We start from the raw sequence: 224,053 nt of genomic DNA, 5'->3' as shown, positions 1-224,053 counted from the left end.
AAATAGTCGTCGCGGACGATACCCGAGGAGCCGTTGGCGCGCGTCTCGATCACGATGCCGGGCGTGGTTTCGAACGCGACCTTCAAACCGTCGCCAAGGCTGCCGGCAACGAAGTCTCCGACGACCAGGACCTTCTTGGCGTCCGGAGATTTCTCCACGACGACCGGCGCGGGCGGCGGTGCCGCGGCGGGCCGCGGCTTGGCCCGGCTCGGGCGCGACTGCCGTGGCTCCGATGGTTGCGCTCGGCGCTTCTGTATGCGCTGCGGCCGTGGCTGGCGCCGAAGATCGTATTGATCCTCGTAATAGACGCGCCTTTGCGGCGTGAAGACGCCGAAGAGCCTTTGCAGCACGTTGCGTCGTGGCACCCGCTCCTGCGCCTCGGCCACAGTGGCAAAGAAACCGGCGGCGACCATCGCCGCAGCGCCGAGCAAGACGGGAGCCAGCCGAAGCAAACGCGAAAACAGTCCCTTCCCGCGGTATCGGATCGTCAGCATGATCATTTCACCGTCGAATGGCAGACATTCCCGCAACCATACGCCAGATCACGGCGATTGGCACCGTTTGATCGGGAATCGCCGTGATGAGAGAAAGCTGCGGGTGCGTTTCACCTGCGCAGGGCGCGCAACAGACGCTGTGTCGGCTCCCCGTCCGGCGCCAGGCCGTTCTGGGTCTGGAAGGCCTGGATTGCTGCTTTCGAGCCCGAGCCGAAGTTGCCGTCGACTTCGCCGTCGTAATAGCCGAGTTCCTTTAACCGGTTCTGCAGCTCGAATTTTTCGCTGATGTCGAGCGAACCGTCCGGACGCGGCCAGCGTTGCTGCATGCCGGCATATCCTGCGATCTGATCCGCAAGAAGCCCGACCCCGAGCGCGTAGGAATCGGAGGCGTTATAGCGCTTGATGACGAAGAAGTTCTTGGTCATCAAGAATCCGGGGCCGCTGCCGCCGCCGGGCAGCTTCAGTTCGGCCCGCATCTTCGGATTGCTGAAGCCCTTGCCGCCCGGGCGGGCGAAGCCGAGAGCCGCCCACTGGCCGAGCGTCTTGGTCTGGCCCGAATATTTCGCCGCATTGGCCGGCGGGACGACCTCGTAACCCCATGTTTCGCCGGGGCGCCAGCCGTTCTTCCGCAAGAGATTGGCAGCCGTTGCAAGCGCATCCGGCACCGAGTTCCAGATGTCCCGATGGCCGTTGCCGTCGGCGTCGACCGCATAGAGCAGATAGCTCGTCGGAATGAACTGGGTGTGTCCCATGGCGCCCGCCCAGGAACCCGTCAGCTCCCGCGGGGTGATGTCGCCGCTCTGCAGGATCTTCAGTGCCGCGATGAGCTGGGTCTTCGCAAATTTGGACCGCCTTGAATCGGCATAGGCAAGGGTCGCCAGCGCCCGCGGCACGTAATGCAGCCGGTCGTCTTTCTGGAGAATCGCGCCGTAGTTCGATTCCATCGACCAGATGGCGAGCAGGATGGATTTGTCGACGCCGTAGTGCCGTTCCAGGGCATTGAGCGTGCGGGCATGCTTCGCCGCCATTTCCTGTCCTATCCGCTTGGTATACGGATTGACACGCGCGTCGACATACTCCCAGATCTTGTGCTTGAATTCGGGCTGATAGGCGGCCTTCTCCAGCACGGCCGGATCAGGCGTCTTCACGCCGGCGAAGGCCTTGCGATAGGTCGCCTGGCTGATGCCGCTCTTGGCAGCCGTTGCATAGAAGTTATTGATCCAGTTTTGAAAACCCTGATCCGCACGCGCGGGCGACGACCCAAAAGCGGCGGCAACAACGAGAGCGGCGGCGATATGTCGGAAGAACGTCCTGCGGTTTTTCATCATCTGCTGTCGGTTCCGTTTCTCGGTGGAGCGTTCAGCCGGCGTTCATGCCGAACCGACTACTCCGAGGTTCGCAATTTGCCCGCACCAGGCCACTGGAAAGGGCAGTATGCGGTTCTTCTAGGGACCGGACGGCGGAAGCCGTATCGGTCGAGGGAGAAGCCTACAGAAACGAAGTCAACAAAGTCTTTACCATGAAAATACCGAGTCGTCTTCCTTCGCAAAAAATTGGCAGTCGGCGACTAAATCCAATTCAATTTTCCTGTTTCAGGCTAGACTGAGATGCACTGCAAGGAGGTGCCAATGACCGACAAGCGCAAAGTCCGCAAAGCCGTTTTCCCCGTTGCAGGTCTCGGGACCCGTTTCCTTCCCGCGACCAAGGCGGTTCCGAAGGAGATGCTGACGGTGGTGGACAAGCCGGTCATCCAATATGTCGTCGATGAGGCGCTCGAAGCCGGCATCGAGCATCTGATTTTCGTGACCGGCCGCAGCAAGGCGGTCATCGAGGACTATTTCGACATCCAGGTCGAATTGGACCAGACGCTGCGCGAGCGCAACAAGAAGGCGGAGATCGAGCTCCTCGAAGCCATGCTGCCGAAGGCCGGTACCACGAGCTTCACCCGTCAGCAGGCACCGCTGGGCCTCGGCCATGCCGTCTGGTGCGCCCGCGATCTCGTCGGCAACGAGCCCTTCGCGCTGCTCCTGCCCGACATGATCATGAAGGGCGAGAAGGGCTGCCTCAAGGGCATGGTCGAGCTCTACGAAGAGTCCGGCGGCAACGTCGTCGCGGTCGAGGAATGCGCGCCCGACCAGGCGCATAAATACGGGATCGTCGGCGTGGGCGAGACGGTCGGCGACGGTTTCCGGATCACCAAGATGGTCGAGAAACCGGCCAAGGGGACGGCTCCTTCGAACTTCTTCATCAATGGCCGCTACATCCTGCAGCCGGAGATTTTCCCGATCCTGGAAAAGCAGGAACGCGGCGCCGGCAACGAGATCCAGCTGACCGACGGCATGGTGAAGCTCGCCGAAGCCCAGGCCTTCGCCGCCTATCGCTTCCGCGGCGATACGTATGATTGCGGCGCCAAGGACGGCTTCATCCTGGCGAACGTCGCCTTCGCTCTCGAGCGCGGCGATATCCGCCCCATCGTGGAAGGACCGCTCAAGACGCTCCTGCAGGGTCTGAAGTAAGCTCGCGCGTAGCCGGGGAGGCCGCCCAACGCGGCCCTCCCGATCAGCGCCGGAGCGTCAGGCCGAGGCCAACCCGCGTGGTATCGGTCGAGCTACCCTCGTCCCTTTCCGTGCGCTCGTAGCTCACGTCTCCGGTGAGCGCGAGATAGCGGCTCATGTCCCAGGTGAGTCCGGCGCCGGTTCGCCAGGTCGTCTCGTCGGAGGCGGTGGCATCCGAAGGAAAATCGCGAAGGGTGAGACTGTTCGAAAGCCGGCCGACGAGGGTCGAACGCAACTGATGCGTGACCACGTTCGTCAGCTCGTAATTGATCGATCCCGCCTCGCCCGGAGTGGTCGAGGGATCGACATAGGTCAGCACGCCGAAAAGGACGTCGGTGCCGCGGTGCGGTGACCAGTTGACGCGGCCGTCGAGCGAGAATCCGCTGAGGTCGCCGAGCCGTTCGTCGTCGAAGCGGAAGGTCTCGTAACCGAGCGCCAGTTCACCGTTGAGCTTTTCGCCGAGATCGACCTCCATGCCGGCGCGGCCGGCATAGCTCTCATAGGAGCGCTCGAAGCCGAACGTATCCCGACGCAGATCATAGATCGATTTGCCGACGGAGGCCTCGAGGAAGGGGACGAGCGCCGGCGAAAGCTCGTAGCCGATCCGCCCCGTGAGGGTGCCGAGATTGCGGTCGCGATCCTCCTGCGAGAGCGTCGTCCCATTGTCGAGCTCGACATCGCCATAGGTGCGGCGCTCGAAATCCACGCCGAGCGAGCCGCGAATGAGACCGAGGTCGCGCTCGACCGCGGCGCCCAGGCGATAGCTATGGACGCCGGATTGGCTGTCTGCATTGGCGATGGCATTCGGGTCGTTCGCATCTTCGCGTTCGAAACTGTAGCCTGTCCTCAGCCTTGCAATGGTCTCCGCGCCGAGGTCGAGGCGCAGTTCCGCGTCGATGTCGGCGCGCGGCTCCTCCTGGCCCTCACCGGATATGTTGTCCTGGATCACGCCTTCGCCGGTCACGCTGAGCTGATGGCGGGACCAGTCGGAGGTCAGCGAACCCTTGAGCCCGGTCTCCATGAAGCTCCGGCTCTGACTGCTGCCGCCGTTCTTCTGCCGTTCGTGGTTGAAGGTCTCGCTGAGCGCCGGCTTCAGAACGAAGGTGCCGATGCGAATGCCGGGCGCCTGACCGTCATCGGGATCGATGCGCCTGCGCAGCCCGTCGATCGTCTCCTCGCGCCGGTTCAGGCGGTTGAAGTCCTCGTCCAGGGCAGGCGAAAGGTCGGTGCCGGCAAGGGCGCCGGTCTCCTGCGGGTCGATTAAGACCGGAAGCGGCTGGTCTGCTGAGGCGGCGACGGAGACGCCCGCCGGGGATGGATCGCCGAGGCTTTGCGCGCTCGCTGGCGCACAGGCGAGGAAAGCGCAGCCCGCCAGCAGCCATGCCGGCGGCTTCACACGCAAGGCGCCCGCCATCATCGAGCGTGAGATATTGGGCACCATGCGCCGTCTGTCCGCAATTTGATTGCAATCGTTTCGCAAACGTAAAGGCGCGTGGTTAACCAATCGTTTCTCTACCGCAGTTTCCGAACGCGGATGTGTTCAGATCTGCTCGACCGTCAGGTGGCGGCCGCTGCTCGCGACGATGCGCACGCGTGTGCCGACCGGAAGGTCGGGGCCCTCGACGGACCATGTCGTATCGTCGAGCCGCACGCGCCCGCGGCCCTCCTTGATCGGCTGCTCGAGCACTGCCGTCCGTCCGACGAGGCTTTCGCCGCGCCTGTTGAGCAGAGGCTCGTCGCTCTCGGCGGAAGAGGAGACGAAGCGCCGCCCGATAAGGACGGAAGCGACCGAGAGCAAAGCGAAGGCGACGAACTGCACCTGCCAACTCCAGAACGGCGCCTCCCAGAAGAAGAGCGAGAGGGCCCCGGTGACGAGCGCGGCAAGCGCGATCCACACGAGGAAGACGCCGGGCAGGATCAGCTCCGCCGCCAGCAGCAGGAGGCCTAGGACCCACCAGCTCCAGGGGCCGAGTTCGAGGATGATGCGCGTGATCATGGGCGATCCTCAGGGCGTTTCCGATGGAACGGAAGGACCGGTTCGGGGCGTGGACTGGCGCTGGCGCGGGGAGGACGCGGTGCCTTCACCGAAGACCTCCTTCGCGATCGCGCCTATGCCACCGAGCGAGCCGATGAGCGACGAGGCCTCCATCGGCATCAGGACGATCTTCTGGTTGCTCGCCGTTCCGATCGCGGCAAGGGCCTCGGTATATTTCTGCGCGACGAAATAGTTGATCGCCTGCACGTCGCCGGCTGCGATCGCCTCGGAGACCATCCGGGTTGCCTTGGCCTCCGCCTCGGCCAGGCGCTCGCGCGCCTCGGCCTCGCGGTAGGCGGCCTCGCGCTGTCCTTCGGCCTGGAGGATCGCCGATTGCTTCGCGCCTTCGGCACGCAGGATCTGCGCATTTCTGGAGCCCTCCGCTTCGAGCACCTGTGCGCGCTTCTCGCGTTCCGCCTTCATCTGCCGGGCCATGGCGTCGACCAGGTCTTTCGGCGGCGCGATGTCCTTGATCTCGATGCGGGTGATCTTGATGCCCCAGGGATTGGCGGCCTCGTCCACGACGTGGAGCAATCGATCGTTGATCGTGTCGCGGTTCGACAGGAGTTCGTCCAGATCCATCGAGCCCATGACGGAGCGGATGTTGGTCATCGTCAGGTTGAGGAGCGCGTTTTCCAGATTGGCGACCTGATAGGCCGCCTGTGCGGCGTTCAGGACCTGATAGAAGGCGACCGCATCCGCCGACACGCTCGCATTGTCCTTGGTGATGACCTCCTGCGTCGGAACGTCGAGCACCTGCTCCATCACGCTCAGCTTGGAACCGATGCGATCGATGAAGGGGACGATGAGATTAAGCCCCGGTTCCATCGTCCTCGTGTAACGGCCGAAACGCTCGACCGTATAGCGGTAGCCCTGCGGCACCGTCTTGATCCCGGCAAAGAGCACGAGGATCACGACAACGACGAATGCGACGACTGCGATATCCATACCGCCCATGATAGCCCCTTCCTTCTGCAACTCCAGCGTTTGGAGTCGCGCCCGAGTGATCAGGTGGCGATTCGCGGGGATAATTCAAGCGTGTCGGGAAGGTCCGCGCGTTTCTGCGATGCCGCACGGCCAAATGTCGTCAAGACAAATGGGTCAGGTGCCGTTATCGGCATGATCGAGGTGACGGATCGCGCGGTAGAGGTTTGCCTGCCGGCGGGACAGCGCCGCCCATGCTTCGGCGGTGGCTGGGCGCGGTTCGACCTGTTCGGCGAGGCGCGACATGGCGTCGGCGGCCTCGCTGAAATGCCCGTACCAGCCGGCGCCGACGGCAGCGGACATCCCGGCGCCGAGTGCGGAGGCCTCGTCGGAAAGGCTGCGAATGACAGGCAGTCCGCTGGCATCCGCGATCATCTGCCGCCAAAGCGGGCTGCCGGCGCCGCCGCCGATGACGAAGATCCGGTCGGCCAATACGCCCATCGATCTCATCTCGCGCAGGGACCGGACGAATTCCAGCGTAATGGCTTCCATCGAGGCACGGTAGAGATGGCCCATGCCCGTCTCAGGACCCATGCCGGTGAAGGCTGCGCGGGCATCCGCGTCCCAGTGCGGGTCCATGCAGCCCATGAGGTAGGAGCAGACGGTGACGCCACCGGAGCCGACACTCAGGCTGGCCGCGTCCGCTTCGAGCCTCTCGAAAATTGAGGGATCCGATCGTCCTCCGGCGAAGGTGTCCAGCAGCCAGTTGACGAAATAGGCGCCTGCGCGCTGGCAGCTTTCGAGCAGATAGCCTTCGCCGCTCGGCGAAACCAGGGTGCGCCAGTACCGGCTGAGCTTGCGCGTCGGGGTCCAGCAACCGCCGACGACGGCCGTGCCGAGATTGAGATAGACGACGCCCGGTTTGATCACATTGACTCCCAGGCCGGCGCAATGGCCGTCGCCGCCGCCGGCATAGACCGGCACCCCCGCGGCGAGGCCCGTCGCCGCCGCGGCATCCGCGGTTACCTGGCCGATCAGCGTACCGGGCCGGTAAAGCGGCGGCAGCTTGGCGAGCGGAATGCGGAGGTGGTCGAGAATCGCGCGGGACCATTGCTTCGTCTCGATATCGAGGAGCCCGAAGGGATCGCCGCTGGTCCAGCTTGCAGCGGCCTCGCCAGTCAGCTTCTGAGTCAGGTAATCATGTACGCTCAGTATCTGCGCCGCGCGGTCCAGCATTTCCGGCTCATACTGCCGATAATAGAAAAGGCGATACACGCAGGGAATGGTGTCGACCGGCTTGCCCGAGGTCGCATGCAGCCGCTCGGCGCCGAATTCGTCCGCGAGCAGCTGAACCACGTCCTGCGCGCGGCGGTCGAGCCAGAGGGTTGCCGGGCTGAGCGGCTTTCGGTCCTGGCCGAGCAGGACCATCGTTTCGCGCTGGTTCGAAATCGCAATACCGTCGACCCGGGCCGGATCGATCTGGCGCATGAGTGATGACAGCGCCTGGCAGGCGGCCGACCACCAGTCCTCGGCATCTTGCTCCGCCTTGAGCGGATGCGGCGTCGAGATGCGGTGCGGCGCGCGGCCCTCGGCACGCGGTGTGCCGTCCGCTGTCCAGGCGATGGCCTTGACGGATTGGGTCGATGAATCCAAGCCGATGACATAGCGTTCGTCCAGCTGCATGCGCACCTCCTCCACGGCTCAACATCATGCGGCCTCCTCAGACCGCACCACACGCGTTGGCCCTTCCTCCCGGCCGAGATCAGCCGCACCGGACGACCGGCGGTCGCCCTGATCACTTCGCCAGCAACGCCTCTCCCGTGGCGATGTCGGTTACGAAATGGGTGGCGTAGCCGGCTTCGAGCGTGGCGGTGATCGCGGCGATCTTGACCGCGCCTCCGGCCACGCAAATGCGGCTCGCCACCTGCTTCAGCTCGTCGAGCGAAATGCCGACCATCCTTTCATCGTGGTCTCCGCCGATCGCGGCACCATGCGCATCGATGAAGCGACCGATAATCACGGCCGTGGCACCGCGCGCGACATAGTCGTCTATCTCCTCCCGGCTTGCGATGCCGGAGGCCCGCACCGTGCTCTTCGGGCCGATGTCGCCGACGCCGAAGAGAATGCGGTTGGTCGAATGCACCAGATCCATCTGCTTCCTCAGCACCGGTTCGTTGAGCAACGCCGCCTTCAGCTCGCGCGTCGACAGAACGGCAGGCGCCAAAAGGTTGACGCAGCGGGCGTGGATGCGGTTCGAAAGCAGGGAGGTGCAGAGTTCGGGCGAGAAGTTGGGCTCGCCGGTCGAACTGCCGGAGACCTGCACCACGGTCAGATTTCCGACAGGGCGCGTCAGGGAAATGCGGTCTGCGACGGCGAGTACGGTGCGCCCCCAGGCGACGCCGATCGTATCGCCGTCCTCGATCTGGTCGGCCAACACGCGCGCGCCGGCTTCGCCGAGCCGCTGAGACAGGCTCTCCTCGTCACCGTTCGGGATGACGAAGGCGCCTTGAAGGCCGAACTTCTCCATCAGCGCGCGGGCGACGCTGGTGCGGCCGCCGGCCTTGGGGTTGATGTTCACGGAGACGATGCCGCGCTCGCGTGCCTCCTGCAGGTAATTGACGATGGTGGCTCGCGATACGTTGAGCTGCTTGGCGATCTCGCTCTGCGTCATCTGGTCGGCATAGTAGAGCCAGGCGGCCCACATCACCGCATCATCGAACTCGGTGGGTATCCCCGCCGTGGTTTCCTCGCCGGTCCTGCCGGAAGTCTTTTCCCTTGCCATGGCGCTATCTGGCAGAGCCTGATGGCATTTGTCAATCATATCTGGCATGTGTATTGACATATGCCAATCCATGTTGTCACATGCTACGAGGATTGAGAGCACGGAACGAGGGTATGGAAACGGCAAGCCAGCAGAACACCGCCGCATGTGCGCCCGAAGGACGCTGGGCGGTCCTCATCGACGACATTCTTGCCGGGAACTGGATCAACCCCGAAACGGGTAGGCCGGCCAGCGTTCCCTACGAGAAGATCGCCATTGCGGAATCGCTGGACGGAGCCGAGGCCGATCTCGTCGCCAGCCTCGGCTTGGGCGAACGCTATGCGGTGGTATCCGACGCAGCCACCTGGGATGCGATGGGCGGGCGCGTCGCATCCGCGCTGAAGAGCCTCGGTCCGGTCGATGCGGTCATTCTTGACCATCCGCATGCGGATATGGGTGCCGTGAGCGCGTTGACCGAAAGGCTTTCAGGGGCGGATGCCGTAATCGCGGTGGGTTCCGGCACGATCAACGACCTCTGCAAATTCGTCACCGGGCGCACCAATCGCCGATACGCCGTGTTCGCAACGGCCGCCTCGATGAACGGCTATACTTCCACGACTGCCTCCATCACCTTGGAAAACGGCCTGAAGGTCTCGCTTCCCTCGCATGCGCCGGCCGGCTTTTTCGTCGATCTCGCGGTCACTGCCGCGGCGCCTCGCTATCTCTCGGCGGCCGGTTTCGCCGATTGCCTCGTGCGCTCTGTCGCGCAAATCGACTGGTGGATGTCCCACCGGCTGACGGGCAGTCTCTATTCCAGCGTACCCTATATCCTCCAGGGTGCCGACGAGCGGGCGTTGAACGCACGTGCGGCGGGCATTGCCGAAGGTAGCATCGAGGCCAACGGCTACCTTCATCGCGTCCTGACGCTTTGCGGCTTTGGGGTCTCCTTCACCGGAATGTCGAACCACGGCTCGATGGGCGAGCATCAGATATCTCACTATATCGACTGCTTTGCCGGCGAAAATCATCCGGGCACGCTGCACGGCCAGCAGGTGGGGGTAGCAACGCTGACCATGGCGCGGCTGCAGCGCATCTTCCTCGACAGCGACAAGCCGCCGGTCGTCCGCCCCACGAAGATCGACCCTTCCGAGATGGCCCGGCGTATGGGCGACGACATCGCCGCCCAGTGCTACGCCGAAATCCAGCCGAAGATTTTCGATGCAGCTTCCGCCGGCGAGATCAACGAAAAGCTCTCCGAACTCTGGCCGACGCTGCGCCGGGAGCTGGAGGCTTTCGCACTGCCGGTGGCCGAGATGGAGAGACTTCTACGGGATGCCGGCGGCCCGATGACGGCGGCCGACCTCGGCCTGCCGGCCGATACCTACCGGGAGGCCGTGCTGCACTGCCGAGAGATGCGCAACCGTTACACCTTCCTCGATATCGCCGCCGACGCGGGCATCCTCGAGGATTTCGCCGCCGGGGAGGCGTGAGGCGATGCGCGCGGTTGCCGAGATGCCGATCGATGTCGCCGCCCGGATCAAGGTGCTCTTTGCCGACATCGACGACACACTGACCAACGAAGGCCGGCTGCCGGCCGCCGCTTACGACGCCGTCGAGCGCCTCGCCGAGGCGGGCGTTGCCGTTGCCCCGATTACCGGGCGACCGGCCGGCTGGTGCGACATGATCGCCCGCATGTGGCCGGTCGCGGGAGTGGTCGGCGAAAATGGCGCCTTCTATTTCGCCTACGACCAGACGGAGCATCGCATGCACCGCCGCTTCGCTATCGCCGAAGCCCAGCGTGCCGCCGACCGCGAGAAGCTCAGCCAGGTGAGCGCCCGTATCCTCGCGGAAGTGCGCGGCGCAGCGGTCTCTGCCGATCAGCTCTACCGAGAGGCCGATCTCGCCATCGATTTTTGCGAGGACGTGCCGGCGCTCCCGGCATCGGAGGTGGACCGGATCAAGCGCATCTTCGAGGAGGAGGGTGCCGTCGCCAAGATCTCTTCCATCCATGTCAACGGCTGGTATGGCGCCTATGACAAGCTGACCACGACGCGTCGCTTCGCCGCCGACATTCTGGGCGTCGACATCGACAGCGAGCGCGAGACGATCGTTTTCGTCGGCGACAGCCCGAACGATGCGCCTATGTTCGGCTTCTTCCCCAATGCCTGTGGCGTTGCGAACGTGCTCTCCTTCAAAGGTCGCATCGAGGCGGAGCCGGCCTATGTGGCGGCCCGCGAGGGAGGTCACGGCTTCGTCGAGGTTGCGAACCACATCCTCGACGCCCGGTCGGGGAGGGACGCGGCATGAAGGGAGCGGCCTTCGACATTGCCATTATCGGCGGCGGCATCAACGGAGCAGGCGTCGCCCGCGATGCGGCTGGCCGCGGTCTGAGGGTCCTGCTCACCGAACAATCCGACCTCGGTTCGGCCACATCCTCGGCCTCCACCAAGCTCATTCATGGTGGCCTGCGCTATCTGGAACACTACGAGTTTCGACTGGTCCGCCATGCTCTGGAAGAGCGCGAGCGGCTCTGGGGAATCGCGCCGCATATCATCTGGCCGCTGCGCTTCGTGTTGCCGCACCGCAAGGGATTGCGTCCCGCCTGGCTGCTGCGGCTCGGCCTGTTCCTCTACGATCATCTGGGCGGGCGCAAGCTCCTGCCGGCAACGCAGACCGTGCGGCTGAGGAACCACCCTGCAGGGGAGCCGCTGCGCGACGTCTCGTCAGTTGGGTTCGAATATTCCGACTGCTGGGTGCAGGATAACCGACTCGTCGTACTCAATGCGCGCGATGCGGCGATGAGAGGCGCCGAAATCAGGGTGCGTACACGCTGCGTCGCCGCGCGCCGCGAGGGCGGTCTCTGGCGGCTGACTTTCGAAGATGCCGAGACCGGCCTGAAGAGCGAAGCGACGGCTCGCGCCCTCGTCAACGCCGCGGGCCCCTGGGCCGACAGGATCGTGTCCGAGGTCGCGGGCGTCGGTGCGGCGGGCCGCGTACGCCTGGTTCAGGGCAGTCACATCGTCGTCAGGAAGCTCTACGAGCACGACCGCTGCTACATCTTTCAGAATCCGGACGGCCGCATCTTCTTCGCTATTCCCTATGAGGAGGATTTCACCCTCATAGGCACGACCGATCGGGATTACAGGCACGCTCCCGAAGAGGTCACCGCGTCGGCGGAGGAGATAGATTATCTGCTGACCGCAGCATCGTCCTATTTCCGTGCCGATCTTTCCGCAGCCGACGTCGTCTGGACCTATTCCGGCGTGCGCGCTCTGTTCGACGACGGCGCAGCCAACGCGCAGGAGACGACGCGCGATTACGTGCTGGAGCTCGATCGGCCAGAAGCGCAGGCGCCGATGCTCTCCATCGTCGGCGGCAAGATCACCACCTATCGCTGCCTGGCCGAGGATGTCCTGGAACAGCTCGCGACGGTCTTTCCCGAGTGGAACAGGCAGCGGGGCTGGACGGCGGCGCAGCCGCTTCCAGGCGGCGCCTTTCCGGTTGGAACGGCCGACGATCTCGCAAGAGCCATTCTCTCCGAGCATCCCTATCTCACCTGGCGGGAGGCGCGCCGACTGGTGCGTCATTACGGACTGGAGGCACGCGGCATTCTCGGCAAGGCGCGGGAGCGCGCCCAACTCGGCCGCGACTTCGGCGGCTCCATGACCGAGGCGGAGATCACCTTCCTGATGGAGCGCGAGTTTGCACTGACGGCTGCCGACGCAGTCTGGCGGCGCACGAAGTCGGGACTGCGGATGACGAGCGAGGAGATAGAGGCGCTCGACAGATACATGCAGGAACGGCGCCGCAGCGGCGAGGCGGCGCGCGCGGCAGGCTAGGACCGCTTCCGGGGAAGGCGGGCGCACGAGGGGAGACGACGGTGTTCCGCACCGTCGAATTGTCGGAGGGGACGGACCGGGGCGGGTTACCGCCGCGACTGGCGTCCGTGGGAGGAGAAGGCAATGTCGATTGCACAGGTAAAACGCATCGCGATCTCGGATTCGCCGTGGCCGTGGCTCCTGCCGCTTATCGCGCTGCTCGCCGTCTTCACCATCTATCCGTTCATCTACAATGTCTGGCTGAGCTTCCACGAATTCGTGCCGAAGAGCCGAGGACTCAAGTTCGTCGGCGTCGACAACTGGATTCAACTTTGGAACGACAGTCGCTTCTGGGGTGCACTTGGTGTCACGTTCCTCTATTTCGCCGTGGCCCTGACGATCGAAATCGTCCTCGGCATGGCGATCGCGCTTCTCCTCGACGCCGAACTGCCGGGTTTCGGGATGCTGCGCGCGGTGCTTTCGATGACGCTGGTCATCCCCCCCGCCATTGCCGGCATGATGTTTCTCCTGATGGAGGACTCGCAGTTCGGGGCGCTCTCCTATCTGCTGGGCCTCGTCGGCCTGCTCGACAAGGCGACGCCGATGCTTGCCACGTCCTCGCTCGCGCTGATCGGGGTTCTGATCGCGGAAGTCTGGCAATGGACGCCGTTCATGGTGCTGATCTTCCTGGCCGGGCTTCGCTCGCTGCCGGCGGAGCCTTACGAGGCGGCGATGATCGACGGCGCATCGTCCTGGCAGATGTTCCGCCGGCTGACGCTGCCGATGATGTCGCGCGTCATCGCCGTCGCGGTGCTGCTGCGCGGCATCGACCTATTCCGCGTGTTCGACTACGTCTTCGTCATGACCTCGGGCGGGCCAGGCACCGCCACCTACACGGTCAGCCTCTATGCCTGGCAGCAGACCTTCTCGTTTCTGAAGTGGGGCTACGGCGCCACGCTGAGTCTGACGAGCCTGATCATCGTCATGGTCATTGCCAACACATTCATCCGCGTTGCAAAGGTGAGGTGGTAACATGCATCAGAGCGCTTTCGCCCGCACGCTGCGCACCATTGCCGGTTGGCTCGTCGTCGGAGCCTTCTTCTTCCCGATCTATTTCTGGACATCGGTCGCCTTCCGCGACGCAAAGGACATCTTCAACTGGCCGCCGATTTTCTTCGGCTTCCAGCCGACCGTGAGGAATTTCGAGCAAGTCTTCGGCATATCGCTGGGTTTCGGCTTCGGCAGCCAGGAAGCCGTGACGCCGGGTGGCGGCAACTTCTACATGGGGCCGCGCCTTTGGGATTCGATCGTCGTCGCATCCTGCTCGACGGTGCTGGCGATCGTGGTCGCGACCCTTGCCTCCTATGCACTGTCGCGCATGCATTTCCGCGGCCGCCATGAATTCGTCAACTGGGTGCTGTCGACCCGCATGATGCCGCCGGTAGCGGTGGCGATCCCGATGTTCTTCATATTCAAGCAGTTCAACCTGCTCGATACCTATACGGGTGTCATCCTCGTGCACGGTCTCATGAACCTGCCGCTGGCGGTACTGCTTCTGAAGAGCTTCTTCGACGACATACCGGCGGAGATCGACGAGAGCGCGCTGCTCGACGGCGCGTCGCGCTGGACGATCTTCCGACGCATCGTGCTGCCGATGGCCAAGGGCGGCATCGCCGCTACCGCCGTACTTTGCTTCATCTTCTCGTGGACGGAGTTTCTCTTCGTCCTGACCCTGACGCAGACCGGGCTGAAGACCGTGCCGGTCGTGTCGTCGACCTTCGTGACATCGATCGGAACGGCCTGGGGCAACATGGCCGCCCTCGGGGCAGCGGCGATCGTGCCCGCCTTCGTCGTGATCCTGCTCGTTCAACGCCACCTCGTCCGTGGCCTGACGATGGGTTCGCTGAAGCAGTGAGAATGCGGCGCTCGCGCCGACAACAGGAGAGATCGGGGCCATTTCCGGCGCCGATAGAGGAGGAAGACATGAAAGAGAAAGACAGAAAGTTTTATCTCGCGTCTGTGACCGACCGCTTCGTCCGCGGCCAGATCGACCGCCGCAGCTTCCTGCGCGCCGCCGGCACGCTCGGCCTCGGCGCAACCGCGCTCGGAATGGGTTTCGGCAACCGCCCCTTCGGCCTAAGCAGGGCGCTCGCCCAGGAACAGCTTCAGCCGTCGGCCGAGGTGATCTCCTGGCTCAAGGACGTCGCCAAGCCCTTTGCGGGAACGACGTTGAAGCTCGCCACGGAATCCACTCCGCCGTCGAACGCCATCAACTCGCAGCTGAAGAAATATTTCGAGGAAGCGACCGGCATCAGGGTCGAGATCGAGGTCCTGCCGCTCGAACAGGTTCTGCAGAAGCTGACGCTCGACGTCGCCTCTTCGCTCGGAACCTACGATCTCTATTACATCGACCAGAGCTGGTCGGCATCCTTCAGCCAGGACGTGTTCGATCCGCGCGAGCAGCTTCAGGACAAGCCAGACCTCGCCATGCCGAACTACAACATCGACGATTTCATGCCGGCGCTCGTCGACGGCATCGCCAAGTATGAGGATCGCTGGGTTGGCGTTCCCTACGACATTCCCATCTTCATCATGATCTACCGCAAGGATATCTACGAAAAGCTCGGTCTCAAGGCGCCGACGACGTTCGAGGACCTGCTGAACAATTCCGCCGCCATCACGAAGGAAATGGGGCCGAACCTCTACGGCTATGCCGGGCAGATGAAGTCGGGCCACTATGCGCTGGAGTGTGAGTGGACCTCCATGCTCTGGGGAAATGGCGGCTCGATCTTCAATGCCGACAAGAAATTCGTCGGCAACGACGAACGGGGCATCGCCGCGCTCGACTATTACACCAGGCTCAAGGAAACCATGCCGCCGGGTGTCGACCAGTGGACCTGGGACGGCCAGGGCCAGGCGATCGCTCAGGGGGTTGCCGCCTCCATGCTCTCCTGGGGCGAGTTCTTTCCCTATTTCGACGATGCCAGCCAGACCAAGGTTTCCGGCCTCTGCGAGGCGGTCGTCCCGCCGCAGCCGGCCGCGCTCAGGAAGCCCGAAGAATGCGGCTACGGCGAAATCCCCGGTACCGGCCACCAGGGCGGTTCGTCGCTGGCGGTGTCCAGATATTCGAAAAGCCCGGATGCGGCGTGGATCTTCATGCAATGGGCCACCTGCGCCGACACGCAGGCCCTCATCACCACGCTCGGCGGCGGCACCGGCCCCACCCGCGCCTCGGTCTATGACGACCCGCGCGTCAAGGCCAATGCCCGGGTCGGCGCCGGCACGACCCGTCACTTGTCGGTCGTCCGCGAGACGATCGACAAATACATGGGCTCGGAACCGGACTTGCCGGAATGGGCGCAATTGTCGAGCGACACGATTCCCGTCGGCCTCGGCAAGTATTTCGCCGGCAGCTACGGCTCCTCCAAGGAGGCGATGGACGACATCGCCTCGCAGGTCGAAACCGTTCTGAAAGGCTGACTCACATCCGGATGGGGCGCCGCTGCATGTCGAAATGCGGCGGCGACATTGCGCCTCGGCAAGCGCGCGCCGTCTTAGCGGTGCCCCTTCCGGTCGGGACAAACGCAAAAACAGGGGATCACCATGCCCGAAAAACCGCTGATAGCGATCACTGGCGCCAGTTCCGGCATTGGAGAGGCCGTCGCCCGCGCCTTCTCCAAAGCCGGCCATCCGTTGCTGCTCATAGCCCGCAGGCTCGACCGGCTCGAGTCGCTGGACTTGCCCAATGCCGTTCTGAAGAAGGCGGACGTGCGCGATCGCGCCGCACTTGCGGATGCGGTCGGCGAAGCCGAGGCGAAGTTCGGGCCGGTCGACATGATGTTTGCCAATGCCGGCATCGCACGGCTCGGCGACATCGCCCGTCAGGCACCGGAAGAATGGGACGAGATGATCGACATAAACACCAAGGGTGTGATGAACAGCGTGCATGCGGTGCTATCCGGTATGATCGGGCGGAAGCAGGGAACGCTGGTGATGATGAGCTCGATCGCCGGACGCAAGGTCTACCCGGACCATACGGTCTATTGCGGCACAAAGTTCTTCGTCCACGCGGTGTCCGAAAGTCTGCGCGAATATCTGGCGCCGCACGACGTGCGCGTCATCGTCGTCTCCCCCGGCATCATCGAAACGGAGGTGCTGGACCACGTGAAGGACGAGACCACTCTTGCCAATTACAAGGCGAACAAGGCGGCGATCGGCGGCGGTATTTCAGCGGAAATCGTCGCGGACCTCATCCTCGACGCCTATCGGCTGCCGCAACGCGCGATCGTCCAGGAAATCGTCATCACGCCGACGCGGCAGAAGTATTGAGACAGAGCTGCCGCGACGGCCGGCCGAAACGAACAAGGGAGTAACGACCGATGGCGACCGTGGAATATCAGAATATCGGCAAGTCCTTCGGTGCCGTCACGATCATGCGCGACATCTCCTTCCGAATCGAGGACCACGAATTCGTGGTCCTGCTCGGACCGTCGGGCTGCGGCAAGACGACCTTGCTCAGAATGACGGCCGGCCTCGAGGCCGTCAGCGAAGGCGATCTCATGATCGGCGGAAAGCGTGTGAACGACGTGCATCCGCGTGACCGTTCGATCGCCATGGTCTTCCAGAACTACGCGCTCTATCCGACGATGAAGGTCTACGACAACATCGCCTTCAGCCTGGAAGTGGCGAAGGTTCCTTCCGCGGAGATCAAGGAGCGGGTGGAATGGGCGGCCGCAACCCTCAACCTCACCCCCTATCTCGATCGTTATCCTAGGGAGCTTTCCGGCGGCCAGCGCCAGCGCGTCGCCATGGGTCGCGCCATGGTGCGCGAGGCGGAGGTGTTCCTGTTCGACGAGCCGCTGTCGAATCTAGATGCCAAGCTGCGCGCTCATATGCGCACGGAAATCCGCCAGTTGCACAACCGGCTGAAGACCACCACTATCTACGTCACCCATGACCAGATCGAAGCCATGACCATGGCCGACAAGATCGTCGTCATGCGCGCGGGCAAGATCGAGCAGATCGGCTCGCCCGACGACGTCTACGACCGGCCCGCCAGCAAATATGTTGCAGACTTCATCGGCTCTTCGTCCATCAACTTCCTCCCCGGAACCGTGGTGGCGGACAATGGCGCTCCCGCCGTCGATACGGCGGCCGGCCGGCTGGCCGTGGAGGCGTCCCCGGCATTGAAGCCGGGCAGGAAGGTGGTCCTCGGCCTGCGCCCGACCGACGTGGTGGTCGATGCCGCAGGTCCGCTTGCAGCCAAAGCGATCCTCACCGAGCGGCTTGGCCATGACGCGCAGCTTTTCTGCCAGGGCCCGGAGGGAAGCTTCGTCGCTGTCGTCGACAAGGCGGAGCGGTTTTCGGAGGGCGCCGAGGTTCGCTTTGCGATCCCACCCTCCAAGGTGCACGTGTTCGATGCCGAGACCGAGGTCCGCATCTGACCGCTGCGGACCGGACATTACACGATTGATCGACTGGGAGCCGGCCGCTCGAACGCGGTGCCGGCCAGGAAAGGAACTGTCATGAAGTCGCGCTGGTTGGACTCCGAATTCACTTCGACCGTAGAGGGCTATGCCGCCAAAGGCGTCAATCGCGATCTTGCGGTCCGCACCTATACGACCCGGCTGCTGGGCTCCGATCCGGAATTGGTATTGCACGGCGGCGGAAACACATCGGTCAAGACCACGTTCAAAGAGATGGACGGCACCGAGGTGGAGGTACTCTGCGTCAAGGGCAGCGGATGGGACATGGGTACGATCGAGCCGCAGGGACTGCCGGCGGTGCGCTTGCAGCCGCTGCAGGCGATGATCGGCTTCGAGACGCTCTCCGACGACGACATGGTGATGCTCCAACGCCGCCTGCTCATCGATCCAGCTTCGCCCAACCCGTCGGTCGAAGCCATCCTGCATGCGATCCTTCCGTTCAAGCACATCGATCACACCCATGCGAATGCGATCGTTTCGCTCACCAATCAGCCGCATGGCGAAGAGTTGATCCGAGAGCTCTTTCCCGAGTCGATCATCGTTCCCTATGTGATGCCGGGCTTCGATCTGGCCAAGGCCTGCGATGCCGCCTTCAAGGCAAACCCGAAGGGCGACGGCATGATCCTGCTGAAGCACGGCATCTTCACCTGGTCGGACGAGCCACGAGAGGCCTATGAGGACATGATCGCCAAAATCGACAAGGCCGAGCGGCGTCTCTCCCAGGGCAGGGCGAAGCCGTTCGCGGGCATCGTCCTCCCCGACAACCTGGCTTCCGCCGCGGAGATTGCGCCGATCCTGCGCGGGGCTTTGGCGATCGAGACGGGCCTCGAAGGTACGCCGAAGCGGTTCGTTCTGGAGCACCGTACGGGCGAGAAGATCCTCGAATTCTGCAACGCCGAAAACGTCGATAGCCTGACGCGCCGCGGCAATGCGACACCGGAGCACGTGATCCACATCAAACGCTTCGGAGTGGCACTGCCGGCGCCGCAAAAGGACAGGCTCGGCGAATGGGCAGAGCAGGCGCGGGCGGCGGTTGCCGCCTTCGAGGCCGACTACAGGGACTATTTCGAGCGCAACAATGCCCGTGTCGGCGGTGGCAAGCGGATGCTCGACCCGAAGCCTCGGGTGTTTTATGTCGCCGGCATCGGCCTCTTCGCCGCCGGCGCGGCGCGAAAGAATGCGATCGTCGGTGCGGACGTGGCGGAAGCAACCATCGACGTCATCACCAAAGCGGAAGGCATCGAGGCGTTCGAGGCGCTCTCTGAGGCCGATCTCTTCGACATCGAATATTGGTCGCTTGAGCAGGTGAAGCTGGCAAAGGTGCAGGAAAGGCCTTTGACCCGACAGGTGGCGATCGTTACCGGCGCAGCAAGCGGGCTGGGCCTCGCGGTGGCAGAGGCACTGAAGGCGGAGGGTGCCGAACTCGCGCTCTTCGACATTTCCGAGGACGCGCTGAAGGCGGCTGCGAAAAAGCTCGGCGCGCTGCCGGTGCTGTGCGACGTGACCAATCCGGAGGCGGTAGACGCAGCCGTCGCCAAGGCCGTGGCGCATTATGGCGGTGTCGACATTCTGATCTCGAATGCCGGAGCCGCCTTCCAGGGCAAGCTGCTTGGCGTCGACGAGGCGACCTTCCGCAGAGCCTTCGACCTCAATTTCTGGAGCCATCACTATGTCGCGCGTGCCGTGGTGCGCGTTATGGAGCAGCAGAAAACGGGCGGCGCGCTGGTGTTCAACGTCTCCAAGCAAGCGGTGAATCCCGGCGCCGATTTCGGCCCCTACGGGACTTCAAAGGCGGCGCTGATGGCGCTGATGCGCCAATATGCGATCGAGCACGGCGGCTCCGGTATCACCTCGAACGCCGTCAATGCGGACCGTATCCGTACCGGCCTCATGACCGACAAGATGGTGGAGGAACGCTCGAAGGCGCGGGGCGTGACGCCGGAGGACTATATGCGAGGCAATATGCTTCGCCGCGAGGTGACAGGCGCCGACGTGGCGGCGGCCTTCGTGCATCTGGCCAAGGCACGGACCTCCACCGGCGCGGTCGTCACCGTCGACGGCGGCAATGTCGCCGCGATGATGCGCTGAACAGCGGCGGGGGGCGTATATGGCAACGATCCTCGTTTTAGGGGCAGGCGTCATGGGTACTGCCCTGGCCGTGCCTGCCAGCGACAACGGCCACAGGGTACTGCTGGCCGGCACGCCGCTCGACACGCTGCCTGTCACCAGGATGAAGGCGGGTGAAATCCACCCGAAGCTCGACGCGACGCTTGCCGAAACGGTGACGATCCTCGCGGACGAGGAACTCCGGACGGAACATGCCGACACGGCGGATCTCATCGTCGTCGGCGTCAGCAGCCCGGGTGTCGCCTGGGCGGCCGACCGGCTGAGCGGTCTGCTGCGCTCGAAAAAGCCGGTGGCTTTCGTGACGAAGGGTCTCGACCGCGAGGGTGAGCGGATCGTCACCTATGCCGAGACGCTGCCGCCGCGGATCGCCAATATGGAGAGCTTCATCGGCATCGGCGGGCCATGTATCGCGCGCGAGCTTGCCAACCGCTATCCGACGTCCAGCATCTATGCCAGCCGTGACAGGGCGGCCGCGGACTTCGCCGCGGGCTTGATGCGGACTCCTTATTACCGGCTCGCGGTGGGTGAGGATGTGACCGGCGTCGAGGCCTGCGCGGCGCTCAAGAATTTCTTCGCAATCGGTGTCAGCGCCATGCAGACCCGCTATCCGGACGGGCTGCGCGCCGACGGCCAGTCAAAAAACCCGACTGCGGCGGCCTTCAATCAGGCGGCTCAGGAAATGGCTTTGCTCTGCGAACGGATCGGCGGCAACCGTGCTTCCGCCTTCGACCGCGCCGGCATCGGCGATCTGCACGTGACGGTGGGCGGCGGACGCAACAGCCGGCTCGGTCATGGCCTCGGGCTTGGCCGAACCGTTGCGGACGTGATGTCGGGCGAGCTCGGCGGCGAAACGGTCGAAGGCATCGACACCGCAAGAATGGTCGGCTCGTTGCTGCGGCAAATCGACGATGCCGCCACCCTTCTGCCTCTCGCAACCGCCATTACGAACGCCATACTCGAGGACGGCGTATTCGTCTTCGACTTCGGGAGGATTTAGGTCGCGGCAATTCCCGGTCGGGAATGGCGCTGTTCTACAACCAACCTTCCAGCTCGCGGCGCACGACGTGGTTGAGCACCGCCATGCCCTCGGGGCTGTCGTTCAGGCAGGGGATATGGGCGAATTGTTCGCCGCCATTGTGGTGGAAGCTCTCGGCCGCCTGCCCGGCGATCTCTTCGAGCGTCTCCAGACAGTCGGAAACAAAGCCCGGATTGATGACGGCGATCTTCTTCACACCCTCCTTGGCCAGCCGTTCCACGGTGGCGTCCGTATAGGGTTGCAGCCACTCCTCGGGGCCGAATCGCGACTGGAAGGTCACCTGCAGCTTTTCTTTCGGCCAGCCAAGTTTTTCGCGCAGAAGGCGTGCGGTCTTCTGACACTGGCAATAATAGGGATCTCCCTTTTCGAAATAGCTTTTCGGGATCCCGTGGAACGAGGCGAGCACCAGCTCCGGCTCCCAGTCGAGCGTCGCGAGATGCTTGGTGATCGAGGTGGCCAGGGCATCGATGTAAACCGGGTCGTCGTGATAGGGCGGCACGGTTCTGAGCGCCGGCTGCCAGCGCATCTTGAGCAAGGCCTCGAAGGCCTTGTCGTTGACTGTGGCGGTGGTGGCGGCGGCATATTGCGGATAGAGCGGGAAGATGAGAATCCGCTCGCATCCGGCTTTCTGCAGCGCCTCTATGCGCGACGCGATGGAGGGCTGGCCATAGCGCATCGCCCAGTCGACGACGACCTGCGGCTGGCCGCCGAAGGCATCCGCCATCAGTGCCGCCTGATTGCGCGTATAGGTCCTGAGCCAGCTCTCGTTCAGCTCCTTGTTCCAGATGAGCTCGTAGGCCTTGCCGACCTTGCGCGGACGTGTGTTGAGCACGATGCCGTAGAGGATCGGGTACCAGAAGAGACGCGACCATTCGATCACCCGGCGGTCGCTCAGAAACTCCCGCAGATAGCGGCGCATCGAGGCGACGTCGGTGCCGTCCGGCGTGCCGAGATTGACGAGGAGCACGCCGACCTTTCCGTAGCTGACGGCGGGGTGATTGGTGTTCGGCTCGGCATCCATGGCGGTCATTTCGGTCCTCGTGAGGCGCGCACCTTTGCAAGGTGGTGGTCGCGCCGGCAGTTTCAAAGCCTTCTAAGAAGAAAAACCGGCGCGGGAAAGCCCGCGCCGGTCCCAAATGTCGAGGCAAATCGTCTTACTCGGCCGGGATGTCCAGCTCGCGGCCGATTTCAAGCGCTCGCGGCGCCGGATCCCCGTTGGCGGCCGATATCTTCCGCCATTCGGTGCCGCTGCCGTAAAAGGATTCCGCGAGGTCCCACAGCGTATCGCCGCGCGCTATGACGTGCTTGCGTGGGCCTTCGGCAGCGGCTGCCGCCGGGGGCGAAGCCTCGGGGGCAGTGGTGGCCGCTTCGCTTTCCGCCGGCTTTGCGGCGGCCTCCGTCTCCGGCGCGGCGGCGTCCGACTCCGGTGCAGCGCTGGGCGCGGCCTCCGGGGCTGCGGCAGCCACTTCCGTGATGCGGCCGTCGGTGTAGGGCTTGAAGGGCTGGTGGGCGGCGAGGTAGTCGGCGAGCACGGTTTCGAGGCCCGGACCGTAGTCATAGGCATTCTCGCCCTTGTCCTTGAAGACGGCGTAACCGTCGCCGCCGCCGCGCATGAAGTTGTTGCTGACGAGCGAATAGGTCTTTTCCGGATCGAGTGCCGCGAAGGCGTCACCCTCCTTGACCTCGACCCTGACGAGGCGGCTGCCGGCGGGCTTCGAACGATCGAAGGAATATTTTAGGCCCGCGACCTGCGGGAAGCGCCCGCCGCCTTCTTCGACCTGGCTGAGGCCGTTTTCAAGGGCTGCGCGGATGTCGGAGCCCTTCAGCTGGAAGGTGGAAAGCGTGTTCTGGAAGGGCAGGACGGTGATGACTTCGCCCATCGTCACGTCGCCGCCGTCGATCGAAGCGCGCAAGCCGCCGCCGTTGGTGATGGCGACCGTCACGCCCTGGCCCTTGACGCGATCGAGCATCGCGTCGGCCACGAGACTGCCCATCTCGCACTCCTTGGCGCGGCAGGTCTCGCGCGATCCGTCGATCGGCGCCTCGGTTTTGGCAATCACTTTCGATCGCAACTCTTCGATGGGCTTTGCGAGTTCCTTGATCCGTGCGGCCACGGCCTCGTCCGGCTTCACGGAGGAATCGACGAGGATCGGGTCGCCCTTGGCGGCCTTGACGACGCCGTTGTCGTCGAACGTCACCACGAGGTCGCCGAGATATTTGCTGTAGGAGCCGGCCTGTACCACCGGCACCTGGTAGCCGCCGGGGTTGTCGACCATGGTGGGATATGGCCCCTCGGCCTTCTCGTCGGTGTTGGACAGCAGACTGTGGGAATGGCCGCCGACCACCACGTCGACGTCCGGGATCTTGGCGATCGCCGCGAGGTCGCGCGGATAGCCGACATGGGTGAGCGCGATGATCTTGTCGACGCCCTGCTTCTTGATCTCTTCGATCGCGCTGGTGATCGTCGCCACGTCCTCGCCGATCAGAATATCCGGCCCGACCGAGGAGAGCTCAGGCGTGTCATTTGCGACCGCGCCGACGATGCCGATCTTTTCGCCGCCGACATCCAGAACGATCGACGGCTTGATCCGATCGCCGATCTTCGATTTGTGACTCGGCAGGACATTGGCGGTGACGACGGGGAAGGTGACCTTGTCGAGGAAGCTGGCAAGGCCATCTTCGGCTTCGTCGAATTCGTGGTTGCCGACGGTCATCGCGTCGAACTTCATCAGGTTGAGGAACTCCGCTTCCGCGGTGCCCTTGTAGGTGGTGAAGAAGAGCGAGCCCTGGAAATTGTCGCCGGCGTTGAGCAGGAGCACGTTCTTGCCCGTCAGTTCCTGGCGCTTCTGGTCTATCAGCGTCTTGAGGCGGGCGACGCCTCCGAAGCACTCGTTCTTGCCCTCTTCCTCGGCCGAACAGGTCGAATCGAATTTGTTGATCGATTCGATGCGCGAATGAAGGTCGTTGATGTGCAGGATGTTCAGTTCATAATCGGCAAAAGCTGCGCCCGAAGAGAGCGCGAGAAGGGAAGCGGCAACGAGGCCGGTCCGCATGTGTCTGATCATGGTGTGCTCCTGTGTGCTGCCGGCCGAGTCGCAGGTAAGACCCGCCGCGCTGCAGCGGATGTTTTCACCAGTCGGGATCGACTTCAAGCCGCAAACGCATGCCGACGCCGCCGGATTTCAGACAAGGTTAAGCCGTCCCGGCAAGAAAAAGGGCCCGTCCAGGGCCCTCGTTCATCATCTGGCGCCGTGTCAGCCGCGGCGCGCCAGCGAGAACTGTGCGCCGGAGTCCGTCGTGCAGTTCAGCTGCGCCGGCGTTGCCAGCGCACAGTTGACCTTGGACTGGGTGTTGCGCACCAGCGAGGTCATGTTGATTTCCACCAGCGTCGGGCTGACGTTCACATAGTTGCCGGAGGCGAGAAGCTGGTTGGTGTCGGTCGTGCGCGTCGAGAAGGTGCCGCCTGCGAAAGTGGAGACGATGCCGTTCGGATCGACCCAGGAACCCTCGACACCCGTCGCCTGCGGCGCCGACGACATTGGCCGGAGTTCCCGAGGCTGAGACTGACAGGATGCCAGCGCGGCGGCAGTTGCCAGGAGGGTGAGGATGGCGAATGGCTTCATCGGCGTTTCTCCCGCGTCACGAGTTGAGCGGGATGCGAACGCAAAACCGCTTCATACTTTCCTGTCCCGCTCTACCGCATAATTCCGTGAATCGAAACCGATCGACGCACAATTGTGCGGCGTCTCACAGCACCGCAACGACCGTTGTGCGTCTTTTGAGACACGCGTGCGCGAAACATGCCGCGATCATGGGTTGAAAGCAAGAGCGGGCATGCGCGCGGCGTTCGAAAAGAAAAGGCCCGGAACAGGACTGCTCCGGGCCGACAGGGCGTGCTTCGTCGCGTGATCCTCAGCGGACGAGAATGTTCCTGAACTGCCAGGGGTCCTTCGTGTCGATGTCTTCCGGGAAAAGGCCCGGGCGGCCGTCGAGCGGCGTCCATTCGGTGTAATGTCCTTCGACAGGGCCGAGATAAGGCATCTGCACTTCCAGGCAGCGCTTGTAGTCCATCTCGTCGGCTTCGACGATGCCGGCCTTCGGGTTCTCCAAAGCCCAGACCATGCCGGCAAGAACGGCGCTCGTGACCTGCAGGCCGGTGGCGTTCTGATAGGGCGCGATGCGGCGTGTCTCTTCCAGCGAGAGGCGGGAGCCGTACCAATAAGCGTTCCTGGCATGGCCGTAGAGCAGCACGCCGAGCTCGTCGACGCCGTCTACGAGCTCGTGCTCGTCGAGGACGTGCAGCTCCGGCTGCGCCGTGCCGCCATTGCCGAACATCTCGTGCAGCGAGAGAACGGCGTCATTGGCCGGGTGATAGGCGTAATGGCAGGTCGGGCGGTAGGAAACGTCGCCGTCCTTGTCGCGGACGGTGAAGAAGTCGGCGATCGAGATCGCTTCGTTGTGCGTGACCAGGAAGCCGTATTGCGGGCCGGGCGTCGGGCACCAGCTGCGCACGCGGGTGTTTGCACCCGGCTGCTCCAGATAGATCGCCGCCTTGCAGCCCTTCTTGTGCTTCTTGGCGTTTTTCGGCATCCAGTTCTCGTGGGTGCCCCAGCCGAGCTCGGCCGGCTGCAGGCCTTCCGAAATGAAGCCTTCTACCGACCAGGTGTTCCAGAACAGGTTGAGCGGTTTCGGGTGCTTGGCGCGCTGGGTGTCGCGCTCGGCGATGTGAATGCCCTTGACGCCCGCTTTCTTCATCAGCTTCGCCCAGCCTTCCCGGTCGTCCTGATGCGGCTCTTCGTATTTCAGGCCGAGATCGTCGGCGAGATTGAGAAGGGCCTTCTTGACGAACCAGGAGACCATGCCGGGATTGGCGCCGCAGGTCGAAACCGCCGTGGTGCCGCCCGGGTTCTTTTCCTTCTCCCGGCGTACCGTTTCGCGCAGGGCGTAATTCGTGCGCTCGGAATTGTCCATTTCGGCATCGAAGTAGAAGCCGAGCCACGGTTCGACGACCGTATCGACATAGAGGACGTCGAGCTTGCGGCAAAGCTTCATGAGGTCGAGCGACGAGGTGTCGACAGAGAGATTGACGCAGAAGCCTTGGCCGCCGCCTTCCGTCAGGAGCGGCTTCAGCAGTTCCTTGTAGTTGTCCTTGGTGACGGCCGCCCGCACGTGCCGCACGCCATGGCGCGCGAATATTTCCGCGTCCTTGGCATCCTCACGGGGCTCCACCACGATCAACCGGTTCTTGTCGTATTTGAAGTGGCGCTCGATCAGCGGCAAGGTGCCGTGGCCGATCGACCCGAAGCCGATCATCACGATCGGGCCGGCGATCTCGCCATAAACCGGATAGGTGGTGTCTGCCATTTTTGTCTTTCTCCTGAGAAAACATCCCTGTGCGATGCTTGGATGGGCGCAAGAAGCGAGCCTCGAATTCCTGGTGAGGACTGCATGTCGGGCAGAACCACTCAGGCAAACTATAGAGTGCAGCGGACTTTCGTGCGTCTGGATAGATGCGCGGCGCTGTAGAGCACAGTTTCCTGTCACAATAAAGAGCGGTCCCGTCAAGGCGGCACCTGCGACTTTGCTTAACCGGCTATCTTCCAGGGGCAGCGATGCCGCGGCCGCACCGGCACGATTTCGGGTCGATTCCGGAATCATCGCGATTCGGGCAGCTTGCCGCAAGCGCATCGTGCTATAGCTTCAACAGAGCCCATTGCCTCGCATCGCGACCGAAGTTCCTGGAGCAGACCAACGTGACTGGTGATCACCTCAAGGCCCTGATGGGCTTGCAAGCCGCAACGCCGGTGCTCATCGCGCTCTATGATCCGCAGGATCGGCTGCGCTACGCCAATGAAGCCTTTCGATCGGCCTACCACGTCGGCGAGGGCGAAGCGCCGACCTGGGCGGAGATCATGCGCCGCAATCATGCCGCGGGCAGGGGCACCGTTCTCAAGACTGACGACCTCGAAGGCTGGATCGCCGCCACGGTCCACCGGCGCGGGAAGGTACCTTTCCGCACGGTCGAGACCGACCTTCACGACGGCCGCTGGCTTTGGATGACGGAGACCGTGGACCAGAAAGGCTGGATGCTGTGCATCGCCGTCGACATTACGGAGGTGCGGGCGGGGGAGCGCAAGCTTCGCCAGGACCGGGATTTCGCGCTCAGGGCCTCACAGGTGGACGAACTCACCAGCGTGCCCAACCGGCGCTACACGATGGAAAGGCTCAACGAGTTCATTCGCAACTGCGCCGAGAACCCGCACATGTGGGGGTGCGTGGCAATCATAGACATCGACTATTTCAAGGCGATCAACGATCGCTATGGCCATCATCGGGGTGATGAGGTCTTGCTCGACTTCGCCCGGCAGATGCAGGAATTCGTCCGGCGCTCCGATTGCTTCGGGCGAATCGGCGGCGAAGAGTTCATGCTGATCCTGCCGGACACCACCGTCAGCGAAGCGAACCTCATCCTCGATCGGCTGCTGGACAGGGTCCGCAACGCCAGACCGCTTTCGAACATACCGGAGTTCTTCTACACCTGTTCGGTCGGACTTGCGGAGTATCGGGAGGGCGACAGCGTCAGGGACATTTATTCACGCGCGGACGATGCCCTTTACATCGCCAAGCGTGAAGGGCGCGATCGCGTCAAGCGTCATACGCTACCCGGATCGGACCGTGAGTTCAGCCCGGATCAGTCCCCTTAGGGAATTGCCGATGTAAAGACGGCCGCTTGCGAGATCGGCGGGAGCCAACCGCTCGACCCGTGCCCGCCGCTGGCAGATGAGCTCCGTGCGCAGAACGCCGGCGAGAAGGCCGCAGGCGATCGGCGGCGTCTTCAAGTACCCGCTGCCGTCATCGAGAAAGACCGAAGTTATCGTCCCCTCACAGACTTCCCCCTTTTCATTGAGCAGGATGACCTCGTCGGCCTCGGCCGTGGAAAACTCGCTGCGTGCCGCCTCGTAGCGGCTCCGGCGCGTGGTCTTCATCCGGAGGAGGCGGTCGCTGGAATCAAGCCGCGTCGAGGCGATCCGCACTCGCCACGCCGCGCCGTCGGCAAGCGGCACGAAGGGCGCCGTCGTCACGTCGATGCTGCCGTCGCGGTCGAGCGTGAGGCGCACGCGCAGCGGCGCTCGCGCGCCCGAAACGGCTGGCCCCAGCGTCGCCTCGGCTGCGGCCGCACCTGAAAAGCCGAGGCGCCTGGCGGAGCGCGTCAGTCGCGCCAGATGCAGCCGCAGCCTCGTAAAGCCATTCTCCGGTTCGTAGCGCAGCGTCTCGATCAGGGAAAAACCGGTCATCGGGCGATCTCGGCATCGCCGACGGCGAAGCGGGCCTTCAACAGGCACTCCTCGTACTCTGCCTCGGCCTTGGAATCGAAGACGATGCCGCCGCCGACATTGAAGACAGCCCGGCCCCCGGCAAAGAGCGATATGGTGCGGATCGCGACATTGAAGCGCATGGTGCGGTTCGGGGCGATGTAGCCGATCGCGCCGCAATAGGCGTCACGCGGCCCGGACTCCAGATCGTGGAGAATTTCCATCGCCCGCATCTTCGGGGCGCCGGTCACGGAGCCGCAGGGAAAGAGCGCGGCGAAAATGTCGGCGATGCCGATATCAGGCAGAAGCTTCGCCCTGACGTGACTCACCATCTGGTGGACCGTCGGATAGGTCTCGATGTCGAAGAGCTTCGGCACGTCGAGCGTGCCGACTTCGGTCACGCGGGAGATGTCGTTGCGCAGAAGGTCGACGATCATGCGGTTCTCGGCTTGGGTCTTCTCGTCGGCGCGCATCGCCGCGATGATCGCGTCGTCCTCATCAGGGCTCGCGCCGCGCCGCGCCGTGCCCTTCATCGGATGCGTCTCGATCCAGCCGTCGGCGTCGACCCGGAAGAAAAGTTCCGGCGAGCGCGAGATCAGGACCGGGCCGTCGAGGGCGACGAGCGCGCCGTATTTCACCGGCTGACGCTCGATCAGCGACCAGAATGCGGCAAGCGGATCGCCGGACCAGCGCGCATGGATCGGCATGGTCAGGTTGGCCTGGTAGCAATCGCCCTGGCGCAGGTGCCGGTGCAGCTTTTCGAAACGCTGGCGATAAGCAGGAAAATCCCAGCCTGCGCGGGGCTCCGCGAGGAAGGGCTCGTTTTCGATGCGCCGCTGAGGCACCGCAAGCGGATGGTCCTTTGCCGGCGCGTCGAAGACGCCGAAGGACATCAGCGGCGTTTCCCGGTTCTCCGGCGCGAAGGGGGCCAGTTTCTTCTCGAAAAGATGGCCCGCTTCGTAGGCCATGAAGCCCGCGATCCATTTGCCGGCACGATGGGCCGCCTCGATTTCGCCAAGGCCGCGGTGGAACTCAGCCCTCGTCCGTGCCGTGATGACGCGCAAAGGCTCGGCGAAAACCGTCGTGCGGTTCTCGCTGTCGTCCCGGAAGAGGACATAGGGCGCGTGTTCGATCATCGAGGTCGGTCGCTGTCAATTCGGTCCGACGGGGGCCGATAAGGCCCGAGCGGGTCACGCCTTATCAAGCGCCTCCAGTTCGTCGATGAGCCCTTCAATCATCGACAGGCCCTGTGCCCAGAACGACGGATCGGTGGCGTCGAGCCCGAAGGGCGCGAGAAGCTCGGAATGGTGCTTCGTTCCCCCCGCCTTCAGCATCTCGAAATATTTCTCCTGGAAGCCGCGCTCGGCGTTCTGATAGACGGCATAGAGGGAGTTCACCAGGCAATCGCCGAAGGCATAGGCATAGACGTAGAAGGGCGAATGGATGAAGTGGGGGATATAGGCCCAGTAGGTCTCGTAGCTCTCAGAAAGCCGGATCGCCGGGCCGAGGCTTTCGCTCTGCACCGACAGCCATATCCGGCCCAGGTCCTCGGCCGTCAGTTCGCCTTCCTTGCGGGCCGTATGCACCTTGCGCTCGAAATCATAGAAGGCGATCTGCCGGACGACCGTGTTGATCATGTCCTCGACCTTCTGCGCAAGCATCGCCTTGCGTTCGCGCTTGTCCTTGGTCCGGTCGAGGAGCGCGCGGAAGGTCAGCATCTCGCCGAACACGGATGCGGTTTCCGCAAGCGTCAGCGGCGTCGAGGCCATCAGCGCGCCCTGGGCGCCGGCAAGGACCTGATGGACGCCATGCCCGAGCTCGTGAGCGAGCGTCATCACGTCGCGCGGCTTGCCCATGTAGTTGACCAGAACATAGGGGTGCACGGAAGGGACGGTCGGATGCGCGAAAGCGCCCGGCGCCTTGCCCGGTCGGACCGGCGCGTCGATCCAGCTATCGTCGAAGAAGCGCCGCGCGATCGCCGCCATTTCCGGGGCGAAGGCGTGATAGGCGGAAAGGACCGTATCCCTTGCTTCGTTCCAGGGAATAAGCGCGTTCGGCGTTTCCGGCAGAGGGGCGTTCCGATCCCAGAAATCCATCTGCTCCATGCCGAGCCACTTGGCCTTCATCGCATAATAGCGGTGCGAGAGCCGGGGGTAGGCGGCCTTCACCGATGCGGCCAGAGCGTCCACGACCTCACGCTCCACCCGGTTGGCGAGATGGCGGCTGTCGGCGATATCCTCGAAACCGCGCCAGCGGTCGGAGATTTCCTTGTCCTTCGCAAGCGTGTTGGTGACGAGGGTGAAGGTGCGGATATTCGCTTTGAAGGTTTCCGCGAGCGCAAGCGCGGCCTTCTTGCGCACTTCGACTGAAGGGTCCTGCAGAAGGTTGAGCGTCACTTCCAGCGGCTGCTCCTTGCCGTCCACCGAAAAGGTCAGCGATGCGATCGTCTCGTCGAAGAGCCGGTTGAAGGCGTTTGCACCGGTCATGGACTTTTCGAGGAAAAGCTGCTCCAGCCTGTCGTCGAGCTGGAAGGGCTTGTCCTTGCGCAGGTCGAGGATCCAGGGCCGATAGTGGGCGGCAAGGCTGTCGGTCGCGAGGGCGGCGTCGATCACCTTGTCGCCGATGCGGTTGAGTTCCAGCGAGAAGAACAGGAGATGCGCCGATATGTCGGTAAGCTTCGACTGGACGTCGCCGTAGAGCTTTCCGTTCGCCGGATTGGACGTATCGGAGAAATAGGTAAGCCCCGCAAAGGAGGCGATGCGGCCCATGAGGTCGTCCAGCGCCTCGAATTCCTTCACGGCCGTGCCGATGCCCTGATCGCCGGTTCGGCCGGCAGCCTCCTTGAGCTTGCCCTTCCACTTCGCCTCGAAGGCGATCGCGTCGGCTTCCGCCTTCGCGAGGTCCGAGCGGAATTCCTCGGAAGAGGGCGAGAGGTAGAGGTCCGTGAGCCGCCAGGACGGCAGCTCGCCGAGCTCGGCCGGCGCTGCTGAAGCCTGTCCGGCCCCGGAATTCACCAGCGAGGCGCGCAGGAGGGATTGCCCGGAGGCGGCGAGGCGTGGCGAGGCAAAATTCATCGTCGGTTCTCTCGTTTTGAACAGGCCTTAACCCTGAAGCGAGGCAACGGCATGGCGCCCATTGCTACCGCCCGCAATGGATAAAATGCAAGCATTTCTCAAAACAGGATGTTCAGCCGTTTGTGGGACGAATGGCCGGTATGATTTGGCACATGATGCTGGCCAAAGGTACCCCGCGTGTCCCAAGCAGGAGGCTTTCGTGACATCTCATATTCTTGTCATCGACGACGATCCGGTGCAGCGGCGGCTGCTGACGAACATGATCGAGCGGCTGGGCCATGTCGCGCATCTCGCCGATAACGGGCGCAGCGGGCTCGAACTCCTGCAACGCAAGGGCGGGATCATCAACGTCATCCTGCTCGATCTTCTGATGCCGGAAATGAACGGGCACGGCCTTCTCGAGGCGCTCGCCGAACGTGGCATCGACATCCCGGTCATCGTTCAGACAGGGCAGGGCGGCATCGAAACGGTGGTCCAGGCGATGCAGGCCGGCGCCTTCGATTTTCTCGTAAAGCCGGTTTCGCCGGAGCGGCTGTCGATCGCCTTGGGCAACGCGCTGAAGATGGCGAGCCGCGACGGCAAGGTCAAAACCGCGCGGCGTCCGCGCGGCGGGGCCGTCGGTTTCGACGATATCGTCTCGGCAAGCCCGGCGATGATCCGCGTCATCGATCTCGCGCGCCGCGCTGCCCAGTCGAACATTCCGATCGTGCTCGAGGGCGAGTCGGGCGTCGGCAAGGAAATGGTGGCCCGCGCCATCCAGGCGGCGAGCGACCGGGCGGCGAAGCCTTTCGTCACCGTCAATTGCGGCGCCATTCCCCACAATCTCGTCGAGAGCATTCTCTTCGGTCATGAGAAGGGAGCGTTTACGGGCGCAAGCGAAAAGCACAGCGGCAAGTTCGTCGATGCCGATGGCGGCACCCTCTTTCTCGACGAGATCGGCGATCTTCCGCTCGAGGTCCAGGTCAAACTGTTGCGCGCCGTCCAGCAGGGCGAGATCGAGACGATCGGGGCGCGTCAGCCGCAGAAGGTGAACGTGCGCCTCATCTCGGCCACCAACAAGGACCTCATCACCGAGGTTCGCGAGGGCCGGTTCCGCGAAGATCTCTACTATCGGCTGAACGTCTTCCCGATCACCATTCCGGCGCTACGCCGGCGCAAGGAGGATATCCCCGTTCTCGTACGCGCCTTCGTCGAGCGCTTCGCCGCCGAGCAGAGGCTGGATCAGAGGCTGACGGTATCGAGCGGCGCGATGGCGCTGCTGACGTCCTACGACTGGCCGGGCAATATCCGCCAGCTCGAAAACGCCATCTTCCGCGCGGTCGTCCTCGCCGAAGGTCACGAGCTCACGGTCAGGGACTTTCCGCAGGTCGCCACCCAGATACCGGGATACATCGTTGCCGACCGCAGCGGTCTCTCCTGGGGCGAAGCCGGCCCGGAACGTCGTCCCGTTGCCGCTCAGCTCGCCGCTGCCCAGGCGGATGCTGGCGCGCGGGAACAACCGGCGCATGCCGAGACGACTCCGGACGGCCGCCTGGAGAACGCCATCGCCAGCCTCAGCGAGGGCGGCGAGGTCAGGAAGCTCGCTGAGGTCGAGGAGGAACTGATTCGCTTTGCCCTGAAATTCTACCGCGGCCAGATGAGCCAGGTGGCGCGCAAACTGGGAATCGGCCGCTCGACTCTCTATCGCAAACTCAAGGATTACGGCATCGATCCCGACAATCCCTTGCGTGAAGCAGCATAAAATCGACGCATTCACACCTCATTTGCCGTGCAAATCGTCCACCGCCGTTTAGACCTTGTTAGCAAACTGTTCACTATATTATAAGGGGCGGTGAACACTGTGGCATAATTGCCATGCTGTCACCTTATTTGACAGTCATCTGAGACAGCAAAGCACGGTTGTCCGTCGGACGGGGATTGAATGCCAAATTTGTTCGGTTTGGAGGAACCAGTCGGTTCCTTTGCGCGCAGACTCTGCTCGGCGGTCGCTCGAAAGGCGCCCCAGGTCCTGGCGTCCATCGCGCTGGTTTGCTCCCTCGTCACACCCGGGATGGCGCCTCCGGTCGAGGCCGCCGGCCAGACACGCACCCTCAAGCTCTATTTCATCCACACCAAGGAAAAGGCGCAGATCACCTTCAAGCGCAACGGTCGCTACGATCAGAAGGGTTTGCAGCAGATCAATCGTTTCCTGCGCGACTGGCGGCGGAACGAGCCGACCAAAATGGATCCGCGCCTGCTCGATCTCGTCTGGGAAGTCTACCAGAAGAGCGGTTCGCGCGACTATATCCACGTCGTTTCCGCCTATCGCTCGCCGGCCACGAACGGCATGCTGAGGTCGCGGTCGAAGGGCGTGGCGAAGAAGAGCCAGCACATGCTCGGCAAGGCGATGGACTTCTATATACCGGACGTGAAGCTCAAGGCGCTGCGCGAGATCGGCATGAAGTTCCAGGTCGGCGGCGTCGGCTATTACCCGACTTCCGGTTCGCCCTTCGTCCATATGGACGTCGGCGGGGTACGCGCATGGCCGCGCATGACGCGCAACGAGCTCGCGCGGCTCTTCCCGGACGGCAAGACCATGCATATTCCCTCCGACGGAAGGCCGCTGCCGGGCTATGAGCAGGCTGTGGCCGATTACAAGCGCCGCGTCGGCGCATCGGCGATCCAGGTCGCAGGCGGCGGCGCCAAGGGGCCGGGCGATACCGGCAAGCGCCGCAACCTCTTCGCCGCGCTCTTCGGCGGAGGCGGCGACGAGGATGAAGAACCCGCGGCAATCGCTGCCGGCGGCGCCGAAGAGGAAGCTCCGGCCAAGGTTCAGACTGCATCGGCGCCGGCGGCCCAGGATGCTCTTCCCGGTGTTGCAGGTTCCACTGCGGCGCCTGCCGGGCAGCAGGATATCAACGCACCGGTGCCGGCCGTGCGACCGGCATTCAAGGAAACCCCGGCTGATGGCGGCGTAGCGGTTGCACTCGTCGCGCCGGAAAAGAACAGTGCCCAGGAGGCGCTGGCAGCTGCCATGCCGCAGACAGCGGCCGTGCCTTCGGAATTCGCGGATCTGAGCACCCTCAAGGTTCCGGTTCCGCAAATGCTCGACCGTCGCGACATGAACGCCTTGATCGCCAACGAGACGCTCGTCGCCTCCGCCGACGGCCAGGCTCAGGAGTTCGGCTTCGTGCCGGTGCCGGGAATGCGTCCGGCCGGCGAAGAGGCGCTCGCGGCCGTGGCTCACGCCGAGGTCACTATTCCCGCTTCTGCGGATGGGCCTGCGCTCGCTTCCGCGGCGCAGCCGCCGAGTGCCGCCGGTACGCGCGTTGCCCTCGCAGCGCCGACCAGCGAGGATCGGGCGCCTGCATTTTCTCCGGCGATCGAGGTCGCGGCCTATGCGCCGCAGTCGGGTTCCGCTTCACGTGAGGCGATCTTCGACAGCGTCTTCGACACGGAGGCCGATGCTCCCTCGAAGGGCGCCCGTCCCAAGAGGCAGGATGCCCAGGCGAAGAGCCGGTCTTCCGTGCGCACGGAACCGAAACTGACGCAGAAGATCATTTCCGAGTGGGCACTTTCGGCGGGCCGTGTGGCTACCCTGTCGAAGCCGGTCAAGGCCCCGCGCTTCGTCAGCAAGTCGCTCCGCGTCGCGCCGACGACCGTTTATGCGGCCGGCTTCACCAGCAATAGCGGAGCGGTCGATACGGCGCGCTTCAGCGGCAGCGCGGTCAACTTCATGGAAGTGAAGAAGTTCAGCACAAACTGAGCCTTCTATTGCCGCTTAAATATAAAAGCCCGCCAGGTCAGTCCGCCGGCGGGCTTTTTGCCGAGTTGTCAGGCCGCGTCCTCGGATTCGGCGGCAGGGATCATGCCCAGCGCCTGGAGGTAGGTGTCGAGGATCGCTTCCTGTTCCATGCGCTCGTCGGCGTCCTGCTTGCGGATCGAAATCACCTTGCGCAGGATCTTGGCATCGAAGCCCATCGATTTTGCCTCGCCATAGACATCCTTGATGTCGTCGGCGATGGTCTTCTTCTCTTCTTCCAGCCGTTCGATCCGTTCGATGAAAGCGCGAAGCTGGTCGCGGGCAATGCCGTGAGCATCCGACATGGTCGTCTCCTTGTGGGGATGAATTTTCCGGGTGCTGTGAACTGCCGTGAACGGCCGCCGAGGTCAAGGGCGATTGCGCAACAACACAGGCATTTCCCGCGCAGGTCTTACTCCTTCGGGCGATTGCGTTCGAACGCGGCTTTCTGTTCGGGCGAGGCCTCAGCCTGGTTCTGCGCCCGCCATTCCTCATAGGGCATGCCGTAGACGATCTCCCGGGACTCCTCCTTGCTCATCGGCACGCCGGAGGCCTCCGCCGCCTCGCGATACCAGTTCGACAGGCAATTGCGGCAGAAGCCGGCGAGGTTCATCAAGTCGATGTTCTGGACGTCGCTGCGTTCGCGCAGATGTTCGAGCAGCCGGCGGAAAGCCGCGGCCTCGAAGGCGGTGCGCTGTTCCGGACTGATTTCGCTCATCGGGGTGGCCTCCTCTTCTTCAGTCGCTGTAAGCACCCGTGCGGGACGGGTGCCGCTGGTAGGCATGAAGCTCCGGCAGGCCGTTGAGCGCCGCAAGGATGGGCGCCAGACGTTCCGCCCAGGCGGCGACGCCCGCGGCATCGGCGATCAGATCCTGGCGGACCTCTATCAGCGCATGCGCGATCCCGGGAGCCATGCAGTGCCGGTACATGGTATCGCCACGCAGCGCGCCGTCATAGGGCTCGTTGTTGCCGACGACGATGTCGCCGGCGGCCTCCAGCCGTTCGATCAGCGGAAACACGGCGCGCGGGTCGTTGTCCCAGAGAACCGAGGCATGCCAGGGGCGTGCCACGCCCTTCCAAAAGGGCGTGAAGGAATGCAGGGAAATGACGAGAGGCGCTCTTGCGCCGGCCGCGGCGGACCGGGCGATGGTTTCGGACACGGCCTCGTGGTAGGGGCGGTGAAAGCGCCTTATGCGGTTCTGCCACTCCTCGTCCGAGATCGGGTGGTTGCCCGGAACGATCGCGCCATCGGAAATCTTCATGATCAGGGTGGGGTCGTCTTCGCCGCGATTCGGATCGATCAGGAGGCGCGAGAAACAGCCGAGCACGGCCGGTGCGCCGAGTGCGTCCGACAATTGCCGCGTCAGCGGTTCGATGCCGATATCGTAGGCGATGTGACGCTCGAAGGCGCTTTCGGGCAGGCCGAGCCGGCCATATTCCGGCGGCAGCCGGTTCATTGCATGGTCGGCAACCAGCACGAGACCCTTTGCCGGATCGCCCCCGGTGATCTCGTAAGGCGAGTAATGGTGCATTCGGCTCCTGCCAGGCTAAGGGTACCCACCTGATTGCACGCAAAGCCGCCATTCGCAAGAAAAACGCGAAGCTCTTATGCCGTTCCGTCACAGGAATGACGATTATAATCGATTAGAGTTGCGTTGACTTTCAGGGCTGGGCGTCGCAAGAAAGTGCCACGCAAATCAAAACGGAGTTCCGTAGGAAGCCGTGTCTAGATATCCTTTTTCCAGAGTGAAGCCGGGGTCGATGACGTTTGGATCCATCCTCCTGTTTTCCTTGGCAATTTCCGCTTCATTTCTCTCTGCCGGCGATGCCCGCGCCGATTTTCGAGTCTGCAATGGGACGCAGACTCTGGTCGGCGTGGCGATCGGTTATCGGGCCAAGGAAGGCTGGGTGACCGAAGGCTGGTGGCAGGTTCCGGCGACCACCTGCGCCACGCTGATCGAAGGCGAACTTCAGTCCCGATATTATTATCTCTACGCGGAAGATGCGGCCAAGGGCGGCCGTTGGACCGGCGACGTCAACATGTGCGTGGCCGAAAACGAGTTCAAGATCGTCGGCGTGCAGGACTGCTTCGCCCGCGGCTTCCAGCGCATGGGATTCAAGGAATACGACACGGGGCGGCAGGGAAGCTGGATGGTTCAGCTTTCCGACACGCCCGGCACGCAGGAAAGCCAGAATTGATGAGACGGAACAGGAAAGTCAAAATCCTCGCGACACTCGGGCCGGCATCGGCCGACGAGCAGATGATTCAGAAGCTGCACGAGGCGGGGGCCGATCTGTTCCGAATCAACATGAGCCATGCAAGCCATGAGGTCATGCGCACGCTGATCGAACGGATCCGTGTGGTCGAGGCGCGCTGCGGCCGTCCGATCGGTATCCTCGCCGATCTGCAGGGGCCGAAGCTGCGCGTCGGAAAGTTCGCCGAAGGCAAGGTCGAACTCAAGATCGGCCAGACCTTCACGCTCGACAACCGCGATGTGCCCGGCGACAGCCGCCGCGTCTATCTTCCGCATCCGGAGATCCTCGAAGCGGTGAAGCCCGGCCATCGCTTGCTCATCGACGATGGCAAGCTGCATCTGCGCGCCGAAAAGTCCGATGGCAAGAGCATCGTCACCACGGTCGTTTCCGGCACGCGGATTTCGGACCGCAAGGGCGTCAGCCTGCCCGATACGCTGCTTGGCGTCGGCGCGCTGACCGACAAGGACCGCGTGGACCTCGACGCCGTGCTGGCGACAGGAGAGGTCGATTGGGTGGCGCTTTCCTTCATTCAGCGCCCTGAGGACCTTGCCGAGGTTCGCAAGATCGCCCGCGGTCGCGTTGGACTGATGTCGAAGATCGAGAAGCCGCAGGCGATCGAGCGGATCGACGAGATCATCGAGCTTTCGGATGCGCTGATGGTGGCACGCGGGGACCTCGGCGTCGAAATGCCGCTCGAATCCGTACCCGGGCTTCAGAAACAACTGACGCGTGCCTGCCGGCGCGCGGGCAAGCCGGTCGTCGTCGCCACGCAGATGCTCGAATCGATGATCTCCTCGCCGGTGCCGACGCGCGCAGAAGTGTCGGACGTGGCGACCGCCGTGTTCGAGGGTGCCGATGCGGTGATGCTTTCGGCCGAATCCGCCTCCGGCGAGTACCCGGTCGAGGCGGTTTCGACCATGGCGTCGATCGCCAGCAACGTCGAGCGCGACCCGCATTATCCGGGGATCATCTACGCTCAGCGCACGCCGCCGGAAGCAACGGGCGCGGACGCCATCTCGCTTGCCGCTCACCAGATCGCCGAGACGCTCAAGCTTGCCGCAATCGTGACCTACACCTCCTCCGGCACCACCGGGCTGCGCGCTGCGCGCGAGCGCCCCCAGGTGCCTGTCATCGCACTTTCGCCGATCGTCCAGACGGCTCGCCGGCTTTCCGTGGTGTGGGGGCTGCACTGCGTCGTCACAGGGGATGCGACCGATCTCGACGATATGGTCAACCGCGCCTGTCGAATCGTCTCGACGGAAGGCTTCGGGAAGCCGGGAGACCGAATCATCGTAACCGCCGGCGTGCCGCTCGGTACCCCCGGCGCCACCAACATGCTGCGCATCGCCTATATCGGCTCGGACGGCCAATCGGGCATCTGAGCCGCCGCCTGCTCGATCGAGCGCTTTTCGACGCAGCCCCTCATCCGCCTGCCGGCACCTTCTCCCCGCAAGCGGGGCGAAGGGGCTCGCGGCGCCGACTTCGTCCGCTCTCCACGTTGACAGCGCGTCTTAGAGCATTTCAACGTTTCGTAGAAACACTGGAATGCTCTAACCATTTGAACGCACATCCGGACGGAAAACCGTTACACACTTCTCCTGGAACTGCTCTAATGGGGAGAACGGACCGGTGGGGACGCCTTGCGCCCGCAAGCCGGACGAGGGGCATTCTCGCGTCCTCAGGTGCCGGTCACGTGCGGCTGCCGGCAAGCTTTTCCGCGAGTTCGCCGAGTTGCTCCTGCGCCTTCCGGTCGGAGGGGTAGATGTCGAGGAATTGCTGCCATGCGCGCATGGCAAGTTCATCCTTCCCGGCGGCCTCAAGCATGGTGGCCATGCCGGCGAGCGCGCCGAAATGGCGAGGCTCCAGGGCAAGGACATGATTTATGTCGGACATCGACTTTCGGAAGTTGCCCATCTGGTAGTGCAGCGTGGCGCGACGGTTCCAGCCTTCGACATAGTCGGGGGCGAGGGCAAGCGCCTGGTCCAGAAGATCGAGCGCCGCCGACTGCTTCTCATCGGCAATCGCCTTGTTGGCCCATTGCATCAGGAGATTCACGGTCGCGCTACCGGAATCCTGCCATTCGAGGCGGATGCGATCGGCCACCTGCCGGGCCTTGTCCTCATCGCCTTCCTTCTTGAGATCGGCGAAGAGGGCATCGACACGCTCTTTCGGAGTGGTAAGCGCAGCGACCTCGGCCTGAGGCGAGGGTTCTGCCGCACTAAGCGGCGCGGCGGCCACTATCGCGGCGGCGGTCACGGCAAGAGATGCCAGTATCAGCTTCATAAAAACACGCATGGCGGACATCGTAGCCCGCCATGAAACAAGATCAAATCAATTTTGGGAAATCGGCGAGCAAGCCGCCGTGTTCCGGATTTACCTTGAATCGCGCCGATTCAGGAAACGTGCAGCAAGTCAAGTGCTACGACCTTTGCGCATCCGCGAAGACGCGCGGCGCTGCAGGCACGGCCTGCAGCAAGCATCAGCCCTGGCGTGCCTTGAAGCGTGGGTTCAGCTTGTTGATGATGTAGACGCGGCCCTTGCGACGAACCAGACGGTTTTCGCGGTGACGGGTCTTCAGGGATTTGAGCGAATTCTTGATCTTCATTTTTCCTGATCCGCAGGGTTTCGGGGAACGAAAATTCGCCCGGTAATTCCAACAATCAAAAGCGCGCCGTTCAGCGCGCTGTTCAAGTAGGCAGGCACATACCGTGTCGCCCCAATCGTGTCAACCGCATGACGGGGATTTTGCCGCCTGTCCCCGTCTTCCATGCGTCCCGGTCAGAGCAGGCGGGTGAAGTGCCCCATCTTGCGGCCGGACCGCGCCTCGGCCTTGCCGTAGAGATGAAGGAGCACATTGCGTTCGGCAAGCAGGTCCGGAACGCGGGCGATGTCGTCGCCGACGAGGTTCTGCATCACGCAGTCCGAATGGCGCGACGGGTCGCCGAGGGGCAGGCCTGCAATCGCGCGGATATGCTGCTCGAACTGCGAAACGACGCAAGCGGCCTCCGTCCAGTGGCCGGAATTGTGTACGCGCGGCGCGATCTCGTTTGCGACGACGCCGCCGTCGGCCAGAACGAAGAACTCGACACCGATGACGCCGACATAGCCGAGCGCGTCGAGAATGGCGGTTGCGGCCTTGCGGGCGGCCTCCGTGGTCGACCCGCCGACGGATGCGGGCACGGTCGATGTGTGGAGAATGCCGTTGCGATGCACATTTTCGGCAGGATCGAAACAGGCGGTGGTGCCGTCGGGCGCGCGTGCGGCGATGACCGAGATCTCCCGGTCGAACGGCACGAAGCTTTCGAGGATCAGCGGGACCTGTCCGAGCGCCACATAGGCGCCGGCCGGATCGTCGGCAGCGGAACGGAAGACGCGCTGGCCCTTGCCGTCGTAGCCGAGCCGGCGGGTCTTGAGCACGCCGGCCCCGCCGAAGTCCGCAAGGGCGGCCTCCAGATCGGCCTGGCTGTCGACGGGATGGAATCCGGCGGTGGCGATGCCGCAGCCGTTGATGAAGCGTTTCTCGACGAGACGGTCCTGCGCCACTTCCAGCGCCTTCGGCGGCGGGAAGACCGGCCGCGAACGGGCGAGTTGCTCGGCGGCCGAGACCGGGACGTTCTCGAATTCGTAAGTGATGAGATCCGCCACCCGCGCAAGCTCGTCCAACGCGCGCGGATCATCATAGGCGGCAATGATCTGGTCGTTCGCCACCTGCGCCGCCGGACAGTCCGGCTGCGGCTCGAGCACCACGGTGCGGAAGTTCAGGCGGGCAGCGGCCATGGCCAGCATGCGGCCAAGCTGGCCGCCACCGATGATGCCGATGATCTTCATACCTCGTCTACCGGATATTCCGCGACCGATACGGTCTGCTGTTCGCGCCAGTCGTCGAGACGGTCGGCAAGATCCTCGTCACCCAGCGCGAGCACGGCGGCGGCCAGAAGTGCCGCATTGATGGCGCCCGCCTTGCCGATCGCAAGCGTGCCGACCGGAATGCCGGCCGGCATCTGCACGATCGACAGCAGGCTGTCCTGGCCGGAAAGCGCTCTCGACTGGACCGGAACGCCGAAGACCGGAAGCGGCGTCATGGCCGCGCACATGCCGGGAAGATGCGCCGCACCGCCGGCGCCGGCGATGATCACCTGGAACCCCTCGTCGCGCGCGCCCTTGGCGAAGCGGACCAGGCGGTCGGGCGTGCGATGGGCGGAAACGATCCGGGCTTCGTAAGCGATGTCGAGCGCCTCGAGCGTGTCGGCCGCGTTCTTCATCGTCTCCCAGTCCGACTGGCTTCCCATGATGATGGCGACGGGCGGGGGCGTAGTGTCGGTCACGTCTCGATCCATTTCAGGCGATGATGTCGGGAATGATCTGGTCTTCGATCTTGGTGATCTTGTCCTTGATGGCCAGCTTCTTCTTTTTCATGCGCTGGACGCGCAAGGCGTCGCAGCCCGTCTGGATCATCGCGTTGATTGCCGCGTCGTAGTCTTCGTGTTCCTGCCTCAGGCGCGCGATAGTCAGTCTGAGTTCGGCCTGGTCCTGGTCCGGCATGCAAAGCGATCCCCATAAGCCCGGCTTCGCCGATCCGCGATCCGGAAATTCCTGCGTCGCTCTACCACATCTTGGTTAGCGACGGGAAGTTACCCGGCGTCATCATTTCGCCTTCGACAAATGAAAAATGGCATGGCACATTAAAAAGGTTTCAACCATGGAACATCCGGCATTTGCGTGCCGGATGCAAGCTAAAGGGAAGGGACTGCCAATGACCATTGAGGCTCATCTTGCAACGCTTGAGAAAAAACATGGCGTCCTTGAAGAGGAGCTACACGAGGCTCTGAACTCTCCGTCCTGCGAGGACGAACTGATCAGCGAACTCAAGCGACGGAAGCTGCGCATCAAGGACGAAATCGAAAGACTCCGTTCCTCGACGCACTGAGCGTGAACGGTACTCCCGATTGAATCGGGACGCATCGCCACGCGGAACTGCAGAGGCGATGCAACGATAGGGTCAAAACAATCCCGAAAAGATAGATTGCATTGCTTGACCGGACCAAGGTCCGGTCGGCTTTGCCGGCCGGACGGCATGCATCAGGACCAGAATTGGTCCAGCCACAGGTTGAGCCGGTCGAAGCCCGGCTTGTTGATCGCGTAGATCCGCCGTGTGCCGCTGGTCGAAACTGATACCAGGCTGCAGTCAAGCAGGGCTTTCAGATGCTGGGAGACGGCGGGCCGGCTGATCGGCAGACCTTCGGCGAGCTCGTTGACGGTTCTTGGCGCGCGCCTGAGTTCCTCCAGCAGATGGCGCCGGTTCGGATCCGCAATGGCATCGAATGGGTCCGCGATCGTCATGCGCGGACGTTAGGCGAATTCCCCCGGAGCGGCAAGAAAATTGTGCGGTGCGGAATGTGCTTCGCACGGCAGCACCCGCTACACTCCTCCCGATACGATGCTCCGGAGCCCATCCCATACGAGCTTCGAGCCGGCGAGGAAGGCCATCGTGTACATGAAGGGATAAAAGACCTGCGGCTTCATCCGCCGGACGGTCCAGGCGCCGCAGGCGGTCGCGACCATGGCCAGCGGGAAGAGCGTGGCCGAGGTCTTGAGATTGCTGAGATCGAGTTGGCCAAGGGCGAAATAGGGGATGAGCTTCACCGCATTGAGGGTCGCGAAGAAGCGCACGATGGTGCCGGTATATTCGCGCGGCGCGAGCTTCAGCGGCAGTGCGTATATCTGGAAAGGCGGACCGCCGGCATGGGCGACGAAGCTGCCATAGCCGGCGAAGGAGCCCCAGAGTGCTGCCGGACCGGCGCGCTGCGGTTTCGGCTGGATGGGTGGACCATTGCGGCTGCGCCACAGGGTGTAGACATAGCGCAGTACGAAGACGACGGTGATGAGCCCGATGATCAGCTTCAGCGCGTCGCGGGGCACATAGGCGGACGTGGCCCAGCCGACCGCGATGCCGGCGAGGGCGCCCGGGAGGAGCATCATAAGGGTTTGCCGATCCCCGTGCTTGCGCCAGATCAAAAGGGAAACGATGTCCATGGCGATGAGGATCGGCAGGAGCAGCGCCGCGGCCTGTACGGGCGAAACGACCATGGACAGGATCGGGACGCCCATCAGCGACAGGGCCTCTCCCATGCCCCCCTTGGACAGGCCAACGAGCACGACGGCCGGAACGGCAACGAGATAGAAGTCGATGTCGGGAAGCATTGGCGGCGGTTGATCCTTTTGTCATCTCCGTCTATCGGTTTTCCGCAATGAAATCGAGTGCCGGCTTCCGGCCCGAAGCGAGATCGCCAGGATTGACTCATGAGCAACATTGAAGACCGCTGCCGCCTCGTGCTGGTCGTTCCGGATATCGCAGATAGCGCGGAACGCGCGAAACTCGTCGGCGAGGCGTTGAGGGGCGGCGACGTAGCGTCCGTGATCGTGCCGCAATACGCGCTCGGCGATGCAGATTTCCAGAAGCATGCGGAAGCGCTCGTGCCGGTGATCCAGCAGGCCGGCGCCGCGGCCTTGATCGAGGGCGACACGCGGGTCGCCGGACGGGCGAAGGCGGACGGTCTCCACATCGCCGGCGGTCCGGATGCGCTTGCCGATGCGATCGAGCGGCACGCGCCGAAGTTGATCGTCGGCGGCGGCAACGCCACAGACCGTCACCATGCGCTCGAGATCGGCGAGCTGCGGCCCGATTACGTTTTCTTTGGCCGCACGGATGGCGACATAAAGCCGGAGGCGCATCCGAAGAACCTGGCACTCGCCGAATGGTGGGCGTCGATGATCGAAATTCCCTGCATCGTCATGGGCGGCACGGATCCGCAATCCGCGCTTGCCGTCGCCGAAACCGGTGCCGAGTTCGTGGCGCTCCGCCTTGCCGTCTTCGGCGAGGCCGGTCAGGCGCCGTCGGTGGTTGCGGCCGTCAACGCATTGCTTGACGAAAAAGCGCCACGGTTTGAAGGTTAAGACCTGCCGATGGTAATCCGCTCTCTCCTGAAATCCAGCCGGCCCGCAGCCCTTGCCGCCGCGATGCTTCTTGCAGTCGCGCCCGCCGTGGCTCAGCAACCGGTCGCGCCTGCGCCGGCTGACGAGGGCAGCGCGTCGAAGCGCGGGCGGATCACGCCTTTCAACGGCGCGGTACTGCCGGAGGATGCGGAGCGCAAACCGGCAACGGCCGCTCCGGAAAAGCCGAAGCCCGGCGACGGCAGTGCGCCTTCGAAGGGCGTCACCGTTTTCGATCGCATGGGAGCCGAATTGCCGGCTCTTCCCGAGGAAAAGCCCTTCACCGGCAAGATCGACGAAGCCTACGGCGCCTTCCAGCGAGGTTACTACCTGACGGCGATCGACCTTGCCTTGCCGCGGGCCCAACTCGGCGACCCCGCCGCCCAGACGCTTGTCGCCGCGATCCTGGAGCAGGGTCTCGGCGTTGCACGCGACGCCAAGGCGGCGGCGTTCTGGTACGGCCAGGCGGCGAACAATGGCGACCCGGCGGCCATGTTCAAATATGCCCTGATCCTGATGGAGGGCCGCTATGTCAAGCGCGACCGGAAGAAGGCCGACGAACTGATGAAGAAGGCTGCCGATCTCGGCAACGCCTCGGCCCAGTTCAACTACGGGCAAACGCTCGTGGCCGACATGCCGGGCGAGCGGGGGCTGAAGGCGGCGATGCCCTATTACGAGAAATCCGCCGAGCAGGGCATTGCGGATGCGCAGTATGCGCTCTCGCAGATCTATCTCAATGTCGACGGCATAGAGGAGAGCAAGCGGGCCCGTGCGCGCGAGTGGCTGCTCAGGGCGGCGCGGGCGGGCTATGATACCGCCCAGCTCGACATTGCCATCTGGCTGATCGAGGGTATTGCCGGCGACCGCAATCTCGAAGAGGGGTTTGCCTGGATGAAACGCGCCGCCGAAAGCGGTAACGTCGTCGCCCAGAACCGGCTTTCCCATCTCTACGTCAATGCCATTGGAACCCGTCCGAATCCGGTGGAGGCAGCAAAGTGGTACGTGCTCTCGCGCCGCGCCGGCCTCAAGGATGATGCGCTCGAGGATTTCTATCTCGGCCTCAACGAAACGCAGCAGAAATCGGCGCTGGCGGCGGCAAACAAATATCGCTCGACCTGACACGCGCCGGCGGATCCGATCTATTTCGCTTGAACTTCGGGGGTTTTTGTGGTCTTGAAGCCCCGATTTTGTCCGCGGCCTCCCACCCCTGTGCCGCCGCGGACGGAGTGACATCTCACTCGGTTTTTTGACGACGGTTCTCCTGCCCGCGCTTCGAGCTGCGGCCCGCATGCGGACTGTCAGACAGGTTCAATGTCCGGTCGAGCGGTCTCGGCCGGCCTTCGCTAGAGGAATTGCCGTATGGCCCGCTCCGCCCTTCTCAATGTCATGGTCCAGGCCGTCTTCAAGGCCGGCAAGTCGCTGGCACGCGATTTCGGCGAAGTACAGAACCTGCAGGTTTCCTTGAAAGGACCGGCCGACTACGTTTCGCAGGCGGACCGCAAGGCCGAGCGGATCATCCGTGAGGAGCTCATGAAGGCTCGCCCGACCTACGGCTTCCTCGGCGAGGAGGGCGAGGAGATCAAGGGAACGGACGGCGCCCATCGCTGGATCGTCGATCCGCTCGACGGCACCACCAATTTCCTGCACGGCATTCCGCATTTCGCTATCTCCGTCGCGCTCGAGCGCCAGGGCGAGATCGTCGGCGCGGTCGTCTTCAATCCGGCGACGGACGAGCTCTACACCGCCGAGCGAGGCGGCGGCGCCTTCCTGAACGACCGCCGCCTGCGCGTCGGCGCGCGCAAGGCCCTCTCCGATGCCGTGATCGGGACCGGCACGCCCCATCTCGGCCGCGGCAATCACGGCAAGTATCTGGTCGAGCTGCGCCACGTCATGGGCGAGGTCGCCGGCATTCGCCGCATGGGCTCCGCCTCGCTCGATCTCGCCTATGTTGCGGCCGGCCGCTTCGACGGCTTCTGGGAACGGGACCTTGCCGCCTGGGACATGGCTGCCGGCCTCTTGCTCATCCGCGAGGCCGGCGGGTGGTCCACCGATGCCGAAGGCGGCAGCAAACCGCTGGAAGCAGGTTCGATCGTCTGCGGCAACGAGCATGTCGCAAAGGCGCTTCGCGAGGTGATCCAGCGCCCGATTCCGTCCAAGTAACGGCAATATAGTTCGCCCGGAACGGTGCAACGTTTCCGGGACGGCAACATGCATAAAACAGCAAGCTGAAGCGCGCCGTATGTTTTCGATTTGAATGCGACGCGCTTTAGTGCCGTGCCCTTTGTTTTCCCTTCAATTCGGCGCAAACTTCCACTAGTCTCCGGGCCAATACGGATGGCCTGCGGCCATCGGCAGCACCGCTCTTCGATCGTCTCCGATTTGGGAATGGTGCAGCGATTCAGAGTGATGCGGCCGGCCTCTTGTTCGTCGGACAGGCGCGGAAACTGCCGCAAAACCGGGAGACTGGCGAACTTATGGCGAAACTGAATCTGTCCGGGTGGCGCGATCGCGAAGACGTGGAGGAGGACTACGGTCCGCACAAGCTTTCGAGCCCGATGCCCTATTTCTGGACGATGGTCCTTTTCCTGATCATCGTCGGTTTCGTCGCTGCAATCCTCTTCCGCCAGGCAAGCGAGGCCTTCGCCGGCAATCCCGGCCTCAACGGGCTGATCCTGGGCGTGCTCGTGATCGGTATCCTGCTGGCGTTCAACCATGTCCTCAGTCTCAGACCCGAGGTTCGCTGGTTCAACTCCTTCCGTGCCGCCGGCAGCGCCGATAAGGTCGGGCGCGATCCGGTGCTGCTTGCGCCAATGCGTGCTCTCATCGGGGGGCGCCAAACGACGGCAATCTCGACGGCCGCGCTCCGGTCCATCCTGGATTCAATCGCTGCGCGCCTCGACGAGTCGCGCGACATCACCCGCTATCTCGCCGGACTTCTCGTTTTCCTCGGCCTGCTCGGCACGTTCTGGGGCCTGCTCGGCACCATCGGTTCCATCAACACCGTGATCCAGTCGCTGGATGCGGGAAGCGGCAGCACCGACGATCTCCTGAGCTCCCTCAAGAGCGGCCTTTCGGCGCCTCTCACCGGCATGGGAACGGCGTTCTCCGCCTCGCTCTTCGGTCTTTCCGGTTCGCTCATCGTGGGCTTTCTCGATCTGCAGGCGGGACGCGCGCAGAATCGCTTCTATACGGAGCTCGAGAATTGGCTTTCGTCGGTAACCGACGTCAGCTCCGGTTTTTCCTCGCCGGGCGACATGACCGACGGCGCTCCGGTGGAAGAGCTGCGGCGGCTCACCGACCAGCTTACGCGCCTGACGCATGACGGCGGCGTGAACCAGCGCACCACCGCGGCCATGGCGAGCCTCGCCGAAGGCATCCAGGGCCTCGTCAAGAACATGCGCGGCGAGCAGCAGATGCTGCGCGACTGGATCGAGGCGCAGCAGGAGGAAGCCAAGGCGATGCGCAAGACGCTCGACCGGCTGACGGCGCGCATCGGCCAGGCCGACCGGATCACCGTGCAAAGCGAGAAGGCCGCAGGACAGGCGAAGCTCAGCCGCATCGAAGACGGCGGAGGGGATTGACCATGGCGCTTTCCCGACGCCGCGATCCGCGGGCGATCAACTACTGGCCGGGCTTCGTCGACGCACTCTCGACGCTGCTCATGGCGATCATGTTCCTGCTCAGCGTTTTCGTCACCGCGCAGTTCCTGCTCGGCCGGGAGATCAGCGGCAAGGACGAGGTGCTCAACCGGCTGAACAGCCAGATCAACGAACTCACCCAGCTCCTGGCGCTCGAGAAAAGCGGCAAGCAGGATCTCGAGGATTCGCTCGCCAACCTGCAGGCGTCGCTTTCACAGTCGGAAGGCGAGCGGTCCCGCCTGCAGGCCCTGCTCGACCGGGGCGCCGGCAGTGCCGAAGTCGCCGACGAAAAGATCGGCCGGCTTGGCTCCGAGCTCGAAAACGAGCGGCAGGTCAGCGCCCGGGCCATGAGCCAGATCGAACTGTTGAACCAGCAGATCGCAGCGCTTCGCAGCCAGATCGCCGCCATCGAAGGCGCACTCCAGGCATCGGAGGCGAAGGACGATGCCTCGCAGGCCAAGATAGCCGATCTCGGCCGCAGGCTGAACGTCGCCTTGGCGCAGCGTGTCCAGGAGCTCAACCGCTACCGTTCGGACTTCTTCGGCAGGCTGAGGGAAATCCTGTCGGATCGGGAAAACATCCGCATCGTCGGCGACCGTTTCGTGTTCCAGTCGGAAGTGCTCTTTCCATCGGGCGGCAGCGACCTGAACCCGGAAGGGCAGACCGAGATGGCGAAACTTGCGACAGCCCTTCTCGACCTTGCCAAGGAGATCCCGGCGGAGATCAACTGGGTGCTGCGCGTGGACGGCCACACGGACGACGTTCAGCTGTCGGGGATAGGGCGCTTCCGGGACAATTGGGAACTGTCGTCCGCCCGCGCGACGTCCGTCGTCAAGTTCCTGATCTCGAAAGGCGTCCCGGCCGACCGGCTGGTGGCGGCCGGCTTCGGGGAGTATCAGCCCATCGCACCGGGCGAAAGCCAGGAAGCACGCGCGCAGAACCGCCGCATCGAGCTCAAGCTCACGGAGAAATAGGCGCGGGCGAGCCGACGAACAGTGCTTCTGCGCCGTGATCGAACTGGAGCCGTGCAAGCTTCGCATAAAGCCCGCCCTGGCGGATCAGCGATTCGTGGGTTCCTTCCTCGACGATACGGCCGTGCTCCATTACCAGAATGCGATCCGCCTTGAGCACGGTGGCGAGCCGATGGGCGATGACGAGCGTCGTACGCTCCTGCATCAGGTTCTCAAGCGCCTTCTGCACCAGCGTTTCGCTCTCCGCATCGAGCGCCGAGGTGGCCTCGTCGAGAAGGAGGATCGGAGCGTTTTTGAGGATGGCGCGGGCGATCGCGATGCGCTGGCGTTGACCGCCCGAAAGGGTCACCCCGCGCTCGCCGACCAGCGTGTCGTAGCCCTGGTCCAGCCTGCCGATGAACTCTTCGGCCTGCGCCGCGACGGCGGCGGCGCGCACCGCTTCACGGCTTGCGTCCGGCACGCCGAAGGCGATGTTGTCGTGCACCGAGGTGGCGAAGATGGTCACGTCCTGAGGCACGATCGCAAGTCTCTCCCGCAGATCCTCGGGATGGACGGCGCGTATGTCCGTACCGTCGACGCGGATGGTGCCTTTCGCCGGGTCGTAATAACGCAGGAGCATCGAGAAGACCGTGCTCTTGCCGGCGCCGGACGGGCCGACGATGGCCACCGTCTCGCCCGGTCTTACCGCAAAGCTCAAGCCTCGGAGGCTCTTATAGTCCGGCCGGGCGGGATAGGCGAAGTGGACACCGTCGAACTCCACCGCACCGGCGGCAGGGACGGGCATTGCGACCGGATGCTCGGGCGCCCCGATCTCCGGCACTTCGTTCAGCAGCTCGTTCAGACGCTCGGCGGCCCCCGCCGCCTGAGAGAGCTCGCCCCACACTTCCGAGAGTGCGCCGAGGCTGCCTGCCGCAAAAACGGAATAGAGCAGGAACTGACCGAGCGTCCCGGCGGAAAGCGAGCCCGCCAGGACGTCCCGCGCACCGAACCAGAGCACGGCGACGACGCTTCCGAAGACCATGGTGATGGCAAAGGCGGTCAGCACCGAGCGCGCTTTGGTCGCAGCGCGCGCGGCGCGATAGGCCGCCTCCACAGCGTTGCCGTAGCGCGAGCGCGCGCTCTCCTCACCATTGAAGGCCTGCACGGTGCGCGTGGCGGCGATCGCTTCGCCGGCATAGGCGGAGGCGGCCGCGAGCATGTCCTGCGCTTCGCGGGAACGCCGGCGTACCGAGCGTCCGAAGCCGACGAGGGGGAAGACGATGAGGGGGATCGCTGCAAGCACGAGGCTCGAAAGCTTCGGGCTCGTATAGACCATCATGCCCATTGCGCCGAGACAGAGGATCAGGTTGCGCAGCGCCACCGATGCCGTCGCACCCACCGCCGACTTGATCTGCGTCGCGTCGGCCGTCAGCCGCGAGACGATTTCGCCGGACTGATTGACGTCGAAGAATGAGGCCGAGAGCTGCATGACGCGTGCGAAGACGTCGCGTCTGAGGTCGGCGACGATGCGCTCGCCGAGCGAGATCACGAAGTAATAGCGGGCGGCACTGGCAAGGGCGAGGACCACTGCAAGCACCATCAGCATGGAGAAATAGGTGTTGATGAAGCCGGAGTCGGAATTGGAGAAGCCGTGATCGATCATCCGTCGAACGGCCAGCGGCAAGGTCAGCGTGGTGGCCGCTGCGACGGTCAGAGAGACGGCGGCGCCGATGGCGAGGCCACGGTAACGCGAGAGATAAGGCAGCACGGTTGCGAGCGGGCGGATGGACCTGCGCGCCGGCGGTTGTTTTTCTGGTCTTGGCACATAGCCCCCCGTTCGCCTGTCACGGGGCCACAGGCCTGTACGCCGCCGAGGCGCCAGAGCTGTGCGACTGCGATCTGCTGGCGCCCCGGACCGTGCCGATCCGACGAACCATGCAGAGATCACAAGTCTTCCGCGCGGCACTTGTTATCCCGCAGACCTTCATGTATAGGCACGGCATCGAATTGGGAAGCCGCGGCCCAAGAGCGGTCTGCGGCTTCATTTACGTGTTCGGTCCCAAAGTCGCAATGCCTTGCGACAATTGGACCCTGGAACTCTAGGAAGATTGTTATGAAGGCAGACATCCATCCCGACTACCACACGATCAAGGTTGTCATGACCGACGGCACCGAATACGAAACCCGCTCGACCTGGGGTACGGAAGGTGCGACCATGAACCTGGAAATCGACCCCAAGTCGCATCCGGCCTGGACCGGCGGCAACCAGCAGCTCGTCGACCGCGGCGGCCGCGTCTCCAAGTTCAAGAAGCGCTTCGAAGGCCTCGGCCTCTGATTCAGCCGCTCGACAGCGTGTTTCGAAGCCCGGCATTGCCGGGCTTTTTTGTTGGCTTTCACTCTTTCCTGCGGGCTTTGGGCAGGTGCTTTCTCGCTCAAGTCGTCCGTGCATGATCCTCGGGCTTGACCCTGGGCTTGACGCGAGGATCCACCCGCAATCACGCCCGCGCCAACAAAAAACCCGGCACATGGCCGGGCTTTGGCTTACAGCGGCAGGGTTCTGCGTCGCTCAACTCGCTCCGAAGGCCGTCTGCAGCAGCTTGATCTGCGCCTTGACGCCGTTCTGGTTGTCCGGAACGAAGCTCGTTGCTTCCTGCGGCCGATAAATCTCGCGGTCGAGCAAGGCGACCCGGTTCTGCAGCCGGAGCGACCGCTCGATGAGCTCGCGGAAGCTCTCCGGCAGATCGTTCCAGCCCGGCGCGCTGCGGTCGACGTTGAAGCTGTCCAGGCGCACCTTGCTCTTTTCCGACAGGACCTGCTCGCGGCTCATCTCGCCATTGTTGACGGCGCGCTGCAGCAGGAGCCATGACGCCATCTGCATCAGCCGGGTGGTGAGGCGCATCGACTCGGCAGCATAGAGAACGGATGCCATGCGCGGCAGCACCTTGGCGGCGGTGCGTCCAGGGCCATCGAGATAGCTTGCCGTTTCCTCGACCAGGCCCATCCCTTCAGCGTAGAGCGCCTTGAACTGCGCCGAAGACGCAGCGTGACCGGCGAAACTGACGGTATTCAATCCTCTTTCGGACATGCCTGTATTCCCTGGTTCCAACGCATCACAACTGTCAGGAAACGGGCGGCTCTGGGAAAAGTTTCCTGAGGCCCCTCCATGCTCGAAGAATGATCCCATACCGCATTCCGCGCAAGAGCATTCTTAAGAAAGGGTTAATCTCCACACTTCTTTGGAGGCCGCCCTGTCGCAAAGCAAAAAAAGAGCCGCGTGAAGCGGCTCTCAAGGTAAAACAGGGAGAAAAATCAGACCCATTCGCCAGTCGGTGAAATTGTCTGAGTCCGGAAGGACCGGATGCTCGGACAATCGCAGAAAATGCTTAATTTGCGGTTAAAGCCTAAGCATTCTTCTGGATTAAAGTGCCGAACCATTCCATCCCGCGCTCACCGGAAAAGGCTTTCGGCGGCCGAACGGCTCGCCGACTTGCGGTGCCTTTCCGCTTCGAGTCTTGCAATTTCCTCCGTCAGAAGCGCAATGCGCGCGGTCAGCTCGTCCACGGAGAGCAGCGAAAGATCGCTGCCGATCTCGTGCTCGGTCTTCTTTTTCGGTTGCTCATCGTCAAACAGGCTCATTCGATCTCTCCTCTTCCTGGGGATCGTCGGCGCCTTCGTCCGGCAGTTCCTCCAGCGGAGCCGCACGCGGCGAGAGCTGCAGGCTCTCCGGCGTCGTCGCCGTGCCGGCATTGACCGGCGAGAAGTTTTCGCGCTCGGCCGCGGGCACCGGTGCGCGCCGGCGGCTGCGGACGATCGCATAGGCAGTGATGAGCATATGCGCACAGGCCGTGATCATGAAGAGGCCATAAGGCCCGCTGGCGGTCATTATCGGCCCGCCGATCGTCGGGCCGATAATCGTGCCGATGCCGTAGAGCAGCAGGAGCCCGCCCGAAACCTTCACGAAATCCTCGGGGGTCGCGAAGTCGTTGGCGTGGGAAACCGCGATCGGGTAGAGCGCATTGGCGGCTGCGCCGTAGATCGCGATCAACGTCAGAACGATCCAGACCTGGCCGGGCTCGACGAGGAAGATCAGGAGGCCGGCGAAAGCGCCGACCCCGGCGAGCGCGGCAAGCACATAGCGGCGGTCGATACGGTCGGAGATGCGGCCGGCCGGCAGTTGCATGACGGCGCCCGAGAAGATCGCCACGCTCATCATCGCCGCGACGGTGCTGTCCGACAGCCCGGCCTGGCGGCCGAAGACCGCGCCGAGCGTGCCGAAGGCGCCGTTGGCGATGCCGATGAGCAGGATGCCGAGGAAGGAAACCGGCGAATTGCGGTAGAGGCCGCGCAGGTCGAGGCGGACCTGTTTCAGCGGCTGCGGCGAGGCGGCCCTGGACAACAGCGTCGGCAGCATCGCTACGCAATAGAGAATGCCGCAGATCATGAAGAAGAAGGTCGTGGACGTCTCGCCGAAGGGAATCATCATCTGGCCGCCGACGACGCCGAAAAGGGTGATTGCGATATAGAGCGAGAAGATCACGCCGCGGCTCTCATTGGTGGCGCGCTCGTTCAGCCAGCTTTCGATGATCATCGACGTTCCGGCAGTGGAGAAACCCGTCACCGCGCGCAGCGCCAGCCACCAGACCGGGTCGATCAGAATGCCCGTCAGCAGGGAAACGATGGCGATCAGGGCCGTGAACACGCTGAAGGCGCGCACATGCCCGATGCGCTTGACGACATTCGGGGCGAAGAAGCAGCCAAGCACGAAACCGGTGGCCCAGAGCGTGCCGAACAGACCGAGGATGGTTGTCGGATAGCCCTCCGCGGTGCCGCGCACCGGCAGGAGCAGGCCCTGCAGACCGTTTCCGAGGAAGAGAAACAGGGTGCCAAGCAGCAGCGCGGCAACGGGAAGCAGGTTATTTCTCATCGTCCACCCGGAATTCGTTCGCCCTTCGGCGTGTCGTGACGAGGACCGCCGCTCTGCCGATGGAAATCAATACCACCGGTCATTGCAAATCGACGGCCAAAACAATAGCCCTCTATGCGACGAAAAGTGACGTCCGTATGACGTCGCTCCCATTGCAGCGGATCTTCCCGGAAATGAGCGAATGTCAAAGGCACTGACGGTTCTCCTGCTGCTGGCCATGTGCGTCCAGCTCATCAAGCCGCTCGGCTATCCGGGACTGAGGCAGCGCCGCGATTTCTGGAAGATTGCCGTCTTCGCCATCATCGTGATGATGGTCACGGTGCTCGTGCGTCCCTGAGCCTCCTGCGGTGCCGCGCGAGATTTCGAAGTCCGGCGGCTTCGGCGTTCCTTGAGAAACAGCAACTTGGGAAAGGGCCGCGCTATTGTCGCGGTCAAGTTGCTCTATCTCCGCACGACATGACGACAGGAAAAGGTTAAATTACCGTGCTCGGCCACAAGATGAAGATCGAGGCTCTGTTGGAACGTCGTCTCACCGCCATTCTCGCAGCCGATGTCGTGGGCTACAGCCGCCTCATGGGAGCGGATGAGGCCGGGACGCTCGCGGCGCTGAAGCGCCACCGCCGCGAGCTGCTGGAACCAAAGATCGCCGAACATAAAGGCCGAATCGTCAAACTGGCGGGAGACAGCATGCTCGTCGAGTTTTCGAGCGTGGTGAACGCCGTTGCCTGTGCCGCCGCGATTCAGCGCGGTATGCTCGCCTGCAACGAAGGCTTGCCGAAGAGCAGGCGCATCGAACTCAGGATCGGCATCCATCTCGGCGACGTGATCGTCGAGGACGGCGACATCTTCGGCGATGGCGTCAATGTCGCGGCGCGCCTCGAAGGGCTTGCCGATCCTTCCGGCATCGCCGTTTCTGCCTCCGTACGGGACCATGTCGGCTCGAGACTCGATGTCGGTTTCATCGACAAGGGCGAATACAGCCTGAAGAACATCGCATCGACCGTCCGCGTCTATACGGTGTCGCTCGGCGGCAATTCGCTCGGCAAGCGTGGGGAGCCGTCCGGCGTCGTCGACCGCGGCTACGAACTATCGATCGCCGTCCTGCCCTTCACCAATATGAGCCATGATCCCGAGCAGGAATATTTCTCCGACGGCATTACAGAGGACGTCATCACCGACCTTTCGAAGATTTCGCGCCTGCACGTCGTCGCCCGCAACACCGTCTTCACTTACAAGGGCAAGTCCGTGAAGGTTAAGCAGATCGCCCATGAACTCGGCGTTCGCTTCATCCTCGAAGGCAGCGTGCGCAAGGCGGGCGGGCGCGTGCGCATCACCGGCCAGTTGATCGACGCGCAGACCGGCGGGCATCTGTGGGCCGACCGTTACGACCGCGACCTGACGGATATTTTCGCTATTCAGGACGAGATCACTCATGCCATCGTCGACCAGCTCAAGATAAAGCTTCTGCCGGAGGAAAAGAGGGCGATCGAAAGCGACCCGACGACCTCGGTCGAGGCCTATACGTACTACCTCCGCGGTCGGCAGTTCTCCCATACGTGGACCCGGCCCTATCTGCTGCTCGCACGCCGCATGTTCCTGAAGGCCGTCGAACTCGACCCGAATTATGCGCGTGCCTATGCCGGCATCGCCGAGTGCGAATGTGCGATCAGGGACTGGCACGAAAAGGAGTTTCCGCTGGAGAGCATACTCGATATGAGCGCCAGGGCGCTCGCGCTCGATCCGAACCTGGCGGAAGCGCATGCCTCGCGCGGGCTCGCATTGAACCACGACGGCCAGACGGAGGAGGCAAGCCGTGAGTTTCTGCAGGCTCTGGCGCTCGATCCTTCGCTCTATGAGGCGAATCTCTATTATGGCCGTTTCCTCTTTGCGCAGGGCCGATTCCGGGAAGCGATCGGGTTCTTCGAGCGCGCGGCGGAAATCCGGTCGGACGATTACTTTTCGCCGATCCATTTGATGGGTTGCCACCTGTCCCTTGGTAAGGAGACCGAGCGCCAGCGCTGGGCGCGGATCGGCATCGAAAGAGCGCAAAGCGCAATGGAGCGGAACCCCGAAAATGCCAGCCCGGCGCATCGCGGTGCATTGGCGCTGGCGCATATGGGCGAGGCGGAACGTGCGAAAGAATGGGTATCTCGCGCGCTGGCGATCGATCCGGACGATATCGTCGCGCGGTACAATGCAGCCTGCGTCCATTCGCTCCTCGGTGAGGGCGAGCGCGCGCTGGAACTGCTGGAAACCGTGGTGCCGCTGAGCTCCAGCTACCATGTCCAGTGGTTCAACCAGGATCCGGACCTGGACCTCATACGCGACGATCCGCGCTTCCGCGCGCTCCTCGACGCGCTCACAGAGTGCAAGGTCGGAAGGCGCTGAACATTCTGGCGATCAGATCAAGATCTCCCCGCGCATCGCCGAAACGCAGTCGCCCGAGACGCTGACGTTGCGGACTGTGCCGTTCCTCTTGTCGACACCGACCGTGATGAGGCTGCGGCGGCCCATTTCCACGCCCTGTTCGATGACGAGTTCGGCCTTCGCGTCGGCCTCGGGAAGCAGCGAGACGAGGTAAGCGCCGAGCGCCGCCGAGGCGCTGCCGGTTGCCGGATCCTCGATGACGTTGTCGAGCGGAGCGAACATGCGTGCCCTTATATGGCCGGGCCGCTCGCGCGTATGGGCATAGAGAAACAGGCTGAAGCTGTCTTCAGCAAGCGGATAGCGGCTATTCGCCTTCTCGAAGGCCGAGACGTTCGGCCGCGCTGTCGAAAGGGCATCGACGTCGCGCACCTCAGCGACCGAGAAGGGCAGGCCGACCGAAATGCGCACCGGCGGATGAGTTCGGTCGACGAGGTCGTCCTGGCGCAGCGATGCGCAGGCGGCAATCGTCGCGGCGTCTATGGCGGGTCCGACTTGCAGCGCCTGCGGGGCGACGATCCTTGCGCCCGTGACGATGCCGTCCCTGCCGAGAAGAGTCACTTCGACAAGGCCCGCCTTTTCCTCGAAACGCAATGCGCCGCCCGGCTTGCGGCCGAAGACTTCCCGTTGCCGGCCGAGCACGAAGGCCGTGCCGACATTCGGGTGACCGGCGAAAGGCACCTCGGTCGTCGGCGTGAAGATGCGCACGCGCGCGGTGTTCTCCGGATTTTCGGGCGGAAGGACGAAGGTGACTTCGGAATAGCCGAACTCCGTGGCGATCGCCTGCATCTGGGCGTCGCTCAAGACCCGTGCGTCCGGGATGATGGCAAGCTGATTGCCGGCGAAACGGTCGGTCGTGAAGACGTCGACGGTAATGAAGGAGACGGTGTCCATGGGGCCCTCCGGTCGGTCGCAGATGGCGTAGATTTAAAGTCGTCGCCGGCGCCGCTGAACAGCGAACTTGTCTCCCTGACAATTGTCGAGGCAGCAAGGCGGCGCCATAAAAAAGGCCCGGCGGCATCGCTGTCACCGGGCCTCTCCTCGCTCCCTCGAACTATTCTGGCGCTCAGGCGGCTTTTTCGAAGTCCTTCGTCCAGCTTCCCTTGGCGGCGAGGCTGCACATCTTGGCGCGATGGGCGAAGGCGCGCTGCCCGGCCGCGACGTTTTCCGACTTGCCGCCCCAGGCATTGAGCGCTTCCTGCTGCAGCGCCCGGCCATAGGAGAAGGTAAGCTTCCAGGGCAGGTCGTGCGCCGCGTTCATGGCTGAAAGGTGCGCCGTCGCCTCTTCGGTCGACTGGCCGCCGGAGAGGAAGGCGATGCCGGGAACAGCCGCCGGAACGGTGCGCTTCAGCACCTTGATGGTGCGTTCGGCGACCTCATCGACGGACGCTTTGCGCGCCTTCTTGCCGTCGATCACCATGCTCGGTTTCAGGATCATGCCTTCGAGGCTGACGTGGAGTTCGCCAAGTTCCTCGAAGACGGTGCGCAGGACCCATTCGGTGACCTCTTCCGAGCGCTCGATCGAGTGATCGCCGGGGGCGCCATCCATCAGCACTTCCGGCTCCACGATCGGTACGATCTTCGCCTCCTGGCACAGCGCGGCATAGCGGGCGAGCGCATGGGCATTGGCCCTGATCGCGCCCCAGGTCGGAAGAGCGTCGGAAATCGCAATCACGCCCCGCCATTTGGCGAAGCGGGCGCCGGCTTCATGATATCTGGCAAGGCGGGCGGCGAGCCCGTCGAGGCCTTCGGTTACCGTTTCGTTCGGGAAATGGGCCATCGGCTTGGCACCGGTGTCGACCTTGATCCCCGGGATCGAGCCCGCATTGCGGATGACGTCGGTGAGGGGCGTGCCGTCGGCAGCCTTCTGGAACAGTGTTTCCTCATAGAGGATGACGCCGGAGATATACTCGCGCATCGCATCGTCCGAGCGCAGCAGCATCTCGCGATAGTCGCGGCGCGACGTCTCGGTGGACTCCAGGCCGATGCTGTCGAAGCGCTTCTTGATCGTCGCGGTCGACTCGTCGGCCGCAAGCAGGCCGCGGCCGTTTGCCACCATGGCAACCGCAATGTCTTCCAGTCTTTCGCTCATATTCTTCTCCTACACACAGCGCTGATCAGCAATCGGAACAGCGAATGAAACCAATCTCGGAGCGAGGCGCAAAACCGTCTTTCGCGCCCCGGGAACAAAGCCGCGTTAACAGAAGATACCGTGCGGGAAAATGGCAGTAAAACGGGCTAAAACGATTTAAATAATTTTAATCGTTTGAAAAATCGTAATTATTTTGGGTGGCTTAGTTCCGGCGCGAAGGTGCATGTCACCTGCATAACGAGGCGTTCGAATCTGGATCAGCTTGTCGGGATTTAGTCATCGAGGCGATAGGCGCGTCGCATGAGTAATTCAATGCGACGCACCTTGCATGCAGAGCACCGTAGCGGGGCTCAGTTCCTCTGCCGGAGAATATCGACGCCCGGCAGGGGCTTGCCTTCCATCCATTCGAGGAAAGCGCCGCCGGCGGTCGAGACATAGGTGAAATCGTCCGCGACCTCGGCATGGTTGAGCGCTGCGACCGTGTCGCCGCCCCCGGCGACGGAGACGAGCGAGCCTGCGCGCGTGCGGGATGCCGCGTGTTTCGCGGCTGCCACGGTCGCCCTGTCGAACGGCGCGATCTCGAAGGCGCCGAGCGGGCCGTTCCACACGAGCGTTTCGGCGCGGGAGATCCATTCGTTGATGGCATCGATCGATTTCGGCCCGACGTCGAGCACCATGGCGTCGGCAGGGATGGCGTTGATATCGACGGCCTCGTTGTCCGCACCGGCCTTGAACTCACGGGCAACGACGCCGTCGACGGGAAGAACGATTGCGCATCCCGCTTCCGAGGCGGCCGCGAGGATGGCCTTGGCGGTCTCCGCAAGATCGTGCTCGCAGAGCGACTTTCCGACATCGACGCCTTGCGCCGCGAGGAAGGTGTTGGCCATGCCGCCCCCGATGACGAGCGCGTCGACCTTCTTCACGAGGTTCTGCAGAAGGTCGATCTTGGTCGAGACCTTGGCGCCGCCGACGATCGCAACCACCGGGCGCTTCGGATTGCCGAGTCCCTTTTCAAGCGCTTCGAGCTCCGTCTGCATGGTGCGGCCGGCATAGGCGGGAAGGTGATGAGCAAGCCCTTCGGTCGAGGCGTGGGCGCGATGGGCGGCGGAGAAGGCGTCGTTGACATAGATGTCGCCATTGGCGGCGAGCGCCGTCACGAAGTCCGGATCGTTCTTCTCCTCGCCTTTGTGGAAGCGGGTATTCTCGAGCAGCAGCACTTCGCCGTCGTTCAATTCGGCAATGGCGTTGGCGGCCTTGTCGCCGATGCAGTCGGCAGCGAAATAGACGCGCTGGTCGAGAATCTCCTCGACGGCGGGGGCGATCGCCTTCAGCGACATGCCGGCGACGGGCTCGCCCTTCGGCCGGCCGAAATGCGCGAGCAGAACGACTTTCGCGCCCTTCTCGGAGAGTTCGCGAATGGTCGGCGCCACGCGCTCGATGCGGGTGGTGTCGGTCACCTGATTGTCCTTGACAGGCACGTTCAGATCGACGCGCACGAGAACGCGCTTGCCGGCAATGTCGGTCAGATCGTCGAGAGTCTTGAAAGTCATCAGATGGTCTCCGGTGATAGTCTCTGGAATAGGGTAGGGTAGTCGATGACGAGGCCATCCTCGTCGACTGGCAGGTCCGCCGTGAAGCTGCCGTCCGCCGCCTCGTAACGGTAGAGCTTGCCGTCGTCGAGGCAGGTGTAATGCTGACCGTCGACGGTCGGTTCGAAGCTGTCGAAGGGCACGTAAAGCATGTCGAGCCTGGCGGTGCCGGATTGCCGGGTGAGGCCCAGGCGGCGGATCGGCAGCGTATTCGTGAAGGGCGTGCCGGCGAGGTCGATATCGACGCAGCCGTCGAATTGCGGCAAGGCCGTTCCGTCTGCTTTGCGCCAATGGCCGTGCCCATCGGACATGAGGTGCAGCCTCAGCCCTTGGGTCGTCTCTATGAGAAAGGAAAAGACGCGCCAGCCGGCATCGCAGTCGATTCGGTAGCGGACGCCATAGGCCGTTGCGCCGCGTTCGCCGATGAGAACGCTTTCGGCGCGGATGGCCGCGCCGAGCGATGTGTCGAAAGTCCTGAGCGTCAGATGTTCGAGCCCTTCCCCTTCGAGCGGGCGCCAGCGCACCGTCGTTGAGGAAAGGGCCCGGAACATCGGTCTTAGAGGAGCTTGCTCAGGGCAACCGCCGTATCCGCCATGCGGTTCGAGAAGCCCCATTCATTGTCGTACCAGGACAGGATCGACACGAACTTGCCTTCCATCACCTTGGTCTGGTCCATGTGGAAGACCGAGGAATGCGGATCGTGGTTGAAGTCGACCGAGACGTTCGGCTGAAGCGTGTAGCCGAGAACGCCCTTGAGCGGGCCATCGGCGGCAGCCTTGATGGCGGCGTTGATCTCTTCCTTGGTCGTCTCGCGCTTGGCGACGAATTTCAGGTCGACCACCGAGACGTTCGGGGTCGGCACGCGCACCGAGATACCGTCGAGCTTGCCCTTGAGCTCCGGCAGAACGAGGCCAACCGCCTTGGCCGCACCCGTGGAGGTCGGGATCATCGACAGCGCCGCGGCGCGGGCGCGGTAGAGATCCTTGTGCATCTGGTCGAGCGACGGCTGGTCGTTGGTGTAGGAGTGGATCGTGGTCATCATGCCGTGATCGATGCCAATGGCATCGTGCAGCACCTTGGCGACCGGTACCAGGCAGTTGGTCGTGCAGGATGCGTTGGAGATGACGAGATGATCCTTCGTCAGCTTGTCGTGGTTGACGCCGTAGACGACGGTCAGGTCCGCACCGTCGGCCGGGGCCGAGACGATGACGCGCTTGGCGCCGGCTTCCAGGTGAGCGGCTGCCTTGTCACGGGCGGTGAAGATGCCGGTGCACTCCATCGCGATGTCGACGCCGAGTTCCTTGTGCGGCAGTTCCGCCGGATTGCGGATCGCGGTCACCTTGATCGGCTTGCCGTTGTTGATGACGATCGCGTCGCCGTCGACCTTCACGTCGGCCGGGAAGCGGCCGTGGATGGAATCGAAGCGCAGCAGGTGAGCATTGGTCTCGACCGGACCGAGGTCGTTGATGGCAACGACTTCAATGTCGGTGCGGCCGGATTCGACGATGGCGCGGAGAACGTTACGGCCGATGCGGCCAAAACCGTTAATGGCGACTTTCACTGTCATATCGGGTCTCTCCCTGTCAGAATGCGTGGGGTGGAAAGGAGGGCATCGGTGAATGTCCTCCTGGCTTGATCAGGACAGCTTGGCTTCGGCGGACGCAACCACGACTTCTGGCGTAATGCCGAAGTGCTTGTAGAGATCCTTGTAGGGGCCCGAAGCACCGAAGCTCGACATGCCGATGAAGATGCCGTCATTGCCGATGAAGTGGTCCCAGCCCTGGCGGATGCCGGCTTCGACGGCAATCTTGACCGGCGACGTGCCGATGATTGCCTGCTGGTAGTCTTCGCTCTGCTCGGCGAAAAGCTCGAAGCAGGGGACGGAGACGACGCGCGTTGCAATGCCCTTGGCGGTCAGCGTCTGGCAGGCCTTGACGGCGATCTCGACTTCCGAGCCGGTGGCGAAGATCGTCACCTGCGCATCGCTTGCCGAGATCAGGTCGTAGGCGCCGCGGGCGCAGAGGTTCTGCTCCTCATATTCCGTGCGCACCGCCATCAGGTTCTGGCGGGTGAGCGCAAGACCGGAGGGGCGCTTGCGGTTTTCCAGGGCAAGCTGCCAGCATTCGGCGGTCTCCGTCGCATCCGCGGGGCGGAACATCAGAAGGTTGGGGATGGCCCGAAGCGCGGCCATGTGCTCGACCGGCTGGTGGGTCGGCCCGTCCTCGCCGAGACCGATGGAATCATGCGTGAGCACGTGGATGACGCGGATGCCCATGAGCGCGGCAAGGCGGATCGACGGTCGGCAGTAATCCGAGAAGATCAGGAAGCCACCGGAATAGGGGATGAGGCCGCCATGCAGCGCCATGCCGTTCATTGCGGCCGCCATGCCGTGCTCGCGCACGCCGTAGTGGATATAACGGCCGGAGAAATCGTCCGGGGTGATGGAGTGTGTCTGGCTCGTCTTGGTATTGTTGGAGCCGGTCAGGTCGGCGGAGCCGCCGATCGTCTCGGCAAGTACGCCGTTGATGACTTCCAGCGCATCCTCCGAAGCCTTTCGCGTCGCCGGCGAGGGCTTGGTCTCGGCAAGCTTCTGCTTGTAGGCGCCGATCGCCGAGGCGAGGCTGCCTTCGAGCTCGCCGGAGAAGCGGCGGACGAACTGCGCCTTCTTCTCCGCCTCTGCGGCTTCGAGCCGCTCTTCCCATTCCTTGCGCGCCTTGGCCGACCGCAGGCCTGCGAGGCGCCAGGCGTCGAGCACGTCGGAGGGAACCGTGAACGCCTCGGCTTCCCAGCCGAGCGCCTTGCGGGTGGCGGCGATTTCCTCGGCGCCGAGCGGAGAACCGTGGACCTTGTGCGTACCGGCCTTGTTCGGCGCACCGAAGCCGATCACGGTCTTGCAGGCGATCATGGTCGGTTTGTCGGACTTCTGGGCTTCCTCGATCGCGGCGGCGATCGCTTCAGGATCATGGCCGTCGATGGCGATCGTGTGCCATTTGCTGGCGCGGAAGCGGGCGTGCTGGTCGGTCGAGTCGGCAATGGAGATCGGACCGTCGATCGAGATGTTGTTGTCGTCCCAAAAGACGATCAGCTTGTTGAGCTTCAGGTGGCCGGCAAGCGCGATCGCTTCCTGACTGATGCCTTCCATCAGGCAGCCGTCGCCGGCCAGCACATAGGTATAATGCTCCATCAACTCGCTGCCGAACTCCTCGCGCAGCTTGCGTTCGGCGATCGCCATGCCGACGGAATTGGCAATGCCCTGGCCGAGCGGACCGGTGGTCGTCTCGATGCCGGCGGCGTGGCCGTATTCCGGATGGCCCGCCGTGCGCGAACCCAGCTGGCGGAAGTTCTTGATCTCGTCGATGGTGATGTCGTCGTAGCCCGTGAGGTAGAGCAGCGAATAGAGCAGCATGGACCCATGGCCGGCCGACAGGACGAAGCGGTCGCGGTTCGGCCAGGCGGGGTTTTTAGGGTCGAAGCTCAAATAGCGGGTGAACAGCACTGTTGCGATATCGGCGGCGCCCATCGGGAGGCCGGGGTGGCCGGAATTTGCCTTCTCGACGGCGTCCATGGAGAGGAAGCGGATTGCATTCGCCATCCGGTCGTGTTTTTCGCGAGAGATCATGACTGTTCCGTTTGCGTTCGGTGGTCAGGGGACGGTCTCTATCCTCCAAAGACCGCATGAGAAGCGGCAGACACATAGCAGGTGCGTGAGCCGAGTCAATAAATACGGGCCCTCCGCGACCAAATGCGGCGGCCCCCCGCGCGGTCCCTCTCGAACCGCAGGAACGCCGCCGGCCGGTGGCCGGTTCGGGAAGCGAAATCGACCATCCACAGCTTCCGCAGTTCAATGCCGCGCTTGGCATTGTTGAGACTTGCGTAATAGGTTTAAAAAGAAAAGGGCCGAAGTGATGAAAGCTCTACGATTCGGCCTTGGAGCGAGGCCCGTCCAGGCAAGGTGCAAGCGCTCCGCACTTTGTTTTAGGGCAGGGCGAAGCCGCTCCCCCTAGAGAGGTATCGGAAGACATGCCGGCAAAGACGGTCAAGGCGGCGATCGACGAGTTGCGCAACGCGGTTCAGTCACTTGAAATCGCGATCGACGGCCGCTTCGACAAGGAAAAGGATGTGAGCGAGTTCGAAGGCGAGGTCAGGCGGGTCAATGAGGACCGGTCTCGCCTGGCACAGGAACTCGACCAATCCCAATTCCGCGCCAACCGGTTGGAAGAGGTCAATCGCGAGGTATCCCGTCGTCTCGTGACGGCGATGGAGACCATTCGCGCGGTGCTGGATCGCTGAGGTTCTGAACGTATGGCGCAGGTGACGGTAACGATCGACGGCAAGGCCTATCGCATGGCCTGCGAGGAAGGGCAGGAAGAGCACCTCGGCGACCTCGCGACCAGGTTCGACCAGTATGTCGGCCATCTGAAGGCCCAGTTCGGCGAAATAGGCGACCTCAGGATCACCGTCATGGCAGGCATCATGGTCATGGACGAGTTGAGCGAGGTCAATCGCCGGCTGAAGAGTATCGAGGCCGAAGTGGACGATCTGAAGAGGGGCCGCGACACCGCGCTTTCGGATCACACGAGAAGCGAGGAGGCGCTTGCCTCGGCGCTCGGTGAAGTGACGGCGCAGATTCAGGACATCGCCGCCAAGCTCAACGGGCGGCCGACTCCCCCGACAAATTGAGTCCGGCCTGCGATTTCGCAGAAATTATGCAGCTCCACGGCATCCGGCTCTGGTGAAAAGCCCCGGGACGCTCTATATCTGCCGGGCGATCTGCGCTTCCCGACAGGAACCACAATCCCCGGGGCCATACACGATCTCAAGGGAACTGTCCCTGGCCGGACCCGTGGGTCCGGGCATACGGTGCCCACCTACCTAGTAGGTACCCGGGATCGTAAACTCTCCATCGGTCGTCGTGGATCGCACTTCTTCCCTTTCCTTCTCGCTCGGTGCCCGGAACGCGCGGCGGATTGCATCCGCCATCGCGTCGACCGTCGGCGACCGGTTCCCGCGTCTCGTCCGCAGCACGACATTCGACATATCGATGATGCCGAAGCCATCCGCCTCGGTAAGCTCGCGGCAGCCGGGCGGTATGGTGCTTCGCGACAGGGGCGCAATGGCGAGGCCTGAAACGACGGCGGCGATGAGCCCGCCGCTCGTGCGGCTCACATAGGCGACGCGGTTCTCGATATTCCGGGTCGTCAGGCTGCGCAGGGCCAGGTCGTCGCACCAGCCGCCTTCCGCATAAGTATAGGTCGCGATGGGCAGGGGCTGCCGCAAATGGGTGCCATGCTGCTCGGAGGTCGCCCAAACGGTTGGGTTTACCATCAGAACCTCGCTGCGGGTTCGTCCGCCCGGTTCGAAGACGACGGCGATGTCGAGTTCTCCGGCCGCGAGCGCTGCCGAGTTGGCCATGGAGGTTTCCTGACGCACCGTCACTTCGACGCCGGGATGAATGGCCGCGAAAGCGCCGAGCGCCTTCGGCAGGGTGGAATTGACATATTCCTCGGAAATCCCGATCCGGACGGACCCGTCGAGCGCCGGTGAGCGCATCGCCGCAGCCGTATCGTCGAGAAGGGTAACGATCCGGCGCGCATTGTCGACAAGGCGCCGGCCCTCAACGGTCAGTATCACGCCACGCGAATGGCGTTCGAAGAGCGCGGATCCGATGAGATCCTCAAGCCTGCGGATCTGCATGCTGACGGCCGATTGGGTGCGCCGCACCATGTCGGCAGCGCGTGTGACATTGCCGGTGTCGGCCACCGCGAGGAAGGTTCTGAGCAGGTCGCTGTCGAGCGGTGCTGTCATGTCGTTGCCATAAGAAACGCTGATGACAGGCATGGTTGCAATTCATTTGTCACATGTCAAGGACGGCGCAAAGATGGACCTGTCGCCATCCTTCCGAGGTCCTCGCCATGCCCGTTCTGGTCGTCTCAGCACAGCCCGTCAGAAGCTCCTCCCCGCCGCTTGCGACGGCCCTTGCTCGCTGGCGGCTGTGGCTTTCGCTTCGCACGCAATGGGCGCTGGTGAGCCGCCGCGGCGACCGGCACCTTCTGGCAGACGCCGCTATCCCCGCCACGTATCGCCTCGGATGCGAGGAAGACCGGCGCCACCGTGACGCAGTCCGGCATCTGCACTGGATGCTCTGAGGCAACTCCTTCGAGAATTGGCATCCCTAAGCCATTGTGGCACACGCACGAGTCGCAAAGTATTGCGAAAGCGGCGCCCGCATGGTTCCGCTTCGGGGTCGTTTTGCGCTATGGCATGGCGTTGAGGTTGATCACCGCGGCAATATTCGCCCGCAGGGGAAGGTTGGATGTCACCCAAGGATCTGAAAGCAGCTTTGAGGAAGGAGCGCCTGGCGCTCCGCGATGCCATGCCGGCGGAAGCGCGTATCGAGGCGAGCCTTGCCATGGCCGATCATGCGGCCGAGGTCATCGCGCTCGATCCCGGACACGTCGTCTCGGGCTTCTGGCCGATCCGTTCGGAGGCCGACGTCCGGCCGCTGATGGTGCGGCTCAGGGATCGCGGTGCGCGCCTCTGCCTGCCGGTGATCCTGGACAGCAAGGCCATCGTTTTCCGGGAACTGCTCGACGGCATCGCGGTCGTCGAAACCGGCTTCGGCACCACCGGCCCCGGCCCCGATGCGCCGGAAGTCGATCCGGACATCATGCTCGTACCGCTCTCGGCCTTCGATGCCGTGGGCCATCGGATCGGCTATGGCGCCGGCTATTATGATCGGGCGATCGACCGGCTGCGCCGCAAAGGCCACATGCCGCGCCTGATCGGGATTGCATTCGACTGCCAGGAAGTGGCATCAGTGCCGGCTGAACCGCACGACGTGGCGCTGGACGCCGTATTGACGGAGAGCGGTTTTCGGCATTTCTGAGCGGGATGAGGATTTTGCGCGGATTCCGCCACATCCTGCTTAAAATTCATTGAACCGACCACGTGCATGAATTGGAGTCGATCCAGATTGCCTTGGTCCAAGCGGGATTGAACGGCATGCGACTTCTGTTTCTGGGGGATATGGTGGGCAAGACGGGCCGCATGGCCGTCTGGGAGCGCCTCCCGGGACTCGTGAGCGATCTCAAGCTCGACTTCGTCATCGTCAATGGCGAGAACGCTGCCGGCGGATTCGGCATAACCGAAGACATCTTTCTCGAGACGATCAGCGCCGGTGCCGACGTAGTGACCACCGGCAATCACGTCTGGGATCAGAAGGAGGCGGTGGTCTTCTGCGAGCGGCACGATCAGTTCCTGCGGCCGGCAAACTATCCTGCCGGGACTCCGGGTCGCGGTTCCAATCTCTTCTTCGCGCGAAACGGCGCCCGCGTTCTGGTTGCCAATGTCATGGGGCGCGTCTTCATGCATCCCGAGCTCGACGATCCCTTCAAGACGGCCGAGGCGATCCTCGACGCCTGCCCGCTCGGCGAGCAGGCCGATGCAGTCGTCTTCGATTTTCACGCCGAGGCCACGAGCGAGAAGCAATGCTTCGGCCACTTCGTCGACGGGCGTGCCAGCCTGGTGGTCGGCACGCACACCCATGTGCCGACGGCGGACCATCAGATACTCAACGGTGGCACCGGCTATATGAGCGATGCCGGCATGTGCGGCGACTACGACTCGTCCTTGGGGATGGACAAGGAAGAGCCGCTCAACCGCTTCATCTCGAAGATGCCCAAGGGTCGCTTCGAAGCGGCATCCGGCCCGGCGACCATCTGTGGCGTCGGGATCGAGATTTCGGACCGGACGGGGTTGGCGGAAAAGATCGCGCCGCTCAGGATCGGCCCGCGCCTAGCTGAGACGATCCCGCAATTCTGGGTTTGAGCGGCTGGGCTTCCTCCGTCTGCGCATCCATTTCCGGATGCGGGCGCTCTGTTCGGATCTCCTTTTTTCAAGGGTGACAGACCCGCCAAATGGTGGCAGGTTAGCGACCAAAATGAGAGCCGCACCGCACGCGGCCGCTATTCGTAAGTTTCCATGCCAATAATTGAAACGGGATGCGGTCGGAGGCGCTCATACTTTCGCTCATCCCGGCGTACAGCGCCGCGCGTTCCTCAGACGCGCAGAGGTCGCTGCAGCATTTTGATTGCTGCATGTGTCTTCCTTTGACCGAAAACGATCAAGGGAAACATGCAGGTAATGCAGCCGGAGTTCCATAGCGTCGCAGCTCGGTCGGGCGCACAGAGTCGCTGTGGCGCTCCGGTATCCAAAGGCGCCGCACCAATTGCAGTCCCGGTGCCGGCGATCTGACGTTCAGATATCTGGAGAGCGTGCATGTTGCGAAAGTGGCGTCTGCCGGCCATCGCCGGCTTTTTCGTCTCCCTTCTCGTTTCGGTCCCGGCAGGCGCGCAGGATGCGCAGTTGCCGACGGTGACCGTCGCCAAACCGGTCGTGCGCGATGTCGTCGACGCCGACGAATTCATCGGCCGCTTCGAAGCGGTCGACCAGGTCGCGATCCGCGCACGGGTCGGCGGCTATCTCGATCAGGTCTTCTTCACCGACGGCGCCATGGTGAAGAAGGGCGACAAGCTCTTCGTCATAGACCAGCGGCCGTTCCGCACCGCCCTTTCCCAGGCGGAAGCCTCGCTCGAGGCTGCGCGATCGACCCTTGTCTTCGCGGAGACCACGTTCAAGCGAACGGAATCGCTCGCGGGATCGGGCACGCTCTCGGTGTCCAGGCTCGATGACGACCGCCGTGCGCTGCTCGCGGCCCAGGCGAATGTGCGCGGCGCCGAGGCGGCCGTCGAGCGCGCAAAGCTGGATCTGGATTACACGACCATCACGGCGCCGCTGAGCGGACGCGTCGACCGGCGTCTCATTTCCCCCGGCAATCTGGTACAAGCGGACCAGACGGTGCTGACGACGATCGTCTCGCTCGATCCGATCGATTTCTATTTCGACGTCGACGAGCGCCGGCTGCTCTCCTATGCGCGTACGGCTCGGGACCGCGGCAGCGCTTTGCAGGAGGGGGCGGGCTCCATCCCGGTGCTGGTCACGATCGCCGACGCCAACGAGCCGCCATTCGAGGGCAAGCTCGACTTCGCGGAGAACCGGGTCGACAACCAGACGGGTACGATGCGGGTGCGCGCGCGCCTCGCAAACCCCAAATTGATCCTGCAGCCCGGCCTGTTCGGCCGCGTAGAAGTGGAGGGATCGAACACCTACCGGGCGGTTCTGGTGCCTGACGAGGCAATCGCCGCCGACCAGAACGAACGCATCGTCTACACGGTCGGCGAGGATGGCAGCGTCGCAACCAAACCGGTGCGTCTTGGTCCCAGGCTCCACGGTTACAGGGTCATCCGCAGTGGCTTGACGGGGGAGGAGACGATCGTCGTCAACGGTCTCATGCGCGTCCGGCCGGGCGTAAAGGTCAAGCCCGAGCTCATCGTCCTGCCCCCCGAGGCCGCGCAATCGGCGGAGAATGCCCAATGAGGTTCGCGCATTTCTTTGTCGACAGACCGATCTTCGCGTCGGTGCTTTCGATCGTTCTGCTGATCGTCGGCAGCATCGCCTATTTCCAGCTTCCGGTGGCGCAGTATCCGGAGATCGCGCCGCCTACCATCGTCGTGCGCGCCTCCTATCCGGGCGCGGATGCTGAGACCGTCGCCAATACCGTTGCCACCCCGCTCGAGCAGGAGATCAACGGCGTGGAGAACATGCTCTACATGTCCTCCTATGCCACCGCTGACGGCTCGATGGCGCTGACGATCACCTTCAAGCTGGGGACCGATCTCGATCAGGCGCAGGTGCTGGTGCAGAACCGTGTCTCGATCGCCGAGCCCCGGCTTCCCGAGGAAGTCCGGCGCATCGGCGTAACCACGACGAAGAGCTCGCCGGACCTGATGATGGTCGTTCATCTGCTTTCGCCGAACGACCGCTATGACCAGCTTTATGTTTCCAACTACGCCCGCACGCGCATTCGCGACATATTGGTCCGGCTGGACGGAGTCGGCGACGTTCTTCTGTTCGGCGAGCGTGAATATGCGCTGCGCATCTGGCTCGACCCCCAGAAGCTCTCCGCCTACGGCATGACCGCAGGCGATGTCGTCTCCGCGCTGCGTGAGCAGAACGTCCAGGTCTCGGGCGGATCCATCGGCGGTCCGCCGATGTCGAGCGACAGCGCCTTCCAGTATACGGTGACCACCGACGGCCGCTTCAGCGACGCTCGCCAGTTCCGCTACGTCATCGTCAAAGCGACCGAAGAAGGCAGGCTCGTCCAGTTGCAGGACGTCGCCCGCATCGAACTCGGTGCGCGCGAATACGTGACCAACAGCTATCTCAACGGCAGCCCCGCCGTCGCGCTCGGCATCTTCTCCCGCCCCGGCAGCAATGCGCTCGCTGCGGCCGACGCGATCCAGGCGACGATGACCGAACTTTCGCGGGACTTTCCCGAAGGGCTCGAATACAGGATCATCTACAATCCGACGGAATTCATCTCGGAATCCATCGACGAGGTCTACAAGACGATCGGGGAAGCCGCGCTCCTCGTCGCTCTGGTCGTGATCGTGTTCCTGCAGTCGTGGCGCACGGCGATCATTCCGATCGTCGCCATCCCCGTTTCGCTCGTCGGCACATTTGCGCTTCTCTATGCCTTCGGCTTTTCACTGAACATGCTGACGCTGTTCGGCCTGGTTCTCGCGATCGGCATCGTGGTCGACGACGCGATCGTCGTTGTCGAGAACGTCGAGCGCAACCTTGCGCGCGGGATGACGCCGCGAGAGGCGGCGCATGTGACGATGGACGAGGTGGGCGCCGCGGTCATCGCGATCTCGCTCGTCCTGACGGCAGTGTTCGTGCCGACCGCGTTCATTCCGGGTATTGCCGGGCAGTTCTACCTGCAATTTGCGGTGACGATCGCAGTCGCGACGGTGATCTCCGCGGTCAATTCCCTGACGCTCTCGCCGGCGCTTGCCGCAATCCTGTTGCGGCCGCACGAGAACCACGAGCATGAGAGCCGCAATCCCCTGACGCGGATCGGCCGCGGTTTTGCCAACGGCTTCAACCGCGGCTTCGACCGCATGGCCGATGGGTATGCATGGACGGTGCGCCACCTCGTCAGGACGCGGATCGCCTTAGCCGGGGCGCTCGTCGTCTTCGTCGCCCTGCTCGGAGCCACCTGGTACATGGCACAGGTCGTGCCTCGCGGCTTCATACCCACGATGGACCAGGGCTATGCCATCGTCGTCATTCAGCTTCCGGACGGTGCCTCTCTCGAGCGCACCGATAAGGTCGTCCGGCGGGCCTCGGAGATTATCCGGGAGGTACCCGGCGTAAAGGATGCTGTCGCCTTTGCCGGTTTCAACGGCGCGACCTTCACCAATGCATCCAATTCCGGCGTGATATTCACGCCCTTCGACAGCTTCGAAGAACGCCTCGAGCAAAAGCTGAGTGCGGAACAGATCATCGGCCAGATCTTCGGTGCGATGCAAGGCATTCAGGAGGCTTTCATCATCGCCGTTCCGCCACCCTCCGTGCGAGGCATCGGCAATTCGGGCGGCTTCAAGATGCAGATCATGGACCGCCAGAGCGCCGACATGCGCCGGGCGCTCGGGCTCGCCCATCAGATGATGGGAGCGGCCAACCAGACGGAGGGGCTGACCGGCGTCTTCACCACCTTCACGGCCTCCAGCCCGCAATTCTTCCTGGCGATCGATCGCGACAAGGCGCGGGCGCTGAACGTGCCGATTCCCAATATTTTCGAGACACTCTCGATCAATCTGGGGACGTCCTACGTCAACGATTTCAACGCCTTCGGCCGCGTCTATCAGGTCCGTGCCCAAGCCGACCAGCAATTCCGGCTGGAGCGGGAGGACATCCTTGCGCTTAAGGTACGCTCCGCCTCGGGCGCCCTGGTGCCGCTCGGCACGCTCGTCGAGATCCGCGATACGAGCGGACCGGCGCTCGTCCAGCGCTACAACATGTATGTCTCGGTCCCCGTTCAGGGCAATCCGGCGCCGGGCGTTTCGACGGGCAGCGCCCTGGACAAGATGGAAGCACTTGCAGGTCAGATCCTGCCGCAGGGCACCACCTTCGAATGGACGGAACTCGCTTTGCAGGAGCGCCAGACCGGCAACACTGCGGTCTTCATCTTCGCGCTTTCGGTGGTCTTCGTTTTCCTGGCGCTCTCTGCGCAATACGAAAGCTGGGTGCTGCCGCTGGCCATCATCCTGATCGTGCCGCTTGCCGTGCTCGCGGCGCTTCTCGGCGTTTCGATCCGGGGCTTCGACAACAATGTGCTGACCCAGATCGGGCTTATCGTCCTGATCGGTCTTGCCGCGAAGAACGCGATCCTCATCGTGGAATTCGCCCGCCAGGGCGAGGAGGAGGGCAAGACGCCGATCGAGGCGGCGATCGATGCGAGCCGGCTGAGGCTGCGGCCGATCCTGATGACCGCTTTCGCTTTCATCCTCGGCGTCGTGCCGCTCGTCATCGCCACGGGACCCGGCGCCGAAATGCGCCAGTCGCTCGGCACGGCGGTCTTTGCCGGCATGCTCGGGGTCACCGTCCTCGGCCTGTTCCTGACGCCGGTCTTCTATGTGGCCCTGCGCTCATTGCGGCGCAAGCGTGCACCGGCTGCCGCGCCGGCGCCGGCGCCGGGGGAGTGAAGAGACCAGTGCATCGGCAATGACGCAATTGTGAGCGGCCGCCGGTCGTTAGACGCTGGACGCGATCGCGGCCTTGAATGATCCTGCGTGCCGCCCGGCATGAGCAGCAATGCGCTATGCGGGCGGAATACCAGAGCAAGTTTTTCTTCCCGCACATGTGAGAGGTGAAGGATGCTGCTGCGATACCTTGCCTACACCGTGACCGTCATCTGGATTATCCATGCGCTCTGGCCGACACCGGCGCACGCGCAGCAGGCGGAAGCCCATGTGAGCCAATGCCAAGCGATCGCGGCAGCCACGCCGGCGGCGACGTTCGCCAGCTTCTCGGCCCCCGCCGCCGCTCCCGCGGCATCTGCCGACACAAGCGAGGTGACGATCACCTTTCTCGGTCATTCGACCTTCCTGATCGAAACGCCGGGGGGAGTTTCGATCGCCACCGACTACAACGGCTGGTTCCGCACGCCGTCGCCGCCAACGGTGGTGACGATGAACAGGGCGCATTCCAGTCATTACACCCTGGCGCCGGATCCGGCGATCCGGCATGTCCTGCACGGCTGGGGGGACAACGGCGAGCCGGCGGATCATGACCTCGTCGTCGGCGACGCCTATATCCGCAATGTGACCACGGATATCCGTTCGGGTTTCGAGGGAATGGAACGGGACGGCAATTCGATCTTCATTTTCGAGATTGCCGGGCTCTGCATCGGCCATCTCGGCCATCTGCACCACGAGCTCGACGAAAGCCATTACCGGCAAATCGGCCGGATCGACGTGCTCATGGTGCCGGTGGACGGCGGTCTGACGATGGGAGCGGAGAGCATGAGCCGCGTCGTCTCGCGACTGCGCTCGGCGCTGATCCTGCCGATGCACAGGCCGATGACCAACAACTTTCTGGCGATGTTCGGAGACGACTTCGACAAGCGCTTCGCCACGGAGCCTTCCGTGAAGGTGTCGCTGCGCTCCCTGCCGAGGAGACCGCTCATCTATGTCCTGCAGGGTGTTTGAGGACCGCCGCAGCGCATTTCCGTCTCCTGAAAACACGACGCGCCTGCTGGACTGGACGCGGCAATGAAACTATAAGGCGCCCGATCTCACCGAAATCACGCATGCAGAGGGCGTCATGGCTGGCCATTCACAGTTCAAGAACATCATGCACCGCAAGGGCCGTCAGGATGCGGTGCGCTCCAAAACGTTTTCCAAGCTCGCGCGCGAAATCACCGTCGCAGCAAAAACCGGCCTTCCCGACCCGACGATGAACCCGCGCCTGCGTCTGGCGATCCAGAACGCCAAGGCGCAGTCGATGCCGAAGGACAATATCGAACGCGCGGTCAAGAAGGCTGCGGGCGGCGATGCCGAGAATTACGAAGAAGTCCGCTACGAGGGCTACGGCCCGGGCGGCGTCGCAGTCATCGTCGAGGCGTTGACGGACAACCGCAACCGCACCGCCTCCAACGTACGCTCCACCTTCACCAAGGCGGGCGGGGCGCTCGGCGAAACCGGTTCGGTTTCCTTCTCCTTCGATAGGGTCGGTGAAATCACCTACAAGCTGTCCGCCGGCGACGCCGACAAGGTGATGGAAGCGGCAATCGAAGCGGGTGCCGACGACGTCGAGACCGACGAGGAAGGCCACACCATCACCTGCGGCTTCGAGGATATCGGCGAAGTATCGAAAGCGCTCGAAGGCACGCTCGGCGAGGCGGAGACCGTAAAGGCCGTCTGGAAGCCGCAGAATACCGTGCCGGTGGATGAGGAAAAGGCACAGTCGCTGATGAAGCTCATTGACAATCTCGAAGATGACGACGACGTCCAGAACGTCTATTCGAACTTCGAGGTCTCCGACGAGGTTCTGGCGAAGCTTTCCGCCTGAGCGTTCGGAATATCCGTTGCAATTGACCCGCATCGCTCCGAGCGATGCGGGTCAATTGCTGTTCGCGTCAGGCGGCGGCGAGATCGCGTTGCGCTTGGGCAAACAGCTTCACCGACCGCAACCGCGCTTCCATGTCGAAGATCGGCATTGAGACGATCAGCTCGTCCGCCCGGGTGAGATCCACGAATGCCTCGATCTTTCGGCGGATCGTCTCGGGGCCGCCGACCACCGCGTAGCTCATTGCATGGTCGACGAAAATCTTCTCGTCCTGGCTCCAGAGGCCGTCCATCGATTTGACCGGCGGCGGGAAGCGCCCGCGGGCATTGCGGCGAAGCGCGACGAAGGATTGCTGCATGGAGGTGAAGAGGTGGTTCGCCTCATCGTCGGTGTCCGCGGCGACACCCATGACGCCCACCATGACATGCGGCTTGTCGAGCTGGGGCGACGGGGTGAAGCGCTCGCGATATATTTCGAGTGCGGAAAGCAGCATGTCCGGCGCAAAATGCGAGGCGAAGGCGAAGGGAAGGCCGAGCATGCCGGCGAGATGGGCGCTGAAATGGCTCGAACCGAGCAGCCAGATCGGCACGTTCGAATCCGCGCCCGGAACGGCGATGATCTTCTGGTCTTCGGTCGCCGGGCCGAGCAACGCCTGCAGTTCGACGACATCGTTGGGGAAGTTGTTGGCGCTCGCCTCCATGTTGCGGCGGAGCGCCTGCGCCGTTCTCATGTCCGTGCCGGGCGCGCGGCCGAGGCCGAGATCGATGCGGCCGGGGTAAAGCGCCGCAAGCGTGCCGAATTGCTCGGCTATGACGAGCGGTGAATGATTGGGCAGCATGATGCCGCCCGAGCCGACGCGGATCCTCCGCGTGGCCGAAGCCACATGCGAAATCACGAGAGACGTCGCGGCGCTGGCAATGCCTTTCATGCCATGGTGTTCGGCCAGCCAGAAGCGCTCATAGCCGTTCTCCTCCGCGGCGATTGCCAGCCGCCGCGAATTTTCGAGCGACTCTGCGATGCTGCCCCCTTCGGTGATCGGCGACAGGTCGAGAATGGAGAAGGGGATCATGGCGGGCTTTCAATTAAGAGAAATTGATCTTCCGCAATGTAGGTTCAAGTTTCCTTACGCCAAGGGTGCACCGGCGCTTTTAGGCAAGGCGCGACCATTTCTGTGTAATGTTTTTGTTTTGTTCACTTTTTGCTGGCAGCGTCCCGTCGACCGAAATAGGGTGAAGCATGCAGACTACGATTCGCATCATCGGCATCGATCCGGGCTTGAGGCGCACCGGCTGGGGGGTCATCGAAACGCTCGGCAATTCGCTGCGTTTCGTCGCTTCCGGCACCGTCACTTCCGATGGCGAGATGGACCTTGCCTCCCGCCTCTGCCAGTTGCATGACGGGCTTGCCGAGGTGGTGCACGGCTATCAGCCGCACGAGGCCGCTGTCGAACAGACCTTCGTCAACAAGGATGCGACGGCGACGCTGAAGCTCGGCCAGGCGCGCGGCATCGCCATGCTGGTGCCGGCCCGGGCGGGCTTGAGGGTCGCGGAATACGCGCCAAACGCCGTCAAGAAGGCCGTGATCGGCGTCGGCCACGGCGAAAAGCAGCAAATACACATGATGCTGAAGGTGCTGATGCCCAAGGCCGAGTTCAAAGGCAACGATGCCGCCGACGCGCTCGCCATCGCCATCTGCCACGCCCATAACAGGCAGGCGGTGACGAGCCGCCTTGCGGCGCTTGCGGGGTAGGCCGGGCAACGACATTTCTTCGAAGACGACGGACCAACACCATCCAGAGAGACCAGATGATCGGCAAGCTCAAGGGCACGATAGACGAGATCGGCGAGGATCACGTGGTTCTCGACGTGCATGGGGTCGGGTATGTCGCCCATTGTTCGGCGCGTACGCTCGGAAAGCTCGGAAGCGCCGGAGAGGCGGCCGTTCTCTTCATCGAGACCTATGTGCGCGAGGATCAGCTGAAGCTGTTCGGGTTCTTGAGCGCGTTGGAACGCGAATGGTTCCGCCTGCTTCAGAGCGTTCAGGGTGTGGGATCCAAGGTGGCGCTGGCGGTGCTCTCTACGCTGACCCCCGGGGAACTCGCCAACGCGATCGCCTTGCAGGACAAGACGTCGATCTCGCGCGCGCCGGGCGTGGGTCCGAAAGTTGCCGTGCGTATCGTCACCGAACTCAAGAACAAGGCTCCGGCCTTTGCCGGCGAGATGGCACCGTCGATCGGCCTGAAGCAGGAGCTCGGCGAAGGCGTTGCCGCGGCGCCGGTTGCGGACGCGGTCTCGGCGCTCACCAATCTCGGCTATTCGCGAGACCAGGCGGCCAATGCCGTTGCGGCTGCGCTGAAAAACGGCGGGGAGGGCGGCGACAGCGCCAAGCTGATCCGCCTCGGCTTGAAGGAGTTGTCGCGGTGAGGAAGCGGCGAGCCTTCCTGCGGCCACAAAAGCATTGGAGTAGAGGGACGCTGGCCGTTCTCGCTGGATTGATCCGGGCGCCGCTATTATGGTTGAGCGCGGCAGCGACGGTGACCGCGCCTCAACGCCGGTGCCCCTATGGCCGCGGACAGCCCGAAACGGAAGCAATGACATGAGCGAAGCCGCACGTCTGATCGCGCCGGAAAAGCGAGGCGAAGACCTCGATGCGACCATGCGCCCGCAGACGCTCGACGACTTCACCGGCCAGGCGGAAGCGCGCGCCAATCTGAAGATTTTCATCGAGGCGGCGCGCAACCGCGGCGAAGCGCTCGACCACGTACTCTTCGTCGGCCCGCCCGGGCTCGGCAAGACGACGCTGGCGCAGATCATGGCGAAGGAGCTCGGCGTCAATTTTCGCTCGACTTCCGGGCCGGTGATCGCCAAGGCCGGTGACCTTGCGGCGCTGCTCACCAACCTCGAAGAGCGCGACGTGCTCTTCATCGATGAAATCCACCGCCTCAATCCGGCCGTCGAGGAAATCCTCTATCCGGCCATGGAGGATTTCCAGCTCGACCTCATCATCGGCGAGGGGCCGGCGGCCCGTTCGGTGAAGATCGATCTCGCGAAGTTCACCCTGGTGGCGGCGACGACGCGCCTCGGACTGCTGACGACGCCGCTGCGCGATCGCTTCGGCATCCCCGTGCGGCTCAATTTCTATACGGTCGAGGAGTTGGAGCTGATCGTCCGGCGTGGCGCGCGGCTGATGGGTCTCGGCATGACCGACGAAGGCGCGCGCGAGATTGCCCGCCGTGCGCGCGGCACGCCTCGCATTGCCGGCCGTCTCCTGCGCCGGGTGCGCGACTTCGCCGAAGTCGCACGGGCGGAGGCCGTGACGCGGAAGATTGCCGACGAGGCGCTGACCCGGCTGCTCGTCGACAGCAAGGGTCTCGACCAGCTCGACCGGCGGTATCTGACGATGATCGCCCAGAATTTCGGCGGCGGGCCGGTGGGGATCGAGACCATCGCCGCCGGGCTTTCCGAGCCGCGCGACGCGATCGAAGACATCATCGAGCCCTATCTGATCCAGCAGGGCTTCATCCAGCGCACGCCGCGTGGTCGCGTGCTCACGGCGAATGCCTGGAAGCATCTCGGCCTCAATCCGCCACGGGACGTCGAGGCAAGCCAATTCCGGCTGACGCTCGAGGACGATTGAAATGATCACCCGGAGGGGCTTCATGAAGGTCCTCGGCGGTGGATTGGCGAGCGCCGTGGCCCTGGGCAGCTACGCCTTCGCCATCGAACCGCTTGCGCGTCTGAGGGTGGCCCGCTACGCCGTGACGCCACCGGGATGGACGCCCGGCCTTAAGCTCCGCCTGGTCGCGCTCGCGGATATTCACGCCTGCGAACCCTGGATGTCTGCGCGCCGCATCACATCCATCTGCGAGCGCGCCAACGACCTCGGCGGCGACGTGACAGTCCTTCTCGGCGACTACGCTTCCGGCATGAATCTCGTGACGCGGTATGTCCATGCGAGCGAGTGGTCGAAGGCGCTTGCCACGCTCACGGCGCCCCTTGGCGTCCATGCCATCATGGGAAATCATGATTGGTGGGAAGACATGACGGCCCAGAAGAACGGCGGCGGCGATACCTTCGGCCATCGGGCATTGGCCGGGGTCGGCATTCAGGTGCACAGCAATCGCGCGGTCCGCCTTGAGAAGAGCGGCTTCCCTTTCTGGCTCGCGGGGCTCGAGGACCAGCTTGCGCTCCTGCCGGGACGGAAATGGAAACGCGCGTGGATGGCTGGGCTCGACGATCTCGATGGCACGCTTGCACAGGTGACGGACGAGGCGCCAGTGATCCTGCTCGCGCACGAGCCGGACATTTTTCCGAAGGTGCCCTCGCGGGTCGCATTGACGCTGTCCGGTCACACCCATGGCGGACAGGTGCGCTTTGCCGGCCACTCGCCCGTCGTGCCGTCGCGTTTCGGTGACCGGTACGCCTATGGTCATATCGTCGAGCATGATCGCAACCTCATCGTCTCGGGCGGCCTTGGCTGCTCCATCGCGCCGATCCGTTTCGGCGTGCCGCCGGAGATTGTGGTCGTCGATCTCGGATGAGTGGAAATCGCCCCCATCCGCCTGCCGGTCACCGTCTCCCCGCAAGTTCCCGGATCGTCGCAGCCAGTCTTTCCCTTCCGCCCGGCATCCAGCCGAGAGCGCGCAGCTTCTCCGTCGACATCGTCTTGAATTCGGCGGCTTCCGCTGCCGGCGGCAGCGGGTGCGGACAGCCGGTTGCGGTCTGGAGAAAGGAAAGAATCTCGCGGTTGTCGGTCAGCACGTCGGAGACGTTGAACACCTGACCGGATATTCTCGCCGGTTCGGTCTCGAGCATGAGGCGGACGGCCTGGGCGACATCGTCGCCATGGACTTCCGTGCCGATGCGCCCTGGTACCGGCCGGCCGGCAATGTAATCGGAAAAGAGATCGCTCCACTTGTGTTCTCGTCCCGAGCCGGCGGGACCATAGACACCGGTGACTCGCAGGCTCGTCGTGACGAAACTGTGGTCGGTCATCGATTTCAAAGCGTTCTCGGTGGCGAGCTTTACCTGTCCGTAGAGCGTGTCCGGAGCGGCAGGTGAGGTCTCTGCGACAAGGGGCGGCGCCGTGTCGCCGTAAACCGCGCGGCTCGACAGGAAAACGCAGCGGCGTACGCCGGCGGCGCGCGCTTCCTCGAAAAGGCGAACGGAGCCGTCGAGATTGGCGCGGCGGAAACCCCGGGGGTCATCACCCTCGCCTCCGCGATATCTGCCCTCGACATGCTCGAAGGCGGCATGGACGAAATAATAGATATCGCCGAACGCGCCGGCCTGGTCCGCATCCGCATCGAGACACAGAGGCACATGGGACACCCGTTGCGAATACAAGCCAGCAGGGGGCGGAGAGCGCCCGCCGACCGTGACTTCATAGCCGTTTGCCAGCAGGTGCTCGACGATGAAGCGGCCGACGAATCCGGTGCCGCCGGAGACGAGAACGCGGGTCATGGCGACGTCGGACCCGCCTGCGGCGGATTGGCAAGACCGGCAATATCCGGAATTTGATTGCCGGTCAGATAGGCGTGCCAGAGATCGATCAGCGGGCGCAGCACGTCCGCGCGCGGATGATCCTTCTCCCACGGCTTTTCATACTGGTAGTGAAGCACCCCGATCGAGCGCCAGTCCCAAAGCCCAGGCAGGTTGAACCACACATATTGCAGCATGTTCATCGTCACCGGCAGTCCATGCCAATCGGGGAAGAAGCTTTGCAGAAAGGTCTGGTCCGTGCGCGGCCAGAAGGCGTCCGGCGCATCGAGGGCCGCGAGCATCTTCTCGAAGGTCGCGACGGCCGGCTCGGCGACGAAGACGCCGGAGTTCAGGCGGTGGAAGTCCGCGAGACTCTCATAGACGTTCGGCGCCGCGGCAAATTCCGGATAGAGAAACAGCTTGTCGATGTTGCGCAACACGATCGCGTCGGCATCGATGAAGATGCAGCGTTCGTATTCCACGAGTTGCCACAGCCTTATCTTGCAGAAATTGTCGAGCGGCGAATGGAAATCGGGCTTGCGACCTTTGGTGAAGGGTGCCTGCTCATGCACGTTGCGGCGTTGATGCCGGGCGTTGAATTCGTCCGAGAGCGGCAGCAGATCGGTTTGGATCAGGCGGCAGTCGAATTCGCGCAGCGGCTCGAGAGCGGCGGCATCCACCCCTCCGGTGTGGAGCACGACGATATCGGCGGGCGTGCGGGTGAGGCGGATCGATCTGAGCAGGGCCCGCGCACCGAGCGCGTAGTCGCTATTGGTGACGAGCGTCACGAAAGCGTGGCGCGCAGTCACCGTAGAGGAGGGGCTGAGCCCCTCCGGACTGGCGAAGACGCGGCTCATGAAACGGATTTCAGCCGCTTGCCCTCCGGATCGTGGTTGATCAAGGGGGCGATGTCCTTCGTCCAGGCGGAAATGGCCGGCACGCGCGAGCGATCGACGCGATAGGCGAATTTCTTCGCCACATCGACGATCTCCGAAAGCAGTCCGTCTTCGAGCCGAACCGGATTGAGGCCGAGCGCGAGGAATTTCTCGTTCTGCACCACGAGCTCGTTCTCGGCCGCTTCCTTGCGCGGATTGGGAAGCCAGGCGATTTTCGCGCCGGTCATGCGTGCGACCATCTCGGCGAGATCGCGGATGCGATGCGTTTCCGTCATCTGGTTGAATATCTCGACACGGCTGCCGCGCGCCGGCGGGTTCTTGAGCGCGAGTTCGATGCAGCGCACCGAGTCCTGAATATGGATGAAGGCACGCGTCTGGCCCCCGGTTCCGTGAACCGTCAGCGGATAGTCGATTGCTGCCTGGATCAGGAAACGGTTGAGGACGGTTCCGTAATCGCCGTCGTAGTCGAAGCGGTTGATGAGCTGCGGATGACGCCGCGTCTGTTCCGTATGCGTGCCCCAGACGATGCCCTGATGCAGATCGGTGATCCTGAGGCCGTCATTCTTCGCATAAAACTGGAAGAGCAGCTGATCCAGGCACTTGGTCATGTGATAGACGGAGCCCGGGTTGGAAGGATAGAGGATTTCCTGGTTCACCGTCTCTCCGCCCATGGTCTCGATGCCGACGGGCAGGTAGCCTTCAGGGATCGCGGCCCCGATCGTGGAATAGCCGTAAACGCCCATCGTACCGAGATGCACGAGATGCGCATCGAGGTCGAGTTCGACCAGTGCGTTGAGGAGGTTGTGGGTCGCGTTGACGTTGTTGTTGACCGTGTAATTCTTGTGCCTGTCGCTCTTCATCGAATAGGGAGCGGCCCGCTGCTCGGCGAAGTGGACCACCGCATCGGGCCGATGCTCCGCCAGCCAATTCTTCAGGAGTTCGTAGTCGCGGGCGAGATCGATCAGATTGAAGTGGATACGCCGGCCGGTTTCGGCGTGCCAGATCCGCGTGCGCTCCTGGATGGAATCCATCGGCGTCAGAGATTGCACGCCGAGTTCCGTGTCGATCCAGCGGCGGGAGAGATTGTCGAGGATGTGAACGTCGTGGCCCGCATCGGACAAATGCAGGGCGGTGGGCCAGCCGACGAAACCATCACCGCCGAGGACTGCGATCTTCATGCACGATTCTCCTGCTCGGGAAGAGGACAGGGTCCTGATAGGATAGGATTGTGACAAAGCTGCAGTGCTTGCAAATGTCTTTTTGTTCCTGCACAGGAAAACGCGAAAAATCCTCCCGGAGAATGCCATGTCACTGATTTCGCTTGCCGGCGAGCTGACCGAGACCGGCCACCGACTGATCCAGCGGGTCTATTACGAGGACACCGATTTTTCCGGCGTCGTCTACCATGCGCGCTATCTGCATTTCATGGAGCGCGCCCGGACCGACTATCTGCGGCTTCTCGGCGTCGAGCAGGCGTCGCTGGCGATCGAAGGCGACGTGGAAGGCCTCGTCTTCGTCGTCCATCGTATGGAAATCGACTTCAAGGCGCCGGCGCGCATGGACGACGTCCTGACCATCGAGACCGCGACCGAAAAGGCCGGCGGCGCAAAAATGATCCTGCAGCAGCAGATCAGGCGCGGCGACGCGCTGCTGATCGCGGCCAAGGTAATCATTGCGGTCATCAACGGTCAGGGGCGGCCGAGGCGTCTGCCGGAGGCACTGGCAACGAAATTCCTTGCTGCGCAGGCGGCTTCCGGGTGAGCGGCCGGCTCACTCGACCGAGTTCAATATCTTCTTCGTCAGCGACTGACTGATCTTGCCGATCTCCCGCCACGGATCGGTTCCGGATTCTATCCGCTCGACAATGTCCGGAATGTGAAACCCGTTGGCGGCCTCGAGCCCTTGGAGTTCGTCCCAGCCGACCGGAGTGGCCACCGGTCCGCCGGAGCGCGCGCGGGTGGAATAGGGTGCGATCGCCGTGGCGCCGCGATCGTTTCTCAGCCAGTCTATGAAAATCCTTCCCTTGCGCTTCGCCTTCGACATGGTGGCGACGAAATTATCCGGATCGCGCTCGGCAATAGATCGCGCGAGCGCTTTGGCGAAGCCTTTGGCCTCCTCCCATTCGGCATGGGGGCGGAGCGGAACGATGACGTGGACGCCCTTGCCGCCGGTCACCATGGGCACTGTCTTCAGGCCGATCTCGGCGAGCTCGTCGCGAAGCTTGACGGCTGCCGCCTTGACCGTCTCGAAGTCGACGCTCGGATCGGGGTCGAGATCGAAGACCAGACGGTCGGGTTTCTCCAGTCGATCGATGCCTGAACCCCAGATGTGAAACTCGAGCGTTCCCATCTGCACGGCGGCGACGAGGCCCTTGGCATCGTGGATGTACATATAGTTCTCGGTGTCGCCCGATGACTCGGTGATCGGCACTTCCCGGATCGCCTCGGGGAAGCCGTCGCTCGCGTGTTTCTGAAAGAAGCAGTGCCGATCGCCGCCCTGCGGGCAGCGCACCAGCGAAACGGGGTGATCGGCGGCAAAGGGGAGCATCCTCTCGGCGACGACGGCATAATAGCGGGCGAGATCGATCTTGGTGATGCCCTGGCCTTCGAAGAGCACCCGGTCCGGATGCGAGATGCGGATACCGAGGACATCGCCGTCTCCTTGCACAGCCGGCGTCTTGCGCGGCTTGGCCGAGGTTTTGCTTTTGGCGGTCTCCGGCTCCGCTTCCGCCGGCTTCGCTGTCTCCAGTTTCACGGCCCTGGCCTCCTTGTCCTCGCGCAATCCCTCGAATGAACCGTGGCGGACATGTCCGTCAGCCGTGAACTCGGCGAAATCCACCTCCGCCACCAGGTCCGGCTCAAGCCATACCGAATTTCGCATTCTCTCTCGCGGCACGCTGTCGAAGGGCGACGTGTCGCGTCTGCGCTTCGCGAAGGCCGCAGCGAGTTCCTTCATCGTCTTCCCGTTGAATCCGGTGCCGACGCCGCCACGGTAGATCAGCTTCCGGCCTTCGAACGTCCCGACAAGAAGCGAGGCAAAGGCGCGTCCTTTCTTCGAAGATGGGGTATAGCCACCGATGACGAACTCCTGGCGCTTCGTGCATTTCACCTTCAGCCAGCTTCGGCTGCGCCCGCTGCGATAGGGGGCATCCGCCTCCTTGGCGATTATACCCTCCTGGCCTGCCTTGCATATCGCGGAAAGCACGTGCTCGCCATTGCCGCGGACATGCTCGCTGAATTGTATGGTCGAGGTGGTGCCGAGCGTTTGGAGCAGCGCTTCGAGCCGTTCCTTGCGTTCCACGAGCGGCTTACGGCTCAAATCCTTGCCGTCGAGCTCGATGAGGTCGAAAGCGTAAAGCCGTGTGCTGGCCCCCGTTCTAAGCGCTTTCTGCAAGGCCGAGAACGTCGATCCGCCTTCCGACAGCGCCACCACTTCGCCATCGATGAGGGCCGACCGGCAGTCGAGTTCGGCAAGGGCGGCGGCAATTGCCGGGAACTTATCGGTCCAGTCGAGGCCGTTGCGCGTGTAGCAGCGCACGGTGCCGGCGCCGACGGCGCAGACAAGACGGTAGCCGTCGAACTTGGCTTCGTTCAGCCATGCATCGCCGGCAGGCACCTTGGTCACCAGAGTCGCCAGCTGCGGTGCCTTGAAGGCGGGCAGCTTACCGAAGGCTTTTCGCGTGACAGGCTTGCCTGCATTGCCGGTTTCGGCGATCGCGCCGGCCTTGAGATTGGCCGCGATGCTCTCGTTGGAATGCCAGACCCGTGCCTGCTTCTCGCCTTTGCCGTTGGCGATCTCCTCCATTGTCCGGCCGGTGACGATGCTGGTGATGTTCTCGTTGATCAGGCTCTCGCCGTCTTCGGAGGCGATCTCGTCCGTTTCCTTGACGAGCAGCCAGTTCTCGCGCTTTTCGCCTTCGCGTGGCCGCATGCGCACCAGCGCCCAGCCGCCCTTCATTCGGCTGCCATGCAGCTTGAAGGAGAGCTTGCCCTTCTTCAAGGCCTTCGACGGGTCATCCTCCGGCTCCCACCAGCCGGTATCCCAGAGCATCACGGTACCGCCGCCGTACTCTCCCTTCGGTATCGTTCCTTCGAAATCGCCATAGGCAAGCGGGTGGTCTTCGGTACGCACGGCCAGGCGCTTGTCTTCGGGGTTGAGGCTCGGGCCGCGGGTCACCGCCCAGCTCTTCAGCACGCCCTCCCATTCCAGGCGGAAGTCGTAATGCAGGCGGGTCGCAGCGTGCTTCTGGACCAGAAACCGCATCCTGTTGTCCCCGCTGCGCCGCGCGACCGCACCCTTGGGTTCGCTGGTCCGCGTGAAATCGCGGCGCCGGTTATATTCGGAAAGCGGTTGATTGCGAGCGGCCATGGATCGTCAGCCCGATTTCGGCTGGAAGGCTGTATGTTTCGGGGGCCAGGGGCTCATGGCACCGAAACGTGCGACCCGGTGCGAAGTTCCGTATCGCTCAAGCTCAGTCGAACTGCGCGCGCGGTAATACTCCCTTAACCATAATGGTGTCTTAATCCGTGTATCAGGATTTGTGCAGTGCACGTCATCCTTTGACCAAAATTGACGGCAAGAAGGCAGGCTGACGCGAGTAGATCGCAATGCCGCGATCGGTGGCAATACCGGGGCATTCCTGCTGCAGGACGTTTGGGCGACCCGGTCTAGAGCATGAGTTGCTCTGCCGGGTGTTTGGATTCGGGGACTGAAATCGATGGAACAGGTTGGATTGGCCGCGACGAGCGACGTGACCCTCTGGTCGCTCTTCATGCAAGCGGGCTTGGTCGTGAAGCTGGTCATGCTGGGGCTCATCGCCGCCTCGGTCTGGACCTGGGCGATCGTCGTCGACAAGAGCCTCAATTACGGGCGCGTCCGCCGGCAGCTCGACAATTTCGAGCAGGTATTCTGGTCGGGTCAATCGCTGGAGGAGCTCTATCGTACCCTCTCGGACAGGCAGACGAGCGGAATGGGCGCGATCTTCGTTTCGGCCATGCGCGAATGGAAGAAAAGCTTCGAGCGCGGCGCGCGCGCGCCGATCGGCCTGCAGATGCGTATCGACCGCGCCATGGACGTGACGCTCGCCCGAGAATCCGAAGCGCTCGAGGCAAGGCTCGGCTCGCTGGCGACGATCGGCTCGGCTGCACCCTTCATCGGCCTTTTCGGTACCGTCGTCGGTATCATGACCTCGTTCCAGGCCATCGCCGGTTCCAAATCCACCAACCTCGCCGTCGTAGCGCCCGGTATCGCCGAAGCGCTGCTGGCGACCGCCATCGGTCTGCTCGCCGCTATTCCTGCCGTTATCGCCTACAACAAGTTCACCGCGGATGCCGGCAAGCTGACGGCACGCATGGAAGCCTTTGCCGACGAGTTCTCCGCCATCCTGTCGCGGCAGATCGACGAGAAGCTGCAGCCTTCTCGTCAGGCCGCGCAATAACGACCTCAAAGCACGGAGACTACGCTGATGGGTATGGCAGCTGGCGGAGCCAAGGGGTCGGGCGGCGGGCGCCGCCGCCGTGGCGGCAGAAGAAGCGCGATCAGCGAGATCAACGTCACGCCGCTCGTCGACGTCATGCTGGTTCTCCTCATCATCTTCATGGTGGCCGCGCCGATGATGACGGTCGGCGTGCCGATCGATCTGCCGGAAACGCAGGCGAAGGCCATGAACGCCGATACCCAGCCGATCACCGTTTCGGTCAACCCGGCGGGCGAGATCTTCCTGCAGGAGACTCCGATCGCGATCGACGAGGTCGTGCCGAAGCTCGAGGCGATTGCCACGACCGGCTACAATGAGCGCATCTATGTGCGCGGCGACACCAGTGCCGATTACGGCACCGTGATGAAGGTGATGGCACGCATCTCCGCGGCAGGCTTCAAGAACCTGGGTCTCGTAACGCTTCAAGAACAAGAGAAGTGATCGTCCGAATGAAGGGCAGTATCGCTACATCTGCTGTCCTCCACGCTCTGGTTCTCACCTGGGCGCTGGTGTCGCTTGGCAGCCCGGCCGATTTCGAGGTCGCGGATGTCGAGGCGCTGCCGGTCGACATCGTGCCGGTCGAGTCGATCACGCAGATCCAGCAGGGCGACAAGAAGGCTCCGGCCAAGGAAAAGGCATCGCCCGTTCCGACCAAGAAGCCGACGCCTGTCGAAAACGCCGAGAATGTCGGCGAGAACGACGTCGACCTGAAGACGCCGCCCACGCCCAATGTCAAGCCGGTCGAAAACGAGTCGGCCGCAGCGCCGCAGAAGACCGAAAAGGCACCGCCGACACCCGATCCGGTGAAGGAAGCGATCGAGAACGTCGAGGAGAAGCCGGCGGCCGAGCCGGCCACGGAAGTGGCGGCACTCCCCGAACCCAAACAGGAAGTGAAGCCGGACACGAAGCCGGAACCGGCACCGGCGGAAGAACAGCCTGCGGAAAATCCCGAGGCCGAGGCTCTGCCGGACAGGGTGCCGACGCCGCAGTCGAAGCCCAAGGTCGAAAAGCCCGCGCAAACGGCCAAGACGCCCGAACGCAAGAAGGACGAAGCCAAGAAGGAGCAGAAGAAGGCGTCCTCCCAGAAGGAGAGCGACTTCAATGCCGACGAGATCGCGGCGCTGCTCAACAAGCAGGAATCCTCCGGCGGCGGCGCCAAGCGCTCGACCGAGGAGGCGGCCCTCGGCGGCAAGAAGACGACGAGCGGCAATACGCTTTCGCAGAGCGAAATGGACGCGCTTCGCGGCCAGATCCAGAACAACTGGTCGATCATTCCCGGCATGGCCGACGCGGCGGATGTCCGCATCAAGGTAACGATGCGGCTCGACCCGAACGGCGACCTGATCGGCGAACCGGAAGTGGAAGCCAGCGGCGGCTCGGATGCGGCGCGGCGGGCACTCATGGGTGGTGCACGCCGGGCCATTCTGAAGTCTGCTCCCTTCAAGGGGCTGCCGGCCGACAAATACGATTCGTGGAGCGAGGTCGTCGTCAACTTCGACCCGAGCTCGATGCTCTAGACAGGTTGGGCTGGTTGTGGGCGGATCATTGCGCCTCATCCTGCTCGGAACACGAAAGGCTGAAAGGCTTTATGGAAATGCTGAGACGCAATTTTTTCCGCCTCCTGATGGTGCTGGTCGCCGGCTGCGGGCTCATTGCCTCGCCGGCAAATGCGCTCGTCGAGATCAACATCAACAAGGGTAACGTCGAGCCGCTGCCGATCGCGATCACGGACTTCCTGCAGGGCGATCTCGCCCGGAAGATCTCCGACGTCGTTGCCGCAGACCTGAAGCGCTCCGGGCTCTTCGCGCCGATCGACAAGGGCGCCTTCATCGAGAAGATCTCCAATCCCGATGCCGCGCCGCGTTTCGAGGACTGGAAAGTGATCAACGCGCAGGCGCTCGTCATCGGCCGCGTCACGCAGGAAGGCGACGGCAGGCTGAAGGCGGAGTTCCGCCTCTGGGATACCTTTGCCGGCCAGCAGATGCTCGGTCAGCAGTTCTACACCCAGCCGGAGAACTGGCGCCGGGTCGCCCACATCATCGCCGACGCGATCTATGAGAGGATCACCGGCGAGAAGGGCTATTTCGACACGCGCATCGTTTACGTCGCCGAAAGCGGGCCGAAGAACGCGCGCAAGCGCCAACTTGCCATCATGGACCAGGACGGGGCCAATTCCCGGGCGCTCACCAATGCCAACGACATCGTGCTGACGCCGCGCTTCTCGCCGAACCGTCAGGAAATCACCTATATGTCGTTCGAGAACCAGCAGCCGCGCGTCTATCTGCTGCAGCTCGAAACGGGGCAGCGCGAGGTGGTCGGCAATTTCCCGGGCATGACCTTCGCCCCGCGTTTCTCGCCGGATGGCCAGCGGGTGATCATGAGCCTGCAGCAGGAAGGCAACGCCAACATCTATACGATGGATCTGCGCTCGCGCACGACGACGCGGCTCACCAATACCGCGGCGATCGACACCTCTCCTTCCTATTCGCCGGACGGCAGCCGGATCGTCTTCGAAAGCGACCGCGGCGGCAGGCAGCAGCTCTACGTCATGGGCGCCGACGGCTCGGGCCAGACGCGCATTTCCTTCGGCGACGGCTCCTATTCGACGCCCGTCTGGTCTCCACGCGGCGACCTCATCGCCTTCACCAAGCAGTCCGGGGGCAAGTTCTCGATCGGCGTCATGAAGCCGGACGGTTCGGGCGAACGCATTCTCACCACCGGCTTCCACAATGAAGGCCCGACCTGGGCGCCGAACGGCCGCGTTCTCATGTTCTTCCGCCAGAACGCCGGTGCGGGCGGTCCGCAGCTCTATTCGATCGATCTGACGGGCTACAACGAACAGCTCGTCCAGACGCAGGGCTTCGCCTCGGACCCGGCCTGGTCGCCGTTGATGGAATAGGGCCGCCGGCGGGCCCGATCGAGAGAATTGATGAGATTCAAAGATTTCGGGCCGATACGGCCCGAAACTCTTCGTGATCGCGCGTCCACAGTTATGGCAGGGAATGAGGCGAATGTGCCGCTTTCTCGCCGCAAAGTGCTGGTGTAGCAGGCGCCCCGACGCACATTGTCGATTTGTTAACCATATCCGTTGAAAAGCAATTAACCGCTTCCGGTTACAGTCTGGCAACCGTGAATTTGACACTTCTCAAGGAGACCCGGCCCATGAGCCGAATTGACACCCCGGCAGCAAGCCGCATGCAGACCATCGCCCGCAATCCGGTCATGATCGCGCTCGTCATGACGCTTGCCCTTGCTGGCTGCGCTTCCAAGAAGAACCTGCCGAACGATGCTGCCGGCCTCGGACTCGGCGCAGGCGCGGCGACCCCGGGCTCACAGCAGGACTTCACCGTGAACGTCGGCGACCGCATCTTCTTCGATACCGACTCGACGTCGATCCGAGCCGACGCACAGGCGACGCTCGACCGGCAGGCCCAGTGGCTGGCAAAATATCCGAACTACGCAATCACCATCGAAGGCCATGCCGACGAGCGCGGCACCCGCGAATACAACCTCGCGCTCGGCGCCCGCCGTGCTGCCGCGACCCGCGACTATCTCGTCAGCCGCGGCGTCCCTGGAAACCGCATGCGCACGATCTCCTACGGCAAGGAAAAGCCGGTCGCCGTTTGCGACGACATCTCCTGCTGGTCGCAGAACCGCCGCGCCGTTACCGTTCTCGGCGGCGCCGGCAGCTGATTATTCGGCAACGAGGGGGATTCGAAGGGCGGCCTGCGGGCCGCCCTTTCTTTTTTACCACACTTTGGCCGAACTCCGTTGCTTTTTCACGGGAGTTGGAAAACTGTGCGGCACCCCACCTCGGATTCGACGAATGTACTGCGCAAGGCGATTCAGGGGCGGGAGAATCGGTTACGAACAGGACAAATGAAATGAAGAAATTTGTCGTGGCAGGACTGCTTGGCCTCGTGACCCTTGCGGGTCTCGGCTCTACAGCAGATGCCATGCCGCTTTCCGGGCTCTTTGCCCGTACGACGCAGACCGATGCCGGCAGCAAGGGCAACCTTCCGGTAATGAAGGTGCAGTCATCCGATATCGCACGGGTCGGTCAACTCGAGGAACAGATCCGCTCTCTCAACGGGCGTATCGAGGAAATGAGCTTCCAGCTCCTGCAGATGCAGGAGCAGATCCGGAAGTTCCAAGAGGACAACGAGTTCCGCTTCCAGGACCTGGAAAACGGCAGGTCCTCCTCCAAGAAGAGCGGCGCGCTTGAAACGCCGAAATCGAATGATCAGGCGTCCGTCACCCCCGGGGTGACGGATAGCCGGCCCTCGGGCGCTCCGGCTGCCGGCGGCGCCGATAGGGCGGGTGTCGATCCCAGCGGGCCAGGCGCAGCGCCCGCGCCGACGACGCTGGGTCAGATCATCTTCGACGAGAACGGCAATCCCGTCTCTGCAACGGCGGGCGTGGAGCCCGGAGCCAACGCCACTCTGCCCGGCGTCGACACAGGACTTGCGACCCAGGGCGGCGGCCTCAACGACAATCCGGGAAGCGTGCCGGCCAGCGGACAGGCGACCGCGTCCCTCAGCGATCCGGGCGATCTCTACCAAGCAGGCTACAGCCACGTGCTTTCCGGTGATTACAGCATCGCAGAGCAGGAATTCCGCGATTATCTCGATGCCTTTCCAAGCGGCGACAAGGCGGCGGATGCGAGCTTCTGGATGGGCGAGGCACAGTATTCGCAAGGCAAGTACAGCGACGCGGCCAAGACCTTCCTCAACGCGCATCAGAGCCACGGCAAGTCACCGAAGGCTCCGGAAATGCTCTTGAAGCTGGGCATGTCCCTCGGCGCCCTCGACAACAAGGAGACCGCCTGCGCCACGCTGCGCGAGGTCAACAAGCGCTATCCGAAAGCATCACCCGCCGTGAAGGCGAAGGTGGCGAGCGAGCAGAGCCGTTTCGGCTGCTGAGGCGGGCCAAGATGCCCCATGCCGTCCTCGATACGGCCCGAAATTTTCTCCGATCCTTTATCAGGCCCTGCAGGATTCTGGTTGCCGTCTCCGGTGGCAGCGACTCGATGGGGTTGCTTGTAGCCCTGCATGCGGCGATCGCCGCAGATGAGCGCCGTGGATTTTCCCTTGCCGCCTGCACTGTCGACCATGCGCTGAGGCCGCAGTCGGCTCGCGAAGCAGAAGATGTGGCGGCTTTTTGTGCTGCGCTCGGTATTGTCCACCGCGTGTATCGCTGGGAGGGCGCGAAGCCGTCGACCGGCATTCAGGCGGCGGCTCGAAACAAACGCTACGAATTGCTGGCCGAGGCCGCGGTGGCGCTTGGCGCCGATTGCATCGCGACCGGCCATACGCGCGACGACCAGCAGGAGACCGTCGCCATGCGCGTTGCCCGCGGCAGAAGCGATGGTGCTGGAGACGGGGGGCAGGGCGAAGGGCATGGCGCCGCCGGCATGGCCGCGGCCATGTTGTACGGACGGCGGATCTGGGTGTTGCGGCCGTTTCTCGGCTTGGTGCGCGCCGACATCCGCAGCTTTCTCCAGGCATGCGGCGTCTCCTGGATCGACGATCCGAGCAATGCCAACCCCGCCTTCGAGCGGGTCCGGGTGCGTGCCCGGATAGCGACATCCCAGGGGATGCCGACGCCCTTGTGCAACGGGCGCCAGCGCGCCGCCTCTTCCGCCAGAGCCGCCGCCCTGATCGAGAAGCGTATCCGCGTTCACGAGGCGCTGGTCGCGGAGGTTTCGGCGCGGCATGCCGGGGAGATCGACGATGCGGACTGGCGCCGTGCGCTCCTGACGGTCGCGTCGGTTCTCGGCGGGCGCGACCACATGCCCGCTCGCGCCACGGTGCAGCGGCTTTCGCAGTTCCTGCGATCGGGTGAGCCTGGCCGCATGACGGCGGGACGGGTCGTCTTCGACCGGCGGGCAAGCGGTCTCTATCTCTATCGAGAGGCGCGCAACCTGCCGGGGCTCGCCATCGGACCGGGCGGGCAGGGCATTTGGGATGGGCGGTTCACGGTAAAGAGCGGCGGGACGGCGGTTACGGTCGCCGCGGACGCTTCGGGGAGGCTGTGGACTCAGAGGCTTATTGACGCAGGGCTGCCGACGGGGATTGCCAAGCGCGGATCCATGGTGGCACCAGAAATCGCGTCGGCGGACGGCGCGGGGCTCGCCTTCGGCGAGGCTCCGGCGAAAGTCGAGTACTACATCCCGCTTTACGACACCTTTTTGCCGGGTTTCGACAGGATCATGGCGGATGCGGTCGCCGTGTCGTTTGGGCGTGATCGATACCCCGCGCCGCCGGTGCACGATGTTTTGATAGAAATGGAAACGTAACCGGCGGTTTTCCTTGGCAAGGTCACCCCGGACACCTATGTTAGGACCAACAATACAGTCCGGCGAATGCGCGGGCTGCGACAGGTTCCGGGGAGTTCGATGAACCCTAATTTTCGAAATTTTGCCCTTTGGGCAATCATAGCGCTTCTCCTGATAGCGCTATTCAGCATGTTCCAGCAGCCGACCGAACGAGCAGGCTCGCGTGAAATTCCATTCTCGCAGTTCCTCAAGGACGTAGACGCGAGCCGTGTGAAGGACGTGGTGATCACCGGTTCGAAGGTGATCGGCAGCTACACCGAAAGCGGGGCGACTTTCCAGACCTATGCGCCCGCCGTCGACACGGCGCTGACGGAGCGGCTGGAAGCCAAGGACGTCACGGTCACGGTTCGGCCGGAGACGGACGGCTCGTCGGGCTTCCTCAGCTACATCGGAACGCTGTTGCCGATGCTCCTGATCCTCGGCGTCTGGCTGTTCTTCATGCGGCAGATGCAAGGTGGCTCGCGCGGCGCGATGGGTTTCGGAAAGTCCAAGGCAAAGCTTTTGACGGAAGCGCATGGCCGCGTGACCTTCGACGACGTCGCTGGTGTCGACGAGGCCAAGCAGGATCTCGAGGAAATAGTCGAATTCCTGCGCGACCCGCAGAAGTTCCAGCGCCTCGGTGGCCGCATCCCGCGCGGCGTGCTGCTGGTCGGACCGCCCGGCACCGGTAAGACGCTGCTTGCCCGCTCGGTTGCCGGCGAGGCGAACGTCCCCTTCTTCACGATTTCGGGTTCGGACTTCGTCGAAATGTTCGTCGGTGTCGGCGCATCGCGCGTCCGCGACATGTTCGAGCAGGCGAAGAAGAACGCCCCCTGCATCATTTTCATCGACGAAATCGATGCGGTCGGCCGCCATCGCGGCGCCGGTCTCGGCGGCGGCAACGACGAGCGCGAGCAGACGCTGAACCAGCTGCTGGTCGAGATGGACGGCTTCGAGGCGAACGAGGGCATCATCCTCATCGCGGCCACCAACCGGCCGGACGTGCTCGACCCGGCGCTTCTGCGTCCGGGCCGCTTTGACCGCCAGGTCGTCGTACCGAACCCGGACATCAACGGCCGCGAGCGGATCCTGAAAGTGCATGTCCGCAACGTGCCGCTCGCACCGAACGTGGACCTCAAGGTGCTGGCACGCGGCACGCCGGGCTTCTCGGGCGCCGATCTCATGAATCTCGTCAACGAGGCCGCGCTGATGGCGGCGCGGCGCAACAAGCGCCTCGTTACCATGCAGGAGTTCGAGGACGCCAAGGACAAGATCATGATGGGCGCCGAGCGCCGCTCTTCGGCCATGACCGAAGCCGAGAAGAAGCTGACCGCCTATCACGAGGCGGGCCATGCGATCCTCGCGCTCAACGTCCCCTCGGCCGATCCGTTGCACAAGGCGACGATCATTCCCCGCGGCCGTGCGCTCGGCATGGTGATGCAGCTTCCCGAGGGCGACCGCTACTCGATGAGCTACAAGTGGATGATCTCGCGCCTTGCGATCATGATGGGCGGACGCGTTGCCGAGGAACTGACCTTCGGCAAGGAGAACATCACCTCCGGCGCATCCTCCGATATCGAGCAGGCGACGAAGCTTGCCCGGGCGATGGTGACGCAGTGGGGCTTCTCCGACCAGCTCGGTCAGGTCGCCTATGGCGAGAATCAGCAGGAGGTTTTCCTCGGCCATTCCGTCGCGCAGCAGAAGAACGTTTCGGAATCGACCGCCCAGAAAATCGACAACGAAATCCGCCGGCTGATCGACGAGGCCTATGAGACGGCGCGCCGCATCCTCATCGAAAAGAACCATGAATTCGTGGCTCTCGCGGAAGGATTGCTCGAATACGAGACGCTGACCGGCGACGAGATCAAGGCTCTGATCCGCGGCGAGAAGCCGGCGCGCGATCTCGGGGACGACACACCGCCGCATCGCGGCTCTGCAGTGCCGTCAGCCGGCACCAAGAAGGAAGCCGGCACCAAGGGCGAGGAGCCCGAAGGTGGGTTCGAACCGCAGCCGCAATAGGTTCCCACACATGCGCAAATCCAATGCCGCCGCTCCGGAAGGAGCGGCGGCATTTTTGGATGCTCACGTTTCAGTGCAACAGTGGTGCGCCCAAGCGTTGCTCAGGGAAAGATCCGGTTGTAACGCGCTGTAATGATTTCTGATGTTATGATCGGTGCCGTATATTGCGGTTTTATGGCAAATATGGCGCAGATTTGCGGGCGGGTCGCGGAACTATGAAAACCAAGAGCGGAACACGCAGGCGCACGCGGCCGGCACAAGAGGCGACGCCGAAGCAGGACAATGGAGTTTTTATGAAGCGCAGATATTTCGGCACCGACGGCATTCGCGGCCAGTCCAATATATTTCCGATGACGCCGGACCTCGCCATGCGGGTCGGCATTGCAGTAGGAACGATTTTCAGAAACGGCGCTCACCGCCACCGGGTGGTGATCGGCAAGGACACGCGCCTGTCCGGCTACATGCTCGAGAACGCAATGGTCGCGGGCTTCACGGCAGCGGGGCTCGACGTCTTTCTGCTCGGCCCGATCCCGACGCCCGGCGTTGCCATGCTGACGCGGTCGCTGAGGGCCGATATCGGCGTGATGATCTCCGCCTCGCACAATGCGTTCCGCGACAACGGCATCAAGCTCTTCGGGCCCGATGGCTACAAGCTCTCGGATGACATTGAACAAAAGATCGAAGAACTGTTGGAGCAGGATATGTCCGGGCAGCTCGCCAAGCCGGAGGATATCGGCCGGGCCAAGCGCGTCGACGGTGACATCTACCGGTATATCGAGCAAGCCAAGCGGACGCTGCCGCGCGACGTCACGCTGAAAGGTCTTCGGATCGCGATCGATTGCGCAAACGGTGCCGCCTACAAGGTCGCGCCCTCCGCCCTTTGGGAACTAGGCGCCGAAGTCGTTACGATCGGAACCGAACCGAACGGCGTCAACATCAACCTTGAGTGCGGATCGACGCATCCGGCGGCGCTTCAGAAGAAGGTGCACGAGGTGAGGGCGGATATCGGCATCGCGCTCGACGGAGACGCCGACCGTGTTCTGATCGTCGACGAGGAGGGGGCAGTCATCGACGGCGACCAGCTCATGGCGGTCATCGCCGACAGCTGGGCGGCAGATGGCATGCTCAAGGGCGGCGGCATTGCCGCGACCGTCATGTCGAATCTCGGCCTCGAACGCTACCTTCAGGCGCGCCGGCTCAAGCTCCACCGCACCAAGGTGGGCGATCGCTACGTCGTCGAGCAGATGCGTCAGGACGGCCTGAACGTCGGTGGCGAACAATCGGGCCACATCGTGCTTTCCGATTTCGGCACCACCGGCGACGGCCTCGTCGCGGCGCTGCAGATCCTCGCGGTCGTAAAGCGCCAGGGCAAGACTGTGAGCGAGATCTGCCGTCGTTTCGAGCCCGTGCCGCAGGTCCTGAAGAATGTTCGCGTTGCGGCCGGCAAGCCCCTGGAGGATGCCGGCGTGCAGCAGGCGATCGCCGATGCGGAGGCGCAGCTCGCCAAGAACGGGCGGCTGCTCATCCGGCCCTCCGGCACCGAACCGCTGATCCGCGTCATGGCGGAGGGCGACGACCGCGGTCAGGTCGAGCGCATCGTCGACGAACTCGTCAACGTGATCGGCGGCGTGCGCAACGCTGCCTGATTAAGAAATAGCCGCTGCCCCTCATCCGCAGGCGGATGAGGGGCAATCACTGTACGTAAATATACCGACCGAATACTTCCAAAAGTTAATATTCAAGGTAAATTTTTGTAGTTAATCAGGGATTAACCTTTCCCCTTCATCATGCATCGAAGCATACAAAACGGCTGCGACTATGATCCGTCAGCCGTTCAAGAATACACTAATGTATTGGGGTTGGGGCATGAAGAAGATTTTTAGGGGCGTTGCTGCGGCTCTGCTGAGCGGCACGCCGGTTTATGCAGCGGACGTCTATCAGCCGCCCGTAGAAGCACCGTTCGTCGAGCAGCCGGTGGAGGTGGTCGAAGCCAGCGGCTGGTATTTGCGCGGCGACGTCGGTTACGCGTGGAACGATTTGCGCGGTGCCCACTATTTCCAGGGCTCGAACAGCAATCTGGTCGATTTCGACCGCGCCGATGTAGATGATTCCTACGTCCTTGGCGGCGGTGTCGGATACCAGATCAACAGCTATCTGCGTGCCGACGTCACGCTCGACTACCTCGGCGAGTCCGACTTCAACGGCTCTACCAGCGGCGGTTGCGGGGTAGCCGTCAACTGCGTCTCGAACGATGTCGCATCGATGTCCGCCTGGAGCCTGCTGGCCAATGCCTATGTCGACCTCGGGACCTACGGTGCCTTCACACCCTATGTCGGTGCCGGTATCGGTGGCACCCGGGTAAAGTGGGGAACCCTGCGCAACACGAGTTGCGACGTTACGGATCCCGGCAACTGCGACCCGACGATCGAGCACAAGGGCGAAAGCGATTGGCGCTTCACCTATGCGCTGATGGCCGGTACCGCCGTGGATCTCACCTGCAATCTCAAGGCCGATGTCGGCTACCGCTTCCGCCATATCAACGGCGGCAACATGTTCGGCTACAATCTCAACAGCGGCCCGGCCTACGACAAGGACATCTATGTGCACGAGGCGCGCGCCGGCCTGCGCTATTCCTTCGGCAACAATTGCGAAGCGGCCTATGTGCCGCCGGCCGAGCCGATCGTATATAAGTGATCCGGGCTAAGGCCTGTTGAGATTCGGGCCACCGCCGCCGCTTGTTTGATCGCCTCATCCCTGTGACAAGCACAGGGACGAGGCAGAGGCCAGATTGCAGTCCTGCGAAAAGTTCCCTACAGCGCCGCGCGTCTTATGAGACGCGCGAATGGCGCTGTAGCCCTTTGAGCTGCTGCATGTTTTTGTCCATTGACCGCTTTCCATGTTCCTAAGAGACATGGTTAACCCATAGTTAACCCGTGCCTGCAATAGTTAACGCGAATGGCCAGCTTCACGCTGCAGCGCTTTGCGTCTCCCCATATATGCGCAAACCCGCAGCACCTGGCCGAGCGAAAGGGCATGGCATGGATTGGCGACGGGGATTTTGCAGCATGGCATTCTGCGCCGGCCTGTTGGCGCCGTTCTCTGCACAGGCCGCCGACGAAGAACTGCTCGACGCGCCCGAGATCACGATTTCGCCGGAAGCGACCGGCGGCGGGCTTTATCTGCGTGGCGACATCGGCTACGCAGCCTGGCTGGACGAGGGCGATCCCTTCTACCGCTCCTCTGGCGGCACGGGAGCCGTTTCCTTCGACGACGCGCGCTTCGACAAGCCGGCCTCCGCCACCATCGGCCTCGGCTATCAATTCACCGACGTCATTCGTGCCGATCTAACGGCCGAATATTTCGAGGGCCGCTTCGACGGGGCGTCGCTGTCCGCCAGTCCGTGCGCGGGCGAGGGCGCGGGGACGAGGTGCGCTCTTTCCCACAGCGCCAATTTTTCCGCGCTCGGCCTGATGGCAAACGGTTATGTCGATCTGGCGACGCTTGCCGGTTTCACGCCGTATCTCGGTGCCGGTATCGGAGCGACCCGGATCGACTGGAAAACGACCCATGAGACCTCGACCTGCGTTGGGGCAGGCGGGGCCTGCTCCGGGACGGCGGGCGGTGCTTCCTATGGCGGGCGGGACAGCTGGCGCTTTACCTATGCCCTCATGGTGGGCGCCTCCTACGACGTCACGGATCGGCTGAAGTTCGATGCCGGCTATCGCTATTCGCAGATTGCGGATGGCGACATGTTTGGCTCCGGGGGCGCGGAGGGCTATGACGACGGACTGTCGCGTCATGAGTTCCGCGTCGGACTGCGTTTCGCGCTTTGGTGATGCAGTGCCGGTTTGCTCGAAACGGCAAAAGTTTCTTCAAACGCGACGCGACCGCTTGACTTCCTCTCCGAGCCGCAATATTCCCGGCGGCGGGACACCCCTCCCCAACGAGGGGCTTCTATCTGAGAGGATAGCATATGACGAAGCCTGCCAAGCCGGCCATGCGCCCGGCCAATACTCATTTTTCTTCCGGTCCTTGCGCCAAGCGTCCCGGTTGGACGCTCGAAGCTCTCTCCGATGCCCCGCTCGGTCGCTCGCACCGAGCCAAGATCGGAAAGACAAAGCTCAAGCAAGCGATAGATCTCACCCGCGAAATTCTCGAAGTTCCGGCCGATTACCGTATCGGTATCGTGCCCGCTTCGGACACCGGTGCCGTTGAAATGGCGCTTTGGTCGCTGCTCGGCGCCCGCGGCGTCGACATGCTGGCCTGGGAGAGCTTTGGTGCCGGCTGGGTGACCGACGTCGTCAAGCAGTTGAAGCTTTCCGATGTCCGCCGCCTGGAGGCCGATTACGGCGCGCTCCCGGACCTGTCCAAAGTCGATTTCGATCGCGACGTGGTCTTCACCTGGAACGGCACGACCTCCGGCGTGCGGGTTCCGAATGCCGATTTTATTCCCGCGGATCGCAAGGGCCTGACCATCTGCGATGCGACCTCCGCCGCCTTCGCGCAGGCGCTCGATTTCGCCAAGCTCGACGTCGTGACTTTCTCCTGGCAGAAGGTGCTCGGCGGAGAGGGCGCCCATGGCGTGCTGATCCTCAGCCCCCGCGCAGTCGAACGGCTGGAGACCTATGTCCCCGCCTGGCCGCTGCCGAAGATCTTCCGCATGACCAAGGGCGGCAAGCTGATCGAGGGTATCTTCACCGGCGAGACGATCAATACGCCGTCCATGCTCTGCGTCGAGGACTATATCGACGCGCTTCTCTGGGCGAAGTCGGTCGGTGGCCTCGAGGGTCTGATGGCCCGCGCCGATGCCAATGCCGAGGTCATTCACCGTTTCGTTGCAGCCAATGACTGGATCGCCAACCTCGCGGTGAAGCCCGAAACCCGATCCAATACGTCGGTCTGCCTGAAGATCGCCGACAATAATGTGTCGGCGCTCGACGCGGACGCACAGGCCGCCTTCGCCAAGGGGGTCGTGGCCCTCCTCGAGAAGGAAGGCGTCGCATTCGACATCGGCCATTATCGCGATGCGCCGTCTGGGCTTCGCATATGGGCGGGCGCGACGATCGAGACGTCCGACATGGAAGCGTTGATGCCGTGGCTCGCCTGGGCTTTCGAGACCCAGAAGGCGACGCTTTCGCAGGCTGCCGCCTGATCCGATGCGATCCGCTTCGCTCTCCCTGAGGGCGAAGCCTAATCCCCAATGGTTCAGACCTGTTTTTCAAGGAGGCCTTCATGGCACCTCGCGTTCTCGTATCCGATGAACTGTCGGAAACCGCTGTCCAGATATTCCGCGATCATGGCGTGGAAGTGGATTTCCAGCCGAAGCTTGGCAAGGACAAGGAGAAGCTTGCCGAGATCATCGGCAATTACGACGGCCTTGCCATCCGCTCCGCCACCAAGGTGACCGAAAAGCTGATCGCCGCCGCGACCAACCTCAAGGTCGTCGGCCGGGCCGGCATCGGCGTCGACAATGTCGACATTCCCGCCGCTTCGCGCCGCGGCATCATCGTCATGAACACGCCCTTCGGCAACTCGATCACCACCGCCGAGCATGCGATCGCGTTGATGTTCGCCGTTGCAAGGCAGCTTCCCGCCGCCGACGGCTCGACCCAGGCCGGCAAGTGGGAGAAGTCGAAGTTCATGGGTGTCGAGATCACCGGCAAGGTGCTCGGGGTCATCGGCGCCGGCAATATCGGCTCGATCGTCTGCGCCCGCGCGATCGGTCTCAAGATGCACGTCATCGCCTATGATCCGTTCCTGTCGAAGGAGCGGGCAGAGGAAATGGGCGTCGTCAAGGTCGAGCTCGACGAACTCCTCGCCCAGGCAGACTTCATCAGCCTGCACGTGCCGCTGACGGACAAGACCCGCAACATCCTGAACGCGGAGGCGATTGCGAAGGCCAAGCCGGGCGTGCGTATCATCAACTGCGCCCGCGGCGGTCTCGTCGATGAAAAGGCGCTTGCCGAGGCCCTCAAGTCCGGCCACGTCGCCGGCGCAGGCTTCGACGTCTTCGAGGTCGAGCCCGCCACGGAGAGCCCGCTCTTCGGCCTGCCGAACGTCGTCTGCACGCCGCATCTCGGCGCATCGACGACCGAGGCGCAGGAGAACGTCGCTCTTCAGGTCGCCGAGCAGATGTCGGAATATCTCGTCAAGGGTGCGGTCACGAACGCCATCAACATGCCGTCGATCACGGCGGAAGAGGCGCCGATCCTGAAGCCCTTCATCCGGCTCGCGGACGTTCTCGGTGCCTTTGTCGGACAGGTCACCGAAAGCGCGATCAAGGAGATCGAGATCCTCTACGACGGGTCGACCGCGGCGATGAACACCAAGGCGCTGACGAGCGCGGCGCTCGCCGGCCTGATCCGCCCCCAGGTGGCCGACGTCAACATGGTTTCGGCGCCGGTCATGGTCAAGGAAAAGGGTGTGATCCTTTCCGAGGTCAAGCGCGACAAGACCGGTGTCTTCGACGGCTACATCAAGCTGACTGTCAAGACGGCGAACCAGACCCGCTCCGTCGCAGGGACCGTCTTCTCCGACGGCAAGCCGCGCTTCATCCAGATCAAGGGCATCAATCTCGATGCGGATGTCGGCAATCACATGGTCTACATAACCAACACCGACGTTCCCGGCATGATCGGCTTCATCGGATCGACCCTCGGCGACGCGGGCGTCAACATCGCGAATTTCCAGCTCGGCCGTGAGAAGCAGGGCGGCGACGCGATCGCGCTGCTTTACGTCGATGGCCCGGTTTCGGAGACCGTGCTCGACAAGCTGCGGGCGAACGAAGCGATCCGCCAGGCAAAGCCGCTGGTGTTCAATATCGACTGAGCCGCACTCGGGCTTTCAAATTGCCCCTTCCCGCAGGCGTCCGCAGGGGAGGGGCTTTACCATATATGTCACCGCGGCAGCTTCGGCCGGCCGCGTTCGGCAATGGCGATGCCGCCGAGGACGAGTGCCAAAGCCGCAAGATGAAACGGGTGGAATATCTCGCCGACCAGAAGGACGGAGAGAAGGGTCCCGAACACGGGAATGGCGTTGATGAACAGGCCGGCACGATTGGCGCCGATCATCTCGACGCCGCGAACATAGAGAACCTGCGACATCAGCGAGGGGAAGATCGCCGCATAGATCACGATCGCCCAGCCGGTCGCATCCGGCATGATTGCCGTACCTTTCCCGATCTCCCACAAGAGGAGCGGTATGGCGCTCAGCAGCGCCCCGAAGGCCGGTGCGGCTATGAAGCTCTGCCAATGCATTGCCGGTTTCCACCGCAGCGCAACCGTGTATGCGGCATAGACGATGCAGGCGAGGATCATCAGCGCGTCGCCGAAATTGAAGCTCAGGCGCATGAGGCTGGCGAGATCGCCATGGGCGGCGGTAATGAGCACGCCGATCAACGTCACGGTAAAGCCGATGACCTGGGCGAGCGACGCCTTCATCTTGAAAAGCGCGAAATTGAAGATGAAGATCAGCATCGGAATGCCGGCCTGAAGGATGACGGCATTGATGGCGCTGGTGTATTGCACCGCGGAATACAGGAACGCATTGAACATGGTGAAGCCGACGGCGCCATAGGCAAGCAGTTGCAGCCAGTGCTGGCGGATCTTTTGCCAGTCGCGGCGGATCTGCGGCATCATCAGGGCCAGGATGACGGCAAGCGCGAGCAACCAGCGCAAGGTCGTCAGCATCATCGGGCTGACGTGCCCGACGGCCATCTTGCCCGCCACTGAATTGCCGCCCCAAAAGAGCGCGGTAATACCGAGATAGAAATAGGCTCTGGCGTTCACGATGATACGGTCCGTGCGGGATGGAGGAGGATTGCCGGAATGGCACGAGAGTTCGAGATATAGGCGTTAAATCCGCGCTTTGTCATTCAAAAAGGGCTGGCCACCGCTCATAACGGGGTCGCTTTCCGAAAGACAACACAGTATAGATGCGCGGGTTTGAGAACAGCGCAACGTCCGCATGCGCGCGTAAACAGGAAGAGAATTATGACGAATGTCGTGGTGGTCGGATCCCAGTGGGGCGACGAAGGCAAAGGCAAGATCGTGGATTGGCTCTCGGAACGCGCCGACATCGTGGTGCGCTTCCAGGGCGGCCACAATGCCGGCCACACGCTGGTGATCGACGGCGTCAGCTACAAGCTGTCGCTGCTGCCTTCGGGTGTCGTCCGCCCCGGCAAGCTCGCCGTCATCGGCAATGGCGTGGTGATCGACCCTCATGCATTGCTCGCCGAGATCGACAAGCTTGCGGCCCAGGGCGTCAAGGTCACGCCCGAGAACCTGCGCATCGCCGACAATGCCACGCTCATTCTCTCGCTGCACCGCGAGCTCGACGGCATACGCGAAGACGCGGCTTCAAACAGCGGCACGAAGATCGGCACGACCCGCCGCGGCATCGGTCCGGCCTACGAGGACAAGGTCGGCCGCCGCGCGATCCGCGTCATGGATCTCGCCGACCTCGACACGCTGCCGGCAAAGGTCGATCGGCTGCTGACGCATCACAACGCGTTGCGCCGCGGCCTCGGCGAGGCCGAAATCAGCCATCAGGCGATCATGGACGAGTTGTCGTCGGTTGCCGAGCGCGTGCTGCCGTTCATGGACACGATCTGGCTGCTGCTGGACCGGCAGCGCCGCAAGGGCGCACGGATTCTCTTCGAAGGCGCGCAGGGCACGCTGCTCGATATCGATCACGGCACCTATCCCTTCGTGACCTCGTCGAATACGGTCGCAGGTCAGGCCGCCGCCGGGTCGGGCATGGGCCCCGGCGCGCTCGGCTATATCCTCGGCATCACCAAGGCCTACACGACGCGGGTCGGCGAAGGGCCGTTCCCCACCGAACTCGACGATGAGATCGGCCGCTTCCTGGGAGAGCGCGGCCATGAATTCGGGACGGTGACGGGGCGCAAGCGCCGTTGCGGCTGGTTCGATGCTGCGCTGGTGCGCCAGTCGGTGGCCGCTAACGGCATCACGGGCATAGCGCTCACCAAGCTCGACGTGCTCGACGGGCTGGACGAGTTGAAGATTTGCGTCGGCTATACTCTGGATGGACAGCAGATCGACCATCTTCCCGCAAGTCAGGCACAGCAAGCTTCGGCAAAGCCGGTCTATATCACACTCGAGGGATGGAAAGAGTCGACGGTGGGCGCCCGCAGTTGGGCCGATCTTCCGGCGCAGGCGATCAAGTATGTTCGCCAGGTCGAGGAACTGATCGGCGCGCCGGTCGCGCTACTTTCGACCAGCCCGGAACGGGACGACACGATACTTGTGACGGACCCTTTTGAGGACTAGTGTCGGCGCAAGGAAAGCGGCGACGCGGCAATTGCCGCGGGTCTGGAAATTGAGAAAGTACTGATGGCGGATTTTGTTGCAGTTATTCGCAGGACGGTCGACGGCCTGTCGGAAAACACACTGGAAATGCGAGGCAGGGTCTACGAGAAGGCGCGCGGTGCCGTGCGCCGCCAGCTCGAGAGCATGAACCCCCGGCCGTCGGACGACATGATCAACCGCCAGCTCAACAAGCTGGAACAGGCAATCTCCGAGGTTGAAAGCGAGCACGCCGAAGCCCTGCCGCCGGTCGAGGAGATCGAAGCTCTCGAGCCGGATACGCTCGAAGCACAGCCGGGCGACGAGGCCGCCACACCGGTAACACAGGAGGCGGAGCCCGAGGCATTGCCGGCCTCATCCGTCGAAGCGGAGCAGACCGCCCCAACGCCGGCCGAAGAGCCTGCTTCTGACGCCGCCCCCGAAGAGCCCGAAGGTCCGGTGCAAGCGGCCCCCGATGAGGAGCCGCCCGCACCGGTTGCCGAGGCCCCCACGGTCGACATGCGCGACGAGGCACCGCTTCACGAAGAGGAGCCGGCCGACGCTGCCCCCGCCGTTCCGCAACGGGATGAGCCGGCCGAGGAACAGCAGCCGGCCGCCGAAGCCGATGCGCAGCAGGAACATCCTGCCCAAGACGTGACGGCCGCCGAGCCCGATCCGCAGGATGTCAGCCGCAATGAGGCTGAGGTCGAATCATATCCGGCCGAGCCGGCACCGGCCGAACCGACGCCGGCGGAGGTCCAGGCCGATGATGTGCCGGACAGGCGGGGACCATCCGAGTGGGCTTTGCCCGAATGGGAGGATACCACCCCCTCGCCACGGCCGAGCGAGATCCCGGTCGAGCCGGAAGACCATAGGCAGGACGAGACGTCGCCGGCCGAGCCCGAGCGGCTGGGGATACATCCGGTCGAGCCGGAAAAGGCCGAAACGGAACAGCATAGCGGCGAGGCGGACGCAGCGCGCTCCTGGTCATTCGACGACAGCGATCCCTTCGCCCAAGGTACCGAAGGCAAGAAGGACCGGCCGGCCGACGAGCCGGAAATTTCCGAATGGTCGTGGCCCGTCGAGAAGGCTCCGGCCGCCGCGAACCAGGAAGAGCGTGCCGGCACTGCCTGGGATCATGTCGACGATCTGCTCGGTTTTGAGGACGACGGCCGGACGGCGAATGGTTCCGCGAGCAACAAGGACAAAGACAGCAGCCTTGCCGCGCCGCCTGCGGTTCCCGCTCGCCCCGCGTCCTATCGCGCCACGCCCAAGCCCAGCCGGTTCAGCATCAAACGCCTGGCGATCGGCGGGGCGGTCGTGCTTCTCCTCGGCGCCGGCGGCTACGCCTACTGGCAGAATAGAGAGGCGGGCAATGCCTGGCTCACGGGCATGGTCGCGAAGATCATGCCGAGCGATCCCGCCGAGACGCCGGCACCGGCGACACCCGGTGGCGAGGCCGAGCCGGCGAACCGACCGGCCGAACAGTCCGGCACCGAGGAAAATACGGCGCTTTCGGATGCTGCGTCCACCAAGTTCACCCAGCGGCTGCTTGCCGATGGAACGGAAAGGGACGAGGGACCTGCCGTCGCGACCGAGACGGCCGCTTCTCAGGAAGGCAAATCCGTCGCTGCACGGACGCATGCGGTAGAGCCGCCGAACGCCAATGCCGGCGTGCAACAGGCGGCAGCGGATCAGACGGCCTCGCCGGTGCCCGGCCAGACCGCCAGCGAGGCAGCAGCGCAGCCCGAGGTTTCCGTCGCCGATGGCGAGAAGATGTTCCTCTATGAAGAGAGGCTCGGCCAGTCCTCGCCGACCGCGATTCCCGGCACCGTTGCCTGGTCGATCAAGGAGGAGTCGCCAGGCGGCGATGCCAAGCCCGAGCCCGCCATCCAGGCGCAGATCACGGTTCCCGATCGTGGCCTCACGGCTTTGATGACCATCAAGCGCAATGCCGATCCGTCCTTGCCGGCAAGCCACGTGATCGAATTCGTGTTTTCGCTGCCCGAGAGCTTCGAGGGCGGCGCCATAGACGGCGTCCAGCGCGTCTCGATGAAGCGAACCGAGCAGGACCGCGGCGATCCGCTGATCGCCGTCCCGGCGAAGATCACCGACGACTTCCACATGATCGCACTCAACGATTTTGCCGAAGCGGTCAGCAACAACACCGAACTTCTGCGCAGCCGCAGCTGGATCGATATCCCGATCACCTACCGCAACGGCCGCCGCGCTCTCCTTACCCTGGAGAAAGGGCAGGGCGGAGCGGACGCCTTCAACAAGGCCTTGCAGGCTTGGGGAAGTCCCGGCAGTACAGCTTCCAGCGGGCAATAGTCTAAGGCCTGTTGAGATCCGGGCCACCCGCCGCCGCTTGTTTGATACCCGCATCCCTGTGCTCGTCACAGGGATGAGGGTTGAGAGGGTGCGGTCCCCCGGCGCGCTTCATAAACCGGGAAGATTGCGAGGCGGCGCGGAAGGTCGCGGGTCACGCCTGTGTAAAGCATCCCGCTTCGCTTCTATGCGAGAATGTAGGAGCCGCACATCCCCGGTCCCTCATTCCTGTGCTTGTCACAGGAATCCAGCCAGACCAAGTCCTTGGGCTGGAAAGGCCTTCCCGCGCCGCAGACGCGGCGCTGCTGGATCCCTGTGACGAGCACAGGGATGAGGGGTAGAGAGGGTGCGGTTCCTTGGCGCGCTTCATAGACCGTGAAGATGGTGAGGCGGCGCGGAAGGTCGCGGGTCACGCCCGTGTAAAGCGTCCTGCTTCGCTTCTATGCGAGAATGTAGTAGCCGCACATCCCCGGTCGCTCAATCCTGTGCTTGTCACAGGAATCCAGCCAGACCAAGTCCTTGGGCTGGAAAGGCTCTTCCGCGCCGCAGACGCGGCGCTGCTGGATCTCTGTGATGAGGATGAGGAGAGATTGTAGCCCTCCGAAAAGTGTTCTACAGCGCCGCGCGTCTTACGAGACGCGCAAAGGTCGCTGTAGCACTTGAGCTGCTGCTCGGTCGGTACTCATGGAATTCCAGCGCATCGCCATCCGTGCCGACAAAACCCACCAGAGCTTCAACGCCATTATCCATCTCGCGGCCGCCGCCCATCCGGAAGTGCGCAGTGTCAGAACACATGAAGACATGAAAAATCCCGGCTGGATCTCCAGCCGGGACTTTCGTTGTGGGGGTGAATGCGTGGGCCTTTAAGCGCCTTCAACCACGCGCAGCGCACTGGCTCGTTCCAGCGCGGCCTTGCGCACGGCCTCCTGCACCTTTTCGAAGGCCCGAACCTCGATCTGCCGCACGCGCTCGCGGCTGATGTCGAACTCGGTCGAGAGATCCTCCAGCGTGATCGGCTCCTCGGTGAGGCGGCGGGCCTCGAAAATCCGGCGCTCACGGTCGTTCAGAACCTTCATGGCATTGGCCAGCAGTGCGCGGCGGCTCTCGAGCTCGTCCTGTTCGATCAGGATTTGTTCCTGATTGTCGTGGTCGTCCACCAGCCAATCCTGCCACTGGCCGGAATCGCCTTCGCTCGCCTTGATCGGCGCATTGAGCGAAGCGTCGCCCGAAAGGCGACGGTTCATCGAGACGACCTCTTCCTCACTGACCTTCAGGGTCGTGGCGATCTCCTTCACCTGTTCGGGCTTGAGATCGCCTTCATCGAGGGCCTGGATGCGGCCTTTCAGCCGTCTCAGGTTGAAGAACAGGCGCTTCTGGTTGGCCGTCGTGCCCATTTTGACCAGAGACCACGAACGCAGGATATATTCCTGGATGGCAGCCTTGATCCACCACATGGCGTAGGTCGCGAGGCGGAAGCCGCGATCGGGCTCGAACTTCTTGACCGCCTGCATCAGGCCGACATTGCCTTCGGAAATGACTTCGCCGATCGGCAGACCGTAGCCGCGATAACCCATCGCGATCTTGGCAACGAGGCGAAGATGGCTCGTTACGAGCTTGTGCGCGGCCTTGCGGTCGTCATGCTCCTGGTACCGCTTGGCGAGCATGTACTCTTCCTGCGGCTCGAGCATGGGAAATTTGCGAATTTCGTCGAGATAGCGGTTGAGACCGCCCTCTCCAGCAGCAATGGTCGGCAAGGTATTGCGGGCCATGAAGCACCCCCTTTGTGCGTCGCCGGCCTCCGGGACGGCAGGCCGGGCCTGTGGGTCTTCATCCAAGACCCCACGAGGCTAATAGATAAGTGCGGCGAAAGCATGATTCAAGGAATCCAGTTTCACGCTGTCGTGAAACTTGAGAAAGAAATCGGCGGGTTGAAACGCCTATAAGATTGGAATCTTCATACGCAAATTCAAGGGGCTCCGACCCGCAGCGCCGCGATCAATTCCTGAATATCCGCCGGCACAGGCGTTTCGAAATGCATGGTCTCGCCGGTTGCGGGGTGTTCGAACTGCAGCATGAAGGCGTGCAGGGCCTGTCGTGGAAAGCGGTTGACGGCGGCTCTCGCCGGTTCCGGCAGCAGATTGGCCTTGGTGCGGAAGGCCGCGCCGTAATCCGGATCGCCGATCAGCGGATGACCGATATGGGCCATGTGCACGCGGATCTGGTGGGTACGCCCGGTCTCCAGATGGCACTCGACGGTGGAGGCGAGAGAGGTGCCGTCCGGTTTCTCGTGATAGCGCTCGATCACCTCGTAATGCGTGATCGCCTCGCGTGCATCGTCACTGTCTTCGCGTTTGACGGCCCGTTTCGTCCGGTCGCCGGCCCGCCCCAGCGGCGCGTCGATCTTGCCTTTCAATTGGCGCGGCCGGCCCCAGACTACGGCCCGATAGGCACGCTCGAGCGGCCCGCTGCGGCCGTGGTCGGCGAACTGATCCGAAAGGTGGCGGTGTGCGGCATCGTTCTTCGCGACCACCATGACGCCGCTCGTGTCCTTGTCGAGGCGATGCACGATACCGGGGCGCTTGACGCCGCCGATGCCGGAAAGGCTGTCGCCGCAATGGTGGATGAGCGCGTTGACGAGGGTTCCCGTCCAATTGCCGGCGCCGGGATGCACAACCAGGCCGGCCGGCTTGACCAGTACGATCAGGTCGGCATCCTCGTAAAGCACGTCGAGCGGGATCGCCTCACCCTTGGGTTCGGGATCCTCCGGCTCGGGCAGGGCAATCCGGAAGGAGTCGCCGGGGTGAACCTTTCGCTTCGGTTCGGTGACGGTCGCGCCGTTGATCGAGACGGCTCCTTGCTCGATCAGGCCCTTGATGCGATTGCGGGAAAACTCGCCCGCAAGCGCTTCCGTCAGGAAGGCGTCGAGGCGTCCGGCCGCGTCATCGCCTGCCGTCAGGACTTTCCTATTGCCGGGCGCTTGTTTAAAGGGATCGTTCATTCCGTTCCAATTCCGATAGAAAGCCGACCATGACCGCAATCGAGCCTGAAGAACAGGAAGACAAGCCGCTTGATCCAGCGATGGAGAACGTCCGTCGCAAGATGGTGCGCCTGCAACTCGTCTCGGCCGGCGTGATGCTGGTGATGCTTATGGCCGTCCTCGGAGCCATTGTCTACAAGCTGACCCGCACGGACGGAAGGGCCGAGGCGGCGCAGCCGGCCTTGAGCGTGCCCGGCGATGCTCCGGTAAGCGCCATCGCGGCGCTGCCGGCCGGCTTCTCGGTGAGCAATGTGGCGCTTTCCGGCTCGCAGCTCGTCTTCTACGGCAGTCTGCCCGGTGCGGAGCCGCGTGCGATCGTTTTCGACATCAGGGCCGGCCGCATCGTTGCCGACGTCACTGTCAGGACCAATTGACGATATGACTGAACCTCTCCTTCGCATCGACGATCCGGCGGACCCGCGCATAGCCGGGTTTCTGTCGATCAAGGAGCGCGATCTGACGGGACGGCAGGGCCGCTTCATCGCCGAGGGGACCGTCGTGCTCAGGATGCTTGCGGCCGCGCATCGCGAAAGGCGCGGCATCGCAGCCGAGGCGATCCTGCTCCTCGAGAGCCGGGTGGCCGGTATCGCGGACCTGCTCGCGCAGTTTCCGCCGGACGTTCCGGTCTATGTGGCGGCCGGCCGCGTCTTCGACGCGATCGCCGGGTTCAACATGCATCGCGGCGTGCTGGCGCTCGGCCGGCGCGATGCTGCGCCCGGCCGCGATGCGCTGATTGCAGGATTACCGCAGTCGAGCCTCGTGCTCGCCGCCTGCGGCATATCGAACCACGACAATATGGGGTCGCTCTTTCGCAACGCTGCGGCCTTCGGGGTCGATGCGGTGCTGATGGACTCGATGAGTTGCGATCCGATGTACCGCAAGGCAATTCGCGTATCCGTGGGGTCGGTGCTGACGCTGCCCTTCGCGCGCGAGGGTACAGCGGCGGAGCTGGTCGGACGTCTTCAGACGGCAGGTTTCGTCCTCTGGGGGCTGTCCCCGCGCGGCACCGCCGACATCACCGCGATCCCGCCGGCGCCGCGCACAGCATTGCTGGTCGGCACCGAGGGCGAGGGGCTGCCCGAAACGATACTTTCGGACATTCGCACGGCCCGCATCCGGCAACGGCCCGGCCTGGACAGCCTCAACGTGGCGATGGCAGCCGGCATCGCGCTTCATCAGGTTGCAAGCATCAACGGCAGGGTTTGAGCGGAACGGCGAGCGTTTCGGCACGATGGGTGCAGATACAAGGGGCATGCCGCCGGCATCCCCGGCCTGATCTCATTCGGGCTCCAGCATCTCCTTCACCCGCTGCGCCAGGCTCCTTCGGCCTGCCCGGCCTTCGGCATCTTCGCCGGCAAGAAGGCCGTGGATGGGCGAGGTGTTGCCCTCGCGCGTCGCCGTCAGGGTGACCATGCCTGCTGCGATTTCGGCCATCTCCTCGCGGAGCGCCTCGTCGTGAGCAGCCGATTTGGAGCCGACAAGGCGTTCGGAAAGCGCTGTCGCCCGGTTTCTGAGATCGTCGGAAAGCGCAGTCGTGTCGAGGCCATCCGTCGCGGGGTCGTGCACGTCCGCATGCTTCGAACGCTTCGCACCGCGCGTTTTGACCTGCGACCTCAAATGGGCGATCTCTGCCGCGCGTTGTTCGAGGGCACTCTCGCGATCGGCGTTGGCCGCCGTTTCGCGGGCGAGGCGGTTTTCGAGTTGATGCATGCCTGTCTCGTCCTGGGTGAGGCGCTGCTCCATTTCCCCGGCGCGGGCGGTTTCCGCCTCCAGGTTGGCGCGCAAGGTCTCGCGCTCGTCGTGGATCGCTCGCATCCGGCTCTTCAGGTGCTCGATTTCGGTGTCGCGCGCCGCAAGGTCTATCTTGAGGCCATCGAGGTCCGCGCTCTGCTTGTCGATCCGGCTCTGCAGCGCGCGCACGGTCTCGGAATGCGCGCCGTTCTCTCGTGCCGAGCTTTTGGCAGCCGCCTCCATGCTTTCCAGGCGTTGTTCCAGCCGACGGATGGTAGAGCGCATGGTGGCCGCCTCGACGTTCATATCCGCCAGCTGCGCTTGAAGTTCGGTGTTTTCGCTCACCAGATGGCGCGTGTCCCTCAGGGTCCTTTCGTGCTGCACCATCAGCGCGACAGCCTTGTCGCGCTCGCGGCGCAGCGCCTGAAGCGTCTTGGCGTTTTCGACGGCATAGGTCGCGCGCGCCGCATCCCTTTGCGCGCGCACTTCCTGCGGGCTCAGAGGCATCGTTGCCTTCAGCCTGTCCTCCGCAAAGCGCACGATGCGCCTTTGGATGGCAGGGGCGACGAGAAGGCCGATGACGACCGCCGTCAGGAAGCCCAGGGCAAAGAGGAGCGCATATTCAATCACGTGCTGGCCGTTTCAGTGTGGACCGGGTCTGCAGCAGGCAGTCATTCGCGTTCATGCAGTAAGCATGATGCGGGAAATGCTGCAACAATTACCGCAAGCTTGCACGTCTTTTCGGGCAGGGTTCATCGGCGCCGTGGCGCGGGCGCTTCAGAAGGGGTTCCAGGTCGGCTGCTGCGTCAGCTTGAGATAGCCGACATTGATGCCGAGCCTCGCGCCGATGCCGGTGCGGATCGGCACCACCACGACATGTTCGTCCGTCAGCACCGTCATGCCGACGCCGGCGACCACGTAAGCCGAACCGGAGACGCCGCCGAAGCGCTTGTAGAGAGCGGGCACGCTCGGCAGATTGTAGACGAGCATCATGGCGCGGCTGCCCTGGCCACCCCAGTCGAGCCCGAGCGACGGGCCCTGCCAGAAGACGCTGTGCTGCCCCACATTCTTGGTATGGAGCTCGCCCTCGCCATAGGTGACGCCGGCGATGAAGGCACCGGATCCTTCCTGGCCGAGGATATAGCCGTTCGGCAGACCATAGCGCTCGAAAGCGCGCTCGACGACCTTGGCAAGGCCCCCGGACGTTTCGCCGAAGAAACCGTGACCGGCGTCGACGATCTCCTGCATCGTGTACTGGCTGGAGTTTTGGGATTGCGCCTGTGCGCCAGAGGTGCCGGCGATCAGGGTGCTGGCCACCACGGCCATCATGGTCACAATAGCGCGGACAGCCATCAGGGTGGTCTTCATCATCGGCTGCATCGTTTCCTCCGTCGGGGCGCGAAAGCGGCTCGCGCGCCGGCCGTCATGACCGGCTCTTCCATCGGCTGCGCCGTCGGTGCCGGCACGGGCCATTTTTCACAAGCATGCGCGCGGAACGCACTAGCATTTGGAACGAGTGCACCTTATCGGCTTCCAGGAACCCACCTGAAATCGGGGTGCTCCAACAATTTGAACGGATCATCTTAACAATCGGTTTACCAAATGTGATGTCATTATGGCTTATCGACATATGGCACGACCGCCCGCCTCATGATCTTACTCACGACCGTGCGGGAGCTGCGTCGGGCTTATGCGCGCCCGGCGCCGCGACAGCCCGTGATCCGGTTTGAAGCGAGCAAGGAAGAATGATGGCAAAGAATCCGAATCTGACGTTGACGGGACACGATCTGGCCGCGCTGCTGTGCAGCCGCGTCTGCCACGACATCATCTCGCCGGTCGGCGCCATCAACAACGGTCTCGAACTGCTCGACGAGGGCGGCGCCGATGCGGATGCGATGGACCTGATTCGCACCAGCGCGCTCAATGCTTCCGTACGGCTGAAATTCGCGCGCCTTGCCTTCGGGGCCTCGGGCTCGGTCGGCGCCTCGATCGACACCGGCGAGGCCGAGAAGGCCGCCAAGGACTTTGCCGCTTCGGAGAAGAAGACCGAGGTCAACTGGAACGGACCGCGCGCGATCATCGCCAAGAACCGCGTCAAGCTGCTCCTGAACCTGTTCCTGATCGCTTATGGCTCGATCCCGCGTGGCGGCGTCATCGACATCACTCTGGAAAATCCGGAGTTCGACGCGATATTCACCCTCAGTGCCAAGGGGCGGATGATGCGCGTGCCGCCGAAGCTGGTGGAGCTCATCTCCGGCACGCCGGAGGAGGCGGTCGACGCCCATTCGATCCAGCCCTATTACACCGTGCTCCTGGCGGAAGAGGCCGGCATGGAGATCGACGTCGTATCGACCGGCGAAGCGATCGTCTTCACCGCTCGCGTGGTAGCGCCCGAAACGGTGAGCGCCTGAGGCGGAACCGAGCGCGGCTTTCGGCACATCTGGCCAATTCCATCGTCTCATTGCCCTGGTGACGGGAGGACTCACGCGCCCTCCCGCATGCTTCACGACCGCATCGCTCCAACCGACGGGAAGCACCGGCGGATTTCAGCGCGGCGGGTGAGGCCGCGTCACCGCGGTAACTGTTTCTTTGCCAAATCCGTATAGGATTGCTTGATGGAGATGGTTTCGCGTGTGGCGAAGCGGGAAGGAGATGGACGTGCGGCGCTTGATGATTGCTGACGGATCGGATGTTGTGCGCAAGGTCGGGAAGCGCATCCTGTCGGGAATGGGATTCCTGGTTTCCGAGGCGCCGAGCAGCCTTGAAGCGCTGGTGCGATGCGAGGCCGAACTGCCGAACATCCTTATCGTCGACGCGGGCCTCGACGGTGCGCTCGACCTGATCGGCAATATCCGTCGCCTGCCTGAGGGCGCTTCGGTGCGGATCTATTACTGTGTCGTCCAGGCGGATCTCAAGAAGATGATGGCCGGCAAGCGGGCCGGTGCCGACGATTTCCTGCTGAAGCCCTTCGACCGCAAGATACTGACGAGTGTTTTCGCCGGTCAGTCCATGGCAGCCTGATACAGAGCCCGCAGGCATTCATCTACGCGAGGGGTCTACCCTTGATCCCTGTTGTGCCGGAAATTCGGCCAGCCCCGAGGCTTTGAGCTGAGTGGCGGCCCCGAAGGGCAGCGACACTCAACCGGCTTTCTCTAAAATCTCGACCATCTTTGCCCGCCAATCCGGTTCCTGCTTTCTTTCGAGCACAGTGCGGGGCAGGCGAAGGGTAACCACAAAAAACCCGCCCAGGCTAGGCGGGTTCGGCTGCTTTTGGGGCAGGGCGGCGGATGCGGGGTTTTCGCGGCCCGGTAGTGCCGGAAATCAGGCGGTTTCCAGGTAGTCGCTGCCTTCCGGCTCGCGCAGCACATAGCCGCGGCCCCAGACGGTTTCGATGTAATTGGCGCCGCCGGCGGCATTGGCGAGTTTCTTGCGCAGCTTACAGATGAAGACGTCGATGATCTTCAGCTCCGGCTCGTCCATGCCGCCGTAAAGGTGGTTCAGGAACATTTCCTTGGTGAGCGTCGTGCCCTTGCGCAGCGAGAGCAGCTCCAGCATCTGGTATTCCTTGCCCGTCAGATGCACGCGCTGGCCGCCGACCTCCACGGTCTTGGCGTCCAGGTTGACGATCAGCTCGCCCGTCGAGATGACCGACTGGGCATGGCCCTTGGAGCGGCGCACGATCGCGTGGATACGAGCCACCAGCTCGTCCTTGTGGAAAGGCTTGGTCATATAGTCGTCGGCGCCGAAGCCGAGGCCGCGGACCTTGTCCTCGATGCCCGCCATACCCGAAAGGATGAGAATCGGTGTTTTGACTTTCGACAGACGCAGCGTTCGCAGAACTTCGTAACCGGACATGTCCGGCAGGTTCAGGTCGAGGAGAATGATGTCGTAGTCGTAAAGCTTGCCGAGATCGACGCCTTCTTCACCGAGATCGGTGGTGTAGACGTTGAAACTTTCGGACTTGAGCATGAGCTCGATGCTCTGAGCCGTCGCGCTGTCGTCTTCGATCAGTAGAACCCGCATAGTCTTCCCCTTTTCCGCCGCCCAAGGTTGTCGTGGCATCCTTACGCGATACGGATCCAGTCGTTGCCTGATTTGGAGGCTGCCACCAAATGGTTAACAAATTCTGATTCACTCTGGCAAGGTGTATCGAAAATGTTAAATATTTTTAGCAGTCCCCTGATTCAAAACGTAAATCTGAAATTGCGCTCCTCATGTGATATATGAGGGAATGCCGTTAACTGACTCTACCGACTCGTAAATGCTCGAAAGTCCACATTTCATGCATCAGCATTTACGGAGCCTTAAATCATCGCACCTATGATTAACGATGCCCGTAAACGAAAGGTTACCAGCGGTAGGCATTTGTTAAGGCCGCGGTCGATTTTTGTTTCCGGCTCGGTTGGGCCGGCACAACGGGCCGCAGATCGCGACGATTCCGGGAGCCCGGGATCTGAATGTGGTCGGCTAGAAGGAGTTAGAGCGGGATGCGGGCGGAGATCTTCGTCACACCTTTCCCTTATTCCGCTCGGGAACAGTAACCGGGGTCTCGGTATCCACGGGAGTATTGCGTATGAAAGCACGTGAGAGCCTAGTCCGACTGAAGGAATTTCAGGTTCGGGAAAAGCAGCGCCAGCTCAGTCAGCTTCAGATGATGATGGCCGAGTTCGAGCGCATGACCAAGGATCTGGAAAACCAGATCGTCTTCGAGGAGAAGAAGTCGGGGATTTCCGACCCTTCGCACTTCGCCTACCCCACCTTCGCCAAGGCTGCCCGCCAGCGGGCCGATAATCTCCAGGTTTCCATTCGCGAACTGAAGATGCAGCAGGATGCGGCCGAGCTCGCGCTCGAGGAGGTGCAGGCGGAATATGCGAGGGCAGCAGCGCTCGAGGAGCGGGATACGGGCGCGCGGCTGCGCGCCTGAGAGAGCAGCTACGGCACCGCGTATCTGATGAGACGCGCGGTGCCTTGGAGCGCCGTGCGTCGGAATGCACGCACAAAGAACGCTCCAACTATTGAACCGGCGCAGCGTGCTTTCGGAAAATCGATTCCGATTTTCGGGCCGATGGGTAGGACAAGGGGGTCCCTTGCACCGTCAGCCCTGGATTACATCCCGCCACTCCGGATGGCGCATGACCTGGGCGCGCATGAACGGGCAGAGCGGGATGATCTTCCAGCTGCCCTTGCGGGCCTCTTCGATCGCGTGGAGGGCCAGCGCCTGGCCGACGCCCTTGCCGCGCAAGGCGTCCGGAACGAAGGTGTGGTCCACGATTATGAGATGCGGCGACGACCTGGAATAGGTCATCTCCCCGGTGTGGCCGTCGAGCGTCGCCGTGTAGCGGCCTTTAGTATCCGTTTCTTCCTGGGCGATGTCCATCGGGCGTCCTTCGTTGCCATGCGTTGGTGGCGATACTGTAGCTGCAGCATGATGTGATGGATGGTTTTATCGTCAAATCGGCAAAAACGAAACCGGCGGCTCGGGAGCACCCCAGCCGCCGGCTCGAATTATGGCCCTGCAGGGATTGATCAGTGGCGATATTGCTGGATGCGCGTCGTGCGCAAGCCGGCGAGACCATGGTCATTTATCGAGGATTGCCAGGAGAGGAATTCCTCTACGGTCAGCGTGTAACGCTCACATGCCTCTTCGAGGCTCAACAGGCCACCACGCACGGCGGCGACGACTTCAGCCTTCCTGCGGATGACCCAGCGCCGGGTATTGGCCGGCGGCAGGTCCGCGATCGTCAAAGGACTGCCATCGGGGCCGATGACATATTTCACGCGTGGACGCATCATTTCGGTCATGGGACTCTCTACACAAACTCAAGACCATATGGCTGTGACCTTAGCTTGCCACATTTAATAATTGCCTAAACCCTCGATAACCATTTGATCATCATTTGAGCGGCCTCGGCCACGGATGGTTCGCAAGGGCGGCTGTTCGTGACGCAAGGGAACGGCGGGCCTTCCACGACTTTTCGCCATGCAGGCCATGCAATCACCACATTTCGCTTCGACTGGAGCGATAGCAGGGCGCCGGATCAAACGGGCGTCCACGTGCACGCTCCCGGAATAAACCCGGGCGTCACGCAGTTTGCGGGCGGCGCGGCTCATGCCCGCGGCACGGGCAGGGCGGCGCTCTCAGCCCCACCAGGCCAAGACCGCCTTAGTCTCCATAGCGGCGGCAACGCCGGCAGCACGGTGACCGGAATGAAGGATTCGAACGAACCGGCCTCGCGGCGTGAGGCCGAAACGAACATGCCTTTCGAGATCGACCCCGCCTCGGTACGCACGGAGTACGAGCTCCTGCATCTGCTGCGGCGGCTGATCTCGCGCTACGGCTTCGCGCATTTCATGATTGCGCGCCTGCCTCTCGCCGACGAGCAGCGCTTTTCCGAGCGTCTCGTGCTGAGCAATTGGCCCGCCGAGTTGGTGCGGCAGTATGATGCCGGCGATACGTTCCAGACGAGCGAGCTGGTCGAGCGGCTGCGTCAGACGAAGCTGCCCGTCACCGGCGGCCCTGAACTCATGGAGCCCGCGGGCAAGGGGGGCGGCAAGGCCGCGGTTTTCCGCCTCCCGCCCCATGCCGGTATGGGTCACTTCGCGGTGCTGCTGCACACGACCTATGGCGAGCCTTTTGTGGCAGTGCTTTCCGGCACGCGGGACGAGCCGACCGGCGCCGAGCGTGCGACGCTCTATCTGGCGCTATTGCAGCTTTTCGAATGCCTCGAGCGTACCTTCGACGCCGGCAGCGGCGCCCGCGAGAAGCTCTCGAGCCGGGAGGTCGAATGTCTGCGCTGGGCGGCGGCGGGAAAGAGCAGCGACGAGATCGCCATCATTCTCGGAATATCCGCCTATACGGTGAGCAGCTATTTCAAGAGCGCGACCCGTAAGCTCGACGCCGTCAACCGCATGCAGGCGATCGCCCGGGCGATGCGGATGAAGCTGATCTGACGGATCGAGCGCTCGGCCGACGTTCCGCGTCCGCTCTTGCCGTGACGGGCGCAAGTTTCTATATGTCGCGGCACGGAAAAGTCTGATGCATGCCGCCCGGCACCGAGAGCGGTTTTGGGTGACGATATGCACGAAGAAAATACCGCAAGGGCGTAAACCCTTCAGAAAATGCCGCGCCGCCCTCATGTGTCGCCGTGCGGCCTCAAGCGTGAAACAGGGTGCCGGCACAGGAGCCGCCCCCGGATGCCGGATTGGATCCCGTGAACAGTCTCGATTTTGACCGCAAGCCCGAAGATACGCGCGTCGTCGTCGCCATGTCCGGCGGCGTCGATTCTTCCGTCGTGGCGGGGCTTCTCAAACGCGAGGGCTACGACGTTCTCGGCATCACCCTGCAGCTTTACGACCATGGCGCGGCGGTGCACAGGGCCGGCTCCTGCTGCGCCGGTCAGGATATCGACGACGCCCGGCGCGTCTGCGAGACGATCGGCATTCCCCATTATGTCCTCGATTACGAGGCGCGTTTCCGCGAGACGGTGATCAACCCCTTCGCCGAAAGCTATATCGCCGGCGAGACGCCGATCCCGTGTGTCGCCTGCAACCAGACGGTCAAGTTCGCCGACCTGCTCGCGACCGCCAAGGAACTCGGAGCCGATGCGCTCGCCACCGGCCATTACATCCGTTCGCGGCCGAGCCCGAAGCCGCGTTATGCCGGCCAGCGCGCGCTCTATCGGCCGGCCGACGCCGAGCGCGACCAGAGCTATTTCCTCTTTGCGACAACGCAGGAGCAGATCGACTATCTGCGCTTCCCGCTCGGCGGTCTTCCCAAGAGCGAGACCCGGGCGCTCGCCGAGGAGATGGGTCTTGTCGTCGCCAAGAAGGCCGACAGCCAGGACATCTGTTTCGTGCCCCAGGGCAAATACAGCGACATCGTCTCGAAACTGAAGCCGAACGCGGCGCTTGCCGGCGAAATCGTCCATCTCGACGGTCGCGTGCTGGGCGCGCACGAGGGCATCCTGCATTACACGATCGGTCAGCGCCGCGGCATCGGTGTCGCGACCGGCGAGCCGCTCTATGTCGTCTATCTCGACGCCCGCTCGCGCCGCGTGATCGTCGGCCCGAAGGAGGCTCTGGAGACGCGCCGCGTCTACCTGCGCGACGTCAACTGGCTGGGTGACGAGGAACTGGAGGCGGCAGCCGGGCAGGGCTTCGAATGCTTTGCCAAGGTGCGCTCCACCCGCCGCCCCGCCCCGGCGGTGCTCAAGAGCGATGCCGAAGGGCTCTATGTCGAGCTCGTCGAAGGCGAGGCGGGTGTCGCGCCCGGCCAGGCCTGCGCGCTCTATTCCGGCACGGGCGAGGATGCGCGCGTCTATGGCGGCGGCTTCATCCGCAGGTCCGAGCGCGAGCCGGCCGCGGAAGCGGCGCTGAAGGCGCTTTTGCCGGCGCCGGCGGCAGCGTAAAGCGGGGGATTCCGGCGTGGCGGGAAAACATCGCTTTTTCCCGAAGACATTGCTTGACACTAGCCGGAACAGCGCCTTATAAGCCGCCCGACCAGCCAAGACGGGCTTCGCTCAGAAGCTTCACGGCACCGGCGGCGGAGTAGCTCAGTAGGTTAGAGCAGAGGAATCATAATCCTTGTGTCGGGGGTTCGAATCCCTCCTCCGCTACCATCTTTATCACCGATAATTCGGAGTCGATGACCCGTTCGCGTTCGACGAGATGGTATGGCTCAACGAGGCAATCTGAGGGAATCCCCCATTCCCTGTGAAGCTTGCGGATCATATCGACAGTGAGAGCACGCCTCTTATTCAAAACCTCAGAGGCACGCGAACGGGAACCAAAAAGCTCAGCGAGATCGGTCTGTGTACGACCGAACATCTCCATGTGGGCCTTTATCAGATCGACTGGCTCTGGTGCCTCAATGGCATAGTGCTCATTCTCGTAAGCCTCAATGAGGGTCGAGAGAATATCGAAGCGGTCTGCTTCCTCGGTCCCGATTTCCGGCTCGTTGTCAAAATACTTTGAGACCTCTGCAATAGCCCATGCAAGGTCATCATCGTTCCTGATGGCGCGAATGTTATCCATTCACTGTCTCCCGGTCTATGTCGTCGTACTCTTTATGAGTGCCAACAAACTTGATCAGCACTCTTTTGAACGGATATGCGACGTGGACGATAAGGCGATATTTGTTGCCTGAGATGTCGAATATGATGCGGTTGTCGCTCACAAAATCGACATTGGCGCCGAACATCGCCATCACATCGGCCGAAGCTGCTGCCGCTCAATCACTCGAGGGTTCTGGTTTCCTCTCCGATATGCCCGCGCCTCGCAATCGCGCGACGTCTTGGGCGTCCGCATTAGCACCCTCTCCCAGTCCACCGCATGCCAAATGCCATTCAAGGGCGGAACCAATCCGCTCCCCTGCCGTTCAGATATGAGTTTAAGCAAACTCTCAAATGAGAGCATGGAGGAGAAGTCATGAACATCGGCAGGCTTTTCGCGGCCGGGTTGATTTTGGGCGGCGCGGCGGCTGCTGTACCTTCTGCTTCGTCAGCCCAGTCATTCGACCTGTATATCGGTCCGGACGGTCCGCAGCTGCGTGATCGCAGATACGACGATGACGACTATGATTATCGTCCGTCTCGCGGCTGTAGCGAGCGTCAGGCCATCCGTCGCGCCTATCGGCTTGGAATCCGCGATCCGGATATCCGGTCGATCACGCGCCGCGAGGTTGCGGTCGACGGTGTCGGCCGCCGCGGTCGGCTTACGACCGTCTATTTCGCAAATCGGCCGGGATGTCCTCGCATAGGTTGAGCCTCTTCTGCTAGTATAGCCGAACGGCCGCTGTCATACGGTGCCGCGCGTTTCCGGACGCACGGCGTCGTTCAGCACGCTGCAACAAACGGGCGCTCGGGCAACGCGGCTGCATTGTCTGTATGTATGAGCCGCGACGGAACTTCCCGGCTCCGGCTTTGTTCGAGCAATTCGGGGAAAGTGCGCAGGCGTTTTTCGCCCGGAGTTGCGGCAACGAAAGGTTAGAGCATTGGCGGAGCGGAAATGCTCCAGATCACGATGTTTTTAGGTCTGGCTGACCCAAAAACACAACCGTGATCGATTCCAAGAAGTTGGAGCGGGATGCGGGCGGAAAATCGCACACACTTTTCCTCATTCCGCTCCGGGTCGGTCAGGAGGATCGCATGCCGGCGCCGAAAGAGATGGATTCCGCATTGACCAGTCTTCCTTGAGAATCGGGGCCTATATCCCCGACGATCTCCTGGAGGACTGGTTCGCCCCGGGAACGGGAATGAACCCGCCCTCGGAAACGACTTTAACCGAGGCAGCCGCATACGGGCGGCGATTCGAGTGCGAATTCAAGTATTATCCCGAGCGAAAGGAAGGGGTCTTCTGGAAATGGGTACCAGCCATCTGAACGAAGGCAATCTGGAGGCGAAGGCCATCAATGCCGTTATCGAAGAACTTCAGCGGCAGGCGGCAGAAAACCCTTCGAAGCTCCAGGTCCGCCAGGCGGGAGACAAGCTCGCGGTCAACGGAGAGATCGACGTCGACGCGGTGGTAATGGTGGTCGTAGGGTCGATGGCAGGAGGCCCTTGAGGCCCTTGAGCCGGCTCCGGCCTGTTCGCCCTATGCCCCTTGTCCAAGCCGGTCCGTTTGGGCCTCGCGAGCGCGTGCCATTCGAGCCCGCCCGAGGGGAAGGGCTCACGAAGGATTATCCTTGTCGCCCGTGGCGCTCGGCGGATTTTCGTCGATGGTTTCGATGCCGTCGGCATTGACCTTGGTGTCCTCGATCCTGGTGGAATTGGTCGAGGGGAAGCGGTCGACATAGACGTAGAAAATCGCACTGGCGATTATGATGACGGCGGCGCCGATCAGCGCCAGTCGCTCCCAGGTTCGGGTCATGACATCACCTCCGGTCGGTCATGGTCGAAACCGCAGCCGCGCGCAAAGGTTCCGGCCCCGGGAGCGTCCGCCGGACTTGACGCGACGCGGAACCATTTGTGCCCGTCCGGCGTTAGTACCAACGCAGTTGGGAGGCGCAGGATGAAACACGCAGAAATTGGAAAGCTCGACAAATCCCAGGCCAGGCATGTCTGGGATGTGGCGGAGTATTGCAGGCGCACCGGCATCCACAAGGCCGAGGAACGCCGCCTGATCAGGGTTCTCGGGCGATTTGCATCCAGCCACGAGCTTCAGATGAACATCGTGCGTCCTCAGACGCGCATGCGCTGACATCTCCGCGTTTCCATCGCCGTCTAATCGTTCGCTGTTCCGTCGAAACAGCGATACACGCAGCAGCAGCCGCAGGAGGCGCACGTGTGGGCAACTCTCACCGGTGCAGTTCTTTTTATCAGCGGGCTTCTCTACATGGCATGGGAGGCGCTCGGGCGGCGGCGGCTGAGCCAGCCGCCGCAAGGCAATTCCAAGCAGACGCTTGAGCCGCGCGGGCAAGGGCTGCGCTTTCTGAGCCCGCTGCGCAACTGGCTGGGCGTCGTGCTCATGGTTGTCGGCGGCATTCTCCTGCTCTTCGGCATGCGCTGAAACGGCGTGCCTCGCTGTTTCCGGACGAGACAAAAACGGATGATGGCGCGGCGTTCAGGCCGGGCCGATCTCGATCAGGAAAACTTCCGATGCGATGTCGGCCGAGAGCGTGAGCGTGGCCGGCTGGACGAGAACCGCCGCGTCGAGCCCGTGCAGGGTTGCGGAAACGCCTTCGGTCACGAGCGCAACGCTGCCGCGATGACAGAAGAGAACGAGATCGCGGGCGCTCGTAGCCACCGGCTGCGAGCCCTCGACATGAATCCTGCGCACGCGGTGTTTCAATGCCTGGCGGCGTGTCATCACATTGAGATCGGTGACCGGGCCATCCGCGAGGGTCGCGGATGTCGGCAGATCGGCAGGAAAGGTGAGGGGGGCATCCGAGGCGGTCAGCAGTTTCGGTTGCCGGCCCTCGATCGCGAGCGTCATCCCGCTACCCTCCAGGATCGACAGCGTGCGGTCGATCCCAGGAAAGATCGAGAAGGCGCCATTGGTGGCGACGGTCGCCATGCTTATGCGCCAGTCGAAATCGGCAATGGTGGCACGGTCCGGAGAGACGGCGATTTCCACCGTCTCTCCGCCGCCGTTCTTCCACGGCATATGCCTGTACTCGCTCGAGCGCAGAATTCGCATCATCGTCAGCCGAGCCATCCCATCGACGTTCCGATCCAAATGATCGGCGCCGTCACCAGTATGCTCAATACGACGCGAATATACCAGATCACGAGAAGATCGCGAAAGCTGAGCGGGATCGAGGTCGCCAGCATGCAAGGGACCGAGGCAGACAGGAACAGAACCTGGCTGACCGATACCACCGCGGCCAGGAACTTCACCTCGGGCACGGCCTCCTTGAGCAGGATAGCGGGCAGGAACATCTCGGCGAGACCGGAAGCGAGCGCCTTTGCCGCCTGCATCGGCTGGCCGAACTGCGCGAGCCAGGTGAAGGGGTAGAGCGTCAGGCCGAGAATGTCGAAGATCGGCGTGAACTTGGCGGCGAGAAGCCCGATGAGCCCGACTGCCATGATGCTTGGCAGGATCATCGCCGCCATGCGCAGTCCGTCGAAGAAGCTTTCGCGCAGCAGCGTCGGCAGGCTCTTGGCGATTGCCGCCTGCTCAAGGCCGGTCTCCACGGCGACGCTCAGGCGGCTGCGCCCCGGGGGCAACGGCTGGTCCCGATCGCCCTCGTGCGCAAGTCTGGAAAGCGGCCAGATCCGGGCGGTGATCGCAGAAACGATGAACGTGACGACGAGCGTCGTCCAGAAGTAGAAATTCCAGATATCCATGAGTCCCAGCGTCTTCGCCACGATGATCATGAACGTGGCGGACACGGTGGAAAAGCCTGTCGCGATGATCGCCGCTTCGCGCACCGTGTACTTGCCTTCGCGGAACACGCGGTCGGTGATGAGGAGCGCAAGGGAGTAGCTGCCGACGAAGGAAGCGACGGCGTCGATGGCGGACCAGCCCGGCGTACGCCAGATCGGCCGCATCACGGGCTGGACGAGCACGCCGGTGAATTCGAGAAGGCCGTAGCCGATCAGAAAGGCGAGTGCCAAAGCGCCGATGGGTACGATCAGCCCGACCGACAGCACCAGCTTGTCGAAGAGGAAGGGCAGCATGTCGGGCGCGAAGAAGATCGCAGGCCCTATGCCGGCGAGATAAAGGCCGGCAAGGACAAGTCCGAGGACGCGCAGGACCGAAAAGACGGCATCGGTCGTCGTCTTGCGCCAGGTCCCCTTCACGATGGGTTCGAAGGCTCCGTACGCCATCAGCAGCAATACGAAGCCGATCGCCACCGGCCGTGCATGGGTCGATATGGCCGTTGCCGCATGGTCGAGCAGGATCGTCGACTTGCCGGCGATTTCGACCGGCACGAAGAACAGAAATATGCCGATGAGGCTGAAAAGAATGAGCCGCAAGGCTGCGCCGCCGCGCGAGCCCCCTGCCTCGGTGGTGATGTGCGTCATGTCGTCTCCTCCCTTCCCGTTCAGAGCGGGGTTACAGGCTGGCCTTCGCCGGCGCGGCTCGCATCAACAGCCGCATCCGGTCGAAGTCTTCGTTCATCGGGCGATCGTCGCGATAGGCTGGAATCGCCGAGCGTATGCGCCCGTAAAGGGCAGCAGTGCGTTGCGCCTTGCCCGGTCCCTGCGGCTGCAGCTCATAGGCCTGAGCGGCCGCAAGCAGTTCGATCGCCAGAATCCGCTCGAGATTGTCGACGATCGAGAGCGCTTTCCAGGCCGCCGGTGTCGCGTGGGTGAGCATGTCTTCCTGAAGCGCGGAGGTGATGCCGCCGTCGAGGCTGGCCGGCGCTGCGAGCCGCCGGTTCTCCGCCACGAGCGCGGCAGCCGTGTACTGCGCGATCATGAACCCCGAGCACACGCCGCTGTCGCCGGCGAGGAAGGCAGGCAAACCGCTCACCAGAGGGTTCACCAGCCGGTCGATGCGGCGCTCGGAAATTGCTGCGACCTCCGCCACCGCGACGGCGAGGCTGTCCATTGCGAGGCCGAGCGCGGCACCGACGGCATGGGCCTGCGAATGCACCTCGGGTGCCTCCGGCGCACCGGCAACGGCCGGGTTGTCGGTAACGCTTGCAAGTTCGCGATCGACGCTTTCGGCTACCTGCCCGAAGGCGTCGCGGGCGGCGCCATGCACCTGCGGCACGGCCCTGAGACTCAGCGGATCCTGGGTGCGGGTGCCGGCCGTACCTGCGAGCATCGGGCTATCCGCCAGCCAGTCGCGCAGGCTTTCACCCACGGCGTTCAGGCCAGGGGATCGGCGCAGAGCCAAGGGCAATTCGGCAAAGGCATTGGCCTGGCTGCCGAGGTTTTCGTAAGTCATCGCCGCGGCTGCATCCGCCCAGGCGAAGAGCCTTTCCGTGCGTGCGAGCGCCAGCGCCGCCAGACCGGTGGCGCATGGTGTCCCGTTGACGAGGCTGAGACCTTCTTTCGCTTCGAGCCGCAACGGCGCAAGCCCCAGACGGGCGAGGGCATCGCCGCCGCTCAGTCTTTCAGTCCCCTGCATCGCCGAGCCGTGACCGATCAGCACGAGGCCGATCGCGGCGGCGTGGGTCAGATATCCAACCGAACCACGCGACGGAATGAGAGGGATGATGTCGGCGTTGAGCAGCGCCAAGAGTGTTTCGATCGTCTCGATCCGCACGCCGGAATAGCCGTGGGCGAAGTTGGCTATCTGTGCTGCCATGACGGCCCGTGCTTCCACTCGACCCAGCGGATCTCCGACGCCGCAAGCGTGGCTCAGGATGATGTTGCGCGAAAGCGCCTGCTGGTTCTCACGGCTGATGACGACATCGCAAAGGGCGCCGACGCCGGTATTGATGCCGTAGCCACGGATGCCGCGGTCCACCAATGCGTCGACGATCTGGCGGGCATGGGCGATCCGCCGGCGCGCGGGCTCCGACAGGTCGAGGCGGGCGCCCTCGGCGATCGAAGCGATCTCGCGCCAGGTAAGCGGCCCATTGATCGAAATCATCTCACCCATGGGTCTGCGGCCTTTCGTGCCGGCGCTGGACGAACCGGGCAACATAGTCGTTGGCAGGGTTGTCGAGGATGTCGCCCGGTGTGCCGACCTGAACGACCTGACCGTCCTTCAGGATTGCGATCTCCGACCCGATGCGCAGGGCCTCGTCGAGATCATGGGTGATGAAGACGATGGTCTTTGCAAGGTTCTGCTGGAGTTGCAGCAATTGGTCCTGCATGTCGCCGCGGATCAGCGGGTCGAGGGCACTGAAAGCCTCATCCATCAGGATCACATCGGTGTCGGCGGCGAGCGCTCGTGCAAGGCCGACGCGCTGCTTCATGCCGCCCGAGAGCTGATGGGGAAATTTCGCGTCGTAGCCGGACAGGCCGACCGTTTCGATCCATTTCATGCCGATTTCGCGGGCATCGTCCTTCGACACGCCGCGCACGCGCTGGCCGTAGACGACATTCTGGAGCACGGTCCGGTGCGGCATCAGGGCAAAGCTCTGAAAGACCATGCTGACGCGCCGCATGCGAAAGGCACGCAGCGCCTTCGCACCCAGGTCGAGGATGTTGTCGCCGTCGAAAAGGACCTCGCCGCTCGTCGGTTCGATCAGCCGGTTGAGGTGGCGCACCAGCGTCGACTTGCCCGATCCGGAAAGCCCCATGATCACGAAGATCTTTCCGGCGCCGATCTTCAGGCTGACATCGTTGAGGCCCACGCTGCAGCCGGACCTCGCCAGGATATCGGCCTTATCGAGGCCGTCCTTGAGCATGGCAAGCGCCTTCTTGGCGTCATGCCCGAAGATCTTGTAGACGTTCCGGATCTCTATATCAGCCATTGCGGGCGTCCTCCGTCCGGGGCTTGCCGAAGCCTTGCGTGATGCGGTCGAGCACGATCGCGAGAATGACGATGCCGATGCCGGCCTCGAGGCCCTTGCCGACGTCGAGCGTCTGAATACCGTTCAGCACCTGTTCGCCGAGGCCGCGCGCGCCGATCATCGAGGCGACGACGACCATCGACAGCGCCATCATGATCGTCTGGTTGAGGCCGGCCATGATCGTCGGCGTCGCAAGGGGCAGTTCGACGCCGAAGAGGATCTGTCGCGGACTGCCGCCGAACGCCGTCGCAGCTTCGACGACTTCCGCGTCGACCTGGCGGATGCCGAGATCGGTGAGCCGGATCAGCGGCGGGACGGCGTAGATGATGGTCGCGAGGATAGCGGGCACCTTGCCGAGCCCGAAGAGCATCAGCGCCGGGATGAGATAGACGAAGCTCGGCATGGTCTGCATGACATCGAGCACCGGGAGAGTGATGTTGCGGACGGCGCGGCTCTTCGCTACGAGAATCCCCATGGGCACGCCGATCACTACCGAGACGATGGTCGCCATCAGCATCAGCGCGAGCGTCTGCATCGTCAGGTCCCAGAGTCCGAGGACGCCGACGGCAACCAGCAACGCGCCCACCGCCAGCGTCAGCGACCAGCGCCGCGAACTCCGCCAGGCAAGCGCCATGAAGGCGAGAACGACGAGCCACCAGGGCAGGCCGCGCAGGATCCATTCAATGAACAGAACGGCCTTCAGGATGACGGCGCTGATCGCCTTGAAAACCCAGCCGTAATTGGTGACGAGCGCCTGGATGAAATCGTTCACCGGCGCGCGGATCGAGAGATTGAGAGAGTCCGGAAACATCGGATATCGTTCCTTGTTCAGGGCGGCGGCGCGAAGCCAAGACCCTCCTGGCCCGGGGAAGCAGCCCTTTCCCTACCATCGCGACGCGCCCCGCCTGGTGGCGGGGCGCTGGCGATTGCCGGCCCGGAAGGCCGCTTTACTTGAGACCGGCTTCGATCTTGCCGCGCGCCTCTTCCGAGACCCACTGGCTCCAGACGTCGCCCTTGGTTTTCAGGAATTCGGCGGCAGCCGCCGTGGCGTCGACCTTGTTGTCGGCCATATAGGCGAGGCTGGCGTTGACCTCCTCGAGCGGGAATGTTGCCTTTTCCAGAATCTCGACGATTTCCGGCGCTTCCGAAGCGAAGGTGCTGTTCACGCCATAGGCCACGTCGACGGAAGGGAAGGCGCAGCCTTCGTCACGTTTGCCGTTGGCGCTGCTCAGTTCTTTCCAGCAGGCTTCGTTATAGGCCGGCTCTTCGAGCTGGATCAGCTTGAATTTCCCCATGATCGCGGTAGGCGACCAGTAATAGAAGAGGATAGGCTCACCCTGGAGATAGGCGGAGGTGATCGCCGCATCCAGCGCCGTTCCCGTCCCCGGCCGGAAGTTCACATAGGCCTCATCGAGCTTGTAGGCCTCGAGCTTGGCGGTGCTCACGCCCTCGCAGGTCCAACCGGAGGGGCAGTTGAGGAACCGGCCTTTGGATGGCTCCTCCGGATCGGCGAAAATCTCGGCGATCTTCGGATCGGTAAGCTGTGATACGCTTTTCAGATCCGGCGCCTTGGCTTCGATATTGCGAGCGGGATCGCCGTGGACGACATAGTCAGGCACGAACCAGCCTTCGCTGGCACCTACGAAGGTCTTGCCGACGGCCACCACCTTCTTTTCTTCGACCGCCTTGTTCCAGACGTCCGAACGGCCGAGCCATTCCTCGGCGAAAATCTGCACGTCGTTGTTGGCGGTTGCCTGTTCGAGAGTCACGGAATTGCCGGGGATCGAGTCGACCTGGCAGTCGTATCCCTTGGCAAGGATCGTCTTCATGACCTCGGTGATGAAGGCGCCGCTTTCCCAGTCGATGCCGGCGAAGGTCACGATCTTGCCGTCGCCGCAATAGGAAGCATTGGCGCCGCTGGCGGAAGCCGCCAGCATCAGGCCGGCGGCAGCGAAGGTGAGTCTCATTGTGCTGATCGACATGCGCATTCCCCCTTTTTTTAATCGCGATTCGATTGCTATTTGAGCTTGTTCAGAACGCACGCGAAGGCGCGATCGATGTCTTCCTCCCGGTCATGCCGTCCGTCGCGGATCTTCCATTCGCCAGCGATCATGACGTCGCGAACCGTATCCCCGCCGAGTGCGAACAGCCAGCGGTCGAGAATCTGGTTGCCGCTTGCCGCGGCGATATAGGGATCGGATCCGTCGAGAACGACGAGGTCGGCCATCGCGCCGACGCGGATGCCCGGCTCTTCCATTCCGGCGGCATGTCCGGCCGCTTGGGCGCCGCCCGCAAGCGCCGCATCGAAGATTGTCCTGCCGACGGAGGCGCCGGGCGCGGCGAGCCGGTTGCGCCTGCGGTCGCGCAGGCGCTGCCCGTATTCGAGGAGCCGAAGCTCTTCCGCGACGCTCGTCGCGACATGGCTGTCGGTTCCGACCCCGAAACGTCCGCCTGCCGCAAGAAAATCGACCGCGGGAAAAATTCCGTCGCCGAGATTGGCCTCGGTCGCGGGGCAAAGGCCGGCGACCGCTCCCGACCGGGCGAGCCGGTTCGTCTCGTCGGGCGTCATGTGCGTCGCGTGGATCGCGCACCAGCGCTCGTCCACCGGCATGTTGTCGAGAAGCCATTCGACCGGGCGCCGGCCGCTCCAGGCCAGGCAATCCTCCACTTCGCGGGGCTGCTCGGCGACATGGATGTGGATGGGGCCGGTGAGGGGAGATGATTCCAGGATCGCGCGCATTTCCTCCGGCGTCGCCGCCCGCAGCGAATGGATCGCATAGCCAAGCCTCGCGCCTGTCGCATTGCAAGCGGGCGAGAGACGATCGAGCAGCGTGAGAAAGCGGTCCGGATCATTGAGGAAGGGACGTTGCCCCGCGCTCGGCGCGGCTCCGCCGAAATTGGCATGGGCGTAGAAGACCGGCAGATGGGTGAGGGCGATACCGCTCGTCTGCGCGGCCCTTAGTATCCGCAGCGACATTTCCGCCGGGTCCGCGTATGGCGTGCCGTCGAGGTGATGGTGAAGGTAGTGGAATTCGACGACACGGCCGAAGCCGCCTTTCAGCATTTCCACATAAAGCTTGGCGGCGATTGCCTCGAGATCGTCCGGGTCGACCAGACCGACGGTGCGATACATCTCCTCGCGCCAGGTCCAGAAGCTGTCGTCGCCTGTTCCGGCCACTTCCGCAAGGCCGGCCATCGCACGCTGGAAGGCGTGGGAATGCAGGTTCGCCATCGCCGGCACGACGGGTCCGGACAGATGCTCGTCGCCGGGTGCCTTCGATTGCCCTGCTTCCACCGCGAGAATGCGTCCCGCGGGGTCGACGGAGATCGCGACGTCCTTGGACCAACCGGTCGGCAGCAGCGCCTGTTCGGCAAACAGTCGATGGGCGGACAAAGCTGTCATGAGCGCCGTTCCTGTGCGTGGTTGTATATGGAACTATAGATATTTTCTTGTGGCGCGCAAGCTGGAAATAAAGGAAAACAATCGCTGATTTGCCGGGCCGGCGGCGCCCGGCCGCAACGGAGCATCGCATGGCGGTATCGGGTCGTAAGAGCGACAGGGCGGTTTTCGACGACGGGCCGGTACCGCGCTATGAAGCGGTCAAGCAGTTCATCCGCAGCCGCATTGAAAGCGGCGATTGGCCGCCGCACCATCGCATACCGTCCGAAAACGATATCGTCGCCGATCTCGGAGTCAGCCGGATGACCGCCAATCGCGCACTTCGCGAACTGGCGAGCGAGGGTGCGATCACGCGGGTCCAGGGGGTGGGGTCCTTCGTGGCTGCCCACAAGGGCAGCACGGCCCTTCTCGAGGTGCGCAATATCGCCGACGAGATTCGCGAGCGCGGCCACAGGCATACCTCGCGGATCACGCTCCTCGAGGAGGAGCAGGCAAGCACCGGGGTCGCAGAGGCGCTCGGGCTTGCGACGAACGCGCGGGTCTTTCACTCGATCATCGTCCACGCGGAGGACGACGTTCCGATCCAGATCGAGGACCGTTTCGTCAATCCTGCAATCTGCCCCAATTACCTGGAACAGGATTTCACCAGCATGACCCCGAACGTCTATCTGACGTTGGTGGCGCCGATCACGCGGACGGAGCAGATCGTCGAAGCCGTTCTGCCGAAGCCGTGGGAATGCAAGCTCCTTTCGATCGGCCGCGGCGAACCGTGCCTGATGATCCGTCGACGGACCTGGTCGGAAGCTGCGAATGTGACGGTCGCGTGGCTCACCTATCCGGGTACGCGCTATCGTCTTGAAGGTGTTTCGCAGTAAGAAGGACACCTTCGCAGAGACGGGAAGGAAATGATGGAAGACGAATTGCTGAAGCGCCGCACGCAGCTTGCGAGACCGGACGTGTCGATCGAAGAGGCGCAGGCGATCCTGGCTCAACATTACGGCCTTTCCGGCGATCTTACGGAACTCGGCAGCCAGCAGGACCGCAACTACCGCGTCGACACAAGCGAGGGACGTTTCGTCCTCAAGATCGCGCGTGCCGAATATGCGCGGGCCGAGATCGAAGCCCAGAATGCCGCTTTGCGGCATGTCGCCACCAGGCCCGATGCTCCCAAAGTGCCCGAAGTGATGTCCGCTTTGAGCGGCGAGGAAATCGTTGCCGCATCCGTTCGCGAGGAAACCTATCAGTTCCGGTTGCTCACCTATCTCGACGGCACGCCTCTGACGCGCCGCAGGCACCTGGCCGTGGAAACCGTGGCGGCACTTGGCGACCTTGCAGGTCGGTTGGCCGTCGCACTCAGGGATTTCGATCACCCGGGGCTCGAGCGGGAGCTGCAATGGGACCTCAGAAGGGCGGGGCCGGTCGCGCTTCACCTGCTTTCGGCCATGAGCGACATCGATCTGCGCCAGCGCATTGCCGAGGCGATGGTCGGCGCCATGCGCAGGGTTCAGCCGCTGATGCCGGAGCTGCGCCTGCAGGCGATCCATCAGGACGTCACCGACGACAATGTCGTGAGCCGCGCGAACAGGAGCGGGCGTCTCATCCCCGACGGTGTCATCGATTTCGGCGACGTGCTGAAAGGATGGGTGGTCGCCGATCTTGCCGTTACCTGCGCATCGCTGCTGCATCACTCGGACGGAGACCCCTTCCATATCCTGCCGGCGGTGAAGGCGTTCCATGCCGTCTGCCCTTTGACGGATGCCGAATTGAAGGCGCTCTGGCCGTTGATCGTCGCGCGTGCCTGCGTTCTCGTGGCGAGCACGGCGCAGCAGCTCGAGGTCGATCCGGAAAATGCCTATGTCGAAGGCAATGCCGCGCATGAGCGGGAAATCTTCGACGTTGCCGTTTCCGTGCCTCTCGAACTCATGGAGCATGCGATCGGAGAGGCCGTGGAGAGGGCTCCGCAGCTTTCTCCGCCCGAGATGGGCGGTCGGCTGCTGCCCGAGCTCGACCCTTCGGAAATAGGCATCGTCGATCTTTCCTCGCTCGGCCCGCACCTTCCTGCCGATCGCTGGCATTACGAGGACACCGAAGCCCTGCTCCTGCAATCGGCGGCGCGCGCGGCCGGTGCCGCGGCCACGCGCTATGGCGAGTACCGGCTGACGGAAACCAGGCTCCTGCAGGCAAGCGCCCCCCGGACATTCGCCCTGCACGTGGATTTATGCCTGCATGGGCAGACTGCCGTGCACGCGCCTTTTGCCGGCCGGCTCCACCAGCGCGGCGGCAAGCTGATCTTCTCGGGCGAAGGTCTCCATCTCCATCTTTACGGCGTGGAGGCAGCCGACCTCGCCGAAGACGCGTTCGAGGCGGGCGCACGGATCGGCGTGGTCCCCGGCGATCCGTCGGCCCTGGGGTTCATGCGCGTCCAGCTTTGCACGACGCCGGAGGTGGACCCGCCCGCCTTCGCTGCGTCGCATCAGGCGGAGGCATGGCGCCGGCTGTGCCCGTCGCCCGCACCGATCCTGGGCTTCGATTGCGACGCGGCCTTGCCGGACGCGGCCGGGCTCCTCGAGCGCCGCCGCCGGCACTATGCCCGGCCGCAGAAGAACTATTACCGCACGCCGCCGCAGATCGAGCGCGGCTGGAAGGAGCATCTCTTCGACGTCGAAGGGCGCGCTTACCTCGATATGGTCAACAACGTCACGCTCGTCGGCCACGGGCATCCGCGCCTGTCGGCTGCGGTCGGGCGGCAATGGTCGCTGCTCAACACCAATTCGCGGTTCCACTATGCTGCCGTGACGGAGTTTTCCGAGCGGCTTGCGGCGCTCGCGCCGGAAGGTCTCGACACTGTTTTTCTCGTCAACAGCGGATCCGAGGCGAACGATCTCGCCATCCGGCTCGCCTGGGCCAATTCCGGAGCGCGCAACATGATCTCGCTGCTGGAGGCCTATCACGGCTGGACGGTCGCGAGCGACGCGGTTTCCACCTCGATCGCTGACAATCCGCAGGCGCTGACGACGCGTCCGGACTGGGTCCATCCCGTCGTCTCGCCGAACACCTATCGAGGCCCGTTCCGCGGGGAGGGTTCGACGGGCGACTATGTCGACGCCGTGTCTCGAAAGCTCGCGGAATTGGACGAGAAAGGCGGGAAGCTCGCCGGCTTCATCTCAGAACCGGTCTACGGCAATGCCGGCGGCATTCCGTTGCCTTCCGGCTATCTGGAAGCGGTCTATGCCATGGTCCGGGAGAGGAGCGGCGTCTGCATCGCCGACGAGGTGCAGGTCGGCTACGGGCGGCTCGGTCATCATTTCTGGGGTTTCGAGCAACAGGGCGTCGTGCCCGATATCATCACCGTCGCCAAGGGCATGGGCAACGGCCATCCGCTGGGCGCGGTCATCACGCGGCGGGAGATTGCCGATGCGCTGGAGAAGGAAGGCTATTTCTTCTCTTCCGCCGGCGGCAGCCCCGTGAGTTCCGTCGTCGGGTTGACCGTCCTCGACATTCTTCACGACGACGCCCTGCAGGAAAATGCCCGCGTGGTGGGCACCCATCTCAAGAGTCGGCTCGAGGCGCTCGGGGACCGGTTTCCTCTCGTCGGGGCCGTTCACGGCATGGGGCTTTACCTGGGCGTCGAATTCGTCCGCGACCGCGAAACGCTCGAACCGGCCACCGAGGAAACCGCGGCGATCTGCGACCGCCTTCTCGATCTCGGCATCGTCATGCAGCCGACCGGAGACCATCTGAACGTCCTGAAGATCAAACCGCCGCTTTGCCTCGCCCGGGAGAGCGCCGACTTCTTCGCCGATATGCTGGCCAGGGTGCTCGAAGAGGGATGGTAGGAGAAAGGCGCCGCCGGAATTCCCTGCGGCGCCTGCTTTGATCCGCTGCATGTCGTTGTCCTTCAATCGGCTGCGATCGAAGGAAACATGCAGTAGGTCAGCGGACCGGCGGCGCGTAGATCAGGCCGCCGTGGTTCCAGAGCCTGTTGAGGCCGCGATCGATCCTGAGCGCGCTCTCCTTGCCGAGGTGACGCTCGAAGATCTCACCGTAATTGCCGACCGCAGCCACCGTCTGGTAGGCCCATTTCGGATCGAGCCCGAGCGCCTTTCCGGCTTCGTTGTCGATGCCGAGGAAGCGCTTTTGTGCGGCGGTTCCGCTTTCGAGGCGCGAAGCGGCATTGTCCCGGGTGATGCCCAGCTCCTCTGCCTCGATCATCGCGAAGAGCGTCCAGCGAACGACCTTGAACCATTGATCGTCGCCCTGGCGGACGGCGGGGCCGAGTGGCTCCTTGGAAATGACCTCCGGCAGGACGACGAAGCGGTCAGGATCATTGAGCGTCAGCCGCTGCGAATAGAGCGCGGAGGCATCGGTGGAATAGACGTCGCAGCGGCCGGAATTGAAGGCCTGGATCGTCTGGTCCGCCTTTTCGAAGGCGATCACCTGATACTCGATGCTGTTGGCGCTGAAATAATCCGCCATGTTCTGTTCGGTCGTGGTGCCGGTCTCCGTGCAGACGGAGGCGCCCGAGAGCTCCTTGACGCTCTTCACGCCGATATCGTTGCGCACCATGAAGGCCTGACCGTCATAATAGTTCACGCCGACGAAGCTCATGCCCAGATCCGTGTCGCGCGAAAGCGTCCAGGTGGTCTGGCGCGAAAGCAGGTCGACCTCGCCGGACTGGAGCGCGGTGAAGCGCTCCTTGGTCGAAAGCGGCACATATTTCACCTTCTCCGGGCTGCCGAGGGTGGCGGCCGCGACCGCACGGCAGAAATCGATGTCGAAGCCGGACCACTCGCCCTTATCGTCCGGGGCGGAGAAGCCGAGCACGCCCTGGCTCACGCCGCAACGCAGCTCGCCGCGCTGCTTGACGACGTCGAGGGTTGCGGCCTGCGCCGTCGTGCCGGCAAGAAACGCCGTCGCAAAGAGTGCCAAAATGCCGGTTTTCATCGTCCTGTCCTCCTCCGTTATAAGACGCAATCATTGAGCTCCAGGACGCGCGTCGCGCCCGGAGTGGTCTGGTTCTTCGGTAATGCCTCTACTTCGTAATTATCCGGCTCGCGCCAGCACGGCCTCGAACGTTTCCTCGAGCACGGCGATCAGGTGATCCGCGTCGCACTTCGAAAAGATCATCGGCGGCCGCATTTTCAGGACGTTGTCATGTGGGCCCTCAGTGCCCATCAGCACGCCGCGCTGGCGGGCTCCGTTCGCGACGGCCCGGGCGATCTCCGTCGCCGGCGCCCTGGTTCTGCGGTCGCTGACGAGCTCAATGCCGAGGAACAGGCCGAGGCCGCGAACGTCGCCGATGACCTCGTAGCGCTCCTGCATGGTCCGGAAGGCGGCGAGAAGATGATTGCCGATATCGAGCGCATTGCGGCGCAGGTCCTCGCCTTCGATGACGTCGAGCACGGCGAGACCGACGGCGCAGGACACCGGGTTGCCGCCGAAGGTGTTGAAATACTCCATGCCGTTGTCGAACGAGGCCGCGATCTCACGCGTCGTGACGACCGCGGCGAGTGGATGACCATTGCCGATCGGCTTGCCCATGGTGACGATATCAGGAACGACGCCTTGCGTCTCGAAGGCCCACCAATGGCTGCCGACCCGGCCGAAGCCGACCTGCACCTCGTCGGCGATGCAGACGCCGCCGGCCTCCCGAATCATTCGGTAGACCTCCTTGAGGTAGCCATCCGGCAGAAACACCTGGCCTGCGACGCTCGGAATGGATTCGGCGAGGAAGAAGCCCGGCGCTTCGCCTCGGGCGCGCATCGCCGCGATCAGCTCGGCCACGTTTTCGGCGAAGCGCCTGCCGTGTTCCTCCGGCGGCCAGGCGGCCGGCGCGTGGTAACTGTCCGGAACGGCCGCCACGTGAACATGCGGCTTCTGGCCCTTTCCGCCCTTGCGGCGGAACTTGTATGCGCTGAGATCGATCAGCTCCTGCGTCGTACCGTGATAGGCCCAGTCCAACACGACGGCGTTTTCTTTGCCCGTGTGCGCGCGCATCAGGCGCAGGGCGAGACTGTTGGCTTCGGAGCCGCTGTTGGCGAAGGCGGCGACGGCGAGTTCCTTCGGCATCGTGGCCGTCATCCGCTCGGCATAGGCGACGATGTTGTCGTGCAGGTAGCGCGTGTTGGTGTTGAGCGTCCCTGCCTGCCGGGCCAATGCGTCCACCACGGCCGGATGGGCGTGGCCGATGTGGCAGACATTGTTGAAGCAGTCGAGATAGGCGCGGCCGCGATCGTCGATCAGCCACACGCCTTCGCCACGCACGAACTTGATCGGTTTCTCGTAGGAAATCGACAGGTTCGGCAGCAGCAGCTCTTTCCGTTGCCTGATGATGTCCTCGTGGGGGCGGCCGCTCCGGTCGTAGAATTCCCGCGCGATGCCGGCAAATGTGCTCGCGTCGGGGAAGAGTTCTGCCCAGACGTCGAGATAGCGCTCCTCGCCGACGCCGAGGATGTCCGTCGCTGCGAGACTTGTGTCGGTGGAGATCTGCAGATGCAGATGCGGCGCCCAGCCGCCGTTTTCTTCCGGAGCGCCCATTTCTCCGACAAGCGCGCCGGCCTCCAGCCTGTCGCCGGCCTTCAGCCGGCCGACGGCCTCATGGGCAAGATGGCCCCATAGCGTCAGGAAAGGCGGGCAGCCGTCCGGTTCATGGCGCAGAGCGATAAGGCAACCGTATCCGAGCGGATCCTTCTCGATCTCGACGCTCGCGACGGTGGCTGCAAGCGGCGTATGGACCTTGGTGCCCGCGGCCATGAAGAGGTCAAGACCCAGATGGCGCGTGCGGCGCGTCTCTTCGACCATGCGGGAGATGAACATCTCGCCCGAATAGACGGTGCGGGCCTCACCCCAGGGGCCGATGCCGAGCTCGACGCCGGCCCTGCGGCATTGCTCTTCCCAGACCGACTGCGCGTCATGCGGCCGGCCGGCCGCCGAACTGACGGTCATCGGATGCGCCGGATCGCCGTAGGGGACGAGAGCGGCCGGATAGGCCGCGGCTGGACGATCGAGAAGCGGCAGGAGGCTCTTGCGATTTCCGACGATCCAGGAGGCGACCGCGCGGGCTCCGGCCACTGTCTCGAAACCGCAGGCCTTTCTCAGGATCGCCGTTGAGAAACGCGGGTTCATCGCATCGAGTTTGCGCAACAGCGCCCAGGCCGGCCTTTCGCTGATCGCGAGATAGGGGTTGTCGGCGGTATGCGCCCGGCGTGATGCGGAGATCGTCACCGAGGTGACCAGCCGCATGGCAATCAGGTCGAAGAGGAGATCGACTTCTTCTTCGAGGAGCGGGTATTCGGCATGGTAGCCGCTGGCGATCGCAGCCGCAGCGCCGATCGGATCGGGGTGGTCGAGGCCGGCATAGGCGGCGGCGATCGCGACTTCGGCGATGACGGGCGCGTAGAGGGCGTCGCCAAAGTCGATGATGCCGGAAATGCGGTCGTGGTCGTCTTCATCGATGAGGACGTTCCAGTCGTTTGCGTCGTTGTGGATGACGGCGGAGCGCAGCATCGGGAGCCGCGGGGCGACCCGCTCGTCGAAGCGGTCGAGAAAGCGCTGGAGAAGAGCACGATCCTGGAGATCGGCCACATATGCGAGCCGTCCGGCAGAACGTCCGGCATTGCGGATGTCCCAGTCGAGATCGCGCAGGGCGCCCGCATGCATGAAGCCTTTAAGCGAGGCATCGAAACGGCCGAGCATCCGGCCGAGGGAGTGAAGTGCTCCATCGCTCCGATCGGACTGTGCGAGCGGAGTTCCCGGAACCCAGGTGACCAGCCGCAATCGATGGACGATCCCGCGTCTCGTGGTCGTCGCGAGGTTCTCGCCGGACAGTGTCGGTTGCAAATGCGGAACCGGCAGGTCTCCTGCATTTTCGCCGGCGTGCTTCAGCAGCGCTGTCTGGAAGTCGCTTTCGATTTCCGGTTCGGCGCCGTTGACGATCTTCAGAATGTAGCAGCGGCCATCACCGGTATTGACCTTGAAGTTTTGGTCCCGCTCGCTGTCCAGCGGCTGAAGTGACCCATCCAGGGCGAAGTGCTGCGCGAGGAGGGCTTGCGCTTCCTCGATCGTGAAATCCGGCGTCGTTTTCAGCATGTCGTTCATGGAGACCCCCGCTCTTGTCACGAGAGTTGCACGCCCGTTCGGCATGTGCATCCGGCATTTCGCCGGTTGCACCGGCACTTTGGTTATAATAACCGTCATCTTGCCGGCGGCGCTCGACAGCCGCCCGGCAGTCCCTCTGGCCGGCCGCAGGAGGCAGGATATCGACGCGACAGACCGAACGATCCTCAGCATATTGAGCCGCGAGGCGCGTATTCCCATGAAGTCGCTTGCCGGGCGTATCGGATTGTCGCGCAGTGCGACGGCCGAGCGTGTCGCGCGGCTGGAGAAGGCCGGCGTCATTCGCGGCTATCGCGCCGACATCGGCCAGCTGGAGGAGGGGGAGATCGAGGCTTTCCTGCTGGTGACGCTGAAGCGGACGCCCTCGCTCGGCGTGCTCGACCGGCTAGCCGGGTTTTCCTCCGTCAGACGCGTTTTCTCGGTCAGCGGCCAGCTCGATCTCGTCGTGGAAGTCAAGGTCGCTTCGATCAACGCGCTGAACGAACTGCGCAACGAAGTCGCGCAGCTCGACAATGTCGAGGATCTGACAACCTCGATCGTGCTGCGCCGCGATATCGAACGAAGCTGAGCAGCTACGCTCTTCCGGACGGAAAACCGTCCGACAGTTTTCCTGGAACTGCTCTAACCCTCGCTCAGCATCTCAACCTCGCCGATCGTACGGCCGATGAGGCTTCGGCGGACGCGGCCGACATCGCGCATCGGCGGCTCGCCGAAATGGCGGGCATATTCGCGGCTGAACTGGGACTGGCTCTCATAGCCGACCTTGTGGCCGGCATCGCCGGCATCGAGACGCTCCTCGAGCATCAGCCGCCTTGCCTCCTGCAGGCGCAGTTGCTTCTGGTACTGCAGCGGGCTCATCGCCGTGATCGCCTTGAAATGGTGATGAAGCGAGGAGACGCTCATGCTGACGCGGCTTGCGAGGTCGTCGATGCGCAAGGGGCGGGAATAATGTTCCTTCAGCCAGGACACCGCGCGGCCGATCTGGTGCGGCTGGCTCTCCGTGGTCGCCATCTGGCGGAGCCTGGCGCCGTGCGGTCCGAGCAGCAGGCGATAAAGCAGTTCCTGCTCGATCAGCGGCAGCAGCACCGCGATATCATCCGGTCTGTCGAGGAGCCGCAGCAGCCGAAGCGCCGTGTCCTCAAGATCGGGTGTGAGCTTGCTGACCGTCATGCCGCGCGGCGAACCCGGGGCTTTCGCAGCCTCCGGGCCGATTGCGTCGAGGAGCGCCGGAAGCCTCGTCGTATCGATCTGGAAGGCCATGCTGAGATAGGGCTCCTCGGGCGAGGCGAGCGATATCTGAGAGAGAACCGGCAGGTCGATGGAGGTCAAAAGGTAGTCCGAGGCGCCGTAGACGAGGGTTTCCTCACCGAGCACGACACGTTTCGCCCCTTGGACAATGATCGCCAGGCTCGGCTTGTAGGCGGCGCAATTCGGCTTCGCGGAAACGGAATGCCGGTGAACGCTCAGCCCTGGTATAATCGTCGGATGATCGCCGTCCTCTCCGGCGATCCGGGCAATGATGTCGATCATTTCCTGACGCGGCATGCGCTGTGATTTTGTCATCTTCGGTGGACTTTCCAATAGCTTAGATCCGTGCGGAGACAGGGGGTCAGATAGGTTGTCGGTGCTATTCCGCCAGCTGCCTTCGGCGATTCTCGCAGAATCGTGCAAAAGTCTTGCAGGATCGCACTAACGCAATGGCCTTGTGAGGCAGCATAGTCCGCCCTGCCGCCTGCGGTCCATAGACCGATGGGCGCGCCACTCCCAGACATGCCACTCGCAGACATGCCACTCCCAGACATGAAGGACAGACCCATGGCCATTGCAAGAGGATATGCGGCGACGGACGCGTCGAAGCCGCTCGCACCCTTCACCTTCGAGCGTCGCGAACCGCGCGACGACGACGTGGTGATCGACATCAAATATTGCGGCGTCTGCCATTCCGATATCCACCAGGCGCGCGACGAATGGGGCAATTCGACCTTCCCCATGGTGCCGGGCCACGAAATCGTCGGCATCGTCAGGGCGGTCGGCTCCAAGGTCACCAGGTTCAAGATCGGCGATCGGGTGGGGGTCGGCTGCTTCGTCGACTCCTGCACGACCTGCGCCAAGCGCGACCACGATCTGGAGCAGTATCTGCCGGGCCTGGTGGTGACCTACAACGGCGTCGAGGCAGATGGAACACCGACCCAAGGCGGCTATTCCGACCATATCGTCGTCAAGGAAGGCTATGTACTCTCCATCCCGGACAACCTTCCGCTCGACGCTGCCGCACCGCTGCTTTGCGCCGGCATCACGCTCTACTCGCCGCTGCGTCACTGGAAGGCCGGCCCCGGCAAGAAGGTGGCGATCGTCGGCTTGGGCGGTCTCGGCCATATGGGCGTGAAGCTCGCCCATGCGATGGGCGCGGAGGTTACGGTGCTCAGCCAGACGCTTTCGAAGAAAGAGGACGGGCTTAAGCTCGGGGCGGATCACTACTTCGCGACGAAGGATCCGGAGACATTCACAAAGCTCGCAGGCAGCTTCGACCTTATCATCTGCACGGTCGCGGCCGAAATCGACTGGAACGCCTATCTCAACCTCCTGAAGGTCGATGGCGATCTGGTGCTCGTCGGCATTCCGGAGAATCCGGTGCCGGTCCATGCCTTCTCGCTGGTGCCGGCACGCCGCAGCATTTCCGGCTCCATGATCGGTTCTATCAAGGAGACGCAGGAAATGCTCGATTTCTGCGGCGCGCACGGAATCGTTTCGGAGATCGAGACGATCCGCATGGAGCAGATCAACGAGGCCTATGAGCGGGTGGTGAGAAGCGACGTGCGCTACCGCTTCGTGATCGACATGGAATCGATCAAGGCGTGATCGATTCCGATAGGTGAGACGCGGGATGCGGGCGGAAACCGCACACTTCTTAATCCCGCTCTGGCGGGCCGCTGCCGCTACTCAGAGCAGCGGCAGCGGCCCGTCATTCTTGATCTCTTCCATCACCGCATAGGTCCGGGTCTCCTTGACGCCCGGGAGCGTCCAAAGCACCTGGCCGAGGAAGTTGCGGTAGGCGGCCATGTCCTCGAAGCGGGTCTTGACGAGATAGTCGAAGCCGCCCGCGACCATGTGGCATTCGAGCACAGCGGGCGCCTGCTTTATGGCGGCCGCGAACTGGTCGAAGACTTCCGGCGTCGTCTTGTCGAGCATCACTTCGATGAAGACCAACAGCCCGAAGCCGAGCTTGTGGGGGTCGAGACGCGCACCGAAGCCGGAGACGTAACCTTCCTTCAGCAGCCGCCTCAGGCGTTCGCTGGTCGCCGTCGGGGAAAGCCCGATCCGGTCCGCCAGCTCCAGATTGGTAATCCGCCCGTCCGCCTGCAGGATATTGAGGATTCTCCGGTCCGTCTTGTCGATCTGGTGCATGGTCGCCTCCCGCTTTCCGTGCCTCAGGCGGCAAGCCGTGTTTCGGCGAGCTTCACCCAGTAGGAAATTCCGTGCGGAATGGCTTCGTCGTTGAAGTCGTAAGCCGGGTGATGCAGTCCCGCCGTATCGCCATTGCCGATGAAGACGAAGGCGCCCGGCCGCGCCAGCAGCATGTAGGAAAAGTCCTCGCCGCCCATCATCGGGTCGAGCGCTGCGTTGACGTTGCCTTCGCCGGCGACCGTCGCGGCGACGGCGAGCGCGTGACCGGTCTCGGCGGCGTGGTTTACGGTCACGGGATAGTTGCGGCCGTACCAGACGTCGACGGTGGCGCCGTAGGCACCGGCGATGTTCTCGGCGATCTGGCGGATCCGGGCTTCGCCGGTGTCGCGCACTTCCGGCGTCAGCGCGCGCACGGTGCCGGCGAGTACGGCCTGTTCGGGGATGACGTTGTGGGCGAAGCCGGCATTGAACTTGGTGACGGAGACGACGACGGAGGCAAGCGGATCGACGGTGCGCGAGGCGATCGTCTGCAGCGCGCTGACGATCTGGGCGCCGATGGCGATGGGGTCGATCGTCTTGTGCGGCTGAGCGGCGTGGCCGCCGCGGCCCTTGACGGTGATGGTGAACTCGTCGGTCGAGGCCATGATCGGGCCGGCGCGGCTGCCGAAGTGGCCGACCGGCATCCCCGGCATGTTGTGCATGCCGTAGACCTCTTCGATCGCGAAGCGCTCCATCATGCCGTCCTTCACCATCTCGTTGCCGCCGCCGCCGCCTTCCTCCGCCGGCTGGAAGATCACCGCGACATTGCCGGCGAAGTTACGCGTTTCGGCAAGATACTTCGCCGCGCCGAGCAGCATGGCCGTATGGCCGTCATGGCCGCAGGCATGCATCTTGCCGGGGGCCGTCGAGGACCAGGACCTGCCGCTTGCTTCGGTGATCGGCAGGGCGTCCATGTCGGCCCTGAGCCCGACGGTGCGGCCCGGGCCGCGATTGCCGCGGATGAGGCCGACGACCCCGGTCCGGCCGAGGCCGGTCACGATTTCGTCAACGCCGAATTCCCTCAGTTTTTTTTCGACGAAGGCTGCCGTATTTTCCACCGCGAACAGGAGCTCCGGGTTCTGGTGCAGATGGCGCCGCCATTCGGTCACTTCGTTCTTGAGCTCGGCGGCACGGTTTAGAATCGGCATTGTTCGTTCCTGTCGTCTGTTCGTTCACTTCGGTTCGACACGCGAGTCCCGACGCTTCAGCGTCGGCTGGAGTCTCGCCGCTGGAGTGTCCGGGCGGTGGATTGGCGCGGCAGCCCGATGAATGGGCTTTGCCATCTCCTTGCCATATAGGCTAAATAGCGGGACGATACGAGGCAACTCCGGAATTTCGAGGTTTGGATTGTGGCAATAGCACGATTCCCGTTGGGCGACAGATTGGGCAGGATAGGCATGCTTGCGGGAGCTTGCGCGGTCGTCCTGGCTGCGGCGCTGCCTGCATCGGCCAATCCGCGGCTGGTGATCGACGTGGATACGCTCAAGGTCTACGAGCATCAGGACATCTTCCAGAAATGGTATCCGGCGTCACTGACCAAGCTCATGACGGCCTATACCACGTTCCGTGCCATCCAGGCGGGGCAGCTGACGTTGGAAAGCCCGGTGGTCATGACGAAGAACGCCGCTTCGGAGCCGCCGAGCAAGATGTTCTACAAGCCCGGCCAGAAGATGACGCTCGACAGCGCGTTGAAGATGATGCTGATCAAGTCGGCGAACGACGTCGCCGTTGCGATCGCCGAGACGGTCGGCGGATCCGAACAGGCCTTCATCGACAAGATGAATGCCGAGGCGCGCCGCATCGGCATGACCTCGTCGCATTTCATCAATCCCAACGGCCTGCCGGGCAAAGGGCAATATACGACGGCCCGGGACCTTGCGGTGCTCGCGCTTACGCTGAAGCGCGAATTCCCGCAATATGCGTCCTATTTCGCGCTGGAAGGCTTCACCACCGGCAAGAAGGACTATCCCAATTACAACATGCTGATAGGCCGCTTCGATGGGGCGGACGGCATGAAGACGGGGTTCATTTGCGCCTCGGGCTTCAATCAGGTCTCCTCGGCGAGCCGCGGCGGCCGCAGGGTGGTTTCGGTCGTGCTCGGCGAAGACAGCCTTGCAGCGCGTGCCGACGAGTCGGCCAGGCTCCTGCAGATGGCCTTTACCACGGTGAGCACGGGCAAGCCCTCGCTTGCGGAGATCGTGCCGTATGGCGAAACCCGCGAGGTGGTTGCCGATATCAGCAAGGAAATCTGCTCGAAGCAGGCGGCGAAGGTGCGCAGCGAGGGGCGTGACGAGGCCGGCCGGCAGAAGCTGCTTTCACCCTATATCCACGAGATCGACCGCCCGCTGAAACTTGCCTTCGCCGGCCTCATACCCGGCAGCGACGACAAGACGGCAAAAGCCGGCAGCGATGCCACGGCACAGGGCGATGCGGTCGAGATCGCCAATGTGCCGATTCCGATCCCGCGCCCGAGCTTCTGAACGGAGTCTTTCATGAACGGTCCAATGCCGGTGGTGCCGGTCTCGATCCTCACCGGCTTTCTCGGCGCGGGCAAGACGACCCTTCTGAACCGGGTGCTCAAGGATCCGGCGCTTGCCGACACGGCCGTTATCATCAACGAATTCGGCGATGTCTCCATCGACCACCTCCTGGTCGAGGCTTCGAGTGACGGCGTCATCGAGCTTTCCGACGGCTGCCTGTGCTGCACCGTGCGCGGCGAGCTCGTCGATACGCTGGCCGATCTCATGGACCGGATGCAGACCGGCCGCATCAAGCCGCTGAAGCGCGTCGTCATCGAGACCACCGGGCTTGCCGATCCGGCACCGGTGCTTCAATCCGTCCTCGGCAATCCCGTGATTGCCCAGAATTTCCGGCTGGACGGAGTCGTCACCGTCGTCGATGCGGTCAACGGCGAGCAGACGATCGCCAATCATGTGGAAGCCATGAAGCAGATCGCGGTGGCCGACCGGCTGGTGATCAGCAAAAGCGGGCTCGCCAAAGATGATGGGATCGGCAGGCTCGAGGCGCAGCTCAGGGATCTCAACCCGCGCGCGCCGATCATCGACGGCGACACGGAAAAGGCGGGCCGGGCCGACCTCTTCGCCTGCGGTCTTTACGACGCCTCGACCAAGGTCGCCGATGTCGGGCGCTGGCTTCAGGACGAGGCCCATGCGGACGACCACCGCCACCACCACCACCACCAAGACGACCACCACGAAGATGGTCACGGCCATGGGAGCCACCGTCACGACGTCAATCGTCATGGTTCGGACATCCGCTCATTCAGCATCGTGCATGACCGGCCGATCGAACCGATGGCGCTAGAGATGTTCATCGACCTCCTGCGCTCGGCTCATGGAGAAAAGCTGCTGCGCATGAAGGCGATCGTTTCCGTCGCGGACAATCCGGAGAGGCCGGTGGTGCTGCACGGCGTGCAGACGGTCTTTCACGCGCCGGAACGGCTTGCCGCCTGGCCCGACCCGGCCGATCGCCGGACGCGAATGGTGCTGATCACCAAAGGCCTGGAGGAAGCATTCGTGCGCGACCTCTTCGACGCCTTCACGGGCAAGCCCCGCGTCGACCGACCGGATGCGCAGGCGCTCGCGGACAACCCCCTGGCGGTGCCGGGGATGAAGTTCTGACGGCTCCGGTGGGCTTGAGAAAGGAATGGGTCTTGGCCAGTTCGACCGTGTTCATCAGTAACCGTAGCCAGGCGGTGCGGCTGCCAAAGGCCGTCGCCTTTCCCGAGAGCGTGCATCAGGTCGATATTCTCAAGATCGGCCGCAGCCGCGTGATCGTGCCCCAGGGCAAAAGATGGGACGATCTGTTCCCCAGCGGGCCGCGCCTCAGCGAGGATTTCATGAGCGAGCGTAAGCAGCCGGTGGCGGAAACGCGCGGATCGTTCTGATGCTCACCCAAATGCGCGCAGCGAAGGGCTGATTGTCGTGACCAACAATATACGCGAGATCGTCCGCATGCCGGGTGTAAGGGTCGAGAACTGGCTGTGACAGATCCGAAGGCGCGATGCGCCGCCAATTTAGTTAGCACCGCTTGCGAATGAGGAAACGATGTCCGTCTGCGAGCGGCTCAGCCTGCTCCAGCCGGTGCCCGTCCTCTTTGCAGAAATGCGGAATGTCTATCACGGCCAGCGGGTCGGTCGTTTCGATCTCGATGAGCGCGCCGGGCGGCAGGTTTTCCATTCGCTTGCGCGTCTTCAAAACGGGAAGGGGACATTTCAGCCCCCTCAAATCGTAGCGTAGCCTCGCTTCCTCGGGCATCAATTGCCCCAGAGTTTCCAGAACGGGCGCTTCTTCGGCTGCTCGGCGGGCTGCTGTTCTGGTGCTTGCGCTTGCGCATTCCCGGCGGGAGCGGCGGCCACCTGAGCATTGTCCTGCGCCGGCGGTGCTGCCTGTTGCCCGCCGGCGGCGGCTTGCGGCTGGCCCGGTGCGGGCTGTTGAGCGGTTGGCTGGCCTGCGGCCTGCTGCGCGGGAGTCCCGGCGGCGGGTGCGGCTGGCGCGGCCGCCGGCTCGTTGCGAGAGAACAGGCCCCAGAGCGACTTCCTCGCGGGCTCGGCCTGCACCGCTGCCTGCTCCACGGGGCGCTCGAGCGGGTTGGCCTGCGGCACCGGCGGGCCCTTGCCTTCGCGGGCTGCCTTTTCCAGCGCTTCCTTCTGGATCAAGGTTGCCTGCTTGGCTTCCTCGGCCTCTTTCTGTTCGGCAAGCTTCTTTTCGAGATCGCTTACCTTGAGCAGCTTGCCCGCATCGAGCGAGGTGCCGGTCGGCGCATAGGCAAGCTCGCGGCCCTTGCGCTGATCGGCGACGACCGCCTTGCGTTCGGCCTCGGTCGGCTCGTACCAGACCATGCCGTCTAATTTCTTCAAGGCCTTCTCGTAGTCGCGCCGATAGTCCTTGTCGTAGGTCGCCATCGCCATCTGCAGCGCCGGCGGCGTCGTCATGGCAGGGCACTGGCCGGCCGCACTGAACTGCCCCTCAGCCTGCTGATTGAAGACGTATTTCCTCTCGCAGACATTCACTGCCGGCGGGCGCTTGGTCACTTCGAACTGGTCGTAGCCGGCCTTCAGCATCTTCCAGAACCCGATATTCGGATTGTCGCGGTGGCGCGCCATGTTTTCCGCCGTCATGCGGAAGGGAAAGGCTTGAAGCTGCACGCTTTCCTGGCCGCCCTTGAACGCGTCGCGCGCGAGCGCGAAGATCTCGATGATCTGCTCGTTCGTCATCGAATAGCAGCCGGCCGAAGAGCAGGCACCATGGATCATCAGATGGGTGCCGGTGCGGCCGTTGGCCTTGTCATATGTGTTCGGATAGCCCGTATTGATCGCCAGGTAGTAGCTCGAATTCGGGTTCATCTGGTGCGGATAGAGCGGGTAAAATCCCTCCGGCGCCTGCCGGTCTCCCTCCTTCATCTTAGGCCCGAGCTTGCCCGACCATGCGCAGATCTTGTAGCTCTTCAGAAGCTGGAACCGGTTCGCCGTGTTCGCCTTCCAGACTTCGAGCGTCCCTTCTTCCTTGAAGATGCGCAACAGGATCGGGGACGTCTTCTGCATGCCCAGCTCGCGCATCTTGCTGACCATCTTGCCCGAAAGCTGATACTCGGTCTTGTTCTTGACGGACGACAGGTTGACCGAATCGAGAGTCTCGTTGGTGCAGCCCGCAAGGGCGGCTGCGACAGCGGCGGTGAGGACAAGGTTCCTGAAACGCATCGGCAAAAGCCCGTTCTAGCCACATTCTATCCGTGCACGCCTGTTCCACGAAGGACAGGCGTCAACGAATCAGTACGTCATTATTCTTCACGAAATCTTAACCGTGCAGGCGCCCCCTGCGAATGGCCACCTCTCATGACCTGATGAATATGGCCAAGATTTGGCCACAGTCCGATTTCCGGTTGCCGATCGCCGGGAATAATCGCAATGGTTCGGATCGGAACGGCGTGCGGAGCCGTAATCAGAGGTTACGGCCGATATTCAGATATTTCTGCCGCCGGTCGGCCCGCAATTCGTCGCCATTGCGTGCGGAAAGCTCCTTGAGAGCATCGCCGATCACGGTTTCCGTGCGGCTGATGACCGCGTCCGGGTCGCGGTGGGCTCCACCGACAGGCTCCGGGATTATTCCGTCGATGACGCCGAGCGACTTCAGGTCTTCGGCGGTGATCTTCATGTTGCTGGCGGCTTCCTTGGCGCGCGTCGAGTCGCGCCAGAGGATCGAGGCCGCACCTTCCGGGGAGATCACGCTGTAGATCGCGTGCTCCAGCATGTAGACGCGGTTGCCGGTCGCAATCGCGATCGCACCGCCCGAGCCGCCTTCGCCGATCACCACGGTGACGATCGGCACCTTGACGTTGAGGCACATTTCGGTCGAGCGGGCGATCGCCTCGGCCTGGCCCCGCTCCTCGGCGTTGACGCCCGGATAGGCGCCTGCCGTGTCGACCAGCGTTATCAGCGGCAGGCCGAAACGGTCGGCCATCTCCATTATGCGCGTCGCCTTGCGATAGCCCTCGGGGCGGGGGCTGCCGAAATTGTGCTTGATACGCGACTTGGTGTCGTTGCCCTTCTCCTGACCGATGACGGCGACGGGCGTGCCGTGAAAGCGGGCAAGCCCCGCCTGGATCGCGTCGTCATTGGCGAAATTCCGGTCGCCGGCAAGCGGCGTAAACTCGGTGAAGAGGCGCGAGGCATAGTCCAGGAAATGCGGACGCGAGGGGTGGCGAGCGACCTGGGTCTTCTGCCAGGGGGACAATTTGGAATAGATCTCGACCATCGCATCGCGGACGCGCCCTTCCAATCGGGCGATCTCGTCTGATGTGTTAACGCTCTCGTCTTCGCTGGCGAGCTTCTTCAGTTCGAGAATCTTGCCTTCGAGATCAGAGATGGGTTTTTCGAAGTCGAGATAATTGTGCATCAGACGCGTTTCCGATCGTTTTTCGACAAGGGCCGCCCTGCCAAGTCATTCCATCAGGCGGACCTAATCCTGTTTTTTCGCCTGTTTGGCAAGGGGGTGATGGTTCTGCACGAGGTCGTGAAGCCGTTCTTCCAGCACATGCGTATAGATTTGTGTCGTGGAAATGTCTGAATGGCCGAGCAGTTCCTGCACGGCGCGAAGGTCGGCGCCGTTGGCGAGCAAATGACTGGCGAAGGCATGGCGCAGCACGTGCGGCGAAATCGCCGCCACCCGGATGCCTGCCCGCGCCGCGAGGCTCTTGAGGTCGCGGGCAAAGACCTGCCGCGGCAGATGGCCGGTCTTGCCATTGGAGGGGAACAGCCAGGGGCTGTCCGCACCGTCTTCCTGCAGTTGTTCGCCATAGGCGCGCATGGCGCGGATCGCCGCCTGCGACAGCGGTACGAGCCTTTCCTTGTTACCCTTGCCGCGAATTATGAGGAAACGCCCGTTCTGCGCAAGCACGCTTGCCGGAAGCGACACGAGCTCGCTGACGCGCATGCCTGTCGCATAAAGGAGCTCGATCAGCGCGTGCATGCGCAAATTCGCCATCGCATCGCCCTTGCCGGACTTCGCCTCCGCTTCCGCCTGACCGATCAGCCGGGTGACGTGCTCGATGCTCAGCGTCTTGGGGAGTGTGCGGGCTTTCTTCGGCGCGTCGAGGATGCCCGTCGGGTCGTCCGTGCGCAGCCCCTCAGCATAGAGGAACTTGTAAAATTGCCGGAGCGCCGAGAGCCGCCGCGCTTGCGATGACGATTTGAAGCCCTGGCCTGCGAGATGGGAGAGATAGCTTCTGAGATCGTCGGCCGAGGCGTCGGTGAGCCCGGTGCCGCGCGAGCGCAGGAAGGAACGCGCGTCCTTGAGGTCGCGCTCGTAGGATTGCAGCGTGTTTACCGCCGCTCCACGCTCGGCGCTCATCATTTCCAGAAAGGATTCGACATAGGCTGCGGACATATCCGTCATTGCGGCTTGTTGACCCGTTCCGAGGGAATGCGCACCGTCACGTCCCGCTCAACCGGGTCGACGAAAGTGACGAGCGCCACCATCGCGCCATAGACCATGCCGGCCCCGACGGCGCAGATGAACAGGAAGCGGAAGAGGGTGGGCATTCAAGTCTCCTCTGCATGGCGCCGGAAAGGAACGGTACGGCATCGGATCATGCCGTCTGTTCGAAGCGTTACCACGATCGCTGCAGTCGAGCAGGGCGTTTCGCTGGCGCGGATGCGTGATCTATATGAACGGGCCCGCCCTGAAGTTCAAGAAGCCCGCGCGACACCAAGCGACGGCTTGACGCTCCCCGCCGTTTTGTCGATACCGGAGAGGAATGGGGAATTTGAAGCGCAATGAACGATGTGACCGAACCGGTTTCCGCGACGCTGGCCGAAAGGGCGAAGCGCACTCTCGGTAAGCGTAATCTCGTTTTCATCGGCCTGATGGGGGCGGGTAAATCGGCAATCGGTCGGCTGACCGCCCAGGCGCTTGGCGTTCCTTTCGTCGATTCCGACCACGAGATCGAGCGGGTCTCGCGCATGACGGTCAGCGATCTCTTCGCAACCTACGGCGAGGAAGAGTTCCGGGCGCTGGAAGCCCGCGTGCTGAAGCGCCTGCTCAGGTCCGGCCCGCGGGTGGTGTCGACCGGCGGCGGCGCCTATATCAATGAGCGCTCGCGGCGGCATATCAAGAAGGGCGGCCTGACCATATGGCTCAACGCCGAGCTGGACGTGCTATGGGAGCGGGTGAACAAGCGCGACACGCGGCCGCTTCTGAAGACCGAGAATCCGAAGCAGACGCTCGAGAACCTGATGCGCGCGCGCTATCCGATCTATGCCGAGGCGGACCTGACCGTTCTCTCGCGTGATGTGAAAAAGGAAGCGATGGTCGAGGAGGTTCTCGCCGCCATCGCCGATCATCAGAAAGCCTGAAGCCATGACCAGCCATGTGATGCCAACCGCCGAGCGCAGGGTCCGCGTCGATCTCGCAGAGCGTTCCTACGATATTCTCATCGGCTCCGGTCTGATCGCCGCGGCAGGCCGGGAGGTCGCTTCCCGGCTCAAGGGCCGGAAGATGGCGGTCATCACCGACGAGAACGTCGCGCCCCGCTACCTCGAACCGCTTATGGCGAGCCTCGGGGAAAGCGGCATCGAGGCTGTCTCCCTGATCCTGCCGGCAGGCGAGAAGACCAAGAGCTTCGAGCATCTGATCCCGGTTTGCGAGGCCATCCTCGGCGCCAGAATCGAGCGCAACGACGCGGTGATCGCGCTCGGCGGCGGCGTGGTCGGCGATCTTACCGGCTTTGCCGCCGGTATCGTCCGCCGCGGTTCGCGCTTCATCCAGATTCCGACATCGCTGCTGGCGCAGGTCGATTCCTCGGTCGGGGGGAAGACAGGGATCAATTCGCCGCACGGCAAGAACCTGATCGGCGTCTTCCATCAGCCGGACCTCGTCCTCGCCGATACCGCCGCGCTCGACACGCTGAGCCCGCGCGAGTTCCGCGCAGGCTATGCCGAGGTCGCGAAATACGGGCTGATCGACAAGCCGGATTTCTTCGAATGGCTCGAGGAAAACTGGCAGGCGGTTTTTGCAGGCGGACCCGCCCGGATCGAGGCGATTGCCGTCAGCTGCCAGGCAAAGGCTGACGTCGTTGCCGCGGACGAGCGCGAAAACGGACGTCGCGCCCTCCTCAATCTCGGCCATACCTTCGGCCATGCGCTGGAGGCCGCCACCGATTACGACAGCAAGCGGCTGGTGCATGGGGAGGGCGTTGCGATCGGCATGGTTCTGGCGCATGAGTTCTCAGCCCGGATGAATCTCGCGAGCCCTGACGATGCGCGGCGCGTGGAGGCCCATCTGAAAACCGTCGGCCTGCCGACGCGCCTGGCCGACATTCCCGGGGCGTTGCCGCCGGCCGATCGGCTGATGGAGGCGATCGCCCAGGACAAGAAGGTGAAGGGAGGCAAGCTCACCTTCATCCTTACGAGGGGCATCGGCCAGTCTTTCGTGGCGGACGACGTGCCCTCCTCGGAGGTGTTGAGCTTTCTTACGGAAAAGCACCCGCGATGACCGATGTGCTACTGGGCTTTCTGACGGAATATTGGCTGTCGCTGCTTTCCGTTATTTCCCTTCTCGTTATTTCCGCCTTTTTCTCCGGCTCGGAGACGGCGCTGACCGCGGCCTCGCGCTCGCGGATGCATACGCTGGAGAACAACGGCGATGAGCGGGCCGGCATGGTCACCCGGCTGATCGAGCGCCGCGACCGTCTGATCGGGACGCTGCTCATCGGCAACAACCTCGTCAACATTCTGGCCTCGTCGCTGACGACGAGCCTGCTGATCGGCCTCTTCGGCGATTCGGGCGTGGCGATCGCCACCGTCGCCATGACGGTACTGCTCGTCATCTTTTCCGAGGTCCTGCCGAAGAGCTGGGCGATCGCGTCGCCGGACCGGTTTGCGCTGGCGGTTGCGCCTTGGGTCCGCCCCTTCGTTGTCGTCGTGGGTCCGGTATCCTCCCTCGTCAACGCAATCGTCAGGCGCATCCTGCACCTCTTCGGCATCAATCTTTCTTCCGACTTGCCGATGCTCACCGCGCATGAGGAACTGCGCGGCGCGGTCAATCTGCTCCACCGCGAAGGGTCGGTCATCAAGGCGGACCGCGACCGGCTCGGCGGGGTGCTCGATCTCGGCGAGCTCGAAGTTTCCGACGTCATGATCCACCGGACAGGCATGCGGGCGATCAATGCGGATGACCCGCCCCAGACCTGCGTGCGCGAGATCCTCGAAAGTCCGTTTACACGCCTGCCGTTGTGGCGCGGCTCGGCCGACAACATCATCGGCGTCGTCCATTCCAAGGACCTGCTCCGGGCGCTCGCCGAGCCGAATGTGGAGCCCGAGACGCTCGATATCGTCAAGATTGCGCAGAAACCCTGGTTCGTTCCGGATTCGACCAATCTCAAAGACCAGCTCAATGCCTTCCTGCGCCGCAAGCTGCATCTTGCCATCGTGGTCGACGAATACGGCCAGGTGCAGGGGCTCGTCACGCTGGAGGATATTCTCGAAGAGATCGTCGGCGACATTGCCGACGAGCACGACATCGACATCCAGGGCGTACGTCAGGAAGCCGACGGTTCGATCGTCGTCGATGGTTCCGTGCCGATCCGCGACCTCAACCGGGCGCTGGACTGGTCGTTGCCGGACGAGGAGGCGACGACAGTTGCCGGCCTCGTGATCCATGAATCGAAGAGCATTCCGGAGGAACGGCAGGCTTTCACGTTCTATGGGAAGCGTTTCACCGTGATGAAGCGCGTGAAGAACCGGATCACCAAGCTGCGCATCCGCGCGGCCGAGGACGAGGGGCAGGTGGGTTAGGGCACCGTAAAGAGAAGTGCGCAGCGGCGGCTCAGCGACGCACCCTCTGCCTTTTGCACTTCACCACCGCGTCGGTTCCCCCGGCGCTGCGGGTTCCACCGCCAAAGCATGGAGGCCGGCATCGAGCTCCGGCTTCAGCAGATCGTTTATTGCGCGATGGCGCGCCACACGGCTCATGCCGGTAAAGGCGCTCGAAACGATGCGGACGCGCATATGCGTTTCGCCGCCGCCGTCGAATTCCGGCTGGTGACCGGCATGCTGACCGCTCTCATTGATCACCATCAGCCGCTCGGGATGGAAGGCTTCCACGAGCTTCTCTTCGATGCGGCGTTGCAGCGACATATTTTCAGTCCCATTTCCCTGTTTTGTTGCGGGGGCTGGAGCCAGGCGGCAGCATCATCCGCGCAATGCAAAATGCCCGCACAAAGCCAGCAACATTCCGTTTTGTCAATTCTTGTTGTGGCCCTCTGCAAACCCCATAATGTGCGTCATGAAGCTCGATTCAAAATATTTCGACCGCATCCGAACGCGCCCCCGGGGTCAAGCGCGCGTGGAGCCGTCCGCGCCGGTGTGCCAATGGGATGGCTGCGACAAGACGGCGGTCCATCGGGCTCCCGTCGGGCGCAATGCCGAGGGCGAGTATTTCATGTTCTGCTTCGAGCATGTGAAGGAGTACAACAAGGGCTACAATTATTTTTCCGGCCTCTCCGACACCGAGATCGCCCGCTACCAGAAGGAAGCGGTGACCGGCCATCGTCCGACCTGGACGGTCGGCGTCAACAAGAGCGCCCGCAACGGCCCGACACAGTCGCAGACGCGTTCCGGCTCCGCCGGCGCACAGGCGCGCATGCGAGATCCTTTCGGATTTTTCAACGAGGCGCGCGCCCGACAGGCACGGCACGAGCCGCGCCTGCGCAAGCTGAAGACGCTCGAGGCGAAGGCCTTCGAGACGCTGGGCCTTGCGGCCTCGGCGACGACCGCCGACATCAAGGCGGCATACAAGGAGCTCGTCAAGAAGCACCACCCCGACGCAAATGGCGGAGACAGGGGATCGGAAGACCGCTTCCGGGCGGTTATTCAAGCCTACCAATTGTTAAAACAGGCTGGTTTCTGCTAACAACCCGGATTATGACAGAAGCACTATCTGCAGGCGAATGCGCGGGTGCCGGCGGGCGTCCGCTCTGGAGTTATGATGAGCAAGATTGACCTCGACATTTCCAACCTCCCCGACACGACGGTCTCTGTCCGGGAGGCTTTCGGCATCGACACGGATTTGCGCGTTCCGGCCTATTCGAAGGGCGATGCCTATGTGCCCGAAATCGACCCGGACTACCTCTTCGATCGCGAGACGACGCTCGCCATTCTCGCCGGCTTCGCCCACAACCGGCGCGTGATGGTTTCCGGTTATCACGGCACCGGCAAGTCGACCCATATCGAGCAGGTCGCGGCGCGGCTCAACTGGCCATGCGTGCGCGTCAACCTCGACAGCCATGTCAGCCGCATCGATCTCGTCGGCAAGGACGCGATCGTCGTCAAGGACGGGCTTCAGGTGACCGAGTTCAAGGACGGCATTCTGCCCTGGGCCTATCAGCACAATGTCGCGCTCGTCTTCGACGAATATGATGCCGGCCGGCCGGACGTCATGTTCGTGATCCAGCGCGTGCTGGAGTCCTCCGGCCGCCTGACGCTGCTCGACCAGAGCCGCGTCATCCGCCCGCACCCGGCCTTCCGATTGTTTGCGACGGCAAACACCGTCGGTCTCGGCGACACGACCGGCCTCTATCACGGTACGCAGCAGATCAACCAGGCCCAGATGGACCGCTGGTCGATCGTGACGGCGCTCAATTATCTGCCGCACGACAAGGAAGTCGATATCGTTTCCGCCAAGGTCAAGGGTTTCGTCGCCGACAAGGGCCGCGAAACGGTCTCCAAGATGGTTCGCGTCGCCGACCTGACCCGTGCCGCCTTTATCAACGGCGACCTGTCGACCGTCATGAGCCCGCGTACAGTCATCACCTGGGCCGAGAACGCCTATATCTTCGGCGACATCGCCTTTGCGTTCCGCGTGACTTTCCTCAACAAGTGCGACGAGCTGGAGCGGGCGCTGGTCGCCGAGCATTATCAGCGCGCCTTCGGCGTCGAACTCAAGGAGAGCGCTGCCAACATCGTGCTGGAAGCGACCGCCTGAAAATCGATGTGCTCGCATAACGGCCGATCCGGTTGAAGAAGGAATTGTCGTGAGTTCGAATTCCAAGGCGAAACCGACTACGAGGGAAAACGCCGCCGAACCGTTCAAGCGGGCGCTTTCCGGCTGCATCCGGTCGATCGCCGGCGATGCGGAGCTGGAGGTCGCTTTCGCCAATGAGCGGCCCGGAATGACAGCCGAACGCATCCGGCTGCCGGAGCTCTCCAAGCGCCCGACCCGCCAGGAACTGGCGGTGGCGCGCGGCCTCGGCGATTCCATGGCGCTGCGCAAGGCCTGCCACGATGCTCGGGTCCATGCGACGATGTCGCCGCAAGGGGCGGACGCGCGGGCGATCTTCGATGCGGTCGAGCAGGCGCGCGTCGAGGCGATCGGCGCACTCAGGATGCCGGGCGTGGCGGGCAACCTCTCCTCCATGCTCGAGGAGAAATACAGCAAGGCGAATTTCGCTGCCATCGACGTTCAAGCGGACGCGCCGCTCGAAGAGGCGGTGGCACTGCTCGTGCGCGAGAAATTGACCGGGGAGAAGCCGCCGGAGTCGGCTGGTCAGGTCCTCGACCTCTGGCGCGACTTCATCGAGCAGAAGGCCGGTCCCGACATGCGCAATCTGGCGGGTACGATCAACGACCAGCAGGCTTTCGCCCGCGTCGTGCGCGACATGCTGTCTTCGATGGATGTTGCCGAGAAATACGGCGAGGACGATAACGAGCCGGACGAGCAGGAGAGCGAGACCGACGAGGACCAGCCGCGCAGCCAGGAGCAGGACGAAAACGCCAGCGACGAGGAAGAAGGCTCCGACGCCGCGCCCGCCGACGAAAACCAGTCTGCCGAGGAGCAGATGGAAGAAGGCGAGATGGATGGCGCGGAAATTTCCGACGACGATCTCCAGGACGAGAGCGACGAGGACAGCGAAACGCCCGGCGAGGTGAAGCGGCCGAACCATCCCTTCGCGGATTTCAACGAGAAGGTCGATTATTCCGTCTATACCCGGGAGTTCGACGAAACCATCGCCTCCGAGGAGCTCTGCGACGAGGCGGAACTCGATCGGTTGCGCGCCTTTCTCGACAAGCAGCTCGCCCATCTCCAGGGCGCGGTCGGACGCCTCGCAAACCGCCTGCAGCGCCGCCTGATGGCACAGCAGAACCGCTCCTGGGAGTTCGATCTCGAAGAGGGCTATCTCGACTCCGCCCGCCTGCAGCGCATCATCATCGATCCGATGCAGCCGCTCTCCTTCAAACGCGAGAAGGACACGAACTTCCGCGACACGGTCGTCACGCTCCTGATCGACAATTCCGGTTCGATGCGCGGCCGCCCGATCACCGTCGCCGCGACCTGCGCCGATATTCTTGCGCGCACGCTGGAGCGCTGCGGCGTGAAGGTCGAAATCCTGGGTTTCACAACCAAGGCGTGGAAGGGCGGACAATCGCGCGAGAAATGGCTTGCCGGCGGCAAGCCTCAATCGCCGGGCCGCCTCAACGACCTGCGTCACATCATCTACAAGTCCGCCGACGCGCCCTGGCGTCGAGCGCGCCGCAATCTCGGCCTGATGATGCGCGAGGGACTGCTCAAGGAAAACATCGACGGCGAGGCGCTGATGTGGGCGCATGATCGTCTTCTGGCGCGGTCCGAGCAGCGACGCATCCTGATGATGATCTCGGACGGAGCGCCGGTCGACGATTCCACCCTTTCGGTCAACCCCGGAAATTACCTCGAGCGGCATCTGCGCGCCGTTATCGAGCAGATCGAGACGCGCTCGCCGGTCGAACTGCTTGCGATCGGCATCGGCCATGACGTCACACGCTACTATCGCCGCGCCGTGACCATCGTCGATGCGGACGAACTGGCGGGGGCGATGACGGATCAGCTTGCGGCGCTCTTCGAGGACGAGAGTATGCGCCGCCGCCCGGGCGGAGCACGTCGCGCCGGTTAACGGATTTCCGGCCGCGGCCACCCGTAAGGTCATTCTTCAGATGTTCTGCCGAAACATTGCCGTGCTTTTCCTGCTGATTTCGGCTGCTGTCGCGCGCGCGGAGCCGGCGCGCGAGATCGTTCCGGTCAAGAGCCGGCAGATATCCCAGTTCAAGGTCGGCTCCGGTCAAACGGTCTTCGGCGCGCTCGAGTTCATGGGCGGCATCGAGATGACGTCGGCCAACCCTTTGTTCGGTGCGCTGTCGGCCATCCGGTTTCTGCCGGACGGCCAGTCCTTCGTCGCGGTGATGGACACCGGCCATTGGGTCGAGGGGGCCGTCATCCGCGACGATGCCGGCGGGCTCGAAGGGCTGACCGATCTCAAGGTCACGCCGATGACCGACGCGACGGGCGAAGCGCAGCTCGAGAAATGGCGCGTCGATTCCGAAGGGCTGGCCCTGCGCGAAGGTCAGGCGATCGTCAGCTTCGAGCAGTCGCCACGCATCGAAATCTATCCTTTTCCCGGCTTCGCCGAGGCGCGTCCCCTGGGGCAGATGACCCTGCCGTTCTCCGTCGAAGAGCTGCGCAGCAATGGCGGCATCGAGACGATCGCGATCGCGCCGAAGAACGGCCCGCTTCGCGGCGCGGCCGTGGTCGTCTCCGAGCGCAGCGTCGACAAGGCGGACAATCTTTTTGCGGGGATATTGGAGGGGCCGATGAAAGGCGCCTTCACGGTCGTGCGCGCGGATCCCTATTCGGTAACCGACGGCGCCTTTCTGCCGGATGGCGACCTGCTTCTCCTCGAGCGGCGATTCAATTTCGCCTCCGGTCTCGGCATGCGTGTTCGCCGTATCGCCGCGGGGAAAATCCGACCTGGCGCCGTGGTCGACGGCGACGTCATGCTCGAAGCGGACATGAGCTATCAGATCGACAATATGGAGGCGCTCGACGTCATCTCGTGGCCTGACGGCGAGATCCGGCTGATCCTGGTCTCGGATGACAACCACTCGATCCTCGAGCGAAACCTGATGCTCGAGTTCCGGCTGATCAAGTGAAACGGGGCCGAATGCCCCGCCGCTCCAATGCTTTGAACCACGCACTTCCGCATGCGGAAGTGCTCTGAGGGTTTCAGGCGGTTGCTTTTGCCGCCGGCATGGGTTTGACGACGCTCATCAGTGCGCCATAGGGAAGCAGCAGGACGATACCGCAGAGGATCTTCACCGCGAGATCGCCGAGCGCCCAGGAAACCCAGCGGGGGGCGTCGACGCTGAGCAGGCCGAGAACGGGCGCGGTTTCCAGCGCAAAGCCGTCATTCGCACCCAAGAACACGAAGAACGGGGCGAAGGCGAAAGAGAAGAACATCGCCGTATCGAGGGCCGAACCGATCAGCGAGCCCGCGAGCGGCGCCTGCCACCAGGTCTGGCGCCTGAGCCGGTTGAAGATCGAGATATCGAGAAGCTGGCCGAGCAGGAAGGCTGAACCGGAGGCGATCGCGATGCGCGGCGTCGCGGCGAGAACGGAGAGCATGACGGCGACGGCGAAGCCGGCAACGACGACGCGGCGCGCGATTCGCGGCCCGAACTGGCGATTGGTCAGGTCTGTGACGAGGAAGGCGAAGGGATAGCTGAAGGCGCCCCAGGTCAGGAGGTCGCCCAGTTGCATCCCGGCGATCGAACCGGGGAGCGGATACTGGACGAGGAAGTTCGACGCCACGACCACGAAGGTCATCAGCGCCACATAAAGGTAGAACGTACGGTTGATCAGCATTTTTTTATCCTGGGTTATGCCACCAGTTGACGGATGCGCAGGCAGGTGCTTGCGCGGCGATGGACGACACGAGAAAAAGGCTTGCCGGGCAAACCCGCAAGCCTCTTCAAGATATCGGCAGAAGTACCGGCGCTATCAGGCGGCTTCGGCAGCCTTCTTGACGATCTGACGACGCAGCAGGCGGGCGCGCATGCTGAGCTCATTCTCGTCGGCCTTCAGCAGGAAGGCGTCGAGACCGCCGCGGTGTTCGACCGAGCGGAGAGCCGCAGCGGAAACGCGCAGGCGGAAGCGCTGGCCGAGAGCATCGGAAATCAGCGTGACGTTGCACAGGTTCGGCAGGAACTTGCGCTTGGTCTTGTTGTTGGCATGGCTGACATTGTTGCCCGACTGGACGCCCTTGCCGGTCAATTCGCAACTACGGGACATGGTACACCTATTCTCTTATCGCCGCCGGACAATGCGGTAGCGGGCCCAGAGCCCAGGCCGCGTTCCTGTTGGCCATTATTGGAAAGTCGCGGTTCTATAGTCACAGGTGGCCCGCCAGTCAAGTCAAACCTTTGCATTCCCGAGCGATCGGGGCGATTTCGCCTGTTCCGCACTCATAAGCACGGCCGTTCCGGCGCGCAAGACGCATTCCAAGAGAGCGGCCGATGCGCTATCTTTTCCATGGGGACTGCGCCAGATTTCGAGCGGGCGCATTTATGCCGCAAACCGCCTGCATTCCGGGGGATTGCGACATAAATGCGCCGGCTGTCTTCGGATCGGCAAGTCGCTGAAACACTGTGAACCGCTGCATGGAGTTGTGAGCCGGTCCGGTATCAGGGCCATGCAGCAGAGAATGGGGCTTTCGGGCATGAAGTTGTGCATTGGTTTTCGCGCGCCGGCACTCCTGGCCGCCATGATGTTTTCCACAGCCCCGCTTGCTGCGGAAGTCTCGCATCAGACGGACTACAGCATCGCGCTCGCCGGCCTGCCTTTGGCGCGCGCATCGTTCCACACCGAGGTCGAAAAGAATCGCTACACGATTTCGGGAACCCTGAATTCCGCGGGCCTCGTGGATATCATCAGCCGCACCACGGGGCAGACGCGTGTCTCCGGAGTAATCGACCGCGACCATCTCCGGGCAAGCGAATATTCCATGTCCTACCGCAGCGGCCGGAAGGGCCGGGCCATCAATGTGAGCTTCCGAAACGGCAATGTCGTGCGCGCGAGCATGGTTCCGAAGCGTAATCCACTGCCGAAGAACTGGGTGCCGGTCACGAGCCGGGACATGCGCAATGTGCTGGACCCGCTTTCCGGTCTGCTCATTCCGGCAAAAGCCCGGGTCTGCCCCAACACGCTGCCGATCTTCGACGGGGAATCCCGGCTCGACATAAGACTGTCTCCGAAGGGAACGCGAAACTTCAAAACCAGGGGATTCGAGGGCGAAGTGATCGTCTGCGGCATCCGCTTCGTACCGAAGGCGGGGTACCGGAAGGGCCGCGAGGACGTCGAATATCTGCGCCGCCTGGGAACGATGGAGATCTGGTACGCGAGGGCGAACGGCGTGGACGTCTATGCTCCGGTCTATGCCCGCATACCGACGAAGATCGGAGCGGTCACGGTTTCGGCGACGCGCTTCGGCGATTGAGCCCGCCGTTGGGATTCCAGGGCTCTTCCTGACGGGCCCCCGAGAATCGCACTCCCTCTTTCCGGAATCACCTAAGCGCGATAGATCAGTGCGATTCGGTGGGGTGCTGGCCGCGTCCGCCGAAGTCTACATGTTTGATCAGCAGGGCCGCGGAGGGGGGAATGAAGTTCAAGGCAACGCTGATCGGTTTCACCGCGATCCTCATGTGGTCGCTGCTGGCGCTCTTTACTGCCGCATCCGGCAAGATGCCGCCGTTCCAACTCTCCGCCGTCTGCTTTCTCATAGGCAGTCTGCCCGGCATCGCCGTCCTGGCGTCGAAGCCCGAGCGCCTCGCACTTCTGAAGCAGCCGGCAAGGGTGTGGATCATCGGCATTGCCGGTCTCTTCGGCTACCACTTTCTTTATTTCACGGCGCTTCGCAATGCGCCGGCCGTGGAGGCGGGGCTCATCGCCTATCTCTGGCCGCTCTTCATCGTTGTCGGCTCGGCGCTGCTGCCGGGCGAGAAGCTTCGCTGGCACCATGTCGCAGGCGCCCTTGCGGGGCTCATCGGAACGATCCTGATCGTTGCGCGCAACGGCATCGCCTTCGATGACGCCTATGCACTCGGTTACGGCGCAGCATTCCTCTGCGCCTTTACCTGGTCCGGCTATTCGCTGATCACGCGCCGCTTCGATGCGGTATCCACAGATGTCGTGACCGGTTTCTGCCTTGCGACGTCCGCTCTGTCCTTCCTCTGCCATCTCGGACTCGAAACGACGGTCTGGCCTGAAACCACCTTCGAGTGGCTCGCCGTGGCGGGGCTTGGCCTGCTGCCGGTCGGTGCCGCCTTCTATGCCTGGGACTACGGCGTGAAGAACGGTGACATCCAGTTCCTGGGCGTTGCGAGCTATGCGGCGCCGGTGCTTTCGACCCTGATCCTCATTCTGTTCGGCTTTGCCGAGCCGTCCTGGCGGATCGTGGCTGCCTGCCTGCTGGTGACGGGCGGCGCCGTGCTTGCGGCAAAGGATATGATCTTCCGAAAGGGCAGGGCCACGCTGCCTGCGGAGTAGAACTCACTCCTCAGCCGGCCGCCAATCGGGGTGCGCCATTTCGAAGGCGGCGAAGTCGAAGCCGGGTGCGACGGTGCAACCGACGAGCGTCCACTCCCCAAGCGAAGTGGCGGATTGCCACCAGCCGGCGGGAACGACCTGTTGCGGTCTTTCGCCGCCGAGCAGGTCGGGACCGAGCCGGGTCTGCGAAGCGGGCCTGCCCGGCTCGGCGATGCTGAGCTCGAGCGGCGCGCCGGCGTAGTAGTGCCAGACCTCGGCGGCATCGTGGACCCGGTGCCAATGCGAACGGTCGCCCCGTTCGAGAAGGTAGTAGATGGCCGTCGAGTGGCCACGCGCGCCACCATTGGCATCGCGGAACGTCTCCCCGTACCAGCCGCCTTCCGGGTGCCGGGCGAGACCCAGCGTTTCAATGATAGCCGCCGCCGTCATTTCCCGAGCCGCCATTTAGAAATTGTCCTTACGCTTTCGTATTTCCGCGAAGACGGCGGCATCGCTCGCCTTTTCCATGCCGAGCAGCGCGCGGATCTTCGGATCGCCGGCGCGCAGGAACGGGTTTGTCCGCTTTTCCAGGCCCATCGTCGTGGGCGCGGTGAAGCCGCCATCTGATCGGGTCTCCTCGATCTCGGCCGCACGCTCCTTCAAAGCCGTATTTTCCGGATCGACCGTGACGGCGAAATGGGCATTGGCAAGGGTGTATTCATGGCCGAAATAGATGGCCGTGTCGTCGGGAAGCGCCATCAGCCGGCTCAGCGATTGCCACATCGTTTCGGCCGTTCCCTCGAAGAGACGGCCACATCCGAGCGCGAAAAGCGTATCGGCGGCGAAAAGCAGCCTGTCCTCGGGCAAATGGTAGCAGACGTGGCCGGAGGTGTGCCCCGGCGTTTCGATGACATCGACCGGATGGCCGGCGAAGTCGAAGCGTTCGCCATGTCCCACGGATCTGTCTATGCCGGGGATCTTCGGCGCTTCGTTCTTCGGCCCGATGATGGTGAGGCCGAAGCGTTCCTTCAGGCTGGCATTCGCAGCCACATGATCACCGTGGTGATGCGTGGTGAGGATATGCGTCAATTGCCATCCGCGCCGTTCGAGCGCGTCGAGGATCGGCCGCTCCTCCGGTGCATCGATCGATGCCGTAGCGCCGCTAAGCCGGTCGTGGAGGAGCACACCGTAATTGTCGGTGCGGCAGAGAAAGAGATCGAGTTCGAGCGCGGCCATGTTTTGGTCCTCCGATCGGTGTGGGGCATCGGAAAGCGGCGATCCCGCCCGGTTCGAATGTAGCGAGGCTCGCCTTGAAGTCTACCGCCTGGAGTCTAACATGTTGCCCATGCACACCGATATCGTCGATCTCCGCCAATTCTATCACTCCGAGCTCGGCCGCATGGCGGAACAGTCGGTCAGCTCAGCCCTTGCTTCCATCTGGGCACGCCTGCCCGAGGAAAGGCTCCTTGGGCTCGGCTATGCGGTGCCCTATCTCGAGCGCTTCCGTGCCGATACGGAGCGGACCTTCGCCTTCATGCCGGCCGGGCAGGGTGCGGTGAACTGGCCGGTCGCAGACCTGTCCTCGACGGCACTGGTCTTCGACGAGGAATTGCCGCTGCCCGATGCCTCGATCGATCGCGTATTGATGGTCCATTCCCTGGAATTTGCCGAAAGCCCGCGCGAAACGATGAAGGAGATCTGGCGCGTGCTGGCGCCCGGCGGACGTCTGATCATCGTGGTACCGAATCGCCGCGGCGTCTGGGCACAGATGGAGCACACGCCCTTCGGCTCGGGGCGGCCCTATTCCCGCGGGCAGCTGACCGCGCTCTTGCGCGAGACCAACTTCACGCCCGGCGCCACGACGGAGGCGCTCTTCTTTCCGCCCTCGAAGCGCAAGCTTGCCCTTCGGCTGCGCCACGGTCTGGAACGGTTCGGCCGATCGCTCTGGCCGGTCTTTTCGGGGGTGATCATCGTCGAGGCGCAGAAGCGGCTTTATCAGGGCCTGCCGGTGGCCGCACGCGCCTCGCGCCGCGTCTTCGTCCCGGTGCTGGCGCCGCGGGGCGTGCCCAGCACGCGCAGTCGGACAACGAAAGCGCCGTAGGTCGCAGTCTGCCGCCCGTCACCGCTTTGCCTCCTCCCACCGGCCGCCGTCACGTCGCACTCGACAAATATCACCGTCCCCGGTATTGGCTGGACCGCATTCTTCCCGTGAAAGCTGGTCCGATGAATCTTGCCCTGAAAAGCCCTGCGCCGCGTTCCGGCATCCTGGACATCGCCGCCTATGTGCCGGGCAAGGAACATGCGCCCGGCGTCGCCAAGGTTCACAAGCTGTCGTCGAACGAAACGCCGCTCGGCGCGAGCCCGCGCGCGATCGAGGCTTTCCAGAAGGCGGCTTTCAATCTCGAACGCTACCCGGACGGTCAGGCGAATGCGCTCAAGGAAGCGATCGCGGCGGTTCACGGGCTCAACCCCGCCAACGTCCTTTGCGGCAACGGGTCGGACGAACTGCTCGGTCTTCTCTGCCATACCTATCTCGGTCCCGGCGACGAGGGGATCGTCACCGAACACGGATTTCTCGTCTACAGGATCCAGATCACCGCGTCGGGCGGGATACCCGTCACGGTCAAGGAGAGAGACGAGCGCGTCGATGTCGATGCGATACTCGCGGCCGTGACCGAGCGGACGAAGATCGTCTTCATCGCCAATCCGGCAAATCCGACCGGCACCTATATCCCCGTCGACGAGGTCCGGCGTCTGCATGCGGGCCTGCCCGCCGGCGTCTTGCTGGTGCTCGATGCGGCCTATGCGGAATATGTACGGCGCAACGACTACGAGGCGGGACTGGAGCTCGTTTCGTCCAACCGCAACGTGGTGATGACCCGAACCTTTTCGAAGATCTACGGCCTTGCCGGTCTGCGCATCGGCTGGATGTACGCGCCGCGCGACGTGGTGGAGGCGTTGGACCGCGTCCGCGGTCCCTTCAATCTCAACGCGCCCGCGATCGCCGCCGGCGCCGCGGCGATCCGCGATCAGGCCTTCGTTGCCGCGGCGGCTGACCACAATCACACCTGGCTGGCAAAGGTCGGTCAGGCACTGACGGATATCGGCCTGCGCGTCACCCCCTCGGTCACCAATTTCGTGCTGATTCACTTCCCTGAGGAAGCGGGCATGTCGGCCAGCGACGCGGATGCCTATCTGACGAGCCGCGGCTTCATCCTGCGCGCCGTCGGCGCCTACGGTTTCCCCAACGCGCTGAGAATGACGATCGGCTTGGAAGAAGCGAATGAGGGCGTGGTCGCGGCACTGACTGAATTCATGGGACGGAAATGATGGCTCAGCAGTTCGAAACCATAGCCCTCATCGGCATCGGCCTGATCGGATCGTCCATCGCCCGGGACGTTCGCGAGAAGCAGCTCGCCGGTACGATCGTGGTCACGACGCGCAGCGAAGCGACGCTGAAGCGCGCCGGCGAGCTGGGCCTCGGCGACCGCTACACGCTTTCGGCGGCCGAGGCTGTCGAGGACGCGGATCTCGTCATCGTGTCGGTGCCTGTGGGGGCATCCGGCGCAGTCGCCGCCGAGGTCGCAGCCCATCTGAAACCGGGTGCGATCGTCACCGATGTCGGTTCGACCAAAGGATCGGTCATCGCGCAGATGGCGCCGCACCTGTCCAAGGACGTCCATTTCGTGCCCGGTCACCCCATCGCGGGTACCGAGCATTCCGGCCCGGATGCCGGCTTTGCGGGCCTCTTCCGCGGGCGCTGGTGCATTCTGACGCCGCCGGCCGGCACGGACGAAGACGCGGTCGCCAGGCTCAGGCTGTTCTGGGAAACGCTCGGATCGATGGTCGACGAGATGGATCCGGAACATCACGACAAGGTGCTGGCGATCGTTTCGCATCTCCCGCATATCATCGCCTACAACATTGTCGGCACCGCGGACGATCTGGAAACGGTGACCGAGTCCGAAGTGATCAAATACTCGGCCTCGGGGTTCCGTGACTTCACCCGCCTTGCCGCTTCGGACCCGACCATGTGGCGCGACGTCTGCCTGCACAACAAGGACGCGATCCTGGAAATGCTCGCCCGCTTCTCCGAGGATCTCGCCTCCCTGCAACGCGCGATCCGTTGGGGCGACGGCGACAAGCTCTTCGATCTCTTCACCCGCACGCGGGCGATACGCCGCTCGATCGTTCAGGCCGGTCAGGACACCGCCATGCCCGATTTCGGCCGGCACGCGATGGATCAGAAGTAGGCTGCGGGAAGCCGGCTGCGAAGTCCGTCGCTCACAGCGCCGGCAGCATACCGATCGGAACGAAGGCGAGGAAGGCGGTCCCGTCGCGGACGTTCAGTTTGACCGTGGCTTCGTTCTTGCCGCCGGCAAGCGCCTTCAACATGTTGGCGACGTTGTCGATCAGGTCGGTTTCGTCCGGAGCGATCTTCACGAAGTTTTCCCGCCAGGCGTCGATATTCGCAAGCGTGAGAGAGAATTCCCCCGAAATCAGCCCCTGATCATTCACCGAAAAGGGCCCGGTGAGTTTTGCGCTCATTCCGGAGCCCGCATCGAGTGTCAATTGCCGCAACTCGCCTCTGGTGCCGCGGAGCATATGGGGCGGCAAAGCACCCGCCTGAAGCCATTCTGCCTTGTCCGTAACGGTCAGGTCCATTGCGACATCGGCCGGTGCGGCAAGACTGGGTCCCTGGTCCGGACGCAGGTCGAGCTTTTCGATGCTGAGTGCCGCGTCCAGGTTACCGTCGTTCTGGCGCAGATGGAGCTCGCCATGGCTGGCGCCGAAGCCGAGGCCCTCGCCCGTCAGGGGGGAGCGCGCGGTGCCGGTCAGATTGTCATAGGCCACTGAGGTCCGGTCGATGCCAGAGAGGGTCGCGGCGACACTTGCGCGGAGCAGCGTCCAGTCGGCGGAAATGGTGACGCCGGGAGAAACACGGATTTCGGCGGGGCCGTCGAGCTCGAGGACCGCACGCCCGGGCTGATAGACCTGCGCCGCCGTTCGCAGGGCACCGAAGGACGCGGAGGCGCCGCGGCGCGTATCGTCGAGGCGAACCTTGTCGCAGAACAGACCGAGGCGGAAGGGAAAGCCACGCACCTCCATCTCGGCGCATTCGCCGCTGAAGCCGATCGACTGCCCCTTCGTCAGATAGGCGGTCAGCCGCTTTTGGATCTGGTCGGCGGCGAGAAACCAGCCGGCGGAATAAAGGCCGATCACGAACACGATACCTGCTGCCAGCCACAAGAACTTCCTGCCGGTAGGCGATGACTTGGCGACGGCGGTCACAGTCATGTTGTCGGGTACTCCACACTAAATCACGACGGTTTCAGGTCGGGTGGACCAGAAACTCATCTCGCTCTTGCCGCCGGGAGCCGCCTTTCGGGTGGCCGACTCCCATGCGGCGAACTAACCTTCATCCGCAATCGCGACACGGGCTATCGGCGCGACCAGTTCGATTGCAAGAGAATTGCTGCACAATTTTGTCCTTCGACCGATACGGTCCCAGGAATTATGCAGTAAAAATTTCGGTACGCCGCAGGAGCGTCGAACACTGATTCGGTGGACTGATTCGGTGGCCGGCCGGCGGCATGATGAATGGCAGCGGATATGGACGAATTTTGGGTCTTTGGCTACGGGTCGTTGATGTGGAATCCGGGCTTTCGCTTCGAGGAGAAGCTGACGGCGCGCGCTTTCGGCTACCGCCGATCCCTCTGCGTGCGCTCCTGGGTTCACCGCGGGACTGAACGGCACCCCGGCCTGGTGCTCGGGCTCGACTACGGCGGCTCCTGCGTCGGGACGGCATTCCGCGTGGCGCCTGCGCAAAAGGCGGAGGTGATCGACTACCTGCGCGAACGCGAGCTGGTCACGCACGTCTACAAGGAAAGGATCATGCCGGTGCAACTTTCCAGCGGACACCGCGTGCCCGCGCTGACCTATGTGATCGACCGCTGCCATGTCCAGTATGCCGGTGCGTTGAGCGCGGAGGAGGCGGCCGCGACGGTCGCCGTCGCCGCCGGCAAGTCCGGGCCGAACAGCGAATACGTTCTCAACACGCTCGAACATCTTCGCGAAATGGGTATCCGCGACCATTGGCTGGAGGAAGTTGCCGCGAAGTTGACGGCCGGCGGAGCTGCGTCGGTCCGGGCTTGAAGGGAGGCTACCGTGCCCCGAGTTCGCGCAGCCGCTGTTCGGCGGTGGGCGGCAACGGCAGGTGCGGATTGGCTCGCACGGTTTCGATGAGGAGGTCGTCGCTCGCAGCCTCGGTAACTTCCACCAGCTTCGCCAGAAATGCGTCCGGATCCAGCCCGGCCTCGATCGGCGGGAGGACACGCACTTTGAAGTGGCCAGGGAAACGGAGGAACTTGCGCCGCGGCCAGAACAGCCCCGGATGCATCGCGACGGGAACCACCGGCACCTGGAGATCCCGATAGAGCCGGGCAATGCCGTATTTGTACTCCGGCGGAGCGCCGGGCGGACGGCGCGTCCCCTCGGGATAGATGATCAACTGACGCCCGGTCGCCATCTCGTTTTTCGTGCGGTCCATCACCTCTGTCATCGCCTTGCCGCGCGCGGCGCGGTTCACCGGAACCATGCGCTGCTTGACGATGTACCAGCCGAACAGAGGTATCCAGGTGAGTTCCCGTTTGAGAATATAGAAGGGATCGTCGAGCCAGGGCAGAAGCGCATAGGCATCCCAGAAGGACTGATGCTTGGGCGCGAAGATGTAGGCGCCCTTCGGAATGTTCTCGAGGCCCTCGATCTCGAAGGTCGTACCGACGATCTTCGCGAGCAGCCAATGGTTGCTGCGCGCCCAGTTCTTGGGAACGAACCAGGCCGTCTTGCGCGGCACAAGGAAATAGAACGGCGTCAGCACGATCATCTGCACGATCAGGTTAACGTAGAAGACCAGATTGAAGAGGATCGAACGCAGGATGATCATCAGGCAGACTCTCGGGTGCGGGTGCGGGTGCGCCACGCTGCCTACACGAATATGCGGCGGAGGAAAACAGCCTCGCGACGGGAGCGCCTTTCTCCGGCGGCGCTATTGCCCGGCCGGCGCAACGGGCAAGGGCTCCGTCCTGAGGCCGTTCGTCCAGCGGGCGCCCATCACATCGCGCAGCGAGGCGACGGAGTATTTGCCGTATTCGAGCAGAATGGCCTTCAGCACCAGCGGATTGCGCAGCCAGTTGGTCGTCTTGAGATCCGAATTGACGACCGGGTAGGCAATGAATTCGGTTTCGGGCCTGGCGCGGCGCAGTTCGAGCAGGCTGCGCGGCATGTGGTAATTGTTCGTCACCACGAGGATCGTCCGATAACCTCGGTTGCGGATCCACTGCGAGGTTTCGGTGGCGTTGCCGATCGTATCGATCGCCGCACGACCGATATCGACGCAGCACTTGAACAGGTCGGCCGAACTCTGCGTATTGCGCCGGATCTGGCTTCGTGTCGTCGACGGATGAACACCGGAAATCAAGAGCCGCTTTCCGGCGCCGAGTTTCAGGAGATCGACAGCCTGGTCTATTCGCTGGAAGCCGCCGGTCAGCACGACGATCGCATCCGCTTTCGGAGTGGCAGGCGGTTGCAGCGAGGCGACGGTGTCGGCGAATTGCAGGAAGCCGGCGATGAATATGGTGAGAAAGGCGAGCAGCACGAAGAAGCCGCGGCGCAGCACTTTGCGCAACAGGCTGCGGGACTGGCGACGGCGCGCGGCCCTCTCCAGCCATTTGCCCCTTTCGGCCATCCCGCTCCCGCGTAGTTCTCCCGCCTTCATGATTCTCATCACATAGCCGCAGATTGCGGCAGGGAATAGATCGATTGCGGGCAATTCATGGTCTTCCGGCCGATTTCAACCCTGAAAGGTGTCGGTCCGGCCCGGATCGGATCGAATAAGATCGATTTCGTAGATCGTCCGCATGACTGTAAGGCGCGCCGTCAAGGTCGTCAGCAGAGCAATGACGACGATAATGGCGAAGATGCCGAGATAGCCGGTGTAGCCGATGGCGAAGGTACCGAACAGAGCGGTCGCCTGATCCGTTTCAGGGGTTGCAAGCGTCTGCGACTGCCAGAAGCTCGCCAGCGCAAAGGACAGCGCAGCGAGAAGGCCGCCGGCGCCGGCGCCCTTCAGACTGATTCGGAGAAAGTGCTTCTGGAATTCGGCGGCGACGAAACTCGCTTCCGCCCCGACGAAATGCAGGACCTCGACGATATGACGGTTGCCGGAAAGGGCGCCGCGGGTGGCGAAAACCACCGTCAGCACCATTGCGGAGAAGACCAGTACCAGGACGCCGGTGCCGATCATCGTGGTCGTGCTCGCCATCGCAACCAGGCGATCGACCCAGGTGCGGTGATCATCGAGAAAGGCCTGCGGGATCGTTTCGGTGAGCGCCTTTCGCATCGCGGCGAAATCGGGGGGATTGCTCTCGTCGATCGTGATGACGACGAGCCGCGGCACGGGCAGTTCGTTCAGGTCGAGTCCACCACCGAGCCACGGTTCGAGGAGGCGCGCGGTCGCAGCGCGGTCGATGATCGTGCCGCCTGTCGTGCCGTTGAAGGTCAGGGCCAGATCACGGGCGTCGGCGAGAGCCCTCTCCATGTCGAGGTTGTCGTCCGGCTTGATCTGGATGGTGATCTCACGGGAGATCTGCGATTGCCAGCTCTGGGCGGTCGCGCGCACCATGCTGACGCCGCCGAGGGTCAGGCAGGCCAGAAAGGACATGATGGCGATGACGCACATGAGCGCATGGCCGGAAACGTTGGCGGAAGGCACGATCGGCCCGGTCGGGCGCACGCGCATCTCGCTGCGACGCTGCTGCTGTTGCGGCGGAGGGGTAGGCTCGCTGCGGGCAACGCGGTTCTCATTCATAGATGTCGAGCCGTCCCTGTGACAGGATCATGCGCCGGGCCTCGACCTGATCCATCAAGGACAGGTCGTGCGTGGCGATCACCACCGCGGTCCCGAGCCGATTGAGTTCCATGAAGAGATTGAGCAATCGGCGCGCCATAGGCGGATCGACGTTGCCGGTCGGCTCGTCGGCAAGCAGGATCTCCGGCCGGTCGATCAGCGCCCGTGCGATGGCGGCGCGCTGCTTCTCGCCGCCGGAGAGCACGGGCGGCAGCACGTTGATGCGCTCGCCGAGCCCGACCCATTTAAGGAGTTCGAGCACGTCGGAACGGTAGCTAGACTCCTCCTTGCCGCGGACGCGGAGCGGCAGGGCGACGTTTTCATAGGTCGTCAGGTGGTCGAGCAGGCGAAAGTCCTGGAAAACGATGCCGACCCGACGGCGCAGCATCGGAAACTCCTCACGGGGAATGGAGGAGATGTTGCGGTCGAACATGCGGATGAGGCCGCGCGTCGGCTTGAGCGACAGGAAGAGGAGGCGGAGCAGCGTCGTCTTGCCGGCGCCCGACGGACCGGTGAGGAATTGGAAGGAACGGCGCGGGATATCGAATGTCAGGTCCCGGAGGATCTCCGGTCCCATGCCATAGCGCAAGCCGACGTTTTCAAAGTGAATCAATGGGACAGCCCAGTCTCTCGTCACGACCCTCGCCAATTCCGCCGAAGGCCGGATTATCGCAGCTCCACCCGTCTATCAGATGCGCGACGGCCGGTGAAGCACTTGAAGCACCGCATGTCTGCCTGCACCGGTTCCGAATTCAGGAACATGCAGTAGGACTGCGCTTCTGCCAAGGCAAAACCGGCGTGACACCATGGTTAAGCAAGGGTTAACGTTCCATGAAAAGACGCCGCTTTCGCGGCCTTGTTTTCAAAAGATTAACCATTTCGGTTTACGTCTCGTCAGGATTCGAAGCAATGCCTTGCATCCATCGCGGATGGCATGTGCATCGAGCGAAGACGTACGGCGCTGCAGGCAAGACGTCCGGCGCCGCGTTCGGGGAGCGGCCATGCAGGCATTTCGCGCAAAGACCGCGGGCATCGACCTCATTCCACCGGAGCGCGCCTCGCGTTCGGGCGCCGCTCAGCCGCGGCGCCTCGACTATATCGATGTCGAGTTCGAAACGGTTGCGCCGACCGCGCGGCGCAGCCCGTATCCGGTGTTCAACGACAAGCGCCGGGCCAGCGCCCGGCCGAAGGCCGGCGCGGCGGCCGCCCCGGGAATGCGGCGTGCAGCACGGCGGATCCTGGTCGCGGCCGGGACCAGGATCGATGCGATGTCGCCCCGGCGCTTTGCCGGCCTGGCCGCCTTTCTCGGACTTACGGTTTTCCTGCTGATCGCCGGTTTCGGAGGCGACGGACGGGCCGACATGCACCCGCTGCCGATGGAGGGCGGAAAAGGCGGTGCTTCCGATCGCTGAATGTGCTAAGCGCGGCTGAAGAAGGGAAGGCCGGTGTTCTTCCTTGCGAATGGAGAAACCCTTATGCCCGTCGTCCGCGGCAAGAATATCGAAGTCCTCTACAGCGCCGAAACCATTGCGGCGAGAAATCAGGAAATGGCCGGCGATATCGTTCGCGGGCCGCACAAGGATCTCCTGGTCATCTCGATCCTGAAGGGCTCCTTCATCTTCGCGGCCGATCTGATCCGCGCCATGCATGCGGCAGGCCTTGCTCCGGAGGTCGAGTTCATCACGCTTTCGAGCTACGGAACCGGGACCGAATCCAAGGGCGTCAAGGTCACCAAGGATATCGACAGCGACGTGCGTGACCGCGACGTGCTCCTCATCGACGACATTCTGGAGTCCGGCCGCACCCTGCGTTTCGCCAAGGAACTGCTCCTGGAGCGCGGCGCACGAAACGTCACGATCGCTGTATTGCTCGACAAGCGGGTGAAGCGCCGCGTCGATCTCGAAGCGGATTATGTCGGCTTCGAATGCCCGGATCATTTCGTGGTCGGCTACGGAATGGATGTCGCCTACGCGTTCCGCGAACTGCCGTTCGTCGGGGTTGTGACCGGCGACGCGACGTAACCGGCGCGCCGTTTCTGTCGTGGCCCCGTCACGGGGGATCGTTCCGGCGCGCTGAATGATTAAAATGCCTCCTATCGCGTTTACCGGAATCAAACGAAAAGCTGTTTGTTTGGAAGACGTATCGCGGTCGCATGAGGCGGCGGACGATACGCAGATCCAACGGAGCGTCCATGGCATCCAATCGCCGCGCCGCTCCCCGCAGAAATAATACGGGAGGCCATGATGGCGAAAATCCTGATCACCGAGGATGAAGACGGCCTGCGCTCGTTCGTCGCACGCGCGTTGCGGCTCGACGGGCACGAAACGGTTGAAGCCGGGGACGGAGCCGATGGGCTTGCCTGCCTTCGCGATCAGCCGTTCGATCTCTTGCTATCCGATATCCGGATGCCGGTCATGGACGGCATCGAGCTTGCGCATCAGGCGTCCGCCGCTTTTCCGGCATTGAAAATCCTGTTGATGACCGGCTACGCCGAGCAACGCGAGCGTGCCGACGACCTCTCCGGCAAGGTCGTCGACGTCATCGAGAAGCCATTTTCACTGCCCGACATTCGCAAGGCCGTCGCGCTCGCGCTGGCCGCCTGACGCCGATCGTAAACCTTTGATGCGGGACGCGGGAAGAGGCGCTTCGGAGAGGCCGCCCGACCCCTCGTCCCGCAGACCCATCACCGCATGTCGAGCAGCCGCTCGAGATACTGCCGCTCCAGTTCCGGCGACAGGCTGTCACCCAACTTGCGACGGATCTCTTCGAGGATCTGGCGGGCGCGCTGCGTGTCGATCTCGTCGGGCACCTTGACCTGATCGCCGAAATCGGGGCCGGCGTTCTGCTGCCGGCGGCCGAGGGGGTCACGTCCGTTCTGGCCATATTGCGGAACGCCTTGTCCGGGACCTTGTCCCTGTCCCTGGGCTTGCATCTGGTTCATCATGTCCTGCGCTCCCTCGCGCAGGGCCTGCAGAGCCCGCCCCTGGCTGCCGACCGCCTGCTCGCCCTGGCCCTTCCCGAGAGCGCCGGCGGCACCTTCCATCTCGCGCTGCGCCTGACCGAAGCCCTTGCCGGGCTTGATGCCCAAATTCTCGAGACCCTTCTGCAGGTCGCCGAGTTGCTTGCCGAGCGATTCCTGCTGCTCTCTCAATTGCTTGAGAGCTTCCTTCAATTGCTCGGCGGTCATGTCGTCCATGGGGTTGGGTTGGCCGTTGGGGTCACTCCGCTGCCCCGGATCCTGGGGCATGTCCTGTCCGAAAAGTTCCTCGTCCTCGCCTTCGAGCGGATCGCCGCGCTGCATCCGGTCGCGCAGTGCCTGGTCCAGTTTGAAAGTTTCGTCCATCAGCTGCTGTTGCCGCTGCATAAGCTCGCCGAGCTTATCCATCTGCTGCCGCATGGCGTTGTTCTGCTCGCCCATCTGCTGCTGCATGCGTCCGGCCTGGAGATTGTTCATCATTCTCTGCAGTTCGGAGAGCATCTGCCGCGCCTGATCGCGCGCGCCGGAGCGGGCCAGATTTTCGATCTGGTCCATCATCTTCTGCAGATCCTGCTGGCGCAGCACGTTGTTCATCTCGGGATTGGCGGCGACGGCGGGGTTCTTCGCGGCCTGCTCGGCGAGCGCCTGCATATATTCCTGCATCGCCTGGCGAAGCTCGTCCATCAGCCGGGCGATTTCCTCGTCCGAGGCGTTACGTTCGAGCGCGTCCGACAGCGCCTGCTGCGCGTCGCGCAGCCGCCGGTCAGCGAGCGACAGGTCACCGTCCTCGATGCCGAGCGCGATTTCCCACAGGTGGTCGGCGGCATCGCGCAGCATGTCGTCGTTCCGGGCGAGCTGCATGCGCGTGCGTGCCGATTTCAGCAGCAGGAAGTGGGTGGCGTTGGGAATCGTCTCCTCGGGATAAAGCGTCAGCGCATCGTTGAGATCGATCGCGCGCGGCAACTGGTTGGCGTCGAGCGCGAAGACCTGGCGCTGTTCTGCGACGGCAGCGGCGAGGGGTTCGAAGAAACGGCGCGCCGGCAGAACGATCTCCTGCGGCACGCTTCGTCCCTCCTGGCCGGCTGCATCACGAGCGACGAGCGTGATGCTCACGCGCTTTCCGGCAAGCGGATGCTCACTCAGATTGCGGCTCGTGGTACCCTTTGCTTCACGGGCATTGCGCCGCGGCAGATCGAGGCGATATTCAGGAGGGCCGTAGAGCGGATGGGCGTCCTTCGCGGGCTCCTCGATGGGCTTTATCTCGGCCCAGGCCTGCGCGATGCCGTAATCGTCATGGGCCAGGTAGCTGATGTCGAGCGCCGCATTGACCGTTGGACGCGGTTCGCCGTCGAAAGCGATGTCGGGCACGCTGTCCGGCGTGATCTTGAAGCTCCAGCTCTGGCCGCCGACGGAGAGCGTTCCGTCCTTGGCGATCTTGTAAACATGATTGCGGACCGCATTCGGAGTTGCCTGAGGGGTTTCCGGTTGGGCTTGCTCCGGCCTGGATGTCGTCTCCGCCTTGGCGTCCGACTGAGGGATAACCATGGGTTCATCGCCCGCGGCTGCGTAGCTGACCGGTTCCTCGGCCCCGGCGCCGGTTATCCGGACCGTAAGATCGCTGAACTGAGGTATCGTGATCTGAGGCTTCTCCTGCGGATACTGCTCATTGTCCTCGGCCGGGGCCGTCGCGTCCTGACGACCCGTAAGAAAGATCGGCGCGCGGCCGGTATAGGCGGGCGGTGTCACCCATGCATCGATACGGATGTCGGCCGTCGCTGCCTCTTGCTCGGGCAGGCGGAAGGCATCCGAAACCAGTCCGGCGCGATTCGAATAGGAATAGGCGAAGGCGACGCAGGCAAGGAGGACAGGGACGGCCCTCAGCGCCCACGGGTCATGCCGTGCGATATCGGGGCGCGGCAGACCCGTATCGAGTTCCCTGACAATACGCGCCATACGCGCCTGATGTTCGCGCCAGAGTGCGGCGCCGAAAGCGCCCTCCGTCGCGGGCGCATCTTCCTGCACGCGGATCGCCTGATGCGGCAGCCGGTTGCGCTCCTCCAGCATCCGGTCCGCCTCGGGCGTTTCGGGCCAGCGAATGCGGGTCAGCGGCAACAGGGAAATGAACAGCCCTATGACGAAAGCAAGTAGAAGGGCGGCATGCAGCCAGAACGGCGCAGCGCGAAAGAGGCCGACCCAGCCAGCGGAGAGAAACAGAAGAACGAGCGAGGCGGGGACGAGCATGCGTGGCAGCAGCTCTTCGGCCAGAAGAACAAAACGGGCGAGGAATCGCTTCGCCGCCAGCATCCTGGCGAACGACTGCGGTTTTGGCGTTTCATCCTGCCGGAATTGCGTCATCCGCCGAAACTTCCTTTCGATCCTTCGACCGCAGGCGGTCAATGGTCAGGATAACATTGTTTGTGGCGAAGACGAGGGCGGCCCGTAAAACAATGCGTGATCGCCGCCGGCAACCCCAATCGTGACAGCGTCGCTCGAGGTCAGTCGAGCCAGTCCGGCACCGAGTCGAGGCCGATCAGCTCGTCGTAGCCCCGGCGCGGGCGGATCACGTGGAAACGATCGCCCTTGACGAGCACCTCGGGCACCAGCAGGCGGCTGTTATAGGTTCCCGCCTGTACGGCACCGTAGGCGCCCGCCGAGCCGATCGCGAAAAGATCGCCGGGCTTCGGCATCGCCATCTCCCGGTCGAGCGCCAGATAGTCGCCGGTCTCGCAGACCGGCCCGACGACATCGGCCTTGATGCGCGGTGCGCTGGCCGCGGAAATCCTCACCGGGCGTAACTCGTGATAGGCCTCGTAGAGCGTCGGGCGGATGAGATCGTTCATCGCTCCATCGACGATGACAAAGGTCTTGTCGCCGCCGTCCTTCACATAGACCACTTCGGTCACGAGAATGCCGGCATTGCCGACGATCAGCCGGCCCGGTTCGGTGACGATCTTGCAGTCGAGGCCCTTGAGCTGGTTCTTGACGAGATCGGCATAGGCATCCGGCAAGGGCGGCGGGTTGTTGTCTTCACGGTAGGGAATGCCGAGACCGCCGCCGATATCGACGTGCTCGATGACATGCCCGTCGGATCGCAGCGTATCGACCAGTTCGCGCAACAGCTTGAAGGCGTCGTCGAAAGGCTGCAGCTCGGTGATCTGGCTGCCGATATGCATGTCGATCCCGGTCACTTCGATGCCGGGAAGCTCGGCGGCGTGAGCGTAGACGCTCCGGGCCCGCTCCCAGGAAATGCCGAACTTGTTTTCCTTCTTCCCGGTCGAGATCTTTGCATGTGTGCGGGCATCGACGTCGGGATTGATGCGGAAGGAAACCGGCGCTCGTCTGCCGGCGCGTACGGCCCTCTGGTTCAGGACCTCCAATTCCGGCTCGGATTCGACATTGAAGCAATAGATGCCTGCCTCGAGAGCAAAATCCATCTCGCGCGCGGTCTTGCCGACGCCCGAGAACATGATCCGGCTTGCCGGAACGCCCGCTGCAAGCGCGCGGCGCAGTTCACCCTCGGACACCACGTCCACGCCTGCGCCGAGACGGCCGAGCGTTTTCAGCACGGCCTGGTTCGAATTGGCCTTCATCGCATAGCAGACCATGGCGTCCACATCGGCAAAGGCTTGCGAAAAGACCCTGTAATGGCGCTCCAGCGTCGCGGTGGAATAACAGTAGAACGGCGTGCCGACGGCGCGCGCGATCTCCGTCAGGGGCACGTCTTCGGCGTAAAGAATTCCGTCGCGGTATTGGAAATGATTCACGGTCTTTCCTCGGCTCAGAGGAGGGGGTCAAGCAGGAATGGGCGGTCGTCGACGGTTTGCTTCGGCGCGACAGTACCGGCGGGCGTTTTCGTATTGATCGGTGCGGTGGTCCCCGGCCGGTCGAGGTCGCCCTTACGCCCGCAGCCGGCGAGAACCAGCCCCGGGATTGCCAGAAGAAGCGCGATTCGGGCGGCCTTCCTGAATGTCATCGTCATTTCCCTTTGCCGAAGCTGAGAGCCGATTGATCTTGGGAGCGCGGGGGCGGCAGGAACATGTTCCCTGCGCCGCTCCGGTGCGATGTCTTACCGATTTTTCAGCGCCTTGTGCACCCTGTTTCTGCGCAGGAGAGAGCAACAGTGGAGCCGACGCATTTTGCAACGGAAACCGTTACACACTTTTCCTGAAGCGCTCTAGTTGCGCGCCCGCCACCAGGAGATCTGCTTGCGGACTTCGGAGGGCGCAGTGCCGCCGAAACTGGTGCGGCTTGCCACGGAGGCCTCGACCGTCAGGACGCCGTAGACCTTGTCCGTTATCGCGGAATTGATCGCCTGCAGCTCGGCGAGCGGGAGGTCGGCGAGGTCGCATCCTTTCTGTTCCGCAAGCGCGACGACGCGGCCGGTCACATGGTGGGCGTCGCGGAAGGGCAGGCCTGCCTCGCGCACCAGCCAGTCGGCGAGATCGGTGGCGGTCGAGTAGCCGGAGCCGGCTGCAGCCTTCATCCGGTCGGCGCGTATCGTCACGTCGCGGATCATGCCGGTCATGGCCGCGATTGCGAGTTCGAGGCTCTCGGCCGCATCGAAGACCTGTTCCTTGTCTTCCTGCATGTCCTTGGAATAGGCGAGGGGAAGACCCTTCATCACAGTGAGCAGCGCAACCAGCGAGCCGTTGACGCGCCCGGTCTTGGCGCGCACGAGCTCGGCCGCATCGGGATTCTTCTTCTGCGGCATGATCGACGAACCGGTCGAAAAGGCGTCCGACAGGCGGATGAAGCCGAATTGCGGCGTGGACCAGATGACGATTTCTTCCGCGAGCCGCGACAGGTGGGTCGCCGCGATCGCGGCGATCGACAGGAATTCGAGCGCGAAGTCGCGGTCGGAGACGGTATCGATGGAATTGCGCGTCGGTTCGCGGAAGCCTAGCGCCTTGGCGGTCATGTGCCGATCGATGGGGAAGCCGGTGCCGGCAAGCGCGGCTGCGCCGATCGGGCTTTCGTCCATGTGCTCGATCGCGTGGCGAACGCGCGCCCGGTCGCGGCCGAACATTTCCACATAGGCCATGCAGTGATGTCCGAAGGTGACCGGCTGCGCCGTTTGCAAATGGGTGAAGCCGGGCATCACCGTGTCGGCATGCTCTTCGGCGCGGTCGAGAAAGGCAGCGATGAGACCGGTCAGCGCCTTCTCGGTCTTCTGAAGCTCCTCTTTCACCCACAGGCGGAAATCGAGCGCCACCTGGTCGTTGCGCGAGCGCGCCGTGTGGAGGCGCCCGGCGGCCGGGCCGATCAGCGCCGCCAGCCGCGCCTCGATGTTCATGTGGATGTCTTCCAGGCGGCGCGAGAATTCGAATGCGCCGCTGTCGATCTCTGACAGGATCGTGTCGAGGCCGTGAACGATCTTGTCTTTGTCTTCGGCGGAAATGATGCCTTGATGCGCCAGCATCGTCGCATGCGCTATTGAGCCGCGGATGTCCTGGGCATAGAGCTTCTTGTCGAAGCCGATCGAGGCATTTATCTCCTCCATGATCGCGTCCGGGCCCGAGGCGAAGCGACCGCCCCACATCTGGTTGGAGGATTTAGTCTCGGAACTGCCGTCAGCCATCAGGATGCCCGCCTTGGAGAATGAAATGCCAGACCAGAAGAAACGCCCTCCGGCCCTTAAATTGTTCGCGCTCGCCGCCCTTCTGGGCGTGATCGCCGGTGCGGCTGCGGTATACGTGAAGGAGACGGGGTCTGGCAATGGCGGCGTCACGCCGACGGCGGATGCGAGCTGCCCGCTGGCCGGGCAAAAAGTGGCTTCGCTCACCCCGCTGATGCGCGGCCAGGTCGCGGCGATGACGCCGGCGGACAACGCGCGCCCGATCGGCGGCCTCGATTTCGCAGGTCCCGATGGCAAGCCGCTGACGCTTGCCGCCTTTGCCGGCAAGACAGTCCTGGTCAACCTCTGGGCCACCTGGTGCGTGCCTTGCCGGGAGGAGATGCCGGCGCTCAACGCCCTGCAACAGGCGCTCGGCGGCGACCGTTTCGAGGTGGTCGCAATCAATATCGACACCGGTGCCGACGACAAGCCGAAGGCATTCCTCGACGAGGTCGGCGTTCATGCGCTCGGCTACTACCGCGATGCCTCGATGGGAGTTTTCAACACGCTCAAGAAGGAGGGGCTCGCCTTCGGCCTTCCCGCTACCTTGCTTCTCGACGAAAAGGGCTGCCTTCTGGGGTCGATGAACGGGCCGGCCGTATGGGACAGCGATGACGCGAAGAACCTCATCGAAGCGGCGCTCGCTCCGCCTGCAGGAAGTTGAGGGATCGCCGCAGGAGCCTTCCGCCTGACCTGAAAGGTCAGCGAGTCGGTACGGGCACCTCGCCCCGGTAATCGTAGAAGCCGCGGCCGGACTTGCGGCCGAGCCAACCGGCCTCGACATATTTCACCAGCAGCGGGCAGGGGCGATACTTCGAATCCGCCAGGCCGTCATGCAGCACCTGCATGATCGACAGACAGGTGTCGAGGCCGATGAAATCGGCGAGCTGCAACGGACCCATCGGATGGTTGGCGCCGAGCTTCATGGCCGTGTCGATGGCATCGACGGTGCCGACGCCTTCATAGAGCGTGTAGATAGCCTCGTTGATCATCGGCAACAGGATGCGATTGACGATGAAGGCGGGAAAATCTTCGGCGACGGTGACGGTCTTGTCGAGATGCGCGACAAATTCCTTTGCCGCCTTGAAGGTCTCTTCCTCCGTGGCGATACCGCGTACGAGCTCCACCAGCTTCATGACCGGGACCGGGTTCATGAAGTGGATGCCCATGAACCGTTCGGGACGATCGGTGGCGGAGGCGAGCCGGGTTATGGACAGGGACGATGTGTTGGTCGCCAGGATGGCATCCGGCCTCATGACCGGGCAGACCTGACCGTAGATCTTGCGCTTGACGGTTTCGTCTTCGGTGACCGCCTCGATGACGAGATCGGCCTGCGCGAGGTCGTTGATGTCGCCTGAGCCCTTGATCAGGGAAAGCGCCCGCTTGCGGTCCTCGTCGCTCATCTTGCCGGAGGAGACCTGCCGGGCAAGATTGCCGTTGATGGTGGCAAGCCCCGCCTCGATTCGGTCCGCGGCGATATCGTAGAGCTGAACCTTATATCCGGCGGCTGCCGAAACATGGGCAATGCCGCAGCCCATCTGTCCTGCGCCGATAATTCCCACCGTCTTGATCATTGAAGCGAACACCCATGTTCAACAGGTTGCGGCAATGACGCTGCCGCAAATGCAAAATTACCGGGCCGGCAGGGCCGGCCCGGTATGATTGTTAATGCCATGTCGGCGCTTTTTCCAGCTTTTTCGTGTCGGTAGCCAGTGCGTCAAAGCGCCTTTTCGAGTTCCGGCAGGACGTCGAAGAGATCGGCGACGAGGCCGTAGTCGGCGACCTGGAAGATCGGCGCTTCCTCGTCCTTGTTGATGGCGACGATCACCTTGCTGTCCTTCATGCCGGCGAGGTGCTGGATCGCGCCGGAAATGCCGCAGGCGATGTAGAGGTCGGGGGCGACCACCTTGCCGGTCTGGCCGACCTGCCAGTCGTTCGGCGCATAGCCGGCATCGACGGCGGCGCGCGAGGCGCCGACGGCGGCGCCGAGCTTGTCGGCAACCGGGAGGATGACTTCCTTGAACTTCTCCGAGGAGCCGAGCGCCCGGCCGCCGGAGATGATGATCTTCGCCGAGGTCAGTTCCGGCCGGTCGGAGGACGACAGCGCATCGGAAACATGGGCGGAAAGGCCGGGATTAGCCGCGGCGGCAACCGTCTCGACCGGGGCCGAGCCGCCGTCTTGAGCAGCGGCAAAGGAGGCGGTGCGCACGGTGATCACCTTCTTCGGCTCGCTCGTCTGCACCGTCTGGATGGCGTTGCCGGCATAGATCGGCCGTTTGAAGGTATCGGGCGCGACGACCTCGATGATCTCCGAAACCTGGGCGACGTCGAGAAGGGCTGCGACCCGTGGCATGACGTTCTTGCCGACCGAGGTGGCGGCGGCAACGACGGTGTCGTAATTGCCCGCGAGCGAAACGATCAGCGCGGCCAGCGGCTCGGCGAGATTGTTGGCGAGCGAGGCGTCCTCAGCGACCAGCACCTTGGCGACGCCCGAAAGCTTGGAGGCTTGCTCGGCAATCCCTTTGACGTTCTGACCGGCAACCAGCACATGCACGTCGGTTCCGGTCCCACTGGCGATCTTCGTTGCCGCCGTCAGCGCCTTCGCGGTCTGGTCGGAAAGGTGGCTGTTGTCGTGGTCAGCCAGAAGCAGAATGGCCATGGTAGAATTCTCCCTTTCGATCGAGCTCAACGATCCGTTCCGGATCGGAGCTCATGAGTCTGAAGTGGTTCATGCGTTTGCCCGGAAGCCAGTGTCCACTTTCCGGACGCATGAACTTAAAGCACGCCGGCTTCGGTCTTGAGCTTCTCGACGAGCTCGGCGACCGTCTTCACCTTGACGCCGGCCTTGCGGCCGGAGGGCTCTTCGGTCTTCAAGACTTTCAGCCGCGGCGCCGTGTCGACGCCGAAATCGGCCGGGGTCTTCTTGTCGAGCGGCTTCTTCTTCGCCTTCATGATGTTCGGCAGCGAGGCATAGCGCGGCTCGTTGAGGCGCAGATCGGTGGTGACGACCGCCGGCAGCTTCAGTTCGACCGTCTGCAGGCCGCCGTCGACCTCGCGGGTAACGTTGATCTTGCCGTCGCCGATCTCGACCTTGGAGGCAAAGGTGCCCTGGGCCCAGCCGAGCAAGGCCGACAGCATCTGGCCGGTCTGGTTGGAATCGTCGTCGATCGCCTGCTTGCCGACGATGATCAGCCCCGGCTGTTCGGCCTCGGCGACTTGCCTGACGATCTTGGCCACAGCGAGCGGCTCGACCTGGTCTTCGGTCTCGACCAGGATCGCCCGGTCGGCGCCCATGGCGAGCGCGGTCCTGAGCGTCTCTTCCGCCTTGGCCGGGCCGATCGACACGACCACCACTTCACTCGCCTTGCCGGCTTCCTTCAGCCGCAGCGCCTCTTCGACCGAGATCTCGTCGAAGGGGTTCATCGACATCTTCACATTGGCAAGCTCGACGCCCGTTCCATCCGCTTTGACCCGGATCTTGACGTTGTAGTCGACGACCCGTTTCACCGTCACAAGTATTTTCATGGATTCTTTCCCTCCAAGAACGTTCGCAGGAAAATGCGCCTTAACAAGGCGGCCTGATTGTCGGTTGGCGACATCGATACGCGTTTTTGCTCCATAGACAAGCCGTTCTTCACGCTAAATCGCGATGAACCAACGCCAATTCGATATGACCGGCTTATTCATACTTACGTTTGCGTACAGGTAAAAAAATCCGCTGGCAAGCGGAGCCGCAAGGCCGGCTTCTATCGGGCATCACCACCAACGCAGGGCATGCAATCCCTTGAAAACTCGACCTTTATTTCTCGGGCTCCCCTCGAAAATCAACCCGGCCGGCCCCATTGCGGAGCGGGCTTCGAAGCGCCGGCGGCTGCCGGCAACGTTTCATCGGGCGCTCTCGTCCTGTGCTCCACGGCGCGTGGAGTGACGATGGTCCGATCGAACAGCGGCACACCGCGGCGTCGCAAAACGACAACGAGCAGGAGACCCGCGACGATGCCGCCGACATGCGCACTCCAGGAAACGCCGCCGCCGGGGTCGGCCACGAACATGAAGAACTGCTGGCCGATCCAGAAGGCGAGCGGAATGGCGGCGGGGAGCGGCAGGGGGATGCGGAAGAGCACGAGCACCCAGACCCGCACCTTGGGGTGCAGGAGGAAATAGGCGGCAACGACGCCGGATATGGCGCCGGAAGCGCCGATCAGCGGCGCCTCCGAGGCCGGATCGAGGAGCCCATGGGCCAGCGCTCCGGCCGCCGCGCACAGAAGATAGAAAACGAGAAATCGGAAATGCCCGAGCGCGTCCTCGACATTGTCGCCGAAGACCCAGAGGAAAAGCATGTTCATGGCGAGGTGCATGAAGTCGCCATGCAGAAACGAGTAGGTGACGAAGGTGAATTCGTCCGGAACGATCACCAGCGAGGGATCGAGGGCGGCATACTCGAAGATGATCGCGGGGATATAACCTAGCCCGAGGATCGCAGCATTGGCGAATGCCTCGGTTGCGACGGGACCGGTAGCGAGCCAGGCAACGAAATTGATGACGATCAGCGTGATCGTCACATACTGCATTCTTATGTGCTTCAGCTCGTTCCTGTCATGCAGCGGTATGAACATGCGATCCCCGAGACGACCCGCGCCGAAACAAAAATACGTTATCTGTTGTTGCCGGGGACCCAAAGGACATCGGCGCGCCCCTTGTCATTTGCCCAGCGGGCCGCGACGAACAGGAAATCCGAAAGGCGGTTGACATAGGCAATCGCCTCCGCGCTGACGGCCTCGCCTTCCATCGATGCGAGTGCGACCATTTGCCTCTCGCCGCGCCGCGCGACGGTACGGGCAACATGGAGCGCGGCCGAAGCGGCGCTGCCGGCCGGCAGGACGAAGGAGCGCAGCGGTTCGAGGTCGGCATTCAGCCGGTCGATCTCCCGTTCGAGGCGCTCGACCTGGGCGGCGACGATGCGAAGCGGCTCGTATTCGGGCTTCTCGCCCGTATCCGGTGTGGCGAGATCGGCGCCAAGATCGAAGAGATCGTTCTGGACGCGCATGAGCATCGCGTCGAGATCCGGGATCGCATGCGTGTGCTGGCGGGCGAGGCCGACAAAGGCATTCGTCTCGTCAATGGCGCCATAGGCCTCGACCCTGAGGTCGCTTTTCAGGCGGCGCGGGCCGGAGACGAGGCCGGTGGTGCCGTTGTCGCCTGTCCGGGTGTAGATCTTGTTCAATTTCACCATGATGCTTTCGCTTTACCTCAGCTCGGACGGCCGCCGCCGGTCACCCAGAGCGTCAGCATGATCAGCACGATGGCGATGGCCTGGAACAGCACGCGGGCCTGCATGAGTTTGTTGGAGGTGTTGCCGCTGCCGCCCCTGGCCATGTTCAGCAGGCCGCGGATCAGCACGATCGCTACCAGGCCCATGACGAGCAGGGTCAGACCGGTAAGGAAGCTGTTCATGGCGTAAATCCTTGTGGTTCGGTCAGCCGAGACGACCGATGATGCGGTAGAACAGTGCCGCCGGCAGGAGCTTTTTGAGAAGCGCTCCCTGCCTGGCCGGCCTTGTCACTATATAATGCGGCCTCGGACGGCGTGCCGTCAAAGCGTGTTTCAGTACGGCATAAACGGCGTCGGGCCCGAGCTTGCCGGCTGCCGGTTTGCTCTCGCCGCGCAGGCGCCGCATCTGCCGCTCGTATTCCGCACGATGGACGGAATTCTCAAGATCGATGAACCGCTCGATATAGGCGATCGCATTGGTCGTGAATTTCGAGGCGATCGGGCCGGGCTCGATCAGGCTCACGCCGATGCCGCTGCCGGCGAGCTCCATCCTCAATGTGAGCGAAAGCGCCTCGAGCGCGAACTTCGAGGCATTGTAGGCGCCGCGCCAGCGATAGGGCACGAGGCCGAGAATGGACGAGCACTGGACGATGCGGCCATGCCCGCGGGCGCGCATCGCCGGGATGACGCGCCGCGTCAGGTCGTGCCAGCCGATGACGTTGGTTTCGAGCTGGAGCCGCAAGGCCTCCGTCGGCAGATCCTCCACCGCGCCGGCCTGGCCGTAGGCGCCATTGTTGAAAAGCGCATCGATTCGTCCGCCGCTCAGCGCCATCACGGCTTCCACCAGCGCGGCAATCGTCTCCGGCCGGGTATAGTCCATGATGAAGGTCTCGATGCCTTCGGCCTCCAGCGGCGCCTGATCCTCCGGCCGGCGCACGGTCGCGAAGACCCGCCAGCCGTCCCGCTGCAGCGCCCGGGCGCAATAGGCCCCGATGCCTGACGAGCAACCGGTGACGATGATTGTGGGGCGATCCGGCATCCACGCGATTCCTGTAGAAATCCAAGCCCCATTTCCCATATTCATCGTTGGGATACAATTGAATTGCAAAGGCGATGGCTGGGACCGGAACGTGACGTCAAGGCCGTTCGCAGGTACTGCGCCGGCTGGTCCTCATCAGGAGCGGGATTGGTGAAAGAGTGGGAGACGGAATGCCGGCATTCGTTCGCATCATCTGGAAGGTCGTGTTTGATGCGCTCTGGCATTTCAGCGAGGACGATGGCTGGGCGATGGCCAGTCACGTGGCGCTTTCTTCCCTTATGGCCGTCTTTCCCTTTCTGATCTTCGGCACCGCGCTTGCCAGTTTTCTGGGCGCCGATCAGTTCGCGCAGACGGCAGTCCATCTGATCTTCGACACCTGGCCGGAATCGATCGCCAAGCCGGTGGCCGATGAAGTCGTGCGCGTATTGACCATCCCGCGCGGCAGCCTGCTTACGATCTCCGTTCTTGCTGCAGCCTATTTCGCGTCGAACGGCGTCGAAGCATTGAGGATCGCGCTCAATCGCGCCTATAGGGTTGCCGAAAGCCGCTACTGGTATGTGACGCGGCTTGCGAGCCTCGGCTTCGTGCTCGGCGCCGTGCTCATTCTGGCCGCCCTCAGCCTTCTTCTGGTCGCGGTTCCTCTGGCGGTCCGCAATGCGGATCAGTGGTTCCCCTGGCTGGATACGCTGATGGCGGCGGTGGACGATTGGGGCTTGCCCCTGACGCTGACCATGCTGACGGCAGGCTTGCTCGTCGCGCATCTGTGGCTGCCGGCCGGCCACCGAAACGTCGTCGACGTCCTGCCCGGCATCTTCCTCACGCTCGTGCTGTGGTCCGTCGGCGGTTACGCCTTCGCCTCCTACATCGCCAATTTTTCCAACTACGTGACGACCTATGCCGGGCTTGCTTCCATCATGATCGTCCTGGTCTTCCTCTACATGCTTGGCGCGATCTTCATCATCGGCGCGGAAATCAACGCTGCCATCCTGAAATACAAGGTGAAGCTCATGGTCAGGCGCAGTTTCCAGGGGGGCCGAGGAGAGTAAGGCTGCGAATTTCTCTCCTCATCGTTCGCCGAGAACCATGGCCCTGACATCCGCAGGCCTGTGCCCCGAAGCCCTGAAGGAGGCGATTCCGGTGTCGCTGTTGCTTTTCGACAGTTTCCGTCCGTCCGGCCCGAGAACGAGGCGATGATGGTGATAGACCGGCTGCGGCAGGCCGAGAAGGCTTTGCAGCAGGCGATGCACCGATGTCGCGTGGTAGAGGTCGCGCCCGCGCACGACATGGGTGATCCCCTGCAGGGCATCGTCGACCACGACCGAGAGATGATAGCTCGACGGCGCATCCGAACGCGACAGGATGACGTCACCCCAGGCGGCCGGATCGGCGCCGACCGAGGCCGTTTCGCCCGATTGGCTCGATCCCGTTTCTCGCCAGGTGAGTGGCCCGCCGGCCCGCCGCACGGCCTCTCCCATGTCGAGACGCCAGGCATAGGGGCGGCCGCTCGCCAGGAGAGCCGCCTGCTCGTCCGGCGTGAAGCCGCGCTCGCGGCCGGGATATAGCGGTGTCCCGTCCGGATCGCGCGGCCACGCTTGGCCCTTCGCCTCTGCCGCGGCCACCGCCGCCCTTATTTCACCGCGCGTCATCACGGCGGGATAGACGAGACCCATCGCGTTCAAGCGCTCGAGCGCAGCGGCATAGACGCCGAGATGTTCGGATTGGCGCCGCACCGGCTCTTCCCAATCGAGACCGAGCCAGGCGAGGTCCTCGAAGATCGCCGCCTCGAACTCCGGCCGGCAGCGCGCCCGGTCGATATCTTCGATCCTCAGCAGGAAACGGCCGCCCATGGCTTCCGCCATGTCGTGATTGAGGATCGCCGACAGGGCGTGGCCGAGATGCAGGAGACCGTTGGGACTCGGCGCGAAACGAAAAACCGGTTGTTCTGGTCGTGAAATCGGCATTCTTTTCCTTTGCCATGGAAGCGTTGTAAAGATCACCCGCTTTCTACAGGGCCGTGCGTCTTCCTGCGCACCAAGGGATCTGTAGCACTTTGAATTCCTGCATGCTTCGTCCGTAAATCGGCGACGATCCCGGACACATGCAGTGGGAGGATGCATGCGGATCATCCGGACGCACGAGGATATAGAGGCCGGTCTTGCCGGTCTGGTGATGCTCGATGCCCGGCTCGAACACGTCATCGACAAGGCGGGGCCAGTACCCTTGAGGCGCACCGACCCCGGTTACCGCGGCCTCGCCAACATAATCGTCTCCCAGATGGTCTCGAAGGCGAGTGCGGCGGCGATCTGGAACCGGATGGAGGCCTCGCTCGGCGAGATCACCGCAGACGCGGTGCTTGCGCTCGACGACGAAGATTGCCGACGCTTCGGCTTGTCCCGGGCCAAGGCCGATACGCTGAGAAGGGTCGCCGCTGCCGCGACCGCGGGCGAGATCGATCTCGACGCCATCTGCAACGCCGAAGCGGTGAAGGCAATTCACGAACTGACGGCGATCAAGGGCATAGGCCGTTGGACCGCCGAGGTCTATCTGCTCTTCTGCGCCGGCCATCCGGATGTGTTCCCGGCCGGCGATGTCGCCCTGCAGAATGCCATCGGCCATGCGCTTGGGCTCGAACTGCGACCGACGGCAAGCGAGGTCGATTCGCTCGCGGGCGGCTGGTCGCCATGGCGCAGTGTCGCCGCGCGGCTTTTTTGGGCCTATTATGCGCAGGAGATGCGCCGCGATGCGCTTCCCGTGACGTCTTGAAGAAAAAAGCGGATCCTTTGCTCCCTTTTCTTTGTGGCTTCACAATCCTGTCGCAACGCGCCTAATATAGAAGAGGCAGATGCCGAATCGCTCAGGAGAATACGCTTGACGATTGCAGTCTCACCTCAGGCCCTGCCGGCGCTCGTGTTGAACGCCGACTATAGGCCGCTGAGTTATTATCCCTTGTCGCTCTGGTCCTGGCAGGACGCGATCAAGGCGGTCTTTCTCGACCGTGTGACTATCCTCGCCGAATACGAACACTCCGTCTCGTCGCCGAGTTTCTCGATGCGGCTGCCGAGCGTCGTCTGTCTGAAGAGCTATGTCCAGCCGTCACGCCACCCGGCCTTCACCCGGTTCAACGTATTCCTGCGGGACAAATTCGAGTGCCAGTATTGCGGCTCGCCGGACGACCTGACCTTCGATCACGTGGTCCCGCGTGCGCATGGCGGCCAGACCACCTGGGAAAACGTCGTCGCGGCCTGTTCTCCCTGCAACCTGCGCAAGGGCAGCAAGCTGCCGAAGCAGGCCGGCATGTTCCCGCACCAGAAGCCCTATCACCCGACGGTTCAGGATCTGCACAATAACGGCCGGCTTTTCCCGCCCAACCACCTGCATGACAGCTGGATGGATTATCTCTACTGGGATGTCGAGCTGCAGCCGTAAGGTTAAGACGCCCGACCCTGAGCTGACGCCTTCAAGGCACCACGCAGAGCGATCGCCGCGAGGATCAGGCTCGCGATGACGTTCCAGCCTGCGAAAGAAAGCCCGAGCACGCGCAGCGCCGCATCCGTGCAGGAGGGCGCGTGCTTCGCATCCAGATCGCCGAGCAGGTCGCCGACATCGGAAGAAATGCCTTGCGCCGTGGTGGCGCAGGTCGAGGGGCCTTCCCAGAAGTGCCACTCGGCGCCCGCATGGTACACACCGAGGCCCGCACCGACCAGCATCAGTATGCCGACGCCGAGGAGCAGCGTGCGGGTGGTCCAGCCGGGCAGCTTCAGCACGCTGGTTCCGATGGCGAGAACTCCGAGCGGAATGCCGTAATAATAGGGATCGCGCTGAAGCAGGCACAGCGCGCAGGGGATATAGCCGCCGATATGCTCGAAGCCGAGCGCACCGCCCACGGTCGCCGCCATGCCGATGGTGACGAGTACGGCGCAAATGAGTTGCCGGCGCTGAGCGAACGAAACTGCAAACATGCACACCCCTCGGCGCGCGGAGCGGCGAACATGCCGCCCGGGCGCCAGTGAAATCGACGCCGCCTTCTTAGGCAGGATCGCCGGCTCTGTAAATCGGGTCGCATGTTCGGCCGCCTGCACGCTTTTGTGATCGTACGGAGCAGCTGGCGTGGGAGCACCCGGCCAAATTCACACGATCGGCGAAATTCGCAACTTCGCGGTTGACCGGCCCGAAATCGATCGTGTAAATCGCAAGCGCTGATATCACGCAAGCCTCTAGCCCCATTGGCGGAATTGGTAGACGCGCTCGACTCAAAATCGAGTTCCGAAAGGAGTGCTGGTTCGACTCCGGCATGGGGCACCATCAGACACCTGAGAGGCCCGATTTCTCAAGGATTGCAATGGCATAGAGTTCCCCGAGGTCCACCGGAAGGCCCACCTTGAGGAACACCCGAGATGATGACGATTAGCCTTCAATACGTCCAACGCCGCAAGAACCACTACCGTTACCGACGCAAAGTCCCGCTTGCCCTGCGGGATGCCCTCGGGGGTCAGGTCGAGATTGTTATCCCGCTCGGGACGACCGAGGCCGATGTTGTCCGGCGCTGGCCGAAGGCTCACAAGGACGCGGAGAAACGACTGGCTGAGGCCGTGAGGGCAGCCGAGGGAACGAAGGGCGGGGCGGCACCCCCTGCACCGTTGACGCCTCTTGAGCGGTTCAAGCGGGCGAATGAACACATCGTTGGTCTCGGGCTGGACCTGACATGGACGCCGGGAGGTGAAGATGCCGAGGACGTCGCCCGCGAGGTGATCGCTGAGGGAATCGCAAGGAAGTACCGGGAGGACGACGAGGGTCACCCTCAGGACGTCTCGGAGGCCGATAGGGCACTACTCAGAGCGTTGGCGCTCGGGGGCGCTCAGGAACCGCCTCAGGCCAGCCTTGAGGACGCGAGGAAGTTCTACCTCGGGGAGAAGGTCGAGGGGACCGCAGACGAGGTCAAGAAGACCCAGCGGATTGATCGGGCAGTAGCCCTTGTCAGGAAGGCGTTAGGTCGAGACCCGATCATTGCCAAGCTGACGAGAGCCGACGCGCGGGAGGTTCGGGACCACATGCTTAGCGACGGGGAATTGAAGCCGTCCACCGTCCACCGGATGTTGAACGACGTTCGCGCCGTGATCAATTTGGCGATCAAAGAGCTACCACTTCCCGGCGTGACAAACCCGTTCCTCGGTCTTGAAGTCAAGCAAGACGCCCCGACGAACAAGAGAGACGAACGGAAGCCATTCACAGAGGACCAATTGAAGAAGGCGCGAGCGCGCGTCTCGGGCCACGCCAGCGAAGACCTACAGCTAATCTGGCGGATGCTCGAAGGGACGGGAGCGAGACTTTCGGAGGTGGCCGGATTGCTTGTATCGGACGTCTTTACCGATCACAGACACCCGCACATCAACCTCGTGTTCCACCCGCATAGACGGCTTAAGAACACCGGGAGCATCCGCAGGGTGCCACTGGTGGGGGACGCGCTCAAGGCCGCTCAGGAGGCCGTGGAGTTGGCGCAGGATGGATTCCTGTTCCCGGGCTATGCCAAGACACGAGCGAGGCGAGACGCAGCCAGCGCCGCCCTCATGAAGCACGTTCGAAAGATCACCGACGACGAGAAGGTGACCGTGCACAGTCTACGCCACAACATGAAGGACCGACTACGGATTGGCGGGGTCGAGGCCGAGACGGTAGACGCAATACTCGGTCACTCCTCGGGCAAGGTGGGGGACCGCTACGGGGGCGACGAGGCGCGGCTGGAGGTGGCGATGAGGGGAATGTTGAGGGCGTTCCGTGCGGCGTGACCCCCGGATGTTTGTTGCAAAATGGCGAGCGACCCAATCAGATTATAGGAACGCGCGACTACCCCGGTGCCTCTCGATTCTGCCGTGGGGTGGCCCTGAGGCGTGACTTAAGGTTGCCTGAGCGTGTTCCGTTCCATTCCCTCGATAGTGACCGAGGCCGTCCCGAACCCGACCCCCAACAAGCCAGGGTGGGGCGGAGGACCGCGGTCACTGTCTCTGTCCTGCGTCGGGACGGTGGAAGCTAGTCACGGGCAACGCGGCAGAAGTTGTTGATGGTTTCGAACGAACACACGCCCCGCGCCAGCCTTGCCATGTTTGGTGGTGCCGAGATAGCGTCATCTCAAAAGGTCGGTTTAACGAAAAGAATACTACGGCTGACTATCTTCGGTTGAATTTTTCAGGAAGCAGCAATGAACCAACAAGCACTTTCCGCTCTTATCTGGTCGGTGGCGGATCTTCTCAGGGGCGATTACAGGCAGTCCGATTACGGCAAGGTGATCCTGCCCTTTACCTTACCGGCAAGTCGGACAAGAGTGCCCGTTCCGAATTTTTCTATTTCGATGACGACGCCAACCTGGTGGCCACACGCTACGACGATTGGAAGGTGGTCTTTCATGAACAAACTGCCGGCGGAGGATTCGCTGTCTGGCAAACGCCGCTTGTGACCTGGCGCGTGCCCAAGCTGTTCAACCTGCGAATGGACCCCTATGAGCGTGCGGACCTGGTGTCCGATCAGTACAACGACTGGCTTGTAAGGAACGATTTCCTGCTGGTGAAGGGTCAATTGAAGGCTGCAGCGTTCCTGGAGAGCTTCATCAAATATCCGCCTAGCCAGCGCGGAGCCAGCTTCAACCTCGAAGGTGTGCGGGCCAAAGTGGATAAGGCGATCGATCAATCGTTCAAAGACCGCGGCATCGAGCAATAGCGTCGATGGCCGATCGAACCGGAAAGAACGCACCGACCCCGGTGCGTTCGCTTCTCCCCGAAATCCGCGCCCACGGTCGGCACCACCATTGAATTCCCCCGCGCTCAAATGCTAGCTGCATTGCAGCAAAACTCAGCTGCAGCAAGCTCATGCTCCCGAAGATCGAAGACTATGACGAACTCTACGGCGAATTCCGCTGGCGGATACCCGATACCTTCAACATCGGCGTAGCCGTCAGCGACGCCTGGGGCGCGCGGGAGCCGGAGCGCGTCTGTCTCCAGCATTTCAGCTCGGACGGCGCGCATCTTGCGTTGACCTATGGCGCCTTTGCCGCCCGTTCGTCCGCTTTTGCCGGCGGACTTGCCGCGCATGGGGTGAAGCCCGGCGATCGCGTTGCCATCCTGCTGCCGCAGGGGTTCGAGGCGGCGATAGCCCATGCGGCAATCTACAAGCTGGGTGGTATCGCGCTGCCGCTTGCTCTGCTTTTCGGCGCCGAGGCGCTGGCCTACCGGCTGAAGGATGCGGGTGCGGCAGCGATCGTCACCAATCGCTTCGGCCATGAGCGGCTAACGTCGATCCGGGAAGAGCTGCCGGATTTGCGCCTGGTGGTGCTTGCCGAAGAACAGCACGAATCCGGCACCGTGCGGTTCGGTGAACTCGTGGCCCGGGAGGGCCGATTCGATCCCGCGGGAACGAAGCCGGACGATCCCGCTCTGATGATCTACACTTCGGGGACCACCGGGCCGCCGAAGGGAGCCCTGCATGGCCATCGCGTGCTGCTCGGCCATTTGCCGGGGTTCCAGTTCCATCACCACTTCCTGCCGCAGCCTGGCGACCGGATGTGGACGCCTGCCGACTGGGCCTGGGCGGGCGGTCTCCTGAACGCTCTGCTGCCGTCGTTTTTCTTCGGCGTGCCCGTGGTGTCCTCGCCGGCGCAGAAATTCGATGCGCATACCGCGTTCCGGATCATGGAGGAAATGGAGGTGCGCAACGCCTTCATCCCGCCGACGGCGCTCAGGCTCCTCAAATCCGTCGAGCGGCCGCGCGATCGCTACGCGCTCAAGCTGCGCACCGTCGGTTCGGCCGGCGAGGCGCTCGGGCGGGAGACCTTCGAATGGGCAAGGGCGGCGCTCGGCGTCGAGGTGAGCGAATTCTACGGCCAGACGGAATGCAATATCGTCATCTCCTCTGCGACCGATCTCGGCGTGGCGAAGCCCGGCTCCATGGGCAAGGCGGCACCGGGTCATCAGGTCGCGATCATCGACGGCGAGGGGCGGGTTCTGCCGCCCGGCGCGGTCGGGCAGGTGGCGATCAGGCGTCCCGATCCGGTGATGTTCCTCGGCTACTGGCGCAACGAAGAGGCGACCGAGTCCAAGTTCATCGGCGACTGGATGACAACCGGGGACCAGGGCGCCATGGACGAAGAGGGCTATTTCACCTTTTTCGGACGTGACGACGACGTCATCACGTCGTCAGGCTATCGCATCGGCCCGGGCGAGATCGAGGATTGTCTCGCCGGGCATCCGGACGTGCAGCTCGCCGCGGCCGTCGGCAAACCGGACCCGCTCCGGACCGAGATCGTCAAGGCCTATGTCGTGCTGAAACCCGGCGTCTCTGCCGGCGACGAGACCGCGGCAGGGATCCGCGACTGGGTGAAGAACAGGCTGTCGATGCATGAATATCCGCGCGAGATCGCTTTCGTCGACAGCCTGCCTTTGACCACCTCGGGCAAGGTGATCCGCCGGCTTCTGCGGGAGAAGGCGGCGGCAGAGGCGCGCGCCGTGTCCGGCGGCTGATGTTCGGCTGAAAGATCAGCGGCCTGCCAGCGCCCGGATCTTTTCACGCAGCAGCCGGGCCATATTTCGGGTATTGCGATAAAGGTGGAGCTGCGCGGCGACCTGACGCACGTCGCGGTCGCGGTTCTGTGCCAGCCCGATCACGAGCGTGCCCATTTCCTCTCGCTCCTGCCACAGGCGGCTCATCACCGGATGATCGGGCACGGCGCAGGAGTCGGAGCGGATGATATTGGCATCGTCGAGATGCCACTCCGTGAGCTCCGCGACAAGCAGCTTGCCCGGAGAGTATTTCGCATAGCGCTCGTCATAGGCGGTCTTCCAGGCATAGGCTTCGCCGGCCATCAGCAGAACGACGATGGTCGCGATCGCCTTACCGTCAAGATCGAGCGTGTGAATGCGGACGCTGTCGGCCTCGGCCAGATTGTTTACCGCTTCCCTCGCGAAAGCGGCGCGGAACCGGTCCATGATCATGGCGCTGCGTTCGCGGCCTTTCCAGCCGGACGCTTCGAGGACCAGGAACTCCTCCATGCGCAGGCGGATCTCATCGGGTTGGCGCGCGACATTGTAGGCCAGCGATCCCTGCTTCGCGAGATTGTTCCACTGCCGCTTCAGCTCCCTCAGGCGCTGGGGGCCCGCGGCCTCGCGCAAATAGGTGGGGCCGTCCAGCAGGCTTTCGAGCATCGGCCGGCTGAATGTATCCGTCACCGTCAGCGGCAGGTTTTCGCCGATCGCAACGGCACGGGCAAGCTGCGCAAATTTGCCGTTCAACCTGATATCGGGAAGCACGAGCACCGGCGGCAGGCCGGCGGAAGGCGCGGCCAGCGCTTCGTAAAGATTGCTGATCGTCTCGGCCGCGTCTTCGGCATCGAGGAGGGGCGTGCCCAGCGGCCCGAATGGATTGGACCACGCGCGAATAATGGTCGCGCCGATCGAAAAACCCGGCTTCTCTATCGAGAACGGCATGAGAAAGCGGATTCGGCTTCTCTGTTCGCTTTGGTCGCGGATGACCGCAAGCCGGATCACCCGGTCCTCGAGGCGCGGCATGGCCGGCGCGAGAAAGCGCCCGGTAAAGAAGACGTTCTGCTCGATGGCGCGATTGGAGAGAAAGTCGAGCTCGCGCTGCAGGTCGTATCCCGCTCTCGCCGGATAGACCGCGAGGTGCCGTCCGGGCCTTCCGACCATCAATGTCCGCTCGGACTGCAACGTATCGGGACCGGATTGCGCGAGGCTGCCAAGCAGGCGGTTGGCGCTGCCGTTCACGTCTGCGGGGAGGACATTGCCGATCATGGCTCAAATCGCCTCGTTCTTGTTGTTCATCGTCCCCGCGCCGGCAACGGCCAGCAGGGGAAAGCCGAAAGTGCGCCTTACGGCGAAATGCAGGATGGCTGCCTCCACGAACATCGCGCCGGCAGTGGCGGCAGCTGCGCCCGTCAGGCCGAAGACCGGGATGAGTGTCACGTTCAAGGCGATGTTGACTCCGAGCGCTGCCGCATAGAGCAGGACGCAGAGCTTTTGCCGCCCCGCCATCGTGAGCAGCGTTTCGGCGGGTCCGACAAAGGCCTTGGCGAGAATTCCCGTCAGCAGGATCGCCATCAAGGGGGCGCCAGCCGTGAACGCCGGGCCAAACAGCGAAAGCAGGATGTTGCCGGCTGCGAGTACGCAGCCGCCGATCGCCAGGGACGGCCAGAAGGACCAGCGCGCGCTTTCGACGGCGATTTCAGCCAGCTGCCTGCGATCGCCCGCGGCCATTGCAGCAGAGAAACGCGGACCTGCTGCCGCCTTGACGGCGAACATCACGAAATGGACGAGCGCCATGGTCTTGGCCGCCGCAAAATAAACCGCCACATCGTCGGGTTTCAGATAGAGGCCCACAATGACGACGTCGGAATTGGTGAGCAGGAACCCGAAACCGTCGACCAGAAAAATGGGAAGGGAGACGCTGAGCCACCGCCCGAGTTCGATCTTCATCGGCCCGCGCACGTAATGGCGGCGGAGCCGCCATGCCATCGTCACGAATTGTCCGAGCGTGGTGACATAGGCCGCCCCCAGCGCAGCGCCCATGGCTGTCGTCGCATTGCGCGGAAGCCCGGCGGCGATCGCGATGACCATGAAACCGAGGATCAGCAGCGGCCGCACGAGATAGGTCGGGCTCATCGCGACGATGGGCCAGCTATGCGCCCGCGCGGTGCCGTCCAGTACGTCGCCGAGCGCGATCATCGGCAGAGTGAACAGGCCGAGATAGAGAGGAATCACATAGTAACTTTCGATGGCGGAGCCGAAGAGCCAGAGGCCGGCTCCGCCGACTGCGGCGAGAACGGTCGCGGAAAGCATCGCAAAGACCCGCGCCGTCGTGGTCAGACCGCGGATGTTCGCGAGCGCGGCGGTGGTATGGTATTCCGGCAGGAAGCGGATCACGGTCGCATGGAAACCGAGGCAGGACAGGTTTCCGAAGAGGACGACCAGCACCCAGACGAAAATGAAGATGCCGTATTCGAACTCGCCGACGAGGCGCGCAAGGACGATTTGCGAGACGAAGGCGATGGCTGCGCTGACTATACGGATCAGAAAGGCGATGAGCGCCACGCGCTGTGCACGGTTCCTGGGATCGTCCCCCGCAAGAAGCGACGCGAGGCCGTGCAAAAGAAGAGGCAGGCGATATCTCAGCGCCGACGGCAGCATTCGTCCGGCCGATTGACATACCGCCATGAACACGAGGACACCCTGACATTACGCAATACTGGGCTTCACTTCTGTCAGATCAGCGTTAACAAAGGGTTCAGCACCCTCGTTTGAGGGCGTGGAAGCCGGGCTTTTGCCCGACTTCCTCTTCAATCATGCCTGGGCGTGCCTTCTGGACTGCAACTGCCGGCGCGCGATCAGCACGACACCGGCCATTGTCGAGGCATAGACCACGAGCGGCCACACGCTGTCGCCGGGCAGTCCGATCACGAGCAGTGTTCCCGCCGTCCCGACGATGAGGCTTTGGACGCAGAAATAGACTGCGACCGCCGAACCCGCCATGTATCCGAACTCTTCGAGCGCGCCGTTTGCAGTCACCGATACGGTGAAGACGATGCCGACCGCCATGACCCACATCGACGTGACGAACGTCCAGGGCGAAGGGGTGCCGAAGCTTTGCCCGGCGGCCAGGAGCGCCGCCCCGAGAAGCAACATGCACATGCCCCGCAGGAGGCTGCCCGAAGTTCCCCATCGGGAGACGAACCGCCTGGCAAAGCGCGCCGTGATGATCATCACGATTGCTACAGTTGCAAAGGCGAGGCTGAACTGCAGCTCCGAATATCCTGCCCTGTCGATCAGAACGCGCGGAGAGGTGGAAAAGAACACGAAAAACGTGCCCATGGCGGCGCTGAAGCCGAGGGTATAGGTCCAGAAGGCGAGGCTGCGGAAAAGGGGCCCGAACGTGCGCCGCGGCAGCGCGGCCGCCGAAGGGCGGGATTCATGCCAGCGAGGCAGTGCCTGCACCAGCGCCATTACGGCAAATGCACCGAGCGTAACGAAGATCGAGCGCCATCCGAACCTCTCCGCCAGCATGGCGCCGGCTATCGGTCCCAGAGCGGGAACGAATGCCAGAATGGAACTGAACAGGCTGTAGATAACCGTGCTTTCCGGGCGGTCGGCATAGACGTCCCGGATCGTCGCAAAGGTGGCCACCAGGGCCGCAGATGCGCCAACCGCCTGCAGGAAGCGGAAGGCGACGAATGGTATGGCGCTGGAGGATGCCGCAAGGCAGAACGACGCCGCGGCGAACAGCATCGCTCCGCCGATCAGGACCGGCCGCCGTCCGATGCGATCGGAGACGGGCCCGAAGACGATCTGGCCGAGGCCGAGCAACACCATATAGAGGCTCAGCGTGAGCTGGACCACGGCAGGACTGGTCCCGAGAATACCGGGCATCGCCGGAACGATCGGGAGGTAGATATCCATGGCCAGCGAGGCGAGGATATCGAAGGGCGCCATCAGCAGCAGCGCTGCCGGCAGCGAATAGCGCCAGACATGAGGTTTTGTAGGCATGGAAAGACATCCGCTCAAATGAGGAACATTCGGCGGCGGTCTGCCTTCGGCACGGGGGTCGGCTCGACAGACGCCGCAACAACAAGGAAAAGCGTTGTTGCGGCTTACTTGTCCGAGGACTTTTGAGCTCCCATGCTACGGCTCCATGCGCATCTTGAGATGAGGCAAGTTGCCTGCCATGTCAGTGGCAGGCAGACAATCGTTCGCGCGCCCGACCGGACGCGCAGCCCCGCGGGTCAGGCTTCGTAAATGCCGTGGCAATGCTTGTATTTCTTGCCCGAGCCGCACGGGCAGGCTTCGTTGCGTGCGACTTTGCCCCAGGTTGAAGGGTCGGCCGGATCGCGGTTCGCAGGCGCGACCGCCAGCAGCGTCTCCCCGGCCTGCGCGAAGTCGTCCTCGCCGGTCAGCGGATCGATGTGGTGCGCCTGCATCGGTGGCAGCGGCTGCGGTTCCTCGGGCGCCTCGCGGACCAGCTCGACCCGCATCAGCTGTGCCGTGACCGCCTGACGCAGATTGCCGAGCAGGGCTTGGAACAGCTCGAAAGCCTCGGACTTGTATTCCTGCAGCGGATCGCGCTGGGCGTAGCCGCGGAAGCCGATGACCGACCGCAGGTGGTCGAGGTTGACGATATGCTCGCGCCAGAGATGATCGAGCGTCTGGAGGACGACGGAGCGCTCGACATATTGCATGATTTCGGGGCCGAAACGCTCGGCGCGCTCGGCAGCCGCCTTGTCCACTGCGGCAGTGATGCGCTCGCGGATATCGTCCTCGGCGATGCCTTCTTCGGCGACCCATTCGGCGATCGGCAGGTCGAGATTGAAATACTGCTGGACGTCGGCCTTCAGTCCCTCGGCATCCCATTTTTCGGCATAGGCCCGCTCCGGAATGCGTTTGGCGACGATTTCCTCGATCACTTCGTTGCGCATGTCGGTCACCGTATCGGTGACGCTCTCCGCGTCCATCAGTTCGATGCGCTGCTCGAAAATGACCTTGCGCTGGTCGTTGAGCACATCGTCGTATTTCAGGAGATTCTTGCGGATGTCGAAGTTGCGCGCCTCGACCTTCTTCTGGGCGCGTTCGAGCGCCTTGTTGATCCAGGGATGGACGATTGCCTCGCCTTCCTTCAGGCCGAGCTTCTGCAGCATTCCGTCCATGCGGTCGGATCCGAAGATGCGCATCAGATCGTCCTGAAGCGACAGGTAGAACTTGGAGCGGCCCGGGTCGCCCTGGCGGCCCGAGCGGCCACGCAACTGGTTGTCGATGCGGCGGCTTTCGTGCCGTTCGGTGGCAAGAACGTAGAGCCCGCCGGCGGCGAGCGCCTTTTCCTTGAGCTTCTGAACCTCTTCCCGGATCGCCTTTTCGCGCGCTTCGCGCTCCGGGCCGGGCTCTACATCGGCCAGCTCCTGCTGGATGCGCATGTCGGGGTTGCCGCCGAGCTGGATGTCGGTGCCGCGGCCGGCCATGTTGGTGGCGATCGTGACCGCGCCGGGGACGCCGGCCTGCGCGACGATATAGGCTTCCTGCTCGTGGTAGCGGGCGTTCAGCACCTGGAACTTGGAGAAGCCGCTCTTCTTCAGCATATCGGCGAGAAGTTCGGATTTCTCGATGGAGGTGGTGCCGACGAGCATCGGCTGGCCGCGCTCATGTGCGGATTTGATCTCGTCGATGATCGCCTTGAATTTTTCGCCGACGGTGCGATAGACCTCATCGTCCTCGTCGACGCGCTTGATCGGCAGGTTGGTCGGCACCTCGAGAACTTCGAGGCCGTAGATGTTGCCGAATTCCTCCGCTTCCGTCGCAGCCGTACCGGTCATGCCGGCAAGCTTGTCGTACATGCGGAAATAGTTCTGGAAGGTGATCGAGGCGAGCGTCTGGTTTTCGGGCTGGATCTGCACCTTTTCCTTGGCTTCGAGCGCCTGGTGCTGGCCTTCGGAGTAGCGGCGGCCGGGCATCATGCGGCCGGTAAACTCGTCGATGATGACGATCTCGCCGTTGCGTACGATGTAATCCTTGTCGCGGGTGAAGAGCTTGTGGGCCTTGAGCGCGTTGTTGACGTGGTGAACGATCGCCACGTTCTCGATGTCGTAGAGCGACTCGCCCTTCAGCAGGCCGGCCTCGCGCAGCATGTTCTCGAGCTTCTCGGTGCCTTCTTCCGAAAAATTGGCCGAGCGCTGCTTCTCGTCGATTTCATAGTCTTCCGGCGACAGGCGCGGAATGAACTCATTGATGGTGTTGTAGAGATCGGAGCGGTCGTCGAGCGGGCCGGAGATGATCAGCGGGGTGCGCGCCTCGTCCACCAGGATCGAGTCGACCTCGTCGACGATGGCGAAGAAGTGGCCGCGCTGCACCATCTGGGAGCGCTCGTACTTCATGTTGTCGCGCAGATAGTCGAAGCCGAGCTCGTTGTTCGTCGCATAGGTGACGTCGCAGGCATAGGCGTCGCGGCGCTGTTCGTCGGAGAGACCGTGGACAATGACGCCGGTGGTCATGCCGAGGAAGCCGTAGATGCGGCCCATCATGCCCGCGTCGCGCTGGGCGAGGTAGTCGTTGACGGTGACCACATGCACGCCCTTGCCGGCGAGCGCGTTGAGATAGACGGGAAGGGTGGCGACGAGCGTCTTGCCTTCACCGGTCTTCATTTCCGCGATGGCGCGCTCGTGCAGGATCATGCCGCCGATCAGCTGGACGTCGAAGGGGCGCAGCCCGAGGACGCGGAGCGCAGCCTCGCGCACGACCGCAAAGGCCGGCACGAGAATGTCGTCCAGGGTCTTGCCGCCGGCGAGCTCACTGCGAAATTCCGCCGTCTTCGCCGCCAGGGCCTCGTCGCTCAGCGCCTTCATTTCGGCTTCGAGAGCATTGATGGCGTCCACCCGGCCCTTGTAGCCGCGGACGCGGCGATCGTTGGCGGAACCAAACAACTTGCGGGCAAAGCCGCCGAGACTGACCATGCAAATGGTCCTTTCCTTATTTGTCGCCTGGGGTTTCAGGCGAGCGGTCGAAAAACCGCGTCACGCCGCGAAACGCCCGGAAACTGTTCTGGACGCGAGGTTGCGTGACAGATAAGAGGGGGGTCGGATTATGTCAACGCACTTGCACGGCCGGACGGCTACAGAACCGCCACATTCTGGTTGTTGTGCAGCCCCTGGGGCCGGAGCCAATCGCGCTGGCGGCCAATGGTGAAAGGTTAGAAACATGTCTAGATACAAGACCCTTGCGGCCGCGGCACTGGTCGCGGTGATCGCGGCGGGTGTCGCCCGCGCCGAAGGGACCGACCCGGTCATTGCCAAAGTCGGGGACCAGGAAATCCACCAGTCGGAACTTGATCTCGCAATCACGAGCCTCGATCCGCAGCTCCAGCGGATGCCTGACGAGCAGAAGCGCGCAGCAGCACTATCGGCCGTCATCGACGTGAAGCTTCTTTTGAAGGACGCCGAGAAGGAAGGGCTTCAGAACGACGAAGCGTTCAAGCAGCGCGTCGCATTCCTGACCGAACGCGAGTTGCACAACGCCTTCTTCAAGAAGCACGTGGTCGATGCCGTAACGGCGGAAGATGTGAAGGCGCGCTACGACAAGGAAGTCGCAGCGATTCCGCCGCAGGAAGAGGTCAAGGCCCGCCATATCCTCGTCAAGACCGAAGACGAGGCGAAGGACGTCATCAAGGAACTCGACGCGGGCAAGAACTTCGCCGACCTTGCCAAGGCCAAGTCCACCGACCCGAACAAAGAAGAGGGCGGCGATCTCGGCTACTTCACCAAGGGCCGCATGGTACCTGAATTCGAGACGGCCGCCTTCGCGCTGGAAAAAGGCGCCTATACGAAGACACCGGTGAAGACGCAGTTCGGCTTCCATGTGATCCTCATCGAGGACAAGCGTCCCCAGGCTCCGCCGACGCTCGAACAGGTCGAGCCGCAGGTTCGCCAGCTCGTCATGCGTGACAAGTACCTCGAGCTTCTGAATTCCGCCAAGGAGAGCACTGCCGTCGAAATCTCCGATCCGGCGCTCAAGAAGGCCTATGACGAGGCCGGCAAGCCGCAGGAAACCAAGTAATTACGGCTGCGCGGCCTCTTAGGGAGGCGCGCCCCCGCGCGGAGGCTGAGGTCGCTCGCATTTGCTCCGCTCCGCCTTCAAAGATCCGGATGCCCGACGGCTGAATGCCGTTCGGGCATTTCGCACAACGTTCGAGGCTTCTGAAAAGCAGGTTCAATCCATGTCCGGTTCCGTCTCTCCGCTTGCTCCGAAAACCTTTGCCGAAATGCCGGCCCTTCGCGGCGTACGCATGGCGACCGCTGCCGCAGGGATCAAGTACAAGAACCGGACTGACGTGCTGATGATGCTCTTCGACCGGCCGGCATCCGTGGCCGGCGTGTTCACGCGGTCGAAGTGCCCCTCAGCTCCGGTCGACCATTGCCGGCAGAACCTGCCGGGCGGCATTGCGCGCGCCGTCGTCGTCAACTCCGGCAATGCCAACGCGTTCACCGGCAAGAAGGGCCGGGAGGCGACCAGGCTCACGGCCGAGGCAGCGGCAAAGGCCGTTGGCTGCAGCGAGGCGGAGGTCTTCCTGGCGTCGACGGGCGTCATCGGCGAGCCGCTCGACGCCACCAAGTTCGCCGGTGTTCTGGATAAACTTGCCGCGTCCGCCACCCAGGACTTCTGGTTCGAAGCGGCCAAAGCGATCATGACGACCGATACCTATCCGAAGGTTGCCACCCGCAGCGCCGAGATCGGCGGTGTCAGGGTCACGATCAACGGGATCGCCAAGGGCGCCGGGATGATCGCGCCCGACATGGCAACCATGCTCTCCTTCGTCGTCACCGATGCGGACATTGCGCCGGCGGCACTTCAGGCACTGCTTCAGGCAGGCGTCGAACCCACCTTCAATTCGGTGACGGTCGACAGCGACACGTCCACCTCCGACACGCTGATGATGTTTGCGACCGGTGCGGCGGCGGACGACGGCCAGGCTAAGGTCGAGGACGCGGCCGACCCGCGTCTCGACGGGTTCCGTGCCGCGCTCGACGATCTGCTGCGTGATCTGGCGCTGCAGGTCGTGCGCGACGGCGAGGGCGCGCGCAAGATGGTCGAGGTGACGGTCGAGGGCGCGGAAAACGATGCCGCCGCCAAACGCATCGCGCTTTCGATAGCCAATTCGCCGCTCGTCAAAACGGCGGTTGCGGGCGAGGACGCCAATTGGGGACGCGTCGTCATGGCCGTCGGCAAGTCGGGAGAGATGGCCGAGCGCGACCGGCTGGCGATCTGGTTCGGCGATATCCGAGTCGCAGTCGAGGGCGAGCGCGATCCGGCCTATTCGGAAGCGGCCGCGACTGCGGTCATGCAGGGCGAGACCATTCCGATCCGCGTCGATATCGGTCTGGGTTCGGGCCGCGCCACGGTCTATACCTGCGACCTGACCAAGGAATATGTCGAAATCAACGGCGATTACAGAAGCTGACACGGTTGAGGCGTTGAGAGCGGTTGCGGCCGGACGGCCGCGCGCTCTTCCCGGCCCCGCAGCATTCAAGGCTATGGACATGACAACGAACGGCAGAGAGCCGCCCGGCAACGGGGCGGGGAACGGGGAAACGGTCGCGGTCGATTTACCGAGCGTGCGGCGTCTGGAGGCCGTCGGTTTTCGCGCCTGGCCGGCCTCGTCGGTGCAATATGACGGCAGCTGGCTTATCCGTCTGACGGCGGGGCACCCTTCCAAGCGCCTGAATTCCGTCAACCCGCTGGATCCGTCCGACTATCGCGACATAGCCATCCGCCTGGAGAAGGCGCGCCGGCTTTTTGCGCAATCCGGGCGCACCCTTACGGTTCGTCAGACGCCGCTTACGCCGCCGAAGATGATCGACCATATGGATGGCGAGGGCTGGACGTCGTTCGCGCACAGCCTGGTCCTGACGCTCGACCTGGCGGATCGCGATTTCAGCGAAGGCATCGACCATCTTCCGATCAAGGATATCGGCCGTTTCGTGGATGCCCGCATCCTGATCGGCGGGGATCCTCCGGAAGCCAAGCAGGCGCTGACCGGGATCATCAACGCCATCAAGCCCGAGTGCGGCCTGTTCCTGTTCGAGGACCGTAAGACCGGGCCGACGGCGGTGTCGCTCGTCGTCCACGACAATGATCTTGCCGGGATCATGCAGTTCGCGGTTTCCGAAGCGGTGCGCCGACGCGGCGTCGGCAGCGCTCTCCTCGACGCCTCGCTCCGTTGGGCACGTCTCAAGGGCGCAAAGAAGGCCTGGTTGCAGGTGGAGGCCGACAACCAGGCTGCGATCGAGCTCTATCGCAAGGCCGGTTTCACCGAGGTCTACCGCTATCTCTATCGAACGCCGAAGGTCTGACGGACATGCAGGGTAGGAAGATCGTGCTCGTTGCCGCCTGCGCGCTCGTCGATTCCGATGGACGCGTTCTGCTGGCGCAACGCCCGGAAGGCAAGCCTCTCGCGGGCCTGTGGGAGTTCCCGGGCGGTAAGGTCGAGAGTGGCGAGACCCCGGAGGAGACGTTGATCCGCGAGCTCGAAGAGGAGCTCGGCATCCGCACCAAAATCGCCTGCCTCGCGCCGCTCACATTCGCGAGCCACGGCTACGACGACTTTCACCTCCTGATGCCGCTTTACATCTGCCGCCGCTACGAGGGGTTTGCCGAAGGCCGCGAAGGCCAAGCTATCAAGTGGGTGCGCCCGAAGGCGTTGCGCGACTACGCCATGCCGCCCGCCGACGAGCCGCTGATCCCGTTCCTGATGGATTTGCTCTAAGAGCACTTGCGGGAAAAGTGTGTAACGGCTTTCCGTGCGGACGTGCGTAGCTTCGAAGTTGGAGCGTCAAGAACCCCGCTGTTGGTGCGCAATCCCGCGAAATTCGATAATTCGTTAATCGAACGTTTATCACCCTTGGGCAAGATGGGGTCAGTTCCGGCGCGCGTCACCTCGACGGCGCCGTTTTCGGGCAGGTGTGGTCAGGACGAGGCTTTGGGAAGGGTGCTTCGCCCGCCGCTCTTTACGTGTTGCATGAGGCTGGGATGGTGGACGAGGATTTCTGGAGGACGGTTCAGGACAAGGATCTGGTGACGAGCCAGTCCCGCCGGACAGGCGTGCTCAATCTGTCGCTGCTGTTCGGCACGGCGGTCATCGCGCTGACGCTCATCCTGACGCCGATGCTGTCGTCCAAGGGCGACAAGCGAATGCTTGCGAACACGCCGATCGACTACGACAACATCTCGACGGGCTCCATACCCTCGGGCGGTACGGCCAAGCGCTACACCGTTCGGCGCAGCGTGCTTCAGGAGATGCCGGGTGCCGTCTGCATGATCGACGCCGATGGCAGCAGGAGTGGATGCTGATCGCTGCGGAGCGCCGAAAGGCACTGCTTGCGGTTGACCTGTGGCGAGGCGACGCCTCGTTTGCCGTTGAAACGTTGCGTGCTTGCGTTGAAGCGCCGAAACGCCTCAACCTTTTGAAACGACGCACTTCGGACGGAAACCGTTATACGCTTTTCCGGCAAGTGCTCTGAGCGGCTGGAGGACCAATGGAGACGCTGAGAAGCCTGTTTCGAGACCGCGACGGCGCTACGGCGGTTGAATACGGACTCCTGGCCGCGCTGATCTCGGTCGGCCTTCTCATCGGCCTGCAGAATTTCTCCGGCGCACTGCTCGGCATGCTGAGCTTCGTCACCAACACGATCGAGGCAGCCTGGACCTAGAGCATTTCAACGTGTTCATAGAAACACTCCAACCATTTGATCCAACGCACTTCCGGACGGAAGCGTTACGCACTTTTCCTGGAGGTTGCTCTAAGAGCTCAGATCACGGCTCGCCTTCATCCTTGAGTTTGTGCTCGCTCGCGCCAAGCGCGTCGGACAATCTCTGCTTCGCCGAGCCGGGTTTGAGCGGCTTCTGCTGACTCTCGTGCGGCGCCCAGCCCGAAAGATAAATGATCGAAAAGGTCGCGCGGATGCGCCCGTCCGGATCGGAGAAGCGCTGCGCGTAGATTTCTGCGGCTCTGAGAAAGAAGCGCCGCGGCATCGGCTTGCGGTTGCGCGACGCCAGCGGGTTCGTCATGCCCATTGCGCGCAAGTCGCGGATGAGGCCGAAGAGCGAATCGTAGCGGACGGTGTACGTCTCGGTATCCGCCACCGGCAGGGCAAAGCCCGCCCGCTGCAGAAGGGCTCCCATGTCGCGCACGTCGGCGAAGGGGATTACCCGTGGGCTCGCCCCGCCCGTCAGTTCCGCCTCGGCTGCGAGAAGCGCCTCCCGCAGTTCCTGCAGCGTGCCGCTGCCGGGTATTGCGGCAAGGAACAACCCGTCGGGCTTCAGCACGCGGCGCGCCTGGATGAAGACGCCGGGCGTATCGTTGGTAAGATGGAGCGACAGTGGCGACACGAGGAGACTGAGCGACGCCGGGTCGGCCGGGATACGCTCCAGAGGTGCTTCCGTCACCGGCTCGTCGACCGAACCGAAGGCGCTGTCGGTTTCCACCCGCTCGATCGCGCCGACCTTGCCGGTCGTGGAAAGGCTGCGTGCGGCGGCACCCGTATAGCCGTGCAGCTCCATGGCCGTTTCGAACTGCCGTTCGACGACGCTTACGCGCTCGGCAAGTTCCTGTGCGACGATGTCGAGCAGGAAGCCCGCCTTCTCGTCGCCCTGGCGCAGTGCGCGCCGGCGGTGCGCCTCGACGAGGCTCTGGTCAAAGATGATTTCCACGACAGTCTCTCCGAAATCGCGGGGTGCGACAGAAACCCTACAGCGCCGCGTGTCTTGTCGGACGCGCAGAGGCCGCGGCAACGCTTTAAAACTTGCTGCCCCCTTCGTCCTCTGCTCAGTTAGGGTCTAACGCGACAGACAGCAACACGAATCAAGTCAAGCGCATGAAACGGGGCGGGCAGGAAAACCAGGCGATGGATTGGGCGGGCATGCTCCGCCGGATTGCGGCCCAGGCGGTCGATCTCGTCTTTCCGCCCGTCTGCTCGGGATGCGGCCGGCTGACCGGCCATGCCCATGCCGTCTGCGCTTCCTGCTGGGCAGGCATGCCGCTCATCGAGCGGCCCTATTGCGAGGTTCTGGGCTTGCCCTTCGCCTATGATCCTGGCGAGGGCGCGGTTTCGCCCGAGGCCATCGCCAATCCTCCGGTCTTCGACAGGCTGCGCTCGGTGGCCATTCACGAAGGAATCGTCCGCGATCTCGTGCATGGCTTGAAATACCGTGATCGCACCGACCTTGCGCCCATGATGGCCGAGTGGATGATCCGCGCCGGCGACGGTGCCGTGGCAGCGGCGGACATGATCGTGCCGGTTCCGCTCCATGCGCTCCGCCTCTGGAGGCGCAAGTTCAATCAGGCGGCGGAGCTTGCACGCGTCATTGCCGAACGTTCCGCAAGAGCCTATCGACCGGAGGTCCTTCGCCGCACCAAGCGCACGAGCCGCCAGGTCGGGCTTGGCGCCAGGGCACGCGAGGAGAATGTCCGCGGCGCCTTCGCAGTCCCCGAAGGCGCGAAGCGGGAGCTCGCGGGCAAGCGCATCGTTCTCGTAGACGACGTCTATACGACCGGCGCGACCGTTGCCGCTGCGACACGCGCGCTGAAGCGTGCGGGCGCCGGAGACGTCACGGTTTTGACCTTTGCAAGGGCCATGTCCGGTCCTATATGACAAGAAATGTCCGGCGATCGATGCCGGTGAAGGAGCAGTTGGAGACCATGGCTTCGGTCGTCATTTATACGCGTCAGTTCTGCGGCTATTGCACGAGGGCGAAGAAACTTCTGGAAAGCAAAGGTGTCGACTTCACCGAGTATGACGCCACTTATGCGCCTGAACTTCGCCAGGAGATGATGGAAAAATCCAGGGGCGGCAGAACGTTCCCGCAAATCATCATCAATGATGTTCCCGTCGGCGGCTGCGACGAGTTGCATGCGCTCGATCGCGCCGGCAAGCTCGACGATATGCTCGCGGCCTGAAGTGGCATGTCACGACTGTCCTGCCCATCCGAAAAAGAGATGAGTGCTGCGATGCCGGATCGTTCTGATCCAGAGTTCCGCTTGGGAGAAAGAAAGCGATGACCTTCAAGGCAGCCGCCGTCCAGATGTGCTCCGGTGTCGATCCCGCAAGAAATGCGGAGACGATGGCGAAGCTGGTGCGCGAAGCCGCTTCGCGGGGTGCAACCTATGTCCAGACGCCGGAGATGACCGGAGCGGTCCAGCGCGACCGGACGGGTTTGCGGTCGGTGTTGAAGGATGGGGAGAACGACGTCGTCATTCGCGAGGCATCCCGACTTGCCCGCGAGCTCGGCCTCTACCTGCATGTCGGCTCGACGCCGATCGCGCGCGCGGATGGAAAGATTGCCAATCGCGGCTTCCTGTTCGGGCCTGACGGCGCGAAGATCTGTGACTACGACAAGATCCACATGTTCGACGTGGATCTGGAGAATGGCGAGAGCTGGCGCGAGAGCGCCGCCTATCATCCGGGTCATACCGCGCGTATCGCGGATCTCCCCTTCGGCAAACTCGGCTTTTCGATCTGCTACGATATCCGTTTCCCCGAGCTGTTTCGTCAGCAGGCCGTGGCCGGAGCCGAGATCATGACGGTGCCGGCTGCGTTCACGCGCCAGACCGGCGAAGCGCATTGGGAAATCCTGTTACGCGCTCGGGCCATCGAAAACGGGCTCTTCGTTATTGCCGCCGCTCAAGCGGGCACGCACGAGGATGGCCGGGAAACCTTCGGCCACTCGATGATCATCGATCCCTGGGGCAGGGTGCTGGCCGAAGCCGCTCCGACCGGCGAGGAAATCATCGTCGCCGAGATCGATGTGGCGGCGGTGCACGCGGCGCGCGAGAAGATTCCCAACCTCAGGAATGCGCGCAGCTTCGTGTTGGATGAGGTGGTTCCGGCGGGAAAAGGAGGCGCTGCAGCGTGATCCACTACAATCTTGCCTGTGACGAGGGCCACGACTTCGAAGGCTGGTTCTCCTCGAGCGACGATTTCGACCGGCAGGTCGAGCGGCGCCTGGTCGCCTGCCCCAGTTGCGGTTCCGTTTCCGTCAGCAAGAAACTGATGGCGCCCGCCGTCTCAACGGCGCGCAAGAAGGAGGCGCGCCGCGAACTGGTGATGGATCAGGCGCAGAAGGAAGCAGTCGCCAAGCTCAAGGAACTGGTGAAATCGATCCGCGAGAACGCGGAAGACGTCGGTGAGCGCTTCCCGGACGAGGCGCGCAAGATTCATTACGGCGAAGCCGACCAGCGCGGGCTGATCGGCAAGGCGACGGCGGAAGAGGCGATTGCCCTGATCGAGGAGGGAATCGAGATCGCCCCACTGCCGGTGCTGCCGGACGACACGAACTGACGATAACAGGGCTCAGATCGGCCGTTTCGCCACGATCATGTAATTGACGTCCATATCCTTCGACAGGTTCCACTGGTTGGCCAGGGGATTGAAGAAGACGCCGGTGCGGTCGGCAATCTCCATGCCGCTTGCGGCGAGAGGCTTTTCGAGCTCCTCCGGCCGCACGAGCTTTTCATATTGGTGGGTACCGCGCGGCAGCCAGCGCAACACGTTTTCGGCCGCGAAGATCGCGAGTGCTGCCGCTTTCAGCGTGCGGTTGATGGTTGCGACGAACATCAGGCCGCCCGGGCGCACCATATGCGCGCAGGTGGTCATGAAGAATTCGACGTCCGCGACATGCTCGACCACCTCCATGTTCAAAACGACGTCGAAGCTCTCGCCGGCTTCGGCAAGGGCCTCCGCCGTTACGGCGCGATAATCGACGCTGACGCCGCTGCCGGCCGCATGCGTTTTGGCGATGCCTATGTTCTTTTCCGAGGCGTCGGCCCCCACGACGTCCGCTCCCATCCGGGCCATCGGCTCGGAAAGAAGCCCGCCGCCGCAGCCGATATCGAGGACTCGCAGCCCTTCGAGCGGCTGCCGGCTCTTCGGATCGCGGCCGAAATGCTCCGAGACCTTGTCACGGATATAGGCGAGGCGCACGGGATTGAATTTGTGCAGCGGGCGGAACTTGCCGGTCGGATCCCACCATTCGGCCGCCATGGCCGAGAAGCGGTCCACCTCGCTCTGGTCGATCGTCGTGCGCGCCGTCTCGCTCATGAGAGCCTCCTTGCCTCGTTCTTCGGTGCCGCGCGTCCTCATCGGGCGCGCAAAGCTCGCTGTAGCTCATCGATCCGATGCTGAAGTCGGACGATCGGCGGGGGATGTCAAGGGCCTGAGGCTCGCACCCGGCGAGCGTCGAGACTCCAGGCGCCTGCCGGCGAAAACGAGATAGAGATAGATGAAGCTGAAGAGAATTGCGGCGCTGCCCATATTGTTGGCGGGCCACATGTTCATCGGCGCATGAAAGCCCCAATAGGCGACGGCCATCATGCCCGACAGGATGAAGGCCGCCGCGCGGGTGAAGAGCCCGACGAGCACCAAAGCGCCGCCGACGAGTTCCAGGATGCCGGCCACCAGGAGGATCGGCTTCATTTCCGGCGGCGGCAACGGATGGGTCGATGCCGGAACGTTGAAGAGCAGCACCATGCCGGCATGAACGAAGAGCAGAGCGGTCACGATCCTGAGCAGGGCGAGCGCCTGCGGCGCATAGATGGAAAGACGGTTCTCCATAGCCTCCTCCTTCGCCGATCACGCCAATTCCGGCCGGTAATGCAGGATGACGACACCGGACTTCAGAGGACGGACATGAGTAAGCTCGAGCTTCTGCCGCTCGGCAACGTTTTGAAAGAGGGGTGTGCCCTTGCCCAGCAGCACCGGATTGATGCCGAGACGGTATTCATCGACGAGCCCTTGAGCGATCAGCGTCGAAGCGAAATCGGCGCTGCCGAAGATGAAGATTGCGCCGCCTTCGCGTTCTTTCAGGCGCCTGACCTCGTCGGCGGCCTCGCCGGAAACAAGGGTCGTGTTGTTCCAGTCGGCACTTCTGAGCGTCCTGGAGAAGACGTATTTCTCGACGCCGTTCATGAAGGCGGCGATATGATCCTCCGACGAGGGCCAATAGGCGGCCATGAGTTCGTAGGTGGTGCGGCCGAAGAGCAGCGTGCCGGCCTCGAACTGCGTCTCGCGGATATAGGCGTCGAGTTCGTCTTCGAAAACGAACCAGCCGATGTCATGCCCCGGCGCCTCGAAAAACCCGTCGACACTGACCATGTCCCACATGATGACTTTGCGCATTGTCCTTCCTCCCATTGGGCGGCCACCGCCCTGCGTCTGAAGTGAGATTGACAGAACCAGTATCGAAATGCAAGTGGTTTTGAATCGACATCGGTTCCCCCTGGCCCAGAGTCATGCTCTTGGCCACCGCTTTGACGGCCATTGCACGCAGCCCGCTGATCCGCTAAGAGACGCCGCGACTTTCCGCTCCCCGAGGCGGTGACTGGCCGATGTCCGAGAAGTCTCCTTCAAGCTTTTTGATCGTCAGGCGCCGGCGGGGGCGTTTTCCTGTCGCGTCTACGGCGACGCGCGTCTTCTTGGACGCTCCAAGGTCGCTGCATCGGGCGCGCAAACATGGTGGTACGGTAGAGGCGAAATGGCACGCATCGTGATGAAATTCGGCGGGACCTCCGTCGCAGATTTGAACCGCATCCACAATGTCGCGCGCCATGTGAAACGCGAGGTCGATGCCGGCCACGAGGTTGCTGTCGTCGTTTCCGCCATGTCCGGCAAGACCAACGAGCTGGTCGGCTGGGTCGAAAACATGCCGAAGGTCGCGGGCTCGAACGCCCCCTTCTACGATGCGCGCGAATATGACGCGGTCGTCGCCTCAGGCGAACAGGTGACCTCCGGCCTGCTCGCGATCGCGCTGCAGTCGATGGGCATCAACGCCCGCTCTTGGCAGGGCTGGCAGTTGCCGATCAAGACCGATAACGCCCATGGTGCGGCCCGCATTCTCGAAATTGACGGCGCCGACGTCATCCGACGCATGGGCGAGGGTCAGGTGGCGGTCGTCGCCGGCTTCCAGGGTCTCGGTCCGGACAACCGCCTGGCGACGCTCGGCCGCGGCGGCTCGGACACCTCCGCCGTCGCGATCGCAGCCGCCGTCAAGGCCGATCGCTGCGACATCTACACCGACGTCGACGGCGTCTACACGACGGACCCGCGCATCGAGCCGAAGGCCCGGCGTTTGAAGAAGATCGCTTTCGAGGAAATGCTGGAAATGGCGTCTCTCGGCGCCAAGGTGCTGCAGGTACGCTCGGTCGAGCTCGCCATGGTGCACAAGGTACGCACATTCGTGCGTTCTTCTTTCGAAGACCCCGATGCGCCGGGCATGGGTGATCTCATGAACCCGCCCGGAACGCTGATTTGTGATGAGGATGAGATCGTGGAACAGGAAGTCGTAACCGGCATCGCCTATGCCAAGGATGAAGCACAGATCTCGCTGCGCCGCCTGGCCGACCGGCCGGGCGTTTCCGCCGCGATCTTCGGGCCGCTTGCGGAAGCCCATATCAATGTCGACATGATCGTCCAGAACATTTCGGAAGACGGCTCGAAGACCGACATGACCTTCACCGTGCCGTCCGGCGACGTCGACAAGGCCCTCAGGGTTCTGGGGGATAACAAGGAAAAGATCGGCTATGACGTCATTCAGTCGGAGTCGGGCCTCGTCAAGGTCTCGGTGATCGGCATCGGCATGCGCAGCCATGCGGGCGTCGCCGCTTCCGCGTTTCGGGCACTTGCTGACAAGGGGATCAACATCAAGGCGATCACCACCTCCGAAATCAAGATCTCCATCCTGATCGACGGACCTTACGCCGAATTGGCCGTTCGCACTTTGCATTCCGTCTACGGTCTGGATAAGAGTTAAACGGCAGGCATTTGATTTGGGATTCGCGACCCGGCGCCGCGCGTCTGAAAAGACACGGAAGACGTCGCTGTAGTGATTGGAACTGCTGCATGAACTTGTCCTCGGATCGATTTCGCTTCGAGGATGCATGCAGAGGCCGCGGCGTCCCGCATGGGCCCGACGTTTATTCTTATTCAGGAGACCCCACGCGATGAGAGACCTTTCCGCAGGTCCGCGCGTTCTCCTCAAGCGGTTGCGCGAGCTCATGGCGGAACCGCTCGAGCCGCAGGAGCGCCTTGACCGGATCGTGCGCCAGATAGCGCAGAACATGGTTGCGGAAGTGTGCTCGGTTTACGTGCTGCGCTCCGATGGCGTGCTCGAACTTTACGCGACCGAAGGTCTGAACAAGACGGCGGTGCACCTGGCGCAACTGAAGATGGGACAGGGTCTCGTCGGCACGATCGCGGCTTCGGCGCGGCCGCTCAATCTCTCCGATGCCCAGTCGCACCCGGCCTTCACCTACCTGCCCGAGACGGGCGAAGAGATTTATCACTCTTTCCTCGGCGTTCCGATCCTGCGCACCGGCCGCGCGCTCGGCGTCCTCGTCGTGCAGAACAAGGCGCAGCGCAACTATCGCGAGGACGAGGTCGAGGCGCTGGAAACGACCGCCATGGTGCTCGCCGAGATGGTTGCGACTGGCGAGCTCAAGAAGATCACCAAGCCCGGGCTCGAGCTCGATCTGTCCCGCCCGGTGACGATCGAGGGCAACAGCTACGGCGAAGGCATAGGGCTCGGATATGTCGTCCTGCATGAGCCTCGCATCGTCGTCACCAATCTGCTCAACGAGGACACGGAGCAGGAACTGCAGCGGCTTGCGGAAGCGCTCGGGTCGCTGCGCATCTCCATCGACGACATGCTGTCGCGCCGCGACGTCTCGATGGAGGGCGAGCACCGCGCGGTTCTCGAGACCTACCGCATGTTCGCCCACGACCGCGGCTGGGTGAGAAAGCTCGAGGAGGCGATCCGCAACGGCCTGACGGCGGAAGCGGCGGTGGAGCGGGTGCAGAGCGAGACCAAGGCGCGGATGATCCGGCTGACCGATCCGTATCTGCGCGAGCGGATGCACGATTTCGACGATCTTGCGAACCGGCTGTTGCGCCAGCTTTCGGGTTATGGCGCCAAGCTTTCGGCTGCCGATTTCCCGAATGACGCGATCGTCGTCGCGCGCGCCATGGGCGCTGCGGAGTTGCTCGACTATCCGCGCGAGAACGTGCGCGGTCTCGTGCTGGAGGAGGGGGCGGTCACCAGCCATGTGGTCATCGTCGCCCGCGCCATGGGCATTCCGGTGGTCGGCCAGGCGGCAGGGGCAGTGGCGCTCGCCGAAAACCGCGATGCGATCATCGTCGACGGCGACGATGCGAAGGTGCATCTGCGGCCGATGGCCGATCTGCAGCGCGCTTACGAGGAGAAAGTGCGCTTCCGTGCGCGCAGACAGGCGCAGTTCCGCGCTCTCCGCGATGTCGAACCCCTGACGAAGGACGGCAAGCGCATTACGTTGCAGATGAATGCCGGGCTGCTGGTCGACTTGCCCCATCTGAACGAGGCTGGTGCCGAAGGTATCGGTCTCTTCCGGACCGAACTGCAATTCATGATCGCTTCGACCATGCCCAAGGCCGAGGAGCAGGAAGCTTTCTACCGCAACGTCATGAAGCAGACGGCGGGGAAGCCGGTCACCTTCCGGACGCTGGATATCGGCGGCGACAAGGTCGTTCCCTATTTCCGTGCCGCGGAAGAGGAGAACCCGGCGCTCGGCTGGCGCGCCATCAGGCTGTCGCTCGATCGGCCGGGTCTCCTGCGTACCCAGTTCCGGGCAATGCTGAGAGCGACGGTCGGCGCCGAGCTCAAGATGATGCTGCCGATGGTAACGGAAGTCGCGGAGCTGAAGAGCGCGCGAGAACTCCTGCAGAAGGAGATCGAGCGCCAATCGAAGCTCGGCGAACAACTGCCGCGCAAGCTGCAGTTCGGGGCGATGCTGGAAGTGCCGGCGCTGCTTTGGCAGCTCGACGAACTGATGGCCGAAGTGGATTTCGTTTCGGTCGGCTCGAACGATCTCTTCCAGTTCGCCATGGCGGTCGACCGCGGTAATGCCCGTGTTTCCGAACGTTTCGACATTCTCGGCCGGCCGTTCCTGCGGATTCTCCGGGAGATCGTGCGGGCCGGCGAGCGCAACAACACGCCCGTGACGCTTTGCGGCGAGATGGCAAGCAAACCGCTTTCGGCCATGGCGCTGCTCGGGCTCGGCTTCCGGTCGGTTTCGATGTCGCCGACGGCTGTCGGGCCGGTCAAGGCAATGCTCCTGGCGCTGGATGCCGGCAGGCTCAACGAACTCCTTGAGGCGGCGCTCGACGACGTCAAGTCCGACACGTCGATCCGCCAGCTCCTGGTCGATTTCGCTGCGGCGAACGGCATACCGGTTTAGATTGAACAAGAGGGCTCTCGTCTCCGTCCGGACGCGGTCCGGGCGAGGCGAGTGCATTTGGAGTGAGATTTGGCAAAGCTTCCCGTTGAAAAGATGCGCGAACTGGAGCGGCGGTTCGGCGAAATCGAGGCGCGCATGTCCGCCGGCCCGTCGGCCGACGTTTACGTGAAGCTGGCCTCGGAATATTCCGAGCTACAGCCGGTCGTGTCGAAGATTCGCGCCTATGAAAAGGCGACGGCCGAGCTTGCCGACATCGCAGCGATGCTTGCCGACCGGGCGACCGACAAGGAGATGCGCGACCTCGCGGAGATGGAAAAGCCCGAAGTCGAAGAGAAGATCGAAGCGCTTGAGCAGGAAATCCAGATCCTGCTCCTGCCGAAGGATGCGGCCGACGAAAAGAGCGCGATCCTCGAAATCCGGGCCGGTACGGGTGGCTCGGAAGCCGCCCTCTTCGCCGGCGATCTCTTCCGCATGTACGAGCGATACGCGGCGGGCAAGGGCTGGCGAGTCGAAGTGCTGTCCGCGAGCGAGGGCGAGGCCGGCGGCTACAAGGAAATCATCGCAACGGTATCGGGACGCGGTGTCTTCTCGCGGTTGAAATTCGAGTCCGGCGTCCACCGGGTGCAGCGCGTGCCGGAGACGGAAGCCAGCGGCCGGATCCATACGTCGGCCGCGACGGTCGCGGTGTTGCCGGAGGCCGAAGAGATCGACATCGAGGTCCGCCCGGAGGATATCCGCGTCGATACGATGCGTTCCTCGGGAGCAGGCGGACAGCACGTCAACACGACCGATTCGGCCGTGCGCATAACCCATATTCCGACCGGCATCGTCGTCACCAGTTCGGAAAAGTCGCAGCATCAGAACCGTGCCAAGGCGATGCAGGTGCTGCGCTCCCGGCTCTATGACATGGAACGGCAGCGCGCCGACAGCGAGCGTTCGGCCGACCGCAGGAGCCAGGTAGGTTCCGGCGATCGTTCCGAGCGCATACGCACCTACAATTTCCCGCAGGGACGCCTGACCGACCACCGCATCAATCTCACGCTCTACAAGCTCGATCGAATGATGGAAGGTGAGATCGACGACGTGGTGGATGCGCTGCTCGCCGACCATCAGGCAAGCCAGCTCGCGCTGCTCGGCGAAAGGCAGAACTGAGTTTCAATGGCCCAAACCCTCGACAGCCTCCTAGCCGAGAGCCGCGACAGGCTGAAGGCCGCCGGCCTCGAATCGGCGGGGCTCGATGCACGCCACCTGATCTCCGGCCTGCTCGACCTTGCGCTGGCCGCGCTCCTGACGCGCGGAAGAGAGCTCGTCAGCGACGAGGATGCGGCTCGCATTCGTGCCGCAGTCGAGCGCCGCGCGGCGCATGAGCCGGTCTACCGGATTCTCGGCGAGCGGGAATTCTTCGGCATGAAGCTCAAGCTCTCGAAAGAGACGCTGGAGCCGCGTCCTGACACCGAGACCCTGGTCGACTGCCTGGTTCCCCATGCGCGGCGAATCGCTTCAAGCAAGGGGAGTTGTCGCATCGTCGACCTTGGAACGGGCACGGGTGCGATTTGTCTCGCTCTTCTCGCAGCGGTACTTGACGCGCACGGTCTCGGTACCGATATATCGGAAGACGCGCTGGCGACAGCACTTGAAAATGCGCGCAGGAATGGCTTGGCGGCACGCTTCGGAGCCGTTCGGAGCAATTGGTTCGAGGCGGTGGATGGGCGGTTCGATATCATCGTCTCAAATCCGCCTTATATCCGGTCCAATGTAATACCGGAGCTTGAACCGGAAGTGAGATACCACGATCCGGTCGCCGCACTTGATGGCGGAGAGGATGGGCTTGATGCCTATCGTGCCATTGCTTCTCACGCTGGTCGCCATCTCGAAACAGACGGCGTAATAGGCTTGGAAATCGGTTTCGATCAAAAACGAGCGGTAACGGCGCTATTCGAAGCGCAGGGCTTTCGTTTGCTATCTGCCGCGAAGGACCTCGGCGGCAACGATCGGGTCCTGATGTTCCAGCAGGATATTGAGCGCAGCAATAACCGTTGAAAAAATGCTGCACTCGCACTTCTCTTTTCCGGAAGAGCAAAGAAAGGGCTTGGAATCCCGAAGGAAGCGGGCTAGTTTCACCCCGCGCACTGGGCAGAAGGTCATGGACCAAGGATTCGTTCCAGTATGACCTGGCCACGGGGATTGCTCTCAAGAAAGAGTTGCTAGGGTTCGACAGTGCCTTGTGCGGGTACCTGTTAATTTAACGTTGACCGGCGCCGAGATCGCGAAGAGGCGATCTGTCATGGCGCATGTTTTCTCAGGTGCGGACTTTCCGCACCGAGAGCGGAACCACATGATCATCATTATCAAGAAAATTCAGGTGAATGGACTATGAGGCCAGGACAGCAAAACAAGCGCGGCCGTGGGCGGAATAACAACAACAGCGGAAACAACAACAACAACAATCGCAAGGGATCCAATCCCTTGACGCGGACCTACGACAGCTCCGGCCCGGATGTGAAGATTCGTGGTACCGCACAGCACATCGCCGAAAAATATGCGGCCCTTGCTCGCGACGCGCAGAGCTCCGGCGACCGCGTGATCGCTGAGAACTATCTGCAGCATGCCGAGCATTACAACCGCATCATCGCGGCTGCGCAGGCTCAGATGCAGGACCGGTTCCAGCGCGACGAACGCCAGGACTATCAGGAACGTGACTCGTCCGATCGCGATCAGGACGATCTGGATCAGGGCTATGCAGAGGAAATGCCGGCCGCTCCGGCGGCCGCAGCGGCTCCGGCCAACGAGCCTCAGCCGGTCATCGACGGTTCGGGTCCTCAGCCGGTGATCGAGGGCATGCCCGCCGAAGTCGCCATGGAAGAGGAAGCGCAGGGATCGGCCGGTCGCTCGGCCTCCCGTCGCCGCAGCACGAGCCGGCCTCGCCGGCAGCCGCGCCGCGGCGCGCAGGAAGAGGCAGGGGGCGATGCGCAACCCGAAACCGACGGCAGCACCCCGGCGCTCGCCGCCTCGGAATAACCCTTCCGCAGCGATTCTCTTAAAGGCCAAGCCCGTAACGGCTGGGCTTTTTGCTTTCGCAAGATCTCGACGCGTGCCGCATCCACTGCGAGCACATTCGCACGCGATTGTCTCCGCTGCCTCCATTTGCCGCCCTTTAATTCCGAAGAACGCTGCACCATATTTCGCTTCGAAGGCTTGCCGAATGCGGGAGCCTGATCCTGAAACGCCGGCCAGTGCCACGATGATGGGCTCGCCGGGCTATGGAGGTAGAGAATGGATATCGAAAAATATTCGGAACGCGTCCGCGGTTTCCTGCAGTCGGCGCAGACCTATGCACTGGCCGAAGGGCACCAGCAATTCACGCCGGAGCACGTCCTCAAAGTATTGCTCGACGACGATCAGGGCATGGCGGCTTCGCTTATCGAGCGCGCCGGCGGCAATGCGCGCGAAGCCAAGGTTGGTACGGCCGCAGCTTTGGCGAAGCTTCCGAAGGTGACCGGCGGCAACGGCTCCGTCTATCTGTCGCAGCCGCTCGCCAAGGTGTTCACCGCAGCGGAAGAGGCCGCCAAGAGGGCCGGCGACAGCTTCGTAACCGTCGAACGCCTGCTTCTGGCACTGGCGATCGAAAGCTCGGCCGCGACGGCGTCGATCCTCTCCAAGGCCGGCGTCACGCCGACGAAGCTCAACCAGGTCATCAACGAAATCCGCAAGGGCCGCACCGCCGACAGCGCCAATGCCGAACAGGGTTTCGATTCGCTCAAGAAGTACGCGCGAGATCTGACCGCCGAGGCGAGGGAAGGCAAGCTCGATCCGGTGATCGGCCGGGACGACGAGATCCGCCGAACGATCCAGGTGCTCTCGCGCCGGACGAAGAACAATCCCGTGCTGATCGGCGAGCCGGGCGTCGGCAAGACCGCGATCGCGGAAGGCCTGGCGCTGAGAATCGTCAACGGCGATGTGCCTGAAAGCCTGAAGGACAAGCGCCTGATGGCGCTCGACATGGGCGCGTTGATCGCCGGTGCGAAGTTCCGCGGTGAATTCGAAGAGCGGCTCAAGGCCGTGCTGAACGAAGTGCGCTCGGAAGGTGGCGAGATCATCCTCTTCATCGATGAAATGCATACGCTGGTCGGTGCAGGCAAGGCGGACGGGGCTATGGATGCCTCGAACCTCCTGAAGCCCGCGCTCGCCCGCGGCGAGCTGCACTGCGTCGGCGCGACGACGCTCGACGAATACCGCAAGCACGTCGAGAAGGACGCGGCCCTTGCCCGCCGGTTCCAGCCGGTCATGGTCGAGGAGCCGACGGTCGAGGATACGATCTCGATCCTGCGCGGCCTGAAGGAAAAATACGAGCAGCATCACAAGGTGCGGATCTCCGATTCCGCGCTGGTTGCCGCCGCGGCCCTTTCCAACCGCTACATCACCGATCGTTTCCTTCCCGACAAGGCGATCGACCTCATGGACGAGGCAGCCTCGCGCCTCAGGATGCAGGTCGATTCGAAGCCTGAGGAACTCGACGAACTCGACAGGCGCGTCATTCAGCTGAAGATCGAACGGGAAGCCTTGAAAAAGGAGACAGACGTTTCTTCCAAGGATCGCCTTGCCAAGCTCGAACTCGATCTGTCTTCGCTCGAAGAGGAGGCAGCGGCATTGACGGCGCGCTGGCAGGCCGAGAAGCAGAAGCTCGGGCAGGCAGCCGATCTCAAGAAGCAGCTCGACGAAGCGCGCAACGAGCTGCAGATCGCGCAGCGCAACGGCGAGTTCCAGCGGGCAGGGGAGCTTGCCTACGGCGTGATCCCGAATCTCGAAAAGGAACTGACGGAAGCGGAAAGCCAGGATGGCGCCAGCGCCAACCCGATGGTGCAGGAAGTCGTGACCCCCGACAACATCGCCCACATCGTATCTCGATGGACCGGCATTCCGGTCGACAAGATGCTGGAAGGCGAGCGCGACAAGCTGCTCAGGATGGAAGACGAGCTGGCGAAATGGGTCGTCGGTCAGGGTGATGCCGTGCAGGCCGTCTCGCGGGCGGTTCGCCGTTCGCGCGCAGGGCTTCAGGATCCGAACCGGCCGATCGGCTCCTTCATCTTCCTGGGTCCGACAGGGGTCGGCAAGACGGAGCTCACCAAGGCGCTTGCCCGCTTCCTCTTCGACGACGAGACCGCGCTGATGCGGATCGACATGTCCGAGTACATGGAGAAGCATTCGGTCGCCCGCCTGATCGGCGCGCCTCCCGGCTATGTCGGTTATGAGGAGGGTGGGGCGCTGACGGAATCCGTCCGCCGCCGGCCCTATCAGGTCGTGCTGTTCGACGAGATCGAGAAGGCGCATCCGGATGTCTTCAACGTTCTGCTGCAGGTGCTTGACGATGGGCGTCTGACCGACGGTCAGGGGCGCACGGTCGACTTCAAGAACACGATGATCATCATGACCTCGAACCTCGGTGCGGAATACCTGACCGCACTCGGCGAAAACGAAGACAGCGATGCGGTTCGCGATCAGGTCATGGAAGTGGTGAGAGCCGCTTTCCGTCCGGAATTCCTGAACCGCGTCGACGAGATCATCCTGTTCCACCGGCTGCGCCGTTCGGAGATGGGCGCGATCGTCGACATTCAGCTCGAAAGGCTGCGCAAGCTCCTCGCGGATCGCAAGATCACGCTCGAGCTCGAGGACGATGCACGCGTTTTCCTGGCGGACAGGGGCTACGATCCGGCCTACGGCGCTCGCCCCCTGAAGCGGGCGATCCAGAAATACGTGCAGGATCCGCTGGCCGAAAAAGTGCTGCAGGGCGAGTTCCCGGATGGCTCGGTGATCAAGGTCGTTGCCGGTTCAGACCGTCTGAACTTCAAGCGCGGGGCGGGGGCGAACCAGGAAGCCGCGTAAGCCTCGCATTCCGACAGCCACGAAGGCCGCCCTCCGGGCGGCCTTTTTGTTGCGAGTTCGCGATACCGTCGATGGGTCGACTACTTGCTTGCGACCTCGTTCGCATCGTCGCCGAGAAGCTCGTCGATGCGTTCGCGTTCCTTCTCGAACTTCGCCAGCGCCTCGCCCCCGAGCGATTTTCCTCCCGGCAGCCGGATACGCAATGGATCCACCTTGTTGCCGTTGACGATAAGTTCGTAGTGGAGGTGCGGGCCGGTGGAGAGGCCGGTCGTTCCGACCCAGCCGATCACCTGACCCTGGACGACCTTCGTTCCCGGCTTGACGCTTTTGGCGATCGCGCTCTGGTGATTGTAGGAGGACACATAGCCGTTGGCGTGGCGGATCAGCGTCTGGTTGCCGTAGCCGCCGGAGTCCCAGCCGGCCTTCTGCACGACGCCGTTTCCGGCCGCGATGATCGGAGTGCCGCGCGGAGCGGACCAGTCGACGCCGGTGTGCATGCGCGAGAAGCCGAGGATCGGGTGGCGGCGCATGCCGAAGCCGGAGCGGAAATGGCCGTTCGGAACGGGATTGCGCAGCAGGAACTGGCGAATGCTCTTGCCGTCCTTGTCGAAATAATCGATCGAATTGTCGTCCGGATCCTGGAAGCGGTAGAACCGCGTCTCGGCGTCGCCGAATTTGGCGTTGACGTAGAGCAGTTCCGAATCTTCCGTTGCCCTGCCGCTTTCATCGGCGACCGAGAAGAAGGCTTCGAGCGAATCCGTCGGCTTCAGCTGAGCCTGGAAGTCGACATTGCTCGCCAAAAGCTTGACGACCAGCGCGATCATGTCGGCGTTCATGCCGTAGGAAAGGGCCGCACGGTAGATGCCGTCGTAGACCCTCGGCAGGTCGTGGCCGCTGGAAATCACCGGCCTGCCGGTATCGTCGAAGGCAGCCGCTACCGCTTCGAGCTTCGCCGGCTCGGCGCCGGGAATGAAACGGCCGCGGTCGTCCACTGCCATGGTCAGCACGTGCCGGCTATGGGAATAGATCGTGGCACGGACGATCTTTGCTTCTTCGCCCTTCTGAATGATGCCGATGCGCAGCACGTCGCCAGGGCCGAGTTCCTTGGCGCCGAGCGCCTTTTCGAGATAGCCGGCCGCGTCTTCGGCCTGGGCCTTGGCATATCCCGCATTGATCATCGCCGTGGCAATGGGTATGGCGCGGCGCACCGGTATGATGTCATCGGCGTATTCGACGCTTTGCTTCGTGATGTTCTCATAGGAGGAAACGCTCATGTTCTCCTCGACGACGCGCGCGGCGAGGCCCTGCATCAGGTCGAGGTTGTCGGCGTCGGAAGCGAAGCGTTGCGGGTCGACATAGAAGAGCGAGGCGACCTGGGTATTGCCTTCAGTCAGCACCGAGCCGTTGGTGCGGACGTTCTCCTCGACCTCGTCGAGCGACATCGAGGGCCCGAGTGCGAAGCCGCCGCCGTTCAGCGGAAAATCCACGGTCTTCAATGCCACCTCGGACTCGACGTCGGAGCCGTAGATCGTTCCGGTCTTCACCGGCGGCGCTTCGGCATCCGCCTCATCCGTGGAGAAGATCGCCAGCGGGTCGAAGTCGGGATAGGATTCGGACGTCTGGTGGTTGGCCGCAAGCGCCATCTTGACATGCACGAAGGGCTGGCGGCGCACCACCTCCTTCTCGCCGTCATGGATCATGGTCGAGACTTCCATCACGGTCTTGTCGGCTGGCTTGGCGACGATGTTGGGGGAAAGAACGCGATCTCCCCGTTTGGCGGCGCCGACCGGCGCCGACGGATCGAGCGCGGCAAAGGCTTCCGCCGGAATCGCCAGTTGCTGCCGCCCGTCGAGGGCCGCAAAGAGCGCCACGCCCATCAGAAGACTTGAGGTAATGCCGGTCAAGAACGTGCCCGAGAGCCAGCGCATCGAGATCTCGCGCCGGTCCGGTGCGCGACGGCCGTCCGCTAGGATCGGCGGGTGGTCGCCAAGCGAACGAAGCATGTTCTTATCGCTGCTCATGCAGGCTGGAGGCCCCCTAAATGCTCTTGCCGTATGCTTATCGTCGATACGTTGCGCGAAGATGTGCATCTTCCGTTTACGGAAGTCAAATCGCAGCGCAGGGCTGGCCCCGACGCGGCGCCTCCGGAACGAAGCGGCGATGTTCTGGGTTAGATCGGTCGATTGTGAAGAAGTAAGGGCGAAATTATGTATCCACAGCCCGAGGGACGAGCTCCAAAAAGAATCTGCGCCCCGCAAAACCCTGCTTCGCCGGGCTTTGTCAGAAAACTGTCATTTTTTTTGAAGAACCCTGTTGACGTGTCGGAGGGTGGGGGTCTATAAGCCCGATCACTGACGAGGGCGGCGGCGCTGCTGGCGACGATGTCCTTCGCTCTAGGGTTTCCAAGATTGGCGGATGCTGATTGTCGGGACTGGGCCTTGCAGGTTTTGGTCTTGTTGGAACGTTGACGGGATGTGTTTCTCGTCTGTTTTTTGACAATTGAATATAGAGAAAGAGAAACGTGGGCGGCGGAGCTTGCGGGACCTGGAGCGATCCTGGTTCTGGAAAGAGACTTTGGCGGTCACGTTTTG

The 224,053-nt window shown here is 63.2% G+C and carries 209 protein-coding genes, 2 tRNA genes, 1 other RNA gene and 6 pseudogenes (1 of these 218 cut by a window edge); 118 read left to right on the top strand and 100 right to left on the bottom strand.

Annotated features, from left to right (window positions below):
• Positions 1–500: the 5' portion of an SGNH/GDSL hydrolase family protein gene (locus ACTJKL_RS04495; protein WP_100672928.1), read on the bottom strand. 763 nt of this gene lie to the left of the window's left edge; the window shows 500 of its 1,263 coding nt (coding positions 1–500); it begins with the start codon at positions 498–500; its stop codon lies beyond the left edge, outside the window.
• A 104-nt stretch (positions 501–604) separates the two neighbouring features.
• Complete coding sequence (locus tag ACTJKL_RS04490; protein WP_100672929.1) at positions 605–1,822, bottom strand: lytic murein transglycosylase; 1,218 nt, start codon at positions 1,820–1,822, stop codon at positions 605–607.
• Positions 1,823–2,122: 300 nt separating this feature from the next.
• Between ACTJKL_RS04490 and galU the strand changes: the two genes are divergently transcribed.
• On the top strand, positions 2,123–3,010 hold the full coding sequence (gene galU / locus ACTJKL_RS04485; protein WP_100672930.1) for a UTP--glucose-1-phosphate uridylyltransferase GalU: 888 nt from the start codon (positions 2,123–2,125) through the stop codon (positions 3,008–3,010).
• 43 nt (positions 3,011–3,053) lie between these two features.
• Here the strand turns inward: galU and ACTJKL_RS04480 are convergent, their stop codons facing one another.
• The 5 genes from ACTJKL_RS04480 to ACTJKL_RS04460 form a co-directional block, all read right to left on the bottom strand.
• Entirely contained in the window at positions 3,054–4,490 is a 1,437-nt protein-coding gene (locus tag ACTJKL_RS04480; protein WP_440852263.1) for an outer membrane beta-barrel protein, read from the bottom strand.
• Between the two features lie 99 nt (positions 4,491–4,589).
• Entirely contained in the window at positions 4,590–5,045 is a 456-nt protein-coding gene (locus ACTJKL_RS04475) for an NfeD family protein (RefSeq protein ID WP_127709051.1), read from the bottom strand.
• 9 nt (positions 5,046–5,054) lie between these two features.
• Positions 5,055–6,041, bottom strand: coding sequence for an SPFH domain-containing protein (locus tag ACTJKL_RS04470; RefSeq protein WP_018096774.1), 987 nt, complete (start codon positions 6,039–6,041; stop codon positions 5,055–5,057).
• Positions 6,042–6,185: 144 nt separating this feature from the next.
• Entirely contained in the window at positions 6,186–7,691 is a 1,506-nt protein-coding gene (locus tag ACTJKL_RS04465; RefSeq protein WP_440852262.1) for a xylulokinase, read from the bottom strand.
• Between the two features lie 112 nt (positions 7,692–7,803).
• Complete coding sequence (locus ACTJKL_RS04460) at positions 7,804–8,790, bottom strand: sugar-binding transcriptional regulator (RefSeq protein ID WP_018096776.1); 987 nt, start codon at positions 8,788–8,790, stop codon at positions 7,804–7,806.
• 113 nt (positions 8,791–8,903) lie between these two features.
• Here ACTJKL_RS04460 and ACTJKL_RS04455 point away from each other — a divergent pair, with 113 nt between their 5' ends.
• From ACTJKL_RS04455 to ACTJKL_RS04410, 10 genes are all read left to right on the top strand, one after another.
• A complete protein-coding gene (locus ACTJKL_RS04455) occupies positions 8,904–10,259 on the top strand; it encodes a sn-glycerol-1-phosphate dehydrogenase (protein ID WP_440852261.1) in 1,356 nt (451 codons plus the stop codon).
• 4 nt (positions 10,260–10,263) lie between these two features.
• Complete coding sequence (locus ACTJKL_RS04450) at positions 10,264–11,076, top strand: HAD-IIB family hydrolase (RefSeq protein ID WP_275597354.1); 813 nt, start codon at positions 10,264–10,266, stop codon at positions 11,074–11,076.
• Positions 11,073–12,608, top strand: coding sequence for a glycerol-3-phosphate dehydrogenase (glpD, locus tag ACTJKL_RS04445; RefSeq protein WP_440852260.1), 1,536 nt, complete (start codon positions 11,073–11,075; stop codon positions 12,606–12,608). The genes ACTJKL_RS04450 and glpD overlap by 4 nt, the downstream gene beginning before the upstream one ends.
• A gap of 123 nt (positions 12,609–12,731) precedes the next feature.
• A complete protein-coding gene (locus ACTJKL_RS04440; protein WP_102762211.1) occupies positions 12,732–13,619 on the top strand; it encodes a carbohydrate ABC transporter permease in 888 nt (295 codons plus the stop codon).
• Between the two features lies 1 nt (position 13,620).
• Positions 13,621–14,502 carry a carbohydrate ABC transporter permease gene (locus tag ACTJKL_RS04435; protein WP_018096781.1) on the top strand — a complete coding sequence of 294 codons (882 nt, stop codon included), beginning with the start codon at positions 13,621–13,623 and terminating at the stop codon, positions 14,500–14,502.
• Between the two features lie 68 nt (positions 14,503–14,570).
• Positions 14,571–16,067 carry an ABC transporter substrate-binding protein gene (locus tag ACTJKL_RS04430; RefSeq protein ID WP_324762327.1) on the top strand — a complete coding sequence of 499 codons (1,497 nt, stop codon included), beginning with the start codon at positions 14,571–14,573 and terminating at the stop codon, positions 16,065–16,067.
• Between the two features lie 123 nt (positions 16,068–16,190).
• Positions 16,191–16,916, top strand: coding sequence for an SDR family oxidoreductase (locus tag ACTJKL_RS04425; protein ID WP_018096783.1), 726 nt, complete (start codon positions 16,191–16,193; stop codon positions 16,914–16,916).
• Positions 16,917–16,966: 50 nt separating this feature from the next.
• On the top strand, positions 16,967–18,031 hold the full coding sequence (locus ACTJKL_RS04420; RefSeq protein ID WP_440852259.1) for an ABC transporter ATP-binding protein: 1,065 nt from the start codon (positions 16,967–16,969) through the stop codon (positions 18,029–18,031).
• 81 nt (positions 18,032–18,112) lie between these two features.
• Entirely contained in the window at positions 18,113–20,161 is a 2,049-nt protein-coding gene (locus tag ACTJKL_RS04415) for a bifunctional aldolase/short-chain dehydrogenase (RefSeq protein WP_440852258.1), read from the top strand.
• Between the two features lie 19 nt (positions 20,162–20,180).
• On the top strand, positions 20,181–21,197 hold the full coding sequence (locus tag ACTJKL_RS04410) for a glycerol-3-phosphate dehydrogenase (RefSeq protein WP_411933232.1): 1,017 nt from the start codon (positions 20,181–20,183) through the stop codon (positions 21,195–21,197).
• Positions 21,198–21,231: 34 nt separating this feature from the next.
• On the opposite strand, the gene hemH is transcribed toward ACTJKL_RS04410, so the two are convergent.
• The 4 genes from hemH to ACTJKL_RS04390 form a co-directional block, all read right to left on the bottom strand.
• On the bottom strand, positions 21,232–22,266 hold the full coding sequence (gene hemH, locus ACTJKL_RS04405; RefSeq protein WP_440852257.1) for a ferrochelatase: 1,035 nt from the start codon (positions 22,264–22,266) through the stop codon (positions 21,232–21,234).
• Positions 22,267–22,390: 124 nt separating this feature from the next.
• A complete protein-coding gene (locus ACTJKL_RS04400; RefSeq protein ID WP_440852256.1) occupies positions 22,391–24,301 on the bottom strand; it encodes a 5'-nucleotidase C-terminal domain-containing protein in 1,911 nt (636 codons plus the stop codon).
• 189 nt (positions 24,302–24,490) lie between these two features.
• Entirely contained in the window at positions 24,491–24,859 is a 369-nt protein-coding gene (gene omp10, locus ACTJKL_RS04395) for an outer membrane lipoprotein Omp10 (RefSeq protein ID WP_003531074.1), read from the bottom strand.
• A 289-nt stretch (positions 24,860–25,148) separates the two neighbouring features.
• Entirely contained in the window at positions 25,149–26,600 is a 1,452-nt protein-coding gene (locus ACTJKL_RS04390) for a homospermidine synthase (RefSeq protein ID WP_440852255.1), read from the bottom strand.
• 389 nt (positions 26,601–26,989) lie between these two features.
• On the opposite strand from ACTJKL_RS04390, the gene ACTJKL_RS04385 reads away from it, so the two are divergent.
• A complete protein-coding gene (locus tag ACTJKL_RS04385; protein WP_018096790.1) occupies positions 26,990–27,940 on the top strand; it encodes a sensor domain-containing diguanylate cyclase in 951 nt (316 codons plus the stop codon).
• On the opposite strand, the gene ACTJKL_RS04380 is transcribed toward ACTJKL_RS04385, so the two are convergent.
• From ACTJKL_RS04380 to ACTJKL_RS04370, 3 genes are read right to left on the bottom strand one after another with little or no spacing between them, the layout of a single operon-like run.
• Positions 27,896–28,531, bottom strand: a complete 636-nt coding sequence (locus ACTJKL_RS04380) for an aminotransferase class IV family protein (protein ID WP_440852254.1) — start codon at positions 28,529–28,531, stop codon at positions 27,896–27,898. The two genes, ACTJKL_RS04385 and ACTJKL_RS04380, sit on opposite strands and share 45 nt — an antisense overlap.
• The gene (locus ACTJKL_RS04375) at positions 28,528–29,685 is read right to left on the bottom strand and encodes an aminodeoxychorismate synthase component I (RefSeq protein ID WP_440852253.1); all 1,158 of its coding nucleotides are present in this window, start codon (positions 29,683–29,685) and stop codon (positions 28,528–28,530) included. The genes ACTJKL_RS04380 and ACTJKL_RS04375 overlap by 4 nt, the downstream gene beginning before the upstream one ends.
• Before the next feature lie 54 nt (positions 29,686–29,739).
• Positions 29,740–31,623: a M3 family oligoendopeptidase gene (locus tag ACTJKL_RS04370; RefSeq protein ID WP_440852252.1), complete on the bottom strand. Its 1,884-nt coding sequence runs from the start codon at positions 31,621–31,623 to the stop codon at positions 29,740–29,742.
• A 199-nt stretch (positions 31,624–31,822) separates the two neighbouring features.
• On the opposite strand from ACTJKL_RS04370, the gene ACTJKL_RS04365 reads away from it, so the two are divergent.
• Together ACTJKL_RS04365 and ACTJKL_RS04360 are read left to right on the top strand one after the other, a co-directional pair.
• Positions 31,823–33,364: a sigma-54-dependent transcriptional regulator gene (locus tag ACTJKL_RS04365; protein ID WP_440852251.1), complete on the top strand. Its 1,542-nt coding sequence runs from the start codon at positions 31,823–31,825 to the stop codon at positions 33,362–33,364.
• A 180-nt stretch (positions 33,365–33,544) separates the two neighbouring features.
• A complete protein-coding gene (locus tag ACTJKL_RS04360) occupies positions 33,545–35,368 on the top strand; it encodes a peptidoglycan L,D-endopeptidase MepK (RefSeq protein ID WP_100672948.1) in 1,824 nt (607 codons plus the stop codon).
• A 68-nt stretch (positions 35,369–35,436) separates the two neighbouring features.
• Here ACTJKL_RS04360 and ACTJKL_RS04355 read toward each other — a convergent pair whose 3' ends face one another.
• The 3 genes from ACTJKL_RS04355 to ACTJKL_RS04345 all read right to left on the bottom strand — a co-directional run bounded on the left by ACTJKL_RS04355 (position 35,437) and on the right by ACTJKL_RS04345 (position 36,936).
• Positions 35,437–35,709, bottom strand: coding sequence for a DUF2312 domain-containing protein (locus tag ACTJKL_RS04355; RefSeq protein ID WP_018096796.1), 273 nt, complete (start codon positions 35,707–35,709; stop codon positions 35,437–35,439).
• Between the two features lie 107 nt (positions 35,710–35,816).
• On the bottom strand, positions 35,817–36,122 hold the full coding sequence (locus ACTJKL_RS04350; RefSeq protein WP_379937990.1) for a DUF1244 domain-containing protein: 306 nt from the start codon (positions 36,120–36,122) through the stop codon (positions 35,817–35,819).
• A gap of 19 nt (positions 36,123–36,141) precedes the next feature.
• Positions 36,142–36,936, bottom strand: a complete 795-nt coding sequence (locus ACTJKL_RS04345) for an N-formylglutamate amidohydrolase (RefSeq protein ID WP_379937991.1) — start codon at positions 36,934–36,936, stop codon at positions 36,142–36,144.
• A 229-nt stretch (positions 36,937–37,165) separates the two neighbouring features.
• Between ACTJKL_RS04345 and ACTJKL_RS04340 the strand changes: the two genes are divergently transcribed.
• Both ACTJKL_RS04340 and pyk read left to right on the top strand, forming a co-directional pair.
• The gene (locus tag ACTJKL_RS04340) at positions 37,166–37,603 is read left to right on the top strand and encodes a DUF1036 domain-containing protein (RefSeq protein ID WP_003531042.1); all 438 of its coding nucleotides are present in this window, start codon (positions 37,166–37,168) and stop codon (positions 37,601–37,603) included.
• On the top strand, positions 37,603–39,042 hold the full coding sequence (pyk, locus tag ACTJKL_RS04335) for a pyruvate kinase (RefSeq protein ID WP_018096799.1): 1,440 nt from the start codon (positions 37,603–37,605) through the stop codon (positions 39,040–39,042). Before ACTJKL_RS04340 ends, pyk begins: the two co-directional genes overlap by 1 nt.
• 307 nt (positions 39,043–39,349) lie before the next feature.
• On the opposite strand, the gene ACTJKL_RS04330 is transcribed toward pyk, so the two are convergent.
• The 5 genes from ACTJKL_RS04330 to ACTJKL_RS04310 all read right to left on the bottom strand — a co-directional run bounded on the left by ACTJKL_RS04330 (position 39,350) and on the right by ACTJKL_RS04310 (position 42,202).
• Positions 39,350–39,964 (bottom strand): tetratricopeptide repeat protein, encoded by a 615-nt coding sequence (locus ACTJKL_RS04330; RefSeq protein WP_275599907.1) that lies wholly within the window; start codon positions 39,962–39,964, stop codon positions 39,350–39,352.
• Between the two features lie 175 nt (positions 39,965–40,139).
• Entirely contained in the window at positions 40,140–40,265 is a 126-nt protein-coding gene (ykgO, locus tag ACTJKL_RS04325; protein ID WP_010970191.1) for a type B 50S ribosomal protein L36, read from the bottom strand.
• A 173-nt stretch (positions 40,266–40,438) separates the two neighbouring features.
• Positions 40,439–41,488, bottom strand: coding sequence for a 5-(carboxyamino)imidazole ribonucleotide synthase (locus ACTJKL_RS04320; RefSeq protein WP_440852250.1), 1,050 nt, complete (start codon positions 41,486–41,488; stop codon positions 40,439–40,441).
• Positions 41,485–41,997 (bottom strand): 5-(carboxyamino)imidazole ribonucleotide mutase, encoded by a 513-nt coding sequence (gene purE, locus ACTJKL_RS04315; RefSeq protein ID WP_440852249.1) that lies wholly within the window; start codon positions 41,995–41,997, stop codon positions 41,485–41,487. Before purE ends, ACTJKL_RS04320 begins: the two co-directional genes overlap by 4 nt.
• A gap of 1 nt (position 41,998) precedes the next feature.
• Positions 41,999–42,202: a YdcH family protein gene (locus ACTJKL_RS04310; RefSeq protein WP_003536028.1), complete on the bottom strand. Its 204-nt coding sequence runs from the start codon at positions 42,200–42,202 to the stop codon at positions 41,999–42,001.
• Between the two features lie 211 nt (positions 42,203–42,413).
• Here ACTJKL_RS04310 and ACTJKL_RS04305 point away from each other — a divergent pair, with 211 nt between their 5' ends.
• Entirely contained in the window at positions 42,414–42,587 is a 174-nt protein-coding gene (locus ACTJKL_RS04305) for a YdcH family protein (RefSeq protein WP_003536026.1), read from the top strand.
• 152 nt (positions 42,588–42,739) lie between these two features.
• Here the strand turns inward: ACTJKL_RS04305 and ACTJKL_RS04300 are convergent, their stop codons facing one another.
• A complete protein-coding gene (locus ACTJKL_RS04300; protein WP_100672955.1) occupies positions 42,740–43,000 on the bottom strand; it encodes an ArsR/SmtB family transcription factor in 261 nt (86 codons plus the stop codon).
• A gap of 78 nt (positions 43,001–43,078) precedes the next feature.
• The gene (locus tag ACTJKL_RS04295; RefSeq protein ID WP_440852248.1) at positions 43,079–43,861 is read right to left on the bottom strand and encodes a sulfite exporter TauE/SafE family protein; all 783 of its coding nucleotides are present in this window, start codon (positions 43,859–43,861) and stop codon (positions 43,079–43,081) included.
• 99 nt (positions 43,862–43,960) lie between these two features.
• On the opposite strand from ACTJKL_RS04295, the gene ACTJKL_RS04290 reads away from it, so the two are divergent.
• The 5 genes from ACTJKL_RS04290 (at position 43,961) to ACTJKL_RS04270 (ending at position 49,262) form a co-directional block, all read left to right on the top strand.
• Positions 43,961–44,614 carry a thiamine phosphate synthase gene (locus tag ACTJKL_RS04290; protein WP_411921769.1) on the top strand — a complete coding sequence of 218 codons (654 nt, stop codon included), beginning with the start codon at positions 43,961–43,963 and terminating at the stop codon, positions 44,612–44,614.
• Positions 44,615–44,623: 9 nt separating this feature from the next.
• Positions 44,624–45,769 (top strand): tetratricopeptide repeat protein, encoded by a 1,146-nt coding sequence (locus ACTJKL_RS04285; protein WP_440852247.1) that lies wholly within the window; start codon positions 44,624–44,626, stop codon positions 45,767–45,769.
• Between the two features lie 240 nt (positions 45,770–46,009).
• Positions 46,010–46,810, top strand: coding sequence for an inositol monophosphatase family protein (locus ACTJKL_RS04280; RefSeq protein ID WP_440852246.1), 801 nt, complete (start codon positions 46,010–46,012; stop codon positions 46,808–46,810).
• Between the two features lie 314 nt (positions 46,811–47,124).
• A complete protein-coding gene (locus tag ACTJKL_RS04275; RefSeq protein ID WP_100672959.1) occupies positions 47,125–48,231 on the top strand; it encodes a MotA/TolQ/ExbB proton channel family protein in 1,107 nt (368 codons plus the stop codon).
• A 2-nt stretch (positions 48,232–48,233) separates the two neighbouring features.
• The gene (locus ACTJKL_RS04270) at positions 48,234–49,262 is read left to right on the top strand and encodes a peptidoglycan -binding protein (RefSeq protein WP_100672960.1); all 1,029 of its coding nucleotides are present in this window, start codon (positions 48,234–48,236) and stop codon (positions 49,260–49,262) included.
• On the opposite strand, the gene ACTJKL_RS04265 is transcribed toward ACTJKL_RS04270, so the two are convergent.
• A complete protein-coding gene (locus tag ACTJKL_RS04265; RefSeq protein ID WP_440852245.1) occupies positions 49,249–51,063 on the bottom strand; it encodes an ABC transporter transmembrane domain-containing protein in 1,815 nt (604 codons plus the stop codon). The genes ACTJKL_RS04270 and ACTJKL_RS04265 overlap by 14 nt on opposite strands.
• A 288-nt stretch (positions 51,064–51,351) precedes the next feature.
• Between ACTJKL_RS04265 and rpmE the strand changes: the two genes are divergently transcribed.
• Positions 51,352–51,573 (top strand): 50S ribosomal protein L31, encoded by a 222-nt coding sequence (gene rpmE, locus ACTJKL_RS04260; protein ID WP_010970183.1) that lies wholly within the window; start codon positions 51,352–51,354, stop codon positions 51,571–51,573.
• Positions 51,574–51,804: 231 nt separating this feature from the next.
• On the opposite strand, the gene rcdA is transcribed toward rpmE, so the two are convergent.
• The 3 genes from rcdA to ACTJKL_RS04245 all read right to left on the bottom strand — a co-directional run bounded on the left by rcdA (position 51,805) and on the right by ACTJKL_RS04245 (position 54,162).
• The gene (rcdA, locus tag ACTJKL_RS04255; protein WP_018096815.1) at positions 51,805–52,323 is read right to left on the bottom strand and encodes a protease adaptor protein RcdA; all 519 of its coding nucleotides are present in this window, start codon (positions 52,321–52,323) and stop codon (positions 51,805–51,807) included.
• A gap of 362 nt (positions 52,324–52,685) precedes the next feature.
• Positions 52,686–52,874, bottom strand: coding sequence for a DUF1192 domain-containing protein (locus ACTJKL_RS04250; protein WP_440852244.1), 189 nt, complete (start codon positions 52,872–52,874; stop codon positions 52,686–52,688).
• Positions 52,861–54,162 carry an MFS transporter gene (locus ACTJKL_RS04245; protein WP_100672964.1) on the bottom strand — a complete coding sequence of 434 codons (1,302 nt, stop codon included), beginning with the start codon at positions 54,160–54,162 and terminating at the stop codon, positions 52,861–52,863. The genes ACTJKL_RS04250 and ACTJKL_RS04245 overlap by 14 nt, the downstream gene beginning before the upstream one ends.
• A 181-nt stretch (positions 54,163–54,343) precedes the next feature.
• On the opposite strand from ACTJKL_RS04245, the gene ACTJKL_RS04240 reads away from it, so the two are divergent.
• Entirely contained in the window at positions 54,344–54,499 is a 156-nt protein-coding gene (locus tag ACTJKL_RS04240; protein WP_411921773.1) for a hypothetical protein, read from the top strand.
• A 146-nt stretch (positions 54,500–54,645) separates the two neighbouring features.
• Positions 54,646–56,550: a TPR end-of-group domain-containing protein gene (locus ACTJKL_RS04235; RefSeq protein WP_440852243.1), complete on the top strand. Its 1,905-nt coding sequence runs from the start codon at positions 54,646–54,648 to the stop codon at positions 56,548–56,550.
• Positions 56,551–56,562: 12 nt separating this feature from the next.
• Here the strand turns inward: ACTJKL_RS04235 and ACTJKL_RS04230 are convergent, their stop codons facing one another.
• The 6 genes from ACTJKL_RS04230 to tkt form a co-directional block, all read right to left on the bottom strand.
• On the bottom strand, positions 56,563–57,480 hold the full coding sequence (locus tag ACTJKL_RS04230) for a PhzF family protein (protein ID WP_440852242.1): 918 nt from the start codon (positions 57,478–57,480) through the stop codon (positions 56,563–56,565).
• A 172-nt stretch (positions 57,481–57,652) separates the two neighbouring features.
• Positions 57,653–58,678 (bottom strand): class I fructose-bisphosphate aldolase, encoded by a 1,026-nt coding sequence (locus ACTJKL_RS04225; protein WP_440852241.1) that lies wholly within the window; start codon positions 58,676–58,678, stop codon positions 57,653–57,655.
• A gap of 350 nt (positions 58,679–59,028) precedes the next feature.
• Positions 59,029–60,228 (bottom strand): phosphoglycerate kinase, encoded by a 1,200-nt coding sequence (locus ACTJKL_RS04220; RefSeq protein ID WP_018096822.1) that lies wholly within the window; start codon positions 60,226–60,228, stop codon positions 59,029–59,031.
• Positions 60,228–60,818 carry a putative glycolipid-binding domain-containing protein gene (locus ACTJKL_RS04215; RefSeq protein ID WP_018096823.1) on the bottom strand — a complete coding sequence of 197 codons (591 nt, stop codon included), beginning with the start codon at positions 60,816–60,818 and terminating at the stop codon, positions 60,228–60,230. The genes ACTJKL_RS04220 and ACTJKL_RS04215 overlap by 1 nt, the downstream gene beginning before the upstream one ends.
• Positions 60,819–60,823: 5 nt before the next feature.
• The gene (gene gap / locus ACTJKL_RS04210) at positions 60,824–61,834 is read right to left on the bottom strand and encodes a type I glyceraldehyde-3-phosphate dehydrogenase (protein ID WP_018096824.1); all 1,011 of its coding nucleotides are present in this window, start codon (positions 61,832–61,834) and stop codon (positions 60,824–60,826) included.
• A gap of 69 nt (positions 61,835–61,903) precedes the next feature.
• Positions 61,904–63,886: a transketolase gene (gene tkt / locus ACTJKL_RS04205; RefSeq protein ID WP_440852240.1), complete on the bottom strand. Its 1,983-nt coding sequence runs from the start codon at positions 63,884–63,886 to the stop codon at positions 61,904–61,906.
• A gap of 401 nt (positions 63,887–64,287) precedes the next feature.
• On the opposite strand from tkt, the gene ACTJKL_RS04200 reads away from it, so the two are divergent.
• The 3 genes from ACTJKL_RS04200 to ssrS all read left to right on the top strand — a co-directional run bounded on the left by ACTJKL_RS04200 (position 64,288) and on the right by ssrS (position 65,190).
• Entirely contained in the window at positions 64,288–64,557 is a 270-nt protein-coding gene (locus tag ACTJKL_RS04200; RefSeq protein WP_018096826.1) for a DUF4164 domain-containing protein, read from the top strand.
• 12 nt (positions 64,558–64,569) lie between these two features.
• The gene (locus ACTJKL_RS04195) at positions 64,570–64,947 is read left to right on the top strand and encodes a cell division protein ZapA (RefSeq protein WP_018096827.1); all 378 of its coding nucleotides are present in this window, start codon (positions 64,570–64,572) and stop codon (positions 64,945–64,947) included.
• Positions 64,948–65,031: 84 nt separating this feature from the next.
• Positions 65,032–65,190: non-coding RNA, 6S RNA (gene ssrS / locus ACTJKL_RS04190), on the top strand.
• 90 nt (positions 65,191–65,280) lie between these two features.
• Here the strand turns inward: ssrS and ACTJKL_RS04185 are convergent.
• Positions 65,281–65,991, bottom strand: a pseudogene (locus ACTJKL_RS04185) (LysR family transcriptional regulator); the annotation flags it as partial.
• Between the two features lie 188 nt (positions 65,992–66,179).
• Here ACTJKL_RS04185 and ACTJKL_RS04180 point away from each other — a divergent pair.
• The 7 genes from ACTJKL_RS04180 (at position 66,180) to ACTJKL_RS04150 (ending at position 74,742) form a co-directional block, all read left to right on the top strand.
• Positions 66,180–66,413: a hypothetical protein gene (locus tag ACTJKL_RS04180; RefSeq protein WP_100672971.1), complete on the top strand. Its 234-nt coding sequence runs from the start codon at positions 66,180–66,182 to the stop codon at positions 66,411–66,413.
• Positions 66,414–66,580: 167 nt separating this feature from the next.
• Complete coding sequence (locus ACTJKL_RS04175) at positions 66,581–67,153, top strand: 5-formyltetrahydrofolate cyclo-ligase (protein WP_026168795.1); 573 nt, start codon at positions 66,581–66,583, stop codon at positions 67,151–67,153.
• A gap of 116 nt (positions 67,154–67,269) precedes the next feature.
• Positions 67,270–68,094, top strand: a complete 825-nt coding sequence (locus ACTJKL_RS04170; protein ID WP_013844839.1) for a TIGR00282 family metallophosphoesterase — start codon at positions 67,270–67,272, stop codon at positions 68,092–68,094.
• Between the two features lie 450 nt (positions 68,095–68,544).
• A complete protein-coding gene (locus ACTJKL_RS04165; protein ID WP_100672972.1) occupies positions 68,545–69,702 on the top strand; it encodes an efflux RND transporter periplasmic adaptor subunit in 1,158 nt (385 codons plus the stop codon).
• A complete protein-coding gene (locus ACTJKL_RS04160) occupies positions 69,699–72,875 on the top strand; it encodes an efflux RND transporter permease subunit (protein WP_100672973.1) in 3,177 nt (1,058 codons plus the stop codon). Before ACTJKL_RS04165 ends, ACTJKL_RS04160 begins: the two co-directional genes overlap by 4 nt.
• Before the next feature lie 171 nt (positions 72,876–73,046).
• Positions 73,047–73,880: an MBL fold metallo-hydrolase gene (locus ACTJKL_RS04155; RefSeq protein ID WP_275599904.1), complete on the top strand. Its 834-nt coding sequence runs from the start codon at positions 73,047–73,049 to the stop codon at positions 73,878–73,880.
• A gap of 115 nt (positions 73,881–73,995) precedes the next feature.
• Complete coding sequence (locus tag ACTJKL_RS04150; protein ID WP_440852239.1) at positions 73,996–74,742, top strand: YebC/PmpR family DNA-binding transcriptional regulator; 747 nt, start codon at positions 73,996–73,998, stop codon at positions 74,740–74,742.
• A 67-nt stretch (positions 74,743–74,809) separates the two neighbouring features.
• Here ACTJKL_RS04150 and ACTJKL_RS04145 read toward each other — a convergent pair whose 3' ends face one another.
• The gene (locus ACTJKL_RS04145) at positions 74,810–75,808 is read right to left on the bottom strand and encodes an LLM class flavin-dependent oxidoreductase (RefSeq protein WP_324762303.1); all 999 of its coding nucleotides are present in this window, start codon (positions 75,806–75,808) and stop codon (positions 74,810–74,812) included.
• 167 nt (positions 75,809–75,975) lie between these two features.
• Between ACTJKL_RS04145 and ruvC the strand changes: the two genes are divergently transcribed.
• The 4 genes from ruvC to ACTJKL_RS04125 all read left to right on the top strand — a co-directional run bounded on the left by ruvC (position 75,976) and on the right by ACTJKL_RS04125 (position 79,279).
• Complete coding sequence (gene ruvC / locus ACTJKL_RS04140; RefSeq protein ID WP_018096835.1) at positions 75,976–76,488, top strand: crossover junction endodeoxyribonuclease RuvC; 513 nt, start codon at positions 75,976–75,978, stop codon at positions 76,486–76,488.
• Positions 76,489–76,544: 56 nt separating this feature from the next.
• Entirely contained in the window at positions 76,545–77,162 is a 618-nt protein-coding gene (gene ruvA, locus ACTJKL_RS04135) for a Holliday junction branch migration protein RuvA (protein WP_003535964.1), read from the top strand.
• A gap of 172 nt (positions 77,163–77,334) precedes the next feature.
• Positions 77,335–78,375 (top strand): Holliday junction branch migration DNA helicase RuvB, encoded by a 1,041-nt coding sequence (gene ruvB, locus ACTJKL_RS04130; RefSeq protein ID WP_440852238.1) that lies wholly within the window; start codon positions 77,335–77,337, stop codon positions 78,373–78,375.
• Between the two features lies 1 nt (position 78,376).
• Positions 78,377–79,279 carry a metallophosphoesterase gene (locus ACTJKL_RS04125; RefSeq protein ID WP_100672978.1) on the top strand — a complete coding sequence of 301 codons (903 nt, stop codon included), beginning with the start codon at positions 78,377–78,379 and terminating at the stop codon, positions 79,277–79,279.
• Between the two features lie 28 nt (positions 79,280–79,307).
• On the opposite strand, the gene ACTJKL_RS04120 is transcribed toward ACTJKL_RS04125, so the two are convergent.
• Genes ACTJKL_RS04120 through ACTJKL_RS04110 form a run of 3 tightly spaced genes read right to left on the bottom strand, consistent with a single transcriptional unit; the run spans position 79,308 to position 82,293 of the window.
• Entirely contained in the window at positions 79,308–80,201 is an 894-nt protein-coding gene (locus ACTJKL_RS04120; protein WP_440852237.1) for an NAD-dependent epimerase/dehydratase family protein, read from the bottom strand.
• Positions 80,198–81,076, bottom strand: coding sequence for a glycosyltransferase (locus ACTJKL_RS04115; RefSeq protein ID WP_100672980.1), 879 nt, complete (start codon positions 81,074–81,076; stop codon positions 80,198–80,200). Before ACTJKL_RS04115 ends, ACTJKL_RS04120 begins: the two co-directional genes overlap by 4 nt.
• Positions 81,073–82,293, bottom strand: a complete 1,221-nt coding sequence (locus ACTJKL_RS04110) for an NAD-dependent epimerase/dehydratase family protein (protein WP_275597382.1) — start codon at positions 82,291–82,293, stop codon at positions 81,073–81,075. Before ACTJKL_RS04110 ends, ACTJKL_RS04115 begins: the two co-directional genes overlap by 4 nt.
• Before the next feature lie 127 nt (positions 82,294–82,420).
• Between ACTJKL_RS04110 and ybgC the strand changes: the two genes are divergently transcribed.
• Positions 82,421–82,876 carry a tol-pal system-associated acyl-CoA thioesterase gene (ybgC, locus tag ACTJKL_RS04105; RefSeq protein WP_100672982.1) on the top strand — a complete coding sequence of 152 codons (456 nt, stop codon included), beginning with the start codon at positions 82,421–82,423 and terminating at the stop codon, positions 82,874–82,876.
• A 9-nt stretch (positions 82,877–82,885) separates the two neighbouring features.
• On the opposite strand, the gene ligD is transcribed toward ybgC, so the two are convergent.
• Positions 82,886–85,483: a DNA ligase D gene (gene ligD / locus ACTJKL_RS04100; RefSeq protein ID WP_440852236.1), complete on the bottom strand. Its 2,598-nt coding sequence runs from the start codon at positions 85,481–85,483 to the stop codon at positions 82,886–82,888.
• 349 nt (positions 85,484–85,832) lie between these two features.
• Here ligD and tolQ point away from each other — a divergent pair, with 349 nt between their 5' ends.
• From tolQ to serA, 13 genes are all read left to right on the top strand, one after another.
• Positions 85,833–86,552, top strand: a complete 720-nt coding sequence (gene tolQ, locus ACTJKL_RS04095; protein ID WP_003527594.1) for a protein TolQ — start codon at positions 85,833–85,835, stop codon at positions 86,550–86,552.
• Positions 86,553–86,579: 27 nt separating this feature from the next.
• Positions 86,580–87,032: a protein TolR gene (gene tolR / locus ACTJKL_RS04090; protein WP_100672984.1), complete on the top strand. Its 453-nt coding sequence runs from the start codon at positions 86,580–86,582 to the stop codon at positions 87,030–87,032.
• An 8-nt stretch (positions 87,033–87,040) separates the two neighbouring features.
• Entirely contained in the window at positions 87,041–88,108 is a 1,068-nt protein-coding gene (gene tolA, locus ACTJKL_RS04085) for a cell envelope integrity protein TolA (protein WP_100672985.1), read from the top strand.
• Between the two features lie 71 nt (positions 88,109–88,179).
• Positions 88,180–89,490, top strand: a complete 1,311-nt coding sequence (gene tolB / locus ACTJKL_RS04080; RefSeq protein WP_018096845.1) for a Tol-Pal system beta propeller repeat protein TolB — start codon at positions 88,180–88,182, stop codon at positions 89,488–89,490.
• Between the two features lie 263 nt (positions 89,491–89,753).
• Positions 89,754–90,284 (top strand): peptidoglycan-associated lipoprotein Pal, encoded by a 531-nt coding sequence (pal, locus tag ACTJKL_RS04075; RefSeq protein WP_018096846.1) that lies wholly within the window; start codon positions 89,754–89,756, stop codon positions 90,282–90,284.
• A 191-nt stretch (positions 90,285–90,475) separates the two neighbouring features.
• Positions 90,476–91,513: a tol-pal system protein YbgF gene (ybgF, locus tag ACTJKL_RS04070; RefSeq protein WP_440852235.1), complete on the top strand. Its 1,038-nt coding sequence runs from the start codon at positions 90,476–90,478 to the stop codon at positions 91,511–91,513.
• Positions 91,514–91,524: 11 nt separating this feature from the next.
• Complete coding sequence (tilS, locus tag ACTJKL_RS04065; RefSeq protein ID WP_440852234.1) at positions 91,525–92,889, top strand: tRNA lysidine(34) synthetase TilS; 1,365 nt, start codon at positions 91,525–91,527, stop codon at positions 92,887–92,889.
• A gap of 99 nt (positions 92,890–92,988) precedes the next feature.
• Positions 92,989–94,926: an ATP-dependent zinc metalloprotease FtsH gene (ftsH, locus tag ACTJKL_RS04060; protein ID WP_100672988.1), complete on the top strand. Its 1,938-nt coding sequence runs from the start codon at positions 92,989–92,991 to the stop codon at positions 94,924–94,926.
• A 293-nt stretch (positions 94,927–95,219) separates the two neighbouring features.
• Positions 95,220–96,572: a phosphoglucosamine mutase gene (gene glmM, locus ACTJKL_RS04055; protein WP_100673061.1), complete on the top strand. Its 1,353-nt coding sequence runs from the start codon at positions 95,220–95,222 to the stop codon at positions 96,570–96,572.
• 172 nt (positions 96,573–96,744) lie between these two features.
• On the top strand, positions 96,745–97,620 hold the full coding sequence (locus tag ACTJKL_RS04050) for an outer membrane protein (RefSeq protein ID WP_198516772.1): 876 nt from the start codon (positions 96,745–96,747) through the stop codon (positions 97,618–97,620).
• 344 nt (positions 97,621–97,964) lie between these two features.
• Positions 97,965–98,762, top strand: a complete 798-nt coding sequence (locus ACTJKL_RS04045) for an outer membrane protein (protein WP_522960288.1) — start codon at positions 97,965–97,967, stop codon at positions 98,760–98,762.
• A 137-nt stretch (positions 98,763–98,899) separates the two neighbouring features.
• The gene (locus ACTJKL_RS04040) at positions 98,900–100,078 is read left to right on the top strand and encodes a phosphoserine transaminase (protein WP_440852232.1); all 1,179 of its coding nucleotides are present in this window, start codon (positions 98,900–98,902) and stop codon (positions 100,076–100,078) included.
• Between the two features lie 80 nt (positions 100,079–100,158).
• Positions 100,159–101,754 carry a phosphoglycerate dehydrogenase gene (serA, locus tag ACTJKL_RS04035; RefSeq protein WP_440852231.1) on the top strand — a complete coding sequence of 532 codons (1,596 nt, stop codon included), beginning with the start codon at positions 100,159–100,161 and terminating at the stop codon, positions 101,752–101,754.
• Positions 101,755–101,822: 68 nt separating this feature from the next.
• Here the strand turns inward: serA and ACTJKL_RS04030 are convergent, their stop codons facing one another.
• Positions 101,823–102,713 (bottom strand): DMT family transporter, encoded by an 891-nt coding sequence (locus ACTJKL_RS04030; protein WP_440852230.1) that lies wholly within the window; start codon positions 102,711–102,713, stop codon positions 101,823–101,825.
• Between the two features lie 204 nt (positions 102,714–102,917).
• Between ACTJKL_RS04030 and ACTJKL_RS04025 the strand changes: the two genes are divergently transcribed.
• The 3 genes from ACTJKL_RS04025 (at position 102,918) to ACTJKL_RS04015 (ending at position 107,426) form a co-directional block, all read left to right on the top strand.
• A complete protein-coding gene (locus ACTJKL_RS04025) occupies positions 102,918–104,216 on the top strand; it encodes an adenylosuccinate synthase (protein WP_018096856.1) in 1,299 nt (432 codons plus the stop codon).
• 63 nt (positions 104,217–104,279) lie between these two features.
• Positions 104,280–106,562: a hypothetical protein gene (locus ACTJKL_RS04020; RefSeq protein WP_440852229.1), complete on the top strand. Its 2,283-nt coding sequence runs from the start codon at positions 104,280–104,282 to the stop codon at positions 106,560–106,562.
• A gap of 681 nt (positions 106,563–107,243) precedes the next feature.
• Positions 107,244–107,426 carry a hypothetical protein gene (locus ACTJKL_RS04015; protein WP_198516774.1) on the top strand — a complete coding sequence of 61 codons (183 nt, stop codon included), beginning with the start codon at positions 107,244–107,246 and terminating at the stop codon, positions 107,424–107,426.
• Here ACTJKL_RS04015 and rpoH read toward each other — a convergent pair.
• Entirely contained in the window at positions 107,423–108,328 is a 906-nt protein-coding gene (gene rpoH, locus ACTJKL_RS04010) for an RNA polymerase sigma factor RpoH (RefSeq protein WP_003527567.1), read from the bottom strand. The genes ACTJKL_RS04015 and rpoH overlap by 4 nt on opposite strands.
• Positions 108,329–108,525: 197 nt before the next feature.
• A complete protein-coding gene (locus ACTJKL_RS04005) occupies positions 108,526–109,557 on the bottom strand; it encodes an RluA family pseudouridine synthase (protein WP_324762288.1) in 1,032 nt (343 codons plus the stop codon).
• Positions 109,558–109,586: 29 nt separating this feature from the next.
• Here ACTJKL_RS04005 and ACTJKL_RS04000 point away from each other — a divergent pair, with 29 nt between their 5' ends.
• Entirely contained in the window at positions 109,587–109,970 is a 384-nt protein-coding gene (locus tag ACTJKL_RS04000; RefSeq protein ID WP_018096861.1) for a hypothetical protein, read from the top strand.
• Between the two features lie 4 nt (positions 109,971–109,974).
• A complete protein-coding gene (locus ACTJKL_RS03995; RefSeq protein WP_411921790.1) occupies positions 109,975–110,802 on the top strand; it encodes a TrmH family RNA methyltransferase in 828 nt (275 codons plus the stop codon).
• A gap of 72 nt (positions 110,803–110,874) precedes the next feature.
• Here ACTJKL_RS03995 and ACTJKL_RS03990 read toward each other — a convergent pair whose 3' ends face one another.
• Together ACTJKL_RS03990 and ACTJKL_RS03985 are read right to left on the bottom strand one after the other, a co-directional pair.
• Complete coding sequence (locus ACTJKL_RS03990; RefSeq protein ID WP_440852228.1) at positions 110,875–111,957, bottom strand: coiled-coil domain-containing protein; 1,083 nt, start codon at positions 111,955–111,957, stop codon at positions 110,875–110,877.
• A 147-nt stretch (positions 111,958–112,104) separates the two neighbouring features.
• Positions 112,105–112,707, bottom strand: coding sequence for a DUF1134 domain-containing protein (locus ACTJKL_RS03985; RefSeq protein WP_026168799.1), 603 nt, complete (start codon positions 112,705–112,707; stop codon positions 112,105–112,107).
• A gap of 368 nt (positions 112,708–113,075) precedes the next feature.
• On the opposite strand from ACTJKL_RS03985, the gene chpT reads away from it, so the two are divergent.
• Together chpT and ACTJKL_RS03975 are read left to right on the top strand one after the other, a co-directional pair.
• Positions 113,076–113,738, top strand: coding sequence for a histidine phosphotransferase ChpT (chpT, locus tag ACTJKL_RS03980; RefSeq protein ID WP_018096865.1), 663 nt, complete (start codon positions 113,076–113,078; stop codon positions 113,736–113,738).
• A 241-nt stretch (positions 113,739–113,979) separates the two neighbouring features.
• Positions 113,980–114,348: a response regulator gene (locus ACTJKL_RS03975; protein ID WP_010970151.1), complete on the top strand. Its 369-nt coding sequence runs from the start codon at positions 113,980–113,982 to the stop codon at positions 114,346–114,348.
• 300 nt (positions 114,349–114,648) lie between these two features.
• Here the strand turns inward: ACTJKL_RS03975 and ctrA are convergent, their stop codons facing one another.
• The gene (gene ctrA, locus ACTJKL_RS03970; protein WP_003527557.1) at positions 114,649–115,350 is read right to left on the bottom strand and encodes a response regulator transcription factor CtrA; all 702 of its coding nucleotides are present in this window, start codon (positions 115,348–115,350) and stop codon (positions 114,649–114,651) included.
• Positions 115,351–115,900: 550 nt separating this feature from the next.
• Between ctrA and ACTJKL_RS03965 the strand changes: the two genes are divergently transcribed.
• Positions 115,901–116,251, top strand: a complete 351-nt coding sequence (locus tag ACTJKL_RS03965; RefSeq protein ID WP_003527555.1) for a hypothetical protein — start codon at positions 115,901–115,903, stop codon at positions 116,249–116,251.
• A gap of 171 nt (positions 116,252–116,422) precedes the next feature.
• On the opposite strand, the gene ACTJKL_RS03960 is transcribed toward ACTJKL_RS03965, so the two are convergent.
• Both ACTJKL_RS03960 and sciP read right to left on the bottom strand, forming a co-directional pair.
• On the bottom strand, positions 116,423–116,704 hold the full coding sequence (locus ACTJKL_RS03960; protein WP_018096866.1) for a GNAT family N-acetyltransferase: 282 nt from the start codon (positions 116,702–116,704) through the stop codon (positions 116,423–116,425).
• A 149-nt stretch (positions 116,705–116,853) separates the two neighbouring features.
• Complete coding sequence (sciP, locus tag ACTJKL_RS03955; RefSeq protein ID WP_003527546.1) at positions 116,854–117,129, bottom strand: CtrA inhibitor SciP; 276 nt, start codon at positions 117,127–117,129, stop codon at positions 116,854–116,856.
• A 405-nt stretch (positions 117,130–117,534) separates the two neighbouring features.
• Between sciP and ACTJKL_RS03950 the strand changes: the two genes are divergently transcribed.
• The 3 genes from ACTJKL_RS03950 (at position 117,535) to ACTJKL_RS03940 (ending at position 119,945) form a co-directional block, all read left to right on the top strand.
• Positions 117,535–118,278 (top strand): helix-turn-helix transcriptional regulator, encoded by a 744-nt coding sequence (locus tag ACTJKL_RS03950; RefSeq protein WP_379938007.1) that lies wholly within the window; start codon positions 117,535–117,537, stop codon positions 118,276–118,278.
• A gap of 260 nt (positions 118,279–118,538) precedes the next feature.
• Entirely contained in the window at positions 118,539–119,735 is a 1,197-nt protein-coding gene (gene mnmA, locus ACTJKL_RS03945) for a tRNA 2-thiouridine(34) synthase MnmA (protein WP_440852227.1), read from the top strand.
• A gap of 133 nt (positions 119,736–119,868) precedes the next feature.
• A tRNA-Met gene (locus tag ACTJKL_RS03940) sits at positions 119,869–119,945 on the top strand.
• On the opposite strand, the gene ACTJKL_RS03935 is transcribed toward ACTJKL_RS03940, so the two are convergent.
• Together ACTJKL_RS03935 and ACTJKL_RS03930 are read right to left on the bottom strand one after the other, a co-directional pair.
• Positions 119,902–120,360, bottom strand: a complete 459-nt coding sequence (locus tag ACTJKL_RS03935) for a helix-turn-helix domain-containing protein (protein ID WP_275598086.1) — start codon at positions 120,358–120,360, stop codon at positions 119,902–119,904. The two genes, ACTJKL_RS03940 and ACTJKL_RS03935, sit on opposite strands and share 44 nt — an antisense overlap.
• Positions 120,353–120,538: pseudogene (locus ACTJKL_RS03930) on the bottom strand (type II toxin-antitoxin system HigB family toxin); the annotation flags it as partial. The pseudogene ACTJKL_RS03930 and the gene ACTJKL_RS03935, both read right to left, overlap by 8 nt.
• A gap of 215 nt (positions 120,539–120,753) precedes the next feature.
• Here ACTJKL_RS03930 and ACTJKL_RS03925 point away from each other — a divergent pair.
• The 3 genes and pseudogenes from ACTJKL_RS03925 (at position 120,754) to ACTJKL_RS03915 (ending at position 121,887) form a co-directional block, all read left to right on the top strand.
• A complete protein-coding gene (locus tag ACTJKL_RS03925) occupies positions 120,754–121,089 on the top strand; it encodes a hypothetical protein (protein ID WP_100674148.1) in 336 nt (111 codons plus the stop codon).
• A 383-nt stretch (positions 121,090–121,472) separates the two neighbouring features.
• A pseudogene (locus tag ACTJKL_RS03920) lies at positions 121,473–121,705 on the top strand (hypothetical protein).
• Positions 121,687–121,887 (top strand): hypothetical protein, encoded by a 201-nt coding sequence (locus tag ACTJKL_RS03915; RefSeq protein ID WP_018096871.1) that lies wholly within the window; start codon positions 121,687–121,689, stop codon positions 121,885–121,887. Before ACTJKL_RS03920 ends, ACTJKL_RS03915 begins: the two are co-directional and overlap by 19 nt.
• A 105-nt stretch (positions 121,888–121,992) precedes the next feature.
• Here the strand turns inward: ACTJKL_RS03915 and ACTJKL_RS03910 are convergent, their stop codons facing one another.
• A complete protein-coding gene (locus tag ACTJKL_RS03910; protein ID WP_018096872.1) occupies positions 121,993–122,193 on the bottom strand; it encodes a hypothetical protein in 201 nt (66 codons plus the stop codon).
• A 141-nt stretch (positions 122,194–122,334) separates the two neighbouring features.
• Between ACTJKL_RS03910 and ACTJKL_RS03905 the strand changes: the two genes are divergently transcribed.
• A complete protein-coding gene (locus ACTJKL_RS03905) occupies positions 122,335–122,523 on the top strand; it encodes a hypothetical protein (RefSeq protein ID WP_018096873.1) in 189 nt (62 codons plus the stop codon).
• An 84-nt stretch (positions 122,524–122,607) separates the two neighbouring features.
• The gene (locus ACTJKL_RS03900; protein ID WP_100674149.1) at positions 122,608–122,832 is read left to right on the top strand and encodes a hypothetical protein; all 225 of its coding nucleotides are present in this window, start codon (positions 122,608–122,610) and stop codon (positions 122,830–122,832) included.
• Positions 122,833–122,886: 54 nt separating this feature from the next.
• On the opposite strand, the gene ACTJKL_RS03895 is transcribed toward ACTJKL_RS03900, so the two are convergent.
• The 7 genes from ACTJKL_RS03895 to hutF all read right to left on the bottom strand — a co-directional run bounded on the left by ACTJKL_RS03895 (position 122,887) and on the right by hutF (position 130,586).
• The gene (locus tag ACTJKL_RS03895; RefSeq protein ID WP_018096875.1) at positions 122,887–123,480 is read right to left on the bottom strand and encodes a HutD/Ves family protein; all 594 of its coding nucleotides are present in this window, start codon (positions 123,478–123,480) and stop codon (positions 122,887–122,889) included.
• Complete coding sequence (locus tag ACTJKL_RS03890) at positions 123,468–124,793, bottom strand: YjiH family protein (protein ID WP_440852226.1); 1,326 nt, start codon at positions 124,791–124,793, stop codon at positions 123,468–123,470. Before ACTJKL_RS03890 ends, ACTJKL_RS03895 begins: the two co-directional genes overlap by 13 nt.
• 31 nt (positions 124,794–124,824) lie before the next feature.
• Positions 124,825–126,324, bottom strand: a complete 1,500-nt coding sequence (locus tag ACTJKL_RS03885) for an HAL/PAL/TAL family ammonia-lyase (protein ID WP_440852225.1) — start codon at positions 126,322–126,324, stop codon at positions 124,825–124,827.
• Positions 126,317–127,144 carry a quaternary amine ABC transporter ATP-binding protein gene (locus ACTJKL_RS03880; RefSeq protein WP_275597393.1) on the bottom strand — a complete coding sequence of 276 codons (828 nt, stop codon included), beginning with the start codon at positions 127,142–127,144 and terminating at the stop codon, positions 126,317–126,319. The genes ACTJKL_RS03885 and ACTJKL_RS03880 overlap by 8 nt, the downstream gene beginning before the upstream one ends.
• On the bottom strand, positions 127,137–127,994 hold the full coding sequence (locus tag ACTJKL_RS03875; RefSeq protein WP_275597394.1) for an ABC transporter permease: 858 nt from the start codon (positions 127,992–127,994) through the stop codon (positions 127,137–127,139). Before ACTJKL_RS03875 ends, ACTJKL_RS03880 begins: the two co-directional genes overlap by 8 nt.
• A gap of 136 nt (positions 127,995–128,130) precedes the next feature.
• Positions 128,131–129,165 carry an ABC transporter substrate-binding protein gene (locus tag ACTJKL_RS03870; protein WP_440852224.1) on the bottom strand — a complete coding sequence of 345 codons (1,035 nt, stop codon included), beginning with the start codon at positions 129,163–129,165 and terminating at the stop codon, positions 128,131–128,133.
• 35 nt (positions 129,166–129,200) lie between these two features.
• On the bottom strand, positions 129,201–130,586 hold the full coding sequence (gene hutF, locus ACTJKL_RS03865; RefSeq protein WP_440852223.1) for a formimidoylglutamate deiminase: 1,386 nt from the start codon (positions 130,584–130,586) through the stop codon (positions 129,201–129,203).
• 128 nt (positions 130,587–130,714) lie between these two features.
• Here hutF and hutC point away from each other — a divergent pair, with 128 nt between their 5' ends.
• Entirely contained in the window at positions 130,715–131,458 is a 744-nt protein-coding gene (gene hutC / locus ACTJKL_RS03860) for a histidine utilization transcriptional repressor HutC (RefSeq protein WP_018096882.1), read from the top strand.
• Between the two features lie 30 nt (positions 131,459–131,488).
• Positions 131,489–134,419: an aminotransferase gene (locus ACTJKL_RS03855; RefSeq protein ID WP_440852222.1), complete on the top strand. Its 2,931-nt coding sequence runs from the start codon at positions 131,489–131,491 to the stop codon at positions 134,417–134,419.
• A 97-nt stretch (positions 134,420–134,516) separates the two neighbouring features.
• Here the strand turns inward: ACTJKL_RS03855 and ACTJKL_RS03850 are convergent, their stop codons facing one another.
• Together ACTJKL_RS03850 and ACTJKL_RS03845 are read right to left on the bottom strand one after the other, a co-directional pair.
• Positions 134,517–135,527 carry an amino acid ABC transporter substrate-binding protein gene (locus tag ACTJKL_RS03850; protein ID WP_440852221.1) on the bottom strand — a complete coding sequence of 337 codons (1,011 nt, stop codon included), beginning with the start codon at positions 135,525–135,527 and terminating at the stop codon, positions 134,517–134,519.
• A 99-nt stretch (positions 135,528–135,626) separates the two neighbouring features.
• Entirely contained in the window at positions 135,627–138,680 is a 3,054-nt protein-coding gene (locus tag ACTJKL_RS03845) for an aminotransferase class III-fold pyridoxal phosphate-dependent enzyme (RefSeq protein ID WP_440852220.1), read from the bottom strand.
• A 43-nt stretch (positions 138,681–138,723) separates the two neighbouring features.
• Here ACTJKL_RS03845 and ACTJKL_RS03840 point away from each other — a divergent pair, with 43 nt between their 5' ends.
• Positions 138,724–139,266: an Lrp/AsnC family transcriptional regulator gene (locus ACTJKL_RS03840; protein WP_198516873.1), complete on the top strand. Its 543-nt coding sequence runs from the start codon at positions 138,724–138,726 to the stop codon at positions 139,264–139,266.
• A 53-nt stretch (positions 139,267–139,319) separates the two neighbouring features.
• Here ACTJKL_RS03840 and ACTJKL_RS03835 read toward each other — a convergent pair whose 3' ends face one another.
• Complete coding sequence (locus ACTJKL_RS03835; RefSeq protein WP_440852219.1) at positions 139,320–140,261, bottom strand: AraC family transcriptional regulator; 942 nt, start codon at positions 140,259–140,261, stop codon at positions 139,320–139,322.
• Between the two features lie 252 nt (positions 140,262–140,513).
• Between ACTJKL_RS03835 and ACTJKL_RS03830 the strand changes: the two genes are divergently transcribed.
• Complete coding sequence (locus ACTJKL_RS03830) at positions 140,514–141,557, top strand: NAD(P)-dependent alcohol dehydrogenase (RefSeq protein ID WP_440852218.1); 1,044 nt, start codon at positions 140,514–140,516, stop codon at positions 141,555–141,557.
• Positions 141,558–141,638: 81 nt separating this feature from the next.
• Here ACTJKL_RS03830 and ACTJKL_RS03825 read toward each other — a convergent pair whose 3' ends face one another.
• Together ACTJKL_RS03825 and ACTJKL_RS03820 are read right to left on the bottom strand one after the other, a co-directional pair.
• On the bottom strand, positions 141,639–142,103 hold the full coding sequence (locus ACTJKL_RS03825) for an Lrp/AsnC ligand binding domain-containing protein (RefSeq protein WP_010970133.1): 465 nt from the start codon (positions 142,101–142,103) through the stop codon (positions 141,639–141,641).
• 23 nt (positions 142,104–142,126) lie between these two features.
• On the bottom strand, positions 142,127–143,290 hold the full coding sequence (locus ACTJKL_RS03820; protein WP_440852217.1) for a M20 aminoacylase family protein: 1,164 nt from the start codon (positions 143,288–143,290) through the stop codon (positions 142,127–142,129).
• 249 nt (positions 143,291–143,539) lie between these two features.
• Here ACTJKL_RS03820 and ACTJKL_RS03815 point away from each other — a divergent pair, with 249 nt between their 5' ends.
• The 4 genes and pseudogenes from ACTJKL_RS03815 to ACTJKL_RS03800 all read left to right on the top strand — a co-directional run.
• The gene (locus tag ACTJKL_RS03815) at positions 143,540–144,622 is read left to right on the top strand and encodes a D-alanyl-D-alanine carboxypeptidase family protein (RefSeq protein WP_440852216.1); all 1,083 of its coding nucleotides are present in this window, start codon (positions 143,540–143,542) and stop codon (positions 144,620–144,622) included.
• A 12-nt stretch (positions 144,623–144,634) separates the two neighbouring features.
• Positions 144,635–145,783 (top strand): CobW family GTP-binding protein, encoded by a 1,149-nt coding sequence (locus tag ACTJKL_RS03810; RefSeq protein WP_440852215.1) that lies wholly within the window; start codon positions 144,635–144,637, stop codon positions 145,781–145,783.
• A 32-nt stretch (positions 145,784–145,815) separates the two neighbouring features.
• Positions 145,816–146,049: a type II toxin-antitoxin system VapB family antitoxin gene (vapB, locus tag ACTJKL_RS03805; protein WP_100674163.1), complete on the top strand. Its 234-nt coding sequence runs from the start codon at positions 145,816–145,818 to the stop codon at positions 146,047–146,049.
• A gap of 10 nt (positions 146,050–146,059) precedes the next feature.
• Positions 146,060–146,149: pseudogene (locus ACTJKL_RS03800) on the top strand (VapC toxin family PIN domain ribonuclease); the annotation flags it as partial.
• Positions 146,150–146,182: 33 nt separating this feature from the next.
• Here ACTJKL_RS03800 and ACTJKL_RS03795 read toward each other — a convergent pair.
• The 5 genes from ACTJKL_RS03795 to ACTJKL_RS03775 form a co-directional block, all read right to left on the bottom strand.
• Entirely contained in the window at positions 146,183–146,419 is a 237-nt protein-coding gene (locus tag ACTJKL_RS03795; RefSeq protein ID WP_100674164.1) for a sulfurtransferase TusA family protein, read from the bottom strand.
• Positions 146,419–147,861 (bottom strand): L,D-transpeptidase family protein, encoded by a 1,443-nt coding sequence (locus tag ACTJKL_RS03790; RefSeq protein ID WP_440852214.1) that lies wholly within the window; start codon positions 147,859–147,861, stop codon positions 146,419–146,421. The genes ACTJKL_RS03795 and ACTJKL_RS03790 overlap by 1 nt, the downstream gene beginning before the upstream one ends.
• Before the next feature lie 241 nt (positions 147,862–148,102).
• Positions 148,103–149,056 (bottom strand): acetyl-CoA carboxylase carboxyltransferase subunit alpha, encoded by a 954-nt coding sequence (locus ACTJKL_RS03785; RefSeq protein WP_003527479.1) that lies wholly within the window; start codon positions 149,054–149,056, stop codon positions 148,103–148,105.
• Positions 149,057–149,119: 63 nt separating this feature from the next.
• Positions 149,120–150,055 (bottom strand): site-specific tyrosine recombinase XerD, encoded by a 936-nt coding sequence (xerD, locus tag ACTJKL_RS03780; protein WP_440852213.1) that lies wholly within the window; start codon positions 150,053–150,055, stop codon positions 149,120–149,122.
• Complete coding sequence (locus ACTJKL_RS03775; RefSeq protein WP_018096896.1) at positions 150,052–150,201, bottom strand: hypothetical protein; 150 nt, start codon at positions 150,199–150,201, stop codon at positions 150,052–150,054. Before ACTJKL_RS03775 ends, xerD begins: the two co-directional genes overlap by 4 nt.
• Before the next feature lie 234 nt (positions 150,202–150,435).
• Between ACTJKL_RS03775 and ACTJKL_RS03770 the strand changes: the two genes are divergently transcribed.
• From ACTJKL_RS03770 to ACTJKL_RS03760, 3 genes are read left to right on the top strand one after another with little or no spacing between them, the layout of a single operon-like run.
• Positions 150,436–151,014 carry a shikimate kinase gene (locus ACTJKL_RS03770; RefSeq protein ID WP_003527461.1) on the top strand — a complete coding sequence of 193 codons (579 nt, stop codon included), beginning with the start codon at positions 150,436–150,438 and terminating at the stop codon, positions 151,012–151,014.
• 4 nt (positions 151,015–151,018) lie between these two features.
• Entirely contained in the window at positions 151,019–152,152 is a 1,134-nt protein-coding gene (aroB, locus tag ACTJKL_RS03765; RefSeq protein WP_100674167.1) for a 3-dehydroquinate synthase, read from the top strand.
• Positions 152,149–153,453: an HlyC/CorC family transporter gene (locus ACTJKL_RS03760; RefSeq protein ID WP_100674168.1), complete on the top strand. Its 1,305-nt coding sequence runs from the start codon at positions 152,149–152,151 to the stop codon at positions 153,451–153,453. The genes aroB and ACTJKL_RS03760 overlap by 4 nt, the downstream gene beginning before the upstream one ends.
• Positions 153,454–153,513: 60 nt before the next feature.
• Here the strand turns inward: ACTJKL_RS03760 and ACTJKL_RS03755 are convergent, their stop codons facing one another.
• The gene (locus ACTJKL_RS03755; protein ID WP_100674169.1) at positions 153,514–153,795 is read right to left on the bottom strand and encodes a BolA family protein; all 282 of its coding nucleotides are present in this window, start codon (positions 153,793–153,795) and stop codon (positions 153,514–153,516) included.
• 139 nt (positions 153,796–153,934) lie between these two features.
• Between ACTJKL_RS03755 and ACTJKL_RS03750 the strand changes: the two genes are divergently transcribed.
• The 4 genes from ACTJKL_RS03750 to ACTJKL_RS03735 all read left to right on the top strand — a co-directional run bounded on the left by ACTJKL_RS03750 (position 153,935) and on the right by ACTJKL_RS03735 (position 158,619).
• Complete coding sequence (locus tag ACTJKL_RS03750; RefSeq protein WP_100674170.1) at positions 153,935–154,570, top strand: J domain-containing protein; 636 nt, start codon at positions 153,935–153,937, stop codon at positions 154,568–154,570.
• A 75-nt stretch (positions 154,571–154,645) separates the two neighbouring features.
• Positions 154,646–155,641, top strand: coding sequence for a cobaltochelatase subunit CobS (gene cobS, locus ACTJKL_RS03745; RefSeq protein WP_003527456.1), 996 nt, complete (start codon positions 154,646–154,648; stop codon positions 155,639–155,641).
• A gap of 49 nt (positions 155,642–155,690) precedes the next feature.
• Entirely contained in the window at positions 155,691–157,586 is a 1,896-nt protein-coding gene (cobT, locus tag ACTJKL_RS03740) for a cobaltochelatase subunit CobT (protein ID WP_018096901.1), read from the top strand.
• Positions 157,587–157,626: 40 nt separating this feature from the next.
• Entirely contained in the window at positions 157,627–158,619 is a 993-nt protein-coding gene (locus ACTJKL_RS03735) for an esterase-like activity of phytase family protein (protein ID WP_440852212.1), read from the top strand.
• A gap of 73 nt (positions 158,620–158,692) precedes the next feature.
• Here ACTJKL_RS03735 and ACTJKL_RS03730 read toward each other — a convergent pair whose 3' ends face one another.
• Both ACTJKL_RS03730 and rpmB read right to left on the bottom strand, forming a co-directional pair.
• Entirely contained in the window at positions 158,693–159,331 is a 639-nt protein-coding gene (locus tag ACTJKL_RS03730; protein WP_100674172.1) for a VUT family protein, read from the bottom strand.
• 135 nt (positions 159,332–159,466) lie between these two features.
• Positions 159,467–159,757 (bottom strand): 50S ribosomal protein L28, encoded by a 291-nt coding sequence (gene rpmB, locus ACTJKL_RS03725; protein WP_003527451.1) that lies wholly within the window; start codon positions 159,755–159,757, stop codon positions 159,467–159,469.
• Between the two features lie 412 nt (positions 159,758–160,169).
• On the opposite strand from rpmB, the gene ACTJKL_RS03720 reads away from it, so the two are divergent.
• Positions 160,170–160,961 (top strand): DUF3108 domain-containing protein, encoded by a 792-nt coding sequence (locus tag ACTJKL_RS03720; RefSeq protein ID WP_198516874.1) that lies wholly within the window; start codon positions 160,170–160,172, stop codon positions 160,959–160,961.
• 161 nt (positions 160,962–161,122) lie between these two features.
• On the top strand, positions 161,123–162,010 hold the full coding sequence (gene yddG, locus ACTJKL_RS03715) for an aromatic amino acid exporter YddG (RefSeq protein WP_275597408.1): 888 nt from the start codon (positions 161,123–161,125) through the stop codon (positions 162,008–162,010).
• 3 nt (positions 162,011–162,013) lie between these two features.
• Here the strand turns inward: yddG and ACTJKL_RS03710 are convergent, their stop codons facing one another.
• On the bottom strand, positions 162,014–162,454 hold the full coding sequence (locus ACTJKL_RS03710) for a cupin domain-containing protein (protein WP_440852211.1): 441 nt from the start codon (positions 162,452–162,454) through the stop codon (positions 162,014–162,016).
• Positions 162,455–163,225, bottom strand: a complete 771-nt coding sequence (gene gloB, locus ACTJKL_RS03705) for a hydroxyacylglutathione hydrolase (RefSeq protein WP_440852210.1) — start codon at positions 163,223–163,225, stop codon at positions 162,455–162,457.
• A gap of 100 nt (positions 163,226–163,325) precedes the next feature.
• Between gloB and ACTJKL_RS03700 the strand changes: the two genes are divergently transcribed.
• The 3 genes from ACTJKL_RS03700 to ACTJKL_RS03690 all read left to right on the top strand — a co-directional run bounded on the left by ACTJKL_RS03700 (position 163,326) and on the right by ACTJKL_RS03690 (position 166,242).
• Positions 163,326–164,090, top strand: coding sequence for a class I SAM-dependent methyltransferase (locus ACTJKL_RS03700; RefSeq protein ID WP_100674177.1), 765 nt, complete (start codon positions 163,326–163,328; stop codon positions 164,088–164,090).
• Between the two features lie 122 nt (positions 164,091–164,212).
• Positions 164,213–165,319, top strand: coding sequence for a histidinol-phosphate transaminase (hisC, locus tag ACTJKL_RS03695; protein WP_440852209.1), 1,107 nt, complete (start codon positions 164,213–164,215; stop codon positions 165,317–165,319).
• Entirely contained in the window at positions 165,316–166,242 is a 927-nt protein-coding gene (locus tag ACTJKL_RS03690) for a prephenate/arogenate dehydrogenase family protein (RefSeq protein ID WP_440852208.1), read from the top strand. Before hisC ends, ACTJKL_RS03690 begins: the two co-directional genes overlap by 4 nt.
• 31 nt (positions 166,243–166,273) lie before the next feature.
• Here the strand turns inward: ACTJKL_RS03690 and ACTJKL_RS03685 are convergent, their stop codons facing one another.
• Positions 166,274–167,287 carry a DUF2125 domain-containing protein gene (locus ACTJKL_RS03685; RefSeq protein WP_440852207.1) on the bottom strand — a complete coding sequence of 338 codons (1,014 nt, stop codon included), beginning with the start codon at positions 167,285–167,287 and terminating at the stop codon, positions 166,274–166,276.
• Between the two features lie 303 nt (positions 167,288–167,590).
• On the opposite strand from ACTJKL_RS03685, the gene ACTJKL_RS03680 reads away from it, so the two are divergent.
• Positions 167,591–168,145, top strand: coding sequence for a gamma-glutamylcyclotransferase (locus ACTJKL_RS03680; RefSeq protein ID WP_379938029.1), 555 nt, complete (start codon positions 167,591–167,593; stop codon positions 168,143–168,145).
• Between the two features lie 7 nt (positions 168,146–168,152).
• Here ACTJKL_RS03680 and ACTJKL_RS03675 read toward each other — a convergent pair whose 3' ends face one another.
• From ACTJKL_RS03675 to ftsE, 4 genes are all read right to left on the bottom strand, one after another.
• Positions 168,153–168,935 (bottom strand): lysophospholipid acyltransferase family protein, encoded by a 783-nt coding sequence (locus ACTJKL_RS03675; RefSeq protein ID WP_127708920.1) that lies wholly within the window; start codon positions 168,933–168,935, stop codon positions 168,153–168,155.
• A 102-nt stretch (positions 168,936–169,037) separates the two neighbouring features.
• On the bottom strand, positions 169,038–169,736 hold the full coding sequence (locus ACTJKL_RS03670) for a YdcF family protein (RefSeq protein ID WP_018096913.1): 699 nt from the start codon (positions 169,734–169,736) through the stop codon (positions 169,038–169,040).
• 105 nt (positions 169,737–169,841) lie between these two features.
• Positions 169,842–170,858 (bottom strand): cell division protein FtsX, encoded by a 1,017-nt coding sequence (locus ACTJKL_RS03665; protein WP_100674184.1) that lies wholly within the window; start codon positions 170,856–170,858, stop codon positions 169,842–169,844.
• A complete protein-coding gene (gene ftsE / locus ACTJKL_RS03660) occupies positions 170,851–171,474 on the bottom strand; it encodes a cell division ATP-binding protein FtsE (protein WP_234704940.1) in 624 nt (207 codons plus the stop codon). Before ftsE ends, ACTJKL_RS03665 begins: the two co-directional genes overlap by 8 nt.
• Before the next feature lie 424 nt (positions 171,475–171,898).
• Here ftsE and ACTJKL_RS03655 point away from each other — a divergent pair, with 424 nt between their 5' ends.
• The 3 genes from ACTJKL_RS03655 to ACTJKL_RS03645 all read left to right on the top strand — a co-directional run bounded on the left by ACTJKL_RS03655 (position 171,899) and on the right by ACTJKL_RS03645 (position 173,500).
• A complete protein-coding gene (locus ACTJKL_RS03655) occupies positions 171,899–172,309 on the top strand; it encodes a hypothetical protein (RefSeq protein ID WP_440852206.1) in 411 nt (136 codons plus the stop codon).
• Between the two features lie 63 nt (positions 172,310–172,372).
• A complete protein-coding gene (gene hpt, locus ACTJKL_RS03650; RefSeq protein ID WP_440852205.1) occupies positions 172,373–172,918 on the top strand; it encodes a hypoxanthine phosphoribosyltransferase in 546 nt (181 codons plus the stop codon).
• A 222-nt stretch (positions 172,919–173,140) separates the two neighbouring features.
• Positions 173,141–173,500: a response regulator gene (locus ACTJKL_RS03645; protein ID WP_026168803.1), complete on the top strand. Its 360-nt coding sequence runs from the start codon at positions 173,141–173,143 to the stop codon at positions 173,498–173,500.
• 80 nt (positions 173,501–173,580) lie between these two features.
• Here ACTJKL_RS03645 and ACTJKL_RS03640 read toward each other — a convergent pair whose 3' ends face one another.
• The 4 genes from ACTJKL_RS03640 to argH form a co-directional block, all read right to left on the bottom strand.
• Positions 173,581–176,229, bottom strand: a complete 2,649-nt coding sequence (locus tag ACTJKL_RS03640) for a TIGR02302 family protein (RefSeq protein ID WP_440852204.1) — start codon at positions 176,227–176,229, stop codon at positions 173,581–173,583.
• 140 nt (positions 176,230–176,369) lie between these two features.
• Positions 176,370–177,638 (bottom strand): diaminopimelate decarboxylase, encoded by a 1,269-nt coding sequence (lysA, locus tag ACTJKL_RS03635; RefSeq protein ID WP_440852203.1) that lies wholly within the window; start codon positions 177,636–177,638, stop codon positions 176,370–176,372.
• A 14-nt stretch (positions 177,639–177,652) separates the two neighbouring features.
• Positions 177,653–177,853, bottom strand: a complete 201-nt coding sequence (gene lptM / locus ACTJKL_RS03630; RefSeq protein WP_440852202.1) for an LPS translocon maturation chaperone LptM — start codon at positions 177,851–177,853, stop codon at positions 177,653–177,655.
• 195 nt (positions 177,854–178,048) lie between these two features.
• A complete protein-coding gene (gene argH / locus ACTJKL_RS03625; RefSeq protein ID WP_379938032.1) occupies positions 178,049–179,452 on the bottom strand; it encodes an argininosuccinate lyase in 1,404 nt (467 codons plus the stop codon).
• A gap of 25 nt (positions 179,453–179,477) precedes the next feature.
• On the opposite strand from argH, the gene tlpA reads away from it, so the two are divergent.
• The gene (tlpA, locus tag ACTJKL_RS03620) at positions 179,478–180,152 is read left to right on the top strand and encodes a thiol:disulfide interchange protein TlpA (protein WP_275597417.1); all 675 of its coding nucleotides are present in this window, start codon (positions 179,478–179,480) and stop codon (positions 180,150–180,152) included.
• 37 nt (positions 180,153–180,189) lie between these two features.
• Here the strand turns inward: tlpA and ACTJKL_RS03615 are convergent, their stop codons facing one another.
• From ACTJKL_RS03615 to ACTJKL_RS03585, 7 genes are all read right to left on the bottom strand, one after another.
• Positions 180,190–181,062 carry a 3-hydroxybutyryl-CoA dehydrogenase gene (locus ACTJKL_RS03615; RefSeq protein WP_010970098.1) on the bottom strand — a complete coding sequence of 291 codons (873 nt, stop codon included), beginning with the start codon at positions 181,060–181,062 and terminating at the stop codon, positions 180,190–180,192.
• Between the two features lie 143 nt (positions 181,063–181,205).
• Positions 181,206–182,147, bottom strand: a complete 942-nt coding sequence (locus ACTJKL_RS03610) for an electron transfer flavoprotein subunit alpha/FixB family protein (protein ID WP_411921836.1) — start codon at positions 182,145–182,147, stop codon at positions 181,206–181,208.
• A gap of 116 nt (positions 182,148–182,263) precedes the next feature.
• The gene (locus tag ACTJKL_RS03605; protein ID WP_100674193.1) at positions 182,264–183,013 is read right to left on the bottom strand and encodes an electron transfer flavoprotein subunit beta/FixA family protein; all 750 of its coding nucleotides are present in this window, start codon (positions 183,011–183,013) and stop codon (positions 182,264–182,266) included.
• 299 nt (positions 183,014–183,312) lie between these two features.
• The gene (locus ACTJKL_RS03600) at positions 183,313–184,104 is read right to left on the bottom strand and encodes a rhomboid family intramembrane serine protease (protein ID WP_379938035.1); all 792 of its coding nucleotides are present in this window, start codon (positions 184,102–184,104) and stop codon (positions 183,313–183,315) included.
• 38 nt (positions 184,105–184,142) lie between these two features.
• The gene (locus ACTJKL_RS03595; RefSeq protein ID WP_018096927.1) at positions 184,143–184,721 is read right to left on the bottom strand and encodes a cob(I)yrinic acid a,c-diamide adenosyltransferase; all 579 of its coding nucleotides are present in this window, start codon (positions 184,719–184,721) and stop codon (positions 184,143–184,145) included.
• 17 nt (positions 184,722–184,738) lie between these two features.
• Positions 184,739–184,942, bottom strand: coding sequence for a twin transmembrane helix small protein (locus ACTJKL_RS03590; protein ID WP_018096928.1), 204 nt, complete (start codon positions 184,940–184,942; stop codon positions 184,739–184,741).
• Between the two features lie 22 nt (positions 184,943–184,964).
• A complete protein-coding gene (locus ACTJKL_RS03585) occupies positions 184,965–185,798 on the bottom strand; it encodes an SDR family oxidoreductase (protein ID WP_100674195.1) in 834 nt (277 codons plus the stop codon).
• 170 nt (positions 185,799–185,968) lie between these two features.
• Here ACTJKL_RS03585 and ACTJKL_RS03580 point away from each other — a divergent pair, with 170 nt between their 5' ends.
• Entirely contained in the window at positions 185,969–186,844 is an 876-nt protein-coding gene (locus tag ACTJKL_RS03580) for a YihY/virulence factor BrkB family protein (RefSeq protein WP_018096930.1), read from the top strand.
• 18 nt (positions 186,845–186,862) lie between these two features.
• Here the strand turns inward: ACTJKL_RS03580 and gluQRS are convergent, their stop codons facing one another.
• Entirely contained in the window at positions 186,863–187,759 is an 897-nt protein-coding gene (gene gluQRS / locus ACTJKL_RS03575; RefSeq protein WP_440852201.1) for a tRNA glutamyl-Q(34) synthetase GluQRS, read from the bottom strand.
• A 154-nt stretch (positions 187,760–187,913) separates the two neighbouring features.
• On the opposite strand from gluQRS, the gene ACTJKL_RS03570 reads away from it, so the two are divergent.
• Together ACTJKL_RS03570 and ACTJKL_RS03565 are read left to right on the top strand one after the other, a co-directional pair.
• Positions 187,914–188,561, top strand: a complete 648-nt coding sequence (locus ACTJKL_RS03570) for a DNA-3-methyladenine glycosylase family protein (protein ID WP_440852200.1) — start codon at positions 187,914–187,916, stop codon at positions 188,559–188,561.
• Between the two features lie 105 nt (positions 188,562–188,666).
• Positions 188,667–189,224 carry an HNH endonuclease gene (locus tag ACTJKL_RS03565; RefSeq protein ID WP_003533486.1) on the top strand — a complete coding sequence of 186 codons (558 nt, stop codon included), beginning with the start codon at positions 188,667–188,669 and terminating at the stop codon, positions 189,222–189,224.
• 2 nt (positions 189,225–189,226) lie between these two features.
• Here ACTJKL_RS03565 and ACTJKL_RS03560 read toward each other — a convergent pair whose 3' ends face one another.
• On the bottom strand, positions 189,227–189,757 hold the full coding sequence (locus ACTJKL_RS03560; protein ID WP_440852199.1) for a disulfide bond formation protein B: 531 nt from the start codon (positions 189,755–189,757) through the stop codon (positions 189,227–189,229).
• Positions 189,758–190,015: 258 nt separating this feature from the next.
• On the opposite strand from ACTJKL_RS03560, the gene ACTJKL_RS03555 reads away from it, so the two are divergent.
• From ACTJKL_RS03555 to ACTJKL_RS03540, 4 genes and pseudogenes are all read left to right on the top strand, one after another.
• Positions 190,016–190,100, top strand: a tRNA-Leu gene (locus ACTJKL_RS03555).
• 92 nt (positions 190,101–190,192) lie between these two features.
• The gene (locus ACTJKL_RS03550; RefSeq protein ID WP_440852198.1) at positions 190,193–191,581 is read left to right on the top strand and encodes a site-specific integrase; all 1,389 of its coding nucleotides are present in this window, start codon (positions 190,193–190,195) and stop codon (positions 191,579–191,581) included.
• Between the two features lie 508 nt (positions 191,582–192,089).
• Positions 192,090–192,506, top strand: a pseudogene (locus tag ACTJKL_RS03545) (arylsulfatase); the annotation flags it as partial.
• A gap of 149 nt (positions 192,507–192,655) precedes the next feature.
• Positions 192,656–194,302 (top strand): AMP-binding protein, encoded by a 1,647-nt coding sequence (locus ACTJKL_RS03540; protein WP_440852197.1) that lies wholly within the window; start codon positions 192,656–192,658, stop codon positions 194,300–194,302.
• Positions 194,303–194,317: 15 nt separating this feature from the next.
• Here ACTJKL_RS03540 and ACTJKL_RS03535 read toward each other — a convergent pair whose 3' ends face one another.
• The 4 genes from ACTJKL_RS03535 to secA all read right to left on the bottom strand — a co-directional run bounded on the left by ACTJKL_RS03535 (position 194,318) and on the right by secA (position 201,282).
• Complete coding sequence (locus ACTJKL_RS03535; protein ID WP_440852196.1) at positions 194,318–195,589, bottom strand: GNAT family N-acetyltransferase; 1,272 nt, start codon at positions 195,587–195,589, stop codon at positions 194,318–194,320.
• Between the two features lie 3 nt (positions 195,590–195,592).
• Positions 195,593–196,981, bottom strand: coding sequence for a lipopolysaccharide biosynthesis protein (locus ACTJKL_RS03530; protein ID WP_440852195.1), 1,389 nt, complete (start codon positions 196,979–196,981; stop codon positions 195,593–195,595).
• Between the two features lie 153 nt (positions 196,982–197,134).
• Positions 197,135–198,334: a CmlA/FloR family chloramphenicol efflux MFS transporter gene (gene cml / locus ACTJKL_RS03525; RefSeq protein ID WP_440852194.1), complete on the bottom strand. Its 1,200-nt coding sequence runs from the start codon at positions 198,332–198,334 to the stop codon at positions 197,135–197,137.
• A gap of 236 nt (positions 198,335–198,570) precedes the next feature.
• Positions 198,571–201,282: a preprotein translocase subunit SecA gene (secA, locus tag ACTJKL_RS03520; protein WP_127708895.1), complete on the bottom strand. Its 2,712-nt coding sequence runs from the start codon at positions 201,280–201,282 to the stop codon at positions 198,571–198,573.
• 244 nt (positions 201,283–201,526) lie between these two features.
• Here secA and ACTJKL_RS03515 point away from each other — a divergent pair, with 244 nt between their 5' ends.
• From ACTJKL_RS03515 to ACTJKL_RS03485, 7 genes are all read left to right on the top strand, one after another.
• Positions 201,527–202,381 carry a peptidylprolyl isomerase gene (locus tag ACTJKL_RS03515; protein ID WP_100674204.1) on the top strand — a complete coding sequence of 285 codons (855 nt, stop codon included), beginning with the start codon at positions 201,527–201,529 and terminating at the stop codon, positions 202,379–202,381.
• Positions 202,382–202,541: 160 nt separating this feature from the next.
• A complete protein-coding gene (gene argJ / locus ACTJKL_RS03510) occupies positions 202,542–203,783 on the top strand; it encodes a bifunctional glutamate N-acetyltransferase/amino-acid acetyltransferase ArgJ (protein ID WP_275599900.1) in 1,242 nt (413 codons plus the stop codon).
• Positions 203,784–203,856: 73 nt separating this feature from the next.
• Positions 203,857–204,675: a GNAT family N-acetyltransferase gene (locus ACTJKL_RS03505; protein ID WP_275597429.1), complete on the top strand. Its 819-nt coding sequence runs from the start codon at positions 203,857–203,859 to the stop codon at positions 204,673–204,675.
• A 5-nt stretch (positions 204,676–204,680) separates the two neighbouring features.
• Positions 204,681–205,088 carry a (deoxy)nucleoside triphosphate pyrophosphohydrolase gene (locus ACTJKL_RS03500; RefSeq protein ID WP_338277397.1) on the top strand — a complete coding sequence of 136 codons (408 nt, stop codon included), beginning with the start codon at positions 204,681–204,683 and terminating at the stop codon, positions 205,086–205,088.
• Positions 205,089–205,351: 263 nt separating this feature from the next.
• Positions 205,352–205,672, top strand: a complete 321-nt coding sequence (locus tag ACTJKL_RS03495; RefSeq protein ID WP_440852193.1) for a hypothetical protein — start codon at positions 205,352–205,354, stop codon at positions 205,670–205,672.
• Positions 205,666–205,842 carry a hypothetical protein gene (locus ACTJKL_RS03490; protein ID WP_440852192.1) on the top strand — a complete coding sequence of 59 codons (177 nt, stop codon included), beginning with the start codon at positions 205,666–205,668 and terminating at the stop codon, positions 205,840–205,842. The genes ACTJKL_RS03495 and ACTJKL_RS03490 overlap by 7 nt, the downstream gene beginning before the upstream one ends.
• Before the next feature lie 15 nt (positions 205,843–205,857).
• Positions 205,858–206,031, top strand: a complete 174-nt coding sequence (locus ACTJKL_RS03485) for a Flp family type IVb pilin (protein ID WP_440852191.1) — start codon at positions 205,858–205,860, stop codon at positions 206,029–206,031.
• 103 nt (positions 206,032–206,134) lie between these two features.
• Here the strand turns inward: ACTJKL_RS03485 and ACTJKL_RS03480 are convergent, their stop codons facing one another.
• Entirely contained in the window at positions 206,135–207,031 is an 897-nt protein-coding gene (locus ACTJKL_RS03480) for a methyltransferase domain-containing protein (RefSeq protein ID WP_411921857.1), read from the bottom strand.
• A 194-nt stretch (positions 207,032–207,225) separates the two neighbouring features.
• On the opposite strand from ACTJKL_RS03480, the gene ACTJKL_RS03475 reads away from it, so the two are divergent.
• The 4 genes from ACTJKL_RS03475 (at position 207,226) to ACTJKL_RS03460 (ending at position 209,658) form a co-directional block, all read left to right on the top strand.
• Positions 207,226–207,972: a ComF family protein gene (locus tag ACTJKL_RS03475; RefSeq protein ID WP_338279295.1), complete on the top strand. Its 747-nt coding sequence runs from the start codon at positions 207,226–207,228 to the stop codon at positions 207,970–207,972.
• A gap of 20 nt (positions 207,973–207,992) precedes the next feature.
• Complete coding sequence (gene grxC / locus ACTJKL_RS03470; RefSeq protein ID WP_026168806.1) at positions 207,993–208,277, top strand: glutaredoxin 3; 285 nt, start codon at positions 207,993–207,995, stop codon at positions 208,275–208,277.
• 98 nt (positions 208,278–208,375) lie between these two features.
• The gene (locus tag ACTJKL_RS03465; RefSeq protein WP_324762239.1) at positions 208,376–209,233 is read left to right on the top strand and encodes a carbon-nitrogen hydrolase family protein; all 858 of its coding nucleotides are present in this window, start codon (positions 208,376–208,378) and stop codon (positions 209,231–209,233) included.
• The gene (locus ACTJKL_RS03460; RefSeq protein ID WP_018096962.1) at positions 209,230–209,658 is read left to right on the top strand and encodes a DUF1178 family protein; all 429 of its coding nucleotides are present in this window, start codon (positions 209,230–209,232) and stop codon (positions 209,656–209,658) included. Before ACTJKL_RS03465 ends, ACTJKL_RS03460 begins: the two co-directional genes overlap by 4 nt.
• Positions 209,659–209,670: 12 nt before the next feature.
• Here the strand turns inward: ACTJKL_RS03460 and ubiG are convergent, their stop codons facing one another.
• From ubiG to ACTJKL_RS03445, 3 genes and pseudogenes are all read right to left on the bottom strand, one after another.
• Entirely contained in the window at positions 209,671–210,417 is a 747-nt protein-coding gene (gene ubiG / locus ACTJKL_RS03455) for a bifunctional 2-polyprenyl-6-hydroxyphenol methylase/3-demethylubiquinol 3-O-methyltransferase UbiG (protein ID WP_324762237.1), read from the bottom strand.
• Positions 210,418–210,524: 107 nt separating this feature from the next.
• Positions 210,525–210,930: pseudogene (locus ACTJKL_RS03450) on the bottom strand (DoxX family protein).
• 18 nt (positions 210,931–210,948) lie between these two features.
• The gene (locus ACTJKL_RS03445) at positions 210,949–211,494 is read right to left on the bottom strand and encodes a dihydrofolate reductase family protein (protein WP_440852190.1); all 546 of its coding nucleotides are present in this window, start codon (positions 211,492–211,494) and stop codon (positions 210,949–210,951) included.
• A gap of 355 nt (positions 211,495–211,849) precedes the next feature.
• Between ACTJKL_RS03445 and ACTJKL_RS03440 the strand changes: the two genes are divergently transcribed.
• From ACTJKL_RS03440 to clpB, 6 genes are all read left to right on the top strand, one after another.
• The gene (locus ACTJKL_RS03440) at positions 211,850–213,124 is read left to right on the top strand and encodes an aspartate kinase (RefSeq protein ID WP_003533520.1); all 1,275 of its coding nucleotides are present in this window, start codon (positions 211,850–211,852) and stop codon (positions 213,122–213,124) included.
• A 190-nt stretch (positions 213,125–213,314) separates the two neighbouring features.
• Entirely contained in the window at positions 213,315–215,582 is a 2,268-nt protein-coding gene (ptsP, locus tag ACTJKL_RS03435; RefSeq protein ID WP_018096966.1) for a phosphoenolpyruvate--protein phosphotransferase, read from the top strand.
• 69 nt (positions 215,583–215,651) lie between these two features.
• The gene (gene prfA, locus ACTJKL_RS03430; RefSeq protein WP_018096967.1) at positions 215,652–216,734 is read left to right on the top strand and encodes a peptide chain release factor 1; all 1,083 of its coding nucleotides are present in this window, start codon (positions 215,652–215,654) and stop codon (positions 216,732–216,734) included.
• A gap of 6 nt (positions 216,735–216,740) precedes the next feature.
• Positions 216,741–217,622, top strand: coding sequence for a peptide chain release factor N(5)-glutamine methyltransferase (prmC, locus tag ACTJKL_RS03425; protein ID WP_338277416.1), 882 nt, complete (start codon positions 216,741–216,743; stop codon positions 217,620–217,622).
• Positions 217,623–217,955: 333 nt separating this feature from the next.
• Positions 217,956–218,600 (top strand): DUF4167 domain-containing protein, encoded by a 645-nt coding sequence (locus tag ACTJKL_RS03420; protein WP_324762233.1) that lies wholly within the window; start codon positions 217,956–217,958, stop codon positions 218,598–218,600.
• A 255-nt stretch (positions 218,601–218,855) separates the two neighbouring features.
• Entirely contained in the window at positions 218,856–221,462 is a 2,607-nt protein-coding gene (gene clpB / locus ACTJKL_RS03415; protein WP_440852189.1) for an ATP-dependent chaperone ClpB, read from the top strand.
• An 80-nt stretch (positions 221,463–221,542) separates the two neighbouring features.
• Here clpB and ACTJKL_RS03410 read toward each other — a convergent pair whose 3' ends face one another.
• Positions 221,543–223,483, bottom strand: coding sequence for a M23 family metallopeptidase (locus tag ACTJKL_RS03410; protein ID WP_275597439.1), 1,941 nt, complete (start codon positions 223,481–223,483; stop codon positions 221,543–221,545).
• Positions 223,484–224,053: the final 570 nt, after the last annotated feature.

The organism is Sinorhizobium sp. 22678, assembly GCF_052044265.1.
GTDB classification, from domain to species: domain Bacteria; phylum Pseudomonadota; class Alphaproteobacteria; order Rhizobiales; family Rhizobiaceae; genus Sinorhizobium; species Sinorhizobium meliloti_A.
Note: the sequence above shows the minus strand (reverse complement) of the source record. Positions and strands in the feature narration are given on the sequence as shown.

Bases quoted from the DNA above. Each gene is read 5' to 3' on its own strand.
- ACTJKL_RS04490 (WP_100672929.1), bottom strand. From the start codon at position 1,822: ATGATGAAAAACCGCAGGACGTTCTTCCGACATATCGCCGCCGCTCTC.
- galU (WP_100672930.1), top strand. From the start codon at position 2,123: ATGACCGACAAGCGCAAAGTCCGCAAAGCCGTTTTCCCCGTTGCAGGT.
- ACTJKL_RS04480 (WP_440852263.1), bottom strand. From the start codon at position 4,490: ATGGTGCCCAATATCTCACGCTCGATGATGGCGGGCGCCTTGCGTGTG.
- ACTJKL_RS04475 (WP_127709051.1), bottom strand. From the start codon at position 5,045: ATGATCACGCGCATCATCCTCGAACTCGGCCCCTGGAGCTGGTGGGTC.
- ACTJKL_RS04470 (WP_018096774.1), bottom strand. From the start codon at position 6,041: ATGGGCGGTATGGATATCGCAGTCGTCGCATTCGTCGTTGTCGTGATC.
- ACTJKL_RS04465 (WP_440852262.1), bottom strand. From the start codon at position 7,691: ATGCAGCTGGACGAACGCTATGTCATCGGCTTGGATTCATCGACCCAA.
- ACTJKL_RS04460 (WP_018096776.1), bottom strand. From the start codon at position 8,790: ATGGCAAGGGAAAAGACTTCCGGCAGGACCGGCGAGGAAACCACGGCG.
- ACTJKL_RS04455 (WP_440852261.1), top strand. From the start codon at position 8,904: ATGGAAACGGCAAGCCAGCAGAACACCGCCGCATGTGCGCCCGAAGGA.
- ACTJKL_RS04450 (WP_275597354.1), top strand. From the start codon at position 10,264: ATGCGCGCGGTTGCCGAGATGCCGATCGATGTCGCCGCCCGGATCAAG.
- glpD (WP_440852260.1), top strand. From the start codon at position 11,073: ATGAAGGGAGCGGCCTTCGACATTGCCATTATCGGCGGCGGCATCAAC.
- ACTJKL_RS04440 (WP_102762211.1), top strand. From the start codon at position 12,732: ATGTCGATTGCACAGGTAAAACGCATCGCGATCTCGGATTCGCCGTGG.
- ACTJKL_RS04435 (WP_018096781.1), top strand. From the start codon at position 13,621: ATGCATCAGAGCGCTTTCGCCCGCACGCTGCGCACCATTGCCGGTTGG.
- ACTJKL_RS04430 (WP_324762327.1), top strand. From the start codon at position 14,571: ATGAAAGAGAAAGACAGAAAGTTTTATCTCGCGTCTGTGACCGACCGC.
- ACTJKL_RS04425 (WP_018096783.1), top strand. From the start codon at position 16,191: ATGCCCGAAAAACCGCTGATAGCGATCACTGGCGCCAGTTCCGGCATT.
- ACTJKL_RS04420 (WP_440852259.1), top strand. From the start codon at position 16,967: ATGGCGACCGTGGAATATCAGAATATCGGCAAGTCCTTCGGTGCCGTC.
- ACTJKL_RS04415 (WP_440852258.1), top strand. From the start codon at position 18,113: ATGAAGTCGCGCTGGTTGGACTCCGAATTCACTTCGACCGTAGAGGGC.
- ACTJKL_RS04410 (WP_411933232.1), top strand. From the start codon at position 20,181: ATGGCAACGATCCTCGTTTTAGGGGCAGGCGTCATGGGTACTGCCCTG.
- hemH (WP_440852257.1), bottom strand. From the start codon at position 22,266: ATGACCGCCATGGATGCCGAGCCGAACACCAATCACCCCGCCGTCAGC.
- ACTJKL_RS04400 (WP_440852256.1), bottom strand. From the start codon at position 24,301: ATGATCAGACACATGCGGACCGGCCTCGTTGCCGCTTCCCTTCTCGCG.
- omp10 (WP_003531074.1), bottom strand. From the start codon at position 24,859: ATGAAGCCATTCGCCATCCTCACCCTCCTGGCAACTGCCGCCGCGCTG.
- ACTJKL_RS04390 (WP_440852255.1), bottom strand. From the start codon at position 26,600: ATGGCAGACACCACCTATCCGGTTTATGGCGAGATCGCCGGCCCGATC.
- ACTJKL_RS04380 (WP_440852254.1), bottom strand. From the start codon at position 28,531: ATGACCGGTTTTTCCCTGATCGAGACGCTGCGCTACGAACCGGAGAAT.
- ACTJKL_RS04375 (WP_440852253.1), bottom strand. From the start codon at position 29,685: ATGATCGAACACGCGCCCTATGTCCTCTTCCGGGACGACAGCGAGAAC.
- ACTJKL_RS04370 (WP_440852252.1), bottom strand. From the start codon at position 31,623: ATGAATTTTGCCTCGCCACGCCTCGCCGCCTCCGGGCAATCCCTCCTG.
- ACTJKL_RS04360 (WP_100672948.1), top strand. From the start codon at position 33,545: ATGCCAAATTTGTTCGGTTTGGAGGAACCAGTCGGTTCCTTTGCGCGC.
- ACTJKL_RS04355 (WP_018096796.1), bottom strand. From the start codon at position 35,709: ATGTCGGATGCTCACGGCATTGCCCGCGACCAGCTTCGCGCTTTCATC.
- ACTJKL_RS04350 (WP_379937990.1), bottom strand. From the start codon at position 36,122: ATGAGCGAAATCAGTCCGGAACAGCGCACCGCCTTCGAGGCCGCGGCT.
- ACTJKL_RS04345 (WP_379937991.1), bottom strand. From the start codon at position 36,936: ATGCACCATTACTCGCCTTACGAGATCACCGGGGGCGATCCGGCAAAG.
- ACTJKL_RS04340 (WP_003531042.1), top strand. From the start codon at position 37,166: ATGACGTTTGGATCCATCCTCCTGTTTTCCTTGGCAATTTCCGCTTCA.
- pyk (WP_018096799.1), top strand. From the start codon at position 37,603: ATGAGACGGAACAGGAAAGTCAAAATCCTCGCGACACTCGGGCCGGCA.
- ACTJKL_RS04330 (WP_275599907.1), bottom strand. From the start codon at position 39,964: ATGTCCGCCATGCGTGTTTTTATGAAGCTGATACTGGCATCTCTTGCC.
- ykgO (WP_010970191.1), bottom strand. From the start codon at position 40,265: ATGAAGATCAAGAATTCGCTCAAATCCCTGAAGACCCGTCACCGCGAA.
- ACTJKL_RS04320 (WP_440852250.1), bottom strand. From the start codon at position 41,488: ATGAAGATCATCGGCATCATCGGTGGCGGCCAGCTTGGCCGCATGCTG.
- purE (WP_440852249.1), bottom strand. From the start codon at position 41,997: ATGGATCGAGACGTGACCGACACTACGCCCCCGCCCGTCGCCATCATC.
- ACTJKL_RS04310 (WP_003536028.1), bottom strand. From the start codon at position 42,202: ATGCCGGACCAGGACCAGGCCGAACTCAGACTGACTATCGCGCGCCTG.
- ACTJKL_RS04305 (WP_003536026.1), top strand. From the start codon at position 42,414: ATGACCATTGAGGCTCATCTTGCAACGCTTGAGAAAAAACATGGCGTC.
- ACTJKL_RS04300 (WP_100672955.1), bottom strand. From the start codon at position 43,000: ATGACGATCGCGGACCCATTCGATGCCATTGCGGATCCGAACCGGCGC.
- ACTJKL_RS04295 (WP_440852248.1), bottom strand. From the start codon at position 43,861: ATGCTTCCCGACATCGACTTCTATCTCGTTGCCGTTCCGGCCGTCGTG.
- ACTJKL_RS04290 (WP_411921769.1), top strand. From the start codon at position 43,961: ATGAGCAACATTGAAGACCGCTGCCGCCTCGTGCTGGTCGTTCCGGAT.
- ACTJKL_RS04285 (WP_440852247.1), top strand. From the start codon at position 44,624: ATGGTAATCCGCTCTCTCCTGAAATCCAGCCGGCCCGCAGCCCTTGCC.
- ACTJKL_RS04280 (WP_440852246.1), top strand. From the start codon at position 46,010: ATGGCCCGCTCCGCCCTTCTCAATGTCATGGTCCAGGCCGTCTTCAAG.
- ACTJKL_RS04275 (WP_100672959.1), top strand. From the start codon at position 47,125: ATGGCGAAACTGAATCTGTCCGGGTGGCGCGATCGCGAAGACGTGGAG.
- ACTJKL_RS04270 (WP_100672960.1), top strand. From the start codon at position 48,234: ATGGCGCTTTCCCGACGCCGCGATCCGCGGGCGATCAACTACTGGCCG.
- rpmE (WP_010970183.1), top strand. From the start codon at position 51,352: ATGAAGGCAGACATCCATCCCGACTACCACACGATCAAGGTTGTCATG.
- rcdA (WP_018096815.1), bottom strand. From the start codon at position 52,323: ATGTCCGAAAGAGGATTGAATACCGTCAGTTTCGCCGGTCACGCTGCG.
- ACTJKL_RS04250 (WP_440852244.1), bottom strand. From the start codon at position 52,874: ATGAGCCTGTTTGACGATGAGCAACCGAAAAAGAAGACCGAGCACGAG.
- ACTJKL_RS04245 (WP_100672964.1), bottom strand. From the start codon at position 54,162: ATGAGAAATAACCTGCTTCCCGTTGCCGCGCTGCTGCTTGGCACCCTG.
- ACTJKL_RS04240 (WP_411921773.1), top strand. From the start codon at position 54,344: ATGTCAAAGGCACTGACGGTTCTCCTGCTGCTGGCCATGTGCGTCCAG.
- ACTJKL_RS04230 (WP_440852242.1), bottom strand. From the start codon at position 57,480: ATGGACACCGTCTCCTTCATTACCGTCGACGTCTTCACGACCGACCGT.
- ACTJKL_RS04225 (WP_440852241.1), bottom strand. From the start codon at position 58,678: ATGAGCGAAAGACTGGAAGACATTGCGGTTGCCATGGTGGCAAACGGC.
- ACTJKL_RS04220 (WP_018096822.1), bottom strand. From the start codon at position 60,228: ATGACTTTCAAGACTCTCGACGATCTGACCGACATTGCCGGCAAGCGC.
- ACTJKL_RS04215 (WP_018096823.1), bottom strand. From the start codon at position 60,818: ATGTTCCGGGCCCTTTCCTCAACGACGGTGCGCTGGCGCCCGCTCGAA.
- gap (WP_018096824.1), bottom strand. From the start codon at position 61,834: ATGACAGTGAAAGTCGCCATTAACGGTTTTGGCCGCATCGGCCGTAAC.
- tkt (WP_440852240.1), bottom strand. From the start codon at position 63,886: ATGATCTCTCGCGAAAAACACGACCGGATGGCGAATGCAATCCGCTTC.
- ACTJKL_RS04200 (WP_018096826.1), top strand. From the start codon at position 64,288: ATGCCGGCAAAGACGGTCAAGGCGGCGATCGACGAGTTGCGCAACGCG.
- ACTJKL_RS04195 (WP_018096827.1), top strand. From the start codon at position 64,570: ATGGCGCAGGTGACGGTAACGATCGACGGCAAGGCCTATCGCATGGCC.
- ACTJKL_RS04180 (WP_100672971.1), top strand. From the start codon at position 66,180: ATGCCCGTTCTGGTCGTCTCAGCACAGCCCGTCAGAAGCTCCTCCCCG.
- ACTJKL_RS04175 (WP_026168795.1), top strand. From the start codon at position 66,581: ATGTCACCCAAGGATCTGAAAGCAGCTTTGAGGAAGGAGCGCCTGGCG.
- ACTJKL_RS04170 (WP_013844839.1), top strand. From the start codon at position 67,270: ATGCGACTTCTGTTTCTGGGGGATATGGTGGGCAAGACGGGCCGCATG.
- ACTJKL_RS04165 (WP_100672972.1), top strand. From the start codon at position 68,545: ATGTTGCGAAAGTGGCGTCTGCCGGCCATCGCCGGCTTTTTCGTCTCC.
- ACTJKL_RS04160 (WP_100672973.1), top strand. From the start codon at position 69,699: ATGAGGTTCGCGCATTTCTTTGTCGACAGACCGATCTTCGCGTCGGTG.
- ACTJKL_RS04155 (WP_275599904.1), top strand. From the start codon at position 73,047: ATGCTGCTGCGATACCTTGCCTACACCGTGACCGTCATCTGGATTATC.
- ACTJKL_RS04150 (WP_440852239.1), top strand. From the start codon at position 73,996: ATGGCTGGCCATTCACAGTTCAAGAACATCATGCACCGCAAGGGCCGT.
- ACTJKL_RS04145 (WP_324762303.1), bottom strand. From the start codon at position 75,808: ATGATCCCCTTCTCCATTCTCGACCTGTCGCCGATCACCGAAGGGGGC.
- ruvC (WP_018096835.1), top strand. From the start codon at position 75,976: ATGCAGACTACGATTCGCATCATCGGCATCGATCCGGGCTTGAGGCGC.
- ruvA (WP_003535964.1), top strand. From the start codon at position 76,545: ATGATCGGCAAGCTCAAGGGCACGATAGACGAGATCGGCGAGGATCAC.
- ruvB (WP_440852238.1), top strand. From the start codon at position 77,335: ATGAGCGAAGCCGCACGTCTGATCGCGCCGGAAAAGCGAGGCGAAGAC.
- ACTJKL_RS04125 (WP_100672978.1), top strand. From the start codon at position 78,377: ATGATCACCCGGAGGGGCTTCATGAAGGTCCTCGGCGGTGGATTGGCG.
- ACTJKL_RS04120 (WP_440852237.1), bottom strand. From the start codon at position 80,201: ATGACCCGCGTTCTCGTCTCCGGCGGCACCGGATTCGTCGGCCGCTTC.
- ACTJKL_RS04115 (WP_100672980.1), bottom strand. From the start codon at position 81,076: ATGAGCCGCGTCTTCGCCAGTCCGGAGGGGCTCAGCCCCTCCTCTACG.
- ACTJKL_RS04110 (WP_275597382.1), bottom strand. From the start codon at position 82,293: ATGAAGATCGCAGTCCTCGGCGGTGATGGTTTCGTCGGCTGGCCCACC.
- ybgC (WP_100672982.1), top strand. From the start codon at position 82,421: ATGTCACTGATTTCGCTTGCCGGCGAGCTGACCGAGACCGGCCACCGA.
- ligD (WP_440852236.1), bottom strand. From the start codon at position 85,483: ATGGCCGCTCGCAATCAACCGCTTTCCGAATATAACCGGCGCCGCGAT.
- tolQ (WP_003527594.1), top strand. From the start codon at position 85,833: ATGGAACAGGTTGGATTGGCCGCGACGAGCGACGTGACCCTCTGGTCG.
- tolR (WP_100672984.1), top strand. From the start codon at position 86,580: ATGGGTATGGCAGCTGGCGGAGCCAAGGGGTCGGGCGGCGGGCGCCGC.
- tolA (WP_100672985.1), top strand. From the start codon at position 87,041: ATGAAGGGCAGTATCGCTACATCTGCTGTCCTCCACGCTCTGGTTCTC.
- tolB (WP_018096845.1), top strand. From the start codon at position 88,180: ATGGAAATGCTGAGACGCAATTTTTTCCGCCTCCTGATGGTGCTGGTC.
- pal (WP_018096846.1), top strand. From the start codon at position 89,754: ATGAGCCGAATTGACACCCCGGCAGCAAGCCGCATGCAGACCATCGCC.
- ybgF (WP_440852235.1), top strand. From the start codon at position 90,476: ATGAAGAAATTTGTCGTGGCAGGACTGCTTGGCCTCGTGACCCTTGCG.
- tilS (WP_440852234.1), top strand. From the start codon at position 91,525: ATGCCCCATGCCGTCCTCGATACGGCCCGAAATTTTCTCCGATCCTTT.
- ftsH (WP_100672988.1), top strand. From the start codon at position 92,989: ATGAACCCTAATTTTCGAAATTTTGCCCTTTGGGCAATCATAGCGCTT.
- glmM (WP_100673061.1), top strand. From the start codon at position 95,220: ATGAAGCGCAGATATTTCGGCACCGACGGCATTCGCGGCCAGTCCAAT.
- ACTJKL_RS04050 (WP_198516772.1), top strand. From the start codon at position 96,745: ATGATCCGTCAGCCGTTCAAGAATACACTAATGTATTGGGGTTGGGGC.
- ACTJKL_RS04045 (WP_522960288.1), top strand. From the start codon at position 97,965: ATGGATTGGCGACGGGGATTTTGCAGCATGGCATTCTGCGCCGGCCTG.
- ACTJKL_RS04040 (WP_440852232.1), top strand. From the start codon at position 98,900: ATGACGAAGCCTGCCAAGCCGGCCATGCGCCCGGCCAATACTCATTTT.
- serA (WP_440852231.1), top strand. From the start codon at position 100,159: ATGGCACCTCGCGTTCTCGTATCCGATGAACTGTCGGAAACCGCTGTC.
- ACTJKL_RS04025 (WP_018096856.1), top strand. From the start codon at position 102,918: ATGACGAATGTCGTGGTGGTCGGATCCCAGTGGGGCGACGAAGGCAAA.
- ACTJKL_RS04020 (WP_440852229.1), top strand. From the start codon at position 104,280: ATGGCGGATTTTGTTGCAGTTATTCGCAGGACGGTCGACGGCCTGTCG.
- ACTJKL_RS04015 (WP_198516774.1), top strand. From the start codon at position 107,244: ATGGAATTCCAGCGCATCGCCATCCGTGCCGACAAAACCCACCAGAGC.
- rpoH (WP_003527567.1), bottom strand. From the start codon at position 108,328: ATGGCCCGCAATACCTTGCCGACCATTGCTGCTGGAGAGGGCGGTCTC.
- ACTJKL_RS04005 (WP_324762288.1), bottom strand. From the start codon at position 109,557: ATGAACGATCCCTTTAAACAAGCGCCCGGCAATAGGAAAGTCCTGACG.
- ACTJKL_RS04000 (WP_018096861.1), top strand. From the start codon at position 109,587: ATGACCGCAATCGAGCCTGAAGAACAGGAAGACAAGCCGCTTGATCCA.
- ACTJKL_RS03995 (WP_411921790.1), top strand. From the start codon at position 109,975: ATGACTGAACCTCTCCTTCGCATCGACGATCCGGCGGACCCGCGCATA.
- ACTJKL_RS03985 (WP_026168799.1), bottom strand. From the start codon at position 112,707: ATGCAGCCGATGATGAAGACCACCCTGATGGCTGTCCGCGCTATTGTG.
- chpT (WP_018096865.1), top strand. From the start codon at position 113,076: ATGGCAAAGAATCCGAATCTGACGTTGACGGGACACGATCTGGCCGCG.
- ACTJKL_RS03975 (WP_010970151.1), top strand. From the start codon at position 113,980: ATGGACGTGCGGCGCTTGATGATTGCTGACGGATCGGATGTTGTGCGC.
- ctrA (WP_003527557.1), bottom strand. From the start codon at position 115,350: ATGCGGGTTCTACTGATCGAAGACGACAGCGCGACGGCTCAGAGCATC.
- ACTJKL_RS03965 (WP_003527555.1), top strand. From the start codon at position 115,901: ATGAAAGCACGTGAGAGCCTAGTCCGACTGAAGGAATTTCAGGTTCGG.
- ACTJKL_RS03960 (WP_018096866.1), bottom strand. From the start codon at position 116,704: ATGGACATCGCCCAGGAAGAAACGGATACTAAAGGCCGCTACACGGCG.
- sciP (WP_003527546.1), bottom strand. From the start codon at position 117,129: ATGACCGAAATGATGCGTCCACGCGTGAAATATGTCATCGGCCCCGAT.
- ACTJKL_RS03950 (WP_379938007.1), top strand. From the start codon at position 117,535: ATGAAGGATTCGAACGAACCGGCCTCGCGGCGTGAGGCCGAAACGAAC.
- ACTJKL_RS03935 (WP_275598086.1), bottom strand. From the start codon at position 120,360: ATGGATAACATTCGCGCCATCAGGAACGATGATGACCTTGCATGGGCT.
- ACTJKL_RS03925 (WP_100674148.1), top strand. From the start codon at position 120,754: ATGAACATCGGCAGGCTTTTCGCGGCCGGGTTGATTTTGGGCGGCGCG.
- ACTJKL_RS03915 (WP_018096871.1), top strand. From the start codon at position 121,687: ATGGGTACCAGCCATCTGAACGAAGGCAATCTGGAGGCGAAGGCCATC.
- ACTJKL_RS03910 (WP_018096872.1), bottom strand. From the start codon at position 122,193: ATGACCCGAACCTGGGAGCGACTGGCGCTGATCGGCGCCGCCGTCATC.
- ACTJKL_RS03905 (WP_018096873.1), top strand. From the start codon at position 122,335: ATGAAACACGCAGAAATTGGAAAGCTCGACAAATCCCAGGCCAGGCAT.
- ACTJKL_RS03895 (WP_018096875.1), bottom strand. From the start codon at position 123,480: ATGGCTCGGCTGACGATGATGCGAATTCTGCGCTCGAGCGAGTACAGG.
- ACTJKL_RS03890 (WP_440852226.1), bottom strand. From the start codon at position 124,793: ATGACGCACATCACCACCGAGGCAGGGGGCTCGCGCGGCGGCGCAGCC.
- ACTJKL_RS03885 (WP_440852225.1), bottom strand. From the start codon at position 126,324: ATGGGTGAGATGATTTCGATCAATGGGCCGCTTACCTGGCGCGAGATC.
- ACTJKL_RS03880 (WP_275597393.1), bottom strand. From the start codon at position 127,144: ATGGCTGATATAGAGATCCGGAACGTCTACAAGATCTTCGGGCATGAC.
- ACTJKL_RS03875 (WP_275597394.1), bottom strand. From the start codon at position 127,994: ATGTTTCCGGACTCTCTCAATCTCTCGATCCGCGCGCCGGTGAACGAT.
- ACTJKL_RS03870 (WP_440852224.1), bottom strand. From the start codon at position 129,165: ATGTCGATCAGCACAATGAGACTCACCTTCGCTGCCGCCGGCCTGATG.
- hutF (WP_440852223.1), bottom strand. From the start codon at position 130,586: ATGACAGCTTTGTCCGCCCATCGACTGTTTGCCGAACAGGCGCTGCTG.
- hutC (WP_018096882.1), top strand. From the start codon at position 130,715: ATGGCGGTATCGGGTCGTAAGAGCGACAGGGCGGTTTTCGACGACGGG.
- ACTJKL_RS03855 (WP_440852222.1), top strand. From the start codon at position 131,489: ATGATGGAAGACGAATTGCTGAAGCGCCGCACGCAGCTTGCGAGACCG.
- ACTJKL_RS03850 (WP_440852221.1), bottom strand. From the start codon at position 135,527: ATGAAAACCGGCATTTTGGCACTCTTTGCGACGGCGTTTCTTGCCGGC.
- ACTJKL_RS03845 (WP_440852220.1), bottom strand. From the start codon at position 138,680: ATGAACGACATGCTGAAAACGACGCCGGATTTCACGATCGAGGAAGCG.
- ACTJKL_RS03840 (WP_198516873.1), top strand. From the start codon at position 138,724: ATGTGCATCCGGCATTTCGCCGGTTGCACCGGCACTTTGGTTATAATA.
- ACTJKL_RS03835 (WP_440852219.1), bottom strand. From the start codon at position 140,261: ATGACAAAATCACAGCGCATGCCGCGTCAGGAAATGATCGACATCATT.
- ACTJKL_RS03830 (WP_440852218.1), top strand. From the start codon at position 140,514: ATGGCCATTGCAAGAGGATATGCGGCGACGGACGCGTCGAAGCCGCTC.
- ACTJKL_RS03825 (WP_010970133.1), bottom strand. From the start codon at position 142,103: ATGCACCAGATCGACAAGACGGACCGGAGAATCCTCAATATCCTGCAG.
- ACTJKL_RS03820 (WP_440852217.1), bottom strand. From the start codon at position 143,290: ATGCCGATTCTAAACCGTGCCGCCGAGCTCAAGAACGAAGTGACCGAA.
- ACTJKL_RS03815 (WP_440852216.1), top strand. From the start codon at position 143,540: ATGCTTGCGGGAGCTTGCGCGGTCGTCCTGGCTGCGGCGCTGCCTGCA.
- ACTJKL_RS03810 (WP_440852215.1), top strand. From the start codon at position 144,635: ATGAACGGTCCAATGCCGGTGGTGCCGGTCTCGATCCTCACCGGCTTT.
- ACTJKL_RS03795 (WP_100674164.1), bottom strand. From the start codon at position 146,419: ATGCCCGAGGAAGCGAGGCTACGCTACGATTTGAGGGGGCTGAAATGT.
- ACTJKL_RS03790 (WP_440852214.1), bottom strand. From the start codon at position 147,861: ATGCGTTTCAGGAACCTTGTCCTCACCGCCGCTGTCGCAGCCGCCCTT.
- ACTJKL_RS03785 (WP_003527479.1), bottom strand. From the start codon at position 149,056: ATGCACAATTATCTCGACTTCGAAAAACCCATCTCTGATCTCGAAGGC.
- xerD (WP_440852213.1), bottom strand. From the start codon at position 150,055: ATGACGGATATGTCCGCAGCCTATGTCGAATCCTTTCTGGAAATGATG.
- ACTJKL_RS03775 (WP_018096896.1), bottom strand. From the start codon at position 150,201: ATGCCCACCCTCTTCCGCTTCCTGTTCATCTGCGCCGTCGGGGCCGGC.
- ACTJKL_RS03770 (WP_003527461.1), top strand. From the start codon at position 150,436: ATGAACGATGTGACCGAACCGGTTTCCGCGACGCTGGCCGAAAGGGCG.
- aroB (WP_100674167.1), top strand. From the start codon at position 151,019: ATGACCAGCCATGTGATGCCAACCGCCGAGCGCAGGGTCCGCGTCGAT.
- ACTJKL_RS03760 (WP_100674168.1), top strand. From the start codon at position 152,149: ATGACCGATGTGCTACTGGGCTTTCTGACGGAATATTGGCTGTCGCTG.
- ACTJKL_RS03755 (WP_100674169.1), bottom strand. From the start codon at position 153,795: ATGTCGCTGCAACGCCGCATCGAAGAGAAGCTCGTGGAAGCCTTCCAT.
- ACTJKL_RS03750 (WP_100674170.1), top strand. From the start codon at position 153,935: ATGTGCGTCATGAAGCTCGATTCAAAATATTTCGACCGCATCCGAACG.
- cobS (WP_003527456.1), top strand. From the start codon at position 154,646: ATGAGCAAGATTGACCTCGACATTTCCAACCTCCCCGACACGACGGTC.
- ACTJKL_RS03735 (WP_440852212.1), top strand. From the start codon at position 157,627: ATGTTCTGCCGAAACATTGCCGTGCTTTTCCTGCTGATTTCGGCTGCT.
- ACTJKL_RS03730 (WP_100674172.1), bottom strand. From the start codon at position 159,331: ATGCTGATCAACCGTACGTTCTACCTTTATGTGGCGCTGATGACCTTC.
- rpmB (WP_003527451.1), bottom strand. From the start codon at position 159,757: ATGTCCCGTAGTTGCGAATTGACCGGCAAGGGCGTCCAGTCGGGCAAC.
- ACTJKL_RS03720 (WP_198516874.1), top strand. From the start codon at position 160,170: ATGGGGCTTTCGGGCATGAAGTTGTGCATTGGTTTTCGCGCGCCGGCA.
- yddG (WP_275597408.1), top strand. From the start codon at position 161,123: ATGAAGTTCAAGGCAACGCTGATCGGTTTCACCGCGATCCTCATGTGG.
- ACTJKL_RS03710 (WP_440852211.1), bottom strand. From the start codon at position 162,454: ATGGCGGCTCGGGAAATGACGGCGGCGGCTATCATTGAAACGCTGGGT.
- gloB (WP_440852210.1), bottom strand. From the start codon at position 163,225: ATGGCCGCGCTCGAACTCGATCTCTTTCTCTGCCGCACCGACAATTAC.
- ACTJKL_RS03700 (WP_100674177.1), top strand. From the start codon at position 163,326: ATGTTGCCCATGCACACCGATATCGTCGATCTCCGCCAATTCTATCAC.
- hisC (WP_440852209.1), top strand. From the start codon at position 164,213: ATGAATCTTGCCCTGAAAAGCCCTGCGCCGCGTTCCGGCATCCTGGAC.
- ACTJKL_RS03690 (WP_440852208.1), top strand. From the start codon at position 165,316: ATGATGGCTCAGCAGTTCGAAACCATAGCCCTCATCGGCATCGGCCTG.
- ACTJKL_RS03685 (WP_440852207.1), bottom strand. From the start codon at position 167,287: ATGACTGTGACCGCCGTCGCCAAGTCATCGCCTACCGGCAGGAAGTTC.
- ACTJKL_RS03680 (WP_379938029.1), top strand. From the start codon at position 167,591: ATGGCAGCGGATATGGACGAATTTTGGGTCTTTGGCTACGGGTCGTTG.
- ACTJKL_RS03675 (WP_127708920.1), bottom strand. From the start codon at position 168,935: ATGATCATCCTGCGTTCGATCCTCTTCAATCTGGTCTTCTACGTTAAC.
- ACTJKL_RS03670 (WP_018096913.1), bottom strand. From the start codon at position 169,736: ATGGCCGAAAGGGGCAAATGGCTGGAGAGGGCCGCGCGCCGTCGCCAG.
- ACTJKL_RS03665 (WP_100674184.1), bottom strand. From the start codon at position 170,858: ATGAATGAGAACCGCGTTGCCCGCAGCGAGCCTACCCCTCCGCCGCAA.
- ftsE (WP_234704940.1), bottom strand. From the start codon at position 171,474: ATGGGACCGGAGATCCTCCGGGACCTGACATTCGATATCCCGCGCCGT.
- ACTJKL_RS03655 (WP_440852206.1), top strand. From the start codon at position 171,899: ATGCAGGCATTTCGCGCAAAGACCGCGGGCATCGACCTCATTCCACCG.
- hpt (WP_440852205.1), top strand. From the start codon at position 172,373: ATGCCCGTCGTCCGCGGCAAGAATATCGAAGTCCTCTACAGCGCCGAA.
- ACTJKL_RS03645 (WP_026168803.1), top strand. From the start codon at position 173,141: ATGGCGAAAATCCTGATCACCGAGGATGAAGACGGCCTGCGCTCGTTC.
- ACTJKL_RS03640 (WP_440852204.1), bottom strand. From the start codon at position 176,229: ATGACGCAATTCCGGCAGGATGAAACGCCAAAACCGCAGTCGTTCGCC.
- lptM (WP_440852202.1), bottom strand. From the start codon at position 177,853: ATGACGATGACATTCAGGAAGGCCGCCCGAATCGCGCTTCTTCTGGCA.
- argH (WP_379938032.1), bottom strand. From the start codon at position 179,452: ATGGCTGACGGCAGTTCCGAGACTAAATCCTCCAACCAGATGTGGGGC.
- tlpA (WP_275597417.1), top strand. From the start codon at position 179,478: ATGCCAGACCAGAAGAAACGCCCTCCGGCCCTTAAATTGTTCGCGCTC.
- ACTJKL_RS03615 (WP_010970098.1), bottom strand. From the start codon at position 181,062: ATGATCAAGACGGTGGGAATTATCGGCGCAGGACAGATGGGCTGCGGC.
- ACTJKL_RS03610 (WP_411921836.1), bottom strand. From the start codon at position 182,147: ATGGCCATTCTGCTTCTGGCTGACCACGACAACAGCCACCTTTCCGAC.
- ACTJKL_RS03605 (WP_100674193.1), bottom strand. From the start codon at position 183,013: ATGAAAATACTTGTGACGGTGAAACGGGTCGTCGACTACAACGTCAAG.
- ACTJKL_RS03600 (WP_379938035.1), bottom strand. From the start codon at position 184,104: ATGTTCATACCGCTGCATGACAGGAACGAGCTGAAGCACATAAGAATG.
- ACTJKL_RS03595 (WP_018096927.1), bottom strand. From the start codon at position 184,721: ATGGTGAAATTGAACAAGATCTACACCCGGACAGGCGACAACGGCACC.
- ACTJKL_RS03590 (WP_018096928.1), bottom strand. From the start codon at position 184,942: ATGAACAGCTTCCTTACCGGTCTGACCCTGCTCGTCATGGGCCTGGTA.
- ACTJKL_RS03585 (WP_100674195.1), bottom strand. From the start codon at position 185,798: ATGCCGGATCGCCCCACAATCATCGTCACCGGTTGCTCGTCAGGCATC.
- ACTJKL_RS03580 (WP_018096930.1), top strand. From the start codon at position 185,969: ATGCCGGCATTCGTTCGCATCATCTGGAAGGTCGTGTTTGATGCGCTC.
- gluQRS (WP_440852201.1), bottom strand. From the start codon at position 187,759: ATGCCGATTTCACGACCAGAACAACCGGTTTTTCGTTTCGCGCCGAGT.
- ACTJKL_RS03570 (WP_440852200.1), top strand. From the start codon at position 187,914: ATGCGGATCATCCGGACGCACGAGGATATAGAGGCCGGTCTTGCCGGT.
- ACTJKL_RS03560 (WP_440852199.1), bottom strand. From the start codon at position 189,757: ATGTTTGCAGTTTCGTTCGCTCAGCGCCGGCAACTCATTTGCGCCGTA.
- ACTJKL_RS03550 (WP_440852198.1), top strand. From the start codon at position 190,193: ATGATGACGATTAGCCTTCAATACGTCCAACGCCGCAAGAACCACTAC.
- ACTJKL_RS03540 (WP_440852197.1), top strand. From the start codon at position 192,656: ATGCTCCCGAAGATCGAAGACTATGACGAACTCTACGGCGAATTCCGC.
- ACTJKL_RS03535 (WP_440852196.1), bottom strand. From the start codon at position 195,589: ATGATCGGCAATGTCCTCCCCGCAGACGTGAACGGCAGCGCCAACCGC.
- ACTJKL_RS03530 (WP_440852195.1), bottom strand. From the start codon at position 196,981: ATGCTGCCGTCGGCGCTGAGATATCGCCTGCCTCTTCTTTTGCACGGC.
- cml (WP_440852194.1), bottom strand. From the start codon at position 198,334: ATGCCTACAAAACCTCATGTCTGGCGCTATTCGCTGCCGGCAGCGCTG.
- secA (WP_127708895.1), bottom strand. From the start codon at position 201,282: ATGGTCAGTCTCGGCGGCTTTGCCCGCAAGTTGTTTGGTTCCGCCAAC.
- ACTJKL_RS03515 (WP_100674204.1), top strand. From the start codon at position 201,527: ATGTCTAGATACAAGACCCTTGCGGCCGCGGCACTGGTCGCGGTGATC.
- argJ (WP_275599900.1), top strand. From the start codon at position 202,542: ATGTCCGGTTCCGTCTCTCCGCTTGCTCCGAAAACCTTTGCCGAAATG.
- ACTJKL_RS03505 (WP_275597429.1), top strand. From the start codon at position 203,857: ATGGACATGACAACGAACGGCAGAGAGCCGCCCGGCAACGGGGCGGGG.
- ACTJKL_RS03500 (WP_338277397.1), top strand. From the start codon at position 204,681: ATGCAGGGTAGGAAGATCGTGCTCGTTGCCGCCTGCGCGCTCGTCGAT.
- ACTJKL_RS03495 (WP_440852193.1), top strand. From the start codon at position 205,352: ATGGTGGACGAGGATTTCTGGAGGACGGTTCAGGACAAGGATCTGGTG.
- ACTJKL_RS03490 (WP_440852192.1), top strand. From the start codon at position 205,666: ATGCTGATCGCTGCGGAGCGCCGAAAGGCACTGCTTGCGGTTGACCTG.
- ACTJKL_RS03485 (WP_440852191.1), top strand. From the start codon at position 205,858: ATGGAGACGCTGAGAAGCCTGTTTCGAGACCGCGACGGCGCTACGGCG.
- ACTJKL_RS03475 (WP_338279295.1), top strand. From the start codon at position 207,226: ATGGATTGGGCGGGCATGCTCCGCCGGATTGCGGCCCAGGCGGTCGAT.
- grxC (WP_026168806.1), top strand. From the start codon at position 207,993: ATGCCGGTGAAGGAGCAGTTGGAGACCATGGCTTCGGTCGTCATTTAT.
- ACTJKL_RS03465 (WP_324762239.1), top strand. From the start codon at position 208,376: ATGACCTTCAAGGCAGCCGCCGTCCAGATGTGCTCCGGTGTCGATCCC.
- ubiG (WP_324762237.1), bottom strand. From the start codon at position 210,417: ATGAGCGAGACGGCGCGCACGACGATCGACCAGAGCGAGGTGGACCGC.
- ACTJKL_RS03445 (WP_440852190.1), bottom strand. From the start codon at position 211,494: ATGCGCAAAGTCATCATGTGGGACATGGTCAGTGTCGACGGGTTTTTC.
- ACTJKL_RS03440 (WP_003533520.1), top strand. From the start codon at position 211,850: ATGGCACGCATCGTGATGAAATTCGGCGGGACCTCCGTCGCAGATTTG.
- ptsP (WP_018096966.1), top strand. From the start codon at position 213,315: ATGAGAGACCTTTCCGCAGGTCCGCGCGTTCTCCTCAAGCGGTTGCGC.
- prmC (WP_338277416.1), top strand. From the start codon at position 216,741: ATGGCCCAAACCCTCGACAGCCTCCTAGCCGAGAGCCGCGACAGGCTG.
- ACTJKL_RS03420 (WP_324762233.1), top strand. From the start codon at position 217,956: ATGAGGCCAGGACAGCAAAACAAGCGCGGCCGTGGGCGGAATAACAAC.
- clpB (WP_440852189.1), top strand. From the start codon at position 218,856: ATGGATATCGAAAAATATTCGGAACGCGTCCGCGGTTTCCTGCAGTCG.
- ACTJKL_RS03410 (WP_275597439.1), bottom strand. From the start codon at position 223,483: ATGAGCAGCGATAAGAACATGCTTCGTTCGCTTGGCGACCACCCGCCG.